186 protein-coding genes, 4 pseudogenes, 1 CRISPR repeat array and 1 riboswitch (2 of these 192 running past the window's edge) are annotated in these 230,686 nt (G+C 72.9%); of the genes and pseudogenes, 79 read left to right on the top strand and 111 right to left on the bottom strand.

The window, feature by feature from the left end:
• The 8 genes from O7625_RS18090 to O7625_RS18055 all read right to left on the bottom strand — a co-directional run.
• Nucleotides 1-258, bottom strand: the 5' portion of a protein-coding gene (locus O7625_RS18090) for an AAA family ATPase (protein ID WP_282340094.1). Its footprint begins 189 nt before the window's first position; only the first 258 of its 447 coding nucleotides appear in the window; it begins with the start codon at nucleotides 256-258; its stop codon lies beyond the left edge, outside the window.
• Nucleotides 259-478: 220 nt separating this feature from the next.
• The gene (locus O7625_RS18085; RefSeq protein ID WP_282340093.1) at nucleotides 479-823 is read right to left on the bottom strand and encodes a hypothetical protein; all 345 of its coding nucleotides are present in this window, start codon (nucleotides 821-823) and stop codon (nucleotides 479-481) included.
• A 73-nt stretch (nucleotides 824-896) separates the two neighbouring features.
• Nucleotides 897-1,541, bottom strand: coding sequence for a 5,6-dimethylbenzimidazole synthase (gene bluB / locus O7625_RS18080; RefSeq protein ID WP_282340092.1), 645 nt, complete (start codon nucleotides 1,539-1,541; stop codon nucleotides 897-899).
• A gap of 35 nt (nucleotides 1,542-1,576) precedes the next feature.
• A riboswitch (cobalamin riboswitch) is annotated at nucleotides 1,577-1,776 on the bottom strand.
• Nucleotides 1,777-2,257: 481 nt separating this feature from the next.
• A CRISPR array of direct repeats spans nucleotides 2,258-2,707; the repeat unit is 28 nt; unit sequence CTGCTCCCCGAGCATGCGGGGGTGATCC.
• Between the two features lie 26 nt (nucleotides 2,708-2,733).
• Entirely contained in the window at nucleotides 2,734-3,243 is a 510-nt protein-coding gene (locus O7625_RS18075; RefSeq protein WP_282340091.1) for a Pycsar system effector family protein, read from the bottom strand.
• Nucleotides 3,240-3,995 carry a hypothetical protein gene (locus tag O7625_RS18070; protein ID WP_282340090.1) on the bottom strand — a complete coding sequence of 252 codons (756 nt, stop codon included), beginning with the start codon at nucleotides 3,993-3,995 and terminating at the stop codon, nucleotides 3,240-3,242. The genes O7625_RS18075 and O7625_RS18070 overlap by 4 nt, the downstream gene beginning before the upstream one ends.
• A 1-nt stretch (nucleotide 3,996) precedes the next feature.
• The gene (locus tag O7625_RS18065) at nucleotides 3,997-6,051 is read right to left on the bottom strand and encodes a hypothetical protein (protein ID WP_282340089.1); all 2,055 of its coding nucleotides are present in this window, start codon (nucleotides 6,049-6,051) and stop codon (nucleotides 3,997-3,999) included.
• The gene (locus tag O7625_RS18060; RefSeq protein ID WP_282340088.1) at nucleotides 6,048-6,869 is read right to left on the bottom strand and encodes a hypothetical protein; all 822 of its coding nucleotides are present in this window, start codon (nucleotides 6,867-6,869) and stop codon (nucleotides 6,048-6,050) included. Before O7625_RS18060 ends, O7625_RS18065 begins: the two co-directional genes overlap by 4 nt.
• A 108-nt stretch (nucleotides 6,870-6,977) precedes the next feature.
• On the bottom strand, nucleotides 6,978-7,649 hold the full coding sequence (locus O7625_RS18055) for a Crp/Fnr family transcriptional regulator (protein WP_282340087.1): 672 nt from the start codon (nucleotides 7,647-7,649) through the stop codon (nucleotides 6,978-6,980).
• Nucleotides 7,650-7,913: 264 nt separating this feature from the next.
• Between O7625_RS18055 and O7625_RS18050 the strand changes: the two genes are divergently transcribed.
• From O7625_RS18050 to O7625_RS18040, 3 genes are all read left to right on the top strand, one after another.
• A complete protein-coding gene (locus O7625_RS18050) occupies nucleotides 7,914-8,330 on the top strand; it encodes a MerR family transcriptional regulator (protein ID WP_282340086.1) in 417 nt (138 codons plus the stop codon).
• Between the two features lie 62 nt (nucleotides 8,331-8,392).
• A complete protein-coding gene (locus tag O7625_RS18045; protein WP_282340085.1) occupies nucleotides 8,393-9,193 on the top strand; it encodes an SDR family NAD(P)-dependent oxidoreductase in 801 nt (266 codons plus the stop codon).
• 73 nt (nucleotides 9,194-9,266) lie between these two features.
• Nucleotides 9,267-9,824, top strand: a complete 558-nt coding sequence (locus O7625_RS18040) for a dihydrofolate reductase family protein (protein ID WP_282340084.1) — start codon at nucleotides 9,267-9,269, stop codon at nucleotides 9,822-9,824.
• A 138-nt stretch (nucleotides 9,825-9,962) separates the two neighbouring features.
• On the opposite strand, the gene O7625_RS18035 is transcribed toward O7625_RS18040, so the two are convergent.
• From O7625_RS18035 to O7625_RS18000, 8 genes are read right to left on the bottom strand one after another with little or no spacing between them, the layout of a single operon-like run.
• On the bottom strand, nucleotides 9,963-10,628 hold the full coding sequence (locus O7625_RS18035) for a class I SAM-dependent methyltransferase (protein WP_282340083.1): 666 nt from the start codon (nucleotides 10,626-10,628) through the stop codon (nucleotides 9,963-9,965).
• On the bottom strand, nucleotides 10,612-13,428 hold the full coding sequence (locus tag O7625_RS18030) for a LuxR family transcriptional regulator (RefSeq protein WP_282340082.1): 2,817 nt from the start codon (nucleotides 13,426-13,428) through the stop codon (nucleotides 10,612-10,614). The genes O7625_RS18035 and O7625_RS18030 overlap by 17 nt, the downstream gene beginning before the upstream one ends.
• Before the next feature lie 47 nt (nucleotides 13,429-13,475).
• Nucleotides 13,476-14,297, bottom strand: a complete 822-nt coding sequence (locus O7625_RS18025) for a methyltransferase domain-containing protein (protein WP_282340081.1) — start codon at nucleotides 14,295-14,297, stop codon at nucleotides 13,476-13,478.
• Nucleotides 14,298-14,322: 25 nt separating this feature from the next.
• Entirely contained in the window at nucleotides 14,323-19,536 is a 5,214-nt protein-coding gene (locus tag O7625_RS18020; RefSeq protein WP_282340080.1) for a type I polyketide synthase, read from the bottom strand.
• Nucleotides 19,533-35,981: a type I polyketide synthase gene (locus tag O7625_RS18015; RefSeq protein WP_282340079.1), complete on the bottom strand. Its 16,449-nt coding sequence runs from the start codon at nucleotides 35,979-35,981 to the stop codon at nucleotides 19,533-19,535. Before O7625_RS18015 ends, O7625_RS18020 begins: the two co-directional genes overlap by 4 nt.
• Nucleotides 35,981-36,502, bottom strand: coding sequence for a nuclear transport factor 2 family protein (locus O7625_RS18010; protein ID WP_282340078.1), 522 nt, complete (start codon nucleotides 36,500-36,502; stop codon nucleotides 35,981-35,983). The genes O7625_RS18015 and O7625_RS18010 overlap by 1 nt, the downstream gene beginning before the upstream one ends.
• The gene (locus O7625_RS18005; RefSeq protein ID WP_282340077.1) at nucleotides 36,499-41,796 is read right to left on the bottom strand and encodes a type I polyketide synthase; all 5,298 of its coding nucleotides are present in this window, start codon (nucleotides 41,794-41,796) and stop codon (nucleotides 36,499-36,501) included. The genes O7625_RS18010 and O7625_RS18005 overlap by 4 nt, the downstream gene beginning before the upstream one ends.
• A 33-nt stretch (nucleotides 41,797-41,829) precedes the next feature.
• A complete protein-coding gene (locus tag O7625_RS18000; protein WP_282340076.1) occupies nucleotides 41,830-46,698 on the bottom strand; it encodes a type I polyketide synthase in 4,869 nt (1,622 codons plus the stop codon).
• Nucleotides 46,699-47,142: 444 nt separating this feature from the next.
• Between O7625_RS18000 and O7625_RS17995 the strand changes: the two genes are divergently transcribed.
• From O7625_RS17995 to O7625_RS17970, 6 genes are all read left to right on the top strand, one after another.
• Nucleotides 47,143-48,009 carry a 3-hydroxyacyl-CoA dehydrogenase family protein gene (locus tag O7625_RS17995; protein WP_282340075.1) on the top strand — a complete coding sequence of 289 codons (867 nt, stop codon included), beginning with the start codon at nucleotides 47,143-47,145 and terminating at the stop codon, nucleotides 48,007-48,009.
• Nucleotides 48,006-48,275: a phosphopantetheine-binding protein gene (locus tag O7625_RS17990; protein ID WP_282340074.1), complete on the top strand. Its 270-nt coding sequence runs from the start codon at nucleotides 48,006-48,008 to the stop codon at nucleotides 48,273-48,275. The genes O7625_RS17995 and O7625_RS17990 overlap by 4 nt, the downstream gene beginning before the upstream one ends.
• On the top strand, nucleotides 48,256-49,389 hold the full coding sequence (locus O7625_RS17985) for an acyl-CoA dehydrogenase family protein (RefSeq protein ID WP_282340073.1): 1,134 nt from the start codon (nucleotides 48,256-48,258) through the stop codon (nucleotides 49,387-49,389). Before O7625_RS17990 ends, O7625_RS17985 begins: the two co-directional genes overlap by 20 nt.
• On the top strand, nucleotides 49,382-50,461 hold the full coding sequence (locus O7625_RS17980; RefSeq protein WP_282340072.1) for an HAD-IIIC family phosphatase: 1,080 nt from the start codon (nucleotides 49,382-49,384) through the stop codon (nucleotides 50,459-50,461). The genes O7625_RS17985 and O7625_RS17980 overlap by 8 nt, the downstream gene beginning before the upstream one ends.
• Before the next feature lie 105 nt (nucleotides 50,462-50,566).
• The gene (locus O7625_RS17975; RefSeq protein WP_282340071.1) at nucleotides 50,567-51,370 is read left to right on the top strand and encodes a methyltransferase domain-containing protein; all 804 of its coding nucleotides are present in this window, start codon (nucleotides 50,567-50,569) and stop codon (nucleotides 51,368-51,370) included.
• Nucleotides 51,371-51,532: 162 nt separating this feature from the next.
• Nucleotides 51,533-52,798 (top strand): PHB depolymerase family esterase, encoded by a 1,266-nt coding sequence (locus tag O7625_RS17970; RefSeq protein WP_282340070.1) that lies wholly within the window; start codon nucleotides 51,533-51,535, stop codon nucleotides 52,796-52,798.
• A gap of 48 nt (nucleotides 52,799-52,846) precedes the next feature.
• On the opposite strand, the gene O7625_RS17965 is transcribed toward O7625_RS17970, so the two are convergent.
• From O7625_RS17965 to O7625_RS17915, 11 genes are all read right to left on the bottom strand, one after another.
• Entirely contained in the window at nucleotides 52,847-53,791 is a 945-nt protein-coding gene (locus O7625_RS17965; protein WP_282340069.1) for an aldo/keto reductase, read from the bottom strand.
• Nucleotides 53,792-53,913: 122 nt separating this feature from the next.
• Nucleotides 53,914-54,459, bottom strand: coding sequence for a GNAT family N-acetyltransferase (locus O7625_RS17960; RefSeq protein WP_282340068.1), 546 nt, complete (start codon nucleotides 54,457-54,459; stop codon nucleotides 53,914-53,916).
• 11 nt (nucleotides 54,460-54,470) lie between these two features.
• Nucleotides 54,471-56,858, bottom strand: coding sequence for an ATP-binding cassette domain-containing protein (locus tag O7625_RS17955; RefSeq protein WP_282340067.1), 2,388 nt, complete (start codon nucleotides 56,856-56,858; stop codon nucleotides 54,471-54,473).
• Nucleotides 56,855-57,799: an ABC transporter permease gene (locus O7625_RS17950; RefSeq protein WP_282340066.1), complete on the bottom strand. Its 945-nt coding sequence runs from the start codon at nucleotides 57,797-57,799 to the stop codon at nucleotides 56,855-56,857. The genes O7625_RS17955 and O7625_RS17950 overlap by 4 nt, the downstream gene beginning before the upstream one ends.
• Nucleotides 57,796-59,361 carry an ABC transporter substrate-binding protein gene (locus tag O7625_RS17945; protein WP_282340065.1) on the bottom strand — a complete coding sequence of 522 codons (1,566 nt, stop codon included), beginning with the start codon at nucleotides 59,359-59,361 and terminating at the stop codon, nucleotides 57,796-57,798. Before O7625_RS17945 ends, O7625_RS17950 begins: the two co-directional genes overlap by 4 nt.
• Before the next feature lie 88 nt (nucleotides 59,362-59,449).
• Nucleotides 59,450-60,253 carry a class I SAM-dependent methyltransferase gene (locus O7625_RS17940; protein WP_282340063.1) on the bottom strand — a complete coding sequence of 268 codons (804 nt, stop codon included), beginning with the start codon at nucleotides 60,251-60,253 and terminating at the stop codon, nucleotides 59,450-59,452.
• The gene (locus O7625_RS17935) at nucleotides 60,250-61,491 is read right to left on the bottom strand and encodes an MFS transporter (protein ID WP_282340061.1); all 1,242 of its coding nucleotides are present in this window, start codon (nucleotides 61,489-61,491) and stop codon (nucleotides 60,250-60,252) included. The genes O7625_RS17940 and O7625_RS17935 overlap by 4 nt, the downstream gene beginning before the upstream one ends.
• Nucleotides 61,488-62,510, bottom strand: a complete 1,023-nt coding sequence (locus O7625_RS17930; protein WP_282340060.1) for an enolase C-terminal domain-like protein — start codon at nucleotides 62,508-62,510, stop codon at nucleotides 61,488-61,490. The genes O7625_RS17935 and O7625_RS17930 overlap by 4 nt, the downstream gene beginning before the upstream one ends.
• The gene (locus O7625_RS17925; protein WP_282340057.1) at nucleotides 62,507-63,583 is read right to left on the bottom strand and encodes a PLP-dependent cysteine synthase family protein; all 1,077 of its coding nucleotides are present in this window, start codon (nucleotides 63,581-63,583) and stop codon (nucleotides 62,507-62,509) included. Before O7625_RS17925 ends, O7625_RS17930 begins: the two co-directional genes overlap by 4 nt.
• The gene (locus O7625_RS17920) at nucleotides 63,577-64,422 is read right to left on the bottom strand and encodes a DUF364 domain-containing protein (protein ID WP_282340055.1); all 846 of its coding nucleotides are present in this window, start codon (nucleotides 64,420-64,422) and stop codon (nucleotides 63,577-63,579) included. The genes O7625_RS17925 and O7625_RS17920 overlap by 7 nt, the downstream gene beginning before the upstream one ends.
• Nucleotides 64,419-65,693 (bottom strand): ATP-grasp domain-containing protein, encoded by a 1,275-nt coding sequence (locus tag O7625_RS17915; RefSeq protein WP_282340053.1) that lies wholly within the window; start codon nucleotides 65,691-65,693, stop codon nucleotides 64,419-64,421. Before O7625_RS17915 ends, O7625_RS17920 begins: the two co-directional genes overlap by 4 nt.
• 230 nt (nucleotides 65,694-65,923) lie before the next feature.
• Between O7625_RS17915 and O7625_RS17910 the strand changes: the two genes are divergently transcribed.
• A complete protein-coding gene (locus tag O7625_RS17910) occupies nucleotides 65,924-66,256 on the top strand; it encodes a hypothetical protein (protein WP_282340052.1) in 333 nt (110 codons plus the stop codon).
• 31 nt (nucleotides 66,257-66,287) lie between these two features.
• Here the strand turns inward: O7625_RS17910 and asnB are convergent, their stop codons facing one another.
• From asnB to dpgA, 10 genes are read right to left on the bottom strand one after another with little or no spacing between them, the layout of a single operon-like run.
• Nucleotides 66,288-68,114: an asparagine synthase (glutamine-hydrolyzing) gene (asnB, locus tag O7625_RS17905; protein ID WP_282340051.1), complete on the bottom strand. Its 1,827-nt coding sequence runs from the start codon at nucleotides 68,112-68,114 to the stop codon at nucleotides 66,288-66,290.
• An 18-nt stretch (nucleotides 68,115-68,132) separates the two neighbouring features.
• Nucleotides 68,133-69,416 (bottom strand): MFS transporter, encoded by a 1,284-nt coding sequence (locus tag O7625_RS17900; protein WP_282340050.1) that lies wholly within the window; start codon nucleotides 69,414-69,416, stop codon nucleotides 68,133-68,135.
• A 10-nt stretch (nucleotides 69,417-69,426) separates the two neighbouring features.
• Nucleotides 69,427-70,713 carry a hypothetical protein gene (locus tag O7625_RS17895; protein WP_282340049.1) on the bottom strand — a complete coding sequence of 429 codons (1,287 nt, stop codon included), beginning with the start codon at nucleotides 70,711-70,713 and terminating at the stop codon, nucleotides 69,427-69,429.
• Complete coding sequence (locus O7625_RS17890; RefSeq protein ID WP_282340048.1) at nucleotides 70,710-71,897, bottom strand: GNAT family N-acetyltransferase; 1,188 nt, start codon at nucleotides 71,895-71,897, stop codon at nucleotides 70,710-70,712. The genes O7625_RS17895 and O7625_RS17890 overlap by 4 nt, the downstream gene beginning before the upstream one ends.
• 36 nt (nucleotides 71,898-71,933) lie before the next feature.
• The gene (locus O7625_RS17885; protein ID WP_282340047.1) at nucleotides 71,934-72,125 is read right to left on the bottom strand and encodes a ferredoxin; all 192 of its coding nucleotides are present in this window, start codon (nucleotides 72,123-72,125) and stop codon (nucleotides 71,934-71,936) included.
• 14 nt (nucleotides 72,126-72,139) lie between these two features.
• The gene (locus O7625_RS17880) at nucleotides 72,140-73,324 is read right to left on the bottom strand and encodes a cytochrome P450 (protein WP_282340046.1); all 1,185 of its coding nucleotides are present in this window, start codon (nucleotides 73,322-73,324) and stop codon (nucleotides 72,140-72,142) included.
• Nucleotides 73,321-74,610, bottom strand: a complete 1,290-nt coding sequence (locus tag O7625_RS17875; RefSeq protein WP_282340045.1) for a PLP-dependent aminotransferase family protein — start codon at nucleotides 74,608-74,610, stop codon at nucleotides 73,321-73,323. Before O7625_RS17875 ends, O7625_RS17880 begins: the two co-directional genes overlap by 4 nt.
• Nucleotides 74,610-75,953: a (3,5-dihydroxyphenyl)acetyl-CoA 1,2-dioxygenase DpgC gene (gene dpgC / locus O7625_RS17870; RefSeq protein WP_282340044.1), complete on the bottom strand. Its 1,344-nt coding sequence runs from the start codon at nucleotides 75,951-75,953 to the stop codon at nucleotides 74,610-74,612. Before dpgC ends, O7625_RS17875 begins: the two co-directional genes overlap by 1 nt.
• Complete coding sequence (gene dpgB / locus O7625_RS17865; protein WP_282340042.1) at nucleotides 75,950-76,648, bottom strand: enoyl-CoA-hydratase DpgB; 699 nt, start codon at nucleotides 76,646-76,648, stop codon at nucleotides 75,950-75,952. The genes dpgC and dpgB overlap by 4 nt, the downstream gene beginning before the upstream one ends.
• Before the next feature lie 20 nt (nucleotides 76,649-76,668).
• Entirely contained in the window at nucleotides 76,669-77,745 is a 1,077-nt protein-coding gene (gene dpgA / locus O7625_RS17860) for a 3,5-dihydroxyphenylacetyl-CoA synthase DpgA (RefSeq protein ID WP_282340040.1), read from the bottom strand.
• Between the two features lie 46 nt (nucleotides 77,746-77,791).
• On the opposite strand from dpgA, the gene dpgD reads away from it, so the two are divergent.
• Nucleotides 77,792-78,589: an enoyl-CoA-hydratase DpgD gene (dpgD, locus tag O7625_RS17855; protein ID WP_084261329.1), complete on the top strand. Its 798-nt coding sequence runs from the start codon at nucleotides 77,792-77,794 to the stop codon at nucleotides 78,587-78,589.
• A 7-nt stretch (nucleotides 78,590-78,596) separates the two neighbouring features.
• Here the strand turns inward: dpgD and O7625_RS17850 are convergent, their stop codons facing one another.
• Complete coding sequence (locus O7625_RS17850) at nucleotides 78,597-79,757, bottom strand: glycine amidinotransferase (RefSeq protein WP_067308963.1); 1,161 nt, start codon at nucleotides 79,755-79,757, stop codon at nucleotides 78,597-78,599.
• A gap of 425 nt (nucleotides 79,758-80,182) precedes the next feature.
• Here O7625_RS17850 and O7625_RS17845 point away from each other — a divergent pair, with 425 nt between their 5' ends.
• Genes O7625_RS17845 through O7625_RS17825 form a run of 5 tightly spaced genes read left to right on the top strand, consistent with a single transcriptional unit; the run spans nucleotide 80,183 to nucleotide 84,867 of the window.
• The gene (locus tag O7625_RS17845; RefSeq protein ID WP_282340038.1) at nucleotides 80,183-81,220 is read left to right on the top strand and encodes a methyltransferase; all 1,038 of its coding nucleotides are present in this window, start codon (nucleotides 80,183-80,185) and stop codon (nucleotides 81,218-81,220) included.
• Nucleotides 81,221-81,264: 44 nt separating this feature from the next.
• Complete coding sequence (locus tag O7625_RS17840) at nucleotides 81,265-82,602, top strand: DUF6002 family protein (RefSeq protein WP_282340037.1); 1,338 nt, start codon at nucleotides 81,265-81,267, stop codon at nucleotides 82,600-82,602.
• A gap of 37 nt (nucleotides 82,603-82,639) precedes the next feature.
• Nucleotides 82,640-83,788, top strand: a complete 1,149-nt coding sequence (locus tag O7625_RS17835) for a glycine amidinotransferase (protein ID WP_282340036.1) — start codon at nucleotides 82,640-82,642, stop codon at nucleotides 83,786-83,788.
• Between the two features lie 9 nt (nucleotides 83,789-83,797).
• Entirely contained in the window at nucleotides 83,798-84,301 is a 504-nt protein-coding gene (locus tag O7625_RS17830; protein WP_067308974.1) for a thiamine pyrophosphate-binding protein, read from the top strand.
• Nucleotides 84,298-84,867, top strand: a complete 570-nt coding sequence (locus tag O7625_RS17825; RefSeq protein WP_084261331.1) for a thiamine pyrophosphate-dependent enzyme — start codon at nucleotides 84,298-84,300, stop codon at nucleotides 84,865-84,867. The genes O7625_RS17830 and O7625_RS17825 overlap by 4 nt, the downstream gene beginning before the upstream one ends.
• Before the next feature lie 66 nt (nucleotides 84,868-84,933).
• Here O7625_RS17825 and O7625_RS17820 read toward each other — a convergent pair whose 3' ends face one another.
• From O7625_RS17820 to O7625_RS17810, 3 genes are all read right to left on the bottom strand, one after another.
• A complete protein-coding gene (locus tag O7625_RS17820) occupies nucleotides 84,934-86,328 on the bottom strand; it encodes a transposase (RefSeq protein WP_282340033.1) in 1,395 nt (464 codons plus the stop codon).
• A gap of 253 nt (nucleotides 86,329-86,581) precedes the next feature.
• Nucleotides 86,582-87,760 carry a PKD domain-containing protein gene (locus O7625_RS17815; protein WP_282340031.1) on the bottom strand — a complete coding sequence of 393 codons (1,179 nt, stop codon included), beginning with the start codon at nucleotides 87,758-87,760 and terminating at the stop codon, nucleotides 86,582-86,584.
• Nucleotides 87,761-88,208: 448 nt separating this feature from the next.
• Nucleotides 88,209-89,081 carry an aminoglycoside phosphotransferase family protein gene (locus tag O7625_RS17810; RefSeq protein WP_282340030.1) on the bottom strand — a complete coding sequence of 291 codons (873 nt, stop codon included), beginning with the start codon at nucleotides 89,079-89,081 and terminating at the stop codon, nucleotides 88,209-88,211.
• A gap of 116 nt (nucleotides 89,082-89,197) precedes the next feature.
• Here O7625_RS17810 and O7625_RS17805 point away from each other — a divergent pair, with 116 nt between their 5' ends.
• On the top strand, nucleotides 89,198-89,632 hold the full coding sequence (locus O7625_RS17805) for a hypothetical protein (RefSeq protein ID WP_282340029.1): 435 nt from the start codon (nucleotides 89,198-89,200) through the stop codon (nucleotides 89,630-89,632).
• 93 nt (nucleotides 89,633-89,725) lie between these two features.
• Nucleotides 89,726-90,760 carry a helix-turn-helix domain-containing protein gene (locus O7625_RS17800; protein ID WP_282340028.1) on the top strand — a complete coding sequence of 345 codons (1,035 nt, stop codon included), beginning with the start codon at nucleotides 89,726-89,728 and terminating at the stop codon, nucleotides 90,758-90,760.
• Nucleotides 90,761-90,917: 157 nt separating this feature from the next.
• Here the strand turns inward: O7625_RS17800 and O7625_RS17795 are convergent, their stop codons facing one another.
• Genes O7625_RS17795 through O7625_RS17760 form a run of 8 tightly spaced genes read right to left on the bottom strand, consistent with a single transcriptional unit; the run spans nucleotide 90,918 to nucleotide 99,747 of the window.
• Nucleotides 90,918-91,901 (bottom strand): DNA topoisomerase IB, encoded by a 984-nt coding sequence (locus O7625_RS17795; protein ID WP_282340027.1) that lies wholly within the window; start codon nucleotides 91,899-91,901, stop codon nucleotides 90,918-90,920.
• Between the two features lies 1 nt (nucleotide 91,902).
• Complete coding sequence (locus tag O7625_RS17790) at nucleotides 91,903-92,832, bottom strand: glycosyltransferase family 9 protein (RefSeq protein ID WP_282340025.1); 930 nt, start codon at nucleotides 92,830-92,832, stop codon at nucleotides 91,903-91,905.
• A complete protein-coding gene (locus O7625_RS17785; protein WP_282340024.1) occupies nucleotides 92,829-93,539 on the bottom strand; it encodes an SDR family oxidoreductase in 711 nt (236 codons plus the stop codon). Before O7625_RS17785 ends, O7625_RS17790 begins: the two co-directional genes overlap by 4 nt.
• Nucleotides 93,536-95,065, bottom strand: a complete 1,530-nt coding sequence (locus O7625_RS17780) for a PfkB family carbohydrate kinase (protein ID WP_282340022.1) — start codon at nucleotides 95,063-95,065, stop codon at nucleotides 93,536-93,538. Before O7625_RS17780 ends, O7625_RS17785 begins: the two co-directional genes overlap by 4 nt.
• Nucleotides 95,062-95,895, bottom strand: a complete 834-nt coding sequence (locus O7625_RS17775; protein ID WP_282340021.1) for an SIS domain-containing protein — start codon at nucleotides 95,893-95,895, stop codon at nucleotides 95,062-95,064. Before O7625_RS17775 ends, O7625_RS17780 begins: the two co-directional genes overlap by 4 nt.
• A complete protein-coding gene (locus tag O7625_RS17770; RefSeq protein WP_282340020.1) occupies nucleotides 95,895-97,112 on the bottom strand; it encodes a glycosyltransferase in 1,218 nt (405 codons plus the stop codon). Before O7625_RS17770 ends, O7625_RS17775 begins: the two co-directional genes overlap by 1 nt.
• Nucleotides 97,097-98,071: a glycosyltransferase gene (locus O7625_RS17765; protein WP_282340019.1), complete on the bottom strand. Its 975-nt coding sequence runs from the start codon at nucleotides 98,069-98,071 to the stop codon at nucleotides 97,097-97,099. The genes O7625_RS17770 and O7625_RS17765 overlap by 16 nt, the downstream gene beginning before the upstream one ends.
• Nucleotides 98,068-99,747, bottom strand: a complete 1,680-nt coding sequence (locus O7625_RS17760) for an HAD-IIIA family hydrolase (RefSeq protein WP_282340018.1) — start codon at nucleotides 99,745-99,747, stop codon at nucleotides 98,068-98,070. The genes O7625_RS17765 and O7625_RS17760 overlap by 4 nt, the downstream gene beginning before the upstream one ends.
• Nucleotides 99,748-100,009: 262 nt before the next feature.
• Between O7625_RS17760 and O7625_RS17755 the strand changes: the two genes are divergently transcribed.
• The gene (locus O7625_RS17755; RefSeq protein ID WP_348773954.1) at nucleotides 100,010-100,450 is read left to right on the top strand and encodes an SRPBCC family protein; all 441 of its coding nucleotides are present in this window, start codon (nucleotides 100,010-100,012) and stop codon (nucleotides 100,448-100,450) included.
• Between the two features lie 90 nt (nucleotides 100,451-100,540).
• Nucleotides 100,541-101,308 carry a polyprenol monophosphomannose synthase gene (locus O7625_RS17750; RefSeq protein WP_067313996.1) on the top strand — a complete coding sequence of 256 codons (768 nt, stop codon included), beginning with the start codon at nucleotides 100,541-100,543 and terminating at the stop codon, nucleotides 101,306-101,308.
• 148 nt (nucleotides 101,309-101,456) lie between these two features.
• On the opposite strand, the gene O7625_RS17745 is transcribed toward O7625_RS17750, so the two are convergent.
• Nucleotides 101,457-103,061, bottom strand: coding sequence for an NAD(P)/FAD-dependent oxidoreductase (locus O7625_RS17745; protein ID WP_282340011.1), 1,605 nt, complete (start codon nucleotides 103,059-103,061; stop codon nucleotides 101,457-101,459).
• A gap of 70 nt (nucleotides 103,062-103,131) precedes the next feature.
• Between O7625_RS17745 and O7625_RS17740 the strand changes: the two genes are divergently transcribed.
• A complete protein-coding gene (locus O7625_RS17740) occupies nucleotides 103,132-104,565 on the top strand; it encodes an aldehyde dehydrogenase family protein (protein WP_282340009.1) in 1,434 nt (477 codons plus the stop codon).
• Nucleotides 104,566-104,649: 84 nt separating this feature from the next.
• Here the strand turns inward: O7625_RS17740 and O7625_RS17735 are convergent, their stop codons facing one another.
• The gene (locus O7625_RS17735; RefSeq protein ID WP_282340007.1) at nucleotides 104,650-105,051 is read right to left on the bottom strand and encodes a ChaB family protein; all 402 of its coding nucleotides are present in this window, start codon (nucleotides 105,049-105,051) and stop codon (nucleotides 104,650-104,652) included.
• Nucleotides 105,052-105,222: 171 nt separating this feature from the next.
• Here O7625_RS17735 and O7625_RS17730 point away from each other — a divergent pair, with 171 nt between their 5' ends.
• The 4 genes from O7625_RS17730 (at nucleotide 105,223) to O7625_RS17715 (ending at nucleotide 107,718) form a co-directional block, all read left to right on the top strand.
• Entirely contained in the window at nucleotides 105,223-106,206 is a 984-nt protein-coding gene (locus tag O7625_RS17730) for a YihY/virulence factor BrkB family protein (protein ID WP_282340005.1), read from the top strand.
• A 65-nt stretch (nucleotides 106,207-106,271) separates the two neighbouring features.
• On the top strand, nucleotides 106,272-106,688 hold the full coding sequence (locus O7625_RS17725) for a DUF2795 domain-containing protein (protein WP_067313989.1): 417 nt from the start codon (nucleotides 106,272-106,274) through the stop codon (nucleotides 106,686-106,688).
• 52 nt (nucleotides 106,689-106,740) lie between these two features.
• A complete protein-coding gene (locus O7625_RS17720) occupies nucleotides 106,741-107,202 on the top strand; it encodes an SRPBCC family protein (RefSeq protein WP_067313987.1) in 462 nt (153 codons plus the stop codon).
• Nucleotides 107,203-107,454: 252 nt separating this feature from the next.
• The gene (locus O7625_RS17715) at nucleotides 107,455-107,718 is read left to right on the top strand and encodes a hypothetical protein (protein ID WP_067314010.1); all 264 of its coding nucleotides are present in this window, start codon (nucleotides 107,455-107,457) and stop codon (nucleotides 107,716-107,718) included.
• Nucleotides 107,719-107,866: 148 nt separating this feature from the next.
• Here O7625_RS17715 and O7625_RS17710 read toward each other — a convergent pair whose 3' ends face one another.
• Nucleotides 107,867-109,087, bottom strand: coding sequence for an MFS transporter (locus O7625_RS17710; protein WP_282340002.1), 1,221 nt, complete (start codon nucleotides 109,085-109,087; stop codon nucleotides 107,867-107,869).
• A gap of 161 nt (nucleotides 109,088-109,248) precedes the next feature.
• Between O7625_RS17710 and O7625_RS17705 the strand changes: the two genes are divergently transcribed.
• Entirely contained in the window at nucleotides 109,249-109,461 is a 213-nt protein-coding gene (locus tag O7625_RS17705; protein WP_282340001.1) for a hypothetical protein, read from the top strand.
• A gap of 79 nt (nucleotides 109,462-109,540) precedes the next feature.
• Here the strand turns inward: O7625_RS17705 and O7625_RS17700 are convergent, their stop codons facing one another.
• Nucleotides 109,541-110,407, bottom strand: a complete 867-nt coding sequence (locus O7625_RS17700) for a hypothetical protein (RefSeq protein WP_282340000.1) — start codon at nucleotides 110,405-110,407, stop codon at nucleotides 109,541-109,543.
• A 171-nt stretch (nucleotides 110,408-110,578) separates the two neighbouring features.
• On the opposite strand from O7625_RS17700, the gene O7625_RS17695 reads away from it, so the two are divergent.
• Together O7625_RS17695 and O7625_RS17690 are read left to right on the top strand one after the other, a co-directional pair.
• Complete coding sequence (locus tag O7625_RS17695; protein ID WP_282339999.1) at nucleotides 110,579-111,496, top strand: hypothetical protein; 918 nt, start codon at nucleotides 110,579-110,581, stop codon at nucleotides 111,494-111,496.
• A 292-nt stretch (nucleotides 111,497-111,788) separates the two neighbouring features.
• On the top strand, nucleotides 111,789-112,154 hold the full coding sequence (locus O7625_RS17690) for a DUF6401 family natural product biosynthesis protein (protein WP_282339998.1): 366 nt from the start codon (nucleotides 111,789-111,791) through the stop codon (nucleotides 112,152-112,154).
• 107 nt (nucleotides 112,155-112,261) lie between these two features.
• On the opposite strand, the gene O7625_RS17685 is transcribed toward O7625_RS17690, so the two are convergent.
• Nucleotides 112,262-113,137, bottom strand: coding sequence for a hypothetical protein (locus O7625_RS17685; RefSeq protein ID WP_067308786.1), 876 nt, complete (start codon nucleotides 113,135-113,137; stop codon nucleotides 112,262-112,264).
• Between the two features lie 199 nt (nucleotides 113,138-113,336).
• Between O7625_RS17685 and O7625_RS17680 the strand changes: the two genes are divergently transcribed.
• Together O7625_RS17680 and O7625_RS17675 are read left to right on the top strand one after the other, a co-directional pair.
• The gene (locus O7625_RS17680) at nucleotides 113,337-115,457 is read left to right on the top strand and encodes a SpoIIE family protein phosphatase (protein WP_282339997.1); all 2,121 of its coding nucleotides are present in this window, start codon (nucleotides 113,337-113,339) and stop codon (nucleotides 115,455-115,457) included.
• 127 nt (nucleotides 115,458-115,584) lie between these two features.
• Nucleotides 115,585-116,880, top strand: coding sequence for a cation:proton antiporter (locus O7625_RS17675; protein ID WP_282339996.1), 1,296 nt, complete (start codon nucleotides 115,585-115,587; stop codon nucleotides 116,878-116,880).
• A gap of 71 nt (nucleotides 116,881-116,951) precedes the next feature.
• Here O7625_RS17675 and O7625_RS17670 read toward each other — a convergent pair whose 3' ends face one another.
• A complete protein-coding gene (locus O7625_RS17670) occupies nucleotides 116,952-117,902 on the bottom strand; it encodes an FAD-dependent oxidoreductase (protein WP_282346999.1) in 951 nt (316 codons plus the stop codon).
• A 93-nt stretch (nucleotides 117,903-117,995) separates the two neighbouring features.
• Between O7625_RS17670 and O7625_RS17665 the strand changes: the two genes are divergently transcribed.
• Nucleotides 117,996-118,211 carry a DUF3072 domain-containing protein gene (locus tag O7625_RS17665; RefSeq protein ID WP_067308794.1) on the top strand — a complete coding sequence of 72 codons (216 nt, stop codon included), beginning with the start codon at nucleotides 117,996-117,998 and terminating at the stop codon, nucleotides 118,209-118,211.
• Nucleotides 118,212-118,213: 2 nt separating this feature from the next.
• On the opposite strand, the gene O7625_RS17660 is transcribed toward O7625_RS17665, so the two are convergent.
• Complete coding sequence (locus O7625_RS17660; RefSeq protein WP_282339995.1) at nucleotides 118,214-118,714, bottom strand: metallophosphoesterase; 501 nt, start codon at nucleotides 118,712-118,714, stop codon at nucleotides 118,214-118,216.
• Nucleotides 118,715-118,859: 145 nt separating this feature from the next.
• Nucleotides 118,860-120,707: a glycoside hydrolase family 15 protein gene (locus O7625_RS17655; protein ID WP_282339994.1), complete on the bottom strand. Its 1,848-nt coding sequence runs from the start codon at nucleotides 120,705-120,707 to the stop codon at nucleotides 118,860-118,862.
• 220 nt (nucleotides 120,708-120,927) lie between these two features.
• Here O7625_RS17655 and O7625_RS17650 point away from each other — a divergent pair, with 220 nt between their 5' ends.
• Complete coding sequence (locus tag O7625_RS17650; RefSeq protein ID WP_282339993.1) at nucleotides 120,928-121,515, top strand: general stress protein; 588 nt, start codon at nucleotides 120,928-120,930, stop codon at nucleotides 121,513-121,515.
• A 150-nt stretch (nucleotides 121,516-121,665) separates the two neighbouring features.
• Here the strand turns inward: O7625_RS17650 and O7625_RS17645 are convergent, their stop codons facing one another.
• The 4 genes from O7625_RS17645 to O7625_RS17630 all read right to left on the bottom strand — a co-directional run bounded on the left by O7625_RS17645 (nucleotide 121,666) and on the right by O7625_RS17630 (nucleotide 124,287).
• Nucleotides 121,666-121,851 carry a DUF397 domain-containing protein gene (locus O7625_RS17645; RefSeq protein ID WP_282339992.1) on the bottom strand — a complete coding sequence of 62 codons (186 nt, stop codon included), beginning with the start codon at nucleotides 121,849-121,851 and terminating at the stop codon, nucleotides 121,666-121,668.
• Nucleotides 121,848-122,597 (bottom strand): DUF5753 domain-containing protein, encoded by a 750-nt coding sequence (locus O7625_RS17640; RefSeq protein WP_282339991.1) that lies wholly within the window; start codon nucleotides 122,595-122,597, stop codon nucleotides 121,848-121,850. Before O7625_RS17640 ends, O7625_RS17645 begins: the two co-directional genes overlap by 4 nt.
• Before the next feature lie 145 nt (nucleotides 122,598-122,742).
• On the bottom strand, nucleotides 122,743-123,339 hold the full coding sequence (locus O7625_RS17635) for a DUF1684 domain-containing protein (protein ID WP_282339990.1): 597 nt from the start codon (nucleotides 123,337-123,339) through the stop codon (nucleotides 122,743-122,745).
• Nucleotides 123,340-123,759: 420 nt separating this feature from the next.
• On the bottom strand, nucleotides 123,760-124,287 hold the full coding sequence (locus O7625_RS17630) for a GNAT family N-acetyltransferase (protein ID WP_282339989.1): 528 nt from the start codon (nucleotides 124,285-124,287) through the stop codon (nucleotides 123,760-123,762).
• Between the two features lie 146 nt (nucleotides 124,288-124,433).
• Here O7625_RS17630 and O7625_RS17625 point away from each other — a divergent pair, with 146 nt between their 5' ends.
• Both O7625_RS17625 and O7625_RS17620 read left to right on the top strand, forming a co-directional pair.
• Nucleotides 124,434-124,916, top strand: coding sequence for a MarR family transcriptional regulator (locus tag O7625_RS17625; protein ID WP_282339988.1), 483 nt, complete (start codon nucleotides 124,434-124,436; stop codon nucleotides 124,914-124,916).
• A gap of 10 nt (nucleotides 124,917-124,926) precedes the next feature.
• Nucleotides 124,927-125,913 (top strand): pirin family protein, encoded by a 987-nt coding sequence (locus O7625_RS17620; protein ID WP_282339987.1) that lies wholly within the window; start codon nucleotides 124,927-124,929, stop codon nucleotides 125,911-125,913.
• A 167-nt stretch (nucleotides 125,914-126,080) separates the two neighbouring features.
• Here O7625_RS17620 and O7625_RS17615 read toward each other — a convergent pair whose 3' ends face one another.
• Nucleotides 126,081-126,209: a hypothetical protein gene (locus tag O7625_RS17615; protein ID WP_269458976.1), complete on the bottom strand. Its 129-nt coding sequence runs from the start codon at nucleotides 126,207-126,209 to the stop codon at nucleotides 126,081-126,083.
• A gap of 135 nt (nucleotides 126,210-126,344) precedes the next feature.
• On the opposite strand from O7625_RS17615, the gene O7625_RS17610 reads away from it, so the two are divergent.
• Both O7625_RS17610 and O7625_RS17605 read left to right on the top strand, forming a co-directional pair.
• A complete protein-coding gene (locus O7625_RS17610) occupies nucleotides 126,345-127,934 on the top strand; it encodes a phospholipase D-like domain-containing protein (protein ID WP_282346998.1) in 1,590 nt (529 codons plus the stop codon).
• Nucleotides 127,935-128,185: 251 nt separating this feature from the next.
• Nucleotides 128,186-129,010, top strand: coding sequence for a SigB/SigF/SigG family RNA polymerase sigma factor (locus tag O7625_RS17605; RefSeq protein WP_282339986.1), 825 nt, complete (start codon nucleotides 128,186-128,188; stop codon nucleotides 129,008-129,010).
• Between the two features lie 205 nt (nucleotides 129,011-129,215).
• Here the strand turns inward: O7625_RS17605 and O7625_RS17600 are convergent, their stop codons facing one another.
• Genes O7625_RS17600 through O7625_RS17590 form a run of 3 tightly spaced genes read right to left on the bottom strand, consistent with a single transcriptional unit; the run spans nucleotide 129,216 to nucleotide 132,003 of the window.
• Nucleotides 129,216-129,809, bottom strand: coding sequence for a GNAT family N-acetyltransferase (locus tag O7625_RS17600; RefSeq protein WP_282339984.1), 594 nt, complete (start codon nucleotides 129,807-129,809; stop codon nucleotides 129,216-129,218).
• Nucleotides 129,806-131,323 (bottom strand): APC family permease, encoded by a 1,518-nt coding sequence (locus O7625_RS17595; protein ID WP_282339983.1) that lies wholly within the window; start codon nucleotides 131,321-131,323, stop codon nucleotides 129,806-129,808. Before O7625_RS17595 ends, O7625_RS17600 begins: the two co-directional genes overlap by 4 nt.
• Before the next feature lie 53 nt (nucleotides 131,324-131,376).
• Nucleotides 131,377-132,003 carry a GPP34 family phosphoprotein gene (locus O7625_RS17590; protein ID WP_067308832.1) on the bottom strand — a complete coding sequence of 209 codons (627 nt, stop codon included), beginning with the start codon at nucleotides 132,001-132,003 and terminating at the stop codon, nucleotides 131,377-131,379.
• Nucleotides 132,004-132,145: 142 nt separating this feature from the next.
• Here O7625_RS17590 and O7625_RS17585 point away from each other — a divergent pair, with 142 nt between their 5' ends.
• The 3 genes from O7625_RS17585 (at nucleotide 132,146) to hrpB (ending at nucleotide 135,835) form a co-directional block, all read left to right on the top strand.
• The gene (locus tag O7625_RS17585; protein ID WP_282339982.1) at nucleotides 132,146-132,991 is read left to right on the top strand and encodes a helix-turn-helix transcriptional regulator; all 846 of its coding nucleotides are present in this window, start codon (nucleotides 132,146-132,148) and stop codon (nucleotides 132,989-132,991) included.
• Between the two features lie 38 nt (nucleotides 132,992-133,029).
• Complete coding sequence (locus O7625_RS17580; RefSeq protein WP_067308838.1) at nucleotides 133,030-133,230, top strand: DUF397 domain-containing protein; 201 nt, start codon at nucleotides 133,030-133,032, stop codon at nucleotides 133,228-133,230.
• An 88-nt stretch (nucleotides 133,231-133,318) separates the two neighbouring features.
• On the top strand, nucleotides 133,319-135,835 hold the full coding sequence (hrpB, locus tag O7625_RS17575; protein WP_282339981.1) for an ATP-dependent helicase HrpB: 2,517 nt from the start codon (nucleotides 133,319-133,321) through the stop codon (nucleotides 135,833-135,835).
• Between the two features lie 62 nt (nucleotides 135,836-135,897).
• Here hrpB and O7625_RS17570 read toward each other — a convergent pair whose 3' ends face one another.
• Complete coding sequence (locus O7625_RS17570; RefSeq protein WP_067308844.1) at nucleotides 135,898-136,623, bottom strand: protein phosphatase 2C domain-containing protein; 726 nt, start codon at nucleotides 136,621-136,623, stop codon at nucleotides 135,898-135,900.
• Between the two features lie 243 nt (nucleotides 136,624-136,866).
• On the opposite strand from O7625_RS17570, the gene O7625_RS17565 reads away from it, so the two are divergent.
• Together O7625_RS17565 and O7625_RS17560 are read left to right on the top strand one after the other, a co-directional pair.
• Nucleotides 136,867-139,476 (top strand): glycoside hydrolase family 9 protein, encoded by a 2,610-nt coding sequence (locus tag O7625_RS17565; protein ID WP_282346997.1) that lies wholly within the window; start codon nucleotides 136,867-136,869, stop codon nucleotides 139,474-139,476.
• Between the two features lie 220 nt (nucleotides 139,477-139,696).
• Complete coding sequence (locus O7625_RS17560) at nucleotides 139,697-140,107, top strand: hypothetical protein (RefSeq protein ID WP_089003966.1); 411 nt, start codon at nucleotides 139,697-139,699, stop codon at nucleotides 140,105-140,107.
• A gap of 226 nt (nucleotides 140,108-140,333) precedes the next feature.
• Here O7625_RS17560 and O7625_RS17555 read toward each other — a convergent pair.
• The 6 genes and pseudogenes from O7625_RS17555 to O7625_RS17530 form a co-directional block, all read right to left on the bottom strand.
• Nucleotides 140,334-140,855: pseudogene (locus O7625_RS17555) on the bottom strand (snapalysin family zinc-dependent metalloprotease); the annotation flags it as partial.
• 105 nt (nucleotides 140,856-140,960) lie between these two features.
• Nucleotides 140,961-141,218, bottom strand: a complete 258-nt coding sequence (locus O7625_RS17550; protein WP_282339979.1) for a UBP-type zinc finger domain-containing protein — start codon at nucleotides 141,216-141,218, stop codon at nucleotides 140,961-140,963.
• Entirely contained in the window at nucleotides 141,218-142,795 is a 1,578-nt protein-coding gene (locus O7625_RS17545) for a Na+/H+ antiporter (RefSeq protein WP_282339978.1), read from the bottom strand. Before O7625_RS17545 ends, O7625_RS17550 begins: the two co-directional genes overlap by 1 nt.
• 34 nt (nucleotides 142,796-142,829) lie before the next feature.
• A complete protein-coding gene (locus O7625_RS17540) occupies nucleotides 142,830-143,795 on the bottom strand; it encodes a TIGR03885 family FMN-dependent LLM class oxidoreductase (protein ID WP_067312557.1) in 966 nt (321 codons plus the stop codon).
• 85 nt (nucleotides 143,796-143,880) lie between these two features.
• Nucleotides 143,881-145,293, bottom strand: a complete 1,413-nt coding sequence (locus tag O7625_RS17535) for an NADP-dependent succinic semialdehyde dehydrogenase (protein WP_282339977.1) — start codon at nucleotides 145,291-145,293, stop codon at nucleotides 143,881-143,883.
• A gap of 12 nt (nucleotides 145,294-145,305) precedes the next feature.
• On the bottom strand, nucleotides 145,306-145,569 hold the full coding sequence (locus O7625_RS17530; protein WP_282339976.1) for a DUF6343 family protein: 264 nt from the start codon (nucleotides 145,567-145,569) through the stop codon (nucleotides 145,306-145,308).
• A 199-nt stretch (nucleotides 145,570-145,768) separates the two neighbouring features.
• Here O7625_RS17530 and O7625_RS17525 point away from each other — a divergent pair, with 199 nt between their 5' ends.
• The gene (locus tag O7625_RS17525; protein ID WP_282339974.1) at nucleotides 145,769-146,623 is read left to right on the top strand and encodes a GDSL-type esterase/lipase family protein; all 855 of its coding nucleotides are present in this window, start codon (nucleotides 145,769-145,771) and stop codon (nucleotides 146,621-146,623) included.
• A 30-nt stretch (nucleotides 146,624-146,653) separates the two neighbouring features.
• On the opposite strand, the gene O7625_RS17520 is transcribed toward O7625_RS17525, so the two are convergent.
• From O7625_RS17520 to O7625_RS17510, 3 genes are all read right to left on the bottom strand, one after another.
• A complete protein-coding gene (locus O7625_RS17520; protein ID WP_067312585.1) occupies nucleotides 146,654-147,394 on the bottom strand; it encodes an EcsC family protein in 741 nt (246 codons plus the stop codon).
• Nucleotides 147,395-147,608: 214 nt separating this feature from the next.
• Nucleotides 147,609-147,758, bottom strand: coding sequence for a hypothetical protein (locus O7625_RS17515; protein ID WP_172898379.1), 150 nt, complete (start codon nucleotides 147,756-147,758; stop codon nucleotides 147,609-147,611).
• Nucleotides 147,759-147,978: 220 nt separating this feature from the next.
• Complete coding sequence (locus tag O7625_RS17510) at nucleotides 147,979-148,872, bottom strand: peptidase M23 (RefSeq protein WP_282339970.1); 894 nt, start codon at nucleotides 148,870-148,872, stop codon at nucleotides 147,979-147,981.
• 417 nt (nucleotides 148,873-149,289) lie between these two features.
• Here O7625_RS17510 and O7625_RS17505 point away from each other — a divergent pair, with 417 nt between their 5' ends.
• Nucleotides 149,290-150,210: a PAC2 family protein gene (locus O7625_RS17505; protein WP_282339968.1), complete on the top strand. Its 921-nt coding sequence runs from the start codon at nucleotides 149,290-149,292 to the stop codon at nucleotides 150,208-150,210.
• A gap of 123 nt (nucleotides 150,211-150,333) precedes the next feature.
• Nucleotides 150,334-151,128: an exodeoxyribonuclease III gene (locus O7625_RS17500; RefSeq protein ID WP_282339965.1), complete on the top strand. Its 795-nt coding sequence runs from the start codon at nucleotides 150,334-150,336 to the stop codon at nucleotides 151,126-151,128.
• A 46-nt stretch (nucleotides 151,129-151,174) separates the two neighbouring features.
• Here O7625_RS17500 and O7625_RS17495 read toward each other — a convergent pair whose 3' ends face one another.
• From O7625_RS17495 to O7625_RS17485, 3 genes are read right to left on the bottom strand one after another with little or no spacing between them, the layout of a single operon-like run.
• Nucleotides 151,175-151,366, bottom strand: coding sequence for a DUF397 domain-containing protein (locus O7625_RS17495; RefSeq protein WP_282346994.1), 192 nt, complete (start codon nucleotides 151,364-151,366; stop codon nucleotides 151,175-151,177).
• The gene (locus tag O7625_RS17490; protein ID WP_282339964.1) at nucleotides 151,363-151,725 is read right to left on the bottom strand and encodes a DUF5753 domain-containing protein; all 363 of its coding nucleotides are present in this window, start codon (nucleotides 151,723-151,725) and stop codon (nucleotides 151,363-151,365) included. The genes O7625_RS17495 and O7625_RS17490 overlap by 4 nt, the downstream gene beginning before the upstream one ends.
• Nucleotides 151,722-152,480, bottom strand: coding sequence for a helix-turn-helix transcriptional regulator (locus O7625_RS17485; RefSeq protein ID WP_282339962.1), 759 nt, complete (start codon nucleotides 152,478-152,480; stop codon nucleotides 151,722-151,724). The genes O7625_RS17490 and O7625_RS17485 overlap by 4 nt, the downstream gene beginning before the upstream one ends.
• A gap of 394 nt (nucleotides 152,481-152,874) precedes the next feature.
• On the opposite strand from O7625_RS17485, the pseudogene O7625_RS30290 reads away from it, so the two are divergent.
• Together O7625_RS30290 and O7625_RS17475 are read left to right on the top strand one after the other, a co-directional pair.
• Nucleotides 152,875-153,054, top strand: a pseudogene (locus tag O7625_RS30290) (hypothetical protein); the annotation flags it as partial.
• Between the two features lie 683 nt (nucleotides 153,055-153,737).
• A complete protein-coding gene (locus O7625_RS17475) occupies nucleotides 153,738-154,058 on the top strand; it encodes an antibiotic biosynthesis monooxygenase (RefSeq protein ID WP_282339959.1) in 321 nt (106 codons plus the stop codon).
• A gap of 156 nt (nucleotides 154,059-154,214) precedes the next feature.
• Here O7625_RS17475 and O7625_RS17470 read toward each other — a convergent pair whose 3' ends face one another.
• Both O7625_RS17470 and O7625_RS17465 read right to left on the bottom strand, forming a co-directional pair.
• The gene (locus O7625_RS17470; RefSeq protein WP_282339957.1) at nucleotides 154,215-154,826 is read right to left on the bottom strand and encodes a class F sortase; all 612 of its coding nucleotides are present in this window, start codon (nucleotides 154,824-154,826) and stop codon (nucleotides 154,215-154,217) included.
• 263 nt (nucleotides 154,827-155,089) lie between these two features.
• The gene (locus O7625_RS17465; RefSeq protein WP_282339955.1) at nucleotides 155,090-155,812 is read right to left on the bottom strand and encodes a hypothetical protein; all 723 of its coding nucleotides are present in this window, start codon (nucleotides 155,810-155,812) and stop codon (nucleotides 155,090-155,092) included.
• Nucleotides 155,813-156,025: 213 nt separating this feature from the next.
• Between O7625_RS17465 and trmB the strand changes: the two genes are divergently transcribed.
• From trmB to O7625_RS17450, 3 genes are all read left to right on the top strand, one after another.
• Entirely contained in the window at nucleotides 156,026-156,652 is a 627-nt protein-coding gene (gene trmB, locus O7625_RS17460; protein ID WP_282346992.1) for a tRNA (guanosine(46)-N7)-methyltransferase TrmB, read from the top strand.
• Nucleotides 156,653-156,899: 247 nt separating this feature from the next.
• Nucleotides 156,900-159,413 (top strand): DEAD/DEAH box helicase, encoded by a 2,514-nt coding sequence (locus O7625_RS17455; RefSeq protein WP_282339954.1) that lies wholly within the window; start codon nucleotides 156,900-156,902, stop codon nucleotides 159,411-159,413.
• A 118-nt stretch (nucleotides 159,414-159,531) separates the two neighbouring features.
• The gene (locus O7625_RS17450; RefSeq protein WP_282339953.1) at nucleotides 159,532-160,176 is read left to right on the top strand and encodes a hypothetical protein; all 645 of its coding nucleotides are present in this window, start codon (nucleotides 159,532-159,534) and stop codon (nucleotides 160,174-160,176) included.
• Between the two features lie 24 nt (nucleotides 160,177-160,200).
• Here O7625_RS17450 and O7625_RS17445 read toward each other — a convergent pair whose 3' ends face one another.
• Nucleotides 160,201-160,683 carry a cytidine deaminase gene (locus tag O7625_RS17445; protein WP_067314487.1) on the bottom strand — a complete coding sequence of 161 codons (483 nt, stop codon included), beginning with the start codon at nucleotides 160,681-160,683 and terminating at the stop codon, nucleotides 160,201-160,203.
• Nucleotides 160,684-160,942: 259 nt separating this feature from the next.
• Between O7625_RS17445 and hrpA the strand changes: the two genes are divergently transcribed.
• Nucleotides 160,943-164,998, top strand: a complete 4,056-nt coding sequence (hrpA, locus tag O7625_RS17440; protein WP_282339951.1) for an ATP-dependent RNA helicase HrpA — start codon at nucleotides 160,943-160,945, stop codon at nucleotides 164,996-164,998.
• A 1-nt stretch (nucleotide 164,999) separates the two neighbouring features.
• Here hrpA and O7625_RS17435 read toward each other — a convergent pair whose 3' ends face one another.
• A complete protein-coding gene (locus O7625_RS17435; RefSeq protein WP_282339949.1) occupies nucleotides 165,000-165,938 on the bottom strand; it encodes a LysR family transcriptional regulator in 939 nt (312 codons plus the stop codon).
• 77 nt (nucleotides 165,939-166,015) lie between these two features.
• Between O7625_RS17435 and O7625_RS17430 the strand changes: the two genes are divergently transcribed.
• The 6 genes from O7625_RS17430 to O7625_RS17405 all read left to right on the top strand — a co-directional run bounded on the left by O7625_RS17430 (nucleotide 166,016) and on the right by O7625_RS17405 (nucleotide 173,255).
• Nucleotides 166,016-166,699, top strand: a complete 684-nt coding sequence (locus tag O7625_RS17430) for a succinate dehydrogenase cytochrome b subunit (RefSeq protein WP_282346991.1) — start codon at nucleotides 166,016-166,018, stop codon at nucleotides 166,697-166,699.
• A gap of 1 nt (nucleotide 166,700) precedes the next feature.
• Nucleotides 166,701-168,638 carry a fumarate reductase/succinate dehydrogenase flavoprotein subunit gene (locus tag O7625_RS17425; RefSeq protein ID WP_282339948.1) on the top strand — a complete coding sequence of 646 codons (1,938 nt, stop codon included), beginning with the start codon at nucleotides 166,701-166,703 and terminating at the stop codon, nucleotides 168,636-168,638.
• Nucleotides 168,635-169,396, top strand: a complete 762-nt coding sequence (locus O7625_RS17420; RefSeq protein ID WP_067314475.1) for a succinate dehydrogenase/fumarate reductase iron-sulfur subunit — start codon at nucleotides 168,635-168,637, stop codon at nucleotides 169,394-169,396. Before O7625_RS17425 ends, O7625_RS17420 begins: the two co-directional genes overlap by 4 nt.
• A gap of 413 nt (nucleotides 169,397-169,809) precedes the next feature.
• Entirely contained in the window at nucleotides 169,810-170,994 is a 1,185-nt protein-coding gene (locus O7625_RS17415) for a zinc-dependent alcohol dehydrogenase (RefSeq protein ID WP_282339946.1), read from the top strand.
• Nucleotides 170,991-171,974: an SDR family NAD(P)-dependent oxidoreductase gene (locus O7625_RS17410; protein ID WP_282339944.1), complete on the top strand. Its 984-nt coding sequence runs from the start codon at nucleotides 170,991-170,993 to the stop codon at nucleotides 171,972-171,974. Before O7625_RS17415 ends, O7625_RS17410 begins: the two co-directional genes overlap by 4 nt.
• Nucleotides 171,975-172,109: 135 nt before the next feature.
• On the top strand, nucleotides 172,110-173,255 hold the full coding sequence (locus O7625_RS17405; protein ID WP_282339942.1) for an MBL fold metallo-hydrolase: 1,146 nt from the start codon (nucleotides 172,110-172,112) through the stop codon (nucleotides 173,253-173,255).
• A 36-nt stretch (nucleotides 173,256-173,291) separates the two neighbouring features.
• On the opposite strand, the gene dgt is transcribed toward O7625_RS17405, so the two are convergent.
• Nucleotides 173,292-174,803: a dGTP triphosphohydrolase gene (gene dgt / locus O7625_RS17400; protein ID WP_282339940.1), complete on the bottom strand. Its 1,512-nt coding sequence runs from the start codon at nucleotides 174,801-174,803 to the stop codon at nucleotides 173,292-173,294.
• 204 nt (nucleotides 174,804-175,007) lie between these two features.
• On the opposite strand from dgt, the gene O7625_RS17395 reads away from it, so the two are divergent.
• Together O7625_RS17395 and O7625_RS17390 are read left to right on the top strand one after the other, a co-directional pair.
• A complete protein-coding gene (locus O7625_RS17395) occupies nucleotides 175,008-177,455 on the top strand; it encodes a Tex family protein (RefSeq protein WP_282339939.1) in 2,448 nt (815 codons plus the stop codon).
• 136 nt (nucleotides 177,456-177,591) lie between these two features.
• Nucleotides 177,592-178,026, top strand: coding sequence for a hypothetical protein (locus O7625_RS17390; protein WP_282339937.1), 435 nt, complete (start codon nucleotides 177,592-177,594; stop codon nucleotides 178,024-178,026).
• Here the strand turns inward: O7625_RS17390 and O7625_RS17385 are convergent.
• From O7625_RS17385 to O7625_RS17375, 3 genes are read right to left on the bottom strand one after another with little or no spacing between them, the layout of a single operon-like run.
• Nucleotides 177,989-179,260, bottom strand: coding sequence for a glycosyltransferase family 4 protein (locus O7625_RS17385; protein WP_282339936.1), 1,272 nt, complete (start codon nucleotides 179,258-179,260; stop codon nucleotides 177,989-177,991). The genes O7625_RS17390 and O7625_RS17385 overlap by 38 nt on opposite strands.
• 5 nt (nucleotides 179,261-179,265) lie before the next feature.
• Nucleotides 179,266-180,270, bottom strand: a complete 1,005-nt coding sequence (locus O7625_RS17380) for an NAD(P)-dependent oxidoreductase (RefSeq protein ID WP_282339935.1) — start codon at nucleotides 180,268-180,270, stop codon at nucleotides 179,266-179,268.
• Nucleotides 180,267-181,007: a sugar transferase gene (locus O7625_RS17375; protein ID WP_282339934.1), complete on the bottom strand. Its 741-nt coding sequence runs from the start codon at nucleotides 181,005-181,007 to the stop codon at nucleotides 180,267-180,269. The genes O7625_RS17380 and O7625_RS17375 overlap by 4 nt, the downstream gene beginning before the upstream one ends.
• A 221-nt stretch (nucleotides 181,008-181,228) precedes the next feature.
• Between O7625_RS17375 and O7625_RS17370 the strand changes: the two genes are divergently transcribed.
• The 3 genes from O7625_RS17370 to O7625_RS17360 are packed head-to-tail and all read left to right on the top strand — an operon-like array spanning nucleotide 181,229 to nucleotide 184,785.
• Nucleotides 181,229-182,272 carry a polysaccharide biosynthesis protein gene (locus O7625_RS17370; protein WP_067303529.1) on the top strand — a complete coding sequence of 348 codons (1,044 nt, stop codon included), beginning with the start codon at nucleotides 181,229-181,231 and terminating at the stop codon, nucleotides 182,270-182,272.
• A complete protein-coding gene (locus tag O7625_RS17365) occupies nucleotides 182,269-183,273 on the top strand; it encodes an SDR family oxidoreductase (protein ID WP_282339933.1) in 1,005 nt (334 codons plus the stop codon). The genes O7625_RS17370 and O7625_RS17365 overlap by 4 nt, the downstream gene beginning before the upstream one ends.
• 54 nt (nucleotides 183,274-183,327) lie before the next feature.
• A complete protein-coding gene (locus tag O7625_RS17360; RefSeq protein WP_282339932.1) occupies nucleotides 183,328-184,785 on the top strand; it encodes an O-antigen ligase family protein in 1,458 nt (485 codons plus the stop codon).
• Nucleotides 184,786-184,829: 44 nt separating this feature from the next.
• On the opposite strand, the gene O7625_RS17355 is transcribed toward O7625_RS17360, so the two are convergent.
• From O7625_RS17355 to O7625_RS17340, 4 genes are read right to left on the bottom strand one after another with little or no spacing between them, the layout of a single operon-like run.
• Nucleotides 184,830-186,083, bottom strand: coding sequence for a glycosyltransferase (locus O7625_RS17355; RefSeq protein ID WP_282339931.1), 1,254 nt, complete (start codon nucleotides 186,081-186,083; stop codon nucleotides 184,830-184,832).
• 5 nt (nucleotides 186,084-186,088) lie between these two features.
• Nucleotides 186,089-187,291 (bottom strand): glycosyltransferase, encoded by a 1,203-nt coding sequence (locus tag O7625_RS17350; protein WP_282339930.1) that lies wholly within the window; start codon nucleotides 187,289-187,291, stop codon nucleotides 186,089-186,091.
• On the bottom strand, nucleotides 187,276-188,691 hold the full coding sequence (locus tag O7625_RS17345; RefSeq protein WP_282339929.1) for a lipopolysaccharide biosynthesis protein: 1,416 nt from the start codon (nucleotides 188,689-188,691) through the stop codon (nucleotides 187,276-187,278). The genes O7625_RS17350 and O7625_RS17345 overlap by 16 nt, the downstream gene beginning before the upstream one ends.
• Nucleotides 188,688-189,644 carry an NAD-dependent epimerase/dehydratase family protein gene (locus O7625_RS17340; RefSeq protein WP_282339927.1) on the bottom strand — a complete coding sequence of 319 codons (957 nt, stop codon included), beginning with the start codon at nucleotides 189,642-189,644 and terminating at the stop codon, nucleotides 188,688-188,690. The genes O7625_RS17345 and O7625_RS17340 overlap by 4 nt, the downstream gene beginning before the upstream one ends.
• Before the next feature lie 238 nt (nucleotides 189,645-189,882).
• Here O7625_RS17340 and O7625_RS17335 point away from each other — a divergent pair, with 238 nt between their 5' ends.
• Nucleotides 189,883-191,913 (top strand): hypothetical protein, encoded by a 2,031-nt coding sequence (locus O7625_RS17335; RefSeq protein ID WP_282339925.1) that lies wholly within the window; start codon nucleotides 189,883-189,885, stop codon nucleotides 191,911-191,913.
• 59 nt (nucleotides 191,914-191,972) lie between these two features.
• On the opposite strand, the gene O7625_RS17330 is transcribed toward O7625_RS17335, so the two are convergent.
• Complete coding sequence (locus O7625_RS17330) at nucleotides 191,973-192,479, bottom strand: acyltransferase (RefSeq protein WP_269458977.1); 507 nt, start codon at nucleotides 192,477-192,479, stop codon at nucleotides 191,973-191,975.
• A gap of 143 nt (nucleotides 192,480-192,622) precedes the next feature.
• A complete protein-coding gene (locus O7625_RS17325) occupies nucleotides 192,623-193,837 on the bottom strand; it encodes a glycosyltransferase family 4 protein (RefSeq protein ID WP_282339924.1) in 1,215 nt (404 codons plus the stop codon).
• A gap of 202 nt (nucleotides 193,838-194,039) precedes the next feature.
• Between O7625_RS17325 and O7625_RS17320 the strand changes: the two genes are divergently transcribed.
• Nucleotides 194,040-194,813, top strand: coding sequence for an acetyltransferase (locus O7625_RS17320; RefSeq protein ID WP_282346990.1), 774 nt, complete (start codon nucleotides 194,040-194,042; stop codon nucleotides 194,811-194,813).
• Here O7625_RS17320 and wecB read toward each other — a convergent pair.
• Entirely contained in the window at nucleotides 194,742-195,866 is a 1,125-nt protein-coding gene (gene wecB, locus O7625_RS17315; RefSeq protein WP_282339922.1) for a UDP-N-acetylglucosamine 2-epimerase (non-hydrolyzing), read from the bottom strand. The genes O7625_RS17320 and wecB overlap by 72 nt on opposite strands.
• Nucleotides 195,867-195,876: 10 nt before the next feature.
• Nucleotides 195,877-197,172 (bottom strand): glycosyltransferase family 4 protein, encoded by a 1,296-nt coding sequence (locus O7625_RS17310; protein ID WP_282339919.1) that lies wholly within the window; start codon nucleotides 197,170-197,172, stop codon nucleotides 195,877-195,879.
• A gap of 179 nt (nucleotides 197,173-197,351) precedes the next feature.
• Here O7625_RS17310 and gmd point away from each other — a divergent pair, with 179 nt between their 5' ends.
• From gmd to O7625_RS17295, 3 genes are read left to right on the top strand one after another with little or no spacing between them, the layout of a single operon-like run.
• Complete coding sequence (gene gmd, locus O7625_RS17305) at nucleotides 197,352-198,365, top strand: GDP-mannose 4,6-dehydratase (protein ID WP_282272715.1); 1,014 nt, start codon at nucleotides 197,352-197,354, stop codon at nucleotides 198,363-198,365.
• Entirely contained in the window at nucleotides 198,362-199,564 is a 1,203-nt protein-coding gene (locus tag O7625_RS17300; protein ID WP_282339917.1) for a glycosyltransferase, read from the top strand. The genes gmd and O7625_RS17300 overlap by 4 nt, the downstream gene beginning before the upstream one ends.
• A complete protein-coding gene (locus tag O7625_RS17295) occupies nucleotides 199,561-200,685 on the top strand; it encodes a DegT/DnrJ/EryC1/StrS aminotransferase family protein (RefSeq protein ID WP_282339914.1) in 1,125 nt (374 codons plus the stop codon). The genes O7625_RS17300 and O7625_RS17295 overlap by 4 nt, the downstream gene beginning before the upstream one ends.
• 96 nt (nucleotides 200,686-200,781) lie before the next feature.
• On the opposite strand, the gene O7625_RS17290 is transcribed toward O7625_RS17295, so the two are convergent.
• The 5 genes from O7625_RS17290 to glgC form a co-directional block, all read right to left on the bottom strand.
• On the bottom strand, nucleotides 200,782-201,984 hold the full coding sequence (locus O7625_RS17290) for a hypothetical protein (protein ID WP_282339912.1): 1,203 nt from the start codon (nucleotides 201,982-201,984) through the stop codon (nucleotides 200,782-200,784).
• Between the two features lie 68 nt (nucleotides 201,985-202,052).
• Nucleotides 202,053-203,246 (bottom strand): hypothetical protein, encoded by a 1,194-nt coding sequence (locus O7625_RS17285; RefSeq protein ID WP_282339910.1) that lies wholly within the window; start codon nucleotides 203,244-203,246, stop codon nucleotides 202,053-202,055.
• 125 nt (nucleotides 203,247-203,371) lie between these two features.
• Entirely contained in the window at nucleotides 203,372-204,772 is a 1,401-nt protein-coding gene (locus O7625_RS17280) for a hypothetical protein (RefSeq protein ID WP_282339908.1), read from the bottom strand.
• Nucleotides 204,773-204,921: 149 nt separating this feature from the next.
• Nucleotides 204,922-206,559, bottom strand: coding sequence for a phosphoglucomutase (alpha-D-glucose-1,6-bisphosphate-dependent) (gene pgm, locus O7625_RS17275; protein WP_282339906.1), 1,638 nt, complete (start codon nucleotides 206,557-206,559; stop codon nucleotides 204,922-204,924).
• Between the two features lie 70 nt (nucleotides 206,560-206,629).
• On the bottom strand, nucleotides 206,630-207,862 hold the full coding sequence (gene glgC, locus O7625_RS17270) for a glucose-1-phosphate adenylyltransferase (protein ID WP_282272701.1): 1,233 nt from the start codon (nucleotides 207,860-207,862) through the stop codon (nucleotides 206,630-206,632).
• Between the two features lie 95 nt (nucleotides 207,863-207,957).
• Here glgC and glgA point away from each other — a divergent pair, with 95 nt between their 5' ends.
• From glgA to O7625_RS17255, 3 genes are read left to right on the top strand one after another with little or no spacing between them, the layout of a single operon-like run.
• Nucleotides 207,958-209,160, top strand: coding sequence for a glycogen synthase (glgA, locus tag O7625_RS17265; RefSeq protein WP_282339905.1), 1,203 nt, complete (start codon nucleotides 207,958-207,960; stop codon nucleotides 209,158-209,160).
• A gap of 44 nt (nucleotides 209,161-209,204) precedes the next feature.
• On the top strand, nucleotides 209,205-209,480 hold the full coding sequence (locus O7625_RS17260; protein ID WP_282339904.1) for a type II toxin-antitoxin system prevent-host-death family antitoxin: 276 nt from the start codon (nucleotides 209,205-209,207) through the stop codon (nucleotides 209,478-209,480).
• Complete coding sequence (locus tag O7625_RS17255; protein WP_208569020.1) at nucleotides 209,477-209,734, top strand: Txe/YoeB family addiction module toxin; 258 nt, start codon at nucleotides 209,477-209,479, stop codon at nucleotides 209,732-209,734. The genes O7625_RS17260 and O7625_RS17255 overlap by 4 nt, the downstream gene beginning before the upstream one ends.
• Nucleotides 209,735-209,782: 48 nt before the next feature.
• Here O7625_RS17255 and O7625_RS17250 read toward each other — a convergent pair whose 3' ends face one another.
• Genes O7625_RS17250 through O7625_RS17235 form a run of 4 tightly spaced genes read right to left on the bottom strand, consistent with a single transcriptional unit; the run spans nucleotide 209,783 to nucleotide 211,944 of the window.
• On the bottom strand, nucleotides 209,783-210,238 hold the full coding sequence (locus O7625_RS17250) for a type II toxin-antitoxin system VapC family toxin (RefSeq protein ID WP_282339901.1): 456 nt from the start codon (nucleotides 210,236-210,238) through the stop codon (nucleotides 209,783-209,785).
• Nucleotides 210,228-210,467 carry an AbrB/MazE/SpoVT family DNA-binding domain-containing protein gene (locus O7625_RS17245; protein WP_208569022.1) on the bottom strand — a complete coding sequence of 80 codons (240 nt, stop codon included), beginning with the start codon at nucleotides 210,465-210,467 and terminating at the stop codon, nucleotides 210,228-210,230. The genes O7625_RS17250 and O7625_RS17245 overlap by 11 nt, the downstream gene beginning before the upstream one ends.
• Nucleotides 210,468-210,527: 60 nt before the next feature.
• Nucleotides 210,528-211,730, bottom strand: a complete 1,203-nt coding sequence (locus O7625_RS17240; RefSeq protein ID WP_282339897.1) for a helix-turn-helix domain-containing protein — start codon at nucleotides 211,728-211,730, stop codon at nucleotides 210,528-210,530.
• 16 nt (nucleotides 211,731-211,746) lie between these two features.
• Complete coding sequence (locus O7625_RS17235) at nucleotides 211,747-211,944, bottom strand: hypothetical protein (protein ID WP_282339895.1); 198 nt, start codon at nucleotides 211,942-211,944, stop codon at nucleotides 211,747-211,749.
• A gap of 211 nt (nucleotides 211,945-212,155) precedes the next feature.
• On the opposite strand from O7625_RS17235, the gene O7625_RS17230 reads away from it, so the two are divergent.
• Entirely contained in the window at nucleotides 212,156-212,425 is a 270-nt protein-coding gene (locus O7625_RS17230) for a winged helix-turn-helix domain-containing protein (protein ID WP_282339893.1), read from the top strand.
• A 184-nt stretch (nucleotides 212,426-212,609) separates the two neighbouring features.
• Nucleotides 212,610-212,825, top strand: a complete 216-nt coding sequence (locus O7625_RS17225) for a GntR family transcriptional regulator (RefSeq protein ID WP_282339891.1) — start codon at nucleotides 212,610-212,612, stop codon at nucleotides 212,823-212,825.
• Between the two features lie 262 nt (nucleotides 212,826-213,087).
• On the opposite strand, the gene O7625_RS17220 is transcribed toward O7625_RS17225, so the two are convergent.
• Together O7625_RS17220 and O7625_RS17215 are read right to left on the bottom strand one after the other, a co-directional pair.
• Nucleotides 213,088-213,399 carry a hypothetical protein gene (locus tag O7625_RS17220; protein WP_282339890.1) on the bottom strand — a complete coding sequence of 104 codons (312 nt, stop codon included), beginning with the start codon at nucleotides 213,397-213,399 and terminating at the stop codon, nucleotides 213,088-213,090.
• A 74-nt stretch (nucleotides 213,400-213,473) separates the two neighbouring features.
• The gene (locus O7625_RS17215) at nucleotides 213,474-213,782 is read right to left on the bottom strand and encodes a hypothetical protein (RefSeq protein WP_282339888.1); all 309 of its coding nucleotides are present in this window, start codon (nucleotides 213,780-213,782) and stop codon (nucleotides 213,474-213,476) included.
• 168 nt (nucleotides 213,783-213,950) lie between these two features.
• Here O7625_RS17215 and O7625_RS17210 point away from each other — a divergent pair.
• The 5 genes and pseudogenes from O7625_RS17210 to glgB form a co-directional block, all read left to right on the top strand.
• Nucleotides 213,951-214,181: pseudogene (locus O7625_RS17210) on the top strand (maltotransferase domain-containing protein); the annotation flags it as partial.
• A gap of 150 nt (nucleotides 214,182-214,331) precedes the next feature.
• Nucleotides 214,332-214,724, top strand: a complete 393-nt coding sequence (locus tag O7625_RS17205) for a type II toxin-antitoxin system RelE/ParE family toxin (RefSeq protein WP_282339886.1) — start codon at nucleotides 214,332-214,334, stop codon at nucleotides 214,722-214,724.
• Nucleotides 214,724-215,038 (top strand): helix-turn-helix transcriptional regulator, encoded by a 315-nt coding sequence (locus O7625_RS17200; protein ID WP_282272683.1) that lies wholly within the window; start codon nucleotides 214,724-214,726, stop codon nucleotides 215,036-215,038. The genes O7625_RS17205 and O7625_RS17200 overlap by 1 nt, the downstream gene beginning before the upstream one ends.
• A gap of 205 nt (nucleotides 215,039-215,243) precedes the next feature.
• Entirely contained in the window at nucleotides 215,244-217,472 is a 2,229-nt protein-coding gene (locus tag O7625_RS17195; protein ID WP_282339884.1) for an alpha-1,4-glucan--maltose-1-phosphate maltosyltransferase, read from the top strand.
• Nucleotides 217,460-219,562 (top strand): 1,4-alpha-glucan branching protein GlgB, encoded by a 2,103-nt coding sequence (gene glgB / locus O7625_RS17190; protein WP_282339883.1) that lies wholly within the window; start codon nucleotides 217,460-217,462, stop codon nucleotides 219,560-219,562. Before O7625_RS17195 ends, glgB begins: the two co-directional genes overlap by 13 nt.
• A 129-nt stretch (nucleotides 219,563-219,691) precedes the next feature.
• Here glgB and O7625_RS17185 read toward each other — a convergent pair whose 3' ends face one another.
• Entirely contained in the window at nucleotides 219,692-220,732 is a 1,041-nt protein-coding gene (locus O7625_RS17185) for a phosphatase domain-containing protein (protein WP_282339881.1), read from the bottom strand.
• A gap of 179 nt (nucleotides 220,733-220,911) precedes the next feature.
• Between O7625_RS17185 and yaaA the strand changes: the two genes are divergently transcribed.
• The 3 genes from yaaA (at nucleotide 220,912) to O7625_RS17170 (ending at nucleotide 223,539) form a co-directional block, all read left to right on the top strand.
• Complete coding sequence (gene yaaA / locus O7625_RS17180) at nucleotides 220,912-221,724, top strand: peroxide stress protein YaaA (protein WP_282339880.1); 813 nt, start codon at nucleotides 220,912-220,914, stop codon at nucleotides 221,722-221,724.
• Nucleotides 221,725-221,820: 96 nt separating this feature from the next.
• A complete protein-coding gene (locus tag O7625_RS17175) occupies nucleotides 221,821-222,489 on the top strand; it encodes a hypothetical protein (RefSeq protein ID WP_282339878.1) in 669 nt (222 codons plus the stop codon).
• A 147-nt stretch (nucleotides 222,490-222,636) separates the two neighbouring features.
• Entirely contained in the window at nucleotides 222,637-223,539 is a 903-nt protein-coding gene (locus O7625_RS17170; protein ID WP_282346988.1) for a TAXI family TRAP transporter solute-binding subunit, read from the top strand.
• Between the two features lie 174 nt (nucleotides 223,540-223,713).
• On the opposite strand, the pseudogene O7625_RS17165 reads toward O7625_RS17170, so the two are convergent.
• The 5 genes and pseudogenes from O7625_RS17165 to O7625_RS17145 all read right to left on the bottom strand — a co-directional run.
• A pseudogene (locus tag O7625_RS17165) lies at nucleotides 223,714-225,072 on the bottom strand (HAMP domain-containing sensor histidine kinase); the annotation flags it as partial.
• A gap of 10 nt (nucleotides 225,073-225,082) precedes the next feature.
• Nucleotides 225,083-225,739 (bottom strand): response regulator transcription factor, encoded by a 657-nt coding sequence (locus O7625_RS17160; protein WP_067303428.1) that lies wholly within the window; start codon nucleotides 225,737-225,739, stop codon nucleotides 225,083-225,085.
• Between the two features lie 152 nt (nucleotides 225,740-225,891).
• Nucleotides 225,892-227,646, bottom strand: a complete 1,755-nt coding sequence (locus O7625_RS17155) for a CDP-glycerol glycerophosphotransferase family protein (protein WP_282339877.1) — start codon at nucleotides 227,644-227,646, stop codon at nucleotides 225,892-225,894.
• A 214-nt stretch (nucleotides 227,647-227,860) separates the two neighbouring features.
• On the bottom strand, nucleotides 227,861-229,969 hold the full coding sequence (locus tag O7625_RS17150) for a DUF6077 domain-containing protein (protein WP_282339876.1): 2,109 nt from the start codon (nucleotides 229,967-229,969) through the stop codon (nucleotides 227,861-227,863).
• Between the two features lie 176 nt (nucleotides 229,970-230,145).
• Nucleotides 230,146-230,686 carry the 3' portion of a TetR/AcrR family transcriptional regulator gene (locus tag O7625_RS17145; protein ID WP_282339874.1) on the bottom strand. It continues 98 nt past the right edge of the window, so only the last 541 of its 639 coding nucleotides appear in the window; its start codon lies beyond the right edge, outside the window — the gene reads right to left on this strand; it ends in the stop codon at nucleotides 230,146-230,148.

Below are 230,686 nucleotides of genomic sequence, written 5' to 3'. Positions count from 1 at the left end.
GACCTCCAACGGTGCGCTGAGCAGGACGATGTGCTGGAAGCGATGGTAGAAGCGGACCTGGTTGTCCACCGTCCCGGACACGACCAACTCGCGATGCCGGGCGAGCAACCCGCTCATCCGGTGCTCGTCCCAGGTCCCGTCGGGCAGCTCCCAGCCACCGTAGTCCGTGTCGACGGTGCGGAAACCCCGGCGACGCAACTCACCGAGCACCGTGGTCTTGCCCACGCCCGACATGCCGGTCAGCAGTACCCGCGCCACGCCCGTACGGTACCGGGCGACGAACGTCCGCTACGTCACCTCCGGACACCCCGTGACAGGCCGTCGCGGCGCGGGATTCCGCAGAGCCGCCGGCACGGCGTCGTTCGGTCGCGCGACGCCATGCCGGATCAGCCCCGTGGAGACGGCCGCCGTGACTCCGGCGGCCTGGAGTACCGGAGCCTGTCCGGCGTACGCGTGAGCCGCGCGTACGCCGGACGGCTCACTGCCAGGGGCCGCTGCGACAGATGAACTGGGTGGTGCCGCTGTACTGGGTGGTGCTGCCGTCGTAGTAGCTGTAGCTGGCCCGCACGGGGTGCCCGAGGTTGCTGGCCGGGCAGGCGGCGACGAGGGTCGGACCGGCGGTGGTGAAGGTGCCGACGCTGCCGGAGTACCAGGTGATGCTCCAGGTCGTCGTGCCGGTGCTGCTGGCGTCGCAGTAGAACTGCGATGCGCCGGACTCGCAGAACGGCGCCGGGGCGGCGGCGAGGGCCGGGGCGGCCCCGGCAGCGGCGAGGCTCACGGTGGCAAGGGCGGAAGCGGCCAGGACCTTGACGGTGGTACGCATGAAACTCCTCCCACGGTGATCGAGAAGTAACTCACTGCTACACCAGCTTAGCCGCCGCACAGGCGTACCTGGATTAGCTGTTCGGTCCATCAGCCACCCGCTGCCGCCAACGGTCGTGGTGCACCGCCTCGGCGAGGGGCCTGCGCCGCCGCCACCCGTGCCGTTCCAGGTCGGGCACCGCCGCCAGGTGGGTGACCGGGCCGATGCAGAGCCAGGCCACCGGCCGGATACCAGCCGGCACACCCAGCAGTTCGGCGAGGAACGGCTCCCGGTAGAAGGACACCCACCCGACACCCAACCCCTCGGCGGTGGCAGCGAGCCAGAGGTTCTCGATGGCCAGACAGACCGAGTACAGACCGGCGTCGGCGATGGTGTGCCGCCCGAGCACGGCCGGACCCCCGCGCCCGGGGTCATAGGTCACCACGATTGACAGCGTCGACTCCAGCACCCCGTCGATCTTGATTCCGGCGAACCGCTCGGCCGCCGAGCCGTCCAGAGTGGCCGCGAACGCCGCCCGCTCGACCTGTACGTGCCGGTGGAACCGCTGACGGACGGCCGGATCCCGCACCAGGACGAAGTCCCACGGCTGCGAATAGCCGACGCTGGGCGCGGCATGAGCGGCGTCGAGGACCCGGTTCAGGGTGTCGGCCGGCACCGGCTCCCCGGTGAACTGCGCCCGGACGTCCCGGCGGCGATGAATGGCGTCATAGAGTTCCACAGGCAGGCTCCCGCTGCGCTCGGCCCACCCCGGTGGGTGGGCGGTCGACGCGAGGCCGGTCTTCGGACTCCCGGATCGACGTCGACCCGTCCGCCTTCCCAGCCGTACGGCCAGTGGCTGCGCTCCTCGCGCCTGGACGGTCGCTCCCCGGTCACCGCGGCGGGCCCGTGCCGGATTCACACCGGCTTCCCGATTCTCCCCGCACCCGCGGGGCACCTCGCACGATCGTGCCGTCGGCGATGCTAACCCGCCTCGACGACACAGGTCGACCACGCCCCGGCAGGCGGCGGTCACGGCTCCGGAGGGACCGTCGCCGGGAACGGCCTGGGACAGCAGCTCCCGCCGGGCCAGTCGCATCGCGCCGCCGCAGGCAGCCGTGGCGGACTTGGTCGTCCTCCTTGTACGGCACCCGGCGTACGCGCGGCGTCCGTTCATCCCGAGCGGCAGATCCGTCCGTGGCACGGCTACACGACACGTAGCACCCATGACGATCACAGTCGGGGGCTGCCTGTGGCAACCAACGCCGCTGACCGCCTCGTATCCTCACCGGTCGCGCGGCCCATGTCATTGACTCCGTCACCGGACCCGCATTGGCTAAGATCCTGTACGGCAGCTGCGACCTCAATCAGCTACGCCTCACCGACCACATGAACGGACTGTCAGCCAAAGTGAACGAAATCTGCGCAGTTGATCTTTAGCACCCCAGGTCAGTTAGTCTGCTCCCCGAGCATGCGGGGGTGATCCCTGGTGCTGCCGATCCCCGTACCCGGCTGCTGCCTGCTCCCCGAGCATGCGGGGGTGATCCCTGGTGCTGCCGATCCCCGTACCCGGCTGCTGCCTGCTCCCCGAGCATGCGGGGGTGATCCGCGACCCCCCCGTCTCCGGCGACAACAACGGCGCTGCTCCCCGAGCATGCGGGGGTGATCCTACCGGTACGACTCGGCACAGCACCATCGGCAGCTGCTCCCCGAGCATGCGGGGGTGATCCCCCCGCGACCCCCGCTGCGAGGCAGGTGATGTCCTGCTCCCCGAGCATGCGGGGGTGATCCTCCCGGGGCCGGGCCGAGGGCGGCCAGACTGCTCCCCGCGCATGCGGGGGTGATTCGGAATGCTCATATGTGGCCCTACGAATCTGGGACTACTCCCCGCGTATGCGGAGTAACCCCGGAACTCGGCGACATCCGATGACCCGTCAGACCAGCCCGGCCACGAGCCAGGCCAACACTCCGAGCACCAGAAGTCGGATCGACCACGTGACATAGACGAACTTGCGACTTGCCACCATGTGCGCCGCCCAGACGTGTCCCGCCAGCATCCTCGCGGTGGCGTCTTCATCGACTGTGGTGGCCAGCCAGACGTCGATGAATCCCTGGCTGTTGCGCCCGTAGTGCTCGGCTACGTACGCGAAGTGTTGCAGAGGCTCCGACGCAGCGGCCTGTCGTCGCGGCATCAGCGTGTGCAGCGCGAGAAGCGCACTCGTCGCAGCCGCCACCGCAGACATCACCGGGAGTACCGGCGACCAGGCCGAGCCTGTCACAGTCAGGGCGTCCTGGCCAGACCACAAGCTGCCACCGAGGAGCCCGGCAGCTGCAAGGACAGCAGCCGCCTTCACGTCGGCGAAACGAATCGTCTCGTGGAGTTGTTGGAGTGCGTTCCACCCCGCGTCGCACTGCAATCCGGAGGTCCGGAGCTTCCCGGTCACGACCCGACCCTGTCATGCGGATCACCCAGCTGGCCGGCGAGGTCCGTACGGTCGAAGCTACGGAACACCCGATCGAGCTGGCCGATCAGGTGCCGACGCTCGTCCGCGCCGAGCCCGGCGAGGAACTTTCCGATGAGCACACTGATCGGGTCTTCCTCGGCCTGGGGTGAGACAACACGCTCATCACCGCCTAGTTGAGCGGCGATCTGATCGAACGTGGCGTCCGTCATGGACCGGAGATCGGCTGGATGGTGAAGATGCCAGTACATCCGCGCCATGTCGGGCCTGGCGAAGATCTCGTCACGCAGCCACCGGAGCTGATGCAGTTCGTCTGTGCGACGCTGCTTCTCCAGGGTCGCACGTCGTTCGGCAACCTCCCAGGCGGTGGTCACGGCAAGCGACTCGGCGGGCACGGCGATCCGGACGTGCAGCCGGGTGAGGACCAGGCAGGTCTGCGGCACGGGGGTCTCGGTGACGCCTCTGGCATTGATCAGGTCAGCCAGGTGACTGGCAACTGTGACACGCCGGGCGGCAGCCCACCGGGCGAGATGGTCCCAGACGAAGGCGCGAATCTTCGCCTCGGCCTCCGGCTCACGTCCCCGCCACTCAACGGTCACCTCTGCCTGAAAGTTCGCACCGGGCAGCGCGCTGGGCAACGTGGCCTCGAACGTATCTGACGGGGTCGGCATGGGAGGCGGCTTCTCACTCCCGGACGTCCAATCCCGGGAAATGCCCCGCCAGAGATCACGCATCTCATGCTCCTACGGTGAGTGGATCAACCTGGTGCAAGCGCTCGACGACGTGGTCCCGCACGTCGCGTCGATCGGGGCTGGTCATGTCGCGACCAACCGGTTGCCAGGCGAACGTCAGCTTGGAGAGGCGCACGAGACGGCGCGTCCCGCCGTCCCCATGCCGCACCACGTCCTCGAGGAACTCGACGATGCGGATCCGACTGGCCTCGGACAGGAGCGCCGCATCGAGCAGACTCTCGCCGAACTCCGCGCGGGCCTCATCGACCTCGGCCTGATCGAAAAGTCGGGCCACCAGCCCGACAAGCCTCGTACGCGACGACTCGTCATGCCAGGTCACCAACACGGGATGGGCCTCACTACGGGCGAGCGCCGCGAACACCGCCCATGCGGTAGCGGTACGACCGCCGGGTTCACCCTCGGACCAGTTGGTAACCACGTCGACGATCCGACGACGTAGCCGGGGTATCTCCCAGAGGCGACTCATCGCCGTCACGATGGCATCCCGGACGACCGGAGAGTCACGGTGGGCGATGTGACTCAGCCGGGTCAGTGACACCCGTGGATAGAGCTGGGCGAGTTCACCTGAGCAAACCTCGGCGATGGCACACAGGGACTGATCACTCGCACGCTCCAGCCGCGACCAGCGATAGAGCAAGCTCCGCACGTCAGCCCCCACCTCGTCACTCACGGCCGTGGCTGTCAGCGCCTGCACCACGTGGGGCCGCAGATTCGGCCGTCCGGCCCAGTGACTCAGCGACACCAGCGGGCGGGTGTCCCGGCTCCGCAACACGATGGCCACCAGATTTCCGACAACTCGTTCCGCCAGCCGGGTCTGCCGGTGGTCGTTGCGCCGCAGCGGCAGGTCCATAGCCCACTTCCACAGCTTCTTGTGAAAGTTGGCAGAGCGGTCACTGTGCAGGAAGGTCAGCACTGCCGTGCCGTAGTTCGCCCGCTCGAACCGGAGCTCACCGTTGACCGCCTGAGCTTTGATCTCGCTCATCAACGCCCGTAGTCCGGTTTCCGCAAGCCCGTCCGAGCGGTCAGAGGACAGGTCACCGAGGGTCTGCCCGAGCGAGTGGACCACGTCCAGTACCTCTGCCGGTGGCTCTCCCTCGAGCAGAGCGGCTGCGACCAGGAACAGCCGCTGCCGCACACTACTGACTGCACCGAACCAATCGGCCAGGACGTCGTCCCAGTCGCCGTAGGCCCCACACACCTCCTCGACGAGCTTCGTCGCATCACGCTCGGGATGGTTACGGCGCGCGGTCACGATGATTCCGGTAAGCCGCATGGCGTCCGTCACCGTGGCCCCGGTCAGCAAGTCGCAGATGGTGGGATTGCTGACGATGGATGAAGCATCGACATCGTGCACTGCGCACTCGCGACGTACCACCTCGGCGAGGTCTGGGGGCGGAACCTGAAGGATGGAAACGGTCCCGCCGCCGCCGGCGGCAGCCCAGACAGCGGGGGTCGCCGTGACCACCAGATTCGCCTCCAGGGTTGCCAGGTGCGCGGCGTAGGCCTGCAAACGGCGCCTCAGGTCGGGAATCACCCGCTCCCGCTGGTCGGGCAGACACAACAGGTATGTCACCCCCCGCTCCGCCGGAAGCTCTGCGGCAGCGAACGGGCGGCCCCGCTCCTCGTCGATCAGGATCTCCTCCAACCGCCGCTCGGCCTGACTCGACTCGAACAGCAGCGCGACCGCAGCCGTCCGCAGCCCGGAGTTGGCCGGCCCCAGTAGCACCACCCACGGCTGGGAGCCGACGAGGCGGGCTGCGGCGGCTCGGTCGAGAGTGAGATCCTGCTCCTGGCTGGGCAGGTGGTATCTGCGCGGCGCGAGTGACTGCACGACCTGCTCCACATAGGCCCGCAGCAGATGGTGCCGGCGGATGGCTTCTGTGATCAGCTTGTTCTCGACGAAAGTCTGGTGCACACCGCCGTGCACAGTGCCGCCGGTGACCATCTGCCCGACGTTGATGCCGCTGAAAGCCTCCGGGTAGAGGGCCTCCTCGATCCGGTCGTCGTCGGCGAGAGCGACGGTCTCCTCGGGGCTCACAGCCGGCTCCCGCCGGGACTACCACCGAAGGACTGGTGCATCCCGCCGTGCACGGTCCCGCCCCCGACCATCTGCCCATAGTTGGTGCTGGTTGGCTGTTGCGGCGACCGGCTTTCGACACCTACCGGGTCGTGGGACTCCGGGTCGGCATCCGCCTCGTTCGTCCGTTCAGCCGGCCAGGCGCCGGACGGAGTAGGTAGGTGCAGCCATGCACGCTGCACGAATGCCTTGCCCTCCACCCGGGCCTCCACATCGACGAAGTGGTCCGGGTGCAGACCGGAGTAACCAGCACTGATCACGTCGTGGAAGACCCGGTCCGAGACAATCATGGCGACCAGGGTGATGCGCGGCTTGGCGTCCATGAGCGCGCTCTTGACCACCCCGGAGTCCAACAGTCGGTGCGTCTCGTTACGTGCCGTCCCATTGCCACCCTGACCCACCGCCGCCGAGTCGGTCGGTAGCGGACCCACGTGCAGGCTCACCCGCAACCGCAGAGGCTCCTCCCCCAGGTGCCGGCGCCGGTGGTCGTCGAGACGATCCTGGAGCTTGGCCGGAAAGGGATGGACGAGATACGGAAGTACCCGGGTGGGCAGGCCCACGGCAAGGCCGTCCCCGGTGGGGCCGTAGAAGTCGGGACTCGACCACTCCGCGTCGAGCCCGGCGTCCCGCATCGCCTCCCCGACGAGCCGGTGAATGGTGCGGGAGATGTTCTCGTGGGTACAGCCGGGCAGGTCCGTGAAGCCCTTCGCGTCGACCGCCAGCACCGCGCGGTACGGCGGTAGCGGGCGGGACTGCTCGAACGGTGGTGACTGCTCCATGTCGCGTTCCCTTCACCGGCGATCGATTGAAAGGCAATCGTGTCCTGCCTGCTGAGGTAGCACTGCCCACCACTGTGCACAGCGGAGGTGACGTGGCTATCAGCCACGTCATCCGGCCAGCCGGTGCAGTGCATCGACATCGAGGATCGACACCCGCATGCGATGGGTGTCGAGTACGCCTTCCGCGCGGAGAATCCCGAGCGCGAGGACGACGGCGTTCCGGGACGCCCCGATCAGCTCTGCCAGATCTTGCTGCGGCAGCTCGAAGGCGCGTTGACCACCGGCGGCGTCAGCTGTCACGTAGAGTCGCAGCAGTGCTCGCGCTAGGCGCTGTCGCACCGGAAGGACAGCGATCTCGGTCCGCTGGACGTCAGACTGTCGGAGGCGGTTGACGGTGTAGCGGGCGTACGCGGCGGTGACGGACGGTCGTTCGATGAACCGTTTGAAACTCCCCCCTGGGACCACCCGGACCACCATCGGGGTCAGCGTCGAGACGGTGCCCGAGCGGCGGCCGCCGTCTATCACGGCAAGGTCTCCCACGACGTCGCCAGCCCCGCGGATCGTCAGGATCGCGCTCTTCCCCATTGCTTCGCCCCGAACTACCTTGACTGCGCCGCTGAGGATCACATATGCGTGCTCTCCCTCATCACCCTGTCGGAACAACAGGTAGTCGGCGGCCATGAGGCACCGAGAGCCGAGCGAGCACATTGCAGCCCAGTCGGTCGGCGAAAGAAAGGAAGCGAGGCCGCCACTGCCGGCGGACAGGTCGTCAACATCCACTCACAGAAGGTAACTAGCGGATTCCTCCCCGCCCACCCGTCGAGCCCGCCCGATCTGTTGGATCTGAGGCATCACGGTGAGCAGACGACACCGACGATCCGGCGGACTGGTCGGAGGTGGCAGTCGGCGACGCCGAGGGCGGTGGACGACGGGCCGGCGAGCCGGCTCCTGTCACGGCTCCGGAGGCGGGCAGCTCGGCACGGGTCGCGTGGCTAGCGCTAGATTTGACGTTCACACGGATGTCAGGGTTGACCGGGGGGTCGGATGCGGATCGGTGAACTCGCCAGGCGCACCGGCGTGAGCGCCCGGTCGCTGCGCTACTACGAGCAGCAGGGCCTCCTGACCGCCGTCCGCCTCGGCAACGGATACCGGGAGTACGACGAGCAGGCGGTGCTCCGGGTCGCCTTCATCCAGGATCTCTACGGTGCCGGAGTACCGTCGGAGGTCATTCGGGAGATCCTCCCGTGCTCCAGCGGCCGGCATCCCACCGGCGACTGCTCCGCGCTGTACGAACGGGTCCGGCAGATCCGTGACCGGCTGGCCCAGCAGGAGCGCCTGATCGGACAGCGACGGGAGATGCTGGACAGCTACCTGTCCGGTGCCGCCTCGCCCGCTGACATAGCCGTGCCGTCCCGGGGCACGGCCGCTCCCGTTCACCACGTTCCCCCAGGTCGCGCGTAGCGACGGGCACCTCCCGGCGCATCTTGACCTTGACACTGATGTCAGTGTCTAGCGTGAGCGGCATGACAACCGCATCCGACATGAAGGACCGCTACGTCCTCGTCACGGGCGGGTCGAGCGGCATCGGCGCGGCGATCGCGGACGAGTTCGCCAGCCGTGGGGCGAACCTGGTGCTGGTCGCCCGCGACGCCGGGCAGTTGGAGAGGACCGCCGCCGACCTGCGTGAGCGGCACGGCGTCACCGTGCTGAGCGTCGCGCTCGCCCTCGACCGACCCGGCGCTCCCCGCCACCTGATGGAGATCCTGCGCGAGGCGGGTGTCGAGGTGGAGGTGCTGGTCAACAACGCCGCCGTGGGCGCGCGGGCGATGGTGGCGGACAGCGACCCCACCAGGTTGCGTCAACTGGTGGACCTCAACGTCGGTGCCCTGACCGAGCTGACCACCCTCCTCGTCGCCGGCATGGTCCACCGCGGACACGGCTCGGTGGTCAACATCGCCAGCACCGGCGCCTACACGCCGGCGCCGGTCATGGCGGCCTACGCGGCCTCGAAGGCCTACGTCCTCTCGTTCACCCGGGCGTTGTGGGCCGAGACCCGGGCCAGCGGCGTCAGGGTGGTGGCGGTGAGTCCCGGGCAGACCCAGACGCCGATGAACCCTCGGCCGGGACGTGACAAGCGTCAGCCCGCTCAGGTTGCGCGCACGGTGCTCGCCGCGCTGGAGGGCACCGGACCGGCCGTGGTCGACGGGGGCCGCAACAAGGTGGCCACCGTCCTGATGTGCATGGTGCCCGCGCGGCTCATGGCCACTCTCGCGCTCCGGATGATGGCGCGTGGCGGGGCTGCGGCCACGGCGTCTCGACACTGACAGTGCCCCGACACGGGTCCGAGGTGCCGATCGTGCCCGGATCGACGACGTCGGGACACTAGACTCGCCGATCATGGGAATCCTGACCTTCAGCCTCAACGTCACCCTGGACGGTTGTGTCGACCACGAGGAGGGGATCGCGGACGACGAGACGCACGCCTTCTTCACCCGGCTCATGGACGAGAACGGGGCGATGCTGTGGGGGCGCGTCACCTACGAGATGATGGAGAGTGCCTGGCCGGCCGTCGCCCGCGGCGACGTGGAGGCACCCCCGGCGCTGCGCGAGTGGGCGGCCAAGCTGGAGGGCAAGCCCAAGTACGTGGTGTCGTCGACACGCACGGACTTCCCGTGGACCAACAGCCACCACGTCACCGGTGATCTGCGCGAGAGCGTGCAGCGCCTCAAGGACGCGAATCCGGCCGGGGTGCTGCTCGGCAGCGGCAGGCTGGCGACCGAGCTGGACCGGCTGGACCTGATCGACGAGTACCGGATGATGGTCCAACCCCGGATCGCCGGCCACGGTCCGACCCTGCACCAGGGTGGGCTGCCCGGCACGCGCCGGCTCGAGTTGCTCTCGGCGGAGCCGCTGCGCAACGGCGCGCTGATCGTGCACTACCGCCGCGCCGGCTGACTCGGAGCCGCTCCGGCATGGCCGGCGGTTCCCGGCCTGCGCGCCGTAGATCACGCCGAGTACGTACCTGGACCGCATGACGACGGCTGCGCGGCCTGCCGGGGCGGCCCGAGCCCGTCGATCGGCATCCGACGTCCCTCAGCGCTTCACCGCCAGCGTGAGGCCGTCGGCGAAGGACAGCATCGCCAGGTCGACCCGGTCGTCGGCGAGCAGCGAGACGTTCAGCTCCCGGATGGTGGCGGTGTCCCGGTCCTGGTGTTCCTCGTCGACCACCCGGCCGAAGAACACCGTGTTGTCGAGGACGACCAGCCCACCACGGCGGACGAGTCGCAGCGCGGCCTCGTAGTAGTCCGGGTAGCCCGCCTTGTCCGCGTCGATGAACACGAGGTCCACCGTGCCCGGCCCGAGTTCGCTCTCCAGGTCGGCCAGGACCTCCCGCGCGGCACCGACGCGTACCTCGATGCGGTCGGCCACCCCGGCACGTTCCCAGTACGGTACGGCGATCATCGGCCACCGGGCGGAGATGTCCACCGTGAACAACCGGCCACCGGGTGGGAGCGCCCTGGCCATGCACAGGGTGCTGTAGCCGGTGAAGGTCCCGACCTCGACCACCGCCAGCGATGCCGCGGTCAGTCTGACGAGCAGGGCCAGCAGCTGGCCTTCTTCCGGCATGATCTGCATCGCCCGGCCCATCGGCAGGGTGGCGGTCTCCCGACGCAGGTCGGCGAGGATCTCGTCGTCGCGCAGCGAGACCTGCCGGACGTAGGTGAGCAGGGCCTCGGTGAACTCAGTCTGCTGTGCCATCCGCATCCCATCCGGCTCGTATCTCCAGGGCGTCACGCAGCCCGGTCCGTGAGGTGACGCCGAGCTTGGGGTAGACCTTGTAGAGGTGCCCGCTGACGGTACGGTCCGACAGGCGCAGCCGGACGGCGATCTGCTTGTTCGTCAGGCCCTGGGCCGCGAGTCTGGCGACGGACTCCTCCTGCGCGGTGAGCCCGGCCGGCCCCTCGGCGGGGCGGGCGACGGCCAGACCGGCGGCCCGTAGCTCGTTGCGGGCCCGGGTCGCCCACGGCCTGGCGCCGAGCCTCTCCAGGACCTCCAGTGCCGCGCCCAGTTCCACGCGGGCCGGGCCGATCTCCTTGGCGCGTCGCAGCCGCTCACCGTAGGCGAGGCGGATCCGGGCGTGCTCCAGCGGCCAGCGTTCGTGTCCCGGTGCGGTCAACGCCTGCCGGAAAGCCTCGTCGGTATGACTGTCCCGGGCGAGCAACGCGGTGGCCCCGTGGGTGAGCATGGTCATCCGCGGGGAGAGCCGGTCGAAGCCCCCGTCGCGCAGCGTGTGCAGATATGCGGCCGCCTGTGCGCCGTGCCCGGTGTGTGCGGCGGCGTCGGCCAGGTCGAACACGATGCGGCGGGCGCTGACCGGCAGGCGGGTCATCGCCCCTGCCGGGGCGATGTTGGACAGGGTCGCATAGGCCTGTTCATGGTCGCCGGTGCCCAGAGCCACCAGTGACCGGGCCTGGTGGGCCAGGATGACCGCCAGGCCGATCCCGCGTGGTGCGGCCCACCGCAGCACCTCGTCGGTCAGCTCCAGCGCCTGCTCCGTCTCACCGCGTACCGCGGCCAGCAGCGCACGCTGGCACCGGGCGATGCCCTCCAGGGTCCGCAGGCCACTGACGCCCGCCACCGTGGCGCTCTCCCGCAGCAGGGTCTCCGCCTCGTCCCAGCGTCCCGAGTGGTACCGGTCCAGGATCTCCATGTGCAGTCCGAACCTCGCCGTCGGTGCTCCCCGGTTGTCGGCCGGCGCCTCGTGCAGACCACGCAGCACCGGCAGCAGTTCGGTGACCGCGTCGAGGGCGGAGGCGGTGGCGGAGAGGGACGCCGTGGACAGGGCGGTGAGTTCCGCCGGTGTCGTCGGCCAGCGGTCGAGCAGTTCCAGGAACCGCTCACGCATCGTGGCGGCGTCGCCGTCCCGGCCGGAGAGGATCGCGCGGCACCGCAGGACGATCTCCGCCGACGCGCAGTCGGGGCGGGCGAGGACGGCGTCCAGGGCCGCCCAGTGGTCCGGCCGGTCGGCGAGGACACACACGTGGAACAGCATCTCCAGCGCCATGCGGCGCATCGGCACGCTGGTGCTGGGGTCGTCGAAAACCCGCACGAGACGACGGTGCGCCATGTCCACGTCGCCCTCGTCGAGGGAGAGGAGGTACGCGCTGACGGCGGCGGTGTGGGTGGTGACGCCGAACTCCTCCGGGGCCGGGTTGAGGTGTTTCGCCCATTGCAGCCAGCCGGCGCGGCACGCCAGTTGGGCCGCGATGCCCAGGCGTTCGGCGCGGGCGGCCGGCGCGGTGCTCAGCTCGGCGGCACGGGCGAACATCTCGGTGGCCGTGGTGAGGACGCCCTGGTCGGCGGCGCGGTCGCCGGCCGCCGCCAGGGCATCGGCCACGGTGTCGTCCGGGCCCAGTGCCGCAGCCGCCAGGTGCGTGGCCCGGACGTCCTGGTCGGCGTTGGTCACCCCGGCCAGCTGGCGGTGGGCGGTGCGCAGCTCGCCCCGGGTTGCCAGGTCGATCGTGGTCAGCCGGACCAGTGGGTGGGTGAAGAGGAGCCGGTCGGTGTCCATCGTGACGAGGTGGTGCCGTTCGGCGGGGCAGAGCTGGGCCGTGACGTCGGTCTCGCCGGTCGCTTCGGCGATCGTCGCGAGCTGGGCCTTCTCGTCGAGTGCGGCGACCAGCAGAAGCTGTCGGGCCGGCTCGGGCAGGGCACGGATCCGCGCGCCGACGTGCCCGCTGATCCTCGGGGTGACCGGCAGGTGGACCGGCAGCGGCATGCTCGCGCACCGCTGCTCCTGGCTGAGTGCCTTGGGTAGCTCGATCAGTGCCAGCGGGTTGCCGCGGGCATGGTCGAGGATGATGCGTCGGACGCGGCTGTGCAGGGTGGGGTGCCACGCGTCGATCAGCAGGCCGGCGTCGTGGTCCGACAGTGGCGCGAGCTGACGGCCGTACGGCCCGGCGGCGGCGAGCAGCGGCCCGGGTTGGCGGGCGGCGACCACCAGCACCAGGCCGGCCAGTCCACACGTCCGGCGGGCGACGAAGGCGAACAGTTCGGTGCTCTCCCGGTCGATCCACTGGGCGTCGTCGACCAGCACCACCAGCCCACCGTCGTCGGCGAGCTCGGTGACCAGGGACAGGGTGGCCGCGCAGGTCGACAGTCGGTCGGGCGTGGGGCCGTCGGCGTGCCCGAGGATGCGTGACAGGGTGACCCGCTGGTGGGCGGGCAGACGACCGAGGTCCGCGCGCAGGGCGTAGAGGAGCTGGTGCAGGCCCGAGTAGGGAAGGTCGGCTTCGGCGGGTGCGCCGGTGACCCACACGACGCGACGACCGGCCCGGTGGGCCTGTTCGTCGGCGGCGCGGAGCAGCGCTGTCTTGCCGACGCCGATCTCGCCGTTCACCAGCAGGGCCGGGATGCGCTCGCGGCCGCGGAGCAGGGCGTCGAGCAGTTCGGTCTCGGCTGCTCTGCCGATCAGCCCGGCCCGGCTGTGGGACGGTGTCGGGTGCCCGTCGTCGGGTGCCGGGTAGGCGAGCAGGGCGAGCTGATGCCGGGAAAGCACCTGGTGACTCCCCACCGATCGATGGGATGAACCCTTTCCCCCCACGGTCATCGGCGCTGGGCCACCGCCAGGACGTAGCCGGCCGCGGTGACGCCGCTGAACCGCCTGAACAGTTCGACCAGCTGGTCGAAGTGCGCGGGCGCGATCCTGCCGACGAAGTCGGCCCGGACCTCACGCATGCGGTCGGACAGCACCGCGAACGCCCGCATCACGTTCGTGCTGATGTCGTCGAACTCGACGACCTCGAAGCCCGCCCGGTCCAGTCTGTCGGGCAGCGCGGCGATGGTCCGGCACTGTGTCACGGCACAGAAATTGTCGATGATCTCTTTCTCTGCGCCGCTCGCCGGGTGTCTGTCGATGATGTCGGCGATGACCAGCCGTGCGCCCGGGCGTAACACGGTGGCGATCTCCTGGAGTGCCCGGTCCTGGTCCGGCATGTGGATGAGGGACTCGATGGCGAAGGCCCCGTCGAACATACCGGGTCCAAACGGCATGTTCATGGCGTCAGCGTAGCGGAAGTGTACGCGGTGGGCTACGCCGAGTTGCCGCGCCCGGTCCCTGGCCGTGTCGATCTGCCCGTGGCTGACGGAGATTCCCGTCACCACCGTCCCGTCCTGTGTGGTGGCGAGCCGCAGCGAGGCGGTGCCCGCTCCGCAGCCGACGTCCAGCACCTGGCTGCCGGGGCCGGCACCGACGCGTGCGACCACCATGTCGGTGAGGCGGGTGGCTGCCTCGGCGACGGAGGTCTGGTCCTCGTCGTCGCTCCAGTAGCCGACGTGGATGTTGCCGTCGAGCAGCGTGGTGAACAGTTCGGTCATCACGTCGTACATGTGACCGACGTCGGTCGATACCGGTGCTGAGTTCGCCATGTGGTGTCCCTCGCCTTTCTGGGGTCTAGAGGCCGAACCTGCTGTCGATCAGCTTGAGGACCTCCTGCCGTGACGCGCTCGTCAGATCGATTCCGGACGGCGTCGACCGGTCGCCGAGTTCGGCCAGCAGACGACCGAGTCGATCCGTGACCTGTGGTCGGATGCCGTCGTCCGGGTCCAGGGACGCGAGCTGCGATTCCAGTCGGGTCAGCGTCTCCAGGACGGGCGGCGGTGCGGCCTCCTGCACCGGGACGGCCGCCGCGCGGAGATGGGCCGCCAGTTCCTCGGGGTTCGGATGGTCGAAGACCAGGGTGGGCGACAGTCGCAGGCCGGTCGCGGACTGCAACCGGTTGCGCAGCTCGACGGCCATCAGCGAGTCGAATCCGAGGTCCCTGAAGGCCCGCCCGGCGCCGACGGCGTCCGGGCCCGGGTGACCCAGGACGGCTGCGGCGTGTCCGCGTACCACGTCGACCAGTACCCGGTGCTGTTCCCCGGGCGACAGCCCGGCCAGCCGATGCAGCACGTTGCGCTGATCGGTGCTCCGGCGCACCTGTGCGGGGCGCAGGCCACGCATCATGGTCGACGGGTTGTCGTTCGCGGCCACGTCGAGACGGGCGGGCACGAGCAGGGGTACGTCGGTCCGCAGCGCGGCGTCGAACAGGGCGGTTCCCTCGGCGGCGGACAGTGGCGTGACGCCGGCCCGGTCGGCCCGGGCACGGCCGGTCGCGTCCATCGCGGACGCCATCCCGTCGTGCTGTGCCCACAGCCCCCAGGCCAGCGACTGGGCGGGGAGCCCCAGCGACCGGCGGTGCACCGCGAGGCCGTCGAGTGTGGCGTTCGCTGCGGCGTAGGCGCTCTGGCCGGGGCTGCCGAGGATCCCGGCGGCGGAGGAGAACATCGTGAAGAACGCCGGTGGTCGGTCCCTGGTCAGTTCGTGCAGTGCGACGGCGGCGTCGACCTTGGCCCGGAGCACGGCGACGATCCGCTCCGGTGTCATCGACTCGACCACGCCGTCGTCGAGCATGCCTGCCGCGTGGATGATCCCGCCGATCCGCACACCGACGAGCACACGCGCCAGCGCGTCGCGGTCGGCGGTGTCGACCGCGACGACCTGTGCCCCGAGGTGCTCGGCGAGTTCCGTGGCGGCGGGCGATTCCGGGCCGCTGCGGCTGAGCACCAGCAGGTTCCGCACGCCACGATCGACGACGAGATGGCGGGCGATCAGCCGGCCGAGCGCGCCGGTACCTCCGGTGATGACGACCGTCTCGTCCGGTGGCACCAGCGGTCCGTCGTCCGCGGCGGCGGGCACCGGGGTCCGTGCCAGCCGGGGCACCAGCATCCGGCCGTCGCGGACCGCGATCTGGTTCTCCCCGGCGGCGACCACCGCGCTCAGCGCCCGGTCGTCGTGTGTGCCGTCGGTGTCGACGAGGACGAGACGTTCGGGGTGTTCCGACTGGGCGGAGCGCACCAGTCCCCAGACTCCCGCGGCACCCAGGTCGGACACCGTGTCGTCGGCCGTCGCCGCGACCGCCCCGGCCGTCTGGATCATGAGCCGTTCCTGATCGTCGTGGCGTTCGGCGAGCCATAGCTGCACCTGCCGCAGGATGTCGGTGATCACGTCGCGCGGGTTCGCGCCGCCGCAGCGCCGTACGTCGAACGTGATCCCGGTGGGTTCCTGCCCGGCCGGCGTCGGCTGCCACCGCACGTGGAACATCGCTCGCCGCAGCACGGTGTCGGCGGTCAACTGTTGCGTGGTCACCGGTCGCAGCGTCAGGGAGTCCACCGCGTACACCGGGCTGCCGGCCTGGTCGAACGCGGCGACGGCGATGGTGTCCGCGCCGGTACGGCGCAGCCACACCCGGGCCGCCGTGGTGCCGGTGGCGAACACCGCGACGCCGCTCCAGGCGAAGGGCAGGCCGGCGGCGACGAGCAGGGTGGCCGCGTGCAGGGAGGCGTCCAGCAGGGCCGGGTGCACGCGGTGGCGGCCGGCCTCCTCCACCGCCACCTCGGCGCCGACGACGTCGTCGCGCTGCCACGCGGCATGCAGGCCCTGGAACGCCGGCCCGTACTCGAAGCCCTGGTCGGCGAGCCTGTCGTAGGTGCCGTCGGTGTCCACGGGCGTGGCGTGCGCCGGTGGCCAGACCGGCTCGGTCGGGGGCAGGGGCGGCTGCCGGTCCGACAGGTTTCCGATGGCGTGGCAGGTCCAGCCGGTTTCGTCGGGTGTCCGGGAGTACACCTTCACCGTCCGCTGACCGGCGGTGCCGCCCGGCTCCAGCACGACCTGCACCGGGATCTCGCCCTGCTCGGGCACCGCCATCGGCGTCGCCACGGTCAGGTCGTCGACGACCGGGCAGCCGACCAGGTGGCCGACGGTGAGGGCGAGGTCGACGAACGCCGCGCCGGGCAGGAGCACCACTCCCCCGTACGCGTGGTCGGCCAGCCACGGCTGGGCGTGCCGGGACACCCGACCGGTCACTACCAGCCGGTCCACGTCGGGGGACTCCACCACCTCGCGGAGGATGTCGTGGTCGAGGGCGGACGACCCGCGTCCGGCGTCACGCCCCAGGCTGATGCCGCCGGCCCAGTACCGTCGGTGCTGGAAGGCATAGGTCGGCAGGTCGAGCCGCCGCCCGGTGTCGCCGAGCCACGCGGTCCAGTCGACGGTCCGGCCGTCGGCGTACGACCGGGCCAGCGCGGCCAGGAGTGCGGCCGGTTCGGTCAGCCGACGGTGCTGCGCCGGCACCCACGGGACCGGCTCGGTGGCCAGTCCGGTCAGTACGGCGTCCGGGCCGATCTCCACGCAGGAGGTGACGTCGTGCTCGGCGAGGGTACTGACACAGTCGGCGAACCGGACGGTGTCCCGGATGTTCGCCACCCAGTGCTCCGGTGAGCACAACCGGGCCGCCGAGGCGGGTTTCCCGGTCACCCCGGACAGCAGCGGCAGGACCGGGGGCCGCAGCTCCACCGTCGCCAGGACCCGACGGAACTCGTCGGTCATCCCCTCGATCAGCGGGGAGTGGAAGGCGTGGCTGACCGCGAGCCGCGTGGTCCGGATGCCCCGGGCGGCCAGGGCGGCGGCGGTCGCGAGAACCGGCTGCTCCGCTCCGGAGAGCACGACGGCGGTGGGTCCGTTCACCGCGGCGAGGGCCACCTGCCCGGACAGGTACGGTGCCACCGTCGCCTCGTCCGCGCGTACCGACACCATCGCGCCGCCGGTCGGGAGTGCCTGCATCAACCGGCCACGGGCGGCGACCAGGCGGGCCGCGTCGGGTAGGGACAGCACCCCGGCCACGTGGGCGGCGACGAGTTCACCGACCGAGTGGCCGAGTACCAGGTCCGGCCGGATGCCGAAGGTCCGCATCAGTTCGGTGAGCGCCACTTCGAAGGCGAACAGTCCGGCCTGGGCGTACTCGGTCTGCTCGACCAGTTCCGGGGCGTCGCCCCAGACGACCTCGCGTAGCGGACGCGACAGGTACCGGTCCAGTTCCGCGGTGACCGCGGCGAAGGACGCGGCGAACGGCGGAAAGGCCCGGGCGAGGTCGCGGCCCATCCCCAGCCGCTGGGAGCCCTGCCCGGTGAAGGCGAACGCCGTCGGCCCGGCCGGTCGCGCTTCCCCGGTGACCACCGCGGGGTCGTCCGCTCCGGCGGCCAGCGCGGCGAGGCCCCGCCGTAGGTCGGTCAGGCTCGACCCGGTGACCACCGCGCGGTGCGGGAACGTTGGCCGGCGGGTCAGCGAGCGCGCCACGTCGGCGGGGTCCGGCTCCGGCTGACGGTCCAGGTGGGCCAGCACGCGCGCGGCCTGCGTTCGCAGGGCTTCGGGCGTTCGCCCGGACACCGACCAGACCAGGCCGGGTGGTGTCGTCACCGCGGTGTGCGGCCCCGCTGCCGGCTGGGGAGGCTCGGCCGGCGGCTCCTCGATGATGACGTGTGCGTTGGTTCCGCTCACGCCGAATCCGGAGATCCCGGCCCGCCGGGGTCGCTGTCCGCGGGGCCAGTCGCGGGGCTCGACAAGCAGGCGTACCCCGCCGCTGGACCAGTCCACCTGCCGGCTCGGCTCGTCCACGTGCAGGGTGCGGGGCAACCGGTCGTGCCGCATCGCGAAGATCATTTTGATGATGCCGGCGACACCGGCGGCGGCCTGCGTGTGGCCGATGTTCGACTTGACCGATCCCAGCCACAGTGGTCGCTCCGCGGGCCGGTCACGTCCGTAGGTGGTGAGCAGGGCCTGCGCTTCGATCGGGTCGCCGAGGGTGGTTCCGGTGCCGTGTCCCTCGACCACGTCGACGTCGCCTGCGGTCAGGCCGGCGGCCACCAACGCCTGACGGATCACCCGCTGCTGGGCCTTGACGCTGGGGGCGGTGAAGCCGTTCGACGCGCCGTCCTGGTTCACCGCGCTACCGCGGAGCACCGCCAGCACGGTGTGCCCGTTGCGCCGGGCGTCCGACAGTCGTTCCACCACCAGGACGCCGACGCCCTCGGCGAACCCGGTGCCGTCGGCGCCCTCGGCGAAGGACCGGCACCGGCCGTCGGCGGAGAGTCCCCGGCGGCGGCCGAACTCGATGACCGCCTCCGGTGTCGCCATGACGGCGACCCCGCCCACCAGCGCCAGCCCGCATTCCCGGGCCCGCAGCGCCCCGGTGGCCACGTGCAACGCCACCAGCGACGCCGAGCAGGCGGTGTCCAGGGTCATCGCCGGACCTTCCAGGCCCAGCGTGTACGAGATCCGGCCGGAGATCATCGCGCCGGTCCCGGTGCTGCCGAGGTAGTCGTGGTACATGGCGCCGACGAACACACCGGTGTCGCTGCCCCGCAGCGTGGTCGGGTCGATCCCGGCCTGTTCGATCGCCGACCAGGACACCTCGAGCAGCAGCCGCTGCTGGGGATCCATCTCCAGCGCCTCGCGCGGTGAGATGCCGAAGAAGTCGGCGTCGAAGACCCCGGCGTCGTGCAGGAATCCGCTGCCGCGGGTGTAGGTGTGCCCGGGCGTTCCCGGCTCGGGATGATAGAGGTCCTCGGCCCAGCCCCGGTCGGTGGGCAGCGGGGTGATGCCGTCGCCGTCCTCGACGACGAACTGCCACAGTTCCTCCGGTGACCCCACCCCGCCCGGGTACCGGCAGGCCATGCCCACGATCGCGACCGGCTCCCGCAGCGATTCGGTCAGGCCGAGGTTGCGCAGGCGCAGCCGTTCGTTCTCCTTGACAGCGGCGCGGAGCGCCTGGACCAGCTTCTCGTCGCTCATGGAGACGGGACCTCCTCGTCTGGGTCGCCCGGGTCGGCACCGTGCAGCGCCCTGGCGATGAGGCTCTCGGTGTCCAGGTCGTCGATCGCTTCCAGCGCATCCACCCGGGCCGGCTCGCCGGTGGCCAACGCGACGAGGCGGTCCAACAGGCCCGACTCGCGCAGCTCGCTCATCGGGATGGTGTGCAGCAGTTGCCGGACCTGCTCGTCGTCGGCGGGGCCGACGGTCGGTTCGGCCGCGGGGAACAGCAAGGTGTCCAGGTGCACGGCCAGCTCGTGCACGCTGGCGTGCTCGAAGACCATGGTGGCGGGTAGTCGCAGGCCGGTGGCGTCGTCCAGGCGGTTGCGGAACTCGACCGCCATAAGCGAGTCGAATCCGAGGTCGGTGAAGGCCCGGTGTGGGCCGATCGCCGCGGTCGTGGGGTGTCCCAGCACGGCGGCCGCATGGCCGCCCACCAGGTCCACGAGCATCCGTCGGCGGTCCTGCGTCGAGCGTCCCACCAGCCTGGCTTGGATGTCGTCGCGGCGGGGCCGCTGCCGCGGGGATCGCGGCAGCAGGCTCCGGAACAGCGGCGCGGTCGTCTCTCCCGGTGTGGGTCGCAGTCGGGCCGCCACCACGACGGGCCGCGCGCAGCGCAGCGCGGCGTCGAACAGCAGCAGGCCGTCCCGGGTCGACAGGGGGGTGACCCCGGTCCGCGCCGCGCGGTCCCGGTCCACCGCCCCCATGCCGGCGGTCAGGGTCGAGGGGGTCTCCCACAGGCCCCAGACGATCGACCGGGCCGCGAGCCCTCGGGCCCACCGGCGCGTCACCACCGCGTCCAGCGCCGCGTTGGCGGCCGAGTACGCGGCCTGCCCGGCGTTGCCCAGAATTCCCGCGAGCGAGGAGAACACCACGAAGAACGACAGCTCCTGGTCGCGGGTCAACTCGTCCAGCCACCCGGCCGAGGTGGCCTTGGTGGACACGACGCGTCGGACGCGGTCCGGTGTCAGCGATGCCACCGGGCCGTCGTCGAGCACTGTCGCGCAGTGCACGACTCCGCCGATCCGGACGCCGTGCAGGGCTCGGCCCAGCGCCTCACGATCGGACACGTCGACGGCGACGATCCGCGCGCCCAGGTCGGCGGCGAGCCCGGCGGCTTCGGGTGCGTCCGGCCCGCTTCGGCTCAGCAGCAGCAGGTCGCGGACGCCGTGTTCGGCCACGAGGTGCCGGGCGACCAGGGCGCCGAGGCCGCTGGTGCCCCCGGTGACCACGACGGTGGCCCGTGGATCGACCAGGGGGAGGTCCGCGTCCACCGTGGTGGGCACCAGCCGGGGCACCAGCGCGCCCGTGGATCGCAGCGCGACCTGGGGCTCGTCCCAACCGGAGAGGTCGGCCGGCGGCTCCTGGGTGCTGCCGGCGGGCAGGTCGACCAGGATGAACCTGCCGGGGTGTTCGACCTGAGCGGACCGCACCAGGCCCCAGACGGCCGCCGCGCCGGGCTGCGGTGGGTCGTCCTGCGCGGTCGTCTGGACCGCGCCGTGGGTCACCAGCACCAGCGGCCGGCCGGTGGGGTCGGCCAGGCGGTCCTGGAGGATCTCCAGGACGTCGCCGACGTCCCGACCGGTGACGACGATCCGGTCGTGGCCGCCGGTGGCGGCAGGATCGGGGTGCTGCGGTGGTTGCCATTCGACCGCGAACAACGCGTCGCGTGTCCGGCTGTCGGTCGGATGGCTGCGCAGGGTGAGCGCGTCCACGGTCAGGACGGGGGTGCCCGCCTCGTCGGTGGCGTCGACCGACAGGGTGTCCGCGCCGGTGTGGCGCACTCTCGCCCGCAGGACCGCACCGCTCGGCGCGTGGAAGCGCAGACCGCTCCACAGGAACGGCACCCGGGGCCGGTGGCCACCCTCCAGGAACACCGCGGCGTGCAGGACGGCGTCCAGCAGGGCCGGGTGTGTTCCGTAGCCCTGCGGATCGGTGGTGGTCCGGGCCTCGACGAGGATCTCCTCGCCGACACGCCAGGCCGACCGTAGGCCCTGGAACGTCCCGCCGTAGGCGAAGCCCTGGTCGGCGAGGCCGGAATAGAGCCCGTCGAGGTCGATCGGCACCGCTCCGGGTGGGGGCCATTCGCCCGCCGCGCCGCCGGCCTGCGGCACCGTCGGGGAGAGCACGCCCGTCGCGTGCTGCGTCCACGGGCCGTCGTCGTCGCCGGTCCGGGCGTAGACCGCGACCGGACGCCGGTCGGAGGCGTCCGGGCCGTCGACGATCACCTGTACCCGCACGGAGCCGGCGGCGGGCAGGTACAGGGGTGTCCGGAGCGTCAGTTCGTCGAGGGCGAAACTGGCGACAGCCGCTGCGGCGCGACGTACGAGCTCCACGAAACCGGTGGCCGGGAAGAGGGGCACGCCGTGGACGACATGGTCGGCCAGCCAGGGCTGGGCGGCGACGGACAGCCGGCCGGTGAAGACCAGTCCACCTCGGTCGGGCAGGTCCACTCCCGCGCCGAGCAGGGCATGGTCGACAGCGTCCAGGCCGGCGCGGGTGACGTCGCCGGTCGGGAGGCTGACGCCGGGCCAGAACCGGGTGGACTGGAAGGGGTACGTCGGCAGGTCGACCCGGCGGGCACCCGGGAACACCGTCGGCCAGTGCACCACGATGCCGTGCAGGTGGGCGCGGGCGGTCGCGGTGACCACGGTGACGTCCTCGGACTGGTTGCGCCGGCACGTCGGAATGTTGGCCGCCTCGCGTGGACCCAGCGCCGACAGGACCGAGTCCGGTCCGATCTCCAGGGACACGGTGACGCCGAGGTCGGTCAGCCGGGCGACCCGGTCGGCGTAGCGCACCGTGTCGCGGACGTGCCGGACCCAGTAGCCGGGATCGGTGACGTCACCACCGGCGACGAAGTCGATCACGGGCTTGTTGAACGTCAGCTGGTCGACGACGTCCTGGAAGTCGGCGAGGACCGGCTGCATGAGGTACGAGTGGAAGGCGTGTGACACCTGCAGCCGGGTCGACCGGTCGAATCCGGCGGCCACCCGTAGGACTGCCTCCTCCGTGCCGGCGATCACCACCGCCCGGGGGCCGTTGACCGCGGCGATGGACACCTCGTCGGACAGCAGCGGCAGGACGTCCGCCTCGCCCGCCCGCAGCACCACCATCGCTCCGCCACGGGGCAACGCCTGCATCAGGCGGGCGCGCTCGGCCACCAGCGTGCACGCGTCGTCCAGGGAGAGGACGCCGGCGACGTGGGCGGCGGCGATCTCGCCGATCGAGTGCCCGGCCACGTGGTCGGGCACGATCCCCCAGGACTCGGCCAGCCGGAAGAGCGCCACCTGGAACGCGAACAGGGCGGGCTGGGCGTTGCCGGTCTCGGCGAGCCGGGCCTGGTCCTGGCCGAAGAGCACGTCGCGGATCGGTAGCCGGGCCAGCACCTCGTCCATGGCCTGTGCAAAGACTCGGTGTCGGCGGTACAGATCGGCACCCATGCCGGGCCGCTGGGAGCCCTGGCCGGAGAAGACCATCGCCAGTCGGGGCGCGGGCGCGGCTGCTGCCCGGAAGAGTCCGGCGTGTTCCTCGCCGGCCGCCAGCGCCTGTAGGGCGGTGCGGAATACGGTCCGGTCGCCGGCCACGATGGCCGCGCGATGCTCGAACGCCGTCCGGGTGGTCGCCAGCGAATACCCCACATCCACCACATCGAGATCCACACACGACAACAACTGCTCCGCCCGCGCCCGCAGCGCAGCCGGACTCCTTGCCGAAACCACCCACGGAACAACCGACAACGGCCGCTCCACCACCGGACCCACCACCACCGGATCCACCACCGGGCTCTCCGCCGCCTCCCCCTCCGCCGCCTCCTCCAGGATCACGTGTGCATTCGTCCCACTGATCCCAAACGACGACACCCCCGCACGACGCACCCGACCCACCTCCGGCCACACCCGCGCCTCACCCAACACCCGAACACCACCACCCGACCAATCCACCCCCGACGACGGCACCGACACATGCAACGACGCCGGCAACACCCCAAACCGCAACGCCTGCACCATCTTGATCACACCCGCCACACCCGCAGCCGCCTGCGCATGACCCACATTCGACTTCACCGACCCCAACCACAACGGCCGCCCCACCACCCGACCCCGCCCATACGTCGCCACCAACGCCCCCACCTCAATCGGATCACCCAACCGCGTCCCCGTCCCATGCCCCTCCACCACATCCACATCACCCACCCCCAAACCCGCCCGACCCAACGCCAACCGAATCACCCGCTGCTGAGCAACCCCACTCGGCGCCGTCAACCCATTCGACGCACCATCCTGATTAACCGCACTCCCCCGCACCACCGCCAACACCCGATGACCCCGCCGACGCGCATCCGACAACCGCTCCACCACCACCACACCCACACCCTCCGACCAGGCGGTGCCGGCCGCCGAGTCGGAGTACGAGTGGCAGCGGCCGTCCGGGGACAGTCCGCCCTGCCGGGAGAACTCGATGAAGGTCGTCGGGGTGGCCATGACGGTGACGCCACCGGCGAGGGCGAGCGAGCACTCCCCGGCCCGGAGCGCCTGCGCGGCCAGGTGCAGCGCCACCAGCGACGACGAACACGCGGTGTCCACGGTCACCGCCGGGCCCTGGAGACCCAGCACGTAGGAGACCCGGCCGGACACCACGCTGGAGGCGCGTCCGGTGAGGGTGTACCCCTCGACGCCGCTGGTGGTCTGTTGCAGGATCCCGTAGTCCTGGCCGTTGGTGCCGGCGAAGACCCCCGTGTCGCTGTCGCGCAGGGTGGCCGGGTCGATCCCGGCCTGCTCCAGGGCCTCCCAGGAGACCTCCAGGAGGAGCCGCTGCTGCGGGTCGGTGGCCAGTGCCTCACGCGGTGAGATGCCGAAGAACTCCGCGTCGAAGTCACCGGCGTCGTGCAGGAAGCCGCCGCCCCGGGCGTGGGTGTGGCCGGGGGTGCCCTGCCGGGGGTCGTAGAGGTCCGGCGGCCAGCCACGGTCGGTCGGGAAGCCGGTGATCGCGTCGCGTTCCTCGACCACGAACCGCCACAGGTCGTCGGCCGAACGGATACCACCCGGGTAGCGGCAGGCCATCCCCACGATCACCACCGGATCGTCAGGGACGGCTGCGGCGGTCGGGGTGGGCTCCGTGCGTTCGCCGCCGATCAGCAGTTCCCGGAGGTGGTCGACGAGGCGTACGGGGGTCGGGTGATCGAAGGCGACGGTGGTCGGCAACCGCAGGCCGGTCGCCTGGTTGAGCCGGTTGCGCAGCTGCACCGACATCAGGGAGTCGAAGCCTAGGTCGCGGAACGCGTGGTCCGGTGGAACCCGGGACGCGTCGCCGTGCCCGAGGACGAGCGCCGCCTCGGTGCCGACCAGGTCCCGCAGGTAGCTGTTCTGTTCGGGGACGGACAGGTCCTGGATCCGGGTGGTGGACGTGGTGGGTTCCCCCGGCTCCGGCGGTAGCTGCCGTTGCCCGTCGATGTCGGCGATGACCAGGAAGGTCTCGTCCCGGTCGAGGGTTTCCTGGAGGGCGTCGACGGCGGTCTCGGCCCGCATCGCGACGAGGCCCTGGCTGGCCAGCCTGCGGTTGCGTCGGTGGGCGTCCGGTGTGTCCCAGGCACCCCACGCGATGGAGGTGGCCGTACGGCCCTGTCGCCTCCTGCGGTACGCGAGGCTGTCGAGGAACGCGTTCGCCGCGGCGTAGGCACCCTGCCCGGCGTTGCCGATGACTCCGGCGACCGAGGAGAACAGGACGAACGCGGAGAGGTCGAGGTCCTGGGTCAGTTCGTGCAGGTTGGTTGCCGCGTCGACCTTCGGCCGCAGGACGGTGTCGAGGCCGGCCGGGGTGATGTCGGCCAGCACGGCGTCGTCGAGCACCATGGCCGCGTGGAACACCGCGGTGAGCGGGAACTGCTCGGGCACCTCGGCGAGCACCAGAGCCAGGGCGCGGCGGTCGGCGGCGTCGCAGGAGACGACGGTGACGCGGGTGCCCAGGTCGGTCAGTTCCGTGGTGAGTCCGGCGGCTTCCTCGGCGTCGGGGCCGCGCCGGCTCAGGAGCAGCAGGTGTTCGGCGCCGTTGCGGGCCAGCCACCGCGCGACGTGTCGGCCGACGGCTCCGGTTCCCCCGGTCACGAGCACCGTTCCGGAGGGCTTCCATCGGCGGCGGGCCGGGGCGGTGGTGTGCCGGGCCGCCGGGCTCATCCGGCGGACGTACGTCACGCCGGCCCGGATGGCGAACCGGTCCGCGCGGCTCCGGCTGGCCAGGACCCGGCACAGGCTGGTGGTGACCTGGTCGTCGCCGGGTGGTCCGGTCAGGTCGATGAGGCCGCCCCAGCGGTCCGGCAGTTCGAGGGCGGCCACGGCGCCCAGACCCCAGACCAGCGCGCCGACGGTGCCCGTCACGGGATCGGCGGATTCGGCCGGTACGGCGTCGTCGGTCAGCAGCCACAACGTCGCTGCGCTCCCGGTGTCCTCGATCGCCTGGACGAGGGCCACCGTGGCGGCCAGCCCGGAGGGCACGCTGGGGTGCTCCGGCAGCGGTTCGTCGGCGGCGGCCAGGAAGGACAGCACACCGCGTAGACCGCTTCCGGCAGCGGTGATCAGCTCGGCCAGGTCGGTCCGGCCGGTGGTGCCGGCCGGCACGTCGGCGTGAACGACGTCGACGCCGTACGCGGTGAGCGCCTCGGCCCAGCCGGCCCCCCACGGGTCGCCGGCCGTCAGTACCAGCCATGTTCCGGACGGTGCGGTGGTGTCGGCTCCCGGGGACGGGGACGCGGTGCCGACGTCCATGGGTTGCCAGACGACGTGGTGACGCCAGGCGTCGGAGGTTGGCCGCGCACGGTCCGACGTGGTCAGCCAGAAGTGTTCGTGTTGGAAGGGATACGTCGGCAACCCCACCCGACGACCACCCCGAAACGCCGCCCCCCAATCAACCCCCACACCCGCCACAAACACCTCACCCAACGACAACAAAAACCGACCCCAACCACCCTCACCACGACGCAACGTCCCCACCACCGCCACACCCCCACCACCACGAGCCTCCACCACCTCCTCCACCGCCACCGTCAACACCGGATGCGGACTCACCTCAACAAAAACATCAAACCCCTCACCCAACAACCCACCCACCGCACCCTCAAAACCCACCACCTCACGCACATTCCGACACCAATAATCCGCCCCCAACTCACCCCCATCAACCACCCCACCCACCACCGTCGAATAAAAAGGAACCCCACCCGACACCGGCACCACCGACCCCAACTCCACACCCAACCGACCCACCACCTCATCCACCTGAAACGAATGCGCCGCATAATCCACATCAACCACCCGAACCCACACCCCCAACTCCCCACACCGCACCACCAACTCCCCCAACGCCCCCACCTCACCCGACACCACCACCGACGACGGACCATTCACCGCCGCCACCACAACCCGACCCCCAAACCCCACCAACAAACCCTCCACCACACCCACCGACACCCCCAACACCGCCATACCACCCCGACCCGACAACACCCCCAACAACCGACTCCGCACCGCCACCACCCGCGCCGCATCCCCCAAACTCAACACCCCCGCCACACACGCCGCCGCAATCTCACCCTGCGAATGCCCCACCACCACACCCGGCACCACCCCAAACACCCGCCACACCTCAGCCAACGACACCATCACCGCAAACAACACCGGCTGCACCACATCAACCCGATCCAAACCCACCCCACCCGACACCACCTCCAACAAATCCCACTCCACAAAAGGAGCCAACGCCACCGCACACTCACCCATACGCGCCGCAAAAACCGGCGACGACACCAACAACTCCGCCGCCATACCCACCCACTGCGAACCCTGACCCGGAAAAACAAAAACCACACCCCGACCACCACCACCAGAAACACCAGCCACCACATTCGCCGCCGCACCACCACCCGCCAGCGCCTGTAGGGCGGTGCGGAATACGGTCCGGTCGCCGGCCACGATGGCCGCGCGATGCTCGAAAGCCGTCCGGGTGGTCGCCAGCGAATACCCCACATCCACCACATCGAGATCCACACACGACAACAACTGCTCCGCCCGCGCCCGCAACGCCGCCGCACTCCTCGCCGAAACCACCCACGGAACCACCGACAGAGCCGGCTCCACCACCGGACCCACCACCACCGGATCCACCACCGGGCTCTCCGCCGACTCCCCCTCCGCCGCCTCCTCCAGGATCACGTGCGCGTTCGTCCCACTGATCCCAAACGACGACACCCCCGCACGACGCACCCGACCCACCTCCGGCCACACCCGCGCCTCACCCAACACCCGAACACCACCACCCGACCAATCCACCCCCGACGACGGCACCGACACATGCAACGACGCCGGCAACACCCCAAACCGCAACGCCTGCACCATCTTGATCACACCCGCCACACCCGCAGCCGCCTGCGCATGACCCACATTCGACTTCACCGACCCCAACCACAACGGCCGCCCCACCACCCGACCCCGCCCATACGTCGCCACCAACGCCCCCACCTCAATCGGATCACCCAACCGCGTCCCCGTCCCATGCCCCTCCACCACATCCACATCACCCACCCCCAAACCCGCCCGACCCAACGCCAACCGAATCACCCGCTGCTGAGCAACCCCACTCGGCGCCGTCAACCCATTCGACGCACCATCCTGATTAACCGCACTCCCCCGCACCACCGCCAACACCCGATGACCCCGCCGACGCGCATCCGACAACCGCTCCACCACCACCACACCCACACCCTCGGAGAAACCCGTACCGTCGGCCGTGTCGGAGTAGGGCCGGCACCGTCCGTCGGGTGACAGCGCACGTTGGTGACCGAAGTCCACGTAGAGACCGGGGGTGGACATGATGGTGGCGCCACCGGCGAGGGCGAGCGAGCACTCCCCGGCCCGCAGCGCCTGCGCGGCCAGGTGCAGCGCCACCAGCGACGACGAACACGCGGTGTCCACGGTCACCGCCGGGCCTTCCAGGCCCATGACGTACGCGACCCGGCCGGAGGCGACGCCGCCGGTGGTACCCGAGCTGAGGTAGCCGGCCACCTCGTCGGGTGGCACGTCCACGCGGATTCCGTAGTCGTGGTACATCAGGCCGGTGAAGACGCCGGTGTCGCTGCCGCGCAGGGTGGCCGGGTCGATCCCGGCCTGCTCCAGGGCCTCCCAGGAGACCTCCAGCAGGTGCCGTTGCTGCGGGTCCATCGCGAGCGCCTCGCGGTGGGAGATGCCGAAGAAGCCGGCGTCGAAGTCGGCGGCGTCGTGCAGGAAGCCGCCGCCCTGCGCGTAGGTGTGTCCGGCGCGGCCCGGCTCCGGGTCGTACAGGTCGTCGGGCCAGCCACGGTCGGTCGGGAAGCCGGTGATCGCGTCGCGTTCCTCGACCACGAACCGCCACAGGTCGTCGGCCGAACGGATACCACCCGGGTAGCGGCAGGCCATCCCCACGATCACCACCGGATCGTCGGCGGTGACCTGCTGGCCGGCGCTCGCCTGGCTGCCGGGCGCGGCAGGGGCCTGTCGCCCGTCGGTCAACCGCTGGCGCAGGTACGCCGCGAGGGTGCCCGGATCGGGATGGTCGAAGACGAGGGTGGCGGGCAGCCGCAGGCCGGTCGCCCTGCTGAGCCGGTTGCGGAACTCGACGGCGAGCAGCGAGTCGAAGCCGATCTCCTTGAACACCCGGTCGGGTCGGATCAGGTCCGGGCTGTCGTGGCCGAGGACGGTCGCGGCGTGCGTGCGGACCAGGTCGAGCACCAACCGCAGTTGCTCCTCGACCGGCCTGCGGGCCAGCCGGCCGTCGAGCCGGTGCGGCGGGGCGGCCGGTGGGGCGGCCCGGCGACCGCGCAGCAGGGGGGAGGCGTCGTTGCCCGGGGGCCGGGTGAGCCGTGCCGCCACGAGTTCGGGAACGGGGGTCCGCAGGGCGGCGTCGAACAGCCGCAGACCGTCCCGTACGGACAGGGGGTGTATGCCGGCCCGGGCCAGCCGGGCCCGGTCCGCGTCGGTCATCGCCCCGGTCAGGCCGGTGGTCACCTCCCACAGGCCCCAGGCGATCGACTGGGCCGGTGCGCCGCGGGCCTGCCGGCGCCTGGCGATGCCGTCCAGCGCGGCGTTGGCGGCGGCGTACGCGGCCTGACCCGCGTTGCCGAGGACACCGACGACGGAGGAGAACAGCACGAAGAACGCGAGGTCCTGGTCGCGGGTCAGCTCGTCGAGAAGGACGGCCGAGGTGGCCTTGGCGGCCATCACCCGGGCCAGCCGGTCCGGTGTCAGTGACGTGAGGGGAGCATCGTCGAGTACGCCGGCAGCGTGCACGACGCCGCCCACCCGTACGCCGCGCAGCGCCTCACCCAGTGCGGCCCGGTCCGTCACGTCGACGGCCACGATGTCGGCGCCCAGCTCTGCCGCCAGATCGGCTGCCCCCGGGGCGGCCGGCCCGCTGCGGCTGAGCAGCAGCAGGCGGCGTACCCCGTGGTCGGTCTTCAGCCGACGGGCGATCAGCGCGCCCAGGGTGCCCGTGCCCCCGGTGACGACGACGGTGGCCCGGGGGTCGATGGCGACCGGTGTGTCGCCAGGGTCCACGGGGACGAGCCGTGGCACGTGGGCGACGCCGTCGCGGAGGGCGAGCTGCGGTTCGTCCCAGCCGGCGACTTCGGCCGGCAGGGGGCCGCCGTCGGAGTCCACCAGCATGAAGCGGCCCGGGTGTTCGGCCTGTGCCGACCGGACGAGGCCCCACACGGCCGCGCTGTCCGGGCTGGGTGGTTCGTCGTCCGTCGTGATCGTCCATGCCCGTCGGGTGGTCAGCACCAGGGGTTCGGACGGGCCGGCCAGCCGACGTTGCAGGATCTCCAGTACGGCGGCGACGTCCTGGCCCATGACGTCGACGACGTCGACGTCACCGACGCCGGTGGTCACCGGTGGATCGAAGCGCTGCCAGGCGACGGTGAACAGTGCCCCGGCGGGCGCCCCGGCGTCGCCGGCCGGGGCGCGCAGGGTCAACGCGTCGACGGTCAGGACGGGTACGCCGGCCTCGTCGACGGCGTCGATCGCCACGGTGCCGGGCGCGACGCGGCGGACTCGGGCGCGCAGCGCCGATCCGGCTGGTCCGTGCACGGTGACACCGGTCCAGACGAACGGCAGACCGCCGTCGGTGCCGCCGTCGAGCAGCGTCGCCGCATGCAGCACGGCGTCGAGCAGCGCCGGGTGTACGGTGTGCCCGCCGGTGGTCAGGTCGGTGCTCGTCTCGACGGTCACCTCGCCGTCGAGCGACCAGGCCGCGTCCAGGCCCTGGAATGCCGGCCCGTACTGGAATCCCCGGCTTTCGAGCTCCTCGTAGAAGCCGGTCAGGGAAATCTCGGTGCCCCCGGTGGCGGGGTGGTCCTCGGGTGGTCGCTGCGGTTCGCGGCTGAGGGTTCCGATGGCGTGGCAGGTCCACTCGGGTGAGCCGGTGGCGTCCGTTCGGGCGTTGATCCGCACGGAGCGCTGTTCCGGGTGGTCGGCGGGGTCGATGACGACCTGCAGCTCGACGGTTCCCGACGGGGGGACCACCAGCGGGGTGCGCAGGGTCAGTTCGGCGACGCGGGGGTATCCGGCGAGGTCGCCGGCGGTCGCCGCGAGGTCGAGGAAGCCGGTGCCGGGGAAGAGGACGTCTCCTCGTACCCGGTGGTCGGCCAGCCAGGGGTGGGTCCGGTGCGACAGTCCGCCGAGCAGCAGCAGACGTTCCGGGTCGGGGGTGGACACCAGTGCCCGGAGGATGCCGTGCTCGATCTGGTCCAGGCCGGTGCCGGTGCCGGTGGTCGACGGGCCGGTGGGGTCGGTGTGCCAGAAGTGTTCGTGTTGGAAGGGATACGTCGGCAACCCCACCCGACGACCACCCCGAAACGCCGCCCCCCAATCAACCCCCACACCCGCCACAAACACCTCACCCAACGACAACAAAAACCGACCCCAACCACCCTCACCACGACGCAACGTCCCCACCACCGCCACACCCCCACCACCACGAGCCTCCACCACCTCCTCCACCGCCACCGTCAACACCGGATGCGGACTCACCTCAACAAAAACATCAAACCCCTCACCCAACAACCCACCCACCGCACCCTCAAAACCCACCACCTCACGCACATTCCGACACCAATAATCCGCCCCCAACTCACCCCCATCAACCACCCCACCCACCACCGTCGAATAAAAAGGAACCCCACCCGACACCGGCACCACCGACCCCAACTCCACACCCAACCGACCCACCACCTCATCCACCTGAAACGAATGCGCCGCATAATCCACATCAACCACCCGAACCCACACCCCCAACTCCCCACACCGCACCACCAACTCCCCCAACGCCCCCACCTCACCCGACACCACCACCGACGACGGACCATTCACCGCCGCCACCACAACCCGACCCCCAAACCCCACCAACAAACCCTCCACCACACCCACCGACACCCCCAACACCGCCATACCACCCCGACCCGACAACACCCCCAACAACCGACTCCGCACCGCCACCACCCGCGCCGCATCCCCCAAACTCAACACCCCCGCCACACACGCCGCCGCAATCTCACCCTGCGAATGCCCCACCACCACACCCGGCACCACCCCAAACACCCGCCACACCTCAGCCAACGACACCATCACCGCAAACAACACCGGCTGCACCACATCAACCCGATCCAAACCCACCCCACCCGACACCACCTCCAACAAATCCCACTCCACAAAAGGAGCCAACGCCACCGCACACTCACCCATACGCGCCGCAAAAACCGGCGACGACACCAACAACTCCGCCGCCATACCCACCCACTGCGAACCCTGACCCGGAAAAACAAAAACCACACCCCGACCACCACCACCACCACCAGAAACACCAGCCACCACATTCGCCCCGCCGACGTCCACGCCACCGCCGGCCACCTCGACCAGACCCGACCGCAGACCCTCTCCCGTACCCACCACCACCGCCCGCGTGCCGAAGACCGACCGCGACCCCAAGGAAAAGGCGACATCCACGTCACTCAACCCGGCCACCGCATCCACCAGGCCACCCGCCACCGCACGCAGCCCCGGCTCCGAGCGGGCGGACAGCACCCACGGCACCACCGGCGCGGTGGACGCCACCGGCGCGACAGACGGCACCGGCTGCTCCGCCGATTCCTCCGCCGGTGCCTCCAGGATCACATGCGCGTTCGTCCCGCTGATCCCGAACGAGGAGACGGCGAACCGCCGCGGCCGGCCGGTGGTCGGCCAGGGAGTGGGTTCACGGAGCAGCGCGACGGCGCCGGCCGTCCAGTCGATGCGGGGTGAGGGCACCTCGGCGTGCAGGGTCCGGGGCAGCGTGCCCCGTCCCATCGCGCAGATCATCTTGATGACGCCGCCGATGCCGGCGGCGGCCTGGGTGTGGCCGATGTTGGACTTCAGCGAGCCGAGCCACAGCGGACGGTTCGACGGCCGGTGCCGACCGTAGGTGGCCAGGAGGGCCTCGGCCTCGATCGGGTCGCCGAGCCGGGTGCCGGTGCCGTGGGCCTCCACCGCGTCGACGTCCTGCGCCGTGAGACCGGCGACGTCGAGCGTCCGCCGGATGAGGGCTTCCTGGGCGGCCCCGTTGGGCGCGGTCAGGCCGTTGCTCGCACCATCGGAATTGATCGCCGAACCGCGGAGCACGGCCAGCGGCTGGTGCCCGTGCCGACGCGCGTCGGAGAGTCTCTCCAGCACCAGCACGCCGGCCCCCTCGGCCCAGGCGGTGCCGTCGGCGTCGGCCCCGAACGCCTTGCACCGGCCGTCGGGGGCGAGGCCCCGCTGCCGGCTGAACTCGACGAACATCCCCGGACCGGCCATCACGGTCACGCCGCCGGCCAGCGCGAGGGTGCACTCTCCCTGCCGCAGGGACTGCGCGGCGAGGTGCACGGCGACCAGCGACGACGAGCAGGCCGTGTCGACGGTGACGGCGGGTCCGGCAAGCCCCAGGGCATAGGCGATCCGGCCGGAGACGACGCTCACGGTGCCGCCGGTCAGCCGGTAGCCGTCCGAGCCCGCACCGGTGGCATCGAGCCGGGGCCCGTACTCCTGGTCGGTGGCGCCGACGAAGACGCCCACGCGGCTGCCGGCGAGGCTGAGGGGATCGATGCCGGCGCGTTCGATGCCTTCCCAGGACACCTCCAGCAGGAGGCGCTGCTGGGGGTCCATCGCCGCTGCTTCGCGGGGGCTGATGCCGAAGAACTCGGCGTCGAAGTCCGCCGCGTCGTGCAGGAAGCCGCCGTGGCGGACGTAGGAGGTGCCGGGCCGGTCCGGGTCGGGGTCGAAGAGTCGTTTCAGGTCCCATCCCCGGTCGGTCGGCAGCGGGGTGATCGCGTCGGTGCCCTCGTCGACCAGCCGCCACAGGTCCTCCGGTGACCGGACACCGCCGGGGTAACGGCAGGCCATGCCGACCACCACGATCGGGTCGTCCGTGGCCGGCGGTGGCGCGGCCAGCGGTGGCGCGGCCAGCGGTGGCGCGACCGGCGGTGGCGCGGGCTGGCCGGTGGGTTCCGCGCGCAGGAACTCCGCGAGGCCGGCGGGGGTAGGGAACCGGAACGTCAGGCCGGTGGCGAGTTGCCGGCCGGTGGCGGTGCTCAGCCGGGCGGTGAGGCTCGTGACGCCCGTCGAGTTGAGCCCGAGTTCCTCGAAGGTGCGGTGCGGGTCGACCGCGTCGCCGGTCCCGTGTCCGAGTTCCGCCGCCACGGTGGCACGGACCAGTGCGAGGGTGTCCGGGGCCGGGCCGGTCGGCGCGGCGACCTCCCCCACCCAGTGACGCTTGCGGGTGAACGCGTAGGTGGGCAGATCGACGTATCCGGCCGGGTCGGGTTCCAGGTCGGACAGCCAGTCGGTCGGGGTGTCGATGGTGGCGCGACCGGCCACGATCTCCGCCAGCGCGTCGCGGTGTCCGGTGGTGCGCGGTCCGTCGATGACGGCGTGGTGGGCGAAACGTGTCCTGGTCAGCGCTAGGGAGCGGCCGACCGCGTCGGGATCCGCGTCGGGATGCTCCTGGAGCCAGGTGATCAGGGCTGCGGCCTGTGCCCTGAGGGCGTGCGGTGTCGGTGCCGAGATCAGCCAGGGCACGGGTGTGCCGGGTCGGGTCGGCGGCCGGTCGGTGGTCGGTGGGGGCGCGTCGGTGAGGACGAGGTGGCAGTTGACCCCGCCCATGCCGAAGGAGCTCACGCCGGCGAGCAGCCGGCCGGCGGGCGGCCACGCTTGCAGGGTGGTCTGAACCCGCAGTCGCAGGTCGTCGAGCGGGATCCGGGGGTTCGGCCGGGTGAAGTTGAGGCTCGGCGGCAGTTGGCGGTGCCGCAGGCTCAGCACGAGCTTGAGCAGGCCGACCACGCCGGCGGCGCCTTCGAGGTGGCCGACGTTGGTCTTGGCGGAACCCACCAGCAGCGGCCGGTCGGTCGGATGGTGGCGGCCGACGGCCGCGCCGAGCGCGCGGGCCTCGACCGGGTCACCGACCCGGGTGCCGGTGCCGTGCAGCTCGACGTACTGGACGTCGGCAGGGTCGACGCCGGCCTGCCGGTGGGCCTGTTCGATGACCTCCCGTTGGGCATCCGGGCTGGGCACGGTGAGCTGGTGGTCACCGCCGTCGTGGTTGACCGCGCCACCGAGGATGACGGCATGGACCCGGTCACCGTCCGCCACCGCCCGGGACAGCAGCTTGAGCACCAGGACTACCCCGCCTTCGCCGCGGACGTAGCCGTTGGCACGTTCGTCGAAGGTGTAGCAGCGTCCGTCGGGTGACAGCCCGCCGAAGCGGGTCGCGCCGAGGGTGCTCTCGGCCCGAATGTTGATGTTGACGCCGCCGGCGATGGCGGCCGTGGACTCGCCCCGACGCAGGCTCTCGCAGGCCTGGTGCACGGCGACGAGTGAGGACGACTGGGCGGTGTCGACCGTCATGCTGGGGCCGCGCAGGCCGAAGAAGTGCGACACGCGGTTGGCGATGATGCCGCGGCCGATGCCGGCGAGGGTGTGCTGGTCGACGGCCCCCGGGTCGGCGTGCAGCGCCAGCGTCGCGTAGTCGTCCCACATCGCTCCGACGTAGACGCTGGTGGCGGTGTCGCGGAGTCGGGCGGGCGGGATCCTGGCGTCCTCCAGGGCCTCCCAGCTCAGTTCGAGCAGCAGCCGCTGCTGCGGGTCCATGGCCGCGGCGACGCGGGGCGGGATGCCGAAGAAGTCGGCGTCGAAGGTGTCGATCGTGTCGAGGAACGCGCCGAAGCGGTGGGGCAGCGGGGGGCCGGGCCAGCGTCCCGGGGGTGCCTCGCCCACCGCGTCACGGCCGTCGGTCAGCAGGTGCCAGAAGTGTCGCGGGGTCGGGGCCTTCGGTAGGCGGCAGGCCGTCCCGATGACGGCGACGGGCTCACCCGCGGTGCTGTTCGTACCGGTGGCCATCACTGCCCCGGCCGGGTCGTGTCGGCGGCGGCCGTCCGCAGCGGCGGTGGTGCCGACATGTGCACGGTGCGGTGGGCGATGCGCCAGCGTGTTCCCTCGCGGCGTAGCCGGTCCACGTAGTTGCCCAGGCGGCGCAGTCCCAGCTGCCCGTCGGTGTACAGACCGGTCACCGTGAAGATCGAGTACACCTCGGCCGTGGTGGGTCCGAGCGAGGTGATCAGGAGGTTGGACGTCACGTGCCGGAACACCACGCCGACCTCGTCGCGGGCGTGGTTCCACTGATAGGTGAAGCCCATGATGATCTGCTCCGGGGTGGTGAGCACGCTGGGATAGCCCTCGGGGGGCGGGTCCATCCGGAAGACCGCGTCGGCGGTGTAGAGGGTCCGGAGGGTGTCGAAGTCGCCGGCGTCCATCAGCAGTCCGGCCGCGACCACCACGTCCTGGATGGCGGCCCGGTCCCGGAGCGCCTGGGCATCGAGGAGTTCCGTCTCGCCCGGCTCCAGCCAGTCCGATCTGCTCATGACGTCCTTTCCGTGGCGCTGTCGCGCCGGATTCCGTCCAGCCACGTCCACATGGCGGCAGCGGTGCTGTCGGCGTGTTCGCCGACCATCGTGCAGTGGTCTCCCGGTACCTCACCTGCCTCGTGGTCGCCCGGCCACCGTGAGCGCCAGTCGCCGGTGACGGGCGGCGCGTCCGGCGATCCGGGGACCGGCTGCAGCGGGCGCAGGAACAGGGTGCGGGTCCGCACCGGTTCGGGACGCCAGCTGCGGAACATGCGACGGTAACTGCCGAACGTGGTGAGGGAGGTGAAGTCGGGGGTGGCGAAGGTCGCCCGGCGGACGACCAGTTCGTGGTTCATGGCACGCCGCAGGGCCGGGGACATGCCGTCGGGCAGGTAGGTGTCCAGCAGGACGAGGGCCAGGGGTGGTGTCCCTGCTCTCTCCAGGGCGGCGGTCACCGCGTGGGCGAGCCAGCCTCCCGAGGAGTAGCCGAGCAGGACGGGTGCCTCGCCGTCGCACCGTCCGACGACGTAGCGGGTCAGCACTCCGACCAGTGCCTCGACCGACGTGGCCAGGGGGTCACCGATCCGGAAGCCGGGCACCGGCAGCACCGAGAGGCTCGTCCGGCCCTGGAGGTAGTCGGCCAGCCGGGCGAACTGGATGGCAGCATCGACCGGCGCGAACGGCGGCACGGCGAACACCGTCGGTCCCTGTCGCCCGCGTGCCAGGTCGACGAGGGTGGCGTCGGGGCCGAAGTCGGCGGCGGAGTCGAACGTCTCGCGCAGCGCGGCCGCGCCGACGCACAGGGATTCGATGGCGTTCATCTCGCCGCGCAGCGCTAGCCGTCGGTAGATGTCGTGCAGGCCGCCGTCGACGCCGCTGGCGAGGGGGGTGGCGGTCGTGGCGTCGCCGCTCAGCAGCGCCAGCAGATGGTCGGCCAGTGCCAGCGGGGTCTCGTGGTCGTAGATCAGGCCGGGGGGCAGCGGCAGGTCGGCCAGCTTGGCCAGCCGGTCGCGGAGCGCGACGGCGCGTAGCGAGTCGAAGCCGAGTTCCCGCAGCGGGCGGTGCGGTTCGACGGAGTCCGGTGCGGGGTGGCCCAGTTCGGCGGCGATCTCCACGCGGACGAGGTGCAGGAGCAGGTCGGTCCGCTGCTCGCCGGATCGGCCGGACAGCCGGGTGCGCAGGTCAGGTCGGGTGGACGCGTCGGTGGTGTCCGGTGGTGGTGCCAGTTCGGTGATCAGGGGTCGGGGGCGGGCCGCGGTGTAGGTGGCGGCGAAGCGGGGCCAGTCGATGTCGGCGATGACCGGGACCGGGTTCGCGGTCGCGACCGCGCGGGACATCGCCTGGAGGGCGGTGCCGGGCGTCATCGACCGTACGCCCCGGACGGCGTAGTGCTCGCCGGCCAGTTCGGCCATGCCCGGACCGGCCCATGCTCCCCACGCGATCGAGGTGGCGGCCTGCCCCCGGGCACGTCGTCGCTGCGCGATGGCGTCGAGGGCGGCGTTGGCGGCGCTGTACCCGGCCTGGGAGCCGCTGCCCCAGATGCCCGCCGCAGAGGAGAACAGGATGAACGCGTCGAGATCGTCGTCGCTGGTCAGCGCGTCGAGAACCGCGGCGCCGCCGACCTTGGCGTCGAGCACCCCGGCGAGGTCGGTCGCACCGGTCTCGGTGACCGTCGCCGGCGGTTGCGGGGTTCCGGCGGTGTGGACGACGGCTCGCGGCGGTCGGCCGGTGGCACGTAACCTGGCCAGCAGGGTGGCCATGGCGGTCTGGTCCCGCACGTCTGCCGCCACCACCGTGGCCCCGACGCCCGTCGCGGCGAGGTCGTCGAGCAGCGTCGCTGCCCCGGGTGCCTGTGGTCCCTGCCGGGACAGCAGCACCAGGTGTTCGGCGCCGGCGGTGGCGAGCCAGCGTGCGACCTGGCCGCCGAGGCCTCCGGTGCCACCGGTGACCAGCACGGTTCCGCTCGGCTGCCACGGGGTCACGGCCGCCGTGGCGGTCGCCCGGGTGAGCCGGCGGACGTGGCATCCACCGGGGCGCAGCGCGATCTGGTCCTCGCCCGGGTCGAGCGCCAGTACCCCGGGCAGCGCTGCGAGGTCCGCGTCCGACGGTGCGGCGGGAAGGTCGATCAGGCCGCCCCAGCGGTCCGGTTGTTCGAGCCCGATCACCCGCCCCAGGCCGGCGGCTGCCGCCCCGGCGACGGTGGTGACGGGTTCACCGGCGACGGATGCCGCGCCTGCCGTCACGTACCACAGGGGTGCGGTGGTTCCGGCTTCCGTGAGGGCCTGGGCCAGGGTGACCGACCTGGTCAGTGCGGTCAGTGCGGTGTCCGCGCCGTCGGGGAGCCACAGGATGCCGGCCGGTTCGGTGGGCAGGTCTCTCAGCCGGGCCGCCAGGGCCTGTCGTGGCGTACCGTCGTCGGTCAGTCGGGTCACGGTCATCCCGGCCGTACCGCACGCGGCTGACAGCCGGTCGGCGAGTTCCGCCGCGGCGGCGACGATCAGCCAGGTACCGGCGGGGCCGTGGGCCGGTCGGGGGACGGTCAGCGGCTCCCAGCGGATCTCGTAGTGCCAGTCGTGCCCGTCGGCCGTGGCCTGCGGGGTGGACGCCGGGGCTGGCTCGGGCCAGTAGCGGGTTCGTTGGAAGGCGTAGGTGGGCAGCTCGGTCCGGGCGCTTACCGGGTGCGGGGGGACGAGGGCCGCGACGGGCCCGCCGTGGGTGAACAGGTCCGCCATCGCCTGTTCGAACGCGGCAGTCTGGCCGGTGTCGCGGCGTTGGGTCGGCACGATCGCCCGGTTGGGCGACGGCGGGAGGCACTCGCGGGCCAGCGTGGACAACACCGCGTCCGGGCCGACCTCGATGTAGACGGTGACGTCGGCGGCGTCCAGTGATCGCAGTGCGTCGGCGAAACGGACGGTGCGGCGTGCGTTGTCGAGCCAGTACCGGGGGGTGGCGAGTTCGGCGCCGGAGGTGATCCGTCCGGTGGTGGTGGAGACGAAGGCGATGGTGGGCGCTCCGAACGAGATGCCGGACAGCACGTCGGCGTACCGGTCGAGGATGGGGTCGATCGCGGCCGAGTGGAACCCGTGGGTGACCGCCAGCCGGGTACTCCGCCACCCCCGCGCGGTGAAGAGCGTTTCGGCGGCGGTCACGTCGGCGTCGATGCCGGACACCACCACCGACGTCGGTGCGTTGACGGCGGCGATGTCGACGGCCCGGTCGAGGGTGCCCAGGGCGGCGAGGACGTCGGCCTCGCTGGCGCGGACCGCGCTCATGGCTCCGCCGGGTGGTAGTTGCTGCATGAGGGAGCCACGGGCGGCCACCAGGGCGGCCGCGTCCGGCAGGGAGAGCACTCCCGCCACGTGCGCTGCGGTGATCTCGCCGAGGGAGTGGCCGAGTACGTAGTCGGCGGTGTGGCCGAACGACTCGTACAGCCGGTACAGCGCGACCTCGACGGCGAACAACGCGGGTTGGGCGTACCGGCTCTGCTCCAGGTGGGCGGCGTGCGGGGACGCCGGGGCCGCGAACACCACGTCGCGCAGGGGGATCGGCAGGGTGGTGTCGAACTGTCCGCACACCGCGTCGAACGCCTGGGCGAAGGAGGTGAACCGGTCGTACAGGTCCCGGCCCATGCCGGGTCGTTGCGCGCCCTGACCGGTGAACAGCACGGCCGTCCGGACGACGCCGGCCCTCCCGACGCGGACGCCGGCGGCGGGTTCTCCCCCGGCCAGTGACTGCAGGGCGGTGAGCCGGTCGTCGCGGTCCTGGCCGGTGACGACGGCCCGGTGGTCGAACAGGGTCCGGTTGGCGGCCAGGGTGTGGGCCACGGCGGAGTCGGTCAGGTGCGGGTGGGTGGTCAGGTGGGCGTGGAGCTTCGCGGCCTGCGCCCGCAGTGCGGCGGTGTTCCTGGCCGTGAGGATCCAGGGGTGGTGGCCTGCCGGTTCGTCGGTGTCGACGGGCGTGTCGGCGACCTGTTCGAGAACGACGTGGGCGTTGGTGCCGCCGATGCCGAAGGAGGACACGGCGGCGCGGCGCGGCCGCCCGGTGTCGGGCCAGTCCCGGTGGCGGTGGAGGAGTTCGACGGCGCCCTGTGTCCAGTCGACGTGGGAAGAGGGGGGTGTCGCGTGCAGGGTCGCCGGTAGTCGGCCGTGTCGCATGGCCTGGACCGTCTTGATGACACCGGCGACGCCGGCGGCGGCCTGGGTGTGGCCGATGTTCGATTTCACCGAGCCCAGGTAGAGCGGCCGGCCGGATGGTCGGTGCTGGCCGTAGGTGGACAGGAGCGCCCGGGCTTCGATCGGGTCGCCGAGTCCGGTTCCGGTGCCGTGTGCTTCGACCAGGTCCACGTCGGCCGGGGAGAGTCCGGCGTTGGCCAGCGCCTGGGCGATGACGGCCCGTTGGGCGACGCCGTTGGGTGCGGTGATGCCGTTCGACGCGCCGTCCTGGTTGGTCGCGCTGCCGCGTACCAGGGCCAGCACCGGGTGACCGAGCCGGTGCGCGTCGGACAGGCGTTCCACCAGCAGCAGGCCCGCGCCTTCTCCCCAGCCGATGCCGTCGGCGCCGTCGGCGAACGCCTTGCAGCGTCCGTCGGCGGCGAGGGCGCCCTGTCGGGCGAATTCCCGCAGTGGAGCGGTCGTGCCCATCACGGTGACTCCGCCGACGAGGGCCAGGTCGCATTCGTGTGCGCGCAGGGAGCGGACGCCGAGGTGCAGCGCCACCAGGGAGGACGAGCAGGCCGTGTCCACGGTGATCGCGGCGCCGGTCAGTCCGAGGGTGTAGGCGATCCGACCGGACAGCACGGACAGCGAGCTACCGGTGACCGCGTCTCCCTCACGGACGCCGCCGGCACCGGTGGCGCTGGGCGCGTAGCCGGTGAACGCGGCTCCGACGATGACGTCGGTGCGGCTGCCGCGTAGTGCGGTCGGGTCGATGCCGGCCCGCTCGACAGCCTCCCATGCCGACTCCAGCAGCAGTCGCTGCTGCGGGTCCATCGCGAGCGCCTCGCCCGGTGAGATGCCGAAGAACTCGGCGTCGAATCCGCTCGCGTCGTGCAGGAACCCGCCCAGGTTCGGTCCGACATCGAGGGGTGCCCATCCCCGGTCGGTGGGCAGGGTGGTGATGGCGTCCGTGCCGGCGGCGACGAGGTTCCACAGCGCGTCCGGGGAGTCGACGCCGCCGGGATAGCGGCAGGCCATGCCGATGATCGCCACCGGCTCCAGGGGCCGGGCCTCGACCTCGGCGAGCCGCTGGCGGGTGTGCTGCAGTTGGGTGGCGGTCTCGCGGAGAAAGTGGCGGAGTCGCTCGGAGTTGGTCACGGACCCTCCTCGGCTGGTGGGCGGTCGGCCGGGTCACGAGATCCCGAAGTTCTCCTGCAGGTACTCGAACATCTCGTCGTCGCTGGCGGGCAGCGGTGCGGTCGACGCCGCTCCCGCCGCCCAGTTCGCGGTCAGCTCGGCCAGTCGGGCGGTCACCCGGGCCCGGGCCTCGGCGGTGAAGGCGGTGGTGTTCAGGCCGGCTTCGAGCCGGTCCAGGTCGGCGAAGACGGCGTGCGACGGCGGTGCGTCGTTCTCGGGCAGGAGCGCGTCGCGTAACTGTCGTGCCAGCAGTTGGGGGGTCGGGTGGTCGAACACCACGGTGGTCGCCAGCCGCAGGCCGGTGGCGGCGTTGAGCCGGTTGCGCAGTTCGACGGCCATCAGGGAGTCGAAGCCCAGCTCCCGGAAGGGCCGGTCGACGTCGACGGCCTGCGCCCGGGCGTGCCGCAGCACCCCCGCGGCGCGTTCCTGCACCAACGCGGCCAGGATGTTCTCCTGTTCCGCCGGGTCGTGCGCCACCAGGTGCTCCCGCAGTCGGGCCGCACGGTCCGTGCCGCCGTCGCGGTCGCCGTCGGCCTCGACGAAGTGCTCGACGAGCGTGCTCGGGCGCAGTGAGGTGTAGGCGGAGATGAACAGGGACCAGTCCAGGTCGGCCACGACCACGGTGGTGTCGCCGCCGGCGACGGCTCTGCCCAGTGCGGTGATCGCCGGTTGCGGGGCCATGGCGCGTACTCCGACGAGGTCGAACAGGTCGCGTAGTTCGCCGGGCGTCTGCGTCAACCCGGTCTCGGTCCAGCCGCCCCACGCGATGGCCGTCGCGGTCCGGCCACCGGCACGACGGCGGCAGGCCAGGGCGTCGAGGTGGGCGTTGGCTGCGCTGTAGGCGGCGTGTCCGGCGCCGCCGAGCACGCCGGACAGCGACGTCATCAGGACGAACGCGTCCAGATCCGCGTCGGTCAGCAGGGCGTCCAGGTGTTCGGCGCCGTGTACCTTGCCGGCGACCACCTCGGCGAACTGCGCCGTGGTGAGGTCGGTGGTGAGGGTGTAGCCGCCGCTGACGCCGGCCGCGTGGACGACCGCGCGCAGCGGGAACTCCTGCGGGACGCGGCTGAGGGCGGCAGCGAGCGCCGTGCGGTCGGCGGTGTCACACGCCTCGAAGGCGACGGTGGCGCCACAGGCGCGCAGTTCCTCGGCGAGGGTGTCGGCCGCCGGTGCGGTGGCGCCCCGGCGGCTGAGCAGGACGACGTGCCGGGCACCGTTGCGGGCTGCCCACCGGGCGATCCGGGAGCCCAGTGCGCCGGTGCCGCCGGTCACCAGGACGGTGTCCCTCGGCTGCCACCGGTGGCCGTCGGGGCCGGGAGCCGGTGCCCTCACCAGGCGGCGGGCCACCACCCGGGAGGCGGCCACCGCGACCTGGTCCTCGCCGGTGCGACCGGACAGCACGGCGGGGAGTTGGGCCAGGTCGGCTGCCCCGGGCAGTGGGGGCAGGTCGGCCAGACCGGCCAGGAGCCGCGGGTGTTCCTGGGCCACAGCCAGGCCGAGGCCCCACAGTTGGGCCTGTTCGGGGTCGGGTGCGGGGGTGGCCGCCGTGGTCGCGCCCCAGGTGAGACACCACAGCTTCGCGGCCAGTGTCACCTGGGTGAGCGCCTGGACCAGGGCCAGGGTCAGGGCGACGCCGCCGGGGACGTGGGGGTGGTCGGGGTCGGCCTGCCGGGCCAGGGCCAGCAGCGACACCACGCCGACCACCGCCGGGGCGTCCCGCACGCCGTCGCGCAGCCGTTCGGCCGCCCGCGCGCCGCTCGCGTCCTGCGGTGAGAGGGTCACCGTCCGGAGGTGGGCACCGCTGTCCTGAAGTCGGGTGAGTACCGCCCGCAGGCGGTCGTCCTGGTCGTGGACCGCCGGCAGGACCACCACCCAGGTCCCCAGCAGGCCGGCCGGGGGCAGCGGGGGCAGCGGCGTCCACGAGACGTGGTAGCGCCAGGAATCGGCGAGGGCGGTCTCGGCCGACCGTTGACGCCAGCGGGCGATCGCCGGCAGCGCCTCTCGCAGGGTGGTGTCGTCCGGTACACCGATCAGCCGGGCGAAGTCGGCGGGGTCGGTGTGGTGCGCGGCGTCCCAGAACCGTTGGTCCGCGGCGCTGGTGGGGGCGGCCGGTGTGCGGTGTCGTCGGTCGGCCGCGTCGTCGGCCTCGGGGAGCCAGTAGCGGTCGCGTTGGAAGGCGTAGGTCGGCAGGTCGACGACGGTCGCGCCGGTGAACGCCGCGCGCCAGTCGACGTCGGCGCCGCGTGCGTGCGCTTCGGCGACGGCCGACAGGAACTGGCGTCGGTCGCCGCGGCCGCGCCGCAGCGTGCCGATGATCGTGGCGTCGGTGCCCGACTCGTCGATCAGGTCCTGGACCCCCATGGTGAGCACGGGTTGGGGGCTGACCTCGACGAAGAGGCTGTGCCCGGCGTCGAGCAGCGCCCGGGTCGCGACGTCGAGCGCCACCGGTTCGCGCAGGTTGCGGTACCAGTAGGTCGCGTCGAGGCCCCGGGTGTCGAGGTGGGTGCCGGTGACGGTGGAGTAGAAGGGGACGTCGGACGGCCGCGGGGCGAGGCCGGTCAGCGTCGACTCGATCTCGTCGCGGATCTGCTCCACCTGGCCGGAGTGCGCCGCGAAGTCCACGCCCTCGATGCGCCAGCGCAGCATGCCCCGGCGGGACAGCTCGCGTTCCAGGTCGGTGAGGGCGGTGTCGTCGCCGGAGACGGTGACGGCGGCCGGTCCGTTGACGGCGGCGATCCACAGCCGGCCCCGCCACGGCTCGATCAGTTCCTTGACGTCGGCCACCGGCGCGAGGGCCGAGAGCATCGCGCCGGCGCCGCGTAACCGTCGCAGGGCTCTGCTGCGCAGGGCGACGACCTTCGCGGCGTCGGCTAGGGAGAGTGCGCCGGCCACGTACGCGGCGGCGATCTCGCCCTGGGAGTGTCCGGCCACCGCTGCGGGGCGTACGCCGTAGGACGCCCACAGTTCGGCCAGTGCCACCATCGTGGCGAACAGCACCGGCTGGACGACGTCCACCCGGTCCAGCGTCGGCGCGTCGGGCATGCCGCGGACGACGTCGAGCACCGGCCAGTCGAGCCAGGTGGAGAGGGCATCGGCGCACTCGGCCATGGCGCGGGCGAAGACGGGTTCGGTTTCCAGCAGGTCGCGTGCCATGCCGTCCCAGTGGGTGCCCTGCCCGGAAAAGAGCAGCACCGGTTGCCGGGCGGCGTCGGCGCGGCGTCCGGTGACGGTCGTCGGGGCGGGCCGGTCCTCGGCGAGTGCTCCGAGGCCGTCGAGGAGTGTGGCGCGGTCGGTTCCGGTCACGACGGCGGTGTGTTCCAGGGTGGTGCGGGTCGCGGCCAGTGAGTAGCCGACGTCGGCGGCGTCGGGGGCGTGCTCGTCGACGTGGGCGCGGAGGCGTCGGGCCTGGGCACGCAGCGCCCCGGGGGTGTGGGCGGACAGCACCCACGGCAGGATCACGGCCGGTCCGGGGGCGGGGTCGGTGGCCGGGGCCGGGGCGGGTGCCTGTTCGAGGATGACGTGGGCGTTGGTGCCGCTCATGCCGAAGGACGACACGGCGGCGCGGCGGGGGCGGTCGACCGTCGGCCAGGGCCGTTGCCGGGTGGTCAGGCGTACAGCGCCGGTGGACCAGTCGACCCGGGTGCTGGGCTGCTGGGAGTGCAGGGTCGCGGGGAGCACGCCGTGTCGCAGTGCCAGCACCATTTTGATCACTCCGGCCATGCCGGCCGCGGCCTGGGCGTGCCCCAGGTTGGATTTGACGGAGCCGAGCCACAGTGGTCGTCCGGCCGGTCGGTCCCGGCCGTAGGTGGCGAGCAGTGCCTGTGTCTCGATCGTGTCACCGAGCCGGGTGCCGGAGCCGTGTCCCTCGACCGCGTCCACGTCGTCGGGGGTCAGCCCCGCGGCGGTCAGCGCGGCCTCGATCACCTGCTGCTGCGCCGCGCCGTTGGGTGCGGTCAGGCCGTTGGAGGCGCCGTCGGAGTTGACGGATGATCCGCGCAGTACGGCCAGGATGGGGTGGCCGTGTCGTTGCGCGTCGGACAGTCGTTCCACCAGCAGCACGCCGACCCCTTCGCCCCAGCCGGTGCCGTCGGCGGCGTCCGCGTAGGACCTGCACCGGCCGTCCGGGGCGAGTCCGCCGTGTTGTGCGAAGGCGACGAAGCTGGCCGGTGTGGCCATGACGGCTGCGCCTGCGGCCAGGGCGAGGTCGCACTCGCCGCCGCGCAGGGAGTGGGCGGCCAGGTGCAACGCGACCAGTGAGGACGAGCAGGCGGTGTCGACCGTGATGGAGGGTCCGCGTAGGCCGAAGGTGTAGGAGAGCCGGCCGGAGCCGACGCTGCCGGACACGCCGGTGAGCAGGTGTCCCTGGAGCCCGGCCGGGGGTGGGACGGCGGTGAAGGCGTAGTCGGTGTTGCCCATGCCGACGAAGACGCCGGTACGGCTGCCGCGCAGGGTCCGGGGGTCGACACCGGCCCGTTCGAGGACTTCCCAGGTGGTTTCCAGCAGCAGTCGCTGTTGTGGGTCCATCGCCAGGGCTTCGCGGGGGGCGATGCCGAAGAAGCCGGCGTCGAAGTCGGCGGCGCCGGTCAGGAATCCGCCGCTGCGTACGGACGGGGGTCCGGCGGTGTCGGTGGACGGCGGTGGCCAGCCGCGGTCGTCGGGGAACCCGGTGATCGCGTCCGTGCCGGCGGTGAGCAGCCGCCAGAGGTCCTCGGGTGAGGTCACGTCCCCGGGAAAGCGGCAACTCATCCCGATGATGGCGATCGGCTCCCGCTGGCGTTCCTCCTCCGTACGGAGCCGCTGGGTGGTTCTGTCCAGCTCAGCGGTAACTCGTTTGAGGTAGTCCAGCAGTTCGTCGTCGCTCACCAAGATCGAAGCTCCTCAATTGTCAGAGAACGCCTGATCTATGTACCCGAATCGGGCCACGTGGATCTTCCGTAATCTGACTCGCGTGACGGAGACCACAGGGAGCTGAGCGGGCATCCGTTCCACCATCCCCTGGTCAATCCGCCTGCGCAGGGGGCAATGACCTGGCGGGACACCGGACGGAATCCATTTCCGGGGTTTACCGGCAATGTCCCGCCGCGCGTTTTCGCGCCCGCACTAAATGGACGGATGAGTCATCTGACCTATGTCCGTAAATGTGTCAGGTGCTAGCCTCGCTCGCGGTGGAACCGGACACCGGTCAGCCGGTTCCCGGAATCCGCCACGTCGGCAGCAGGAGTCCGCCACGTCGTGCGGCAGGCCCGCGTCGGGCTGCGCGCCACGAAGAGTCCGCTCGGAGCGAGGATCGTCGAGGGGGGCACACGCATGGGAGTCGAGTCCGAGGACCGGCCGGTCGCCGTGGTGGGCGCCGGGGTGATGGGAACGGGCATCGCCACGACCGTGCTCGGCAGCGGACGACCGGTGGTCCTGGTCGACGACGACCCGGCGGCGCTCGACCGGGCCGCGCGTACGATCCCCCTCCAGCTGCGCCACGCCCGGCTGATGAACGCGGCACCGGCCGACGGGCGGCCCGGCCGGCTGGTGACGGCCACCTCCGTACGGGAGCTGGGTGGCGTCTCGGTCGTGATCGAGGCGGTCAGCGAACACCTCACCACCAAGACCGCGATCCTCGTCGAGGTGGCCGGGGTCGTCCGCGCGGAGGTTCCCCTCGTCACCAACACCTCGGGCATCCCGATCGACGAGCTGGCCGAGGCCCTGCCCCGGCCGCACCAGCTGGTCGGCACCCACTTCATGAATCCCGCCTACCTGATCGACCTGGTCGAGGTGGTCCGGGGGCCGCGTACGGGCGACGCGACCATGGCCGCGCTCATGGCCCTGCTCGCGGGCCTGCGCCGGCGCGCTGTGGAGGTGCGTGACTCGCCGGGCTTCGTCACCAGCCGGCTGCTGCACCCGATGCTCAACGACGCGGCCCGCCTCGTGGGTGACGGCATCGCCACGGCCGACGAGGTCGACGCCCTCATGCAGGGCTGCCTCGGCCATCGGACCGGACCGCTGCGCACTGCCGACCTCATCGGCCTGGACAACCTGGTGGACTCCCTGGCAGCCCTCTACGAACGCACGGGTGAGCAGCGGTACCGGCCCTGCGACCAGTTGACGACGAAGGTGCGCGACGGCCAACTCGGCCGCAAGTCGGGCCGCGGCTTCTACGACTACACGGAGGCACTGGCGTGACGGCGGAGCACAGCGCGGAGATTCTCGACACCGAAGAGGTGCTGCGGTCGTACCTGGCAGCCCAGCTCAAGACCACCGTCGAGGCCGATCAGGATCTGTTCGACAGTGGCCTGGTCAACTCGATGTTCGCGATGGAGCTGGTGGTCCACCTGGAGCAGACCTTCCAGATCGCCGTTCTGGGCGCGGACCTGCGGCTGGACAACTTCCGCTCGGTGCGGTCGATGGCAGCCCTGGTACGGCGGCTGCGTGACGACCGTGGCCGGTGAACGCCAGCTCGCCGCCCGCGACCTGACCAGCACGCTCATCGGCGACCGCGCCGGTGGGTGGGACCTCTCCGGCGAGCTTCCCGTCGCGGTGCTGCGGGAGTTGGGCCGGCAGGGCACGCTGTGCGCCCAGGTGCCGGTGGAGTTCGGCGGGCTCGGTCTGAGCAGCGCGGACAACGGTGAACTGACCGCGCACACCGGCCGTCTGTGCAGCTCGGTGCGCAGCGTGCAGACCTCACAGGGCATGGCGGCCTGGAGCATCAGCCGGTTCGGGGATCCGGAGCAGCGGCGGCGCTATCTCCCCCGCCTCACCGGGGGGCAGCTCGCGGCGGTGGCGTTCAGCGAGGTCGACGCCGGTAGTGACCTGAGCGCCATGACCACCCGCATCGAGGTCGCCGGTGACGAGGCCGTGGTCACCGGGGAGAAGGTGTGGACCACGGCAGCCAGCTACGCCGACCTCATCCTCGTCGTCGGCCGGTTCGGGTCGGGAGCGGCCGTCGCGGTCGTCCCCCGCGACAGCCCGGGGGTCCGGCTGAGCCGGGTTCCGCATCCGTCGGGCTGCCGCGCGGCCGGCCACGCCGACGTACGTCTCGACGCCGTCCGTCTCCCTGTCTCCGCGATCCTCGGCGGCGGTGGGCACGATCTGTCGATGCTGGTTACCGCGATGCTGCTCTACGGACGGATGTCCGTCGCCTGGGGTTGTGTGGGCATCCTGCGCGAGTGTCTACGGGTCTCGGCCGCCCACGTCCGTACCCGGTCCCAGTTCGGCACCGAGTTGGCCCGCCACCAGCTCGTGTCCCGGCACCTCGCCGAACTCCTGGTCGCCGAACAGGTGGCCACGCGTGCCTGCGAACACGCCAGCAGGTGCTGGGACGCCGGTGAGCCCGGACTGGTCGCCGCCGTGGTGCTGGCGAAGCAGGTCAGCTCGCAGAACGCGGCACGCGGCGCGGCGACGGCCGTGCAGTTGTTGGCCTCCCGGGCCGCCCACGACGGCAGCCCGGTGGCCCGGGCCTACCGGGACGCCAAGCTGATGGAGATCATCGAGGGCACCACCGAGATCTGTCAGCTCGTCCTCGCGGACCACGTGCTGGCCACGGCAGGGAGGGTCGATGCCTGACCAACCGGTGAAGTGTCTCGTCTGGGATCTGGACAACACGCTCTGGCGGGGCACCCTGCTGGAGGGCGACGACCTCCGGCTGCCGGACGAGGTGCGTGAGGTGATCACCACCCTGGACGCGCGGGGCATCCTGCAGTCGGTCGCCAGCAAGAACGACCACGCCCCCGCGTGGCGGCAACTGGAGCGGTGGGACGTCGCGGAGTACTTCCTCCTGCCGGAGATCGGGTGGGGGCCCAAGTCCGAGTCGGTGCGCCGGATCGCCGACGGTCTGCGGTTCGCACACTCGGCCGTCGCCTTCGTCGACGACCAGCCCACCGAACGCGCCGAGGTCGCGTTCCACCTGCCCGACGTGCGCTGCTACACCCACGACGAGGTGCCCGGACTGCCGCACCGGCCGGAGTTCACGCCGGCGGTGGTCACCGAGGACGCCCGGCAGCGACGCCGGATGTACCAGGCCAACGCCCGCCGCACCGCCGTGCGACGCGACTTCACGGGGCCGGACCAGGAGTTCCTCCGCTCGCTGGGCCTCCAGATGCGGATCGACCGGGCGACCGACCGGGACCTCGCCCGGGTCGAGGAGCTGACCCGGCGGACCAGCCAGATGAACGCGACCGGCGTGCACTATTCCGATGCGGCGCTGCGGCGGCTGCTCGCCGATGCGGGCCACGAGGTCCTGGTGACCACCATGGCCGACCGGTTCGGTCCGCACGGGGCGGTCGGCGTCGTGCTGGTGGCGCGCAAGGAGGGCGTCTGGCAGGTGAAGCTCCTGGCCACATCCTGTCGGGTGGTGCAGTTCGGGGCGGGGGCGGTGATCCTGAACTGGCTCGTCGACCGGGCCTTCGCGGCCGGCGTCCACCTGGTGGCCGACTTCCGGCCGACGGAGCGCAACCGGATGATGGAGATCGCCTACCGGTTCGCCGGTTTCACCACCGATCGGTGTGCCTGCACGACGGTGTGTGACCGGCCGGACGAGGCGGACACCCAGCACCTGCATCTCGTGCCGACCCCCCGGGACGCGCCCGGCACGATCCGGGTCACCGCCACCGACCTGTTCCCGGCACGCGGACGCTGACCGCCGGTGGACCGGCCGCGGCGGGACCGGCCGCCCCCGGCACCGGGCACACAGGCAGGTCCCCTGCCGGCAGACCCGATCGACAGTGAGCAGTGGAGGCCGTGGATGACATCGACAGCAGACGACAACGCCGCCCAGGTCGCGGAGATGTACGACGGGTTCGTCGGGGCGCAGATGCCGGCGAACCTGCACTTCGGCTACTGGTCGGACGACGACGACCAGGTCGATCTGATCGCCGCGTCCGAGCGGCTCACCGGGCGGCTGATCGAGCGGCTGACGCCCGCGCCGGGTCAGCGCATCCTCGATCTGGGCTGCGGGGTGGGTGGTCCGGCGCTCGACCTGGCCCGCTCGTACGACGTGGAGGTCGTCGGCATCACGGTCAGCGCCGGCCAGGTGGCGGAGGCCACGGCCCGGGCGCAGCGGGACGGGCTGGCCGATCGGGCGCGTTTCCAGCTCGCCGACGCGATGGACCTGCCCTTCGACGACGCGTCGTTCGACGGGGCGTGGTTCTTCGAGTCGCTGCTGCACATGCCGGACAAGCGGCGGGCGCTGGCCGAAGCGGCGCGCGTACTCAGGCCGGGATCGCGGCTGGCGCTGGCCGACTGTTTCCGCCGGCCCGGCTACGACGAGCCGGCGGAGGTCGTCAACCTCGTCGCCATCGACGACTACGCGCCCTTGCTACGGGAGGCGGGGTTCACGGTGCTCGACATCCGGGACGTCACTGGGCACGCGGTCTTCCCTCCCCCGGCCCAGGAGCAGCTTCGGGAGTACATCCGGCTGCACCCCGACATCGCACGGCTGTACGGCACGAGCATCACCAACTGGCTGTTCCGGGACGAGGAGGGTGCGGACGAGCGTGGCCGGGGTGGCTTTCCGGGATACGTCCTGATCACGGCGCGGCGTCCGTGACCGTGGCGGGTCCTCGTCACGGCGGGGCGAGCGGCGCACGGCGTGTCGAGGCGGCGAAGCCGGCCGGTCGATCGTCCGAGCCGGCACCGATTGCCAGCGGATCTCCGCCACGCTAGGTTTGCCCTCTATCGATGAACGTCTACGTAGGTGTCCGGGGGCCGCATGTCAACGTCCGTCACTCGCCGCACCGTCCTGGCCGGTGGCACCGGCGCCGCTGTCGGCCTGACGCTGCCCGGCCCGGCCGCCCACGCCGACGGTCACCGCCCCGCCAGCGTGAGCTTCACCCTCGACGCGACCACGCTCGACGGCGGTGAACAGGTCACCTCGGTCACCCTGCACACCGCGCGGCTCGGGCCGATCGACACCGCCGGGCTCCACCCCGGCACGTTCACCGTGCACGCCAGGGCCACCAGCCCCGTCCCGATCGCCCCCGGCGATCTGATCTTCAGCGAGTACGACCTGGACCGTACGGTGACCGCGGCCCGGCTCGACCGGCGCGGGAACATCGTGCTCGACCTCGGCCACGGCGAAGGTCAACTCGGCGGTGGCACCCTCGGCTACATCCTGAGCAAGGGCCGCAACGTCCGGCTGGACCTCGTCTACACCATCACGCAGAACAGCCCGCTCGTGCGACGTCACGGCCCACCCGTCACCATCACCGACTTCGTGCAGGGGCGGCTGTCGAACCCCGAGGTGGACGCCTTCAGCCACCACGTCTCGGGCTCCGGCCTGAAATACCGGTTGTACTCCCCGAAGCGCCCACCGCGCCGTGGCGGACGACCGCTGATCGTCTGGCTGCACGGTGCCGGTGAGGGCGCCTCGCTGCCCGACGGCCACTACGACAACGAGACCACGCTGCGCGCCAACCGTGGCGCGTTGGGCTTCGCCACCCCGGAGGCGCAACGGATCTTCTCCGACGCGTACGTCGTCGCCCCGCAGAGCACCTCCTACTGGATGGAGGACGGTCCCCGGTTCGCCCCGCTGATCCGCGAGATCGTCGAGGATCTCGTCCGCCGCGAACGCGTCGACCCCGACCGGATCCACGTGGCCGGGTGCAGCAACGGCGGCTACATGGCCCTGGAGATGACCGTCACCTGTCCCGACCTGTTCGCCGCGTCGGTGCCGGTCTGCGGCGTCGTCGAGCCGCTCGGTGGCGACGGCCCGCCGCTGATCACCGACGCGGAGCTGGCGGGGATCCGCACCCCGACCTGGCTGGTCACCTCACTCGACGACGGCACCGTGCCACCCGGGACCAACACGGTCCACGCCCACGACCTCATCCCGGGATCACTGGTCACCCTCTACGACCGCGTCGTCTGGAACGGCTACCAGTTCCCCGGTCACTTCTCCTGGATCTACGTGGCCCGCAACGACCCGAGCCACCACGGCACCCACCTCTGGCAGTGGATGGCCCGCCGCCGCCGGTGATCCGCCGCGTCCGCGAGGCTGAGCCTCACGCGACGCTCCCCACCCCGTTCAGCGGGCGTCGGCCAGGCGGGCCAACTGCCCGTCGTCCAACGGCACGTCGACCGCGCCGACGGCCTCGTCGAGCTGCGCGAGGTCACTCACGCCGACGATGGGCCGGATGCCCTGGCGCAGCAGCCAGGCGAGCACGACCTGGTTGCGGGTCGCTCCCGTCTCGGCGGTGAGTTCGTCGAGCACGCCGAGGACCCGGGTCGTTCCCGGGTGGTCGTAGGCCTCGGGGAAGGGCTTGTCGGGGCGGACGTACCCACCGTTGATCAACGGGGTGTAGGCCCACAGGTCCAGGCCCTCGGTGTGCGCGTAGTCGAGGTCGTCGGCGGTGAGGAGCTTGTGGCCCCGGTCGGGCAGCAGCGCGCCGGGTCTGGGCTGCGCCAGCGAGTGCCGCAGTTGCAGCGCCGACCATGGCGCGACCCCCCGGTCCCGGGCCAGGGCGCGGGCCTGTTCGACGCGCCACGAGGCGTGGTTCGCCGCCCCGACCCGGTGCGCGTGCCCCGTGCCGACGAGCCCGCCGAAGGCGGTGACGGTCTCGGCGAGCGGCACGCCGCGGTCCTCGCCGTGCGCCCACAGCAGATCGACCGCGTCCACGCCCAGCCTGGAGAGGCTGCCGGCGACCCCGGCCGTGACGGCCCCCGCCGACAGTCCCTCGGCGGATTCGGGCCAGCGGTGCGCGACCAGCGGGTCGTACCGGACCTTGGTCGCGATCTTCACCCGCGTCCGCCCTCCCGGACGTGCCCGGAGCCAGGCCCCGATGACCCGCTCGCTCGCCCCGCCGAGACCGGTCGGGTCGGACCAGAACGCGTAACAGTTGGCCGTGTCGATCCACTCGCCGCCGGCCTCCACGAACCTGTCCAGCAGGGCGAACGCCCGTTGCCGGTCGACCGTCGTGCCGTAGTTCATCGTGCCCAGCACCAGCCGGGCCACTCCCCTGTTCCCTGCCACGGCGTCGACCCTGCCACCTGGAGTGCACTCCAGATCAAGCCGGGCGGCCCGGTCCGACCGGTGGCCCTCGCTGGCCGGTGGATCAGGCCCTGGGTCCGGCACCCCCGCCGACGACAGGGCGGCTACCGGGCGCGGCCGGGCAGCGGGATCTCGAAGTGGATCGTCTGGCAGCTGTCGTCGCGGGCGTCGTGGACCGGCGTCGCCAGGCTCCGCCAGAACGGTTCGGCACCGGGGACGCGGGCGTCGGTGTGCAGGTAGAGCGCCTGGTAGCGGGGTTGCCGGGTGACGAAGTCGACGGCGAGGGCGACCAGCGCCCGGGCGAGACCGCAGCGTCGGTGTCCGGGCCGCACGTAGACCCGGAACAGCTGCGCGGTGGTGTCGTCGGGGTAGCGCTCGGCGAGGAAACGCGGGTGGGGTGGGCAATGGGGTGCGGCGGCGCGTACGGCGGTGGTCCCCACGACCTCGTCGCCCGTGGTCGCGACGAACAGGGCGTGCCGGTCGGGGGTGAGGTAGGTGCCGTCGAGGTCGATGACGTCGGCGTGCCATTCGGGTCGGTAGCCGAAGCCGAAGTCGCGGTAGAAGGTGTCGAGCATGACGCTGCGCGCCCCGTCGACGTGCCGGCGCTCCGCCAGCTTGACCTCGTACGGGCCGACGCGGTGGTGCGGCATGGTTCCTCCGGTCACGGGTGGGTGGGTGCGGTGTCGTCCGCCGGGTGGGTGGGCAGCAGGGCCCGGGTCAGCGGGTGGTGTGCGCGGTGGAGCAGGTCGTCGGCCGGGCCACGGTCGACGACGGTCCCGGAGTCGAGGACGACGACGTGGTCGGCGAGGTGCGCCACCACGTCCCGGTCGTGCGTGATCACCACGACGGTCAGCCGGAGACGGTGTCGCAGCTCGTCGAGGAGGGTGAGGATGCCGTGCTGGGTGAGCCGGTCGAGGCCGGCGGTGGTCTCGTCGCAGACCAGCACCCGGGGCCTGCTGGCCAGTGCCCGGGCGAGCGCGGCGCGGTGCAGTTGGCCGCCGGAGAGCCGGTCGGGGCGTCGGGTCGCGGTGGCCTCGTCGAGGCCCACCCGGGCGAGCAGGTGCAGGGCGGTGCGGCGGGCCTGCTCCGGTGGGGCCCGGTGCAGGCGTCGTGCCGGGGCGGCCGTCTGGTCGAGGACCGTCCGGTGGGGGTCGAAGCTGGCGCGGGCGTCCTGGAACACGTACTGGATGGCGGCGAGTTCGTCCGGGCGGCGGTGGTCGAGGTGCCGGGCGAGGGGTCGTCCGTCGATGGTCAGCAGGCCGGTGTGGGCGGGGTGCAGGCCGGCGAGGCAGCGGGCGAGGGTGGTCTTGCCGCTGCCGGAGCGGCCGACCACGGCCAGGCACCGTCCGGCGGGGACGGTCAGGGTGACGTCGCGGAGCACGTCGCGCCGTCGGCTGCCGTCGCGGTGGGTGGCGGTCAGGCCGGCGACGTGCAGCAGGGGCCGGTCCGGCGGGGCCGCCGTCGGTGGCCGGCGCGGTGGCGGGGCGAGCAGGTGCCGGGTGTGGCGGTGGCGGGGGGTGGTGAGCACGTCGGCGGTGGGGCCGTGTTCGACGACGGTTCCCCGGTGCAGCACGAGGATCTGGTCGGCGACGGCGCGCACGAGGTGCAGGTCGTGGCTGAGCAGGAGCACGGCGAGGCCGTCGCGGGCGAGGGTGGTGAGTTCCCGGGCGACGTCGGTGCGGGTGGGGGCGTCCTGCCCGGTGGTGGGTTCGTCGGCGACGAGCAGGACGGCGCGGGCGAGCAGGGCGTGGGCGATGACGAGGCGTTGCTGCTGGCCGCCGGAGAGCTGGTGCGGGAAGCGGCGCAGGAACCGGCGGTCGGTGGGCAGGTCGACCCGTTCGAGGACGGCGGCGACGGCGCGGCTGCGGGCGCTGCGGCCGGTGCCGGGCGTGTGGTGCCGGGTGATCTCGTCGAGCACGGCGCCGACGCGACGGGCCGGGTGCAGCGCGGTGCCGGGTTGCTGGGGGACGTAGCCGACGGTGCCGGGCGGTGGTGGGGTGTGGGGGGTGACGGGGGTACCGGCCAGGGTGACGGTGCCGGTGTGGGTGGTGCCCGGGGTGGTCTCGCCGAGCAGGGCACGACCGGTGGTGGTCTTGCCGCTGCCGGAGGTGCCGATGACGGCGAGGATCCGACCGCCCGGCAGGTCGAAGGAGACGCCGTCCACCAGGCGGGTGTCGCCGGCGGTGACGGTGAGGTCGCGTACCTCCAGCAGGGTTGCGGTCGTCGGCGGACGGGGGGCGGTCGTGGTGGGTGCGGGCCGGGGTGGCGGGGCGGTGCGGCGGGTGGTCAGCATCCGGTCGGTGGCCAGGTTGAGGCCGACGGCCAGGGCGACGAGGAGGGTGGCCGGCACGGCGACGGCCCAGGGTTGCAGGAACAGTCCGGCGCGGTTGCGGTCCACCATGACCGCCCAGTCGGCGGCGTCGGGTGCGACGCCGATGCCCAGGAAGCTGGCGGTGGCCACCAGGTAGGTCGCGCCGATGAACCGGACGCCGGCGTCGGCGAGCAGGACCCGACGGATGCCGGCGCCGACGTGGCCGGGGCCGCGTCGCCACCAGGTTTCCCGGTACAGGCGCATCGCTTCCATGGCGGGGCCGTGGGCCAGCGGCAGCGCGGTGGCGCGGGTGATCCGGGTGATCTCCGGTAGCCCGATCAGCGCGACGATCCCGACCAGGGTGAGGGGTCCGGGTGGCGCGGTGGCGGCCAGCAGGATCAGCAGCAGCAGCGACGGTACGGCCAGCGCCAGGTCCAGGGGGCGCATGAGCAGTTCGTCGGCCCACCGGCGGCGGGTGGACGCGGCCAGCAGCCCGAGCGGTACCCCGACGAGGTAGGCCAGCAGGGTCGCGGCGACGGCGACAGTGACCACGGACCGGCCGCCGAGCAGGACCTGCTGTGCGACGTCGCGGCCGACGAAGTCGGTGCCCAGCGGCCCGTCGTCGGCGAACGGGAAGGTACGGCCGGTCGGCTCGCCGGCCAGCAGCGGGCCGGCCACGGCCAGGCCCAGCGGCGCGGTGAGCAGCACCGCCGCGGTCATGGTGCGTGGCCGTGTCATCGGCCCACCGGGGTACGCGGGGCGAGCCGGAAGGCCACCAGGTCGGCAGCCAGGTTCACCAGCACCGTGGTGACGGCGACGAGGACGCACAGCGCCTGCACGGTGGGCACGTCCCGGGTGGCCACCGCGTCGACCAGGGCGGTGCCGAGTCCGGGGATGACGAACACCGCCTCGACGACGATGACGCCGCCGAGGAGCCAGTCGGTGGTGCGGGCGAGTTGCTGCACGACCGGTGCCAGCGCGTCGGGCAGGGCGTGGCGCAGCCAGAGCCGGCTGCCGGTGATGCCGAGGCGTCGGGCGTGGCGGAGGTGTTCGGCCCGTAGCGCGTCGAGCAGGCCGGCGCGGGTGAGTCGGCTGATGGTGCAGACGGGTCGGGCGAGCAGGACGAGCAGCGGCAGGACGAGCACCGACGGCCGGGTGAGCAGGTCGGTGCCGAAGGCGGTGGGTGGCAGCCAGCCGAGGCGGACGCCGAAGACGGCGATGAGCAGGATCGCCAGGGCGAACTCCGGCACCGCGTACAGGGCGACCGACACCGCGGACACCGTCCGGTCCAGTGGTCCCCCTTCGCGGCGGGCCGCCAGCATGCCCAGGGTGACGGCGAGCGGGACGAGCACCAGCAGGGTCACCGCTGCCAGGAGCAGGGTGACGCCGGCGCTGTCGGCGAGCCGGTCGGCGATCGGCCGTCCGGAGACCAGGGACACGCCGAGGTCGCCGTGCAGCAGGTCGGTGAGCCAGTCCAGGTAGCGCTGCCAGGCCGGACGGTCGAGGTGCAGGTGTTCCCGGATGGCGGTGATCCGGGCCGGGTCGGGCTGGTCGCCGGCGATCACCACGGCGGCGTCACCGGGCAGCGCCTCGGTGAGCGCGAACACGATGGTGGTGATCCCGGCGACCTGCCCGAGGCCGAGCAGTAGCCGCCCGGTGGCGTAGCGGGGCAGGCTCACCCCAGCCAGACCTTGTCGAAGCGGGCCCAGTCGAGGGTGTTGGCCGGGGCCTGGGCGGACACGCCGGCGACGCGGGGGGCGGTGGCGACGAGGAAGTCGGCGAAGCCCCAGATCAGGAAGCCGCCTTCGGCGTGCAGGACGCGCTGCATGTCGCCGTAGGCCTGCCGGCGGGTCGCCTCGTCGGTGCTGGTGACGGCGCGGGTGTAGAGGGCGTCGAAGTCGGGCCGGGTCCACCGGGTGGCGTTGGTGGTGGAGGTGGTCAGCAGCCGTTGCGAGATGTGTGTCTCGATGGGCATGGCGCCGGAGCGGTACGAGGCCAGCGCTCCGGTGTCGAGGATGTCCTTCCAGTAGGTGTCCTTGTTGCCCAGTCTGGTGTCGATGACCAGGCCGGCCTGTCGGGCCTGGTCGGTCAGGACGCTGGCGGCCTCGACGAAGCCGCTGGCCACGGCGGCGGTGTCGAGGCGTATCCGCAGGCCCCGGGCGTCGGCCTTGTCGACGAGGTAGCGGGCGCGGTCGAGGTCGTGGGGGCGCTGGGTGATGTCGGTGGCGTAGTGCTGGTAGCCCTTGCCGAACAGGTCGTTGCCGATCTGTCCGGAGCCGCCGAGGACGGTGTCGACGAGCTGTTGGCGGTCGGTGAGCAGGAACATGGCCTCGCGGAGGTCCCGGTTGTCGAACGGTGGCCGGTCGACCTTCATGGCGAACGACTGCATGGTGCTGTTCGGCATCCGGGTGACGGTCAGCCGGGTGCTGCCGGCGTGGGTGCGGGCGGTGGTGGGGGTGATGTCGTGGGCGTATTCGACCTGGCCGGCGAGCAGGGCGTTGACCCGGGCCGGTTCCTCGTTGCTGATCAGGTATTCGAGCTCGTCGAGGTGGGCTGCGCCGTCCCAGTAGCCGTCGTGGCGTTTGAGCAGCAGTGACCGGCCGGGCTGCCAGGAGTCGAAGGCGAACGGTCCGGATCCGACGGGTCGGGTGAACGTGTCGGTGCCTTCGGGGACGATGTACGCGCCGAACGCGGCCAGGGCGTTGGGGAACTCGGCGAAGGGGCGGGTGAGGGCCAGTTCCACCGTGCGGTCGTCGACGGCGCGGCTGTGGGGCAGGTCGAGCAGGCCGAGGCTGGCCCTGGCCCGGAACGCCTTCTTCGGGTCGGTGATCCTGGCGTAGCTGTGCAGCACGTCGGGGGCGCGGACCGGCCGCCCGTCGTGGAACGTCGCCTTGCGCAGGGTGATCCGCCAGCGGGTGAGGTCGCTGTTGGGTTCCCAGCGTTCGGCGAGGCGGGGTCGGATGGAGACGTCGGGGCCGTAGTCGGCGAGCTTGTCGAACATCGCCTTGGCCCGGGACGCCTCGTTGAACAGGTTGGCCAGGTGCGGGTCCAGCGTCTCGTTGACGCCGCCGCCGGCGAACGCCGCCCGTAGCCGGCCGCCGCGCCGGGGTGGCCCGGCGGGGCTCCCGGTCGGGTCGTGACGCGTGCCGCAGCCGGTCAGCAGGGCGGCGGAGACGGCGGCGGCACCGCCGAGCAGGCCGCGGCGGGACACTGTCGACGTACCCACGGGCAGTTTGTCCATCATGAATGTCCTTTTCGATAAGGCGGCGGAGGTCGTGCCGCGGTGTTGCGGCGGGGAAGGTCAGGCGGGGTCGGTGCGGCGGGGAAGGTCAGTCCGGGTCGGTGCGGCGGCGTGCGACCAGGTGCAGGCGGTCACCGGACAGCGCGGGCGACAGCGCGGCGGTCGGCTGCCAGGGCGGGTCGGTGCGGGGCCCGGGGGTGTCGAAGAGGGCCACCACGTCGAACCCGGTGGTGTCGAGCAGGTAGCGCAGCTCGGCGGGGAACAGCAGCCGCCAGGCCGAGGTCTGCACCAGTGGTCGCGGGCAGGCCGGCCAGGTCCAGACCCGTTCGCGGCGCAGCAGTTGCCCGCCGTGGTCGATCCACAGCCGTGTCGCCGAGGTGTAGGGGACGCCGCGCCAGCTCACGGTGCGGGTGCGGGTGCCGTCGAGGAGTTCGGTGCCGCCGAGGAAGAACGCGCCGTTGCGCATCTCGGCCAGCAGTAGCCCGCCGGGGCGCAGGTGCCGGTGGCAGCAGCGCAGGAACGCGGTGAGGTCGGCGTTGGTGTGGCAGTACAGCATGGCGCTGTCCAGGCAGGTGACGACGTCGAAGGGGCCGGTCAGGTCGAAGTCGCGCAGGTCGGCGTGGACGAACCGGACGGCCGGGTGGCGACGCCGCGCATAGGTGAGCATCGGCACCGACGTGTCCAGCCCGACGGTGGTGTAGCCGAGGGTGGTGAGGTGTCCGACGTCGCGGCCGGTGCCGCACCCGACGTCGAGCAGCCGGGGCGTGGGGTCGGTGCGGTCGGCGAACCGGCGGACGAGGTCGTCGACGAACCGGGCGGCGCGGTGGCCCGGGTCGGGGAACTGCTGTTCGTAGAGCTCCGGGTTGTCGGTGAGGAGGTTCCCGTCGCTCATGACACGCCCGCCGGGGTCGGTGTGCAGGTTGCCGTCCGGCGGCGGTCGAGGCGCAGCAGCCAGACCGCGCCCGCCGAGGCCGTCCCGACGGCGGCGGTGAGCAGCCACGCCGCCGGGGGAACCCCGGCCCCCGTGGCGGTGCCCACGGTCGCGCCGACGGCGGCGGTGCAGCCGGCGGCGAGGACCCCGGACACCAGGTAGAACAGGCCGAAGTAGGTGCCGGTCAGGTGGGGTCCGGCGAAGGCGGGGATCAGCTCCAGGACGAACGGCTGGGCGATCATCACCCCCAGGGTGAGCAGGACGGCCGCGGCCAGTACCGGCACCAGCCGCAGCACCGGCGACGGCGACGGTACGCGCAGCAGCGGCAGCAGGAACCCGGCGCCCATGACCGCCATTCCGGCGGTGATGCTCGCGCCACGGCTCCGGCGGCGTCGTAGCCGGCGGGTCAGCGGTAGTTGCAGGGTGAGCGTCACGGTGGTGGAGACGACGAACAGCACGGCGACCGCCGCCGGGTGCCCGGTGAGGTGTTCGGCCTGCACCGGCAGGATCAGGTAGAGCTGGGTCTGGAGGGCGAACATGCCGGCCAGTGCGACGCTGAAGGCCAGGAAGCGGCGGTCGGTGAGGCCGGTGCGCCAGTCCTGCCAGACGGTCGCTTCCCGGGTGGTGGCGGGCGGGGCGGGTAGCCAGACCGCCTGCGCCACGGTGAGCGCGGCGAACAGCGCGGCGGCGGTCAGCGCGGCGGCCCGGAAGTCGACCAGGAGCAGCGCGGAGCCGAGCAGCGGTCCGAGCAGCGCGCCGGCACTGGCGAAGACGGTGAACAGGGCGAACGCCTCGGCCCGCCGGTCGGCGGCGGCCTGGGCCACGTAACTGCGGACGGCCGGGTTGAACAGCGCACCGGCCAGTCCGGACAGGACCGAGGCGGCCAGCAGCACCGGCAGTGCCGTGCCGAGGGCGAACAGTCCGAAGCCGACGGCGCGCAGGGCGCAGCCGGCGATGATGACGCCCCGGGCACCGAGCCGGTCGGCGGCCGAGCCACCCAGCAGGAACAGGCCCTGCTGGCTGAGGTTCCGCACGCCGAGCACGATGCCGATCGCGGCGGCGGAGAGGCCGACGTCGTCGGCCAGGTAGCCGGCGAGGTAGGGCAGCAGCAGGTAGAAGCCGACGTTGACACCGAACTGGTTGACCACCAGCAGTCGGATCGGCAGCGGGAAGCTGCGCAGGGTGGTCCAGGTGTTCATCGGGCCGGCCGTACGCCGAGGCCGGGTTCGCCGGTCAGCCGGAGGATGCCGTCGTGGCCGCCGATGCCGGTCCACGGGTCGTCGGCGAGCAGCAGGTGCCCGTCCAGGTCGATCCAGCGGGCGTCGTCGGTGAGGTGCACCGCCGGCGCGATGCCCAGCGAGCTGGCCACCAGGCAGCCCAGCATGAGATCCATGCCGTGGGTCCGGGCCGTGGCGGCGATCTGCTGGGCGGCGTGGACGCCGCCGCACTTGGCGATCTTGACGTTGATGCCGGTCACCGCGCCCGCGAGGGCGTGGAGATGGTCCGCCGTGGCGGCGTCCTCGTCGGCGATGAGCGGAACGTCGGTACGGGCGCTGATCCAGGCGAGCAGGTGCGGGGTGCCGGGTGCGATGGGCTGCTCGACGGCGTCGATGGTGTGGGGGCGCAGCGTGTCGAGCAGCCGTACGGTCTGCTCGGGGGTCCAGGCCCCGTTGGGGTCGAGCAGGAGTCGTGCGTGCGGCATCGCGGCGCGGACGGCCGCGATCCGGGCGAGGTCCGCCGCGTCCCCGCATTTGATCTTGACGAGCTGGAAGCCGCGTCGTGCCAGCTCCCGCGCGGTGGTGTGGGCGTGTCCGGGTGCGACGAGGCCGATGGTGCGGGCGGTGGCGGCCGGGGCGGGGGCGGGTCGGCCGAGCCACCGGTGCAACGGTGCTCCGGCCCGCCGGGCCAGCAGGTCGTGGACGGCGGCGTCCAGGGCTGCCAGCACGCCGGCGGGCAGCTGCGCGGCGAGCGCCGGCAGCTCCGCGAGCAGCGTCTCGGGTTCGCCGCAGGCACGCACCCGGTGCCGCAGCCCGGTCAGCAGTCCGAGGATGGTGGCCAGGTCCAGGCCGTAGTAGACGCTGGTCACCACTTCGCCGTGACCGGTGCTGCCGTCGTGGGACAGGTCGAGCTGGACGGCGGTCCGGCCGGGCATCGTCGCGCGGGAGATCCGCAGCGGTTCGCGTAGCCGCAGCGGGTAGCTGCGCCAGTCGAGCCTCATGCCGGCACCGCCGGCTGGCGCAGCGGATCGAGGACGGTCCGGCAGCGGCTCCACCGGGTCACCTCGACGGCGTCCGGGTACGGGATCTCGATCGGATGGTCCGGGGCCGGGGCGAACAGCCCGTGGCGGGCGCAGTAGGCGTCGTCGAAGATCGAGTCGAGGTAGCGGTGGGGGCCGTCCGGGAAGATCGTGACCACCCGGGCGCCGGGCTGCATCCGGCTGACCCAGGCGGCGACCCGGGCGACGGCGCCGGTGCTCCAGCCGCCGGTGACGAACGCCGCGCGGGCCAGCCGGCGGCAGGTGTCCACCGCCTCCACCGGGCCGATCCAGTGCACCTCGTCGAAGGCGGCGTAGTCGACGTTGCGGGGGAAGATGCTGCTGCCCAGGCCGCGCATCAGCCGTGGCCGCGCGGGCTGCCCGAAGATCGTCGAGCCGACGGTGTCGACCCCGACGAGCCGCATGCCGGGCCAGTGCCGGCGCAGCGCCCGGGCCAGGCCGGCGCTGTGCCCGCCGGTGCCGACGCTGCACACCAGCACGTCCACCGCCTCGACCTGACCGGTCAGTTCGTCGGCGAGGGTGCGGTAGCCGGTGGCGTTGTCCGGGTTGTGGTACTGGTCGGGCCAGTAGGCGTCGGGGGTGCGGGCCAGCACCTCGTGCAGCCGGTCCAGGCGGGCCTGCTGCCAGCCACCGACCGGGTGCGGGCGCTCCACGGCCTCGACCGTGGCCCCGTGCGCCGTCAGCAGCGCCCGCATCGGCCGTTCGATCTCGCGGTCCACGACGAGGACGACCGGGTGACCGAGGGCCTGCCCGGCGAACGCGAGGCCGAGTCCGAACGTGCCGCTGGTGGACTCCACGACGGTGGCGCCCGTCCGGAGGTCACCGCGCCGTCGGGCGGCCCGCAGCATGGCCACGGCGGCGCGGGCCTTCATGCCTCCCGGGCTGAGGTGCTCCACCTTGGCGTGGAAGCCGCCGTGCGGGTGCGGCAGCGGGGTGTCGACGAAGGTGACCGGGGAGCGGCCCAGCAGGCCCAGCAGGTGCGGTGCCCGGGTGGCCGGCGCGGGGGCGGTCAGCACGGTGACCCGGCTGCGGCACGGTAGTGGTAGACCATCGTCGCTGCGCCGTCGAGCCAGAAGAACGGGTACGGCTCGGCGGACAGGCCACTCAGCCCCGCGCCGAGGAAACACGGCAGGACGGCGCTACCGGTCTGGGCGAAGGCCACCATCGGTTTCCCGGTGGTGCGGGCGTGCCGCAGCAGCGGCGCGAACGTGTCGTTGCCCAGGGTCATGCCGGAGACGAGCAGCGCGTCGCAGTGTTCCAGCACCGCGGCGGCGTCCGGTAGGCACGGCTCCCCCCACTCGGTGCTGCCGCCGGCCAGGTCGCACGGCAGGTAGCTGACGCCCCGGCGACGCAGCTGCGCCAGCAGGGAGTTCACCACTCCGACGACCAGGACCCGCTGGCCCGGTTCCACCGGGAGCAGGTCCACCACGGCGGCGGCCCGGGCGGTCGACTTGGCCAGTGACGTCCCGGCCGGGATGGTCACCGGGTCGCAGGCGGCGTGCGGGTGCGGGTGGACCGTGGCGAGGTAGGCGTCCAGGGCCGCGACGCGTACCGCCGGCACGGGATGGGTGAGCAGGTCGGCGACACTGGCGCCGACGCAGTCGTAGGCGACCTCGTCGGGCAGCGTGTCGGGTTCCGTCGCGCAGGAGCCGACGGCGGCGTCCACCCGCAGGCTGAGCACGTGGTTGCGGTAGCCACGGGCGCGGCCGGCGTGCCGGGCACCCTGCCGGGTGGTGAACGCGACGGTGACCCGGGCGGTGGTCGGGTCGGGGCCGAAGCGGCCCGCCCGGACCGCGTCGATCAGATCCGGCACCGACGTCAGCTGTGCGCCCGCCCCGGCCGGCGGCGGCGTCACGGGAGTGCCTCGGCCAGCTCGTCGGTGTACCGGACGCCGAGGCCGGCGACCAGGTCGTCGGCCCGGGTCCGGGCGCCGGGACCGGTGGTGTCGACCGTCATGACGTGACCGAGGTAGTTGTTGTTGCTCACCGCGTCGCCGGTGCGGTGCCCGGCGGGTTTCACCGCCCAGTCGACGACGTCCGGAGCGGCGGCCAGTGTGGCCACACCCTCGACCGCCGCGAGGGTGCCGGCGCGGGGTGGCAGCAGGAACGCGACGGCGGCGCTGCGGACGCCCGTGTCGGCCACCGTGATGTCCGGCTCCTCGCCCACGGCGAGCTGGGCGTACACCATGGGAAGGTCCACTGCGGTGGTCCGCCGGACCAGCTCGGTGATCCGGTTGCCGGCCGGGCGGGGGTTGATCTCCACCACCCGTGGTCCGGCGGGGGTGAGTCGTAGTTCGGTGTGCGCCACCCCCCGGTCGAATCCGACCGCGGCGAGGGCGGCGACCGCCATCTCGCGCACCGCGTCGGCCGTCGGGGTGTCGAGGGCGGCGGGGAACATGTGCCCCGTCTCCACGAACCACGGCGCACCGGCGAGGCTCTTGTCGGTCACGCCGAGCACCGTCGTCGTCCCGTCGACGGTGACGGTCTCGACGCTGACCTCGGGTCCGGTCAGCAGCTCCTCCAGGAGCACCAGCGGTGAGCGTCGTTGGCCCCGGGCGTTGACCGGGAACGCGTCGAGGGCGTCGAACGCGTCGCGCAGCTGGGTCCGGTCGGTCACCAGCCGGACGAACATCCCGGCGCACAGGTCGACGGGCTTGACGACCAGGGGGAAGCCGAGGGCGCGGGCGGCCTCCTCGGTGCCCGCCCAGTCCCCGGTGACGGCGAACGCCGGGCCGGGCAGGCCGGCCGCCTGCATCCGATGCCGGGCCAGGTCCTTGCGGTAGGCGCACTCGACGGCTTCCGGTCGTGTGCCCGGCAGGCCCAGGTCCGCGGCGAGCCGGGCCACGGTGCCGAGGTAGTAGTCGCAGGACGTGACGACACCGTCGAACCGGAGCACCTCGTGCAGCTGGCGGACGTGCGGCAGCAGCCGCCGCGGATCGTTGGTCTCGGTGGTGATCACGTTGTCGGCGTCGAGCAACGGATGCGCCTGCGGGTCGTCGCTCTGGCGGAGGTAGTGGTGCAGGTTCCTGGTGAGGAACGTGAACCGATGGCCCGCTTCCCGGATCGCCCGGGGCAGCAGGGTGCTCATCGCACCGACCCAGCTCTCGACCAGCAACACGTGACCCATCGCGCACTCCCGACGTTCGCCGACTCCGGACCAGAAGACGATAACGGTTTCCATTTGCGATAGCTAGCGACACGCCCGGGCGGATCCGGGACGACGGGGCAGCCGCCGCAGGCACGGGCAGGCGTCCGCCCGGCACCGCGACGCCGGCACGAGGGGTCGCTGCGGTGCCGCGGTGCTCAGCCCGGGTCGGACGCGCCGAAGGCGGCCGGCTGATCCACTAACCTACGGAGATGAGCAGATTCCTTGCCCTCTACCACGGTGCCGCCGATGACGCCGACAAGGCCGAGGTGAGTGACGAGCAGCAGGCCGCGTTCATGAACGCCTGGGCGAGGTGGGCGCAGGATCACGAGGGTGCGCTCGTCGACAACGGCGCACCGCTGTTCAGGAAGAAGCGGGTCACCGCCGACGGGAGCGACGACTTCACGGACAGCAAGACGGGTTACGCCATCATCGAGGCGAACTCGCACGACGAGGCTGTCCGGATCTTCTCCGGCCACCCCCACCTGCGGCTGTTCCCCGGCAACTGGATCGAGGTCCTGGAGTGCCCCCCGCTTCCGGGGTAGCGGGTCACCGCCGCTGGCCGTCGACCCGTCGTCACCGGCTCACCCCGATGCCGTACGCCCGCATCCAGGTGTCGATCTCCAGCAACGGCAGCACCAGGTGGGCCGCGTTGACGTGGGTCATGGTCCGGTTCCCCGACTCGATCAGCGCGCGGACCCGCTCGGGATCGAGGTAGCCGTACAGCGGCGAGGTCTCGTCGACGACGAGTTTGTTGACCGCGCTTAGCACCTGGGCGTCGTACCCGGGATCGTGCATCGCCGGGTAGGCGCTCTTGCGACGCTGCCGGATCTCCTCGGGCACCAGGTCGGCGACGGCCATCCGCAGCAGGCTCTTCTCCCTGCCGTCGGCCTTCTTCATCGACCAGGGCGTGTTCCACACGTACTGCACCAGCCGGTGGTCGCAGAACGGCACCCGGACCTCCAGGCCCGAGGCCATGCTCAGCCGGTCCTTGCGCTCCAGCAGTACGGACAGCGGTCCCTGAAGGCTGAGGAAGAGCGCCTCCCGGACCCGCGCCTGCGCCGGGTCCTCACCCGGCAACCGGGGTACGGCGGCCCGGAGCCGCCGGTAGTGGTCGCGCTCCACCTCGTCCGGCCGGATCCGCCTGACCACGTCGGGTGCCAGGCACTGCCACAGCCGGGGGGCGTCGCCCAGCCAGGGGAACGTGTCCGTGCCGAGGGTGGCGGGGTCGTGGAACCACGGGTATCCGCCGAAGACCTCGTCGGCCGCCTCGCCGGAGAGCAGGACGCGGGCGTCGGTACGGTCCCGTACCCCCGCGAAGAGCAGGTACATCGAGGCGTCGAACTGGCCGCTGATCGGCCGGTCCATGGCGCGCATGGCCGACGGGCGCGCGTCCGCGACCGCCGCGGCCGACAGCGCGACCACCGTGTGGTCCGTACCGATCCGCTCGCTCGCGAGACGGGCGTACGGCGCGTCCCGTTCGGGCCGCAGGACGGTCGGGCGGAACGACGCCTCGTCCTCGGGGAAATCCACCGAGAAGGTGGCCAGCCTGCCCTCGCCGCGTGCCGCGAAGGCGCGCGCGGCGATCGCGGTGGTGGCCGTGGAGTCCAGCCCGCCGGAGAGCAGGGTGGCGATCGGCACGTCGGCGACCAACTGCTGGTGCACCACCTCGTGGAGCAGGTCCCGCACGTTGCCCACGGTGGTGAGCAGGTCGTCGGTGTGCGGGTCGGTGGTGAGCCGCCAGTAGCACTCCTGCCGTACGCCCGCCCGGTCCACCGTCACCACGTGCCCCGGCTTCACCTCGTGCAGTCCCCGCAACGGGGTCTGGCCCGGCAGCGCGAGCCGCCGGTTCAGCAGGACGGGCAGCAGCGCCTCGTCCACCGCCGGGCGGAACGCCGGGTTGGCGAAGATGGCCTTCGGCTCGGACGCGAAGAGCACGCCGTGCGGCAGCGGGGCGTAGAAGAGGGGCTTGACGCCGAGCCGGTCGCGGATCAGCACGAGTTGCCGCCTCGGCGCGTCCCACACCGCGAAGGCGAACATGCCGACGAGGCGCTCGGCGCAGGCCGGCCCCCACTCCCGGTAGGCGTGCAGCACGACCTCGGTGTCGGAGCGCTCGACGAAGACGTGCCCGCGCCGTTGCAGCTCGGTGCGCAGCTCCCGGAAGTTGTAGACCTCGCCGCTGTAGGTGAGGACGGTCGCGGCGTCGGGCGCGACCATCGGCTGGCGCCCACCCACGAGGTCGATGATGGCCAACCGGCGGTGCCCCAGCGCGACATGCCGGTCGACCCACACGCCGTGGTCGTCGGGGCCGCGCCGCCGCATCGTCCCGGTCATCTCCCGGATCAGCTCGACGTCCTGACCGAGGTCACGGGTGAAGTCGAGCCAGCCCACGATTCCGCACATTTTCCCTCTCCCCAGACCTCACGCGGCCGCGGTCCGAGTCAGACTCTTCGCCCGGCGCATCGGTTTGCTCAGCGATGGAACGAGGCACGTCGCGACGACGGCCACCGACGTCACCATCGCGACCCGCAGCCCGAACCGGTCGCCGACGAGGCCGGCGACGACCGCCCCCACCGGCATGACGCCCCAGGTGACGAAGCGGTGCACCGCGGTGGCGCGGGTCGACATGTGGTCGGGGGTCACGAGATGGCGGATGGTCAACGCGTTGGTCTTGAAGGCCCCCGAGCCCGCCCCGTAGACGAACGTGCCGACGCTGACCATCACCGCGGCGTACCCGCCGAACGCGCAGACCGTGGTGGCGAGTCCCGCCACGATCGGCACGCTCGCGATCCCGAGGGTCGGCCCGATGCCGAACCGCCGGGTCAGCCACCGGGCCAGCAGCGTGCCCACCGGGAAGCCGGCTCCGCCGAGGCCGACCGCGAGGCCGAAGACGGTCGGGGACAGGTGCAGGTGGTTGACCGCGAAGATCGCCACCATGGCCATGTACATCGCGATGCCGAGGTTGTAGACGAGGCCGGACGCCATGATCAGGCGCAGCAGCGGCTGCTGGAGCACGAACCGGATCCCGGCGCCGACCTCCTGCCAGACCGGCCCGCGCTCCACCACGGGCACCGGCGCCGCACGGTGGCGGATCAGCAGCAGCGTGACCATGCTGACCAGGAACGTCGCGGAGTCGGCGAGCATCGCCCGCACCGCTCCGGTCAGGCCTACCACGAGGCCCGCCAGCCCCGGCCCCAGCAGCAACGCCATCGACTCGGAGAAGGTCAGCCGGGTGTTGGCCGCGTGCAGCCGGTCGCTGTCGGCGATCAGCAACGGCGCGTACGACTGGTAGGCGATCTGGAAGAAGACGCTGCACACGCCCGTCACCAGCGCGGCCACCATCAGGTGCGCGAAGCTCAGCACCCCGGCGAAGCCGGCCACCGGCACCGACAGCACGGCCAGCGCGCGGATCCCGTCCGCGCCGATCATCGACCGGCGCAGGCCCACCCGCGCCACCCAGACGCCGGCGGGCAGCCCGATCACCAGGTACGGCAGCTTCACCGCCGCCGCCAGCAGGCCGACGTCGAACGCGCTGGCGCCCAGCGTCTGCGTCGCCGCCAACGGCAGGGCGAGCATCAGGACCTGGTCGCCGACAAGGCTGACGCTCTGGCCGCCCCACAGCCACCGGAAATCGCGCCAGCCCTGCCGCGCGTCCTCGCGTCCCCGTACGTCGACGCTCGTCACCGCGTACCTCCCGGTCGACACCGCACCACGGTCATCGGTCGGCCGCCCCCAGCAGGCAGCCGAGCATGGCGCCGCTCTTCACGGTGACCGCGCCCGGCCCGGTGGCCGTGTCGAACCGCATGAGACAGCCGGTGGGCACGCCGCCGACGCAGAACGGGCTGATCACCGGGTTGGCGAGCACCTCGTCGGTGCGACCGGACTCGTCCAGCATCACCCGCACCGGGTGTCGGACGGGGGTGACGAGTTCCTGCGCCACGTAGTACTCGGATTCCGTGCCGGTACGCACCAGCTCGGCCCAACGCTCGGGCGCGGTGTTCGCGCCGAAGAACACCTCCAGCGACGACAGGCCGGCGGCGCCCTTGAGCACGAAGTCCTCCTGCCGCTCGACGAGCAGCCGGGGCAGCTCGTACGCGCGACCCCGCCAGCGCACCCGGCGCTCGCCCAGCACCCTGCTCCACGGCACGAAGCGGCGTACCAGCTCCCGGTCCTGCCCGGACATCCACGGCAGGCCCTCGGAGAGCCAGGCCAGGACCTTCTTCGAGTCGACGAGCCGGGAGGTCTGCGACGGCGTCGCGTGCATCCCGCTCTTGATGGCGGTCAGCAGCGGCGTCGCGTCCCAGCCGAGCTGCTCCGCCTCGTCCTCGCAGAACTGGACGACGCCCAGCAGGTCGGTCGGCCGGATCTCGTCGAGCAGGTGCGGCAGTCGGGCGAAGCGGGCGGGCAGGCCGTGCTCGCCCAGCAGCTGGACCTGCATCTCGTTGACCCGGCCACGCTTGCCGGGATCCGCCAGCGTGCCGATCAGCAGGGCGCCGGGCGGGAGGCCCAGCTCGGCGCAGGTTCTCCGGAGCAGGGCGGCGAAGAGCGCGAAGATGTCCTCGCCGACGAGCGGCGGCAGCCCCGCCGTCGACCGGACGCGTTGCCAGGCGCGGCGCTGCTGCTCGAACTGCACCATGCCGCCGATGCCGGCGCCCACGTTGAGTTCGACGAAGCGCGGGCCGTCCTCGCCGATGACGACGTCGGCGCGGACCACGTCACCGGCGTGCCGCAGCTCGAACGCCTCGTCCGGGTTCGCCCGCTGGTATCCGGCCGGGTCGACCCGCAGCGCGGCCATCCGGCCCGCCAGGTCCGGCGCCAGGCGCAGCACCGTCTGCTGCGACAGCTCGACCAGGCGGCGGGTGACCGCCAGCAGTTCCCGGTACTCGGCCGACGGCATGACGACCGGCTCGGCCGCGATGGGGAAGCCACCCATGGGGATGTCCCGCAGGTGCTCGGCGAGGATTCCGGCAACCCGCGCCGACGACGGTCCGCCGGTGCTCATGCGGTGACGCTCCTCGTCGACGATCCTTCGGGTACGGCGGCGAGAAACTCGTCGAGGTCGACGTGGCGGGCACCCCGCACGCCGGGAGAGTTCCCGGGGTAGTCGAGCCGTGGGGGCCGTCGTGCGTCGTGGAAGTAGACGGCCTCCAGGAAACCCTGCTCCGTCTCCGCCACGAACGGGTTCGCCACCAGGAAGTCGCGCACCGCCGGGTTGTCCCGCCGGACCCGCAGCCACAACCGCTTGCCGCCGAAGTGGTTGGGCGGCAGGACCACGCGCGTACCGATGAGACGCTTCGACTGGTAGGTGCCCTTGCTGAGGAAGGGTTCCGTCCCCTGGAAGTCGAGCTGACGCACCCCGTTGGCCGCCGCCCACTCGATGAACAGGACGTTCATCGCCTTGATCACACCGTTCGCGTAGTGCACGTCGGCGCCGTCGCGCACTCCCACCAGCCGCGACGTCAGCACGCCGGTCGCGGGGTTCCAGTGGCACAGCCGTCCGGCGACGCGCTCGCCGTCCTCGGTGAGCACGAACAGCCGGCCGGTGCGGAACAGGCACTCGTACGCCGACTCCCGGGATTCGGTGCGCTGCCGGGCGCCGTGCCGGTTGCGCATGGTGGCGCTGTAGTAGTGCTCGTAGAAGTGGTCGAACCAGGCGGCGTCCCGCACGATCTCGCTACCCCACCGGTGCCGACGCGCGTTCCTGCGGAACCTGCGTCGCTCGTTCTTCGAGATCCGGCCGAGCACCACCTCCGCGTCGTCGTCGAAGTCCACCACGAAGTGCACGCGCATCGGCAGGACCAGCGCCGCGTCGGCGGGCATCCGCCGGGCCCGCGCCGCGCTCGTGCCGAGGATCGTGATGTCGGCGTCCGGCAGCCGGTCGGCCGACCTGAGGTCGCGGCCCCGCAGGGCGGCGGTGCGGCGTGCCGCCGTCCGCTCCCCGTCCGCGCCGCGGCGCTGTTCGGTGAAGTCGAGCGTGTAGGCCAGCCCCTCCGGCAGCCCGGAGTACGAGATCGACAGGCCGCCGAGATCCGAGCGTACGGCGGGGAACCGGGCCCAGTCCCTGGTGTCCCAGGCGACCCGGGCCGTGGTCAGCAGCGGGTGACCGCTGTTACGCCAGTGGTAGCCGGCGTGCAGGCGCAGCCGTCGAAGGAGGGGTACGCGGGCCGGGGCGGTCGTCTCAGACACGGGATCGGCTTTCCTCGTCATCGGATCGGTTCCTTGTCACTGCGCCGTGATCGCCCGGACAGGGCAGCGGCTCGCCGCCTCGCGCACCGCTGCGTGCAGCCCGGCGGGCGGCCGGTCGTCCAGCAGCACGACCCTGCCGTCGGCGTCGTCCTGGTCGAAGACCTCCGGCAGCGCGAGCGCGCACTGCCCGGAGCCGACGCAGGTGTCACTGTCGACCTGGATTCGCACGCGTTCCCTCCTCGTCACCAGGTGACCGGCAGCTCGTGCACGCCGTAGACGCTGACGTTCGTCTTCAGCGGCACCTCGTCCGGTGCCACGGCCAGCGCCAGCCGGGGGAAGCGCCGGAAGATCGCCGGCAGCGCGACGCGCATCTCCATCCGCACCAGGTTCTGCCCGAGGCACTGGTGGATGCCGTAGCCGAACGCCATGTGCCCGGCCGTCCGGCGGTCGAAGTCCAGCCGGTCCGGCTCGGCGAACCAGCTCCGGTCCCGGTTCACCGCGGGCAGCGAGATCGTGATCGACTCGCCGGCCCGCAGCAGGTGCCCCTCGACCTCGACGTCCTCCAGCGGCGTGCGCGGCACTCCGAAGTGGAAGATCGTCAGATATCTGAGCAGCTCCTCCACCGCGTTGTCGACCAGCGTGGGCTCCGCCTGCAGCCGGGCCAGGTGCTCGGGGTGCGACAGCAGGGTGAAGACACTCAGCCCCAGCGAGCCCGCGGTGGACTCGTGCCCCGCGGTCAGCAGCAGCACCCCGATCCCGGCGATCTCCTCGGTGCCGAGCGAGCCCTCCGCCGCCAGCATGCTCAACAGCCCGCCGGTGTCGGTGTCCCGGCCCACGACCAGTCGCCGCAGCAGCCCGTACAGCTCGTCCATCGCCCGCGAGGCGTCCTGCGCGCTGGCCTCCAGGCTGAACAGCGTCGCGCTGTTGCGCTGGAACTCCGCCCGGTCGCGGTACGGCACCCCGAGCAGCTCGCAGATCGCCAGCGACGGCACCGGCAGCGCGAACAGCGACACCAGGTCGGCCGGCGGCCCGTGCTTCTCCATGGCGGTGAGCTGGTCGTCGACGATCCGCTCCAGCAGCGGTCGCAGGTCCCTCATCCGTTTGGCGGTGAACTTCCCGGCCAGTTGCAGCCGCAGCCGGGTGTGCTCCGGCGCGTCCATGTCCACCAGCCAACCGGGCAACGCCGGTGCGCCGAAGAACGGGTCCGCGCTCGGCCGCGCCACCGGAGCCCGCTTGAACTCCGACCGCGCGCTGAACCGCTGGTCGGACAGCAGCCTCCGGGCCAGTGCGTGACTGGTCACCAGCCAGCCGACGTGTCCGTCCGGGTAGACCATCGGCCTGATCGGCGTCTGCTCCCGGTACTCCGCCAGCTCGGCCGGCGGGTCGAACGGGGTGATCCGCGCCGTCGGCAACGGAACCGGCTTCATGCCCTCACCTCTTCCTTCACGAACGCGGCCAGCCGTCGTACCCCGGTGTCGATCTCGTCGGGGTCGAGGTAGCTGCAGGACAGGCGCAGCTGCCTCTCGCCCCCACCACCGAGGTAGAACTGGGCCATCGGGGTCCAGAGCACGCCGTACTTGCTCGCCGACCGCTCCAGCAGGTCGACGGTGACCGGGACCGGCAGGCGCATCCGGACGAAGAAGCCGCCGTGCGGCCGGTTCCACGCCAGCCGGTCCGAGCGCGCGTCACCGAGGTGCGCGTCGAGCGCCGTGATCAGGTGGTGCAGGTTGCGCCGGTAGAGCTCGGACTTGCGCCTGGAGAGCTCCAGCAGGGACCGGCCGTGCTCCAGCAACATGCCCCCGATGACCGCCTGGCACAGCGGTGAGGTGTTCACCGTGACCATGGTCTTGATCGTGGCGAGTTCGTCGGCGAGCACCTTTCCGCCGTCACCCACGCGCTGGTCCGCGAGCACGTACCCGACCCGCGCGCCGGGGAAGGCCACCTTGGCGAAGGTGCCGATGTGGATGACCCGCCCGCCCTCGTCCAGCGCCTTGAGCGGCGGCAGGTGCTCGTCGGACGGCGCGGTGAACGCGTACGCGTCGTCCTCCAGCACGAAGAAGTCCTCCCGCGCGGCGAGCGCCAGCAGCTCCCGCCGGGCGGCCAGGGTCATCCGGCTGCCGCCGGGGTTGGAGAAGTCCGGGGCGACGTAGCACGCCCGGATCCGTCGGCCCGCCCGCCGGGCCTGCCGACAGGCGGTCGCGAGCGCGTCGAGGTCGATGCCGGCCGGGGTCTCCCCGATCGCGAGGCGCTCGATGTCGAGCAGCCGCGCGGCCCCGGTCATCCCGACGAAGCAGGGGTCGACCACCGCGAGCACGTCACGGTCGGAGCGGAACAGGGCGCGCAGCACCAGGAGCATGCCCTCCTGCGCCCCCACGGTGATCACGATCGCGTCCGGGTCGACGTCGATGCCGTGGTCCCGGGCCAGTGCGTCGCCGACGATGCCGTTGATGATCCCCCGGCCGGGTCCGTACTCGTAGAGCAGCCGTTGCGCCTGGGCGGGGGTGCGGCCCTCGTCCCGCAGGTGGGTCAGGAAACGTCCGGTGTACCGCTGGATGTCGATCTCGGTGAGGAAGTCCGGGTGCGGGGCGCCGGGCGCGAAGGAGATCGCGTCCGGGAACCGGCCCATCACCTCGTTGAGGAAGCCGATCGACCCCAGCAGCGGATCCCGTAGCGACGGGTGCAGGGAGTCCTGGTCGAGCCACGCGGCGCTCATCAGCGCGCTCCCGAGCGCTGCCAACGCCGCTCGACCTTGGCCAGGACGTCGTCGCTGTAGGCCCGGCGCACCTGGGCGTACGCGAACTCGGCCAGATACTCCCGGAACACGTCCAGCGGCTCCTCCGCGAGCACGAGCATCCGCCGGTTGGCGGCCACGGCCGGTGCGCCGAGTTCCCGCACCGCGCGGTCGATCGCGTCGGGCATGTCCTGTGGTTCGACGACCTCGTCGCAGATCAGCCGGCCCTCGGCGCTCGCCACCGGGATGCTCCGCCCGCCCAGGACCATCTGCCGGGCGAGCCGCGCCCCGGTGAGCCGGGTGAGCCGGAGGTTGCCCAGCCCCGGCACGATGCCCTCCTCGGCCGCGGGCAGGCTGACGTAGGCGTCGCGTTCGGCGATCACCCGGTCGAGGACGAGCAGCAGCTGCATGCCACCACCGATGGCGAACGAGTCGACCGCGCCGATCCACGGTTTCGCGACCGTACGGTCCGACCAGGGGCCGGCCGCCGCGTCGACCAGCAGGCCCCGGCACATCTTGTTGAGGTAGCCGAGTTCCCGGCCCAGCAGGAACTCCAGCAGCGGGATCGCGCCGTTGCGCAGGTCCTTGAGGTTGATGCCCGCGCTGAACACCCGCCGCCCCCGGTAGCGGGGGTGGTCCACCTCCCCGCCCCGCAGCACCCCGACGCGCACCTGGTCGTCCAGCAACGCCAGGTCGACGGCCGTCTCCAGGTCGGCGATCAGGCCGGTGTCCTCCGCGTTCAGGCAGTGGGCGTTGCGGAAGGTCACCTCGGCGGCGGGCCCCCGGCGTTCGACCAGCACGGTGTCCAGTTCGGCCACGCCCGTCCGCCGGAAGTCGGCGAGCAGCCCGAGCGCCCGCGGGGTGGGCATCAGCATCGCGTCGATCAGGTGCCGCCCGGCCGTGGCCGACCGCAGCACCGCGGCGCAGAAGATACCCTGGTCGATCTCCCGGCCCTCCTTCTCCGCCTGCAGGTGTCGTCGTTCGGCGTCCATCTGGGCGGCCGACGGCACGAGCCCGGGAAACCGCTCGGCTGCGGCCCGCACGAGTGCGGGCAGCCGGGGATAGCGGGTGCGGCCGTCGGTGAGCAGGTCGTACACGGCGTCCACGTGCCGGGCGAGGAACGCGTGGCGGGCCGCCCGGCAGGCGGCGTGGATCCGGTCCGCGGCCTGCCGCTGCGGGCCGTCGCGCGCGGCCTTCGGGGGCAGCCCGGCCAGTGTCTCCTCGCCCGCGGCGACGTACCCGGCCAGTTCCCGCGCGTCGTCGTCGAGCACGCCGGTGAGGTCCGGGGCCGTCGCCTCCCGCACCGGGGCACCGGTCGTGGTCACGAGGCGGCCCCTACCGCCAGCCTGCGCAGTTCACGGTCGCACGCGGCCAGGTGCACGCCGAGCGCGTCGTCGTACTCGGCGGCGGACGCTTCGAGCAGCAGTTGCCGGCGCACCGCGAGTTCCTGGTCGGACACCCGGCCCATCAACACGGTGGCGGTGTGCACGGCGTCGTCGAGGTCCTCGCTGACCTGGTCGACCAGGCCGAGTTCGGAGGCCTTCGCCACCGAGATGTCCATCCCCCAGATCACGATCTGGCGGGCCCTGGCCACCCCGAGGTTCTGGACCAGCCGGTAGACCGACATGCCCGGCCAGAAGTGCCCGTCGTTGACGGGCAGCAGGAGCACCAGGTCCGGTGCGCCGATGCGGAAGTCGACCGCCAGCAGCAGGTCCAGCGCGGGACCGCCACAGGGGCCGCTGGCCGCCACGACGTTCGCCGCCGGCAGCCGTTCGAGCCTGCGGACCGCCCGTTCCCACCGGTTGACGTCGCGGATCTCGACCTCGCCCGGCCACACCCGGCTCTGCGCCGCCGTGCCGTCGAGCCGCAGCACGACGACCGTCCGTCCGACGCGTTTCTCCACCTGCTCGCAGATCGCGTTCACGGCGTCGGTCAGCTCGGCGAGCGGTCGTGTCACGTCGACCGTCAGTACGAGCGCGAGCCCGCCGGAGACGCCTGTCAATTCGAGGTGCCTGCTCATCGTGGCGGTCTCCCCTTCCGTCACCAGGCCACCAGGGCCATTTCGATAGTTGATCCCGGTCCCATCGTCATGAGGACGCCGAATTCGCCGGGCACCGCGCTCTGCTCGGCGAGCAGACGCTGGTAGGAGAAGAGGAAGGACCCGCTCGACAGATTCCCGTGCTCCCGTAGGACGCCGGTCGTGTGCCGTACGTCGTGGCGGGACAGACCGAGATTCGCACGCACGGAGTCGATCACCTTCTTGCCACCGGAGTGGATGATCCAGTGCGATATGTCGGAGCGGTGCAGGTCCGTCCCGTCGAGCAGCTTTCCGAGCGCGAGTTCGGCGTGCGCGCCGACCACGTACGGCACGTCCTGGTCGAGCCGGAAACTGAACTTGCCGTGGTCGTCGTCCCAGTCGTACCGCATCGCGTCGATGGCGTCGGGGATGATGCAGCTGGAGAAGCGCAGGAGCGCGGGGCCCGGGGGGACGTCGCCGTCCGGCCGGCGGACCGCCACCGCCGCGGCGCCGTCGCCGAACAGGCTGTTGACCACCGACGAACGCATCGTGCCGTCGAAGACGTACGCCGCCGAACACGCCTCGATGCAGACCATGAGCGCCAACTCGCCCGGGTGTGCCCCGGCCCAGCCGGCGACGGCGGTCAGGCCGTTCAGGCCGGCGTTGCACCCCATGCCCACCACGTCGAGCCGCGAGCAGTGCACGCTGAGGCCGAGCTCTTTGATCAGCAGGGCGGAGAATCCGGGCGTGATGAATCCCGTCGAGGAGACGCAGCACAGGTAGCCCACGTCGGACAGCGTCGCGCCCGCGGCCTCCAGGCACGACGCGACGGCTCTCGTGCCCAGGGCGAGACCGTTGGTGACGTGTTTGCGCAGCAGGTCGCCCTGGCTCTCCACACACCGCGAGCCGTCGGGTCCGAGTGGCGGCAGCGTGAGCCCCCGGCGGTCGATCGCGCTGTTGAGGAAGACCGACCGGATCCGCGGGTCGGTGATGCGGAATTCGTCGAGCAGCTCACGCTGGCTGTATGACGTCGCCGGTACCGCGGTGCCGACGCCGACAATGCGCGGGGCATCGACCCGCTTCTTCACCCCGAGCCGCATGGACCTATTCCTTCCCGTGAAAGTCGAGCCGACTAGACTCGCTGCCATGTCCCCTGGAGTGCGTTACGAAAAGAACGGTCATGTGGCCGTCGTGACCCTCGACCGGCCAGAGGTGCTCAATGCGATGGACCTGCGCATGCACCAGGAACTGGCGCGGGTCTGGGACGATTTCGAGGCCGATGACGACCTGTGGGTGGCCGTGCTCACCGGCGCGGGCGACCGAGCCTTCTCCGTCGGCCAGGACCTCAAGGAGCTGGCCGGACGGGTGCGGGCGGGCACCGCGGGCACGGCGACCTTCGGCAGTCGGGGCAAGCCCGGCTGGCCCCGGCTCACCGAGCGGTTCGACCTGGCCAAGCCGGTCGTCGCCAAGGTACGCGGGTACGCGATGGGCGGCGGCTTCGAGCTCGCGCTGGCCTGCGACCTCGTGATCGCGTCGACCGATGCCACGTTCGCGCTGCCGGAGGCCCGGCTGGGTCTGATGGCGGGCGCGGGCGGCGTGTTCCGGTTGACCAGGCAGCTGCCCTGGCGTACCGCGATGGGGCAGCTGCTCACCGGCAGGTCGATGACCGCCCGGCGGGCCTTCGAACTCGGCCTGGTCAACGAGGTGGTGCCCGCCGACGAGCTGGACGCCTGCGTCGACGGGTGGGTGGCCGACATCCTCCGGTGCGCGCCGCTGTCCGTGCGGGCGATCAAGGAAGCGGCGACGAAGTCGCTCACCATGCCGCTGGAGACCGCGTTCTCGACCCGGTTCCCCCGGGAGGAGCAGCGGATGCAGAGCATGGACGCCGTCGAGGGTCCGCTCGCGTTCGTGGAGAAGCGCGAACCACGGTGGCAGGGCCGCTGAGCGCCCATCAGCGGAGGTAGTCTTCCGCGCCGCCCTGGCGGACGGTGTCCAGGGTGAAGCAGTGCAGGCCCCCACCGAACAGCCGGCGGTGGCGGTGGCGGACGGGTACGGCGGTGAACCCGTGCCGTTCCAACGTGCGGGCCAGCTCCGGGCACGCCTCGTTGACCAGCACCGTCGCCGGGTCGACGGAGAGCACGTTGAGGTCGATGAACGGGCTGGTGAGGATGAGGTCGTCGTCGTCGTAGCGGGGGAAGCTGTCGCCGTCCGGCTCGGGCGCGACGATGTGGTCCCAGCTGCGCAACGGCGCGGGGAGCTTCTCCATCACCTCGGCGGAGCGCACCAGCAGGGTGCCCGGCCGTAACGCCAGCACCATGCTGTCGAGGTGACTGTCGCTCAGCTGGTACACCCGGTGGATGCGGAACCGTCCGGCGAGGTGGCGTTCGAGCCAGTCGCACGCCAGGGCGTGGTTGGCCGTCGAGACGTTGGCGACGACGTCCCGGCCCAGTCGCAGACACTGGGCGCCGTCGAACATCATCTCGAACCCCACGTCGTACGGTGACGGGCGCGGGTCCTCGATCGTCTCGGTCGGCCCGCCCGCCGTGCCACTGCGGACGTAGGACAGGTCGAACGAGGCGTCGGTCATCATCGGCCGCGGCATGACCGTCCACCGCGCGCCCCGCCGGAAGTAGTCGGCGAAGATCGGCTTGAGCAGCTGCGTCTCGAAGTACCGCGAGCGGATCATGGGTGGGGTCTCGATGATCTCGTCGCCCAGGATCAGGGTGTTGTCCCGCACGTTGAGTGGTGGGACGACGGCGGCCGACCACGCCGGCGTGGCGACCTCCACCGTGGACGGGTCCAGGGTGATCGGCCGGTGGACGGTCACCGCGAGGGACTCGAGGGTCTTGGCGAGCCCGTCGAGGTCCTCGCAGAGCTCGGCGACGTACCGCTCCTTGATCGGCACCCGGCCGGGCTCCGGCGCCGCCGCGGTGGCCGCGCGAGCCGCCAGGCGGGGGTAGTACCACTCGGTCCGGAAGGACCGGTTCTCCCTGATGTTGTCGTGGAAGAACAGGTCGAATGACAGCTCACGGTCGTGCGATATGTAGTTGTCGGCCGAGCCGACAATTACTTCCTTCAGCGGCGACCACTCGTCAAAGCTGTTGAGCTGCATGCACTCCCCCGGGGCTGCATCTGATTAGTCCGCGCCGGACACCCGCGTGACCAGTGGTGCGGTCTCACCGGCGGTGTCGAGGGATGCGCGAGACGGTGACCCACAAGGCGCTTTCCATTAGTCGATCTAGGCACCTGGGGGCTTCGTGACCACTTAATCACACACAATCACCGCCGTAAATGTGATCCACGTCACACCAATTGGGATGCTGGGCCTTTCGGCCTTCGGGTAGGCTCGCCAACGCGGTCAATCTATTCAAACTTCTCAATGATCATCGATGGTCGGGAGAGGTGAACGGGGGTCTCCGCGACACGAATCCGCATTTCAAACGCGACAACCATCCGCGCGACCGATCGCCTGCGGCATGTCGCGGAAATACTTTCCATCGGGAATTCTTACCAGCCTGCACGGGAGAGGTGGGGCCAATGCGTGCCGCACACGATGGCGATCCGGTCTATGAGCGCTTCCAGTTCCTGATGAACGCTCCCGCGTTGTTCAACGCGGTGGCCACCTCCGTCGAGCTGGGGATCTTCCATTTCCTCGCCGACCGGGCCGAGGCGACGTTCGACCAGATCCACCAGCACACGGCACTGCCGCCCCACCAGCTCCGGGTCCTCCTCCAGGCGGTCTGTTCGACCGGGCTGCTGACCAGGCGGGACGGCCGGTACGCCAACTCGGCGGTCGCCCAGGATCTCCTCGCCTCCGACGACGAGGACAGCTGGGCGCACATCATCGTCGGCTGGAAGGAGGTCTACTACCCCGCCTTCGGGCAGATGACGACGGCGCTGCGGGCGGGCACCAACACCGCACTCGACGCCTACCCCGGCGACGAACCCACGCTCTACCAGCGGCTTTCCCGCAACCCTGACCTTGAGGCGGTGTTCCACCGGGCGATGAGCGCCTTCACCCTGCGCTCCGTCGACGCGCTGGTCGAACGGCCGGAGTTCGCCGAGGTGCGGCATCTGCTCGACGTCGGCGGCGGCGACGGCACGACGTCGATCCGCCTCGCGGCGCGCCACCCCCAACTGAAGTCGACGATCTTCGACATTCCCAGCGTGTCCAGAATCGCCGACGGCAAGACGACCGCACTGGCCGACCGGGTCGACCTTCTCTCCGGCAACATGTTCACCGACAACTTTCCGCTCGGCCCGGACGCCGTCCTCTTCAGCCACGTGCTGGAGATCTTCTCCGCTGAGCAGATCCTGGCGATGCTGCAGAAGGCCTATGACGTCCTGCCGGTCGGCGGACGGGTCTTCCTGTACGGCTACAACGTCTCCGACGACGAGACCAGTGGCATTTTCTCGGCCCGCCTCGGCCTGTACTTCAATGTGCTGGCGAGCGGGCAGGGCATGGCATATCCGGCAGCGGACTACGAGCGCTGGTTGAGCCACGTGGGCTTCCGCGACGTGACCACGGTCCGCGGTCTCCCCTTCGAGCACGGCCTCAGCATGGGCACCAGATAGCATCGACCACCGAAAACAGCGCGGAATTCCGGAAGGCTGTCCACATGCTTCTCGAGAATGCTCTCGCCCATTATTATCCGCAGGTTCAGGATGCACTGCGAACACTGTCGGGCAGTGCCGCGTCGAGCGAGTTCACGCCCGGTGTCGAACTGCCCGAACCGACACCCGCGATGCGCGAGTACCTTTCGGCCTCCCATCTGGGGCACACCCGGATGGGGCGGTACCGCGGCCGGAACCTCGCGCTGCTGGACCTCACCCGCAACCCCGGGACGATGACGACGAAGACCTTCGCCTCACTGGTCATCGTCGCCCGTGCGGTCGGGTACATCCAGCGCACCGGCGAGCGGGTCACGATCATCACGCCGTCCTCCGCGAACAAGGCCGTCGCCATGCGGGACGCGGTGCTGCGGGCGATCAGCGCCGGACTGGTCACCCCCGACCAGCTCAACGTGGCGGTCGTCGTACCGGCCGGCTCGGTCCACAAGATCCGCGCGTCGGAACTGCTCACCGACCCGTACCTGCGCGCCCGCAACCCCATCGCGGTGTACCGGGGTGACGTGCCCGGCACCGTGAAGACGATCGCGCGGACCATGGTCGACACCCACAGGGAGGCACTGGAGAAGAGCGCCAAGACCAACCTCTGGTACACCCTGCAACTGGAGAACTACCTGGCCGCGGACGTGGTGCGGGCGCTGGCGGAGGAGGAGTTCTTCCCGCCGGCAGCGACCGTACCGCGGCTGCACGTGCACGCCGTGTCCAGCGCGTACGGGCTGCTCGGGCACGCGTACGGCCGGGAGCGGTTCGGCGGGACCGGCCTGCCCTCGCGCTACTTCCTCGTGCAGCATCTCGGCGCGCCGGACATGGTGGTCAGCCTCTACCACGACGGCGACTTCGACAGCAGGCACCTGCCCGACTACTCCTACCAGCCGGAGTCCGGTCGCTACGTCCAGCGGGAGGACCCGCACTTCCCGGCCGTCACCTTCGACCCCCGGGAGACGCTCGACCCGACGTTCTACACCAGGACCCCGGTGACCTCGGCCCGGATGAACGCGCTCATCCACGGCCAGGGCGGCGGCGGCGTGGTCGTCTCCCTCGCCGAGTGCCTCGAACGGTACGGCCAGACCCGCGCCCTGCTCGGTGAGGCGGGCGTGCCCGTCCCGGCAAATCCGACCGCGCTCCGCGAGTGGTCGCTGGTCATGGCGGTGACCGGGATCCTGAACGCCATCGACCGGGACCTGGTGCCGGAGGACGACATCCTCGTGCACGGCTCCGGCTGCTACGCCACCGGCGACTTCGACGAGGTGACCCTCCGCGACATGCACGAGGTCGACACCGACGACGACTCGCTCAGGAACGTGGTGCTCGACGCCGCCGCACTGTGACCGCCCGCCACCGCTTCACCAGGAGGGGACCTTCCCGATGCGCCTGAACAGCTACGACGACTTCTCACCGCTCAAGGAGGTCGTCCTCGGCTCCGCGACGGGCTACCTCGACCGGATCGACGACCTGTCGTTCGACATGTTCGTCAGCGACAACCTCACCGGCGCCAAGGGGTACTACCCGAGCATCACCGACTGGTACGACAGCGCCTCCCGGGGCGACCGCAACGAACCGCACCGGCTCGCGACGAAGAAGCGCTTCCTCGGCGAGCTGATCGAGGACGTCGAGGGCATCGCGGCCATTCTCGAGTCCCTCGGGGTCCGGGTGCTCAGGCCGATGCCGCTCGACCCGCGCCCCGGGAACGTGGCGACCCCCGCGTGGTCCGCACCGGTCACGCCCCCACTGAACGTGCGGGACAACACGCTGATCCTCGGCGACGAGATCATCGAGACGCCGCCGACCCTGCGGGCGAGGTACTTCGAGACGCAGTTCCTCAAGCCGATCTTCATGAGGTACTTCGCCGAGGGCGCCCGCTGGACGACGATGCCCCGGCCGATGATGACCGACGCCTCGTTCGACCCGGAGAACGTCGCGAACGCGGCACCCAACATCGAGGTGCCGGTCGACCCCCGGCCGTCCGCGTACGACGTCGGCCCGGAAATCATGATCGACGGCGCGAACTGTCTGCGGCTCGGCCGCGACCTGATCGTCAACATCTCCAACGCCAACCACGCGCTGGCCTACGACTGGCTGGAGCGGCACCTGGCGGGGCGCTTCCGCGTCCACCGCATGCACAAGCTGACCCAGAGCCACATCGACAGCGTGGTGATCCCGCTGCGGCCGGGCACCCTGCTCATCAGGTCCGAGCGGGTCCTGGACTTCCTGCCGGAGCGGCTGCGCTCGTGGGACCTGATCGTCTCCCCGGTGCCCGACGTCAGCGACTACCCGCAGTACGACAACGACGACCCCATTCCCGCCAGCCCGTACATCGACCTCAACCTGCTGTCGATCGACGAGAACACCGTGCTGGTCAACGACGCCTGCAAGACCCTGATCCGCACCCTGGAGGACCACAGGTTCACGGTGGTGCCGGCACGGCACCGCCACCGTCGGTTGTTCGGCGGCGGTTTCCACTGCTTCACCCTCGACACCGTCCGTACCGGCGGCGCCGAGGACTACCTCGGCTAGGAGGGGTTCATGGCGGTTCCCGACTGCGCATCGGCCCTGTCCGACGCACTGCTGGAGCACGAGTTCGCACCGTTCTTCGGCACCCCCTGCGGCATCCTGGCGCCTCTCTACAGCCGGCTCGAGGCCGCTGCGGACCTGTGGACCATCTCGCGCGAGGACAACGCGGTGGGTGTCGCCGCCGGCGCCGCGATGGCGGGGAGGAGCCCCGTGGTCCTGATGCAGAACTCCGGTCTCGGCCAGTCGGTGAACGCCCTCGCGTCCCTCGTCGTGCCGTACCGGATTCCGATGCTCCTCATCATCAGTCTGCGCGGCATCCCCCCGGACTTCACCACGGAGAACATCGTCATGGGTCGTCTGACCGAACCACTGCTCCGCGAGGCGGGCATCCCCACCGCCCGACTCGCGGAGGAGAACCTCGCGGCGCAGACCGACTGGGCCAGCCGGCTCGTGGTCGAGGACCGCCGACCGGCGGCCCTGCTCGTCCCCCCGGCCCTGCTCGGGTGGCAGGCATGAACAAGACGGCAGTGATCCGCGCGCTGATCGAGGCGACGTCCACCGACCCGATCATCTTCACCACCGGCTACTCCTGCCGCATCGCCAGGAACGTGGCGGACCGGCCGAACCACTTCTACATGACCGGCAGCATGGGCCTCGCGGCCGCCATCGGCACCGGCATCGCGTTGTCGACGGGCCGGCTCGTGGTGGTCGTCGACGGTGACGGCGCACTGGCCATGAATCCGGGTTGCCTGCTCACCGCCGGCGCGCTCCCCCACCTTCCCCTGCTGCACCTCGTCCTCGACGACGGCCGGTACGACTCCACCGGGGGCCAGCGCGTCCCGTCGCGACGCATCAACTTCACCGCCCTGGCCGAAGCCGCCGGATACACCGGCGTCTGGCACGTCGACGATCTGAGCAAGTTCCGGGAGTTGCTGCACAGCGAGGCGAGGACGTGCACCAGCCCCACCTTCGTCCACTGCGAGCTGACCGAGGAGGACGAGGCCGGCACACCGCCGAGAATCGAGGCCGAGCTCGCGCAGCACCAGCTCCGGTTCAGCCGACACCTCACCTCGTCCCGGTGACCGGACGCCCGCGCCGTACGGTCGGCCTGCCGCGGTGGCTGCCAGCGGCCGGTGGTGCCGGGTCGGCTAGCCCAGGATCGCCTCGATCAGGCGCATGGTGCCGTCATGCTCCCATCTCGCCTGGTAGCCGGCGACGGTCAAGCCCGGTGGATAGTGTGCCGGCAGCTTCGCCCAGCTGCAGCCGGTGCGTCTGCGGTGGTAGATCGCTTCCACGATCAGCCGCCGGTGGTGCTGCCGGCTCCGGTGCGGGTCGCCCGGCAGGATCGCCGCGACCTGCCGCCACTGCTCGTCGGTGATGACGCCCTGAGTCGACGGTCCGTGCTGCTCGACCCGCTCAGGAGGGCGGGATGGTGGTCGCGGCACCTCGACGGCTCTCGGCGCCTCGACCGGTTCCGACGGTCCCGCGCCGCCCTGCCGGCTCTCCCTGGCCATCAGCCGGGCCCGCGCCGCCGCCGCGATCTGTTCCCGAACCGGCAACGGCTGGGCCGGCGGATATCCGGTGAAGCCGGGTTCGAGGGCGGCGGTGAGGAGCCCGCAGACATGGCGGAGCTGCTCCCACTGCGGGGCGAGGGCCAGCAGGTGGGCGGTCGACGGATCGTCGGCCTGCCTCTGCGGCCCGCCGAACGCCTGGAGACGACCGAGGATCACCGGTTGGCGGTGGGCGTACCAGGCCAGGACGCGGGCGATGGCATCGTGCACCGACGACCGGTACTCCTCCTGGTACGGCCCGGCCAGGTTGAACGCGTACGCCTGGGTGTTGTATTCGGCCATCTCGGCGGCGAGGTCGGGGCAGTCCGCCAGCACCTGCGGGAACTGGTCGGGGTCCAGGTAGTCCAGCCACCGGGGCGCCGGCTGGTCACCGCCGTCAGGTGCCGGGTTCCCGGGCTGACCGGGCAGGTCCGGTTGCGCGACGGTGGCGGGCAGATACCACTGCCGCAGGTGCTCGTCGCAGGCGGCGGCGAAGTACGGCAGGTACGCCGCGGCGACCTCGCCGGCGAGGGCCTCGGCGGCCACCGACCATTGGGCGAACGTGAACCCGGTGTCCACCTCGAACACCTGCGTCAAGCGGGTGACCAGCGCGAACATGTCGTCGAGCTGGGCGAACTCCGCGACGAGCGTCGGATCGACCTCCCCGAACGCCATCGCCAGGGGGTGGTCGACCCACGGCGGCCGGACGGTGTCCACCAGCGCGACGACGAGGTGGTCGCGGTCCAGCTGCCCACCGGCGTGCTGCTGGAGCAGCGTGATCGTGGCCAGGCTACGGCGCAGCTGGTCGACGCCGGTGTGGGCGGCCTGTTCGTCGGCCCAGGCATGGAACATCGCCAGGCAGGTGGGGTTCTGCTGGGTTTCGACCCAGGCGAGGCTCTGGAAGAACGCCGGCTGGTGCTCGGCGATCCAGGCGAAGGTCGTGGCGAACGTGTGTTGCCATGGCGCCGGCTGGACGTCCTGATGCGGGTACACGCCTGTCTCCCGGTCGGTGGGCGGGTCCGCACCAGCGTGCGCCGGACCTACCGGCCCGTTCCCCGGTCGCCGGCCGGTCCTGCGGGCAGTCCGGGTTGCCCCTGCGGGCAACGCGGTGCCGACCGGTGCGGGCGCGGCGACGTCGAGACGCGGTGCCCACCGCCGGAGGCCGGCTGGACAGCACCGTCGGGCGTGTCGACAAGGGTGGCGTCGGCGCGGAACGCGATGCCTCCCGCGGGCTGGTCTCGGGCCGTCACTGTGCCTTAGACCTTGATCGACTGTCCTGCCGACTCGTGGCCGGTACGGCCGGGCGGGTGACTGCCCCGTCGTGGATCCGTACCGGAACGACCTTGGTCGTCTTCCCTTTTCGGCCATCAAGGGTCGTCACGGTCAGACTTACCTGGTAGTCACCGTCGGCCGCGTACTGATGAGTGGGGGAGAGCCCTTCGAACGTCGTTCCGTCACCGAATTTCCACAGCCGTGAGGCGAATTCCACCCTGCCGGGGTCGAACGAGTAGTCATGGAAGGAGACGGTGTCCAGGGTGCTCGGATCGGTGGGGCTGTAGGAGAAATCCGCATTCGGGTTCGGCGTGACGTGGACGTCGAGTTCGGCCGGCCCCGTGCTCGGTTCGGTCGGGCAGCACCGCAGGTCGACCTGGAACAGGTAGGTCGTGCCAGCTTCCGCCCGGAAGGTGAACGGGACGTTGTACCGGTATGAGCAGCCCAGCAGGGTCAGATTCGTCAACGACGTCCCGCTGTAGCCGGCGACCGAGCCCCAGTAGCCCGCTGAAGCGGTGATGGAGCGGGTGACCGCGGGGGTGTACGAGTACCAGCGCGTCTGCTTCGCATCGAGGCAGGCGGTCGGTTCGCCGACCTCCATGCTCGCGGTGTCCAGATCCACCGCGCGTGAGAACGGCAACTTGTCGATCACCTTGGCGGCGGCGAAGCTGTCGTTCTTCGGCCGGTTGGTCCGCCTGAGGGAGAAAGCCAGCTCACCGGCCTCCGCCTCGAAGTACGAGGTGACCATGAAGTGGTAGGTGGTGCCCGCGGTGGCCGTGAAGGTGATCCGGGAATCCGCGTCGCCGTAGCTTTCGTTGCAGGCTACGAGGTCCAGCGACCCGGAGGGGCCACTCCAGGCGGACAGGACCGTACTGTAGTCGCTCCCGAGGGTGCTCGCCTGGATCAGCGTGTCCTTGGTGGGAGTGAAAGTGAACCAGACGGACTGATACTCTCCGCATTCCCCGGGATCCGCCGGATCGGTGGTGGCGCTGCTGGTGTCCTGCGTTGTCTGGAAGGGCAGGCTGCCGACCGTCGTGGCGCTGGCGAATTCGTCGTTCGCGGGCTGGGCGAAGGCCGCTGTCGGCCGGACACCGACCAGCGCGGTCAGAATAGCCAAAACTAGGGAGAGTCTCAGTACCGCCGGTTTGATCATTGCAACTCCTTGCGGTAAGCGTCCGGTTTCGCTCCGTAGGCCGTGTCAGGTTAGCAGAGCGCATTGCCCGGAGTGATGATTCGTATCGCGGGGTACGGCTCATTCATGGTTCATTCCAGTTCGCATCCGATTGTGGATATGATGCGGTATTGCCTATGCATCAGTGATGGTTCGCCACTCTGCCGAGATCGAGTAAGATCTCAACCCACCAATGTCTGCATTCTTTCGACGGTCGGCACTCGTGGGAAGCTGATGAGCGTCCTGATGCGGACGAACGGTGGGTGGCACTCGTCGTCAGCGTCGATGAGGGAGCGGATCGCACCGATCAGGTCGGCCGCGTCCAGGAGTCGGTGTACGTCAGATCGTGGGACACGCCGCGCACCTCGGCCGACCCTCTCGCCCGGACCGCCGTACCGTCAGGCGGTGACGGCCGGATCACGACCGAACCTCACCGGCATCCACCCACCCCGATGTTCGGGACCGGTCGGTTCTCCTGTCCAGACTGGGCCGTCGCCCTCCGAAGCTCGCTCAACCACTCGACACCGAGCCGACGGCCGTCGGGGAACTGGTCCTCGCGATCCCAGCGCCACGCCGTGATCATCGCCAGCACGAGGACCCGGCAGTCTCGGAGCAGCTCGCGATCGACGCCCGGATAGTGGTCACCGACCTCCTCGGGCGCGTGCGCCAGGTCGAACTCGACCGGCCCACGGCAACACGTCTCGAAGTCGATGAACAGCGGGCCGACCCGGGTCCGGAGCAGGTTCCCTGGATGGGGTTCACCGTGCAGAAGCTGCTCGGGCCGGCTGCTCCCGCTGACCGCGTGCCGCATCCGGTCCAGCGTGCCGGCGAGGAGGACCCGGTCCGGGTCGGCCAGCTCCGGCGTCCGGGCCTGGTCGGCCACGAGCGTCCGCGCTGCGGAGACCCGGTCCGTGAAGTGCGGGACGGGCAGGTCGACCTCCCGCATCCCGGCATGCAGACGGGCGAGTGCGCCGACGTACTCCGCGTTCGACAGTGATCCGGCAGGCGCCGGTTCGTAGTAGGTCCACAGGGTGACCACGTAGTCGCCCCGCACGAGGACCTCGGGGAACTCCAGCGCAGCCACCGGGCTGCCGACCTCGGCCAACCGCCGGGCGACGTCCACTTCGAGCCGGGCGCACTGGTGCGCTGCCGGCGCGACCCGGGCGAGCACGGCGCAGGGCTCCAGCCTCAGGGTCAGGGCGTTCGAGTTGTGCAGGACGACAGCATCGTGGGCGGTCAGGCCGAGCCATGCGGCGCCCGACACGGCCGCCTGCGTCGCCCGCCGAACCTCAGCTGCCCGCACCACTGCACCGTAGTGCAGGGAACCATGTTCGTCGTGTACGACGTCGTGGGGCGAGGCCACCAGGTCGGCGATCCTCCGCTGCAGGCAGGGATCCGGGCGCTCGATAGCATGCCCGCATGTACGCGCTCTACGCCTGGGGAAACTTCATCGGCGAGGTCGGACTCGACCGGCGGCCGGCCTGGCTCGACCCGACGGTACTCCGCGGCGAACGACAGGTCGTCGACGAGAGCCTGATGATCGGCGACACCGACACGCTCCTGGTCGACGGCGCCGGCACGCTCTTCGAGATCGACGACGACAAGAACCTCGTGCCCGGTAGTGCACTCATCGGCCGCGACCTCAGCGGTGTCACCTGGCGGGTCTCCCGCATCCGGGTAGCCACCGACGGCACCCGCGAGGACGCCCTGCGCATCGTCGCGGCCATCGAGGAGGACAGCGACTTCTACGAAGAACACGAGCGGCACGAGTACAACTCGGTCCCGGTCGGCGAGGTCGTCACCCTCTGGGAAGACGATCACGGACAGTGGACGATGGCCCTGGTCGAACTCTGAGACAGCCCGTGTCCGTCCGAGCCGACCGGTGCCGGGCGGGTGGCCCCTTCGTCCAGAATGGAGCGGTAGTGCCCGCCGACGGGGAGGCCGGACATGGTGCACCGCACAGTCATCGACACGCAGCGACTACCGCCGGCGGAACGGTTCGGGATGTGGCTCGACCTGGTGGCCCGCACCTCGACGCCGCTGCGGATCCGCTCCGACCACCAGCACGACTTCCGGGCCAGCGCCGAGATCATCGACCTGGGTCCGGTCCGGTTGCTGCGCTACCGCTACCCGTCGCTGGAGGCGGTCCGTACCGCGAAGCTGGTCCGGCGCTCCGAGGTGGACTACCACCTGCTCGCCCTCACCCTCAACGGCACCGGCGTCGTCGGGCAGGCCGGCCGGCAGAGCCGGCTGGACGCCGGGGAGTTCACCTTCTACGACGGCTCGCGCCCGCACGAGGTCAGCCACTTCGGTGACGAGTGCGACCAGCAGTATGCCGCCTCCGTGGTCGCCCTGATCCCGTACGGCGCGCTGCCGGTCCCGCCGGAACGGCTCAGTCCGCTGCTGGCGGGCCGGATGTCGGCCAGCGAAGGGCTGGGCGCGCTGGTCGCCCAGTACCTGACCCGGATCACCGCGTTTCCGGAGCAGTACCGACAGGCCGACGCCGAGCGCCTCGGCGGGGTGGCACTCGACCTGATCTCCACCATGCTCGGCCGGCACCTGGTCGCCGAGGACGACGTGCCCCGCGAGGTACGCCGTCGGGCACTACTCGCCCAGGTGCGCGACCACGTCCAGCGACGGCTGGGGGACGCCGGCCTGACCCCGGGCTCGATCGCCGAGGCGCACCACGTCTCGGTCCGGAGCCTGCACCGGCTCTTCGAGCAGGAGCAGACCACCGTCGCCTCCTACATCCGTGAGCTGCGCCTGGCGCGGTGCCGGCGGGACCTGGCCGATCCGGCACTGGCGCACCGACCGGTCCAGGCCATCGCCACCCGTTGGGGATTCCGGGACAAGGCGCACTTCAGCCGGGTCTTCCGCGCCGCCCATCAGCTGACACCTCAGGAGTACCGGACGCTCCACCTCCAACAGGCACGGATGGTCAACAACCCGGCGTCCGGAGTCAACCCGGGCTCGCCATACTGACGGTGGGCCGAGGGTCACCCGACCGGACGGCCCGACGGTAACGGGGGACCGCGGCGTGGCGTCCGTGACCCAACGTCACGGGCGGCCCGCCCCGGTGCCGTCCCCGGAACCGGGACGCGGGCGGCCCGCCCCGGTGCCCCGACCGCGCGGCGGGCGCTCAGGCCTCCGCCAGCAGCTCCAGCACCGCCCGTTCGACCTGCTCACGGGGGGCTTCGGGGGGCACCGGCAGCAGCACGCCGTCGTGGTAGAGGTCGACCACCCGGGGATCCACGTACGACGTCCGGGCCACCGTGGGTGTGTTGCCGAGCAGTTCGGCCACCGCCCGCATCACCCCGGCCACCGCACGGCGACGGGCCGTGACGGAACGCTGCGTCCCCACGGTGGCCAGTTCGGTGGCGGCACGTACGGTGGCGTGCCAGGTCCGGAAGTCCTTGGCGGTCATCTCGCCGCCGCTGGCGTCCCGCAGGTAGCCGTTCACCTCGTCGCTGCGCACGTCCCGCCAGGCCCGGCCGTCCCAGTAGCCGAAGAGCCGCTCCTCGGCCCGCCGCCGCCGACGCAGGTTGGTCAGCACCCGGCACAGCTCCGGGTCCTCGATCCGGCGGACCTGCTCGACGCCGCCCTTGGCGGGGAACTCGAAGACCACGCAGCCGCCCCGGGACCGGGCGTGCTCCGGGCGCAGGGTGGAGACGCCGAAGGTGGCGTCCTCCCCGACCGCGTACTGCTCGTTGCCGACCCGGAACGCGCCCATGTCGAGCAGCCGGGCGACGGTGGCGAGCACCCGGTCCCGGTTCAGCCCCCGGCCGGTGAGGTCGCCGGCGATGCGCTCGCGCAGGGCCGGCAGCCGTCGGGCCACCTCCAGCACGTGGTCGAACTTCGCCTCGTCCCGCTTGCGCCGCCACTGCGGGTGGTAGAGGTACTGCCGGCGACCGGCCGCGTCGGTCCCGGTGGCCAGGATGTGCCCGTTCGGGTACGGCGCGATCCAGACGTCGGCCCAGGCGGGCGGGATCACCAGCTCGCCCAGCCAACCCAGCACCTCCGGATCCCGCACGGGCGTACCGTGCCGGTCCAGGAAGGTCCAGCCCTTGCCGCGTCGGCGACGCCCGTACCCCGCCCGACCCGGATCACTGCGCCGTAGTCGCACCTCAGACCCGTACCGTTTCCTCGACCTCGTCCACGGCGGCCAGCACCCGGTCGACCGGGAGCGCCGCCCATCCCGACGCTGTTGCTACCCCGGACGAACCACCGCAGTCCTCTCCCGACGCCCAGAGCGCGCGGTGCCACGGCCGGTCCGGTGGCGGCCCCCAGCGGGCCGGCGGGACCGGACCGAAGAGCAGCACCGACGGGGTGCGGTAGGCGGTGGCGAGGTGGCCGACCCCGGTGTCCCCGCTGACCACCAGCCGGGCGGCGGCCACCAGCGCGGCCAGCTCACCCAGGTCGGTCCGCCCGGCCAGCACCGCCGACGCGGGCAGCCCCGCCCCGGCCGCCACCCGGGCGGCCAGCTCCCGCTCGCCGGTCGAGCCGGTCACCACCACCCGGTGCCCCCGCCCGGCCAGCCGCCCGGCCAGCGTGGCGAACCGGTCCGCCGGCCACCGCTTCGCCTCGACCTTGCTGCCCGGATGCACCACTGTCACCCCCGCCGGCATCCGCCCCGACGCCGGCCGCCGCAACGCCAGGTCGGTGCGGTCCGCCGGGATGCCGTACCAGTCGAGCAGCCGGCACCAGCGGTCCACCTCGTGCTCGTCGTCGCGCCAGTCGGGGCCGTCGAGGTGCCCGGCCGGCGGGCACCGGAAGGCCAGCAGCCGGCCAGCGCCGGCCAGCGTACGGTGCGACTGCGGCCCCCGCCCGTGCAGGTTGACCGCCAGCTCCGGCGGCGGGCCGGGCCAGGGCGGCGGGCCGGGGCCGTCGGTGGGCAGCAGCCGGTCGACGCCGCCGACCAGCCCGACCAGCGGCCCCAGCCAGGCCGGCGCGGCCAGCACCAGCTCCTCGTCGGGGTGACCGGCCCGCACGGCACGCAGGGCGGGCACCGCGGTGGCCAGATCCCCCACGCCGAGCGCCCGCAACACCAGGATCACGGGTAGGAGGTCTCCTGTTCGGCACAGACCACCAGCTCCCGTACCGCACAGCCGGGTGGTTGGGACAACGCGAACATGACCGCGGCGGCGGTGTCGGCCGGATCGTTGAGCTTGGCGTCCGGACCCGGCCGGTACTGCGGGTCGCGGTCGTCGAAGAAGGCGGTCCGCATCCCGCCGGGGACCAGCAGGGTCACCCCGACGCTGCCGGCCAGCTCGGCGGCGAGCGACCGGGTGAAGCCGACCACCCCGAACTTCGCCGCACAGTACGCGGTGGCGTCACCGACGGCCTTGACGCCCAGGGTGGAGGCGACCGTGACGACGTTGCCCCGGGACGTCTCCAGGTAGGGCAGCGCGGCCCGGACCACCGCCACCGTGGCGAGCAGGTCCACCGTGACGATCCGCTCCCAGGTCTCGCGGGGCACGTCGGCCAGCCGGCCCGGCACGTCCATGCCGGCGGCGGTCACCACCGCGTCCAACCCGCCGGAGCGCCCGGCCAGCTCCCGGGTGGCCTCCTCGGCGGCCCGGGTGTCGGCCAGGTCGCACTCGACCCACGGCACCCCGTCGCCGGGAGGTTGCCGGTCGAGCACCAGCGGTCGCCCGCCAGCCCGGGTGACGGCGGTGACCACCGCCGCGCCGAGCCCGCTCGACCCGCCGGTGACCAGGACGGTCCGGCCGGCGCCGGACGGACTGCTGTTGCTGCTGCTCATCGTGCCCCCTCCGCTGTCGGATCCGCCGTACCCGCCGACGAGCCGGCCGACGTGACCGGACCCGCCGTCGCGCGGGCCGGTCCCGGTGGCGGGCCACCGGTCGGCGCGGGGCTCCGGCGGCCACCACGGGCCGCGGCGATCATGTCGGTGGTGGAGCGCCCGTCCAGGTACGGCACCACTACGCTGTCCCCGCCCCACCGGCGGAGCAGGTCGGCCTCGGGCAGGCCGGGTGCCTCGCCGACGCCGGTGGCGTAGTCCCCACCCTTGACCCAGACGTCGGGTCGCAGCCAGCCCAACGCCGCGTGCGGGGTGGACTCGTCGAAGACCACCACCGCGTCGACGCAGCTCAGCGCGGCGAGCAGCCGGGCCCGGTCGCCCTGCGGGGTCACCGGCCGGTCCGGACCCTTCAGCGCGGTGACGCTCGCGTCGGAGTTCAGGCAGACCACCAGGCAGTCGCCGAGTTGCCGGGCGGCCTGGAGGGTCGCCACGTGTCCGGCGTGCAGCAGGTCGAAGCAGCCGCCGGTGGCCACCACCGTCCCGCCGGCCGCCCGTACCTCGGCCACCACCGCACCGGCGGCGGCGGCCCCGATCCGCTCGCCACCGCCGACCAGCACCGGCGGGCAGGCGCGCACCGGCACCGGCAGGGCGGCGGCCACTCCCCCGTCCGCCACGTACGCCGACGCCGCGCCGACCGCCGCCTGGACCGCCTCGGAGACCACCGCGCCCCCGGCCAGCGCCAACCCGGCCGCCGAGGCGAACCGGTCCCCCGCACCACAGGTGTCGCCCTGGGCGGAGACCGGCGCGGAGACCATCAACGGGGTCGCCCCGGCGGAACAGAGCAACGCGCCGTCGCCGCCGAGGGTGACCACCACCGCGCCGGCCCGCCAGCGGTCCCGCAACCCCTGCGCGGCCCGCGCGGCGACCGCCAGCCGGGATCCGCCCGGCGGCACCTTGGCCAGCTCCCGGGCCTCCGACTCGTTCGGCGTCACCAACTGCACCCCGGGTACGGCCACCGGGCCGCGCGGATGCGGATCCCAGACCACCGGCGCGACGGTCGCGGCCAGCGCCGCCCGCACCGCCGGCTGCCGGGCCACCCCCCGCCCGTAGTCGCTGACCACCACCGCCGACGCCCCGGCGATCAGCCGGAGCACCGCGTCGCCGGGTGGCCCGGGTTCCCCCGCCGCGCCACCCCGGTCGTGGCGCAGCAGCACCCGCCCGTGTGCCCGCAGCCGGATCTTCTCCGGGGTGGCACCGCTCAACGGCAGGGCGTACACCTGCACGCCGGCGGCGGTGAGCAGCGAGCTGAGCCGGGCCGCCCCGGCGTCGTCGGCGAGCGCGGTCACCAGCGCCACCTCGGTGCCCCCGGCGGCGGCGAAGAGCGCGGCCAGACCGGCCCCGCCGGGCCGGTCGGTGGACGCCGTCTCGTCCAGCACCGGCACCGGCGAGTCGGGGCAGAGCCGGTTCACCACCCCCTCGACGTCCCGGTCCAGCAGGGTGTCGCCGATGACCACCAGGGGACCTCTCACGCCGCTCCTCCCCGTCGCCCGTCGGTCGTCGGGTCCACCCCGTCGACCACCACCTCCACCCCGGTCCGCACCGGCGGGCCGTCGGCCGGCACCACGGACCGGTCGGCCACCGGCGGGCCGTCCGCCGGCACCACCGACCCGTCGGCTACCGGTCGGCCGGGGGCGTCGACCGGTGCCTGCGCCGCTCCGCCAACCCGGCCGGCGGCGACGGCGGCCGCCTGCCCGGCCAGGGCGGCCAGCGCGGTGGGCAGCGCCCGGTCGACGTACTCGCAGAGCACGTGCGTGGAGACCAGGTGCAGCTCCTGCACCACCTGGCTGTCCGGACAGGCGACGGCGAGCGCCTCGTGGCAGGCCCCGGCCAGCGGATTCGGCGCGGGACCGGTGAACGCCCAGCAGCGCAGCCCGGCCTCCCGGGCGGCGGCCACGGCGGCGAGCAGGTTGCCACTGGCCCCGCTGGTGGACATCAGCAGCAGGACGTCACCCGGCCGGCCGTGGGCGCGCACCTGACGGGCGAAGACCTCGTCGTAGCCGTAGTCGTTGCCGATCGCGGTCAGCGCCGAGGTCTCGGCGTGCAGGGCGATAGCCGACAGCGGTTGCCGGTCGTCGCGCAGCCGGCCGACCAGTTCGGCGGTGAGGTGCTGCGCCTCGGCGGCGCTGCCCCCGTTGCCGGCGACCAGCAACCGGCCACCACCGACCAGGATTCCGGCCAGGTCGGTGCCCCACCGGGCCAGTAGCGGCTCCGCCGTGCGGTACGACAGCAGCGCCTCGGTCAGCAGGTCGAGGTGCGCGCCCAGCAGCCCGGCCCGCGCCGCCCGGTTCGACGTCGTCATCAGGCGACCACCCGACTCGACCGGTGCACGGCGGCGACCTCGGCGTACACCTCGGTCATCCGGTCGGCGGCCGTGGCCCACGAGTAGTTGCGGCGGGCCCGCTGCAACGCGGCGGTGGCGTAGCCGAACCGGCGGATCCGGTCGTCGAGCAGGCCGGCCAGCGCGGCCCCCAGGGCCTGCGGGTCGCGGGCCGGGACCAGGTCACCGGTCACCCCGTCGACCACGGTGTCCCGGATCCCGCCGACCGCCGTGCCGACGACCGGCACGCCACAGGCCATCGCCTCCAGCGGGGTCAGCCCGAACGGCTCGTACCAGGGGGCGGCGACCAGCACGTCGGCCGACCGGTACCAGCGGCCCATCTCCTCCCGGGGCACCGCCCCGACCAGCCGGACCCGGTCGGCGACCCCGCAGGTGCCGGCGAGCGCCCGCAGCCGCCGGGCGTACGGGTCGGTCTCCAGCAGCCCGGCGGGTGGACCGCCCACCACCAGGCACTCGGCGTCGGGCACCAGGGCCATCGCCCGGATCACCGTCTGGAATCCCTTGCGCTCCACCAGCCGGCCGACGGTGAGCACCCGGGGCCGGTCGGCGTCCCGCTCGACGGCGGGGCCAAGCGGGGCGAAGGTGTCGAGGTTCACCCCGGACGGCACGACGGTCATCCGGGACCGGGGGACGCCGAGCCGGACCAGCTCCCCCACCTCGTCGCGGCACTGGGCGACGACCCGGTCGACCGAGCGGCCCAGCTCCCGTTCGTAGCCGATCCGGCGGGCCGGGCTGGTGTCCTGCACCCCCTGGTGGCGCTTCTTGACCGTGCCCAGCGCGTGGTAGGTCTGCACCACCGGCACCCCGTTGCGCCGGCCGGCGGCCAGCGCGGCCAGCCCGCTCATCCAGAAGTGCGCGTGCACCACCTCGGGCGTCCAGTCCCCACCCCGCCAACGGGCGGTGAGCCAGTGGCTGAACTCCGTCATGTGCGGCAGCAGGTCGTCCTTGGCGACCGGTTCGGCCGGCCCGGCGGGCACGTGCACCACCTCGTACCCGTCGGGGGCGCGGACGGCGACCGGCAGGTCGACCGCGTCACGCCGGGTGTAGACCCGGACGTCGTGCCCGGCCGCCACCAGCGCGGCGGAGAGCTCCGCGACGTGGGTGTTCTGCCCACCGGCGTCCGCACCGCCCAGCACGGCGAGCGGACTGGCGTGCTCGGAGATCATCGCGACGCGCATACTTCCTCCTCCAGCAGGCGGTCCCAGTCGGCGAGGAAACGGTCCAGTCCGTAGCGGTCCAGGGCGGCGGCACGCGCCGCCGCGCCGGCCCGGCGGGCCTCTGCGGGGTCGGCGACGAGGCGGGCGGCGGCGGCCAGCAGGGTGTCGACCCGGGTGGCGAGCGCCCCCGCCCCGGGTGGCACCGCCTCCACGGCCTCGGTGCTGGCCAGGGCGACCACGGGCATGCCGATCGTCATCGCCTCGATCAGGCTCAACCCCAGCGACGTCCACCGGCACAGGTGCAGGTAGGCCCGCCGTCGGGCCAGCTCCGCGTGCATCCGGTGCTGGGGTACGTCCTCGTGGCTGGTCAGTCGGTCGGCCGGCAGGCCCAGGTGGTCGGCGAGTCCGGCCACCCGCATGCCGAACACGTCCAGCGGGGCGATCTCGGCGAACCGGGCGAGCAGGTCGGTGCCGGTGACCCGCCCCCGGCGGACCGGCTCGTTGATCACCACGGCGAGCCGGTCGAGTTCGCCGGTCCAGGTCACGGTGGGTGGCACCACGCCGTGCTCGACCACGCCGGTACGGGTGGTGCCGTTGTCCCAGAACAGTTCGTTGAAGTGCGTCACGTGGGTGAGCAGCAGGTCGTCCCGGTCGGCCATCGGGTGCCGGGTGTTCGGCACGTCGCCCTTCGGGGTGTTGTGCTCGACGTAGATCGCCGGCACCGCCCGGCCCACCGGCCGCCCGAGCCACTCGCACGCCAGGTCGAACTCCTCGGGGCGTTGCAGCAGCACCACGTCGACGGTCTCCCGGCCCAGTTGCCGCGGGGTCACCTCGACGGCGCTGTCCGGCCACGGGTAGGTGCGCGCCCGGCCCAGCCCGTACGGTCCCCGGTCCGGGGTGACCGGGACCAGGTAGCGGTGCCGGCCGTGCACGAACGACGTGGTCCACGAGCCGTGCACGTGCCAGAGCAGGATGTTCATCGGGTCCTCCCGCGCCCGGCGCTGACCGGCGTCACCCCGCCGCGCGGCACTCCGCCCGCACCGGCCGGCGAGCCGGCCCGCACCGTCGACGGCGGCACGACGGGGACGCCCAGCAGGCGTACCGCGTCGAGGACCCGGCCCGGCTCGACGGCCGCCAGGCAGGGGTGGCCGGGCACCGGGCAGACCGTGGCCCGGCTGTCCCGGCAGGGCGCGGCGGCGTCGCCGAGCCGGACCGTCGGCACCCGGTACGGCCCCCACTGTCCGTACCGGACGGTCGGGGCGAACAGGCTGACCACCGGTACGCCCAGCGCGGCGGCCAGGTGGGCCGGGCCGGTGTTGCCGACCACCAGCGCGCCGGCCCCGGCGAGCACGGCGGCCAGCTCGGCCAGGCCGGTCCGGCCGCCCAGGTCGATGCCGGTGTCACCGGCCACCCGGGCGGTCAGCGCGGTCTCCCCGGGTCCGCCGGTGACCGCCACCCGGTGCCCGGCGGCGGTGAGCGTCCGGACGATCCGGGCGGCCAGCTCGGGCGGGACGGCCCGGCTCGGCACCGCCGAACCGGGATGCAGCACCAGGTAGCCGGGGCCGCCGAGCCCGGCCGGGGCGGCCGGCACCCGGTCGGTGCGTACCCGCAGCCGGGGGTCGTCGCCGTCGGGCAACGCGAAGCCGGCGGCGGCGGCCAGCGACAGCGCCCGTTCCGGCTCGGGCAGCCCGTCGGGTGTCCGGTGCCGGACGTCGAGCAGGGAACCGGGGTAGTCGTCGCTGATCGCGCTGACCCGCGGCGTGCCGGCCAGCCGCAGCAGCAGCGCCAACGGCAGGGGTGACTGGTGGAAGGAGGTGAAGACGACCGCCTCGTCGGCGCGGACGGCGCGCAGCCGTTCGACGAGCCGGCCGATGTCCCGTGGGTCGACCGGGGCGGGTGCGCCGTCGATCCAGGGCAGCGGCCACTCGACGATCTCGTCGACGCCGGGCAGCAGAGCGGCGGCGTCGCGGCCCCGGGGGCCGCAGAGCAGCACGACCCGCTCGGCGTTCGCGGCGACGGCGCGGACGGCCGGGCCGGTGACCAGGACGTCCCCGGCGGAGTCGCTGCGGGCCACCAGCACGGTGCCGGTCCGCCGCGGCGACGGGCCGGTGGCCAGGGCGGCCCGGTGCAGGATCAGCTCCACGGCGGCGGTCAGGTCGACGGCCACCTGCCCGGCGGCGGCCACCTCGGCGGCCCGGGTGGTCGGGGTGGGCACCAGCACCCCGCTCGCGCCGGCCGCCTCGGCGGCGGCCACGTCGGCGCCGATGTCGCCGACCAGCACACAGCGGTCGGCGCTGGTGCCGAGCGCCCGCGCGGCGGCGTGCACCATGCCCGGGGCCGGTTTGCGGCAGGCGCAGCCGGCCCGTTCGTCGTGCGGGCAGCACTGCCAGGTGTCGAAGGGGCCGAGCAGCTCCTCGACCCGGGCGTTGACGGCCCGCAGCTGCGCGGCGGTGAACAGCCCCCGGGCCAGCCCCGACTGGTTGGAGACCACCCCGAGCCGCAGGCCGGCGGCGCGCAGCCGGTCCAGCGCCGCCCGGACCCCGGGCAGCGGCCGGACCTTGTCGGGGTCGCCGTTGTAGGGCACGTCCTCGACCAGGGTGCCGTCGCGGTCGAGCAGCACCGCGTCGAACAGCGCGGAGCGGCCCCGGCCGGGCACCGGGTCAACCCGGCCTGACCTGCGCTGATACGGCTCCGCGTCCCGTCGCACGGGCGGCGGGTTCCCGGGGCCCCGGGGAGTAAACCTGGCCCTACCGGCCGGTACGCCGGGCCGCCGCGGGTCCACCACCTCACCCGTCGCCGCCGGCCGGTCGCGCACCCGTCACCGTCAGGCAGCGTTACCCGTCGGCCCGGAGCGGCTAACCCGTCGGGTTAGCCGGTGCCGCCCCGGGTACTGCCCAGCGGTGGCGATAGTGGAGAAAGTGATCGATGCACCCCCGCAGCAGGTCTTCGACGTGCTGGCCGACGGCTGGACGTACAGCGACTGGGTGGTCGGCACGGTGCACGTGCGGGACGTCGACGCGCAGTGGCCCCGGGTGGGCACCCGGCTGCACCACCGGGCCGGGCCGTGGCCGTTCTCCCTGGAGGACGCCTCCACGGTGCTGGTCTGCGACCCGCCGCACCGGCTGGTGCTACGGGCCGGGTTGTGGCCGGCCGGCGAGGCGATCGTGGTGTTCACCCTGACCCCGGAGGGTGACGGCGCGACCAGGGTGCGGATCGGCGAGGACTTCGCCGCCGGCCCGCTGCGCTGGTTCCGCACCAAACTCAACGACCTGGTGCTGCACCAGCGCAACCGGGAGACGCTGCGCCGGCTCGCCGACATCGCCACCCGGCAGAAGGCCGACGAGCGCGCCGGAGGGTGACCCGGACGCCCGCGGGTGCCACGGCGGGCTCCCCGCCGGGCTTTGGCTACCCTGTGGGGGAATGCCGTCCGCCGACTGAGGATGTCCGAAATGATCGAACCCGTGGAGCTGCCGTCACCGTGGCGGGACGCACGCCTGACCGTCGTGGTCCCCACCTACAACGAGGCGGGCAACCTCCCGGTGTTGGTCGACCGGTTGCTGGCCCTTCCGCTGCCCGGCCTGAAGGTGCTCGTCGCCGACGACAACTCGCCGGACGGCACCGGTGAGGTGGCCGACAAGCTGGCCCTGGAGCACCCGGACCGGGTGCAGGTGGTGCACCGGGCCGGCAAGGAGGGCCTGGGTCGGGCGTACGTGGACGGCATCGGCCGGGCACTGGACGGCGGCGCGGAGTACGTGGCGCAGATGGACGCCGACCTGTCGCACCCGCCGGAGGCGCTGCCCGGGATGCTCGGCGCGTTGCTCTCCACCCAGGCCGGCGTGGTGATCGGCTCCCGCTACGTGCCAGGGGGACAGCTCGACGAGGCGTGGCCGCTCTACCGCCGGGCGCTCAGCGGCTGGGCCAACCTCTACGTGCACACCCTGCTGCGGGTACGGATCCGGGACCTGACCGCCGGCTTCAAGATCTGGCAGGCCGACGCGCTGCGCGACATCGACCTGAACCGGGTGCAGTCGAACGGCTACAGCTTCCAGGTGGAGATGCACTATCTGGCCACCAAGCTGGGGCACACCATCCTGGAGGTGCCGATCCGGTTCGAGGAGCGCCGTGACGGCGCGTCCAAGATGACCACCGCGACCAAGGTGGAGAGTGCGCTGATGCCGTTCAAGCTGCGCACCCGGCACCGCAACCTGGACTCCTGATCCGCCGGTGCCGGCCCGGTCTCCGTGACCCGGGCCGGCACTCGCGGCGGATCCGGCCGGCTGGTGGGAGCCGCCGGGCGACCCCCGCCCGAGCACTGCCGGCTGCCCCGGCCCGAGCACCGCCGGCTGCTACCGGCCGGAGCGCGGGTCAGCGGTAGACCGACCGGTGCGCGGCGTCGATCAGCCCCGCGTACAGGCCGCCGGTGACGGCGCGGTCGCGGGCCAGGGCCGCCCGGGCGGCGTTCGCCCCGGGCGCGCCGTGCACCCCGCCGCCGGGGTGCGCCGAGGCGCTGGCCAGGTAGAGCCGGTCGACCGGGGTGTCGGCCCGGCCCAGGCCGGGGATCGGGCGCAGGAACAGCTGCTGGTACGCCGCGGCGGTGCCGCCGCCCAACGCCCCACCGACCAGGCTCGGGTCGCCCTTCTCCAACTCGGCCGGCCCGGCCACGTGCCGACCGACGATCCGGCTGCGGAAACCCGGGGCGGCGGCCTCCAGCACGTCCTCCATCCGTTCCACCTGCCGGGCGATGTCCTCGGCCCGCCAGTCCCGCCGGAACGGCAGGTGGGTGTACGCCCACAGCGATTCGGTGCCGGCCGGCGAGTGCGTCGGGTCGGCGGTGGTCATCTGCCCGACCAGCAGGAACGGCGACGCCGGGATCTCGCCCCGGGCCAGCGCGGCGGAGTACGTGGTGAGCCCGTCGAGATCGGCGCCCAGGTGCACGGTGCCCGCGCCGGCCACCGCCGGGTTGGTCCACGGCACCGGGGCGGACAGCGCCCAGTCGACCTTGAGGGTGGAGCCGTCCCAGCGGAAGTGGGCCAGGTCCTCCACCAGCCGGGGCGGCAGCAGCGCCGCACCCACCAGGTCCAGGTAGAGGGCGGGGGCGGGCACGTCGGCGAGCACCGCCCGGCGGGCCCGGAAGGTCGCCCCGCCGACGGTGCGGACCCCCATCGCCCGGCCCCGGGCGGTGAGCACCCGGTCGACCCGCGCCCGGTAGGTGATCCGGCCACCCCGTGCGGTGAGCCGGGCGACCAGCGCGTCGGTGATCCGCTGCGCGCCGCCCACCGGCACCGGCCAGCCGACCTGCTGCCCCAGCATGGCCAGCAGCCAGCCGTACACGCCGGAGCCGGCCTCCTCGGGGGACAGGTCGGTGTGCAGGGCGCAGCCGGCCAGCAGCACCGGGCCGCCCTCGCCGGTGAACAGCTCCGCGCCGAGTTTGCGGACCGGCAGCACCAGTCGGCGGCCCAGCCGCAGCGCGCCACCGACCCGCAGCCGGCGCAGCAGGCCCACCCCACCCCGGACCGGGGGGAACGGGGTGGTGATCGCGTCGAGCATGGGCCCGGACACCTGCGCCCAGTCGGCGTACGCGTGCCGCCAGCGGTCGCCGTCGCCGGGCGCGAACGCCTCCAGCGAGGCGGCGGTCCGGTCGAGGTCCCGGTTGATCACGGCGGCCCGGCCGTCGGGCAGCAGGTGGGCCAGCACGTCGGGGGCGTGCGTCCAGTCCAGCCCGTACCGGGGCAGGTCGAGGCCACCGAGCACCGGGGAGGCGTACCCGAGGGGGTAGAAGGAGCTGTAGAGGTCGCTGAGGTAGCCGGGGGCGGTGACCTCGGCGGAGCGGACCGCCCCGCCGGGCGCGGCGGTCGCCTCCAGCACCAGGACGTCCCAGCCAGCGTCGGCGAGCAGGTTGGCGGCCACCAGGCCGTTGTGTCCGGCGCCGATGACGACGGCGTCCGTGGTGTCCGTGCCGGGCGGGATCATCGGATCCGGCTACCCGGCCGGCAACCGGGCGAAACGCGTTTGCTTCGCCGGGATCCGGGCATCCCGCCGCATGTACCGGGTGGAGCAACTCATCGGTGGGGTATGGGGTGCCGGCGGCACGGGCGGCGAGCTGACCGTCCACGATCCGGCCGACGGCAGCCCGGTCGGCACGGTGCCGGTGGCGACGGCCGACGAGGTGGCCAAGGCGGTCGGGGCGGCCCGTGAGGTGGCGGACGCGTGGGCGGCCACCCCGGCCGCGCAGCGGGCGCAGCTGCTGCACGAGGTGGCGGACGCGGTGGCGGCGGCGGCCCACGAGCTGGCCGCCGCGACGACAGCGGAGATGGGCAAGCCGCTGGGCGACGCCCGGGGCGGGGTGGCGGCCGGCGTGGGCACCCTGCGCCAGTACGCCGAACTGGCCCCGGTGCGCGGCGGCCGGACGCTGCACGGCGACGCCGACGCGCTCGACTTCATGACGCCGCAGCCGCGCGGGGTGGTCGCCGCGATCACCCCGTGGAACGACCCGGTGGCGGTCTCCTGCGGCCTGCTCGGCGCGGCCCTGGTCACCGGCAACGTGGTGCTGTACAAACCGAGCGAGCGCACCCCGGTCACCGGCTGGCTGCTGGCCCGGCTCCTCGACGGGGTGCTCCCGGCGGGGGTGCTCTCCCTGCTGACCGGGGGCGCGGAGGTGGGTGCGGCGCTGGCCGCGCAGCCGGTGGACGTGGTCGCGCACGTCGGGTCCACGGCGACCGGCCGGACGATCGCGGCGGCCTGCGCCCGCACCGGGGCCAAGGCGCTGCTGGAGAACGGTGGCAGCGACCCGCTGGTGGTCGACGCCGGGGTGGATCCGGGCTGGGCGGCGGCCCAGGCGGCCCAGGGCGCGTTCGCCAACGCCGGGCAGCTCTGCGTGGCGGTCGAGCGGATCTACGTGCACCGGGACGTCGCCGAGGACTTCCTCGACGCGCTGGTGCAGCGGGCCGGGGCGCTGGTCGTCGGGCCGGGGCGCGACCCGGCCACCGAGCTGGGTCCGTTGGTCGACCGGCGGCACCGCGACCGGGTGCACGGCCAGGTCACGGCGGCGGTGGCGCAGGGGGCGACGCTGCGCGTCGGCGGGGTGCTGCCGGAGGGGCCGGGGGCGTTCTACCCGGCGACGGTGGTCGCCGACTGCCGCCAGGAGATGCCGCTGGTCCGCGAGGAGACGTTCGGCCCGGTGGCGGCGGTGGTGACGGTGGACTCGTTCAGCGAGGCGCTGCGGTGCGCCGCCGACTCGCCGTACGGTCTGGCCGCGACGGTGCTGACCGGGTCGATGAGCCACGCCCAGCGGGCCTGGCGGGAGCTGCCGGTGGGCACCGTGAAGGTCAACGCGGTGTTCGGGGGCGCCCCGGGCGGTGCCGCGCAGCCGCGTCGGGGCAGCGGCCAGGGCTTCGGGTACGGCCCGGAGCTGCTGGACGAGTTCAGCACGGTCAAGGCGGTGCACCTGGAGGCACCGGGCGGCGGCCACTGGTGAGCCGGGGCGGCCCGCGGGTGGTGACCGGGGCCGCCCCGGAACGGAGCGGCCCTGTTCTGCGGCCCGGGTTCCGCGTACCCCCGGTCAGTCGCCGCGGGCCTTGCGGGTGGCCCGGTCGTTGGCCTTCTCGATGGCCTTGACCAGTTCCGGCTTGGTCATCCGGCTACGGCCGGGCACGTCCAGCTTCTTCGCCACCTGCATCAGGTGGTCCTTGGTGGCGTTGGCGTCCACGCCGCCGGCGGTGGGTGCCCGCCGGGCCGGGCCGCCGCCGGCCGCCTGCCGGTCGCTGGGGCCCTTGCGGCCCTTCGGCTCCCAGTGGTCGCCGACCTTCTCGAAACCGTGCTTGACGGCGGCGAAGGCGGCGCGGTGCGCCCGCTCCCCCTCACCATAGGTCTCGACCGCCGAGTCGTGCGTCTTCGCCCAGGTGCGTTGCGCCTTCTCCGGGGAGCGTCGCAGCGTGCTGGGCAGTACCTCGCGTCCGGGCATCTCGTCCTCCTCCGCACCGATTGTCGGGCTGCCTGACTGCACGGTTCCCTGCGCCCGCACCGGCAAACACCGGCGTCGGGTTTGTCGATTTCGGCCGTCGGGTACCGCCCGGCCCAGACGCGCGCCGGACGTCGGGTCCGCCGGGGTCGTCGGGTGGACGAGGAGCCGAGCATGGCAGCGACGACGGATCCGGCCCCGGTCGCCGGTGACGGGCCGGGGGTCCGGGTGCCCCGCCGGATACGTCAGTTGAGCTGGAGCACCTGGCGGGGCGTACTGCTCCGCAGCGGACAGGGTTTCGTGAAGGACAACTGCGCCGACTGGGCGGCGGCGCTGACCTACTACGGGGTGCTCGCCCTCTTTCCGTCCACGGTCGTGGTGGTGGCCCTGGTTGGTCTGGTCTCGGACGGCGAACGGACCGTGGACACGGTGCTGGACCTGGCCCGGGACATCGGGGCCGGCTCGGTGGTCGGCAACGAGGGTTTCGTCTCGGTGGTCCGTACCGTGGTCGAGCAGCAGAGCGGGACGAAGGTGCTGCTCAGCTTCGGGTTGGCCGGCGCGCTGTGGTCGGCGTCCGGGTTCATCGGCGCGTTCACCCGGGCCTCGAACGCGATCTACGGGGTCGAGGAGGGTCGCCCGTTCTACCGACTGCGCCCGTTGCAGATCGGCCTGGCCGCACTGTCGCTGGTGCTGCTGGCAGTGGTGGCGCTGGGCCTGATCGTCAGCGGCCCGGTGACCGACGCGGTGGGCGACCTGGTGGGTGCGGGCGGGCTGGCCCGTACGGTGTGGAGCGTCGCGAAGTGGCCGGTGCTGGCCCTGGTGATGATGACCCTGCTGTCGCTGATGTTCTGGATCGCGCCGAACGTCCGGCAGCCCCGGTTCCGCTGGCTCACCCCGGGCGGGGCGGTGGCCCTGCTCTCCTGGATCGTCGTCTCCTTCGGCTTCGGGCTCTACGTGGCCAACTTCGGCTCGTACGACGTCACCTACGGCAGTCTGGGCGCGGTGATCGCCTTCCTGGTGTGGCTGTACCTGTCCAACTCGGCGCTGATGTTCGGGGTGCAGATCAACGCGGAGTTGCAGCGGGGGCGGCAGCTACAGGCGGGCCGGGAGGACCCGGGTCAGCCGGTGCTGCCACCGAAGGCCACCGCCGGTTCGTGACCGGTTGCCGGGTCCGGTGTCCGGTTCGGCGTTTCCCCGGGACGGCTGCGGGTAGCACAGCAGACATGGACCGTGGCAGCAGCAAGCACGCACCGAGGGTCGACGACCAGATGAGCCAGGAGGTCAGCGGCCTCGTCCAGGGGCCGGGCACCGGGGGCTCGCGGGTCGAGGAGTTCCGGGAGGCGGAGCCGGCCGGCGAGGACCAGCCGGGTGCCACCACGGCCCCGGCGGGCGACCTGCGAACCGGCACCCCGCAGGGGATGACCTCGGAGGACGTCGAGGCACGCAGCCGGCTGGGCCGGTTCATCACGATGGCGGCCCTGCCCGGGGACCGGCTGGCGCTGATCGCCAACGCCCGGGAGAACGACGCCCCCGACGACCTGGTGGCCGCCCTGGAGCGGCTGCCGGAGGACACCCGGTACCAGACGATTTCCGAGGTGTGGGCCGCACTCGGGCACCGCAACGAGACGACGCGCTGGTGACCGGATCGGCCCACGATCCGGACGACCACCAGCGGGCAGAGGAGGATGTGACATGAGCGGCGTTATCGAGCACGTGGACGTGTCCGTACCGGTACGGACGGCCTACGACCAGTGGACCCAGTTCGAGGAGTTCCCGCACTTCATGGAGGGGGTCCAGGAGGTCCGGCAGTTGTCGGAGACGATGACCCACTGGACGGTGGAGATCGCCGGGGTCAAGCGCGAGTTCGACGCCGAGATCACCGAGCAGCTGCCCGACGAGCGGGTGGCCTGGAAGTCGACCGGCGGCACCCAGCAGGCCGGCGTGGTGACGTTCCACCGCCTCGACGAGAGCAACACCCGGGTCACCCTCCAGATGGACTTCGAGCCGCACGGCGTGGTCGAGCAGGCGGGCGACAAGTTGGGCGTGGTCGATCGCCGGGCCAAGGGTGACCTGGAGCGTTTCAAGCAGTTCATCGAGCGTCGCGGTCAGGAGACCGGGGCGTGGCGCGGGTCGGTCGACCGCCCGCAGCCCTGATCCCCACCCCGCACACCGAACCCGGATCCGACCGGATTCCGGTAGATCCACCGACGGCCGCCGGCTCCCCCGGCGGCCGTCAGCGTTTCCCGGCAGTCGTCAGCGTCGCCCGCAAGCCGTCAGCGTCTCCCGCTGCCGTCGACTGACCCGGCGGCCGTCGACGCCGCCGGTTGCGGCGGCGCGGTGCCGGAATCGGCGGCGCGGTCGGCGAACCGGCCGTTTGCGATCATCGGGTCCGGGTACCGCGATGACATGACGGACGACGACGGCAGGATCTGGCGGGACGAGCGGAAGACGCCGCTGGAGGAGCTGGACCGGGCCATCGCCCGGTCCACCATCGACGGGCAGGCCGACGACGCGACCGGCAACGACGCGGGCGAGGAGGCCGCCTTCGGGCACGGTCCCGAGCCGGTGGACCGGGGAGCCGGCCCGGCGGCCGAACGACGGGAGATGACCGACACCGAGCGCGCCTACCGTCCCTCCACGACCGGGCGGACCGGCCCCGACACGATGTGACCCCGGCGTCGCGTGCCGACCGCCGCACGGCCCCGGCGGTCGGCGACGGACCCTGGATCAGCCGGCGGGCGACGGAACGCCGGGACGGATCGGCGGTTGCCGGGCCGGCGCAGCGGACCAGCCGGCGGGCGACGGGACAGCGGGCGGGTCAGACCGGGAGCGACGGGACGGTGCGGCGGTTGGCCGCCGCGTGCGCCGCCAGCAGCGCCACCGCCAGGACCGTCAGCGCCGGCCCGAGAAGCCGCGACGAGGTGACGCCGAGCAGCACCCCGAGCCCTCCCGGGATGAGGGCCGCCCCGAGCCCGGCGGCACCGATCTGCACACCGATCACCCGGTCGGCGTGCTCCCGGCCGACCCGCTCGGCGGTGCTGAGGGTGAGCAGCGGGAACACCGGCGCGGCGGCGAAGCCGAGGATCAGCAGACCGGCCACCGTCACCGCGCCCGGGGCGGGCAGCGCGATCAGCGCCGCCCCGGCCGCCATCCCCAGCAGGCTGCCCCGCAGCACCCGCGCGGTGCCGAGCCGCTCGGCGACCAGCCCCTGCACCACCCGGCCCACGAAGAGGCTGCCCCAGTAGCCGGAGACGCACACCCCGGCGGTCACGTCGGGCAGCCCTCGCCCCTCGGTGAGCAGCTGGAACGAGTAGAGCCCGGCGGACACCTCGATGGACACGTAGACGGCGAAGGCGAGCGCGCCGAACCACACGGCGGGCAGCCGCAGCGTCTCCCGGATCCGGACCACGGCCTGCACCGGTTCTCCCGGCCGGGCGGCGGGGTCGTCCCCGGAGGCCGGGACCGCCGACCCGCCCGTCCGGTCCCGCCAGGCCCGGACGGTGAGTGCGAACGCGGTGGCCAGGGCGAGCTGGGCAGCGGCGGTGACCCCGTACGCCCAGCGCCAACCCGCGCCGGTGGTCAGCATCGCGGTCATCACCAGCGGACCGATCGCCACGCCGAGGCCGAAGAAGGCGTGGATCCAGTTCATGTGCCGGGGGCCGAACGCACCGGCGGCGTAGGCGTTGAGCCCGGAGTCGACAGCCCCCGAACCGAGGCCGAGCACCAGCGCGCAGCAGATCAGCACGGTGAGGGTCGGCGCGGAGGCGTACCCGGTCAGGGCCAGGCTGGCCAGCAGGGTGCTGCCGGCGAGCAGCCGGCCCACGCCGAGCCGGGCGAGGGTGAACCCGGCGAGCACGCTGGAGGTGAGGTACCCGATCGTGCCGGTGGTGAGGATCAGTCCGACCGCTCCGGTCGGTACGCCGAGTTCGGCGCTGATCGAGGGCCAGCCGACGCCGAGCAGACCGTCGGGCAGGCCGAGGCTGACGAAGGCGAGGTAGGCGAGTACGAGCAGCGAGGTGCGGGGCGGGGCGACTGACACAACAGCTCATCCTGCCGCATCATCGCTAACAGGTCGAGGTGACGGTCACCTCCCCCGAATCGGCACAATGGGACGTCCTGACGGGCGGGAAGCCGGACAGGACGTCCACAATCCACCGCTCGGCTGACCGCAATCCGAAGCGGTCGCGCAAGACTTTCGGGATGCAACAGGGCTCCGGTTTCCTCACCCCTCGTCAGCGCCGCCTGGCTTGGCTCGGCTTCCTGCTCGCCGCCGTCCAGGCTCCGGTCGCCGCCAGGTTCGCCTCCGACGACTCGTGGTTGTTCAGCCTCTGTGTCGCGCTCATGGTGGCCACCGTGATCATCGCCGACGACGCCGGCCGTCGCCGCCCGGCCGACGCCACCTCCACGGACTGACGCCCGCCCGACGCCACCTCCACGGACTGACGCCCGGCCGACGTCACCATCACGGACCGACCCGCCCGGCGTCACCGGTTCACGGGGTGGGGCCGGGGAACTCCCGCTGCGGGCAACTCAGCGGCCGGGCCGGGTCGACCCGGTGCAGGGCGTACCCCGTTCCCTGGGTCGGCACGTGCGTGCTCGGCGGCCGGTCGCCGATCTGGACCAGCGCGTGCCAACCGGTGCGCTGCGCGGTATAGAGTGTGCAGCCGTCGAGGACCTGGGTGTGCTGCCGGGCCGCGACGGTGGCCCGGCTCTGCACGAAGGTCGCCGGATCGGCCGGGTCGCTCTCTGCCAGCAGCAGCGAGGAGGCGGCGGTCGTGGTGTTGGCCCAGAACGACTCCCCCGCCGTCAGGTGGAGGTCGGCGACGGTCACCACCTCGTGGTCGACCAGGCTGGAGAAGGCCAGGTCGGGGTCGGCGGCTCCGGTGGTGCCGGAGTGGGTCACCGGCGGCAGGGTGAGCGTCGTGGTGTCGGTGCGCTGCTGCACCCAGTACGGGCCGGGCGCGTATGCGCTGACCGAGGCGGTGTACCCGCCGAACGGCCGGTGTCCGGCGGTGGAGTCGACCACCACGAAGTCGGTCCGTCCGACGCCCAACCAGCTCGTGGCCAGGGTGACGCCACCGGCGTCCCGCAGGGTCAGGTCCCAGTCGGCGGTCGCGGCGGGCTGCACGGCGACCACCGACCAGCGCCGTTGGTAGGTGCGGTAGGTGTAGTCCTGCGCGGTGCGGGCGACCAGCACGTCGCCGTCGCCGAGCGCGGTGCCGGCGACCGCCGCCCCGGCATGCGGCAGCGGCGCAGCGAGCGCCGCCCCGGCGTGCGGCAGCGGCGCAGCGAGCGCCACCACCACGGCGCCGGCGAGGCGCACGCCCCACCACCGGCGAACGGTACGAGACATTGCCATCGGCGGGATTCCTTCCAGGCGGGACCTGGACTGTAGCGACGACAGGCCGCCCCGGGGACGGTCGCGCACTGTCGGATATCGGCCCCGCCACGCCGGGCGTGCCTGTGCGACCTTGTCGTCATGCCGTCCGGATCTCCACACCGCCGGCCCGACCGCCGAGGAGCGCCCACCATGACCAGACGACCGACGGTGTGGCTCTGGTTGCCGATCCTGCTGGCGGTCGTGCTGTCCGCCCCGGCACCGGCCTCGGCCGCACCGGCCGGCGGTGAACACGACGCCCGGGACCGGGCGGTCACCCGCAGCGCCGCGCAACAGGCGTCCTGGTCCACCGGCCCGGTCGCCGCCGGTGCCAGCCAGGGCTGGGTGTGGAACAACGCCAACCCGCTCGACGCCGCCTACCAGGTGGGCTTCTCCCCGACCGGGGCCGGGTGCGAGTTCGAGGTGACCCGGAGCTGGTACTCCCGGCAGCCCGGCGGCGAGCGGCGCTTCCACTTCGTGGTGCGCAACAGCGGTACGACCGGCTGCGCGGCCACCGTCCTGCTGTCCTGGCTGACCCCGACCCACACCTGGTCGACCGGCGCGTTGGCACCCGGGGCCAGCGGCAACTACGGCTGGGTGGAGCAGATCGCCCCCACGGTGTCGTACCTGCTGGGGCTGACGCCGACCGGGGCGACCGCGACGGCCGCCTGCCAGCTGGAGGTCACCCGCAGCTGGTACCGGCAGGAACCGGACGGGGTACGGAAGTTCTACTTCGTGCTCCGCAACATCGGCACGGTCACCTGCTCCGGGCAGTTCCAGCTCGCCCAGACCGGCCCGTCGGCCTCGTGGTCGACCGGCACCCTGGCCGTCGGCGCCTCGGCGAGCTGGACCTGGAACAACGCCAATCCGCTGAACGCGGTCTACCTGCCCGGGTTGGCCCCGACGGGTGCCGCCGGCGGCACCGCCTGCCAGTTGGAGGTGACCCGCAGCCGGTACGTCCAGCGGATCAACCCGGACGGCACCGCCCAGCGGCAGTACCTCCTGACCGTCGGCAACGTCGGGCAACTACCCTGCGCGGGCACCGTCCTGCTCGGGTCGCTGACCCCCTGAGCGCGGCCGGTGCCGGCCCCGGCCGGATGTCGCCCGACCGGCGGCGGGTCCGGCACCGGGTGTCCGGGGCGACCTGCCGACGCGGGGTGGTCGTCCGGTCCGGGACCGGGTGGCGGGGGCGTCCCGATGGTGCCCGCCCCGGCCGCGAAGGCTTCCGGTGCGTGCGGAGGCCGCTCTGTCCGTCGGGGACCGGGTCGGTCCACCCGGTGGAGGTCGGTCGGCCGGAGGGGGCGTCGGTACCGGCCGAGCGACCGACTCCGCGCCGGTTACCCGGTGGTTAACCTCGGTCCCCATGCGAGTGCCGTACCCCCAGGTCGCGACCCGGACCGCCGTGAGCGCGGCGCGCTCCCGGCTGGCCCTGCTCACCGCCTCGGTCGGCGCTCCCGGCCTCGCCGCCGCGGCGGCCCGGCCGGGTCTGCTCGCGCTGGTCGACCAGCACGCCGCGGCGGTCCGGGACAGCCTCGACGGTGACCGCCGGCCGCTGACCGTGGCGGCCCTGGCCGGCTACGCCGAAGGGATCCACGACACCGCCCGCGCCCACGGCCTGCTGCCCGTCGGCGCGGCCGACTTCACCGCCCCCGACTGGGCACTGACCCGCCTGGTCGCGGTCTGCCTGCTGGCCCGCACCCTCGACCCCCGGCACCTCGCCACGGCCTGAGCCGCCGGGCCGGATCCGCCCGGCCCGAGCGGGCCGCCGCCTGCCCGGCCGGGACGGCACGGGAGGGCGTCCGCACCGCGGACACCCTCCCGGTGGTACGTGCCGGGTCAGCTACCCGGCCGACCGAACTGCTGGGTCTCGTCACCCGGGCCGCCCGACTGGTAGGTGCCCCGACCACCGGCCATCGTCCGGGCCTCCTCGACGCGCGGCATGCCCTGCGTCCGCTCGCCGGCCCGGTCGGCCATCTGCCGGTTCATGTCGCCCTGCCCGGCCGTACGCGCCCGCCGGTGCTCCTGGACCGCCCGCGACTCCTCGGCCGCCCGGTCGAGCCAGCCGTCCCAGCGGGACTGCATCGGCTTGACCAGACCACCACCGACGCCGACGATCAGGATGCCGGCCACGGTGGCGAGCACCGCGATCAGGACCGGCGTGGTGACCGTGGTGGCGATGCCGACCTGGTTCAGCGCGGCGATCACCCCGAGGGCCAGGATGAAGATCGCCGTCAGGTCGGCCAGCACCTTGCCGTACGACAGGCCGCCGAGCGCCCCGGAGACCAGGTCCCGGACGGCGTTGGCGATCGCGGCGGCGACGACCACGATGACGATCGCGACGAACGCCCGCGGCAGCCAGGCCACCACCCCCCGGATCAGGTCGCTGATCGCGTTGGGCCCCCACACCCCGAAGGCGAACTGCAGGGTGAACAGCAGCACCGCGTAGTACGCGAGCCGGGCCAGGATGTCACTGGCGTCGTACCTGGTGCGTTCCAACGCGCGTCTGATCCCGCCCCGTTCGACCGCCCGGTCGAAGCCCACCCGTTCCAGCGCCGCGTCGACGACCTTGAGTACCGCGCGGGCGATGAGCCAGCCCACCACGAGGATGACGATGAACGCGATGGCCCTCGGCACGAAGAGCAGCACCGACCGCCACATGTCGGTCAAGGCGCTACCGATGTCGACCTGCCTGACCGCAAGGGTTTCCGGCATGATGTCCCTCCTGTCCAATGGACTGCGCCGCCCGGTTACCCGTCCGCCGCAGCGGCAAGCCGCAGAACCCGTACGGATTTTCCCGACATGTCGCAGGAAAGGACCCCTGACCCGCACGAACGACTCCGGGCAGCGGTGTCGCCGGTTCCCGCGGGACACGATCGGTTCACCCCGGGGCGGCTCCGGATAGGCTGCGGACATGCCAGGCACGGTCGGGCGGACCCCGACGTCATCAGCCCCCGTACCGGGATCCGCCGGGGTCTCACCGGCGGTGGCGGCCGTGCGGGCCCACCCGTGGGCGGAAACCCCGCTGGGTCCGCCACAGGGCTGGGACGTGACGGTCCGCGTGCTGGTCGACGTGATCCTGTCCTCCCCCGTGCCGATGGCGCTGTACTACGGCGACGACCTCGTCCTGCTCTACAACCAGGCATACGCGGAGGTGATCGGCGACCGGCACCCCGGCGCACTGGGCCGACCGGCCCCCGAGGTGTACGCCGACCTGTGGCACTCCCCCGACGTCGGCGAGGTGATCGAACGGGCCTACCGGCACGGCGAGTCGTTCCTCCAGAAGGAATCGGTGCTCCCGGTCCAGCAGCACGCCGCCGGCGACCACGCGGTCTTCACCCGGGGCCACTCCCCGGTACGCGACAGCACCGGCCGGATCGTCGGCGTGCTCACCGTCGCCGCCCAGACCAGCCAGCTCACCCAGCAGTTGCAGAGCCTGTCCGACTTCGCCGCGGCGCTGTCGGGCACGCTCACCCTGGACGACGTGGCCCGGGTGACGCTGCGCTACGCGCTGCACTCCTTCGACGCCGACCAGGTGTCCTTCGCGGTCGACGACGGCCCCGCCTGGCGGCTGGTCCGCCGGATCCGGGGCGAGCTGCTCGACGAGGCCGACGAGCGGCTGCCACCGCTGTGGCGGCCCGTCCCACCGGACACCACCGCGCCCGTGGTGGTCGCCGCCCGCAGCGGGGTGCCCTTCTTCGCCGGGGACGGCCAACCGCTGCGGGACACCGCGGTCGACCGGCACGACCAGAAGATCCGGTCGCTGGCCGCGCTGCCGCTGCGCTCGTCGGTCATCCGGGGCGGCCTGGCCGTGGGCTACCAGGCCCCGCACGGCTGGTCGGCGGCGGAGCGGGCGCTGCTGACCGCCTCCGCCGAGCTGGTCGGCCAGGCGGCCGAGCGGGCCCGCCGGTTCGAGACCCAGCACGGCACGGCGCAGCTGTTGCAGCGCAGCATGCTCCCCGAGCAGTTGCCGGCGCTGCCCCGGCTGCGCATCGCCGCCCGGTACGACCCGGGGGTCGACGGCAACGCCGCCGGTGGCGACTTCTACGACGCCTTCCTGCTGCCCTCCGGCGATCTGGGCGTGGTGCTCGGCGACGTCGCCGGCCACGACGTGCAGGCCGCGGCCCGGATGGGACAGGTACGCGCGGCCCTGCGGGCGCTGGCGCTGGCCGACCCCCGACCGGACGCGGTGCTCGCCGGCCTGGACCGGCTGGTGGCGAGCCTGGGCACCGAGACCGGCACCCACGAACTCTTCGTGACGGTGGCCTTCGGGGTGGTCGACGCCGACCGGGCGGAGATCACCCTGGCCAGCGCCGGGCACCCCCCGCCGTTGATCCGGCGCAGCGGGCCGGACGGCGTCGCCACCGCCAGCTTCGTCGAGTTGCCGACCGGCGCGCCGCTGGGCCTGGGCTGCCGGCCCCGCACCGCCACCGTGCCGTTCGCCCCCGGTGACACCCTGCTGCTCTACAGCGACGGGGTGGTCGAGCGGCGGCGGCAGAGCCTCACCGCCGGAATGGCCGGGCTGGTGGCGGCGGTGGCCGGCGCGACCAGTGGCGACCCCCGGGCGCTCTGTGCGGTCGCCACCGGCGCGGTGGGCGGCACCACCGAGGACGACGTGGCGGTGCTCGCGGTCGAACACGCGCTCCGGCCGAGCCGTTCCGCCGGGATGGAGATGCCGGCCGAGCCGACCGCGCCGAGCCGGGTCCGGCACTGGATGACCGCGCAGCTCGGCGCGTGGCAGGTGCCCGAGGCGGTGATCGGCGCGGCGGTGCTGTGCACCAGCGAGCTGACCACCAACGCGCTGCTGCACGCCGGCACCGCCGCCCGGGTGGAGATCGACCTCAGCCCGGAGCGGCTGCTGGTGTCGGTGGCCGACTCCGGCACCCGGGGCACCGTGACCCGCGCTCAGACCGACACGCTGAGCAGCCGGGGCCGGGGGCTCGGGCTGATCGAGCAGCTCTCCGACGCCTGGGGCACCGACCCGACCGTACGCGGCTCGACCGTCTGGTTCGAGATCCTGCTGCCCCCGGGCTGAGCACAGCTGCAGCCCCGCGTCGACGACCATGCGGGGACAAGCCGGACACCCAGGCTTAGCCCGACCATCGACGGGGCACAGTCCCACCCCCGACCGCACCCGTGGCCGGGGGTGAGAGGTGGTCGGGGTGGAACTGGTCGATGTCGAGTTCGCGCTGGTGGGGGCGGGTGCCCTGCTGGCCGGGGTGCTCCCCCGACTGCTGGAGCGCCGCCCGCTGTCCATGCCGATAGCGTTCCTCGGCCTCGGGATGCTGGTCTTCGCCCTGCCCATCGGCCTGCCCGCGCCGGATCCGCTGCGCTACCCGCAGGTCGCCACCCACCTGACCGAGATCGGCGTGATCGTGGCGCTGATGGGTGCCGGCTTGAAGATCGACCGACCGTTGAGCTGGAAACGCTGGTCGTCCACCTGGCGGCTGCTGGCCATCGCCATGCCGATCTGCATCGCGGCGGTGGCGCTGCTGGGCTGGTGGTGGGCCGGTCTGGTGCCGGCCGCGGCGCTGCTGCTCGGCGCGGCCCTCGCCCCGACCGACCCGGTGCTCGCCTCGGACGTCCAGGTCGGCGAACCCACCGACGCCGAGGACTCCGAGGACGAGGTGCGCTTCGCGCTGACCTCCGAGGCCGGCCTCAACGACGGCCTGGCCTTCCCGTTCGTCTACGCGGCCATCGCGATCGCCACCGCCGGGCTGGCCCCGGCCGGCTGGTTCGCCGAGTGGTTCACCGTCGACGTGCTCTACAAGCTGGCCGTCGGCGTCGGCGGTGGGCTGCTGATCGGTTGGCTGCTCGGCAAGCTGTTCTTCCGCGCCCCGAGCGAGCTGCGGCTGGCCCGGCACGCCGAGGGCTTCCTCGCGCTGGCCGCCACCTTCCTGGCGTACGGGCTGGTGGAGGTGGTCGGCGGCTACGGCTTCCTGGCCGTCTTCGTCGCCGCGCGGGCGATCCGGGCCGCCGAGCGGACCCACGAGTTCCACGCCGTGCTGCACGACTTCGCCGAGCAGACCGAGCGGCTGCTGACCGTCCTGCTGCTGCTGCTCTTCGGCGGGGCGGTGATCACCGGCCTGCTCGCCCCGCTCACCTGGCAGGCGGCGACCGTCGGGCTGGCCCTGGTCTTCGTCATCCGGCCGCTGGTCGGCTGGCTGTCGCTGCGCGGCGCACCGGGTCGACCGGCCGAGCACTGGGTGATCGCCTCGTTCGGCATCCGGGGCGTCGGCTCGTTCTACTACCTGGCGTACGCCACCACCAAGGCGGACTTCGCCCAGGCAGACCTGATCTGGGCGACGGTCGGCCTGGTGGTGGTGGTCTCGGTCGTGGTGCACGGGATGGCGGCCACGCCGGTGATGCAGTTGCTGGACCGGGCCGGCGAGCGCACCGCCGACCCGTCCGAGCGGGGTCGGCACGACGAGCCGGCACTGGACGGCGCCCGCGGCTGACCGGCCGGCTGAGCCGACCACCCAGGGTTGACCGGCCGGTTCAGCCGCCCGCCCGGGGCTGGCCAGCCGGCTCAGCCGGAGTTGTCGGCGAGTCGCCGGGCGAGTTCCCGGCCCAGGTCGCGGCCGGACCGCCAGGCGCTCTGCACCCGGGGCCGGCCGAAGGCGTCCCCGGCCAGCCCGACCCGGTCGTCGTCGAGGAAGAAGCCCTCGTCGGCGACCGGCTCGACCGGCCGGGCGTACGTCCACCGGTGGACGTGCACCTGCGCGGCCGGTTCCGGCAGGCCGAGCAGGTCGCGGACGGCCTGTTCGATCGCCGGCCCGGCGTCGCTGGGCTGGGCCAGGTGCCCGGCGGCGAACTCCGGCGTGGTGTGCGCGACCAGCACCGGGGCGGCGTCCCCACGCCGGTCGCCGTCGTCGCAGACCAGGGCGAGCACCGGATGGTCGTTGACGAAGGCGCCCCGGAAGTCGGCCCACCGCCGCGCCGGGAAGTGCAGCACCCCGGCGAGCACCGGTGACCACCGCTGCCGTACCGCGGCCCGGGTGACGCCGGTCAGCGCCGGGTCGACCAGCAGGGCGGCCTGCGGGCCGGGCATGCACAGCGCCACCGCGGCGGCCGGTCGACCGTCCACCACCGGCCCCGGCTCGACCGTCGACACCCACCGGTCGACGGTCACCGGCAACTCGCGGGCCAGCTCCTCGACCAGCGAACGCAGGCCGCGCGGGGCAGCCCAGCGAACCGGTCCGGGCACCTCCCGCCGGCCGTCCGGGCCGTACGCGACGAAGGTGTCGGTCCACTCCCGCACCAGCCCGGCGGCCTGCCAGCGCCGGACGACCTCGACGAAGTCCGGGTCGTCGGCGGTCAGGTACGCCGCCCCCAGGTCGGCGGGGCGACCGTCGAAGCGTCTGCTGGCCATCCGGCCCCCGGCCACCCGGCCGCGTTCCCGGATCTCCACCGGCACGCCGGCCCGGACCAGCTCACCGGCGCACGCCACACCGGCGATGCCGGCTCCCACCACGATCACATCCGACTCCACGGGTCGATCGTATGCACCGGGAGCGGCATGACCGGGCGACCCGCGGGGTATTGGCACGGCTGTTCGAGGAGAGGTGACGTGATGACCGACCGCAACAGCCAGCAGCCCGACCCACGTGGGGCGATCAAGGACCCGGAGGAGTGGGTGACCGGCGACGAGCCGCCCACCGCCGCCCAGGAGTCGTACCTGCACACCCTCGCCCGGGAGGCCGGCGAGGAGGTGCCGGACGACCTGACCAAGGCGGAGGCGTCCCGGCGGATCGACGAGTTGCAGGAGGAGACCGGCCGGGGCCGGTGACCTCAGCGGGGTGGCAGGCGGTGCAGCACGACCCGGTCGAGCTGCCCCGTCGCCACCTCGGCGGTCAGGTACGTGGCGTGCGGCTGTGCCCGCCGGTCGGTGGGTGAGCCCGGGTTGAGCAGCCGCAGGCCGCCCGGGGCGACGCTGTCCCACGGGATGTGCGAGTGACCGAAGACGAGCAGGTCCCGGTCGGGGAACCGGGCCGCGCAGCGCTGTTCCCGCCCGGTCTTCGGCCCGGTCTCGTGCACCACGGCCACCCGCAGCCCGGCCAGCTCCACCTCGGCCACCTCGGGCAGCCGGGCCCGCAGGTCGGGGCCGTCGTTGTTGCCGTACACGGCGACCAGTCGACGCGCCCGGTCGGCCAACCGGTCGAGCAGCGCCACCTCCACCCAGTCACCGGCGTGCAGCACCACGTCGGCGGCGTCCACCGCCGCCCAGACCTGGTCCGGCAGGTCCCGGGCGCGACGGGGCAGGTGGGTGTCGGCGATCATGAGCAGCCGCATCGGGCGGGCCTTCCGGTGCCGGGGGCAGGGGCCGGGCGCGGCCGTCAGGCTCAGGCGCCCTGGCCCTGATTCTGCATCAGGCCGCCGTCCGTGACGTCGGCACCGGTGGTCACGTCGACGTCCGCTGTCACGTCGACGCCGGTGGTCACGTCGACATCGCCACCACGTCCGTGCCGGTCGCCAGGAAGTGCGGGCGGTCCGCCGGGACGTCGCGCCGCCGCTCGGCGATGTCGGTGAGCAGCCCGGCCGCGTTGATCAGGCCGATGTGCGAGAAGGCCTGCGGGAAGTTGCCCACCTGCTCGCCGGTGACCTGGTCGATCTGCTCGGCGTACAGGCCGAGGTCGTTGACCCGGCCGGCGAGCTGCTCGAACAGCCGCACGGCCCGTTCCTGCTCGCCGGCCAGGGCCAGGCAGCTGGTCAGCCAGAACGAGCAGATCAGGAAGCCGGCGGGGTCACCGTCGAAGCGGAGCAGCAGGCCGTCACGCGACAGCCGACGCTCCACCACGTCGATGGTGGAGCGCATCCGCGGGTCGGCGGCCGGCAGGAAACCGACCAGCGGCATGAGCAGCACCGAGGCGTCCAACCGGTCGGAGTCGAAGGCCCCGGTGTACGCGCCGAGCCGGTCGTTCCAGCCCCGCCCCAGCACCGCCGCGCGGATCTCGTCCCTGGCCCGCGCCCACCGCCGTACGTCGGCCGGGTCGCCCAGCCGGGAACCGAAGCGCACCGCCCGGTCCAACGCCGTCCAGCACTGCACCTTCGACGACAGGTAGTGCCGTTGGGTGTCGCGGGCCTCCCACATCCCGGAGTCCGGCAGGCGCCAGCTGCGGGCCGCCTGGTCGGCCAGGTCGCACAGCAGGTGCCGAACGTCGGGTGACATCGGGTCCAGGTAGTGCCGCATCAGCCAGGCGGCGTCGATGATCTCGCCGAGCACGTCGTTCTGCCGCTGCTTCCACGCGTCGTTGCCGACCAGCACCGGGCGGCTGCCGGCGTACCCGCGCAGGTGGTCGAGGGCGTGCTCGGTGAGGTCCCGTTCCCCCTCGACGCCGTACATGATCGGCACCCGGCCGCCGTCGATCCGACCCATCGCCCGCGCCACCCAGGAGAACTGCCGGTCGGCCTCGTCGGGGCAGGCCGACCGCCACAGCGCCCGGAGGGTGAGGCTGAAGTCGCGGACCCAGACGAACCGGTAGTCGTAGTTGCGGTCCCCGCCCGGCCGCTCCGGCAGCGAGGTGGTCGCCGCCGCGACGACGGCGCCGCTGGGCTGGTAGGTCATGCCCTGCACCACCATCGCGCTGTGCCGCACCTGATCGCGGTAGCGGCCCTGGTAGTCGTGCAGGTCGGCCCAGGAGCGCCAGCCGGCCACCGCCTCGGCCACCGCCCGGTCGGCGTCGGGCAGGGCCGGATCGCCCCCGTCGTAGGTCGGGGCGTACCCGAGGGTGAACCGCAGGGTGTCCCCGGCCCGGACCGGCACCCGACCGGTCGCGTTGCCGTCGCGGCAGGCCAGCGGCACGTCGGAGCGCAGGCTGAGTCGGCACGCGCCGGCCATCGCGTCGATCAGCCCGCCCGACCGCTTCAGGTACGCGGTGACCCGGCCGTACTCGAATCGGGGTACGAACTCGACGCGCACCGGCACCACGCCGGACAGCCCCTCGACCACCCGGACGAGCGCCCGGGGCGAGCGTAGGCCGATGTCGTGCCCCCGCGCGCCCGGCTCCAACGCCAGGGCGTCGGTGACCGCCACCGAGCCGGTGCCAGTGTGGAAGACGGTCCGCAGCACCAGCGAGTCGTCCAGATAGGAGCGGGACACCGTGACGTCGTCGGCCTCGGGCGCGATCGACCAGTGACCGGCCCGGTCGTCGAGAATCCGCCCGAACACCGACGGGCTGTCGAACCGGGCGGGGCACCACCAGTTGACCGAGCCGTGCCGGTCCACCAGCGCCGCGCTGCGGCCGTCGGCCAGGAAGCCGTGCTCGCTGATCCGTCCGCTGTCCACGTGCCGGGTTACCCGGGTACCTCGTGCCGCATGCCTCGGCCCCCACAGGTTCTCCCGGGTCGGGCCGTCGGCGCACCGGCCCCGGGTCGGGCCGCCGGCGCACCGGCCCCGGATCGCCGCGCCACGGGTCGCCGCCGGGGCGTCGGCCCGGATTGCCGCGCCGCCCGGTGTTAGGCCGCCGGACGCCCGGGAACGCCGGTCGTTGACGAAGGAGGATGCCATGACCAGAGCAGCGAACCCGAGCGCCACCTGGCGACCCGGGATGCCGGGCGGCGACCACCTCCCGTCCGGTCCGGCCGGACGACCGGCGACGCCCCCGGGGGACGGACACGGCCCGCAGGCCGGCCCGCCCACGGTGACGATCGGCGCGTACCCGGACTATCCGTCCGCCCAACGGGTGGTGGACTACCTGGCGGACAACCGGTTCCCGGTGGAGCACACCGCGATCGTCGGGACCAACCTCACCCTGGTGGAGACGGTTCTCGGCCGGCTCACCACCGGACGGGCCGCCCTGCTGGGCGCGGGCACCGGCGCGTGGTTCGGTCTCTTCATCGGCCTGTTGTTCGGCATCTTCACCGTCGGCAACTGGCTCGCGGTGATCCTGGTCGGGCTGGTGATCGGCGCGATCTGGGGAGCCGTGTTCGGCGCGGTGGCGCACGCCATGTCCGGCGGCCAGCGTGACTTCACCTCGGCCAGCTCGCTGCGCGCCGGCCAGTACGCGGTCACCGTGGACGCCGCACTGGCCGACCAGGCGCGGCAGTCGCTCGGCCGGATGCACCTGACCCCGACCGGAGCCACCGCCCGCTGATCGACCGACCTTCCACCGCCGCCCCGACGCGCCCAGCGCCGGGGCGGCCGTGGCGTCGTCGGTCCCACGCGCCCAGCGTCGCGACGGCGGCGTCGGCCCGATGCGCCCAGCGCTGCGGCGGCCTCGTCCCGGGGTCCTTCCGCCATCTGACTAGCGGGACGTCCTCGCGAAGTCCACGAACCCCCGCCACGCACCCGGTGCGAACGCCAGCGTCCCGCCGTCACGGTCCTTCGTGTCCCGCACCAGGACGACGCCCGGCAGGTTGTCCGCCACCTCGACGCAATTCCCGCCGTTGTCCCCGCTTCTGGTGCTCTTGCGCCACCGTGCGCCGGTCATGTCCATGTCGCTGCCACTCTCCTGATGAGATCGAGAGACTGTGCCCGAGGCAGGGCCTCGCCGACTATGCGAGCCCACCGACGTTCAAGGCTAGCGATGTCTGCCGCGTCGTCGGTGATGTGCGCCCGGGCCGGACCGTCCTGATGCGCCAGCCGCGCACCGTCCGGCAGCTCGGCCAGGACGAACGGACCGCCCATGCCCAGATAGATCGGCGTGTCGAGCGGTACGACATGCACCTGCACGCACGGCAGTTCGGCGCAGGCCGCGATGTGCTCACACTGCTCACGCATCAGCTTGCCGTCGCGCCCCGCGCGCCGCCGGAGGGCCGCTTCGTCGATCACCGCGACGACGAGCGGAGGCTGTGGCCGGTGCAGAACCGCCTGCCGCTGCATCCGCGCCGCCACCAGCTCGTCGACCTCCTCGGGGCTGGGGGCCGCCAGCGCCAGCGTCGCCCGCGCGTACGCTTCCATCTGTAGGAGCCCCGGCACCCACGCGAGTTCGAACCCCCGCAGCGCGACCGCCTCGCGCTCGATGTCCGCCCACCGTCGAAACCAGACAGGCTCGTGGCGCTTCAGCGCATCCGGCCAAAGGTCCAGAACGTCGCGGCCCAGCACCGCCGCGACCTTGGCGCGATGCCGGGTCTGCGGGATGCTCCCGTGGCGTGCCCACCTCGCTGCGGTCTTCGGGTCGACACCCACCTGGGCAGTGTTCGCTTCACAACATTCGGCGAGGTCGGGTTGCCCCATAGCGACGCCACCGGTCGGCGGGGACACCTCGCCGGCCGCCAACGGGGCCGCGCACGTGATGAGGGCCGCACCGCCGCGGGGGTCGTGGATGCGATGGGGGCTGCCTCTCAGGGAGGCGGTGGGCGGATCCGGGGACGCGGAAGGGTCAGCGGTCGTGGCGCGGGTAGTTCCGTTCACCGGCCCGGATCGGGGTGTCGACCCGGTTCTCCGGCGGGGCGAGCGGGCAGGCCCAGGTGTCGTCGTACGCGCAGCTCGGGTTGTAGAGATAGTTGGCGTCGAGGCGGACCCGCCGGCCGGGGAGCAGGGTCAGCCCCCGCCCGAAGGTGCCCTTGACCGTGTCGGTGAGATACCGCCCCCCGCCGTACGTCTCCCGGCCGCTGGTGCCGTCGCGGACGGGCACGAACAGCCCCCCGCCGTACGCCTCGATCCACCACAGGGTCAGCGGTCCCCATGGCGTGTCGGCGACCGCCAGCCGCCGGTAGTGCACCACCCCGTCCGGTCCGCCGGTGTCGATGCTCTCGGTGCCGGACGCGGGGAGCAGGGGAGCCTCGACCACCGCCGCCGGATCCGGAGGGAACCAGTCCAGCCCGGGGAAGCCGGCCCGGTCGCCGCCCGGGAGCGGGCTGGCCGGATGGGTCCGGAACAGCTCGTCGCGGGCTGCCCGGAACCCGGCCAGGTCGTCGTCGGACAGGTACAGCGCGGCGGTGCGTTCCCGCCAGTCGAGCACGTCCAGATCGTCCACCCGTCGACCCTAACCAGCCACCCCGGCAACCCTCCCCGATCCCGCCGATCAAAAGGTCCAGACCACCCGGCAACCCTCCCCCGTCCTCGGTGATCAAGAGATTCAGACCACCCGACAGCCCCCGCCCCCGGTGATCAAGAGGTTCAGGCCACCCGCCGGCCCGCCGGCCCGGTTGATCAAGAGGTTTAGGCCACCCGACAGCCCTCATCCCCGGTGATCAAGAGGTTTTGGCCGGTGATCAAGAGGTTTAGGTCAGCATGTGGCGGAATGTTGACCTAAACCTCTTGATCACCGAAGGAGCGGCAGGGCGCGGCACGAGCGGCAGGGCACGGCACGAGCGGCAGGGCACGGCACGAGCGGCAGGGCACGGCACGAGCGGAGCGGGGTGAGGGCGGGCGGGCCGGGGCAGGGGCGAGGGGGTTACGGGTCGGTGGCGAGGCGGGCGTGCAGGTGTTCGTCGTGGCGGTGGCCGTCGCCGTAGCGGTGGGACTCACGCAGCGTCCCCTCCAGCGGGTAGCCGGCCCGTTCGGCGACCCGGCAGGAGGCGGTGTTGGCCACCGCGTGGCACAGCTCGATCCGGTGCAGGTCGAGGTGGGTGAAGGCCCAGTCGGTGAGCGCGCGGAGCGCCCGGCCGGCGACGCCGCGACCCCGGGCCGGGGCGGTGGTCCAGTAGCCGACGGCAGCGTTGTCGTGCCGGATCTGGTGCACCGACACCGACCCGAGCAGTGTCGAGTCGGTGTCGTCGGTCACCGCGAGCGACACGTGACTGCCGTCGCTCCAGTCGGCCCGCCGGGCGATCCACGCCTGGGCTTGGGCCGGGTCGGTCACCCCCTGCCCGTTCCAGCGGACGATCTCGGGGTCGCGCAGGGCGATCAGCACGGCCGACGCGTCGGTCGCCCGCCAGGGGCGCAGCAGCAGGCCGGGGGCGGTGATCTCCACGGGGTCCACCGGGGCAGTCTCGCAGGTCAACCGGCGATCATCGCCAGCCGCCTTCTTCAAATACTGAAGTTCCGCACCTCAAGAAGAGCTGTCGCACTGCTCACAGCGGCACGGCGAGTCTTGTTTAAATTTTAAATAGTGCTATTGTTCGGGACGTGACAGAAAGCCTGGACAGCGAGCGGATGGCCTGCTGGCGCGCGTACATCGAGGCGAGCCAACGGCTGTTCACGCAGCTCGAAGAGGATCTGCGCGCCGAGGGGGAGCTGAGCTTCGCCGACTACCACGTGCTGGTCCTGCTCTCCGAGGCGCCGGGCCAGCGGCTGCGGATGGGCGAGCTGGCCAGCCGGCTGGTCTTCTCCCCCAGCCGGCTCACCTACCAGATCTCCACCATGCAACGACGGGGTCTGGTCGCCAGGCAGTCCTGCCCCGGGGACCGACGGGGCAGCGAGGCGGTGCTCACCGCCACCGGGCTGCTGACCCTGCGTGAGGCCGCGCCGGGGCACCTCGCCTCGGTCCGGCGGCACCTGATGGACGACCTCGACGACGCCGAGGTCACCACCCTGACCCGGGTCTTCGATCGGCTCGGCCGGCGGTTGCGCGCCGACCGGGACGCGACGTCCACCCACCGCGACACCTGAGGAGCCCGAGATGCCCGCGATCACCGTCGACGACGTCCTCGTCCTGCCCCGCCTGCCCCGGCTCGACGAGACCACCAGCTACCGGCCGGTCCGCCGGCTGACCACCGCCCCCAGCGGCTACGAGGGGGAGGGCTTCCCGGTCCGCCGGGCCTTCGCCGGGGTGCCGATGTCCGATCTCGACCCGTTCATCCACCTCGACCAGATGGGCGAGGTGGACTACGCGCCGGGTGAGCCCAAGGGCACCCCGTGGCACCCGCACCGGGGCTTCGAGACGGTCACCTACATGATCGACGGGATCATGGACCACCAGGATTCCCAGGGCGGCGGCGGCACCATCACCGACGGCGACACCCAGTGGATGACCGCCGGCAGCGGCCTGCTGCACATCGAGGCCCCGCCGGAGCACCTGGTGGCCAGCGGGGGTCTGTTCCACGGCCTCCAGCTCTGGGTCAACCTGCCCCGGGTGGCCAAGATGATGCCACCGCGCTACCAGGACATCCGGGGCCGGGAGTCGGCGCTGCTGACCACGCCGGACGGTGGTGCGCTGATCCGGATCATCGCCGGTGAGATCGCCGGGCACCGGGGGCCGGGCTCGACCCACACGCCGATCACGATCGCCCACGTCACGCTGGAGCCCGGTGCCGAGTTGGACCTGCCCTGGCGGGCCGACTTCAACGCGCTGGTCTACGCCCTCTCCGGTCGCGGCACGGTCGGCCCCGACCGGCGACCGTTGCAGGGCGGCCAGCTGGCCGTGCACGGTCCGGGCGACGCGCTGCGGGTGACCGCCGCCGGCAGGCAGGACGGCAACACCCCGGGCCTGGACCTGTACATCATGGGCGGAAAGCCCATCCGGGAGCCGGTGGCGCACTACGGGCCGTTCGTGATGAACACCCGCGCCGAGCTGATGCAGGCCTTCGAGGACTTCCAGGCCGGCAAGCTGGGCGTCGTACCGGCCCAGCGGCTGCCGCACACCGGCGGCCAGGGCGACCGGCCCTGACCGGGCGTACGCCGGCCTGAAGCCGGTGACCCGTCCACGGGCGTCCCGGGATATCCCGGGGCGCCCGTTTCGAGCGCAGTGACCGGCGTGAAGGAGAGGCCCCCGTGCGCCGAGGTGTCCGTTCCGGTGGACCGGGGCGGGCGGTGGTAGCAGGTGGGTGGCGGCCGTCAGGAGACCGCGAAGATCCCGGCCACCCCGAGGATCACCATGAGCAGCACCGCGAGGATCGCGCCGCGTTCGCTCTCGACCGCCTGCGGGCGGTGCTCGGTCGCGGAGTTCGTCGTCTCGGCGGGCATTGCGGTGCCTCCTCGGCGTTCGCGGTCTGCGGGCGCGGTAGGCCGTCCACGGACGGTTCCGGGTGACCCGGAGTGGGTACCGACGGCAGAGGTCCTACCGGTGTGAGGACGTCGTCGACCTCGGGAGGCTGGAACGTGGCGATCGAGGACTGGTTCCTGACCGCTGAGGAACGCGCCAACCCGGCCTCGGGGTTACCCGTCTGGACGACCGGAAACCTCGCCGAGCCGCTGATCCACGGCGCGGCGTACTTCGACCGCCTGGTCAGCGAGGTGGAGGCGCTCGGCGCGGGCGACCATCTCTTCTTCACCGACTGGCGGGGCGACCCGGACGAGCGGATGCGCCCGGACGGCCCGACCGTCGCCCAGATCTTCGCCCGGGCCGCCCAGCGGGGCGTGGTGGTCAAGGGGCTGCTCTGGCGCTCCCACCTCGACGCGTTGTCCTACAGCGAGGCCGAGAACCGCAGCCTCAGTGAGGCGGTCGGGGCCGCCGGTGGCGAGGTGCTGCTCGACCAGCGCGTCCGGCGCGGCGGGTCGCACCATCAGAAGCTGGTGGTGCTGCGCCATCCCGACGCGCCGGAGCGGGACATCGCCTTCGCCGGCGGGATCGACCTGTGCCACAGCCGACGCGACGACGCCGAGCATCTCGGCGACCCGCAGCCCCTGGCCATGTCGCCGAAGTACGGCCCGCGCCCACCCTGGCACGACGTGCAGCTCGCCATCCGGGGGCCGGCGGTCGGGGCGCTGGACACCACGTTCCGTGAGCGGTGGACCGACCCGATGCCGCTGGACTCGGAGAACCCGCTGGCCTACCTGCGGGACCGGTTCCGGGGCTCCGATCTCAGTCCCGATCCGCTGCCCGACCAGCCGGCCGACCCGCCGCCCTGCGGCCCGCACCGCATCCAGGTGTTGCGCACCTACCCGGCAGTCCGCCCCCGGTACTCCTTCGCCCCCGACGGCGAGCGGACGGTGGCCCGGGGCTACACCAAGGCGGTCCGCCGGGCCCGCCGTCTGATCTACCTGGAGGACCAGTACCTCTGGTCGACCGAGGTGGCCGAGTTGTTCGCCGAGGCGCTGCGGGACAACCCGGATCTGCACCTGGTCGCCGTGGTCCCCCGCCACCCGGACGTGGACGGCGCGTTGGCGCTGCCGCCGAACATGGTGGGCCGGGAGCAGGCGCTCTCGCTGTGCGAGCGGGCCGCCCCGGAGCGGGTGCACGTCTTCGACGTGGAGAACCGGGCGGGTGGACCGGTCTACGTGCACGCCAAGATCTGCGTGGTCGACGACGTCTGGGCGAGCGTGGGCAGCGACAACTTCAACCGGCGGTCCTGGACGCACGACAGCGAGCTGTCCTGCGCGGTGCTCGACGAGACCCGCGACGAGCGGTCCCCCGTCGATCCGGCCGGTCAGGGCGACGGTGCCCGGGTGTTCGCCCGGGACCTGCGGCTGCGGCTGTGGCGCGAGCACCTGGACCGGGATCCGGACGGCGCGGACGACGCCGACCTGCTCGACCCGGCCAGCGCGGTCGAGGCGATCACCTCGGCCGCCGACACCCTCCAGCGGTGGTACGACGACGGCCAGGTCGGCCCCCGGCCCCCGGGTCGGCTGCGCCCGCACCGGCCCGAGCGGCTGCCCTGGTACACCCGGCTCTGGGCGCTGCCGGCGTACCGGCTGGTCTACGACCCCGACGGCCGACCGCTGCACGCCCGGCGCAAGGGCACCTGGTGAGGGTGCGGCACATCCGGGCGCGGGGACGGATCGTCCCGGGGAGCATCAGTGCGGCCGTGCGGATGGTCACAAATCATGCACATCATGTCCGATTTTTACTTTTTATGGATTAAAGTCACTTAAGTACATCAGCCGTTCGGCTAGATTTCGGTTCACCGATCAGGCTATGGTGGCTTCCGAACGGCCCATCTGAAGCTAAACCACAGCGTCGCGTCTTTTTGTCCGCGGACGAGGTGCAGGGAGGACCACCAATGACCGCGCCCACCATGAGCGAGCAGGCGAGCACAGCGCCGTCCACCACCGAGAAGCTGGACCCCCGCGCCCTCACCGACAGCGCCGCCGACCTGCTGAACGCGATGGCCGCGCTGCCCGCCGGCCACCCGTCCCGGGCCGCGCTGCGCGACCGGGCGATCGAGGCCTGGCTGCCGCTGGCCAACCACCTGGCCCACCGCTACAGCGGCCGGGGCGAGCCCACCGACGACCTCGCCCAGACCGCCGCGGTCGGCCTGATCAAGGCGATCGACAAGTTCGACCCGTCGCGCGGCGTCGACTTCGCCGGTTACGCCATCCCGACCATCATCGGTGAGCTCAAGCGGCACTTCCGGGACCGCACCTGGGACATCCGGGTGCCGCGTCGGCTCCAGGAGCTGCGGCTGGCCATCTCCGACGCCAACAGCTCGCTGCTGCAGACCCTGGGCCGCTCGCCCACGGTCGCCGACATCGCCGCCCACCTCAAGCTCACCGAGGAAGAGGTCCTGGAGGGCCTGGAGGGCGCCCGTGCGTACAACGCGGTGTCGCTGTCCACCCCGACCGGCGACGGCGACCGCGCCACCGAGCTGGGCGACATGCTCGGCGGCGAGGACAACGAGTTCGAGCTGGCCGAGCTGCGGGTCGCCCTCGGCCCGGCGCTGGCCACCCTCGACGAGCGCGAGCAGAAGATCCTCACGCTGCGCTTCTACGGCAACCTGACCCAGTCGCAGATCGCCGACCAGATCGGCGTCTCGCAGATGCACGTGTCCCGGCTGCTCGCCCGCGCGCTGACCAAGCTGCGCGGTCAGCTCGACGGCACCTACTAGGGGGTGGTGCCGTCGCCGGGCCTGCGGGTCCGGTGACGGCGGCGACCACAGGGGCCCGGTCGGCGGTTCGCCGGCCGGGCCTTCGCCGTACCCGGAAAGCCGGCGGAACCGGCCCGTCCCCGACGCCGGCCGGAGGCGGAACCGGCCACGGACCGCGAGGAGGCTCCGACCCGCCCGGGTCGGAGCCTCCTCGTCGTCGGTGCGGTCAGCCGCTCACCGGATCACGCCACATGGGGTAGAACGGCGTGCCGTCCGGCAGCCGGAAGACCTCCCGGGGGCGGTAGCCGTGCCGGGCGTAGAGATCCCGGCTGGCCTCGCTGCTCGCCTCCAGGTAGCCGGGCACCCCCTGGGCGTCCAGCCAGGCGTGGTGGTGCTCCAGCAGCGCGGTGCCCAACCCCTGCCCCTGCCGCGCCGGCCGGACGGCGAGCAGCGCCAGGTGGTGGTGGTCGGGGTGCGGATGGTTGGCGGCGAACAGCTCGTCGAGGTGCCGGAACCGGGGGGTCCACTCCCCGCAGGCCGCGGCCAGCCGGTCGTCGTAGTCCACCGGTGCCGGCGACTCGTCACCGACCTGGGGGAACCAGACCGCCACCGCGTCCCGGTCGACAGTGCCGAAGACCAGCCCGTGCCGCATCGCGTGGTCGACCAGGATCTCGAAGTTGTCGGCGAACACGGCCTCCCGCTTCGCCTCGTCCGGCACCAGCCAGTGGGTCGCCGGCAGCACCAGGAACGCCTCGGCGATCCGCTCGGCGACGAGCCGGGTGTCGGCGGCGCCGAGCCGCTCGACGGGCACCGGGCTCACCGCCGGGCCTCCACCGGCACCGGAGCGTCCACCGGCGGTGCGAACAGGGTGGTGGAGACGCTCTCCGCGCCCCGCCCGATCCGGGCGTAGACGTCGGGCCGGCGGGACCGCAGCACCAGACCCCAGAGCAGGCCGATCAGCGCAGCGACCGGGTAGACCCCGGGGATGATCCAGCGCAGCGCCGAGTCCGGCGCGACGCCGAGCAGGGTGGCGAAGTTCGCCACCGCGACCGCCACCATGGCGGCCAGCGCGACGGTGGCCAGGGCCGGGGCGATCGCCCGCCGCCACAGCGACTCCGCGGTGTCGGACCGGGCGAAGTAGACGATCACCGCGACGCTCGTGCTGGCGATCAGCAGCAGCACCCCGAAGCCACCGCCGGTGCCGGCGTAGTAGAAGAGCTGCACCACCGGATCCCAGCCGTTGACCGCGTACAGCGTGATCACCAGCAGGCCGAGCAGGCTCTGCGCCAGCGACGCGACCCGGGGCGCCCCGGTGCGGGGCGAGGTCTGCCCGAAGGCGGCCGGCAGCACACGCTCCCTGCCCAGCGCGAAGGCGTACCGGGCGGTGGTGTTGTGGAACGAGATCATGGCGGCCAGCACCGAGGTCATGAAGAGCGCCTGGCCGATGGTGACGGCGGTGTCACCGAAGTGCGCGGCGGCCAGGTTGAAGATCAGTTCGATGCTCTGCTCACCGGCGGTGGCGGAGATGTTCTCCGGGCCGACGGCCACGGTCATCGACCACGAGGAGAGCGCGTAGAGCCCGGCGATGATCGCCACCGAGAGGTAGGTGGCCAGCGGAACCGTCCGCTTCGGGTCCTTGCTCTCCTCGCTGAAGACCACCGAGGACTCGAAGCCGACGAACCCGGTCATGGCGAGCACCAGCAGCGCGCCCGCACCGGGCACCAGCAGGTTCGACGGGGCCAGCGCGGCGAAGCTGGTCGAGCCGCCCACCGGGTGGCTGAGCTGACCCAGGTCGAACACGAGGATCACCACGATCTCGGCGATCAGCAGCACGGCGAGGACCAGGCCGTTGACGTCCACCCGCAGCAGGCCGAGGACGGCGACCAGCGCCCAGGCGGCGAGGGCCACCACGGCCCAGTGCGGTTCGACGCCGAAGAGGGTGCCGAGCACCGGGGCGGCGGCGGCGCCGATCGCGCCGTAGAGGCCGACCTGGAGCGCGTTGTACGCGATGAGCGCGACCCAGGCCGCGCCGACGCCGGCCGGCCGGCCGATGCCCCGCGAGACGTAGGCGTAGAACGCGCCGGCGTTTTCCACCCGGCGGGCCATCGCCACGTAGCCGACGGAGAAGAGCGCCAGGACGGCGCCCACCGCGAGGAAGGCCAGCGGCATGCCGGTGATGCCGGTGACCGCGTAGCCGGTGGTGACCACGCCGGCCACCACGGTCAGCGGCGCGGCGGCGGAGAGGACGAAGAAGATGACCGACGGCACGCCGAGGCGGCCACGGGCCAGGGCGTCACTGACGTTACTGGGTCGTGCGACTGTCGGTTGGGGCATGGGGGCTGCTCCGGAAAGAGGGGAGAGGAGGGGGAAGGGGTGGCGCGGCGAGATCAGGGGATGCCGCGCAGCACCGCGGCGCCGACCGCGGCCTCGGTGTGCACGACCAGTTCCTGCAGGGGGGCGGGCAGCGACTGGATGAGGGTGGACAGCCGGTGGTGGGCGCGCGGGCCGGCGCTCCACAGCACCTCGCGGGTCAGCCCGGCCGCGGCCACCAGCCCGAGCAGGGTGGTGTCCGACACCAGGGGCTGCTCCGGCCGCTCGATCAGGGCACGCAGCCGGGTCGCCGGCCAGGCGGCGGCGTTGAGGTCGATCGGCAGGTAGCTGACCGTGGTCCGCAGCAGCCGGCGGTTCTCCTGCCGGCGCAGCACCCCGGCGCGGGCCAACCGCTCCCCCACCGACGTGGTCGACGACTGGGACAGGAAGGCGAGCCAGGTCCGCACCGCCTGGTGCTGCGACTCGCCGATGAGCTGGTCGAGCACGGTGTGCGCCAGCGCGTCGGCCGGGGGACGCCGGTCGAGCACGGTGACCAGTCCACCCGAGACGGTGATCTGTCCGAAGAGGATCAGCTCGGCCAGCAGACCGGCGGCGAGGCCGAGGCCGGTCGCGCTCGGGTGCAGCTTGGCCTTGCCCCGGCTGTCGTTGTGCGCGATCAGAAAGAACTCGTCGGCGACCAGCAAACGAGCCTCCCACGCATTGTCCACAGGTGATCCACGCCGGGTGACAGGATGCCTCCACAAAGGCCGCTTTGCAACTCCCGGATTCCATGGTTGCACTCCGTGCTCGGGTGACCTGCGGATCTTGTCGTGACAGACTCGGAGGGTGACCGTCAGCCCCACCGTTCGCCGCCGCCGCATCGCCCGTGAACTCCGCCAACTGCGGGAACGCGCCGGCATGACACTCGACGTGGCCGCCCGCCAGCTCGACATGTCCAAGAGCAACCTGTCCCGGATCGAGAACGCCCAGATCGGCATCAAACCCCGCGACGTGCGGGCCGCACTGGCGCTCTACCAGGTGACCGGCGACGACGCCGAGGCGCTCATCGAGATAGCCCGGGGCGCCCAGCAGCGCGGCTGGTGGCAGAACTACAGCGACGTGCTGCCCGAGTGGTTCGAGTTCTACGTCGGTCTGGAGGCGGAGGCGGAGAGCCTGCGCACGTACGAGGCCGAATCCGTTCCCGGCCTGCTGCAGACCGAGGCGTACGCCCGGGAGATGTTCCGCCGCACGGCCGGCGAGGAGGGGCTGGAGCGCAAGGTGGCCGCCCGGTTGCGCCGCCAGGAGGTGCTGCACCGGAAGTCTCCCCCGGTCGACCTGTCGGTGGTGCTCAACGAGGCGGTGCTGCTGCGACCGGTGGGAGGTCCGGCCGTCATGGCCGAGCAGTTGACCCGGATGGTCGAGGTAGCTCAGTTACCGAACGTGACGTGCCACGTACTTCCGTTCGCGTCCGGTGGCCACCCGGCGATGAGCACTCCCTATGTGATCCTCACGTTTGCCGACGCGGCCGACCATTCCGTGGTCTACCTGGACAATCTCACGCTGGGTCTGGCGCTGGAGGACGTGGGACACGTGCGCGGGTATAGGCTTGTACACGAGGAGCTGTGCCGGATGGCACTCGATCCGGCGGAGTCCCTGACCCGCATCGAGGATGCTGCTCGTCACTTTGCGTGATCGCATCGCGGCACGCCCGGCTGAACGTGAGGTAAGGGATGCAGGCGCTGCCTCTGTCCACGATGGACTGGCGGACCAGCAGTCGCAGCAGCGGCAACGGCAACTGCGTGGAGGTCGCCACCACGGCCGACCGGATCGCGGTACGGGACAGCAAGGACCGGTGCGGTCCCGCGCTGGTCTTCCCCGCCGACGCCTGGACAGCCTTCGTCACCAGCATGGAGGCGGTGCGCCGGGGCTGACGTCCGCGCCGGGCGGCATCCCGGCCCGGCGGGTCGGCGACGGTGGGCGCGGGCGGGGCGGGCGGCCCGGCGTGCCACAGTGGCAGTCGTGCTCTCCGACGTACCACTCGACCTGCCGGTCCGGCCGGCGCTGCCACCGCTGCTGCGGGCGCTGACCGGCACCGGCGGCGCGGTCCTGGTGGCCCCGCCCGGCACCGGCAAGACCACCCTCGCGCCGCTCGCGGTGGCCGAGGGGGTGGCCGGCACGGTGCTGGTGGCCCAGCCCCGCCGGGTGGCCGCCCGCGCGGCGGCCCGGCGGATGGCCGACCTGCTCGGCGAGCGGGTCGGCGACCGCGTCGGGTACGCCGTCCGTGGCGACCGCCGGGTCGGCCCCGGCACCCGGATCGAGGTGGTCACCACCGGCCTGCTGGTCCGCCGGCTGCTGCGCGACCCGGAGCTGCCCGGGGTGGACGCGGTGCTGCTCGACGAGGTGCACGAGCGGCAGCTCGACGTCGATCTCGCGCTGGCCTTCACCGTGGAGGCCCGCGCGGCGCTGCGTCCCGAGCTGTGGCTGGTGGCGATGTCGGCGACCCCGGAGGCGGACCGGTTCGCCGCGCTGCTCGGCGGCGACACCCCCGCCCCGGTGATCCGCGCCGAGGCGGCCCTGTACCCGGTCGAGCGGGTCTGGACGCCGCCACCGCGACCCGTCACCCCGCCGGGCGCGGGCCGGGTCGACCCGGCCCTGCTCGACCACGTGGCCGGCACGGTCCGGCGGGCCCTGCACGAGCAGGACGGGGACCTGCTGGTCTTCCTGCCCGGAGCCGGGGAGATCGGGGCGGTGGCCCGCCGGCTGGCCGACCTGGCCGCACGGGTGGCCGTCCTGCCGCTGCACGGGCGGCTGCCCGCCGCCGCGCAGGACGCCGCGCTGCGCCCCGCCGGACGACGCCGGGTGGTGCTCGCCACCTCGGTCGCGGAGAGCAGCCTGACCGTGCCCGGGGTCCGGGTGGTCGTCGACGCCGGGCTGTCCCGGGTGGCCCGCACCGACCTGGCCCGCGGGCTCGGCGCGCTGGTGACCGTGCCGGTGTCCCGGGCCGCCGCCACCCAGCGGGCCGGCCGGGCCGGACGACAGGCCCCCGGCGTGGTCTACCGGTGCTGGTCCGAGGCCACCCACGGCCGGCTCGCCGCCCAGCCCGAGCCGGAGATCGCCACCGCCGACCTGACCGGTTTCGCGCTGGACCTGGCCGCCTGGGGCAGCCCGGACGGCACCGGCCTGGCGCTGCCCGACCCGCCGCCGGACGCCGCGTTGACCGTGGCCCGGGAGACGCTGACCACCCTCGGCGCGATCGACGCCGACGGCCGGGTGACCGCCCGGGGCCGGGCCATCGCCGCCACCGGCACCCCTCCCCGGCTGGGTCGGGCGCTGCTCGACGGCGCGGCCCGGGTCGGCCCGGACCGGGCCGCCGAACTGGTCGCCCTGCTCGCCGAGGACGGCCTGACCGGGCGGCACGACGACCTGACCGCCGGCTGGCGGCGGCTCCGTGACGGGGTGGACCCCGGTGCCAGTGCCCGCTGGCGTACCGAGGTGCGCCGGTTGCGGGCCGCCCTGCCCGCCGACACCGGGCGGGGCGGCGGCGGCGGGTGGCTGCCGGACGACCTGGCGGCCGGGCTGCTGGTGGGGCTGGCCTACCCGGAGCGGTTGGCCCGGCTGCGCCGGGCCGGTGGGACGTCGTACCTGATGGCCGGCGGGACCGGGACGGAGCTTTCGGCCGGGTCGGCGCTGACCGGCACGGCCTGGCTGGCCGTGGCGGTCGCCGACCGGTCGCCCGGCGCACCGACCGCCCGGGTCCGGCTGGCCGCCCCGGTGGACGAGGCGACCGCCCGCGAGGCCGGTGGCCCCCTGCTGACCGAGGCCCAGGAGGTCGGCTGGAGCGACGGCGACGTGCTGGCCCGCCAGGTGTCCCGGCTCGGCGCGATCGAGCTGGTCAGCCGCCCGCTGGCCCGGCCGGCGCCGGAGCTGGTGGCCGCCGCGCTCGCCGAGGGGCTGCGCCAGGCGGGACTGGACCTGCTGACCTGGACCCCGGCAGCCCGGTCGCTGCGTCAGCGGCTGGCGTTCTGCCGGCAGGCGGGGGGCGACGACTGGCCGGACGTCTCCGACGCCGGGCTGCTCGCCGCCGCCGACCGGTGGCTCGGGCCGGAGCTGGCCGCCGCCCGCCGCCGCGCCGACCTGGCCCGGATCGACGTCGCCGGGGCGTTACGGCGGCTGCTGCCCTGGTCGCAGGCGGGCCGGCTGGACGAGCTGGCTCCGGAGCGGATCGCGGTGCCCAGCGGCTCCCGGGTCCGCGTCGACTACACCGACCCGGCCGCGCCGGTGCTGGCGGTGAAGCTCCAGGAGACGTTCGGCTGGGCCGACGCGCCCCGGCTGGCCGGCGGCCGGGTGCCGGTACGGCTGCACCTGCTCTCCCCGGCCGGTCGGCCGGTCGCGGTCACCGCCGACCTGGCGTCCTTCTGGCGTACCGGGTACCCGCAGGTGCGCGGGGAGCTACGCGGGCGCTATCCGCGTCACCCCTGGCCCGAGGACCCGACCACGGCCGCCCCGACCCGGCACACCACGCACCGCCGACGCTGACCGGCCCCGCCCGTCGAGCGGGCGCTCACCGGCCCCGCCCGTCGAGCGGGCGCTGACCGGCCTCACTCGTCGACGACGTCGGCGATGAGCACGGTGATGTTGTCCGGACCACCGGCCCGCAGGGCCAGGTCGATCAGGCGGCGGGCGCAGTCCTCCCGCTCCGGGGTCTCCCGCAGCACCTCGGTGAGGGTGTCCGGGCGGACCACGTTGGAGAGGCCGTCGCTGCACAGCAGCCAGCGGTCACCGGCCCGGGGGACCATCGTCGCGTACGACGGGGAGACCTCCTCCCCCTGCAGCGCCTGGGTGACCACGGCCCGCCGGGGGTGGCTGGACGCCTCCTCGGGGCTGATCAGGCCCTGGTCGACCAGCATCTGGACGAAGGTGTCGTCGCGGGTCACCTGCTTGAGGGTGCCCTCGCGGAACAGGTAGGCCCGGGAGTCGCCGACGTGCGCGAGCGCCAGGCAGCTCCCCGTCCGGGAGAAGAGCAGGGCGGTCAGTGTGGTGCCCATGCCCTGCCGCTCCCGGTCCTCCTGCACCGCCTGGTGGATCCGCGCGGTGGCCAGCTCGATGCCGGTCTGCAACGCCGCCACCAGAGCGTCCTCGGGGGTTTCGACGTCCAGCGGGGCGACCGCGTCGATGGCGATCCGGCTGGCCAGGTCGCCGGCCGCCATCCCGCCCATGCCGTCGGCGACGGCGACGAGCCAGGCGCCGGAGTGCAGGGCGTCCTGGTTTCCGCTGCGGATCAGCCCGCGGTCGCTCGTCCCGACGGAACGAAGCTTCAGGGTCATGGGTGGCAGCCTGCCAGGCGGAGGGTGTTGTTGTCTCTAGGAGATCAGGACGACTGCGCGTGGCGCGGCGAATCTCACTGCCCCGGGCGTCGGTCCGGACCGTCCCGACCAGGCCGAAGGTCATCCAGTCGAATCGATTGACAGGGAGGAGACGCGCTGGAAACATCTGGCTGATACTGGGAGCGCTCCCATCGATGGACAGCGTTACCACACCTCCACCGCCCGGAAAGGAATCCCGTGATCCTGACCCGACGACGTCGGCGGCATCTCGCGGTACTGGCAACGACCACCCTGATCCTCACCGGCCTCGGCGCCGGCGTGGCCCACGCCGAGGTGCCCCCGGACGCCCCCGAGCAGATCACCAACGGCGACTTCAGCGAGGGCGTCTCGCCCTGGTTCTCCTACGGCACCGGCCCGCTCGACATCGTCGACGGCCGGCTCTGCGTCACCGTCCCCGCCGGGTTGGCCAACCCCTGGGATGCCGGCATCGGCCACGACGGGGTCCGGCTCAACGCCGGCGCGGAATACAAGCTGGGCTTCGACATCTCGGCCACCCCCGGGCTCTCGGTCAACGCCGTGCTCCAGCTCGGCAGCGCCCCCTACACGTCGTACGCGAGCGTCCCGGCCGTCGCCAACCCGACGACCAAGCGGGTCGAGCAGACCTTCACCGTCCCGGAGGACAACCCCAACGCCCAGCTCATCTTCCAGGTCGGCGGGGCCGCCGCCGAGCAGCGCCTCTGCCTGGACAACGTCTCGCTGCGCGGTGGCGAGGCGGCACCGCCGTACGTGCCGGACACCGGCCCCCGGGTCCGGGTCAACCAGGTCGGCTACCTGCCCGGCGGCCCCAAGAACGCCACCGTGGTGACCGAGTCGACCGGGGCGCTGCCCTGGCAGCTCAAGTCGGCGGCCGGCACGGTCGTCGCCAGCGGCGCGGCCACCCCGCGCGGGGTGGACACCGCCTCCGGGCAGAACGTGCAGACCATCGACTTCTCGTCGTACCGCACGCCCGGCACCGGCTACACCCTCGTCGCGGACGGGGAGACCAGCCACCCGTTCGACATCTCCGGCGACCTCTACGACCGGCTGCGCGCCGACGCGATGCAGTTCTTCTACGCCCAGCGCAGCGGCATCGAGATCGACGGTGACCTGATCGGCGAGGAGTACGCCCGCCCGGCCGGCCACCTCGGGGTCGCCCCCAACCAGGGCGACACCCAGGTCCCGTGCCAGCCCGGCGTCTGCGACTACTCGCTGGACGTGCGCGGCGGCTGGTACGACGCGGGCGACCACGGCAAGTACGTGGTCAACGGCGGTATCGCCGCCTATCAGCTGCTGAGCGCCTTCGAGCGGACCAAGACGGCGGAGAGCGCCGCCGGTGGCGCCGCGCTGGGCGACTCGACGCTGCGGGTGCCCGAGCGCGGCAACGCCGTGCCGGACGTCCTCGACGAGGCCCGCTGGGAGATCGAGTTCCTGCTCCGGATGCAGGTGCCGACCGGCAAGCCGCTGGCCGGGATGGTCCACCACAAGATCCACGACAAGGCGTGGACCGGCCTGCCGCTCGCCCCGCAGGACGACGCGCAGCCGCGTGAGCTGCACCCGCCGTCGACCGCCGCCACCCTGAACCTGGCCGCCGTCGCCGCTCAGTGCCAGCGCCTCTTCGCCCCGTACGACGCGGCGTTCGCCGCCCGCTGCGGCACCGCCGCGTCGAGCGCCTACGCCGCCGCCAAGGCCCACCCGGCCGTCTACGCCGACCCGGCCGACGGCATCGGCGGCGGGGCCTACGAGGACAACAACGTCACCGACGAGTTCTACTGGGCCGCCGCCGAGCTGTACCTGACCACCGGTAAGAAGGCGTACCTGGACGACCTGACCGCCTCGCCGCACCACACCGGCGACGTGTTCGCCACGGGCGGCGCGTTCAGCTGGCAGAGCGTGGCTGCGGTCGGCCGGCTCGACCTGGCCACCGTGCCCAACGGCCTGCCGGCCGCCGACAAGGCCCGGGTCCGCGCCTCGGTGACCGCCGCCGCCGACAAGTACCTGACCACCCTGCACGCCCAGGCGTACGGCCTGCCGGTGCCGGGTGAGGCCGCCAGCTACGTCTGGGGCAGCAACAGCAACATCATCAACAACATGGTCGTGCTGGCCACCGCCTTCGACCTCAGCCGGGACGCGAAGTACCGGGACGGCGCGGTGCAGGCGAGCGACTACCTGCTCGGCCGCAACGCGCTGAACATCTCGTACGTGACCGGTTGGGGCGAGCAGAACGCGCGCAACCAGCACAGCCGGATCTTCGGCAACCAGCTCAACCCGGCCATGCCGAACCCGCCGGCCGGCTCGCTCGCCGGTGGCCCGAACGCCGCCCTCCAGGACCCGTTCGTCGCCCAGCTGCTCAAGGGCTGTGCGCCGATGTTCTGCTACGTCGACGACATCAACTCGTACTCGACCAACGAGGTGGCGATCAACTGGAACTCCGCGCTGGCCTGGCTGGCGTCGTTCCTCGCCGACCAGGGTGACGCCAAGGCGGTGGCCCCGATCACCTGCGCGGTCACCTACCAGGTGCACGGCACCTGGCCGGACGGCTCCAACACCCAGGTCGTCCTCCGCAACACCGGCGACACCGCCATCGACGGCTGGACCCTGCGGTACGCCTACAACGGCGACCAGAAGGTCACCCAGGCGTGGACGGCCAAGGTGACCCAGTCCGGGGCCACCGTGACCGTGAAGAACGAGTCGTACAACGCGAAGATCGCGCCGGGCGGCAGCGTGACCTTCGGCCTGCTCGCCAAGACCGGCACGCTGGCCAACCCGTCGCCGGACCTGATCACCGTCAACGGCACGGCCTGCGCCGTGTCCTGACCGGCACACACCTCGGGCCCCGGGTCACCACCCGGGGCCCGAGCGCGCCGGGCGGTCGTCCCCCGACCGCCCGGCGCACCCTCGACACACACCGCTGACCGCCGGCACACCCGCGCCCCCACACCCCGCGCACCCGCCTCCCGGTCCCGCACACCGCTGACCGCCGGCACGCCCGCCCCGCCCCGGCCGCCCGCCCGGCCCAGTAGTGGAGACGAGTCCCATGCCCGAGCTGACCACGATCTCCGACGCCGAACGTCGGCGCATCGTCCACGAGTTCGTCGACGAGACCGTCGGCGACGCCCACCCCGAGGTCGTGGCGATGGTCCGCGACCTCACCCACCGGGTGCACGACACCGTCGAGCTGGCCCGCGCCGCCGGCATCGCGCCGGAGTCGGCCCGCGCCGCCCACGTGGTGGCCGCCGTGGTGGCCGCGTACGGCGAGGTCTTCGACCGGGTCGACGACGCCGGTTACCGCAGCGCGCTGCTGGCCCGCCTGGAGATCGCGAACGACCCCCGCACCGAGCGGTACTTCGAGCTCCTGGCCACGGTCAACGGATGGACCCCACCGCCCACCCTGACCCCCGTCCTGAACTGGCTCATCACCGCCCTGACCCACCACCCCACCCCCTGACCCCGCCCCCGCTCCCCACTCCCACATCCGCCCCGGTGATCAAGAGGTTTACGTCAAGTTAGTGATCAACTTTGACGTAAACCTCTTGATCACCGGGGCGCAGCGGTGGGGCGAGAGCGGGGGCGAGGAGGCGGGGTGCGGGGGCGGGGGCGGGGGCGAGGACGGGGGGCGGGGTGGGTCAGGGGGTGGGGGTCCAGGTGTGGGTGGTGGGGGTGGGGGCGGCGAGGGAGCCGGCGAACAGGGCGTTGACCCGGGCGGCCTCCGCGGCGCTGGGGTTGGCGTTGCGGCAGGAGACCGGGGCGCTACTGCCGGACATCAGGTCGGTGCACAGGCCGGTCCGGTTGTCCGGCAGGCCGAGGATGTGGCCGATCTCGTGGGTGGCGATCCGGGTCCGGTCGTACCCCTGGTCGACGGCCTGGGTGCCCATCCAGACCCGCCCGTTGCCCAGGCTGGTGGTCTGCGCCCGGGGCCAGCCGGTGTCGACGTAGATGGTGATGTTGCCGGGGGTGCGGGCGGCCAGCCGGACGTTGGTCACCGAGCTGTTCCAGATCGTCGCAGCCTGGTCGAAGTTGGTGCGGAACTCCCCGGCCCGGCTGGCGTCGTAGTAGACGGTCCGCACGGCGACGGACGCGCCGCCGGCAGGCGCGGCGGACGCGCCGGTGCCGGTCGCGGTGACCGCGCCGGTCGCCGCGAGCACCAGTGCCAGCAGGATTCCGGCGGTACGCGAGAACTCTCGTCGTCGGAGCATCCGACCTCCCATCGATAGAAGTTCACCGATGTTAGATCGTCTGTCGACCCGGGGTCGAATAGCGGATGCGTCATACCGCCGCGACCGACCGCGCCGATGGCGGCGTCAGCCGATCTCCTCGTCGACGAAGCACCAGCGCCAGGACTCCCCCGGCTCGATCGAGCGCATCACCGGGTGCCCGCTCGACTCGAAGTGCTTCGTCGCGTGCTGGTACGGCGACGAGTCACAGCACCCCGTCCGGCCACACTCCACACAGGACCGCAGGTGCACCCAGTCGGCGTTGCCGACGGCGACGCACTCCGGGCAGCCGTCGGTGACGGTCGGCTCGGCGGTCCCCGCCCCGGTCAGGTGTACACAGCTCATCAGTCGTCCTCCCGTCGCAACAACGACTCCTCCAGGTCCAGGTCTCGGTAGGCCCGCACCAGCACCTCCTCGGGAATCCGTCCCTCGTCGCGGGCGGTCCGGAAGACCTCCCGCTCGGCGTCGATCATCTCCTGCCGCAACCGACCGTACGCCTGGGACGGGGTTTCCCGGCCGGTGCCGCCGAGCCGTTCCCAGGCCAGGTTGGTACGACTCTGCACCAGCCCGCGCAGCCGCTCCACCACCGCCTCGGGAGCGCCCCCGGCCAACTCGTCCAGCCGCTCCCGGGCCGCCCGGCCCGCCTGCTGCTGCACCGTCGCGGCGGAGAGCGCGTCGGCCACCGGGTCGTCCGGGGGCAGTCTCAACCGGCGGGCCAGCCACGGCAGGGTCGCGCCCTGCCCGAGCAGGGTCGCCATGATCACCGCGAAGGCCAGCCAGATGAACAGCGCCCGCTGGTACGGCTGCTCCCCGGCCAGAGTCAGCGGCAGGCCCAGCGCGGCGGCCAGGGTCACCACCCCGCGCATCCCGGCCCAGCCGATGACGATGGGGAACTGCACCGGCGGGGCCGGATCCCGCTGCCGCAGCCGGGGTACCAGCCGGGCCAGGTAGGTGGCCGGGAAGACCCAGACGAACCGGGTCAGGACGACCGCCGCCAGCACCGCCGCGGTGATCCCCACCAGCCGGCCGGTCGGCTCGTCGAGATCCTGCAACACCTCGGGCAGCTGCAGGCCGACCAGCAGGAAGACCAGCCCCTCCAGCAGGAACTGCACCAGTCGCCAGAACGCGCCGGTCTGCAGCCGGGAGGCGGCCGACAGCAGCAGCGGCATCTTGTGGCCGATCCCCAACCCGGTGACCACCACCGCCACCACCCCGGAGGCGTGGATCTCCTCGGCCGCGAAGACCACCGCGAACGGCACGATCAGCGACAACGCGTTGTCCAGCAGCGGGTCGGTGGTCCGCTTGTGCAGGTATCCGAAGACCACCACGCCCAGCAGCCCGACCAGCACCCCGCCGCCGGTGGCGACCACCACCTCCTGGGCGACGTACCCGAAGCTGACCGAGCCGGCGCTGGCGGTGGCCGCCACGATCGCCACCCGCAGCAGCACCAGCGCGGTGGCGTCGTTGACCAGGCTCTCCCCCTCCAGGATGGTCACCAGCCGCCGGGGCAGGCCCACCCGCCGGGCCACCGCGGTGGCGGCGACCGCGTCCGGCGGCGCCACCACCGCGCCCAGCGCCACACAGATGGCGTACGGCAGGTCGGGCAGGAACAGGTGCACCACCGTGCCCACCACGAACGCGGTGAAGATCACCAGCCCCACCGCGAGCAGCAGGATCGGCCGCAGGTTGAGCCGGAAGGCCGGTACCGAGGTGCCCAGCGCCGCCACGTAGAGCAGCGGCGGCAGGATGCCCACCAGCACCAGGTCGGGATCGAGCCGGACGTGTGGGAAGCCCGGCAGGAAGGACAGCCCGAGACCGAGCACCACCAGCAGGATCGGCGCGAGCAGCCCCAGCTTGCGGGCCAACGCGGCGCCGAAGGTCGCGATCGCCAGGAAGACCACGACCTCGAACAGAGCTTCCATGAGGTAGCAGCCTAGGGGTACCGGCGCGCGGTGATCAGCCGGCGGCGCGCAGTTTCGGCAGCACCTCCGCGCCGAACGTGTCGATGAAGGCGCGCTGCTCCTGCCCGACATGGTGCAGGGCGATCTGGTCGAAGCCCAGCGACAGGTACTCCTCCAGCCAGCCGACGTGCCGGCCCAGATCCGCCGACACGTTCACCACCTCGGCGACCTGCGCCATCGGCACCCGCTCGCTGACCACGTCGAAGTGCTCGGCGGTGTCCAGGTCCCAGCAGACCGGCGGCGGGAAGATGTTGCTGCGCCACTGCTCGTACGCGATCGACTCCGCCTCGGCCTGCTCGGGCGCCCAGCTCACGTGCACCTGCAGGTGCAGCGGCCCGCGCCCGCCCGCGTCCCGGTAGGCGTCGATCATCTCGCGCAGGTGCGCGGTCGGCGCGTTCACCGTGATCAGGCCGTCCGCCCACTCGGCGCACCAGCGGGCGGTGGCCACGCTGACCGCCGCCCCGATAAGCGCCGGTGGTTCCGCCGGCCGGGTCCACAGCTTCGCCCGGTCCACCCGGACCAGCCCGTCGTGGCTGACCTCCTCGCCGGCCAGCAGCGCCCGGATCACCTCCACGCACTCCCGCAGCCGGGCGGTCCGCACGTCCTTGCGCGGCCAGCCGTCGCCGGTGATGTGCTCGTTGCTCGCCTCGCCGGTGCCCAGCGCCGCCCAGAACCGCCCCGGGTACATCGCGCCGAGGGTGCCGATGGCCTGCGCGATGATCGCCGGGTGGTAGCGCTGGCCGGGCGCGTTGACCACGCCGAACGGCAGCCCGGTGGCCTGGAGCGCGGCCCCCAGCCAGGACCAGGCGAACCCGGACTGGCCCTGCCGGGTGCTCCACGGGGAGAAGTGGTCCGACGACATCGCGGCGTCGAAGCCGGCGCGTTCGGCGTGCACCACCGCCTCCAGCAGGCGGCTCGGATGGATCTGCTCGTGGGAGGCGTGGAAGCCGAACACCGTCATGGCGTCCTTCCGTACCCATGACGGTGTCCGGTTAAAGCTCGGCCGCGCCCGCCACCCGGCGGGGTGGGCGGGCGGCGGCGGGGGGTCACTCGGCGTGCGCGCCGGCCCCGACGGTGGCGGCGCCCTCCCCGACCCAGACGGTCTTGGTGTTGCAGAACTCCCGCATCCCCAGCGCCGACAGCTCCCGGCCGTAGCCGGAGTTCTTCACCCCGCCGAAGGGCAGTTCGGGGTACGAGGTGGTCATGCCGTTGACGAAGACGTTGCCGGCCTCCAGGTCGGTGGCGAACCGCTCCTGCTCGGCCGGGTCGGTGGTCCAGGCGTTCGCGCCCAGCCCGAAGGGGGTGCCGTTGGCCACCTCGATCGCCTCGTCGTACGACGACACCCGGTAGAGCCCGGCGACCGGCCCGAAGACCTCCTCGGCCCACATCCGCATCTGCGGGTTCAGGTCGGTCACCACGGTCGGCGGGTAGAACCAGCCGTCACCGGTCGGCTTCTCACCGCCGCAGAGCACCGTCGCGCCGTGCGCCACCGCGTCCTGCACCTGGGCGTGGATCTCGTCCCGGCCGCTCTCGCTGGCCAGCGGGCCGACGTCGGTGTCGGCGTCCATCGGGTCACCGACCCGCAGCGCGGCCATGTTCGCGGCGAACTTCCCGGCGAAGGCGTCGAAGACGTCGGTGTGCACGATGAACCGCTTGGCCGCGATGCACGACTGGCCGTTGTTCTGGCAGCGGGCGGTGGTGGCCACCTCGGCGGCCCGGTCCAGGTCGGCCGACGGCATCACCACGAACGGGTCGCTGCCGCCCAGCTCCAGCACGGTCTTCTTCAGCTCCCGACCGGCGATCTGGGCGATCGAGCGACCCGCGCCCTCGCTGCCGGTCAGCGTGGCGGCCCGGACCCGGGGGTCGCTGAGGATCCGGTCGACCGCGTCGGAGCCGACCAGCAGGGTGGTGAACGCGCCCTCCGGGAAGCCGGCGCGGCGGAACACGTCCTCCAGGTAGAGCGCGGTCTGCGGCACGTTGGAGGCGTGCTTGAGCAGCCCGGTGTTCCCGGCCATCAGGGCCGGTGCGGCGAACCGCATCACCTGCCAGAGCGGGAAGTTCCACGGCATCACCGCGAGCACCGCCCCGATCGGCTGGTAGCGGACGTACGCCCGCTTCGCCTTGACCGCGGCGGCGTCGGCGGGCTCGTCGGCGAGCATCCGCTCCGCGTGGGCGGCGTAGAACCGGCAGGCCGTCGCGCACTTGGTGACCTCGGCCTTCGCCGCGGCGTACGTCTTGCCCATCTCGGTGGTCATCAGCCGGGCCGTCTCGTCGCGTTCGTCGTCGAGCAGTTCGGCCACGGTGGTCATCCACTGCGCCCGCTGGGCGACGGTGGTCCGGTGCAGGTCCCGGAACGCCAGGTCGGCCCGCTCGATGGCGGCGTCGATCTGCTCGGCCGACATCGGGTCGTACGACTTGAGCAGCTGACCGGTGGCGGGGTTGGTGGTGGCTATGGGCATCTCGTACTCCTGTCACTCGAAGAGTGAGTGCCGCGCGCCCGGCTGCTCGCGGCGGCGGGCGGCGCGACGGCGCTGGATGACGATCAGGTCGACCACCGCCACGACGACGAACAGTACGCAGAGCACGCCCAGCCAGGCCAGGCCGGCCCGGAACGCCAGGGCGGCGAACACGCTCATGGTGACCAGGCCGAACAGGGCCAGCACCAGCCGGAGGTTCAACGCGCTGTAGGCGTGGCCGACCGTGCCACGGGCGCGCCGGGGCTGCGATCTCGTCATTGTCCCGGGCTACCCCCGGACGGACCCCGCTAACCGACCACGACGCCCGGATTGCCGCGCCCGACCCCATACTGCTATCAGATCCATGTTTCTACATGTTTAATCTGCCCGGAACCCGACACGAGCGGACCGCCCCACCCCACCCGGCCCGTAGAGTGACCGCGCTGTCGCTCTGCGCTGCCGGACCGGGGGAAGACGCATGCCTCGACGCTGGGTCGCCGCCGTGGCCTGCCTGTTGGCGCTCGTCGCCCTCGGCTGCGAGGAGGGCGGTGACGCCTCACCCCGGCCGACCAGGAGCGGGTCGACCCCGACCGGCCTGCCCACCACGATGGCCGCCCTCGGCGACTCGATCACCACCGGCTTCGGCTCCTGCCTGGTGCTCACCTCGTGCCAACGCAACTCCTGGTCCACCGGGGACGGCATCCGGGTGGAGAGCCACTACCGGCGGCTGCTCGACGCCGACGCGCCGATCCGCAACCGGGCCCGCAACCACGCCGTGCCGGGCGCCCGCGCCGAGGCGCTGGCCGGGCAGGCCGCCGCGGCCGTCCGGGACAGGGCCGACTACGTCACGGTGCTGATCGGCGCGAACGACGCCTGCCGGGACGACATCGACCGGATGACCAGCCCGGCCACCTTCCGCGACCAGGTCGACCAGGCGCTCCAGGTGCTCCGGGAGGGCCGCCCCAAGGCCCGGGTGCTGGTGGCCAGCGTCCCCGACCTCAACCGGCTCTGGGAGATCGGGCACACCGACTCCCGGGCGGTGCGGATCTGGAAGACCGGCATCTGCCCCGCCCTGCTGGCGAACCCCACCTCGGACGCCGCGGCCGACCGGAGCCGACGGTCCCGCTTCGCCGAGCGGATCGACGACTACAACAGCCAGCTCAAGGCGGCCTGCCGGGCGTACGGGTCGAGGTGCCGCTACGACGGCGGGGCGGTACACCGGGTGCGGTTCAGCCTGGACGAGGTCAACGGGCTGGACTGGTTCCACCCCAACGTGGCCGGGCAGAACCGGCTCGCCGACGCGACCTTCCCGGCCGCCGGCTGGCGACTCTGACGTCACCGGCCGGGCGGCACGGGCGGCGGATCAGGGGCGGCGGGGTTGGGGCAGCCCGCTGCGGTGTTCCCGGTAGAGCGCCTGGGAGCGCTCGGCGAGATCCTTGGTGGCCGACGAGTTGGCCCAGGTGCCCAGGATGATCGCGGCCCCCGGCACGACCTTGGCGAAGACCCGCTTCGCCGCCCGCACCCCGGCCATCCGGGCCAGCCGGACCCCCAGTTGCAGCATCACCCGCCCGAGCGGGTTCTGCGCCGCGTGGCCGAACAGCGCGCCGGCCCGCTCCCGACCGGCGGCGACGCCCAGGGCCAGCCGGGCCGTCTCGGCCACCTTGTGCACCTTCTGCAGGACGAGCAGGTCGGTGGCCCGGTCCGGGTGCTGCGGGTCCGCGCCGTACGCGGCAGCGACGTGCAGCACCAGCCGGGCCTGGGTCCAGGCGAGCACACCGACGTCGATGACCGCGCCCGGCAGCCCGGCGGCGCCGGAGACCGCGCCGGAGAGCCGGGCCCGGTTGACGAAGCGCCGGATCGCCTGGTCGGCCAGCTGGTCGGCGGTGGCGTCCGGGCGTTCCGCCCGAGCCCTGGCGACCCACTGGGCCGCCTCCGGGCCGAGCCGGCGGACCGCCTCCAGGGCCAGGTGCTCCGGGGCGTACTGCGGGTCGTCCCGCATCCGGTCCCAGAGCCGGGCCGGCGGCGCTTCGGGGGCGTCTCCCGGATCGCCGGCCGGCGCACCCGGTACCGCCGGGACCGGCGCCGACCCTGACGGGACCGGCACCGGCGGGACCGCGGCCGTGGGAACCGGAGCGGGCGGGACCGCGGCTGTGGCGACCGGCGCCGGCGGGACCGTGTCTGTCGACGCCGGGGCGGCCGGCGTCACTGCGACGGCCGGGCGGTCGGCCGTGGCCGGCGGCAGGGGGGCGGTCGGTTCGTCGTCGACGGGCACGGCATCGGTCACAGAGGCTCCCGGGAGTGTGTGCGGTCAGGGACGGTCAGCGGCGACGGCCCGACAGCTTGCTGGCCGCCTGCTTGAGCCGAGCCTGGTTCTCCGGCTTGGCCAGCTCGCGCCTGCCCCGGTCGACCAGTTGCTGCCCCTTGGGCGAGCGCAGGAAGGCGCTGATCCGCTGCATCAGTGCTGACATGTCGTCCTCCGATCGGGTGTCCTGGGTCATGTGTACCCGATCCGAGCAATCGCCAACCGTCCACTGTGTCCGGTGAGGGTAACCGCCGGGCCGGTCCGGCGCGAACCGGACCGGCCCGCCCGTTCGAGCACGGACGGGCCGGTTCCGGCTGGTTCCGGGCGGCTCCGCGAGCTTCCGCGCGGGTCCGCGCAGAACAGGCGGGCGCATCGGACCAGGGACGTCAGACCAGGACGGCGGCGACCACCTCGGTCGCCCGCCACTCGTGCTGCGCGTAGAGGTCCGGGTAGGCGGAGATCTGCACGGCCTGGGCGGCGACGGTGAGCGGCAGGTCCTCCCAGCCGGGGATCGCCAGCAGCGCGGTGAGGAACGCCCGGGTGGCGAACGCCGGGTCCATCAGCTGGCCCACCTCGCCCCAACCGCTGCTGGGCCGCTGCTGGAACAGCCCGACCGAGTCGTGGTCCCAGCCGATCGCCTCGTGCGGGTAGTTCTGCGACTCGGGCAGCACGCCGCTGGCGTAGTTGTAGAGGTTGCTCTCCTGCATGGCGGTGGCCACCGCGATGACCAGCGCCCGGCGGGGCACGCCCATCGCCCGACCGGCCTTGACGATCTTCTGGGCGTTGTTCATCTGCGCCCGGTCGAGACCGGCCACCGGGACGATCCGCTTCGGGGTCGGCTTGGGCTTCGGTCGGGGCCGGGTGGTCCTGGTCGCGGTGGGCGTCGGGGCGGCGGTGCTCGGGGCGGCGGTGCTCGGGCTGGCGGCGGTGGTGGCGGGCACGGTGGGGGCGGGGGTCCGCGCCTCGCCACGGGAGGCGGCCTGCCGACCGCGCTCGGCGAGCGCGGCCTCGGTGCCGGCCCGGTCCTCGGCCCGCTCGTCCGGCAGGGCGGCCACGCCGGTCACGGCGACCGCGCCCAGGCAGCACAGCACGCCGGCGGCGATGGCCACCCGGGTGCCGGCCGGTCGCCGGCGCAGGGGGTTAAGGAGCCCGCCGAGGCGGGTACGGGGAGAACGGGGTTCACGGAGAACGCCGACCTGAACGGACGAGGGGGTGTCGTCCGAACGGCCAGTCATGCCCACGGGGGCGCTCTGGTCGTCGATGGTGTCGTCGTCACGCATCCGCCGAGGCTAGGCGGGCACTTCCCCGGTGACCCACCGTCACGGAGTGGGCCTCGCCACAATCACCGGTCTCCGGCCGGGACGCGGACCCTGGACGGGTGGCCGGGCCGACAGACCTCCCGCAACGGGCATTGCGGTCAGGCTCCCCGGGCGGCGTCGCCACCGGTCGTCGGCGGGACAGACCACCGCGGTCCCCACCATGATCCACCATGTCCGCCTTTTGGCCGACAGGACGGAACCGTCCGGCCCAGCCACCCCGATCCACTCGACGAATTGGCGGCTTCCTCCGGGTTTGATAGCCGGATCGGTCACGTTGCGCCCAGTGATGGAATGGACAGCAGCAGCGGGTACGTTCCCCGAACCGGGTGCCGTCCGTGCGAGCCACCCGTACGCGCGTTTCCTCAGGAGGTCCGACCGGTGCTCGACCCACACGAGCTGTACCAGCTCACCGACGATCTGCCCGACCTCGGTCAGCCGGTGCTGATCCAGGCGCTCACCGGCTTCGTCGACGCCGGCAACGCCAGTCGACTGGCCCGCGAGCAGCTCCTCACCTCGCTGGACGCCCGCACCATCGCCACCTTCGACGTCGACCAGCTCTTCGACTACCGGTCCCGGCGACCGGTGATGACCTTCGTCGAGGACCACTGGGAGGAGTACGACGCCCCCGAGTTGGCGCTACACCTGCTCCAGGACGACGACGAGACGCCGTTCCTCCTGCTCACCGGCCCGGAACCCGACCTGCAGTGGGAGCGTTTCGTGGCGGCGGTCGGCGCGGTGGCCGCCCGGCTCGACGTCCGGCTCACCGTGGGGCTCAACTCGATCCCGATGGCCGTCCCGCACACCCGGCCCACCGGGGTCACCGCCCACGCCACCCGGCGGGAGCTGATCGCCGGTTACGAACCGTGGTTGCAGCGGGTGCAGGTCCCCGGCAGCGTCGGGCACCTGCTCGAGTACCGGCTCGGCCAGCTCGGCCGGGACGCCCTCGGCTTCGCCGCCCACGTGCCGCACTACGTCGCCCAGACCGAGTACCCGGCGGCCGCCGAGGTGCTGCTCTCCTCGGTGTCGCGCAGCACCGGGCTGTTGCTGCCCAACGACAGCCTCCGCTCCGCCGCCGAGGTGGTCCGGGTGGAGATCGACCGGCAGGTCGCCCAGACCGACGAGGCCGCCGCTCTGGTCAAGGCCCTGGAGGAGCAGTACGACGCGTTCGCCCGGGGCCGGGGCGAGAAGAACCTGCTCGCCGCCGAGACCGGTCCCCTGCCCACCGCCGACGAACTGGGGGCCGAGTTGGAGCGCTACCTCGCCGAGCAGACCCGGCCCGGGGACACCCCCAACCCCTGACCACCCGTACGCCGACGGCGGCGACCCCGACCGGGGACGCCGCCGAACGTCCCCGCTGGCCGTCCCGCCGACCGGAGGGCGGGCCGACCCGCACGGCGGGCGGTGATGCGGCAGGCTGGGCACATGCGCCTGGCGACCTGGAACGTGAACTCGGTGAAGGCCCGGCTGCCCCGGCTGCTGGACTGGCTCGCCGGCACCGCCCCCGACGTGCTCTGCCTCCAGGAGACCAAGTGCCCCGACCGGGCGTTCCCGGTCGCCGAGGTCGGTGCCCTGGGCTACCAGGTGGCCAGCCACGGCGACGGCCGGTGGAACGGGGTGGCGGTCCTGTCCCGCGTCGGCCTGACCGACGTCACCGTCGGCTTCCCCGGCGAACCGGGCTTTCCGCAGCCCGAGGCCCGTGCCGTCGCCGCCACCTGCGCCGGGGTCCGGGTCTGGTCGGTGTACGTCCCGAACGGCCGGGCGGTCGACGACCCGCACTACGCGTACAAGCTGGCCTGGTTCGCCGCCCTCCGGGACGCCCTGGAGCCGGAGGTGGCCGCCGGCGGGCCGGTCGCCGTCTGCGGGGACTTCAACGTCGCCCCGACCGACGCCGACGTCTGGGATCCGGCGCTCTTCGCCACCTCCACCCACGTCACCCCCGCCGAGCGGGCCGCCCTGGCCGCCCTGCGCGACCTCGGGCTCAGCGACGTGGTGCCCACCCCGATGAAGGGGCCGCACCCGTACACCTACTGGGACTACCGGGCCGGCATGTTCCACCAGAACAAGGGCATGCGGATCGACCTGGTGTACGCCTCCGCGCCGCTGGCCGCGGCGGTCCGTTCCGCGTACGTCGACCGGGAGGCCCGCAAGGGCAAGGGGCCCTCCGACCACGCCCCGATCGTGGTCGACACCGACCCACCGGAGGTCGCACCGGCCTGACCCGCCAAGCACCAGCGCCTGCACCTGCGATCCCGGGTGCTCCTGCCTAGCGGCGGCGGGCGGCCCTGGCGAGGTCGACGAAGCCGCGCCACGCGCCCGGCGTGAAGGCCAGCGTCCCGCCGTCGCGGTCCTTCGTGTCCCGCACCAGGACGACACCGGGCAGGTTGTCCGCCACCTCGACGCAGTTGCCGCCATTGTTGCCGCTCCGGGTGCTCTTGCGCCACCGCGCACCGGTCACGTCCATGACGTCGCCACCTTCCGAATGAGATCCAGGGACTGCGCCCGGGGCAGGGCCTCCCCCACTATGCGCGCCCACCGCTGTTCCAAGGTAGCGATATCCTGACGCTGGTCGATGATCTGCGCCCGCACCTGACCGTCCACGTGCGTCACCCGCGTCCCGTCGTCGAGGTCGGCCACGATGAACGGCCCACCGAGACCGGCGTACATCCCGGTGTCCGCCGGGACGACGTGCACCTGCACGGTCGGCAGTTCGGCGCACTCGGCCAGGTGGGCGCACTGCTCGCGCATCAGCTCGGGCCGCCCCCGCACCGGCCGGCGGAGCACCGCCTCGTCGATGACCAGTAGGAAACCCGTCACTCTTGCCCGTCAGTGCCGGCGTGCTGCACTGCCGCCGCGTCGGCCCACAGTGCGTCGAAGTGCGCGAGGTACCTGCTGAACGGCCCGCCACTCTCCCGTTGGCGAAAGTGAAGCGTGACGGAGTCCTGTCCCAGCCCCGCACCGATGTGGGTCGCGACGATCGCGTCGTTGTCGAAGACCCAGACCGACATGCCGACATGCCGATCGGACAGCCGGACGGCCAGCGGCGTGGGCGACTTGGCGATCTCGGCCCGTGTCATGGCGATCCGTGTCGCGAGGTCGAGCGGTGTCGCCTCGATCCGGTCCCGGCCGGCGGTAACCGGGCTCGTCGGATCACCCAGCAGAAACCGGACGTCCGCGCCGGCCTGGGCCTTCGCACCGATGATCTCGGCAGCATCCGGCACTTCCAACCAGACGAAATAGCTCGTATAGCCGCCGAACCAGAGGCGGGAGCGCGCTCCTCCGATCAACTCCCGGAACAGCGACCGGGGCAGGTCGGAACGGCGCGCGTAAACGCCCACCAACTCACGATCTGCTCCCAACTTCACCGCACGACGCACAGCTTCAGGCCACAGCACGCCCACATCCTTACCCAGGACACCGGCCGCACGCACACGTGTGCGTGGATGCGGCAGCCTGCCCCGGCTGACCCAGCGTTCGACGGTCTTCGCATCGACATCGCACTTTTCCGCCAGTTGGCTGATGGTCAGCCCAGCAGAGGTCAACGCATCCCTCAAGGCTTCGTTTCTCGGCATGGGAGGGACCTTTCCTAGACGTCCCCAGATGATCGCATACAGACGGTGAATTCGTCCTACACCGAATGTGATGGTACTTGCCAGAGCGACGCCGCCGACTGGTGTGAGATGCCCGCCGGTCGCGTCTGCCGAGGGGCCACCCGGGGGGAAGGGACTGGGTGGCCCCTCCTCCAGACCCCACGGACAGAAGGGATCCGGCCGTGCCCGCACAGCAGCCGAAGCCCGCACCGAACCGACCACCTACCCCGAAGCCACCGCCACCACCGTCCGCGCGTCCGGTCGTCCCCGGGCCGATGGTTGCGCGCTACCGAGGGCCGGGCCGGATCATCGGCTCCGTGCCGGCACACCGCTGGGCGGGCGGGCGAAACCGGGGGCCACAGTGCCCGGGGTAGCGATCGCCGCCGGGGACCTGTTGCACCTGACCAGACAGGCGAGTGTGCAGTTCAGCCGGCCGATCACGGTCCGGGTGATCCGGGTGCGGACCGACTGGCACACGTACGACGGGTGGGTGTGGATCGACGCGTACCAGCTTGACGCCGCTGGCGACGCGGTCCGGCGACGAACCTTCTACCTGATGCCGGCGGGTGCCCGCCGGCTCACCCCGCAGCCGGGACCGACGGCTCCGCAGCCGGGGACGGCAGCTGCTCAGCCCGGGACCGACGGCTCCGCAGCCGGGGACGGCAGCTGCTCAGCCCGGGACGGCGGCTCCGCAGTCCCGGGCGGCGGCCCGGCGGGCGGGGCGGAACGCCGCCCGGCCGGAGCCGGCGGTGCCGCGTCGCAGGGCGGCGGCGGCCCCGCCCCGCACCACCCGGCCGGACCCGGTGCGCGAATCACCGGTGACCGGGTGACCGCCCCGCTGCCGGGCCGGCACACACCGGTACGCCCGATCTGGCTCTGCCGGGTCGACGCGAACCCGTGGCCGTGCGGCGAGGCGAAACTAGCCCTGCTCACCAGCTACGGCGGGGACCGGCCCGGCCTGCTAGCCCTGCTCGCCGGGCTGTCGGCAGAGGCGAACGCGCACCTGACCCAGCTCGACAACGGCCGCCAGGCCGACGTGACCGACCGCTTCCTGGCCTGGGCTCGCCGGCCCGCCGACTGACCCGCCCGCGCCGGCCGCCGCCACCGCCCCGCCACCTCCGCCCGCGCGACCGCCCGTGGTCACGCGTTCCCCGGTCGACGCGGCGGGGACGGCGGCGGTCGGGGCGGCGGGGCCGGCGGTTCGGCGGCCCGGGGCGGTGGCGCGGCTAGGCTGGTGGGATGGCAGTCGTGAAGATCAACGCGATCGATGTCCCGCCCGGTGCGAGTGCGGAGCTGGAGAAGCGGTTCGCCGCCCGGGCCGGCGCGGTGGAGAACTCCCCGGGCTTCCTCGGCTTCGAGCTGCTGCGCCCGGTCGCCGGGGAGAGCCGCTACTTCGTCTACACCCGGTGGGAGAGCGAGGAGGCCTACCAGGCCTGGGCGGCCGGGCCGTCCCGGGCCGCGCACGCCGGTGGCCCGGGTGGCGAGCAGCAGCGGCCGGTCGCCTCCGGCGCGTCGCTGCTGGAGTTCGAGGTCGTCCAGCAGGTGACCGGCAAGGGCTGAGCGGCGTCTCCCCCGGGCGGGCCGCCGAGCGGTCGGCCCGGGGCGGCGGCCTCCCCGAGGGCCGGGGCACGACGGGTGCGGTCGGCCCGGGGCGGGTGCGGTCGGCCCGGGGCGGGTGCGGTCGGCCCGGGGCGGGGGTCGCACCGCCGGGGCGGGTCAGGGTGAGCGGGTGGCGGCCAGCGAGGCGAAGGCGATGACGTTGTCGGCGTAGCCGGTGCGTCCGCCGACCCATTGGCCACCACAGGTGATCAACCGTAGGGCGGGTGCCCCGCTGTCGCCGTAGACCCGGTCGGCGGGCAGCGCCGACTTGTCGAAGAACTCCACCGAGTCGACCCGGAAGACCACCACCCGCCGGTCGTCCCGGGTCACCTCGATAGTGTCGCCGATCTTGAGTCGACGCAGGTCGTAGAAGACCGACGGGCCGTCCTTCGAGTCGACGTGCCCGACGATGATCGCCCGGCCCGGCTCACCCGGGGTCGGACCACGGTCGTACCAGCCGGTCTCGTGGTGCCGGTCCAGCGGCGGGACGTCGATCGACCCGTCCCGGGCCTGCCCGACCGGGGCCACCGGGGCGGCCACCTTGATCGCCGGCACGGTGAGCCGGACGGGTCGGCTGGCCGGCAGGCTGCCCGGCACAGGGCTCTGCCCGGCACCGGTCGCCGCGCGCGGCGACGGCGTGCCGGTCCGGTCCAGCGGCCCGACCGTACGGCCCAGGCCGGCACCGGTGGCGAAGACCCCGAGCAGCACCAGCAGCACGGCCAGCGGCACCGACCAGGGGCTCCGGGTCGACGCCGGGGTGCCAGCGGACGAGGCCGCCGGACCGGCGACGCGGTGCTGCGGAGCCGGCGTGCCGGGCGGCGGGAGCGGGCCACGATCCGGCGACACCGGACGCTCGGGCTGTCGGACCGGGTCGTGGTGCTGCGGATTCGGGCTGGCCGGCGGCGGGAGCGGGCCGCTGCGGGAACCCGGAGAGGCGGGCGGCGGAAGCGGGCCGCTGCGGGAACCCGGAGAGGCGGGCGGCGGGAGCATGGTCAGCTCCCGGCGACGCCACGGGGCCGGCGGGCCGCCACGATCCCGACGACGGCCCCGGCGATGGTCAGCGCCAGCCCGCCGGGCACCAGCAGGCCACCCGGCAGGCCGCCGCCGGCCGTACCGCCGAAGCCGGTGTGCGGCCCGGGGCTGGGCTTCACCTTCTTGACCACCTGGAGCGCCGTCGAGGCGGTCGCCCCGTCGGGGCATTCCAGCTTGACCCGGTAGCTGCCCGGCCGGGTCCGGTCCCGGACCATCGGGGCGGCCCTGAGCAGCCCCTGCTGCGGTTGCACCTGGACCCGGCCGAAGGCGTCCGAGACGACGGTCGCCGGGATCGAGTTGTCGTGACAGCTCGCCCGGATGCCGACCAGGTAACCCGGCTCGACGGTGCCCGGGGTCACCTCGACGAAGACCACGCCGGGCGGCGGCTGGGGCTCCCCGCCCTCGTCGTCCGGCCCGGGTTGCCCCGGCCCGGGAACCGCGGCGGCGACCGGCACGACCGCGACCGGCACGACGACGGCCGGCACGGCGGCGGGAAGCAGGGCGGCGGCCGGCACGGCGGCGGGGAGCGGGACGGCGGCCGGCACGACAGCCACCGGCGCGGCGGGAAGCGGGCCGGCTCCCAGCGGGGCGGCGGCCGAGGTCGGAGCGGCGTGCCACAGCGCGGGGACGAGGGCACCGACGGCGACCGCCAGCGCGGCGCGGTGCAGCGTGATCGACACCATTCCCCCTCCGGCGTCCCGGGCAGCGCCCGACCGACCCGGGCGTCGACCTGCCGTACGGGATGAATCGTCTCACCCTCCGACCGACGGCACATCCGATACGGCGGAACCGTCGCGTACGCTCGGGTCGCTGTGACCTCCCTCGACCCCGACCCCGCCGTCCCGGTGGCCCCGCCGGCCCCCCGGATCCGCACCTTCCACCCCCGGCGTGGCCGGATGAGCAGCCGGCAGACCGACGCGCTGGCCCGGCTCCAGCCGGCGTACGGGATCGGCATCGCCGACCTCGACGGGCCGGTCGATCCGACCCGGTTCTTCGGCCGGCGGGCACCGGTGGTGCTGGAGATCGGCTCCGGGATGGGTGACGCCACCGCGGCGATGGCCGCCGCCGACCCGGGCCGCGACTACCTGGCGGTCGAGGTACACACCCCGGGCATCGCCAACCTGCTCGACCTGGTGCAGCGCCATGGCCTGCGCAACGTCCGGGTCGCCGAGGGCGACGCGCTGGACCTGGTCCGGGCCATGCCGGAGGGCTGCCTGGACGCGGTGCACGTCTTCTTTCCCGACCCGTGGCCCAAGCTGCGGCACCACAAGCGGCGGATCATCCAGCCGGAGCACGTGGCGTTGCTGCGTTCCCGGCTGGCCGTCGGCGGCACCCTGCACTGCGCCACCGACTGGGCCGAGTACGCCGCGTCGATGCGGTCGACGCTGACCGCCGACCCTGGGCTGGACGACGTGCACGGCGGTTACGCCCCCCGCCCCGCCCACCGCCCGGTGACCAAGTTCGAGCGCCGCGCCCTGACCGCCGGTCGCCCCGTCTTCGACCTGATCCACCGCCGCCGCTGAACCCCGCCGGGCACCGGCCACCCGGCACCGCTCCGGCCACCCGGCTTCACTCCGGCCACCCGGCCTCGCTTCCGCCACCCGGCCCGGCCCCGGCCCGGCCACCCGCCGGGGTCCGGTCGGCCGGTCCGGGTGGTCGCCCGCCGGGGCCGGGCCGCCGGGGTCGGGTGGGCGTGGGCGACGGCACGGCGGCCCGGGACGGTGGCCCGGTTGGCGGGCGGGGTGGTGGTGCGGGCACGATGGGGGCGCTATGACGCTGACTGCCGCGCTGCCTCGAAGCGCCGACCCCGACACCCTCTTCGACGCGTTCGCCGGCTGGGCGTCCGGGCGTGGACTGGACCTCTACCCGCACCAGGAGGAGGCGGTCATCGAGATCGTCTCCGGTGCGAACGTGATCATGAATACGCCGACCGGTTCGGGCAAGAGCCTGGTCGCCATCGCGGCGCACTTCACCGCCCTGGCCGACGACCGGACGAGCTTCTACACCGCCCCGATCAAGGCCCTGGTGTCGGAGAAGTTCTTCGCGCTCTGCGAGGTGTTCGGCGCGGACAACGTCGGGATGCTCACCGGCGACGCCAGCGTCAACGCCGACGCCCCGATCATCTGCTGCACCGCCGAGATCCTGGCCAACCTGGCACTGCGCGAGGGCGCCCGGGCCGACGTCGGCCAGGTGGTGATGGACGAGTTCCACTTCTATGCCGAGCCGGACCGGGGCTGGGCCTGGCAGGTGCCGATCATCGAGCTGCCGCAGGCGCAGTTCGTGCTGATGTCGGCCACCCTGGGGGACACCACCCGGTTCGTCGACGACCTGACCCGGCGCACCGGCCGGTCGACCGCCGTCGTCCGGTCGGCCGAGCGGCCGGTCCCGCTGATCTTCTCGTACGCGATGACGCCGCTGCACGAGACGCTCGAAGAGCTGCTGGAGACCAAGCAGGCCCCGGTGTACGTGGTGCACTTCACCCAGGCCGCCGCGCTGGAACGCGCCCAGGCGCTGATGAGCGTCAACGTCTGCACCCGGGCCGAGAAGGACATGATCGCCGCCGCGATCGGCAACTTCCGGTTCACCTCCGGCTTCGGCAAGACGCTGTCGAGGCTGGTGCGCCACGGCATCGGCGTGCACCACGCCGGGATGCTGCCCAAGTACCGCCGGCTGGTGGAGACCCTGGCCCAGGCCGGGCTACTCAAGGTCATCTGCGGCACCGACACGCTGGGTGTGGGCATCAACGTGCCGATCCGTACGGTGCTGTTCACCGGCCTGAGCAAGTACGACGGGGTGCGTACCCGGCTGCTCAAGGCCCGCGAGTTCCACCAGATCGCCGGGCGGGCCGGGCGGGCCGGCTTCGACACCATCGGGCGGGTCGTGGTGCAGGCCCCCGAACATGTGATCGACAACGAGAAGGCCCTGGCCAAGGCCGGCGACGACCCCAAGAAGCGCCGCAAGGTGGTGAAGAAGAAGCCGCCGGAGGGCTCGGTCGGCTGGGGCGAGCCGACCTTCCAACGCCTGGTCGAGGCCGAGCCGGAGCCGCTGACCTCCAGCTTCCAGGTCAGCCACTCGATGCTGCTCAACGTGATCGGCCGGCCGGGCGACGCGTTCGCCTCGATGCGGCACCTGCTCACCGACAACCACGAGGACGCCGCCGCCCAGCGCCGGCACATCCGCCGGGCCATCGCCATCTACCGGGCGCTGCGCGCCGGTGGGGTGGTCGAGCAGCTCGCCGAGCCCGACGAGACCGGCCGCCGGGTCCGGCTCACCGTCGACCTCCAGCTCGACTTCGCGCTCAACCAGCCGCTGTCGCCGCTGGCCCTGGCCGCCATCGAACTGCTCGACGTCGAGTCCCCGTCGTACGCCCTGGACGTGTTGAGCGTGATCGAGTCGATCCTCGACGACCCGCGCCAGGTGCTCTCCGCCCAGCAGTTCAAGGCGCGCGGCGAGGCGGTCGCCGCGATGAAGGCCGACGGCATCGAGTACGAGGCCCGCATGGAGCTGCTCGACGAGGTGACCTGGCCGAAGCCGCTGGCGGAGCTGCTGCACGCCGCGTACGAGATGTACCGGCAGGGGCACCCGTGGGTCGCCGACCACCAGCTCTCCCCCAAGTCCGTGGTCCGGGACATGTACGAACGCGCGATGACCTTCGGCGAGTACGTTCAGTTCTACGGGCTGACCCGGTCCGAGGGGCTGGTGCTGCGCTACCTCGCCGACGCCTACAAGACGCTGCGGCAGACCGTGCCCGAGGACGCCAAGACCGAGGAGCTGATCGACCTCATCGAGTGGCTGGGGGAGCTGGTCCGCCAGGTCGACTCCAGCCTGATCGACGAGTGGGAGCGGTTGCGCAACCCGTCCGACGTCGCCGACGCGGCGCTGGCCCACGCGTCGTTGGAGGAGCGGGTGCCGGCGGTCACCCGCAACGCCCGCGCCTTCCGGGTGCTGGTCCGCAACGCGCTGTTCCGCCGGGTCGAGCTGGCCGCCCTGCGCCGCTGGTGGGACCTCGGCGAGCTGGACGGCGCATCGGGCTGGGACGCGGACGCCTGGGCCGAGGCGCTGGAGCCGTACTTCGAGGCGTACGACGGGATCGGGGTGGGGCCGGACGCGCGCGGCCCGGCGCTGCTCATGATCGAGCAGGGCCGGGAGAAGTGGACCGTCCGGCAGATCCTGGACGACCCGGAGGGTGACCACGACTGGGGGATCAGCGCCGAGGTCGACCTGGCCGCCTCGGACGAGGCGGGGGCCGCCGTGGTCCGGGTGACGGACGTCGGGCAGCTCTGATTTTTTTCGGAAGGGGTCGTCCGGTGCGTCCGGACGGCCCCTTTTCTGCCCTGGGCGATGTCACCCCCGTCGATTAGAATGTATGTACTAATCGAGTTCCTGACCTGGGAGGACGCTCGTGACCGCGCCCATCAATGCCCCCCTCACGCCGTACGCCACCCTCCTCGGTTTCACCCGGTACGTCGACCGCACCGGGCCCACCAAGGCCACCTTCGTCGGCGGCCTGCGCCGGCAGCGGGCCAGCCGGCACGGCTTCAACCCGCACGGCCAGTTCGTCAAGGCGCTCAAGGCCGACATCGCCTTCCACACCGGCGGCAGCCACCTGGCCGGCGTGGCCGATCTGGTCAAGCCGCGCTGGCGTCCGCTCTACCAGGCCCTGGTGCCCGGCGCGACGGCCTGGCTGGAGTCGCTCGGCGAGCCGGCCGGCATCGAGCTGGCGCAGACCCGCGACGCCCTCGCGATGCTCGGCGACCTGCCTGTCAAGATCAACCCCCACTTCGGCATCCGGTACGCCGACGGTCACGCCGAGGCCGTCCGGCTGCACTTCGACGAGACCCCGCCGAGCGAGGAGGCGGCCTTGGCCACCCTGCACCTGATGGCCCGGCACATGGACGCCGTGCTGCCGCACGCCGAGCCGGTCCTGGTCGACGTGCGGCGGGGTGTCGCGCACCGCACACCCGAGCACGTCAAGCCGGCACAGGTCGAGCAGTGGCTGGCCGGCGAGGCCGCCGCCTTCCGCGCCATCTGGTCAACCGCCGCCTGACCCGCCGGGTCGGCCCGCCCCGGATCAGTCCTCCGAGGCGGGCCGGCTGGTCGGGACCGTCGGCATCGGCCACTGGCCGGTCCGCACGATCGCCGAGGCGTCCAGCCGCTGGTCGGCCCAGGTGTCCCGCTCCGGCAGCAGGTCGGCGACCGGCAGCTTCCGCAACGCGTCCAGCGGGCCGACGATGACCCGGATGCCCGGGTGGTAGTCGAGCAGCACCTGCCGGCACCGCCCGCACGGCGGGACCACCCCGCGCCCCCGGTCGCCCACCGCGACGATCGCCTCCAGCTTGCCCACGCCCTGGGTGGCGGCGGTCCCGAGGACCACGATCTCGGCGCAGGGGCCGCCGGTGGGGTGCAGCAGGTCCACCCCGGTGAAGACCCGGCCGTCGGCGGTCCGGGCCGCCGCCGCCACGGTGTGGTTCGCGCTGCGGCAGCGCAGCTTGGCGACCGCCGTGGCGGCCTGGACCAGCGCCCGGTCGGTGTCCAGCAGCATCGTCGTCGTCATCCGGCAGCCCCCCGCGATCGCGTCGTCGGCGGTCAGCGTAGCCCGGCGACGGCCGATTTCCCGGGCAGCGCTCCGGTGGCGGTGACGGCATCTCACCCGGCCGCCGCCAGGCACCCTGACCTGCGCCGGAGCCGACGACAGCGGGCACCCTGACCTGTGCCGGAGCCGACGACGCCGGGGACGGGGACCGCGCCGCGCCCGGCCCGACGGGGTAACCCGGGGGCGGTCCGGCGGCGGGCTGCCTATCCTTGGCGACGACATGCAGAATCCAACCGCCTCCGGCCCCGCCGCACCCGCCGCCGCCGTGACCGCCCGCGAGCTGCACCGCCGCCTCACCCCGCTGATGTTCCGCGACCAGCGCCGCCTCCAGCGCCGGCTGGACGGGGCACGCAAGCTGCGTGACCCGCAGCGGCGCGACGAGGCGCTGGCCGAGATCGCCGGGGAGGTGTCCCGGGCGGAGGGCCGGCTGGCCACCCGACGGGCCGCCGTGCCGACCGTCACCTACCCGGCGCAGCTGCCGGTCAGCGAGCGGCGCGACGACATCGCCGCCGCCATCCGCGACCACCAGGTGGTGATCGTGGCCGGCGAGACCGGCTCCGGCAAGACCACCCAGCTCCCCAAGATCTGCCTGGAGCTGGGGCGGGGCATCACCGGGCTGATCGGGCACACCCAGCCCCGCCGGCTGGCCGCCCGCACGGTCGCCGACCGGATCGCCGAGGAGCTCGGCACCGAGCTGGGTGACGTGGTCGGCTACAAGGTGCGCTTCACCGACCAGGTGAGCGACCGCAGCCTGGTCAAGCTGATGACCGACGGCATCCTGCTGGCCGAGTTGCAGACCGACCGGATGCTGCGCCAGTACGACACCCTGATCATCGACGAGGCGCACGAGCGCAGCCTCAACATCGACTTCATCCTCGGCTACCTGCGCCAACTGCTCCCCCGGCGACCCGACCTCAAGGTGGTCATCACCTCGGCGACCATCGAGACCGCCCGGTTCGCCGAGCACTTCGCCGACGCCGACGGCAAGCCCGCGCCGGTCGTCGAGGTGTCCGGGCGGACGTACCCGGTCGAGGTGCGGTACCGGCCGCTGGTCGAGGTCAGCGAGGGCGACGAGGACACCGGCGACGACGAGGAGAACGTCCGCGACCAGATCCAGGCGATCGGCGACGCGGTGCAGGAGCTGGCCGCCGAGGGGCCGGGCGACATCCTGGTCTTCCTCAGCGGCGAACGGGAGATCCGGGACACCGCCGAGGCGCTGGGCAAGCTGACCCAGTCGAGCCGCGCGCTGCTGGGCACCGAGATCCTGCCGCTGTACGCCCGGCTGTCCGCCGCCGAGCAGCACCGGGTCTTCGCCGCCCACTCCGGCCGCCGGGTGGTGCTCGCCACGAACGTCGCGGAGACCTCGCTGACCGTGCCCGGCATCAAGTACGTGGTGGACCCGGGCTCGGCCCGGATCTCCCGCTACTCCAGCCGGCTCAAGGTGCAGCGGCTGCCCATCGAACCGGTCTCCCAGGCGTCGGCCAACCAGCGCAAGGGCCGCTGCGGCCGGACCTCGGACGGCATCTGCATCCGGCTCTACGACGAGCAGGACTTCGCCTCCCGACCGGAGTTCACCGACCCGGAGATCCTGCGTACCAACCTGGCCTCGGTCATCCTCCAGATGACCGCGATCGGTCTCGGTGACCTGGCCGCGTTCCCGTTCATCGACCCGCCGGACCGGCGCAACGTCACCGACGGGGTCAACCTGCTGCACGAACTGGGCGCGCTGGACCCGACCGAGACCGACCCGGCCAAGCGGCTCACCCCGCTGGGCCGGCGGCTGGCCCAACTCCCGGTCGACCCCCGGCTGGCCCGGATGGTGATCGAGGGCGAACGCAACGGCTGCGCCACCGAGGTGCTGGTGATCGCCGCCGCGCTGTCGATCCAGGATCCCCGGGAACGGCCGGCGGAGAAGCAGGCCCAGGCCGACCAGGCGCACGCCCGGTTCACCGACCGGGAGTCCGACTTCGTGTCGCTGCTCAACCTGTGGCGCTACCTGCGCGAGCAGCAGCGGGAGCTGTCGTCCAGCGCGTTCCGCCGGATGTGCCGGGCGGAGTACCTCAACTACCTGCGGGTCCGTGAGTGGCAGGACATCGTGGCCCAGTTGCGCCAGGTGCTGCGTACCCCGGAACAGGGTGACGGGCGGCGGGGCCGGCGCGGCGCGACGCAGGCCCCGGCCGACGGGGGCCGGCGCGGTCCGGCCGCCGACCTGCCGGAGGAGATCGACACCCCGAAGGTGCACCAGTCGCTGCTGCCCGGCCTGCTGTCGCACATCGGGCTCAAGGACGCCCAGAAGCACGAGTACCTGGGCGCCCGGGGGGCGAAGTTCGCGGTCTTCCCCGGCTCGGCGCTGTTCAGGAAGCCGCCGCGCTGGGTGATGGCCGCCGAGCTGGTGGAGACCTCCCGGCTGTGGGGCCGGGTCGCCGGGCGGGTCGAGCCGGAGTGGGTCGAGCCGCTGGCCCAGCACCTGGTCAAGCGCAGCTACAGCGAACCGCACTGGGAGAAGAAGCAGGCCGCCGTGATGGCCTACGAGAAGGTCACCCTGTACGGCGTCCCGCTGGTCACCTCCCGCAAGGTCAACTTCGGGCGGATCGACCCGGCGCTGAGCCGGGAGCTGTTCATCCGGCACGCCCTGGTCGAGGGGGACTGGCAGACCCACCACCCGTTCTGGCGGGACAACGAGAAGCTGCGCACCGAGATCGAGGAGCTGGAGAACCGGGCCCGCCGCCGGGACATCCTGGTCGACGACGAGAGCATCTTCGCCTTCTACGACCAGCGCATCCCCGCCGACGTGGTCTCCGGGCGGCACTTCGACGCCTGGTGGAAGAAGGCCCGGCACGAGCGGCCCGACCTGCTGACCCTCACCCGGGACGTGCTGGTCAACGCCGGGCGCGGCGGGGTCGACGAGGCCGACTTCCCGGACGAGTGGCGGGCCGACGGGGTGACCCTGCCGCTGACGTACACCTTCGACCCGACCGCGCCCACCGACGGCGTGACGGTCGACATCCCGCTGCCACTGCTCAACCAGGTGCCGGCGGAGAGCTTCGACTGGCAGGTACCGGGGCTGCGCGAGGAGCTGGTGATCGCGCTGATCCGGTCGCTGCCCAAGCCGGTCCGGCGCAACTTCGTCCCGGTACCGGATTTCGCCCGCGCCGCGCTGGCCGCGATCACCCCCGGCGAGGAGCCGCTGCTCGACGCGCTGACCCGGCAACTGCGCCGGATGACCGGGGTGACCGTCCCCCGGGAGGCGTGGGAGCCGGCGAAGCTGCCCGCGCACCTGCGGGTGACCTTCCGGGTGATCGGTGACGCGGACAAACCGGTCGCCGAGGGCAAGGACCTGCCGGCCCTGCAACGCCAGCTCCGCCAGGAGGTACGCCAGGTGGTGGCCGCCGCCGCGCCCGAGGTGGCCCGGACCGGGCTGACCGGATGGACCATCGGCACCCTGCCCCGCACCATCGAGCAGGTGCGGGCCGGCTACGCGGTGACCGCCTACCCGGCGCTGGTGGACGAGGGCGCCACGGTCGGGGTGAAGGTCTTCGACTCCGAGGCCGAGCAGGCCGCCGCGCACTGGGCGGGCACCCGGCGACTGCTCCGGTTGACCGTGCCGTCACCGGCGCAGTTCCTCCAGGGCCGGTTGAGCAACGAGGCGAAGCTGGCACTGAGCCGCAATCCGCACGGCGGGGTGCAGCAGCTCATCGCCGACGCCGCCGGGGCCGCCATCGACAAGCTGGTCGCCGACGCGGGTGGGCCGGCCTGGGACGCCGACGGCTTCGCCGCGCTGCGCGACCGGGTCCGCGCCGACCTGGTCGACACGGTGGTCGAGGTGATGGGCCGGGTCCGTCAGGTGCTCGCCGCGGCGTACGCGGTGGAGCAGCGGCTCGGCGCGACCCGCAACCTGGCGGTGGTGGCCGCCCTGGCCGACCTGCGCCAGCAGCTCACCGGCCTGGTGCACGACGGGTTCGTCACCGAGACCGGCTACGCCCGCCTGCCCGACCTGCTGCGCTACCTGACCGCGATGGAGCGCCGCCTCGACCGGCTGACCGCCAACCCGCAGCGGGACAAACAGCAGCAGGACCGGATCGCCACGGTGCAGCAGGAGTACCGGGACATGGTGGCCGCGCTGCCCCCGGCGCGCCGCGCCTCGGCCCCGGTGCGGCAGATCCGCTGGATGATCGAGGAGCTGCGGGTGAACGTCTTCGCGCAGGCCCTCGGCACCCCGTATCCGGTGTCCGAGCAGCGCATCTACCGCGCGATGGACGACGCCGAGGGGCGGTAGATCAGGGCAGCGGCTCCACCCCCGGCGGCAGCTCGCTGGTGCTGGTGGCCGCGTGCACGTAGTCGAGCAGGATGCGCCGCAGCTCCCGCCCGGCGTGGGTGGGCACCACGTCGCGGCGGCGGGCCACCGCGATGGTCCGGCGTACCCCGGGCGGGGCGAGCCGGGTGACCCGGATGCCGGGGCGGCGGCTGACCACGATGCCCGGCACCAGGGCGATGCCCAGTCCGGCCTCGACGAAGCTGAGCACCGCGTCCATCTCGCCGCCGTCGACCGAGAAGGTGGGCTCGAAGCCGGCCTCCCGGCAGGCCTGGATGGTGGCGTCGCGCAGGTCGTAGCCCTCGCGGAACATCACCAGCGGTTGGCCGCGCAGGTCGGTGATCCGCAACTCGCCGCTGACCAGGGCGGCGGGTAGCGGCTCCACCGAGGCGACCACCAGGCTCTCCCGCAGGATCGGGTCCACCCGCAGGCCGGGGTCGGCCCCCTGGGCCGGCATGATGATCAGAGCGAGGTCCAGGTCACCGCGGAGCAGGTCGCGGACCAGGTCCTGCGAGCCGCCCTCCTCGACCCGCAGGTCGACGGCGGGGTGGGCGTCGCGGAACCGGCGCAGCACCGGCGGGGCGAGCGAGGTGGCCAGGCTGGGGGTGGCCCCGAGCCGGACCCGGCCCCGGCGCAGGCCGACCAGCTCCTGCACCTCCCGGGTGGCGGTGTCGACGTCGGCGAGAATCCGCTTGGCCAACGGCAACAGCACCTCCCCGGCGGCGGTGAGCGCGATGTTGCCCCGTACCCGCTCGAACAACGGGGCGCCGAGGTCGGTCTCCAGGGCGTGAACTTGCTTACTCAACGACGGCTGGGTTATGCCGACGATGTCGGCGGCTTGGGTGAAATGTCGTACTTCGGCCACCGCAACGAAGTACCTCAGCTGATGGAGCTGCATCTTCATAGCTTACGGCTATCGAGACTGCGAGTTCGATGCATTGGACGACTGATCGCAGGGCTCCTAGCGTCGGTCAGGTGGTAATCACGAAAACTCGGTCGCCCATCCGCTCCAACGTCGGCCTGAAGGCCGTCATGGCGGTGACGGGCATCCTGCTGGTGCTGTTCCTCGTCGCCCATATGCTCGGCAACCTCAAGGTGTTCACCGGCGAGACCTCGTTCGACCACTACGCCCACTGGCTGCGCGACATCGGCAAGCCACTGCTGCCCGGGGTGTGGTTCCTGTGGATCCTGCGGACCGCGCTGGTGGTGGCCGTGCTCGGGCACATCTGGGCGGCGACCGTGCTGGCCGTCCGGGCCCGCGCCGCCCGTCCGGTGCGCTACGCCCACCGCAAGAAGGTCCGGGGCAGCTACGCCGCGCGCACCATGCGCTGGGGCGGAGTGATCATCCTGCTCTTCGTGGTCTACCACATCCTGGACCTGACCACCGGCACCCTCAACCCGGTCGGCGACGCCAGCAACCCGTACGGCAACGTGGTCGCCGACTTCGCCCCGGAACGCTGGTACGTGACGCTGTTCTACACCCTGGCGATCGTCACCGTCGGCTTCCACCTGCGGCACGGGGTGTTCTCCGCGCTGCGCAGCCTCGGCCAGCAGACCCCCCGGGGCGAGCGCCGGGCCCGCACCGCCGCACTGGTCTTCGCCGTCGCGCTCTGTGCCGGCTACCTGGTGGTCCCGTTCGCCGTACTCACCGGATTGGTGTCCTGACATGGAACTCTTCACCGAGGGCGACCCGATCGCCGACACGAAGGCTCCCGACGGCCCGGTCGACAAGCGCTGGGAGACCCGGCGCTTCGAGGCCAAGCTGGTCAACCCGGCGAACCGGCGCAAGATGACGGTGATCGTGGTGGGCACCGGCCTGGCCGGTGGCTCCGCCGCCGCCACCCTCGCCGAGCAGGGCTACCGGGTGCGCAGCTACTGCTACCAGGACAGCCCGCGCCGGGCGCACTCGATCGCCGCCCAGGGCGGCATCAACGCCGCCAAGAACTACCGCAACGACGGCGACTCGGTGCACCGGCTCTTCTACGACACCGTCAAGGGCGGCGACTTCCGCTCCCGCGAGTCGAACGTGCACCGGCTCGCCGAGGTGTCGGTCAACATCATCGACCAGTGCGTCGCGCAGGGCGTCCCGTTCGCCCGCGAGTACGGCGGGCTGCTGGACACCCGTTCCTTCGGCGGCGCGCAGGTGCAGCGCACCTTCTACGCCCGGGGCCAGACCGGCCAGCAGCTGCTGCTCGGCGCGTACCAGGCGCTGGAGCGGCAGATCGGCCTGGGCAACGTGGAGATGCACACCCGGCACGAGATGCTGGAGCTGGTCGTCGTGGACGGCCGGGCCCGGGGCATCGTGGTCCGGGACATGGTCACCGGCGAGATCAGCACCGAGATGGCCGACGCGGTGGTGCTCGCCTCCGGCGGCTACGGCAACGTCTTCTACCTCTCCACCAACGCCAAGGGCTGCAACGTCACCGCGAGCTGGCGGGCGCACCGCAAGGGGGCGTACTTCGCCAACCCCTGTTACACCCAGATCCACCCGACCTGCATCCCGGTCTCCGGCGACCACCAGTCCAAGCTGACCCTGATGAGCGAGTCGCTGCGCAACGACGGCCGGGTCTGGGTGCCGAAGAACAAGGACGACGACCGCGCCCCCCGGGACATCCCGGAGGACGAACGCGACTACTACCTGGAGCGGATCTACCCCTCCTTCGGCAACCTGGTCCCCCGGGACATCGCCTCCCGGGCCGCGAAGAACGTCTGCGACGAGGGCCGGGGCGTCGGGCCGACCAAACTCGGGGTCTACCTGGACTTCGCCGACGCGATCGACCGGCTCGGCCGCCAGGCCATCGAGGCCAAGTACGGCAACCTGTTCGAGATGTACGAGCGGATCACCGGCGAGGACCCGTACCAGGTGCCGATGCGGATCTACCCCGCCGTGCACTACACGATGGGCGGGCTCTGGGTCGACTACGACCTCCAGTCGACCATCCCCGGCCTGTTCGTCATCGGTGAGGCCAACTTCTCCGACCACGGCGCGAACCGGCTCGGCGCGTCGGCCCTGATGCAGGGCCTGGCCGACGGCTACTTCGTGCTGCCCACCACCATCGCCCACTACCTGGCCTCCGGTCCGCTGGACAGGGTCGACGCCAGCCACCCGGCGGCGGTGCAGGCCCGGCGGGACGTCGAGGACCGGATCGCCCGACTGCTGGCCGTCGACGGCGACCGGACGGTGGACTCGTTCCACCGGGAGCTGGGCCACCTCATGTGGGAGCACTGCGGCATGGAGCGCTCCGAGGCCGGGCTACGCAAGGCGATCGACGCGATCCGGGCGCTGCGCGAGGAGTTCTGGCAGCGGGTCCGGGTGCCGGGTGACGGCGAGGGGCTGAACCAGTCGCTGGAGAAGGCCGGCCGGGTGGCCGACTTCTTCGAGCTGGCCGAGCTGATGTGCATCGACGCCCTGCACCGGGAGGAGTCCTGCGGCGGCCACTTCCGGGCCGAGCACCAGACCCCGGACGGCGAGGCGCAGCGCGACGACGAGCGGTTCGCCTACGTGGCGGCCTGGGAGTTCACCGGCACCGACGAGCCGGCCGTGCTGCACAAGGAAGACCTGAAGTTCGAGTACGTCCACCCTACGCAGCGGAGCTACAAGTGAACCTGACCCTGCGCATCTGGCGTCAGTCCGGCCCCCAGGACAAGGGGCGGATGGTGACCTACCCGGTCGACGACGTCTCCCCGGACATGTCGTTCCTGGAGATGCTGGACGTGCTCAACGAGCGGCTGACCCTCGCCGGGGAGGAGCCCGTCGCGTTCGACCACGACTGCCGCGAGGGCATCTGCGGCATGTGCGGTCTGATGATCAACGGGGACGCGCACGGCCCGCAGCGCGGCACCACCGCCTGCCAGCTGCACATGCGGCAGTTCTCCGACGGCGAGACGATCGACATCGAGCCGTGGCGGGCCCGCGCCTTCCCGGTGGTCAAGGACCTGGTGGTCAACCGGAGCGCCTTCGACAAGATCATCGCAGCGGGTGGCTACATCACCGCGCCCACCGGTAGCGCCCCCGAGGCACACGCCGCCCCGGTGGCCAAGGCCGACGCCGACGCCGCCTTCGAGTCCGCCGCCTGCATCGGCTGCGGTGCGTGCGTGGCGGCCTGCCCCAACGGCTCCGGCATGCTCTTCACCGCCGCCAAGGTCACCCAGCTCTCGCTGCTGCCGCAGGGCCAGCCGGAGCGCTTCACCCGGGTGATCGGCATGGTCGACGCGCACGACGAGGCCGGCTTCGGCGGCTGCACCAACGCCGGCGAGTGCACGGCGGTCTGCCCCAAGGGCATCCCGCTGAACACCATCGGCCGCCTCAACCGGGACTACCTCACCGCCACCGCCAAGCGCGGCGACACTCCCGGCTCCTGAATCCGCCGACGGTCTGACCGGCCGCCTCCGGACCCACCGACCGCCGTACCCCCCGCCCGAGGGGTGCGGCGGTCACCCCCACCCCGTCCCCACGCCACCCACCCCACGCCCCGCCCTCCGCACCGCACACACCGCGCACCGCACACACCGCGCACCGCGCGCTAGATCCTGGATTTGGTGGCCACATGGCGTGCGGAGGCCACTACATCCAGGATCGGGCACGATCACGGCAAGGGGCGAGGACGATCACGGCAAGGGCCGGGCACGATCACGGCAAGGGCCGGGCACGATCACGGCAAGGGCCGGGCACGATCACGGCTCGGTGGGTCGCCGACCTTGGCCGGCCGGTGGCCGGTTCAAGCGTCCCCGCTCGGGTAGCAGTCCCTCGACGGCATCGAGAGGGGACACCAGCGATGAAGGCACTGACCTGGCACGGCACGCGCGACGTCCGGGTGGACGAGGTCCCGGACCCCCGGATCGAAGCGCCGACCGACGCGATCGTCCGGATCACCTCGACCGCGATCTGCGGCTCCGACCTGCACCTGTACGAGGTGCTCGGGCCGTACCTGAAGCCCGGTGACATCCTCGGGCACGAGCCGATGGGCATCGTCGAGGAGGTCGGCTCCGGGGTGACCCGGCTCAAGCCCGGCGACCGGGTGGTCGTCCCGTTCAACATCGCCTGCGGGCACTGCTGGATGTGCGAGCGGCAACTCTTCGCCCAGTGCGAGACGACCCAGGTGACCGCCGAGGGCAAGGGCGCGTCGCTGTTCGGCTACACCTCGCTCTACGGCTCGGTCCCCGGCGGCCAGGCCGAGTACCTGCGCGTACCGCAGGCCCAGTTCGGCCCGATCACCATCCCGCAGACCGGCGCCGACGAGCGCTACCTCTACCTCAGCGACATCCTGCCCACCGCCTGGCAGGCGGTGAAGTACGCCGACACCCCGCCCGGCGGCACCCTGGCCGTGTTCGGGCTCGGCCCGGTCGGGCAGTTCTGCGCCCGGATCGGCCGGCATCTCGGTGCGGGCCGGGTGATCGGCCTCGACCTGGTGCCCGAGCGGCTGGAGATGGCCCGCCGACACGGCATCGAGACGCTCGACGTCAGCCAGCTCGACGACGTCCCCGGCACGCTGATCGACCTGGTCGACGGGCGCGGGCCGGACGCGGTGATCGACGCGGTCGGGATGGAGGCGCACGGCTCCACCAGCGGCAAGCTGGCCCAGCACGCCGCCGGGCTGCTGCCGGACAAGCTGGCCGACAAGATGATCGACAAGGTCGGTGTGGACCGGTTGACGGTGCTGAAGGCCGCCCTCAAGGCGGTCCGGCGCGGCGGCACCGTCTCGATCTCCGGGGTGTACGGCGGCGAGGTGGACCCGATGCCGCTGATGGAGATGTTCGACCGGGGCATCCAACTGCGGATGGGCCAGTGCCACGTGCGCCGGTGGACCGACGAGATCCTGCCGCTGCTGTCCGGCGACGACGACCCGCTGGGCGTGGAGGACCTGCGGACCCACCGGATGCCGCTGGCCGACGCGCCGAAGGCGTACGAGATGTTCCAGAAGAAGGACGACGGCTGCGTCAAGGTCGTGCTCGCTCCGTGACCCGGGTGGTGGTGGTCACCGGGGCCACCAGCGGCATCGGCCGCGCGGCGGCCCGGGAGTTCGCCGGGCGCGGGGACCGACTGGTCCTCGCCGCCCGCTCCCCCGAAAGCCTGGCCGAGGTACGCGGGGAGTGCCACCACGCCGGGGCGGACCAGGTGCACACCGCGCCCACCGACGTCACCGACCCGGCCGCGCTCGACGCCCTCGTCGACACGGCGGTACGCGAGTGCGGCCGGATCGACGTCTGGGTGCACACCGCGGCGGTGATGGCGTACGGGCGGTTCGAGGAGGTCCCGGCGGACGTCTTCGACCGGGTGGTCCGCACCGACCTGCTCGGTGCGGCCGGCGTCCTCCGGGTGGCGCTGCGGCGCTTCCGGGCCGCCGGCGGGGGCACCCTGATCCTCACCGGCTCGGTGCTCGGGCACGTCACCGCCCCCTACATGAGCGGCTACGTGACCAGCAAGTGGGGCCTGCAGGGGCTGGTCCGCACGGTGCAGCAGGAGGCCCGCGACCTGCCCGGGGTGCACGTCTGCCTGGTCACCCCGGGCAGTGTCGACACCCCGGTCTACCAACGGGCGGCGAACTACCTCGGGCGGGCCGGCCGGCCACCGCTGCCGGTCACCACCCCGCAGCGGGTGGCCCGCGCCATCGTGCACTGCGCCGACCGGCCCCGCCGGGAGGTCTCGGTCGGGCGGGTCAACCTGCTCATGCGGGGCGGCTTCACCGTCCTGCCCGGCGTCTACGACGCGCTCGTCGGGCCGTTGATGCGGCGCGGCGGGTTGACCGGGCGGGCCGTCGCCCCGCACGAGGGCGTCGTCTTCGCCCCGGACCCGGCGGGCGCGGCCGTCCGTGGCGGGTGGCTGCCGGAGCTGCCCGCGCTGCTGCGCCGGGCCGGCAAGCCGACCGGTGCGACGGCGGTCGCGACCGCGGCGGCCGTCGCCACGGCCACGGTGCTCGCCGCGGCACGACGGCGACGGTGAGCGCCGGGACGGGCTGATCCGGGGTCGGCGGGTGCCGGCGGAGGAACCCGCGCGCCGTCCCGGGGGCCGGCGTGGGCGCAGGGGTCCGGCGGTGGCTACCGTGTACCGCGGGGACACCGGCGAGGGGGACGACACATGCGGGAACCAGCGGAACGTGCGGTCGAGCGGACGCCCGGCGGGCGGCTGTGGCGGGTGGCGGCCCTGGCCGCGGTCGCCGGGCTGGCGTGGACGGCGCGGGACGTGCCGGCGGCGCTGGGCGGCCGGCTGACCGGTGCCCGCGCGGAACGGGCCGCCCGCTCCGCGCAGTTCCGCGACGGCACCTTCCACAACCGGGTCGCCGTGCGGACCATGCCCGGTGGCGACCCCGACCGCAGCCTGCTCCGCGAGCTGCTCTTCGGCCAGCAGCGCCGCCGGCCGACCGCCCCGGTCCCACTGCTGCGGCCCGCCCCGGCCCCGACCACCGGCGTCGACCGCGAGCTGAGCATCGTCTGGTACGGCCACGCCTCGGCGCTGGTCGAGATCGAGGGGCACCGGGTGCTGATCGACCCGGTGTGGAGCGATAGGTGCTCGCCGTCGGCCGCCGTCGGGCCGAAGCGGCTGCACGCGCCCCCGGTCCGCCTCGACGAGCTGCCCACCGTCGACGCGATCCTGATCTCCCACGACCACTACGACCACCTCGACATGACCACCGTCCGGGAGCTGGTCCGGCGGCAGTCGGCGCCGTTCCTGGTCCCGCTCGGCGTCGGCGCGCACCTCGACCGGTGGGGGGTGCCGGCCGACCGGATCATCGAGCTGGACTGGTCGGAGCGGCACCGGGTCGGCGGCCTGGAGATCACCGCCACCGCCGCGCAGCACTTCTCCGGCCGGGGCCTGCGGCGCGACGGCACGCTGTGGAGTTCGTGGGTGGTCGCCGGGGCGCACCGGAAGGTCTTCTACACCGGCGACTCCGGCTACTTCGACGGGTACGCCGAGATCGGCGCGGAGCACGGGCCGTTCGACGCGACGCTGATGCAGATCGGCGCGTACGACCGGGCCTGGCCGGGCATCCACATGTTCCCGGAGGAGGCGGTCACCGCCCACCTGGAGCTGCGTGGCGGCCTGCTCGTCCCGGTGCACTGGGCGACGTTCAACCTGGCCCTGCACGACTGGTCCGAGCCGGTGGACCGGCTCTGGGCCGAGGCCAAGACCCGCGACGTCAGGTTGGCGGTGCCCCGCCCCGGCGAGCGCGTGGTGGTGGACGACCCGCCGCCGGTCGACGGCTGGTGGCAGACGGTCGCCTGACCGGGAGCCGCCCAGTGCCGCCCGGTGCGCCGCCGCTCACAGCACGAAGGCGTCGGTCCACAGCGCGCCGGAACGACCGGACAGCACGTCCAGCATCGCCACCGCCTGGCCGTCGGTGAGCTGGGCGACGAAGTCGACGATGGCCCGGCCCCGGGCCCGGCCGATCCGGTCCGGGGTCCGCGGGTGCAGCTCGGCCTCGGCCAGCTCCACCAGGTCGGGCAGCCGGCGCGGCAGCCGGGACTCCTCCTCGGGGTCGAGCAGCCACTGCCAGAGCGCGTCGACCAGGGTGTCCAGCAGCCGGGCCTGGCCCCGCTGGTGCAGGGCCAGGTCGGGGCGGGCCAGCACGAACCGGTGGTGGACGAACTTGAGCACCTGCACCTCGTGCCACTGCGCCGGGGCCAGCAGCACGTGCCCGGAGCGCACGTCCGGGGCGGCGGTCACCGTGATCGCGTCGACCAGCCGGGTGGTCCACCGGGCCGAGAACCGGGCCACGTACTGCTCGGCCTCGATCGAGCCGTCGAAGGGGAGCGCCAGCAGCCCGTCCACCAGCTCCTCCCGGACGTGCTCGACGGCGGCGGCGAACGCGTCGTCGTCGGCGATCCAGCTGTCCTTGCGGTGCAGTTGGCGGCGCAGCGCCTCGATCGCCGAGCCGGGGCGGCGGGCCGCACCGGCCAGCGCCGCGTCGGTGACCGCGCGCAGGTGCCCGGCCTCGCGCTGCCAGGCCATCAGCTCGGCGGCGACGGTGCCCTGCTGGAGCACCCCCACCCGGTAGAAGTCCTCCACGTCGTGGATGGCGTACGCGATGTCGTCGGCGGTGTCCATCACCGACGCCTCGACGGTCTGCTGCCACTCGGCGATCCGGCCGGCGAACGGCGCGCGGGCCTGCCGCAGATCCTCCAGCTCGGTGCCGTACGCGCCGAACTTCAGCGAACCGCTGTCCGGTTCGTCCGGCGGGGCGGCGGCGCCCCGGGGGGCGGGACGCAGGTGCCGGGGGTGCGGATCGGGGTGGTCCAGCCGGGTCCACGGGTACTTCAGCATCGCCGCCCGGACGGCGGCGGTCAGGTCGAGGCCGGTGGTGGCCGCGCCGCGGATCTCGGTGCTGGTGACGATCCGGTACGACTGCGCGTTGCCCTCGAACCCGTCGGCCAGCCCGAGCCGCTGCCGGGCCAGCCGGTCGAGCACCCGCTCCCCCAGGTGCCCGAACGGCGGGTGGCCGAGGTCGTGGGCGAGGGCGGCGGCCTCCACCACGTCCGGGTCGCAGCCGCCGAGCTTGTCCAGCAGGCCCCGGTGCGCCGGGTCGGCGGTCAACCGTTCGGCGATGGCGCGGGCCACCTGGGCCACCTTGAGACTGTGGGTGAGCCGGTTGTGCACCAGCAGCCCGGAACCGACCGGGCTGATCACCTGGGTCACCCCGCCGAGCCGGGCGAAGAAGGGTGAGGCGACGATCCGGTCCCGGTCGGCCCGGAACGGGCTGGCGGCGAGGTCGCCGAGCGCTCGGGCACTGCCACCGAAGAGCCGACGGGCGCGCGGATCCGCAGGTTGGTCCATGATCGCCACGCTAGCGCAGCGGCCCGACCGGCACGCCGGCTCGCCCCGGTCCCGGCAAGGCCGTGCGCGCTGCTCCCCGGCCCGGCCGTGCGGGCTGCTCCCTGGCACGGCGGTGCGGGGCGGGCACCGGCGGGGGTGGCGCGCGGCGTCGGGGGCGGGCGGCAGAATGCAGCAGGGAACCCGACACGAAGGCGGATCAACATCGTGACCCAGTCAGTCCATCAGCGGATCGCCGACGAGCTCGGCGTCGCCGAACGCCAGGTGCGGGCGGCCGTGGAGCTGCTCGACGGCGGCGCGACCGTGCCGTTCATCGCCCGCTACCGCAAGGAGGCCACCGGCCTGCTCGACGACGCCCAGCTGCGCACCCTGGAGGAGCGGCTGCGCTACCTGCGGGAGCTGGACGAGCGGCGGGCCGCGGTGCTGGAGTCGATCCGCGGCCAGGGCAAGCTGGACGAGGCGTTGGAAGCGCAGATCATGGCGGCCGACTCCAAGTCCCGGCTGGAGGACATCTACCTGCCCTACAAGCCGAAGCGGCGGACCCGGGCGCAGATCGCCCGGGAGGCCGGGCTGGAGCCGCTGGCCGACACGCTGCTCGGCGACCCCACCCGGGAGCCGAAGGAGACGGCCGCCGCGTTCGTCGACGCCGGGCGCGGAGTGGCCGACACCGCCGCCGCGCTGGAGGGCGCGCGGGCCATCCTCATCGAGCGGTTCGCCGAGGACGCCGACCTGATCGGCACCCTGCGCGAGCAGATGTGGTCGCGGGGCCGGTTGGTCTCCCGGGTACGTGACGGCCAGCAGGCCGCCGGCGCGAAGTTCGCCGACTACTTCGACTTCGCCGAGCCGTACCCGAAGCTGCCCTCGCACCGGATCCTGGCGATGTTCCGGGGCGAGAAGGAGGGCGTGCTCGACCTCACCATGGCCCCCGACGCCGAGGAGGACCCGGACGCCCCGCCGACCGGCCCGACCCGCTACGAGGCGGCCATCGCCGGCCGGTTCGGTGTCACCGACGCGGGCCGGCCCGCCGACCGGTGGCTGGCCGACACGGTGCGCTGGGCCTGGCGTACCCGGATCCTGATCCACCTCGCCGCCGACCTGCGCACCCGGCTGTGGCAGGCGGCCGAGGAGGAGGCGGTCCGGGTCTTCGCCACCAACCTGCGCGACCTGCTGCTCGCCGCGCCCGCCGGCAGCCGCGCCACCATGGGCCTCGACCCGGGCCTGCGCACCGGGGTGAAGGTGGCGGTGGTGGACGCCACCGGCAAGGTGGTCGCCACCGACACGATCTACCCGCACGAGCCGCGCCGGCAGTGGGACGCCTCGATCGAGACGCTGGCGAAGCTGGCCGGGGCGCACCGGGTAGAGCTGGTGGCCATCGGCAACGGCACCGCCAGCCGGGAGACCGACAAGCTCGCCGCCGACCTGATCAAGCGGTATCCCCAGCTCGGCCTGACCAAGGTGATGGTCTCCGAGGCCGGCGCGTCGGTCTACTCGGCCTCCGCGTACGCCTCGCAGGAGCTGCCCACGTTGGACGTCTCGCTGCGCGGGGCGGTCTCCATCGCCCGCCGGCTCCAGGACCCGCTGGCCGAGCTGGTCAAGATCGACCCGCGCTCGATCGGCGTCGGCCAGTACCAGCACGACCTGTCCGAGGTGAAGCTCTCCCGCTCGCTGGACGCGGTGGTGGAGGACTGCGTCAACGGCGTCGGGGTGGACGTCAACACCGCGTCCGCTCCCCTGCTGACCCGGGTCTCCGGCATCGGCGCGGGCCTGGCCGAGAACATCGTGCTGCACCGGGACGCCAACGGGCCGTTCCGCACCCGCGCCGAGCTGAAGAAGGTGGCCCGGCTCGGCCCGAAGGCGTTCGAGCAGTGCGCCGGCTTCCTGCGCATCCCCGGCGGCGACGACCCGCTCGACTCGTCCAGCGTGCACCCGGAGGCGTACCCGGTGGTCCGCCGGATCCTGGCCAGCACCGGGCAGGACCTCCGCTCGCTGATCGGCAGGTCGGCGCTCCTGCGCGGGCTGCGGGCCACCGACTTCGTCGACGACACCTTCGGCCTGCCCACCGTCACCGACATCCTCGCCGAGCTGGAGAAGCCCGGCCGGGATCCGCGACCGGAGTTCCGCACCGCCACCTTCGTCGAGGGGGTGGAGAAGATCGGCGACCTGACCCCGGGGATGCTGCTGGAGGGCGTGGTCACCAACGTGGCCGCGTTCGGCGCGTTCGTCGACGTGGGCGTGCACCAGGACGGCCTGGTGCACGTGTCGGCGATGTCGCACACCTTCGTCAAGGACCCGCGCGACGTGGTGAAGTCCGGCGACGTGGTCCGGGTCAAGGTGCTCGATGTCGACGTGCCGCGCAAGCGGATCTCGCTGACCCTGCGGCTGGACGACGAGGTGCCGGCGGGCGGCGGCCGTCCCCCGGCCGACGGCGGGCAGCGGCGCGAGCGCGGCGCCCCCCAGGGCGGTCGCGGCGACACCCCGGGCGGTCGCCGGGGCGGCGCGGGCGGGGCCGGCGGCCAGCAGGGGGACCGGGGTGGTTCCCGGGGCGGGGCGGCGCAACGGCAGGGTGGGGCGCAGCGGCAGGGCCGGGGCGGCTCCGCGCCGGCGCCGGCCAACGACGCGATGGCCGAGGCGTTGCGCCGGGCCGGCCTGGCCTGACCCAGGCCCGCGCCGCTCCGCCCCGGCACCGACCGGGCGGAGCGGCGACCCGCCGGGCGCTGGGACCGAACCAGGCTCGGTCGGGACGGAGTAACGGGTCGTCGCCGGGTCGCCGGCGGTGGCGTACCGTCGCGGCATGGGTGCTGACGGCGGTCCGGAGTGGCGGGAGCAGCAGCGGCGGGCGGTGCGGGCGCACGCGACGGCCGACGCCCGCCAGCGCGACGGCGAACACGCGCAGGCGGAGGAGCTGGTGGCCCGGTTCACGGCCGAGGCGACCCGGCGCGGGCTGCGGACCACCCGGCTGGCGGCCCAGGGCTACGACGGGCGGAGCCGGTACCGGACCGGACTGACCGGGTGGTACGTGGACCGGGCCGGCCTGCGCGCGGTCGACGTCGACGGCCGGTTCTACCTGCTCACCGTGCCGTCGAGCGTGCGCGCCCGGGTGTTCGGCGTCGACCCGCCGCCGGCCCGGCCGCCCCTGGTCGTCGGCCGGGGCGGTCGGGACGGCGAGTCGGTTCCGCTGGGTGACCTGCTCACCCGCCGGCTCGCGGCCGGCGACGACTGGCCCTGAACCCGGGCCGCTCCACCATCTCGCGCAGGGTGCGCTCGACCCGGTCGGCACCGGCGGCCACGGAGAACACCCGGTCGTAGTGCGCCCGGCCCGCCTGGCCGAGCAGTTCCAGCTTCTCCCGGCCCAGGTCGCAGACCTCCCGCAGGGCGTCGGCGATCGAGTCGGCGTCGCCCGGCCGGGCGGTGATCCCCGCGCCGCTGTCGCGGGCCACGGCGGCGGCGTCGCCCTCCGCGGCGACCAGCAGCGCCCGCCCGGCGGCTAGGGTCGCCTGCACCTTGCTCGGCATCGTGTACGCCGACATGCCGCCGCGCCGCAGGCTCACGTAGTGCACGTCCCCGGTGGCCATCAGCGCGGGCATCCGCTCCCGGGGCAGCTGCCCGAGGAACCGCACGTTCGTCGCCCCCACCGCCCCGGCCCGGCGGCGCAGCCGCTCCTCGGTGGTCCCCGAGCCGGCGATCAGGCACACCAGCCGGGGGTCGCCGACCCGGGCACAGGCGTCGATCAGCGAGTCGAGCCCCTGCGCCTCGCCGAGCGCGCCGGCGTACACCAGCACCACCTGGTCGGTGCGGATCCCCAGCTCGGCCCGCAGGTCGGCGGTGCGGACGCCCAGCGTCTCGTCCGCCCACACCGGGACGTGCACCAGCTTGTGCCGGGGCACGCCCCGCCCGGCGAGCAGGTCGGCGGCTCCCGGCGAGACGTGGGCGACCCGGCTGGCGCTGCGGTACATCGCCCCGCACCAGGCGGCCATCCCCCGCTCGATGACCCGCGACGCCCGGCCGGTGCCGAGGAAACCGCTCGCCACCACGCTGTCCGGCCACAGGTCCAGCACGTGCAGCAGCACCGGCACCCGGAGCGCGTACCGGGCGAACCACATCGGCAGGGCGACGCTGATCGGCGAGTTGCCGACCCAGAGCGCATCCAGGCCCCGCAACGCCGGGGTGCCGGAGACCAGCGCGGAGACGGCGAAGGACCCGTAGTTCGCCACCCGACGCGCGGCGGAACGATCGTGGCTGGGATAGAGGGCCACCCGCCGGATCCGGATCGGGCCGTCGGCTTCGTCGAGCCGGCGGGCCAGCCGGTAGCCGTCGGCCAGCCGGCCGGTCGGGTAGTTCGGGAAACCGGTGAGCACCTGCACGTCGTGTCCCCGGTCGGCGAGTGCCCGGGCGAGCATCCCGGGCAGCGCCGCCGGCCCCGGTTCCGGGTCGAACCACTGGCTGAGCAGGCCGATCCGCATCGGCCTCACCCCGCCGCCACGCCGGCCACCGACCGGTCGGCCGGCTCACCGTCCACGCGCTCACCGTCGGGCCGCTCGCCGTCGGGCCGCCCACCGTCGGGCCGCTCGCCGTCGGGCCGCTCGCCGTCGGCCCGCCACAGAGCGCGCAGCGAGGCGTCGAGGTCGTACGTCGGCGTCCAGCCGAGCACGCGGCGGGCGCGGTCGACGTCGGCGCACATCCAGGGCACGGCCGCCGAACGGGTGGCGTCCGGCGGGAAGCCGCCCTCCCGGATCCGGCCGGTGAAGCCGGCCACGTCGGCCAGCAGCCGGACCACGTCCCGGGTCGCCACCGCACGGCCGCTGCCCACGTTGACCACCCGCTCCGCACCCACGGCCGCGCACCGCGTCGCGGCCAGCACCGCCGCCGCGACGTCCCGGACGTCCACCAGATCCCGGTACGTGTCGTGCAGGCCCAGCGCGATGTCGCCCGCCCCGCCGGCCGCCGCCGCCCGGACCAGGGCGGTCACCCGGGCCAGCATGTTGCCCGGCGGCATCCCCGGCCCGACCGGGTTGAACACCCGCAGCACGATGGTGTCGAGGCGACCGGCGTCGCCCGCCAGCTCCGCCAGCCGGGTCGCGGCGAGGTGGCTCAGCCCGTACTCGCTCACCGGCGTGCCCGGGTACTCCTCCCGCACGGCGCGGCCGTGGGGCACGACACCGTACTCGGCCGCCGAGCCGATCCGCACCAGCCGAGCCCCGGGGGCGGCGGCGGCCACCGCCTCGATCAGTTTCGCGGTCGTCACCACGTGCGCCTGCACGAAGTCGTGCCCCGATCCGACGATCCGGCCCGCCGCCGTCACCACCGCGTCCGGCCGTTCCCGGGCGATCAGCGCGGTCAGCTCGGGCAGGTCCATCCGGACCAGGTCGCACCGGGTGCGGTCCGGCGACCGGACGGTGGTGTGCTCGGCCAGCAGGGCACGGATGTGCCGGCCCAGGAATCCGCCGGCACCCAGCAGCAGCACCCGGCTCATCGGCGGGGCGCGGCGTCCCGGTCGGCGGCCGCCGACGGGGCGGGTGGCTGGTCGTTGCCGGTGAACTCGTGCCAGGTGGCCGCGCCGGGGGCCGAGATCCCCTCCCGGCTCAGCACCACCCGGACGGTGGTCAGCAGGATCCTCAGGTCCAGCAGGAAGGACCGCCGGTCCACGTACTCGACGTCGGAGGCGAACTTCGCCGTCCAGCTCAGCGCGTTGCGCCCGCGGACCTGGGCGAGGCCGGTGATGCCCGGCCGCACCTCGTGCCGGCGGGCCTGCTCGGCGTCGTAGAGGTCGAGGTAGCGCACCAGGTGCGGGCGGGGGCCGACGACGCTCATCTCGCCGCGCAGCACGTTCCAGAACTCCGGCAGCTCGTCGAGGCTGCTCGCCCGTAGCCACCGGCCCACCCGGGTGAGGCGCTGCGCGTCGGTCACCAGGCCCCGGTCCGGGTCGGGGTGGCGCATGGTGCGGAACTTCACCACGTCGAACAGTTCGCCGTGCAGGCCGGGCCGGGTGTGCCGGAACAGCACCGGCCGCCCGTGGGTCACCAGCACCAGCAGGGCGACGGCGGCGAACAGGGGAGCGCCGACGGTCAGCACGAGGAGCGCGCCGACCACGTCGAGCAGCCGCTTCCAGCGGTCGTACGGCCGCCGGGTCGCCGGGTCGGTCCCCGGTCGGGTCGACGGGTCGGAGCCACCGGCGCGCGGCTGGGCCGCATGGACAGCAACTTTGGACATGGAACACACCTACCACCTTTACGGCGGGCGGCCCGCGCTTTCACATTTGCCACCCCGGGCGGGTCGACAATGGCCGGCGAGCCAACTCGGCGAACGTGAGACGTGACAGTTCCTCCCTTTACCGGAAAGCGCGCCCGGTCTCGTTACGGCAACAGTATGGTCACCTTTGACGAGATCGCTATTCCCGAGGATGGTCCACCGGGAAACAGGCAGGGGGCGACATGAATTCCTCGCTTTCGGACAGGCGTTTCCTGATCACCGGAGGCACCGGGTCTTTCGGCCAGACGATGGTCGCCCGGCTGCTCGCCGCCGGGGCCGCCGAGGTGCGGGTCCTCAGCCGGGACGAGTCGAAGCAGGACGCGATGCGGCACCGCCTCGGCAACGACCGGGTCCGCTACTACGTCGGTGACGTGCGCGACTACGACAGCGTGCTCAAGGCCGCCCGGGGAATGGAGTTCGTCTTCCACGCGGCGGCCCTGAAGCAGGTGCCCTCCTGTGAGTTCTTCCCACTCGAAGCCGTCCGCACCAACGTGCTCGGCAGCGCGAACGTGGTGGACGCCTGCGAACGGGTGGGTGTGGAGACGCTGGTCCTGCTGAGCACCGACAAGGCCGTCTATCCGGTCAACGCCATGGGCATGACCAAGGCGTTGATGGAAAAGGTGGCCCAGGCGCACTGCCGTAACAACGCGGCGGCCCGGACCCGGGTCTGCTGCGTGCGTTACGGCAATGTCATGTACTCGCGCGGATCGGTGATTCCGTTGTTCATCGACCAGATCCTGCGGGGCGGGCTGCCGACGGTCACCGATCCGTCGATGACGCGTTTCCTGATGTCGCTGCCCGAATCGGTCGAGCTGGTGGAGCACGCCTTCGCCCACGGCCAGCCGGGGGACGTCTTCATCCGCAAGGCCGACGCCTGCACCATCGGCGACCTGGCCACCGCGCTGTGCAACCTGTTCGGGGTGCCGGCGAAGTTCAACGTGCTCGGCATCCGGCACGGGGAGAAGCTCTACGAGACCCTGGCCAGCCGGGAGGAGCTGGCGTTCGCGGAGGATCTCGGGGAGTTCCTCCGGGTGCCGGTGGACAGCCGTGACCTCAACTACTCCCTCTACTTCGAGGAGGGGGACGTCGAGCACGGCGGCCTCGCCGACTTCCACTCGCACAACGCGCGCCGGCTGTCCGTACCCGAGATCGAGGCGCTGCTGTTGACGCTGCCCGAGGTACGCGCGCAGGTCCAGGCCGCCGCGGCGGCCGTGGTGACGAGTTGAGCCCGGCCACCGACGCCGTCCGCCCCGACCGGGTTCCCCGTCGGCGCAGCGACCACCCGGCGGATCCATCCGGTGGCCGCCGGTCCCCGACCCGGCGGGTCCTTGTCGTCGGCGTCACCGGCATGCTCGGCCACGCCGTCCTGCGGGAGCTGAGCGACGACCCGGATCTCGACGTCCACGGTCTGGCCCGCAGCATCGCCGACCGGGCCGACCGGTTTCCACCGCACCTGCTCACCCGGATCGTGCCGGCCGTCGACGTGACCCGGTTCGGTCAGGTCCGGCACCTCGTCGACGAGCTGCGACCGGACGTCGTGGTCAACTGCGTCGGCGTCATCAAGCAGCGGCCGGACGTGCAGGACGCGGTGCACACGGTCACCCTCAACGCCCTCCTCCCCCATCAGCTGGCCGACGCCTGCGCGCAGGTCGGCAGCCGGCTCGTGCACGTCAGCACCGACTGCGTGTTCTCCGGCCGGCGGGGCGGCTACCACGAGGACGACCTGCCCGATCCGCCCGACCTCTACGGCCGGTCCAAACTCCTGGGCGAGGCGACCGGGGCGTCGGCGCTCACCCTGCGCACGTCGATCGTCGGCCACGAGCTGACCACGCACCGTTCCCTGGTGGACTGGTTCCTCGCCCAACGGGGTCAGGTCCGTGGCTTCACCAGGGCCGTCTACAGCGGGGTGACGACCGTGGAGTTCGCCCGGCTGCTGCGCACGGTGGTCCTGCCCCGCCCGGAGCTGACCGGGCTGTACCACGTCGCCGCGGAGCCGATCGCGAAGTACGACCTGCTGCGGCTGGTCGCCGAGGTGTACGGGTGGCGCGGCGAACTGGTGCCGGACGACGGGTTCGTCTGCGACCGCTCGATGCGCGCGGACGCCCTCGCCCGGGCCACCGGCTACCGTCCGCCGAGCTGGCCGGACATGATCGCGGCGATGCACGCCGCCCGGGACCGCTGGGCGGGCGACCCGGCCCGGCCGGGCCTGGCCGGCGTGCCGCTCTGACCGAACACACGACCACGCCGGCACCGCCGGCCTGCCGGAGTCAAAGGACGTCACGTGGGGAACCGAGTGGGTCAACTGTGCCTGGTCATCGGGGCGGTCGTCGGCGTGGTGGCCATCACCGTCGCCAGCGTCAACGACCCCCTGGTCGCGGTCGGCGCGGTGGCGCTGCTGCTGCTCGCGCTGTTCGCGGTCGCCCAGCAGATGGACGGCTGGCGGTGGCTGCTGGGCCTGACCATGGTGCTGCTGGTCTGCGCCTCGTCCCGGCTGCCGGCCCTGGTGGAGGCGAGCTTCTATCCCCGGTACGCGGCGGTCGCCGGCCTGGTCGTCTGGGCGTTGCGCATGCCACGTCGGGCGGCGGACCGGACGGACCCGTGGACCCGGATCCTCGTCGCCGCGCTCTGGGCGATGGCGGGTCTGGCCACGGTGAGCTTCACCTGGTCGGTGGTGCCGATGGAGACCCTGCAACGGGGGGTGGCGCTGCTCCTGCTGGCCGCGCTGGTGCACGTGCTGGTCCGACACCGCTGGCCGGACCGGGCGGTCATGCTGGCCGACCTGCGGATGGTCTACCTGGTCCTCAGTGGTTCCGCCCTGATCAGCCTCGGTTTCGGGTTCGCCGACGGCACGCTCTTCGCCGCGCTGTCGCAGACCGACCGGTTCGAGGGCCTCTACAACAACCCCAACATGCTCAGCATCGTCTGCGCCCTGGCCACCCCGTTGGGCTGGGCGGTCTACCGGGATTCCCGGCGGTGGTGGGAGCTGCTCGGCGTGGTGCCGACCGTCGCCTGCCTGCTGCTCTCCCAGTCCCGCACCGGGCTGATCGCCGTGCTCGTCGGCGCCCTCTGGGTCGTGCTGCGGCACGGGCTGGGCCGGGTGGTCCGGCTGGGCGCGGGGCTGGCGGTGGGGCTCCTGGTGGCGTACCTGTTCAACCTGCTGCCGGTCATCTTCGCGGGCACCTGGATGCGGCGGTTCGTGCTGCGCTTCACCGATCCCACCGGCGGCGACCTGTCCAACGGCCGCACGGAGATGTGGCAGGCCACCGTCGACCTGTGGTGGCAGAACCGCCCCACCCTGGGCTTCGGGTACGCCTCCCGGAACCACCTGTTCGCGCTCGCCAGCCTCGACGAGTCCTTGGGGACGGGGGTGAGCGTGGTGCACAACAGCTACCTGCAGCTGCTGCTGGAACTAGGGCTCGCCGCCGTGGCGCCGCTGGCGTTGCTGCTGCTGGCCGTCGGTCGGGTGGCCCTGCGGGCGCCGGTGCGCCAGGCCGACTCGGGTCTGGTCTGGCTCGTCGTCACCGGCCTGCTGATCCAGGTCACCGAGTCGGCCATCTTCGGCACCGGGCAGACCTACCCGTACGTGTTCTGGTTCGTGGTCGCCGGGGTGCTGCTGCACATGCCGGCCGGTCGGGCGGGCACGGACGACGCCGAGGCGTCCGGGTCGGTGACTCCGCCGCCACGGATTCTCCACCCGGTGGACGGCTCCCCCCGCCTGCCGGTCCCCGCGCTGCGCTGAGGCCCCCGGGCGACAGGCCCGCCGGGTGGTACGAGCCGGCCGGCTCAGCGCCGGGAGCCGGCCGCCACGAAGGCGCTCACCCGGTCCCGCCAGGCCCGGTGGTCGAACGACTCGCGGGCCCGCGACCGGGCGGCCCGGCTCATCGCCGTCCACTCCTCGTCCCGCAGCCGCAGCGCGCGGACGACCGCCTGCCGCACGTCCTCCGGCGTGTTGCCGGCGAGCACCAGCCCCTCCACGCCGTCGTGCACGTAACTGGCCAGGTCGCTGGTGTGGTTGAGCAGCACCGGGCAGCCGGCGGCCAGGCTCTCCGGCACCTTGGACGGGAAGCCGTTGGCCGCGTATCCGCCGGTGGGGCGGACCAGCATCGAGAAGTGCGACTGGCCGAGCAGGGTCAGCACGGTGTCGCGGGGAACCCGGCCGAGGAACCGCACCTCGGCCGCCACCCCGTCGAGCAGGGCGACGTCCAGGTCGGAGCGGGCGGCGGCGTCCGCCCGGGTGACGCCGGCGATGGTCAGGCTGACCCGGCGCTGCTGCTCCGGCGTGAGCAGGCTGATCCCCCGCACGATCACGTCCAGCATGTCCTTGCGGCCGGGGGTGCCGGCGTACAGCAGGCGCAGCCCGGTGGAGAGCGCGGGCGGGCGGCCGACCGGGAAGTCGTCGCAGTCCACCTGCGGCGGCACCACCAGCACCTCCAGCCCGTGCCCGGTGAGGTACCCGGCCAGCGTGGTGGAGACCGCGGTGGCCCGGGGCACGAGCCGGGTGGCCAGGAACGTCGACCAGCGGTGCCGGACGTAGTACGGGGTGAGCCACCCGCGCCGGAACTGCCGCCGGTCGTGGCGTTCGCTGGCGTCCACCACCACCGGGCAGCGCAGCACGAGCCGCAGCACCGCCCAGTTGCCGAGGGTCATCAACGCCATCGGCAGGAGCACCACGCTCACGTCGCCACGGCGTACCCCACGGGCCCGGACGGCCCGCAGCACCCGCACCGGGCGGGCCAGCCGGGCCGACATCCGGGTGAGCCGATGCAGGCCACGAATCCGCAGGGTGACCAGGTCGACGCCGGTCGCGTCGGGCGGCCGGGCCGGGAAGGCGACCTCGCAGGGCCAGTCGTTGACGACCAGCGTGCGGGTGCCCTCGGGCGCGGCGGACCGGGCGAGTTGCAGCAGCCGGTTGGAGGTGGCGTCGCCGTGCGGGAAGGCGTAGGCGCCGACGAGCAGAGGACGGGGCCGCACGGCCCGCCCGGTCGACGCGTCGTCCGGCTGCGGATGCCGGTCGACGGCCACTGTCTGATCGGTCATCTCGCTCACCGTCCCGAGCCGACCGGTGGCCGGCTGCTCGTTTCCGAATCCCGGTCCCGCCCCGGGCGGGTCGCCGCCCACCGCCGGTAGATCTCCAGGTGGACGGCGGCGGCCGTGTCGATGGCGAAGGCGCTGTCGGCGAACCGCCGGGCGGCCACGGCGGCGGCGGTCGCCGTGGTGTACGCCGTCGCCTCCTCCACCGCCCGCGCCCACCGCTGCGGTGGGGCGTCGACGTCCACGATGGTCACCCCGGGTAGTCGTTCCCTGATGAAGCGCACCCCCGGCAGGTCGGCGGCGACCGTGCCGACGCCCAACGCGACGGGCTCCAGCACTCCCCCGGGCAGCCCCTCCAGGCAGGAGGGATGGACGACGACGTCGGCCTGGCGCAGCAGCCCGCCCACGTCCGCCCGCGCACCCAGCAGGTGCACCCGGTCGGCGACCCCGGCGGTGGCCGCCGCGGCCAGGACGCGGGCGTCGTCCGCCCGGTCGCCCGGCCCGACGAGCACGGCGTGCGCCGGCACGCCCCGGTCCCGCAGCGCGGCCAGGATCGGCGGCAGCAGCCAGCGGCGTTTCTCCGGCGAGGCCCGGCCGACCGTGACGCAGACCAGCTCCCCCGGTGCCGCGCCGATCAGCGCCCGCAGGTCGTCGTGGCTGGGTCGGCGGAGCCGGTCGAGGTCGAGCCCGTTGAGCACCACCCGGCAGCGGGGGTCGTCGCGCCAGCCCGGGTGGTAGCCGAACGTCAGCGAGCTGGGCGAGACGCCGAGGATGTCGGTGGCGACGCGCCGCAGCAGCCGCCCCGCGATCCACCGGTAGGCCCGTCGCCGGAGGTTGCGGGGCCGGTTGTCGTCGCCGCGGAAGTGCGCGACCCGGCCGGGCACCCCGCGCAGCGCGCCCAGGGCGAGCAGCACACCGGAGAAGTTGGCGCAGTCGACGTGCAGCACGTCCGGGCGGAGCTGCCCGAGCAGGCGCAGGAACCGGGCGGGGAAGCGCACGTCCAGGGGCAGCGCGGTGACCGTGCCGCCGTGGCGGGTGACCACCTCGGCCAGCGGTCCCGGCCCGATCACGTCGCTGAGGGTCACCAGGTGCAGCTCGGTACCGGCGGCGGCGAGCCGGGGCAGCAGCTCGGCCGTACGCATCTCGGTGCCGCCGAAGTTCAGCGCGCCGACCACCCGCAGCACCCGGTGCCGGCCGGTCACGACGGCCCGCACCGGGCGAGCGCGCCGCGGTATCCCACCAGCGCCGCCGGCACCATGGTGAGCAGGTACGCCAGGCAGGCCGCCGCGGGCAGCCCGGCCAGGCCGAACTGGCGCAGACCCCAGATCTTGAGCGCGGTCGCCAGCACCAGGAACGACGCCCAGCCGACGAACTGCGGCCGGAGCAGGCCGATGCTGTTCTGCACCATGATCAGCGGGGAGGTGACGGCGACCAGCAGGGACCAGCCGGCCAGCCCGACGAGGACGGGGAGCCGGATGGTCGACCGGTCGACGGTGCCGATCCAGAGTTCGATCAGCCGGTGCCCGTAGCCGACCAGCACCAGCGCGGCCGTGCCCACGATCAGCCCGTAGAGCGCGACCATCCGGCGGGTGTTGCGGCGGACCCAGGCCGTCTCGCCCCGGGCGAGGGCCGCCCCGTTGACCGGCCAGATCGTCATGCCGACCAGCCCCACGAAGATCCACAGGACGCCGAACAGCTTCCCCACCACCGCGTAGTGCGCCGCCACCGCCAGCCCCAGGACGTTCGCGACCAGGGGGTTGTCCACGTTCAACGCGACCGACGACATCGTGGTGAGCGCGAAGAACCGCAGACCCAGCCGGAGCAGACCGGTGACGGTGCCCCGGTGTACCAGGCCCGGTGCCGGCCGGTGGCCGGGGGCGCAGGACCAGAAGTAGGTCACCGTGTTGAGCAGGTTGGTCACCGGCACGGCCAGCACCGCCGCGGCGATGACGGTCAGCGGTCCCCGGCCGGTGGCGATGGCGACCAGCACCAGCGCCATGGCGGCCAGCGCACCGGCCGACTGCCAGACGTTGCTCTGCACCGTCTGGCCCCGGGCGTACTGGACGCGCTGGATCAGCGACAGGGGGATGTTGACCGCGAACGCGCCGAAGCAGATCAGGACCACGGCGGGGGTCTGCGCGGCGACGGTCGGGTCGCGTACGTCGAACAGCTCCACCCAGGGCACCACGGGGGTGACCACCGCGAGCGCGGCCAGCAGCAGCACGGCGACCACACCGAGGGTGGCGAAGGCGCTGGATATCTCGCGGGCCTGCTGGCGGGGGTCGTCGGTCAGGTGGCCGAGCCGGGTCAGCAGCCCGTTGCCCAGCCCCAGGTCGGCGAACCAGGCCATCCCGGTGAGCGCGGTGACCGCCATCCACAGGCCGTACCGCTGGTCGCCCAGGTAGCGGAAGCAGGCGGGGGTGACGGCCAGCGGCGCGGCCAGCCCGATCCCCTTCGCCACCAGGGCGGTGGCCACCCCCACGGTGACCGCCCGGTCCCGGTCCCGCCCGGACGGCGGGGCCGGCGCCGGGGCGACCGCGACCGTCACGCCGGTCGGCGACCCGGTGGCGACGGCGGCCGGCTCCGGTGCCGCCCGACTGGCGGCCCGGGTCACCGCGGTGCGGCGGGTGCGGTGCCCAGCCGCCCGGCCATCCACTCGCTCGTCGCTCTCAGGCCCTGTTCCCGGGCGACCGGCGTGACGTCCGGGAAGAGGTGCCGCAGGGTGGTGTCGTCCGCCAGCGAGTGCGGCACGTCGCCGGTCCGTGGTGCCACGTGCTCCCGGGCGATCGGCCGGCCGAGCAGGCCCTCCAGCTCGTCGAGGACCTGGAGCAGGCTGGCCCGCGCGCCGAAGGCGAGGTTGACCGGATGCGGGTGGCGCACCCGGCGGCGCAGCGCGTCGAGGATGACCTCGCAGACCGTGCCGACGTAGGTGAAGTCGCGGGACTGGGTGCCGTCGCCGTGCACCACGACCGGTTCGCCGCGCAGGGCGGCGTGGGTGAAGCGGGGGATGACGGCCGCGTACGCGTGGTCGTGCCGCTGCCCGGGGCCGAAGACGTTGAAGAACCGCAGGGCCAGCGTCGGCAGCCCGAACGACGCCTGGTGGGCCAGCGCGTACGCCTCGGTGGCGAGCTTGCTGGCCGCGTAGGGGCTCATCGGGCGGGTCCAGGTCAGCTCCACCTTGGGCAGCGCCGGGTTCATCCCGTACACCGACGAGGAGGAGGCGACCAGCACGTGCGCGACGTCGTGGCGGCGGGCCGCCTCCAGCACCATCAGGGTGCCGGTGGCGTTGGCGTGGTGGGAGGCGAGCGGGTCGCGCAACGACCGGGGGACGCTGGGCAGCGCGGCCAGGTGGACGACCGCCTCCCGACCGGCCATCGCGGCGTCCAGCGCGGCCGGGTCCAGGATCGACCCCTCGACGAGGTCGACGTCCAGGCCGTCGAGGTTGCCGCGTAGCCCCACCGAGAAGTCGTCGAGGACGCTGACCTCCTTGACGGCCGGCTCGGCCAGGGCGGCGCGGGCCAGGTTGGCGCCGATGAAGCCCGCCCCACCCGTGATCAGAATCCGCATGAACTACCCCCCGACGACGCACCTCGCCTGTTCATCGAGCCGACCTGCGGCACGTTACGGCAGTAACCGGAAATTCATCCCATTCAGGACGCCGGGTGGTACTTCCCGGCCGGACCGGTCCCACGGTGGTCCACCGAACGGCCGGTGCTGCTGTCCGGGAGTTGACCGACGACCGCCACGAGCTGGGCAGACGCGCAGAGTGACAGGGCCGTCGCGGTTCTCGGTGGAGGTGTGCAGGATGGCGGAGCTGATCGTCTACCGGTCCAACGCCCTGATGTCCGTCAGGTCGCGGATCGACGCCACCCGGGACGTGGTCATGCCCGTCAACCTGGCGTACGCGGAGAGCATGGTCGGCCTGTGGCACTCCGGCCTGCCCCAGGTGAGCCTGGTGCCCTCCACCGCGACCGACGCCCAGGTGTGGCCGGTCCTGTCCGCCGTCGGCACCCGGATCCACGACACCTCGGACGACAACTGCCCGATCAACACCGGCTGGTCGTACGTCGGTGGCAACCACGGCTACAACGTCGGCAACCAGATCGCCGTCACCAACCACGGCAAGACCACCGCCGACGTGGGTTCGCAGTGGAGCGACGGGACACGCGTCTTCACCCTGCTCGCCGTCACCAGCCCCAGCAGCCTGCTCTTCGGCAACCCGTACACGATCGTGGACGGCATCGCCCAGGGTGCCCGGGTCAAGCCGGCCGCGCCGCTCACCCACGTCTCGGGGGCGACCAACCGGACCACCGTGCCGATCACCGGCCTCACCCCGGACGTGCAGATCCGCCCGGTCACCCACTCCCACACGGTCGCCGTCGAGCTCGACGGCCGACCGGTGCCCGACGGCCGGTCGACGGGCCTGGAACTGGTGATCCGGGAGTCCTACGTGATCCCCTCCTACCAGGGGATGATCGACACGGCCCGGGCGAACATCGGCACCCCGATCGCCACCATCATGCCGAGGATCCCGTCGCTGTGCCGGATCTCGAACGTCTACCGCTGGTCGCCCGGTGGTGGGCTGCTCGTCACGCAGCAGGTGACCGCCCTGACGCGGTTCACCCTGAACGCGGGGGTGACCCAGTGCGCCCCGTTGACCCCGGTGCCGGGCGGCACCCGCCGGCAGTTCATGCCGAACGTCGGCGCGGCCGGCGGCCTGAACTGGTCCGCCTGGGCGAACATCGACACCCTCGCCGCCCTCACCGACTTCACCCCGGCGACCCTCACCAACCGGCTGATGCCCGCCAGCAGCATGACCCAGTGGGTGGTCGCCGGCGGGGGCGCCCAGCAGTGGGGTATCGCCGTCGGGCTGCTGCCGGTCGCGGACGGCGCACCCGAGATCCGGGTCCGCAACACCACCGCCAAGGGCTGGTTCATCAGTGCCAGCCTCAAGAAGAACTACCCGCAACTGGTCTGGGGGCGCACCCTGGCCGCCGGGGAGTCGGTGACCGGCACCGCCTACCGCCGCTACCTGACACCCCCCTCGACCGCCACCGAGATCGTGGTCTCCGACGGCGGCCGGGACTTCGTGCTGATCGAACGGGTCGGCACCGTCGCCCAGGCCCAGATGGCCGCCCCGCAGCTGTACCAGCGGCTGCTGGTGCCGGTGGGTCCGACCAACCTCACCGTGCCCGACCGGGTCACCGTCGCCGGGGTGCCGTACACCGTGCCGGTCTCCCCCGGGTACGGGATGTGGCGCGCGGACCCCGACGCCGCCCCGCCGCAACCGCTGCCCGGGGTGACCCGGACCCGGGGAGGCTACTTCCTCGCCCGGTGCGGCCCGACGGCGGAGAGCAGCTGCGCCGGCACCTACCAGCGGCTCCTGCTGCACCCGTTCTTCCTGGCCGAGCCGACCCCGGTCGACCGGGCCTGTGTGGAGGTCACCCGGGCGGGCACCGGCGTGCTGCGACACGGCGTGTACGCCCACGACCCGGCCACCGGCCGCCCCGCCGTCCTCGGCCCGGTCGCCGACTTCGGCAGCGTCGCCGTCACCTCCGTCGGGGTGCGGGAGTCCGTGCTGGACACGGCCGTGACGCTGCCCGCCGGCTGGCACTGGTACGGGCACGTGTGGCAGGTCAGCGGGGTCACCCCGCCCTCGGTCCGCACCGGTGGCGTCGACGTCGGCACCGTACTGAGCCTGGGTGCCACGGCGGCGGCGATGACCGGGGACCGGTTCGGCTACGAGGTGACCGGCACGACCGGTGCCCTGGGCGCGATCACGGTCACCGGGGTCCACCAGTTCCCGCCGCCGCAGGTGGCGTACCGGCGGGCCTGACCCGGGGGCGGTGCCGTCGCGGGACCTCGGCCTGCCCGGGGGCGGTACCGTCGTGGGCCTCAGCCGGTGGGCACGCCGTAGATCCGCTTGATCGCCTCGTGCTTGGCCGGGACGGGCAGGTGCCCGATGCCCAGCGACTTGGCCTGGAGGCGTTCGAGGTACTCGTCGGTGCTGCGCAACGGTCGCGCCGGGACACCGGCCGCCACGGTGTTGTCCGGGATGTCCCGGGTGACGATCGAGCCCGCCCCGATGACGCAGCGGTTGCCGATGGTGACGCCCGCCAGGATCATCGCGCGCATGCCGATGTAGACGTCGTCGCCGATCGTGATCGGCGCGGTCCAGTCGAGGTCGGGATGGTCCTTGCGCAGGATCAACGTGCCACCGTCGTGGGTGACGAACTGCACCTCGGAGGTGATGTAGACGTTGTCGCCGATGGTGATCAGCCACGGTTCCGAGCCGAACATCGCCCGGTTGACCCCGTAGAACCTGACCCGGCCGGTCAGGTTGACCCCCAGGGACCGGACGAACGCCGCCGGGTCACGCGACGCGGCGAGATGGTCCCGCACACGCCGGGTGATCGTACGAAGACGACTGGGCACGGACTGTCCTCGATCGCAGATGCGGCTACTGGCGGACCGGGGCAGGACCGGTCACGTGGGGAGAACGACTCGGGTCCGGCCCCGGTGACGGGCTGTGCCCGACAGGAGGTTCAGCGGCAGAACTCGCGGGCGTGCGCCAGCACGTGGGGCTCCCGACGACCCTGCCGCCAACGCCGGTACCGCTCCCCGGCGGTCACCTTCGCCGCGGCCCGCTCCCCGGGCGTCCGGTCGGCCAGCAGGTCGAGCACCCGGCTGAGGCCGGCGGCGGTCGTCGGCCGGACCACCGCCCCACCGGTGTCGCGGATCAGCTCGCTGAACGGCGTGTCGTCCGAGCAGACCACCGGGCAGCCGGCCGCCAGGCTCTCCAGGATCACGTGACCGAAGTTCTCGCCGAGGGTGGGGAAGAGGAAGGCGTCGTACCGGCCGAACGTCGGCACGACGTCCGCCGCCGCGAGTTCACCGAGGTAGCGGACCCGGACGTGCTCCGGCATCGCCGCGACGAGCCGCTGGCAACGCGACCAGTACCGCGCGTCCTCCGCCGGCCCGAAGATGTCGAACTCCACCGGCCGGGTGGTGCCGGCCACCGCCTCCAGGGCCGTGGACAGGTTCTTCATCGGCGAGATCCGGCCGACGAAGACCAACCGCAACGGCCCGTCGTGCGGCACCACCGGTGGGACGGGGTGCGCCGGGATGGGGCTCTCGTTGCCGTTCACCATCACCTGCGCCCACGGCACGTTGGCCCGGATCTGCCGCTCCTCCAACCGGCTGCAGGCCTGCCAGCGCACCCGGAGCCGGCGCAGCACCGGCGCCCACAACGCGAGGAAGAGCCGCTTCTTGGCCGTCCTGATGGCGAGCGCTCCGGGTGACAGCTCACCGCGCGGGGCGACCAGGACGGCCCCGACGCGCACCAGGCGCAGCGCCACCGCCAGGATCGACAGCACCGAGAACAGCGACCAGATGCTGTTGACGTAGAGCAGGTCGACCGGCCGGGCGCGGACGTGCCGCGCCATCCGCACCCAGTGCCGCGGCGACCACGGATTCAGGTAGAAGACGGCGGACCGGCCGTCGCGTCGCAGCAGTCGTCCGGACAGGCCGGGGTACGGTGCAGGCGAGCCGAGATCCCGGTCCCGGGTGACCAGGGTGACGTCCAGGTCCCCCGGAAGGGTGTCCAGGATGTACCGCAGGGAACGGATCGGGCCGCCCCCGCGGAAGCCCGGCTCGAACACCCCCGCGGTCGCGATCACCCGGTAGGTGCACACGGCACCGGCGGACCGTCGCGAGGTCGCGGCGTCGTCCAGGGAGGGTGTCCTTGTCAGCTTGTGCACTACCGGCCCACCTTCACCGTGCCGGCCAGAGACCGGCACCCCGCAGGAACGTCTGGAACGCATGGACAGCGAGGAGCGCATCCGCCGGGCGTGGCCCCTACCGGATGCCGGAGCCGGCGGGACGGGCGCGTTCACGGGCCGTGGCCTCGACCCCCGGCGGCACCCGCAGCGGGCCGGCGGCACGGGCACCGGGCGGGGGCGGATGGCGGAACGCGACCGGCGTTCTCCGTGGCCGAGGGGGCGACGGGTGACCACCGACGTAGTGATCGTAGGTGCGGGCGGGATGGGCCGGGAGATTTTCGGGGTAATTCGGTTGTTGAACGCCCATTCCACCGACGGCCCCCGGTGGCGCGTCCTCGGCTTCGTCGACGACTACCCCACCGAGGCGCACGTGGCGCAGGTGCGCCGGCTCGGCGTGCCCTTCCTCGGCACGACCCGCTGGCTCGCCGGCCGGCCGGCGACCACCCGGGTGGCGCTGGGCGTCGGGCATCCCCGGCTGCGCCGCGAGACCGACCAGGTCCTCGCCCGGTACGGCCTGCCCGCCGCCACGGTGGTGCATCCGGCGGCGGAGATCGGGCCGGACTGCGTCTTCCAGGAGGGCCTGTTCGCGGCCGGTGGTGCCCGGGTGACGACGAACGTGGTGCTGGGCCGTCAGGTGCACCTCAACCAGAACTGCACCGTCGGGCACGACACCGTCCTCGGTGACCACGTCTCGGTCAACCCGCTCGCCGCGGTCTCCGGCTACTGCCGGCTGGACGACGGCGTGCTGGTCGGCACCACCGCCGCCGTCCTGCCGGGGCTGCGGGTCGGCCGGGACGCCGTGGTGGGCGCGGGCGCGTGCGTGACCCGGGACGTGCCGGCGGGCACGGTGGTCACCGGCGTGCCCGCCCGGCCGGTGGACCGGTCAGCGGCGGATGCCGGCCCAGTCGTGGTGCCGCCGCACGGTCGAGAGGATGAAGTCGACCACCCGGCGTGAGGTGTCCGGCACCTGGTAGTCGGCCGGGCAGCCGACCGGTCCGGCCGCGACCTGGGCCACCACCACCCGGACGCCCTCCACCACCCCGGTCGGGTCCAGGCCGGTCATCACGATCGCGCCGGAGTCCAACGCCTCGGGGCGCTCGATGGACTCCCGCAGGGTCACCGCCGGGAAGCCGAGGATCGCCGCCTCCTCGCTGACGGTGCCGCTGTCGGACAGCGTGCACCGGGCATGCCGTTGCAGGGTCACGTAGTCGAAGAACCCGAACGGCTCGTGGAAGGTGATCCCGTCCAGCAGTGTGCCGTCGACGGCGAGCGACTCCAGCCGCTTGCGGGTACGCGGGTGGGTGGAGACCAGCAGCGGCAGCCGCCACTCGTCGCGTATGGCGCAGAGACAGTCCAGCAGCCGGCGGAGCCGCTCCGGGTGGTCGACGTTCTCCTCCCGGTGGGCGCTGACCACGAAGTAGCCGCCCGGTTCGAGGTCGAGCTGTGTCAGGACGCTGGACCGGGCGATCTGCGGCCGGTAGTGGTCGAGCACCTCCCGCATGGGTGAGCCGGTGTGCAGGATCCGGCGGGGGTGCAGCCCCTCGGCGAGCAGGTTGCGCCGGGCGTGCTCGGAGTAGACCAGGTTGAAGTCGGCGACGTGGTCGACCAGCCGGCGGTTGGTCTCCTCCGGGACGTTCAGGTCGAAGCAGCGGTTGCCCGCCTCCATGTGGTAGACGGGCACCTTCATCCGTCGGGCCATCAGCGCCGCGATGGCGCTGTTGGTGTCGCCGAGCACCAGCAGCGCGTCCGGCCGCAGTTCACCGATGATCTTCTCGGTGCCGACCAGGACCGCGCCGAGCAGGCTGCCGAGCGACCGGGTGTCGGCCCGCAGGAAACGGTCCGGGGGGCGTACGCCCAGCTCGCTGAAGAAGATGTCGGACAGCGCGGGATCCCAGTTCTGCCCCGTGTGCACCAGCGTGTGCTCCACGGTCCGGTCCAGCGTGTCGATCACCCGGGCCAGCCGGATGATCTCCGGCCTGGTCCCGACGACGGTCATCACCCGGGTCACGGATGCCTCCTCATGGTTGCTCGGGGTCCTGCGGGCACCGCCGGACGGGCGGCTCGGTCGGTGTCCCTGGCGGTCGGCCCTGTGGCGGCACCCGGCGCGCCGGAACGCCGATCGCCTGCCGGGCCTGGTCGAGGACGCTGACCCGGCGCCGGCCGAGCCGCCACCGGCGGTACGCCTCCCCGGCCGCCCGCCGGGCCGCCTGCCGCTGCTCGGGTGTGGCGGCGGCGATCCGGGAGAGCAACGCGCCCAACGCCACCGGGGTCAGCTCGGTGAGCACCTGCCCGCCACCGTCGCGCAGCACCGTCGTCCAGGGGGTCCGGTCCGAACAGACCACCGGGCAGTACGCCGCCATGCTCTCCGCGATGGCGTTGCCGAAGTTCTCCCCCCGCGTCGGCAGGACCGACGCGTCGTACCGGGCGAAGGTGTCGCCGACCTGCTCGGGGCGGAGTTCGCCGCGGTAACGAACGACGGAGGGGTCCGGCAGGGCCGACCACAGTTCCTCACACCGTTGCCAGTACCGCGCGTCCTCCACCGGGCCGTAGACGTCCAACCGCACCGGGGGCCGGACGTGGGCCAGCGCGGCGAGCACCAGGTCCAGGTTCTTCATCGGTGAGATCCGGCTGAGGAAGACCAGGCGTACCTCGTCGGTGGCCGGCAGCGCGGCCGGGGCCGGGCGGGGCTCGGGGCCGGCGGCGGGCGCCACGACGGCCATCCGCGCCCGGGGCAGGATCCGCCGGATGTCGGCGGCCTCGTGCGGGCCGGTGGCGTGCCACAGCACCCGCGGCCCCCGCAGCATCCACCGCCAGCCGGCCAGGAACACCCGCTTACGGAACCGGTGCAGGTCGAGGGCGGCGGCGCCGAACTCCCCCCGGGGGGCCACCAGGATGCGGTCCGCCCGCAGCAGGCCGAGCCGGGCGGCGGCGATGGGCAGGATCGAGAAGACCGACCAGACGCTGTTCACGTAGAGCAGGTCGTACCGCGCCGAGCGCAGCGCCCGCCAGAGTGTCCACCAGTGCGCCGGCCGCCGTACCCCGAGATAGAAGACGTCCGTCCGGCCGTGTCGCGCCCAGGTGCCGGACAACCCGGGATAGGCCGTCCGGGTACCGAGGTCCCGGTCGCGGGTCAGCAGAGTGGTGGAGACCTCGCCGCTGGCCGTGTCGAGGGTGTCGGCGATGGACCGGACGGGACCGCCGGCACGCCAGCCGGGGCTGAAGTAGCCGGCCGTGACGAGTACCCGGAAGCTCTTCTTCCCGGCACCGGCCGCCCGTTCGTCGACGTCCGTCGCGGAGCTGGTGTCGCCGGCCATCCTCGCTCCTCGCTGAAGACACGGAACTGGGTGGCCCAACGAGCGAGAACCATTCCGGTAACTGTGCCCGGCAATTTACGTGAACGTGCCGGACATTACCGCAACACTCGTGGTGAGCAGCCCGTTAGCCGGTATAAGGAAGTCCCGCGAACAATCCGATCCGGCACGAGAGGAACCCCATGTCGCGAGTGGCACTCATTTCCGGCACCACCGGTCAGGACGGTAGCTATCTGTCCGAGTTCCTGCTCGACAAGGGATACACGGTGCACGGGATAAAGCGAAGGTCCTCCTCGTTCAACACCGAACGCATCGACCGGGTCGACGTCCACCCCCGGCACGGGGAAGCGCGGCTTTTCCTGCACTACAGCGACCTGTCCGACCCGGCCTCGCTGACCTCGCTGATCCGCGACATCCGGCCGGACGAGATCTACAACCTCGGCGCGCAGAGCCACGTACGCGTCTCCTTCGACGTCCCGGGCTACACCGCGGACGTCACCGGGCTGGGTGCCCTGCGGATGCTGGAGGCGGCCCGGGCGGCCGACGTCGACTGCCGCTTCTACCAGGCGTCCTCCTCGGAGATGTTCGGCTCCACCCCGCCCCCGCAGCGCGAGGAGACGCCGTTCCACCCGCGCAGCCCGTACGCGTGCGCCAAGGTCTACGCCTTCTGGACGGCGGTCAACTACCGCGAGTCGTGGGACATGTTCTGCGTCAACGGCATCCTGTTCAACCACGAGAGCCCACGGCGGGGCGAGAACTTCGTGACCCGCAAGATCACCCGCGCGGTGGCCCGGATCGAGGCCGGCATCCAGGACAAGCTGTACCTGGGCAACCTCGACGCGGTGCGGGACTGGGGCTACGCCCCGGAGTACGTCGAGGCGATGTGGCTGGCGCTCCAGCAGGACACCCCGGACGACTACGTGGTGGCCACCGGCGAGGGGCACTCGGTCCGCGAGTTCGTCGAGGCCGCCTTCGACCGGGTCGGCCTCGACTGGCAACGGTACGTGGAGGTCGATCCGGTCTACTTCCGGCCGGCCGAGGTCGACGCGCTGATCGGCGACTACACGAAGGCCCGGCGGCGGCTGGGGTGGGCGCCGAAGACCCTCTTCGGCGACCTGGTGCGGGTGATGGTGGACGCCGACCGGCAGCTCCTCGAGGACGAGCGGATGGGACGCCTGGTGCGGGTGGACCGGTGAGGGTCACCGTCGACGCCACCGCGATCCGTCCCGGGCACGCCGCCGGGGTCGAGGCGTTCACCTACGGCCTGCTCTCCGGGATGACCGCCGACACCTCCTGCGAGCTGCGGGTGAACGTCCTCCGTGGCACCCTGCCCCGGTGGCGCGACCACGTGCCCGCCACCGGGCTGGACTGGACCGAGGTCGCCCAGCCGCTCCGCTCGGACACCCCGTCGGGGCGGGTGCTGCGCCGCTGGACACCGGACCGGGTCCGCGACTCCCTCGCCGTCCGCCGGGCGGTCAACGCGGTCCGGCAGCGCGCGGTCCCCCGCCAGCAGGGGGCGGACGTCACGCTCCACCCGTTCCACGGTGCCCCGATCGGTCCCGGACCCTCCGTCGTCGTCCTGCACGACCTGCGGCATCTACGGGCCGCCTTCCACTCCCCCGGCTTCGCCGCCGTGGTCCGGGAGAACGTGGCCCGCGCGTCCGCCCTCGTGGTCACCTGGCCGCACCCGTACCGGGAGACCCTGCGGCTGTTTCCCGAGGCGGCGCAGCGGACCGCGCTCATCCCGACCCCGACCTTCCAGCCCGCACCCGACCGCGCCGCCGCCCGACCCGAACCGGGCCTGCTGGTCTACCCGTCCTCCACCGCGTCCCACAAGAACCACGCGACCCTGCTGGAGGCGATGGCGCTGCTCCCGCAGTGCCGCCTGGTCTGCCCCGGGCCGCTGGTCGAGCCGGACGCCAGCCGGCTGCTCGCCCGCGCCGCGCGGCCCGACCTGCGGGGCCGGGTGTCCTTTCCCGGCTTCGTCACCCTCGACGAGCTGAACGCCCTCTACGCCCGCGCCGACGCGGTGGTGATCCCGTCGCTGTGGGAGGCGGCGAGCGGGGCGATGCTGGAGGCGTTCAGCTGGGGGCTGCCCGTCGCCTGCGCGGACGCCGAGCCGCTGCTGGCCCAGCTGGAGTTCACCGGAGCCGAGGCGACCGTCTTCCGGGCCACCGAGCCGGCGTCGCTGGCCGAGGCGGTCGGGCGGCTGCTGGCCGACCGGCCGCGCTACGCCGCCGCCGCCCGGCACGCCGACAACCGGTTGGCCGCCCGCACCTGGACGGCGACCGGCGGCGACTACCTCGACGTGCTGCGCTGGGTGGCGCAGGGAAGGCCGGGACCGATGCCGAGATCCGCGTTCGCCGCCGAACTCGCCGGGGAGGGAACGGCATGAGCACCGTCGACGACCGGTATCCGGTGGCCCGGCCGAGCCTGTCCGACCTGGAGGAGCGGTACCTGGTGGACGCCCTGCGCAGCGGCTGGGTCTCCTCCCAGGGCCGCTACCTGACCGACTTCGAGGACCGGTTCGCCCGCCGCTGCGGCGCCGGCACCACGGTGGCGACCGCCAACGGCACCGTCGCCCTGCACCTGGTCCTCGCCGCCGCCGGGATCGGTCCGGGCGACGAGGTCATCGTGCCCGCGCTGACCTACGTGGCGACCGCGAACGCCGTCGCGTACTGCGGGGCGCGGGCCGTCTGCGTGGACGTGCTGCCGCAGAGCTGGTGCGTCGACCCCGCCGCGGTCCGGGCCGCGATCGGCCCACGGACCCGGGCGGTCGTCGCCGTCGACCTGTACGGCCACCCCGCCGACTATCCCGCCCTGGGTGAGCTGTGCCGCCGGCACGGCCTGCTCCTGGTGGCCGATGCGGCGGAGTCCTTCGGCGCCACCGTCGACGGGCGCCCGACCGGTGCCCTGGCCGACGCCACCACCTTCTCGTTCTTCGGCAACAAGGTGATCACCTCGGGCGAGGGCGGCTGTGTCACCACCTCGGACGCGACCCTGGCCGAGCGGATGCGGCTGCTGCGCAACCAGGGCATGGACCCGCACCGGCGGTACTACTTCCCGGTGCTGGGCTTCAACTACCGGATGACCAACCTGGCCGCCGCGCTGCTCTGCGCCCAACTCGACCGGGCCGACGAGATCATCGCCCGGCGGGACGCGGTGGTCGCCGGCTACGAGGCGCAGCTGGCCGACGAGCCGGCGCTGTCGGCGCAGCCGGTGGTCCCCGGAGTCCGCCGCGCGCCGTGGATGGCCGCCTTCCTGGTCGGGCCGGAGGGGGACACCACCTCCCGGGACGCGGTGGCCCGCACGCTCGACCGGCTCGGGGTGGAGACCCGGCCCTTCTTCGTGCCGATCCCCGAGCTGCCCGCGCACCGCGACCCGACCGCGCACTGCCCGGTGACCGTCGACCTGAGCAGGCGCGGCATCAACCTGCCCACCTACCCCGACCTGACCGGCCCGGGGCTCAAGACGGTGGTGGAGCGGGTCCGTGCCGCCCTGGCGACCCTCGCCTGACCCCCCGCCCCTGCGCCGCGACCCGCCGCCCGGGCCCACACCGGTCGGCTGACGTCCCTCCCGCCCCGGTCGGCCTGACGCCTGGCCCCGCCCGGTTCAGCCGCCGGGTGGGACCGGGGCGGGCCGGTGCTGGGCCGACGCGCGGTGCGCCCCCCGGTGCCGCAGCAGCGACAGGTAGCTGCCGGCCCAGGCGACCGCGCTGACCAGCGCGAGCGCCGCGAGCGCGCCCGCCGCGCCGCGGGCACCGCCCAGCACCGCCGCGACGACGACCACCGGCACCCGCAGTCCGCCGAGCAGGACGCCGAGCAGGATCGCCCGCCGGCTCGCCCGCTCCACCCGCAACCCGGCGAAGCCGACGGCGGCCGGCACCGCGAACAGGCTCTCCAGGGCCAGCAGCACCAGCAGGCCGCGGGCCAGGTCCCAGTTGCCGCCGAGCAGCGTCCGGCCGGCCGCGTCGGGCAACAGGGCGATCGCGGCCGTCAGCGGCAGGATGCCGGCGGCCACGAGCAGGGTGACCCGGACGGCTGCCCTGGACCGCGCCGCCCGGGTTCCGGTACGGCTCCGGGCCAGGTAGGGCAGGGTCAGCGTGGCGGCGGTGGACAGGACCAGGTTCACCGGCCCCAGCAGGGTCCTGCCGGCGCTCAACGCGCCGACCACCGAGGTGCCCGCGACGGCGGCCACCGCGCTCAACGACAACTGAGCCGACCCGGTGGTCAGCAGGAACTGGGTGCCGAACCCCACCGCGACCCGGCTCTCCGCCCGGCCGGCACCCCAACCGGGTCGTCGGGCGTACCCCCGGCGCAGTCCGACGAGCACGCCGATCAGGCCCCCGGTGAGCGCCCAGACGCCGACCACGAAGGGGGCGTCGACCAGCCGGAACAGCGCGCCCAGCGCGGCGGCGCCGGTGACCGCCGCCCAGGTGGCCTCCTGGAGCAGTGCGCCCGCCGGGGTGCCCAGGCCCAGGGCGGTCGCCTTGGCGTAGTCGTAGAGCACCAGGCCCGGCAGGGCCAGGCCCACCAGCAGCAGATAGGCCGAGCCGTACGCCGCACCCGCGACGGCGAGCGGCGCACCGCAGAGCGTGCCGAGCAGCAGCACCCGGGAGGCGGCGGCACGCACCCCCGTCCCCGCCGCCAGCACGGCCTCGGTCACCATGCTCCGGACCAGCCCGGAGACGAGGACGTAGCACGAGAAGGCGAGGGCGAACCGGCCCACCCCGCCGATCGACTCCAGCCGGGTCACGGTGACCGCCACCAGCAGGTTCCCGCCGCTGGACAACCCGCCGACCAGCAGGGCTGACACGGCCCGACGACCAGCGCGGGGCACACCCGGGGGACCTTGGCGGCCGACCCGGGAGCGGACCGGAGCGGTCACCGGACGGCACCCACCAGCGGCGTGTCCCGGGGGGCGGAGGCGACGCGGGTCAGCCCCAGCAGCAGAAAGACCGGCACGGCCGACACCACGTGTTGCAGGAACCCGATGGTGGAGTCGGGATAGGTCCCGGACCAGAGCAGCACGTCGGAGAAGACCAGGCAGAACACCGTCAACCGGGCCGGACCAGGTCGGCCCCGCCAGCGCAGCAGCAACGCCACGAAGCCCGCCCAGAAGGCGTGCACGACCACCACACCGACCGGCCCCTCGAAGAACCAGACGTTGCCCAGCAGCAGGAAGGTGTACGACGACGTCGGCCCACCACCGAGGAACTGGTTGATCTGCTGCCCGGTGGACAACGCCGGCCGGTCCGGGTCGAGCACCCGGGGCACCAGCCCGTACCTGAAGTAGTCGGTGACACCGGGCTGGCCGATCTCGACCGGCACCGCGAAGGGCGCCACGGCGGTGAGCTGACTGTCCAGGCGGAGCCGGTCGGCGGCGGTGACCCGGCTGTCCACCGTCACCCCCCGTTCCTCCCGGATCGAGTTGCGCTGGGCGAACATGGCGGGCCAGGCGAGCAGCAGCACCACCGTCCAGAGCAGGAGGTGACGCAACCGGAAGACCCCGCAGACCGCCCCGGCGGCCGCCACGAAGAACACCAGGGCCACCAGGGGCGCGGACCGGGCCGTCAGCACCGCGACGTACGCCTCCACGCCGACGAGCGCGGCCACCCAGCAGTACAACCCTCGCGGCGAGAGCGCACCGCTGAGTCGGCTGCCGACCAGCAGGGCGAAGCCCAGGGTGCCCCAGCCCGAGAAGAGGGCGCACACCATCGCGAGGGGGGTGTCGGACAGTTCGCCGGACACCTGGGTGACGATGGTCCCCCGACCGACGTGGGTTCCGACGACGTTGGCGACCATGCCGGTCAGGGTCACCAGCCGGGCCAGCGGATAGATGCGGCGGTAGCGCCGGGTCGCCTGTTGCATGCCCTGCCGCCACTGCGGATCGGGACGCCCGAAGAGCAGACCGACCGATTCCACCGAGACGCTGCCCAGCAACGCCAGACCCACCAGGAACACGATGAAACCGGTCTGCGGGTTGTCGTTGATCACCGCCATCGGCAGGATCAGCAGCACGTACGGGGCGAGCACCAGGAAGCTGACCGGGTAGCACCGCAACAACCCGCCGACCAACTCCCGCTGCCGTCGGGACCATGCGCCGGGTCCTTGTCGGGCCGTCCCGGTACCGCCCCTCTCCCTCCCGGCTCCGGGAGGGAGAGGGGCGGCCACCAGGGCGGCGGCCTCGCTCTTCCCGATCATCAGGCACCCCGCTGACGGTGCGCGACGAGCCGGCCGCCGACCCGGGGAGCGGCAGGGCGACCGTCGGCCCGGTGCACCCCCGGGGGAAGGCGTCCACCGACAGGCAGCACGACGCGCCCCGGCCGGCGCGGCGACCGCAGGCGGACGGTGCGGGTCAGCCACAGCAGGAAGAAGACCGTCATGGCCGACACCACGTGTTGTAGGAAGGCGATCGTCGACTCGGGGTAGGTGCCGGACCACAGCAGCACGTCGGAGAAGACCAGGCAGAACAGGCTCAACCGGGCCGGCCCGGGCCGGGCCCGCCACCGCAGCAGCAACGCCACGAAGCCCGCCCAGAAGGCGTGCACGACCACCACACCGACCGGCCCCTCGAAGAACCAGATGTTGCCCAGCAACAGGAAGTTGGACGCGGACGTCGGGCCGCCGCCGAGGAACTGGTTGATCTGCTGCCCGGTGGACAGGGCCGGTCGGTCGGGATCGACGATCCGGGGCACCAGCCCGTACCGGAGGTGGTCGACGAAGCCGGGTTGACCGAGGTCGACAGGGACCTCGATGCCCGCGACGAGGGTCAACTGCCGGTCCAGACGGATCCGGTCCGCTGCCGTCACGGCGTCGCTCACCGCGATGCCCTGGTCCTGTCGGATCTCGTTGCGGAATTCGAAGATGGCCGGCCAGAGCAGGACCATCACCACCGTGCCGACCAGCAGGTACCGCAGCCGGAACACGCCACAGACCACCCCGGCGGCGGCCACGAAGAAGAGGAAGGCGATCAGGGGGGCGGTGAGGGCGGTCAGCATGGTGACGACCGCCTGGGTGGTGACGAGCGATCCGAGCCAGCCGTACAGCTTGGCCCGGGACAGCCGGCCGCCCAGGTGGCTGGCGACCAGCAGCGCGAAGCCGAGTGCGCCCCACCCGGAGAAGAGCTTGGTCAGCGCCACCATCGGCGCGTCGGACAACTCCCCGGAGATCTGCGCGACGATGCTCCCCCGCCCGAGGTAGGCACCCAGCAGGTCGGCCGCGATGCTGCTCAGCGTCACCAGCCGGGCCACCGGATAGATCCGGGGATAGCGGGCCGTCGCCTGTCGCATCCCCTGCCGCCACTGCGGATCGGGACGCCCGAAGAACAGACCCACCGTCTCCACCGAGACGCTACCCAGCAGGGCCAGCCCTACCAGGAACACGATGAAACCGGTCTGCGGGTTGTCGTTGACCACCGCCATCGGAAGGATCAGCAACGCGTACGGGGCGAGCACCAGGAAGCTGACCGGATAGCACCGCAACAGCCCACCGACCAGCTCCCGCTGTCGTCTCGACCGGGCTCCCCCGGACGGGCGGGCCGCCCGGATGTCGATGACGTCGATCTGCGGTCCAGGGTCGGTGACCACCCTGGACCAGACCATCAGATGTTCCCCTCACTGTTTCGGGTCGCCTCATGCGCAACGAGCCAGCCGATGCCGCGACACGCTCCCGAGGGGAAACGCCGGAAAACGCGGCACGCCCCGCCCGGCCGCTCCGGGCGGCGGGCGGGGCGCGACGGCTCCGGCGAGGGCTACCCCAGAACCCCGTCGACCAGGGACTTCGCCTCCTCCTGGATGCGGGCCAGGTGCTCCGGACCCTGGAACGACTCGGCGTAGATCTTGTAGACGTCCTCGGTGCCCGACGGCCGGGCCGCGAACCACCCGGACTCGGTGGTCACCTTCAGCCCGCCGATCGAGGCGCCGTTGCCCGGCGCGCTGGTCAGCGTCGCGGTGATCGGCTCACCGGCCAGCTCGGTCGCGGTGACCTGCTCCGGGGAGAGCCGGCCCAGCACCGCCTTCTGCTCCCGGCTGGCCGGGGCGTCGATCCGGGCGTACGCGGGGGCGCCGAAGCGTTCGGTCAGCGCGGCGTAGTGCTCGCTCGGTGTCCGGCCGGTGCTGGCGATGATCTCGGCGGCGAGCAGGCAGAGCAGGATGCCGTCCTTGTCGGTGGTCCAGGTGCTGCCGTCGCGGCGCAGGAAGGACGCCCCGGCGCTCTCCTCGCCGCCGAAGCCGACCGAGCCGTCCAGCAGACCGGGGACGAACCACTTGAAGCCGACCGGCACCTCCAGCAGCGGCCGGCCCAGGTCGGCGGCGATCCGGTCGATCATCGAGGAGGAGACCAGGGTCTTGCCGACGGCCGCCGAGGGGCTCCACCGCGACCGGGTGCGGAACAGGTGGCCGATCGCCACCGCCAGGTAGTGGTTGGGGTTCATCAGGCCCCCGTCGGGGGTGACGATGCCGTGCCGGTCGGCGTCGGCGTCGTTGCCGGTGGAGACCTGGAACCGGTCCCGGGCGGCGATCAGCGAGGCCATCGCGTTCGGCGACGAGCAGTCCATCCGGATCTTGCCGTCGCCGTCCAGGGTCATGAACCGCCAGGTCGGGTCGACCAGCGGGTTGATCACGGTGAGGTCGAGCCGGTGCCGCTCGGCGATCTCACCCCAGTAGGCGACGCTGGCCCCGCCGAGCGGGTCGGCCCCGATCCGCACCCCGGCGTCGCGGATCGCGTCGATGTCGAGCACCGAGGGCAGGTCGTCGACGTACCCGGCGAGGAAGTCGTACGTGCCGGTGGTGTCGGCGGCCCGTGCCCGCGCGTACGGGATGCGCCTGACCTCCTTGAGCCCGGCGGCCAGGATCGCGTTCGCCCGATCCTGGATCCACCTCGTGACGTCGGTGTCGGCGGGCCCGCCGTTGGTCGGGTTGTACTTGAAGCCGCCGTCGTCGGGCGGGTTGTGCGACGGGGTGATCACGATGCCGTCGGCGAGCCCGTCGGTGCGCCCCCGGTTGTGGGTGAGCACGGCGTGCGACAGCGCCGGGGTGGGGGTGTAGCCGTCGCGGCTGTCCCGCAGCACGGTCACCCCGTTGCCGGCGAGCACCTCCAGCGCGTCGGCCTCGGCGGGGGCGGAGAGCGCGTGGGTGTCCCGGGCCAGGAAGAGCGGCCCGGTCAGGCCCTGCTCGCGACGGTAGTCGCAGAGCGCCTGGGTGACCGCGAGGATGTGGTCGGAGTTGAAGGCGTTGCGCAGGCTGGACCCCCGGTGACCGGAGGTGCCGAAGGAGACCTGCTGCGCCGGGTCGTCCGGGTCCGGGTGCTCGGCGTAGTAGGCGGTCACCAGCCGGGGCACGTCGACCAGGTCGGCGGGCTCGGCGGGCTGTCCGGCACGGGGGTGGGCCACTGCGGAAACCTCCTCGGTGGTACGGGACGGGAGCGCTGTCTTCCCCGGCGGCGACCGGGTCACACCCGGCTCAGGGCTCGACGCGCTGCCCCTTGCCGATGACGACGACGCCGTTGTCGGAGACGGTGTAGCGCTGCCGGTCCTTCTCCAGGTCGACGCCGATCTCGGCGCCCTCGGGCACGAAGACGTTCTTGTCGAGGATGGCCCGGCGGATCACGGCGTGCCGACCCACCTCGACGCCCTCCATCAGCACCGCGCCGTCGACCTGCGCCCAGGAGTGCACCTTGACCTTGGGTGAGACGACCGAGTTCTCCACCAGCGAACCGGAGATCACCGCGCCGGGCGAGATCATCGAGCCGACCGCTCGGCCGACCCGCTCGCCCCACTGGTGGACGAACTTCGCCGGCGGGTACGGCGGCTGGTCGGTGTAGATGGGCCAGTCGAAGTTGTAGAGGTTGAACACCGGGTGCACGTTGATCAGATCCATGTGCGCGTCGTAGAACGAGTCGAGCGTCCCCACGTCCCGCCAGTAGCCCCGGTCCCGGTCGGTGCTGCCGGGCACCTCGTTGTCCTGGAAGTCGTAGACGTTGGCCTCACCCCGCTCGACCATCATCGGGATGATGCTGCCGCCCATGTCGTGCTTGCTGGTCTTGTCGGCCGCGTCCCGCTCCACGGCCTCGCAGAGCGCCCTGGTGGAGAAGACGTAGTTGCCCATCGAGGCGTAGATCTGGTCGGGGGCGTCGGGCAGGCCCACCGCGTCGGTGGGCTTCTCCCGGAAGGCCCGGATCCGCTTGCCGTCCTCGCCGACCTCGATCACGCCGAACTGGTCGGCCGTCGACAGCGGCTGGCGGATGCCGGCGACGGTGACCGACGCTCCGGAGGCGATGTGGTCGTCGACCATCTGCCGGGGGTCCATCCGGTAGATGTGGTCGGCGCCGAACACGATCACGTAGTCCGGCTGCTCGTCGTTGATCAGGTTGAAGCTCTGGTAGATCGCGTCGGCGGAGCCGGCGAACCACCACGGACCGCGGCGCTGCTGCGCCGGCACCGGCGTGACGTAGTTGCCGAGCAGCGTCGACATCCGCCACGTCTTGGTGATGTGCCGGTCCAGCGAGTGGGACTTGTACTGGGTCAAAACGACGATCTTGAGAAAGCCGGCGTTCGCCAGATTGGACAGGACGAAATCGACCATGCGGTACATCCCGCCGAACGGGACGGCCGGCTTGGCCCGGTCCGCGGTGAGCGGCATCAGGCGCTTGCCCTCTCCGCCGGCCAGGACGATCGCGAGCACCTTGGCAGCCATGACCAGACGCTATCCATACCGCTGCGACTTCACCACTCGTACGGGCACAGTTCCGCGACCGGTGCGCGGCCGCATTCTGCACTAGGGTGCCGGTCATGACCGACTCCGCCCCGCTGCGCGTGGACCTGCTGACCCGCGAGTACCCGCCGGAGGTCTACGGCGGGGCCGGGGTGCACGTCGAGTACCTGGCCCGGGAACTGCGCCGGCTCGCCGACGTCCGGGTGCACTGCTTCGGCGCGACGCGCGACGAGCCGGGCGTCACCGCGTACCCCGAGCCGGCCGACCTGGGCGGCGCGAACGCCGCGCTACGCACCATGGGCGTGGACCTGGCGATGGCCGCCGGGTGCGCGGGCACCGACGTGGTGCACAGCCACACCTGGTACGCCAACCTGGCCGGGCACACCGCGAAGCTGCTGTACGGGGTGCCGCACGTGGTGACCGCGCACAGCCTGGAGCCGCTGCGCCCGTGGAAGGCCGAACAGCTCGGCGGCGGCTACGCGCTCTCCTCCTGGTGCGAGCGGACGGCGATGGAGTCCGCCGACGCGATCGTCGCGGTCAGCGCGGGGATGCGCCGGGACGTGCTGACCGCCTACCCGACGGTGAACCCGGACCGGGTCCGGGTGGTCTACAACGGCATCGACACCGCCCAGTACGCCCCGGACCAGGGCACCGACGTGCTGGACCGGCTCGGCATCGACCCGGCCCGCCCCAGCGTGGTGTACGTCGGGCGGATCACCCGGCAGAAGGGCCTGCCCTACCTGCTGCGGGCGGCCAAGGAACTGCCCGCCGACACCCAGCTCGTGCTGCTCGCCGGCGCCCCGGACACCCCGGAGATCGCCGCCGAGGTCCAGGGGCTGGTCAACGAGCTGCGGGCCAACCGGTCCGGGGTGGTCTGGGTGGCCGAGATGCTGCCCAAGCCCGAGGTGATCCAGGTGCTCACCCACGCCACCGTCTTCGTCTGCCCCTCGGTCTACGAGCCGATGGGCATCGTCAACCTGGAGGCGATGGCCTGCGAGACGGCGGTGGTGGCGACCGCCACCGGCGGCATCCCCGAGGTGGTCGCCGACGGCGAGACCGGATTGCTGGTGCCGATCGAGCAGGCCGGCGACGGCAGCGGCAACCCGCTGGACCCGGACCGGTTCGTCGCCGATCTCGCCAAGACGATCAACGAGCTGCTGGCCGACCCGAAACGCACCGAGGCGTTGGGTCTCGCCGGCCGGCGGCGGGCCGTCGAGCACTTCTCCTGGGACGCCATCGCCGTCCAGACCCTGGAGCTGTACCGCTCGCTGCGGGCGTAGGGAGAGGTCCGGTACAGTTTTCTGTACCTACCTCGGAGGTGGTCATGCGGACCGTGAACTTCACCCAGCTACGGCAGAACCTGGCCGCCGAACTCGACAGCGTCATCAACGACGCGGAGGAAGTGGTGGTGACCCGGTCGGGTCACGAGCCGGTGGTGATCGTGCCGCTGGCGGAGTACGAGTCGATGAAGGAGACCGAGTACCTGCTGCGCAGTCCGGGCAACGCCGCCGCCCTGCGCCGATCGATCGCGGAACTCGACGAGGGTGACGCCACCGAGCGGGACCTGGTGGACCCGGCCACCGTACGGGACGTGGCGTGAGGCTGGTCTTCACCGCGACGGCATGGAACCAGTACCTCAGTCACACGGACCGCAAGCTGGTCAAGCGCATCAACGATCTCATCGCCGACGTCATGCGCAACGAATACGAGGGCATCGGCAAGCCGGAGCCCCTCCGGGGTGAGCTGTCCGGGTTCTGGTCCCGCCGGATCGATCGCGAGCACCGACTGGTGTATCGCATCACGAAGGACGACGTCGAGATCATCGCCTGCCGGTACCACTACGGCGACAGGTAGCCACCCTGCCCTACGCCAACGCCGGACGGTCCAGGCGACGGACGGCCGTTACTCTCCGGGCGCGATCAACTTCAGCGTCGGAAAGTACGAGCGGTAGCGGCTGCTGTCGCGGGTGAGCAGGCGGTAGCGGCAGACCGCCGCGTGCGCGCCGATGTAGAAGTCGGCGATCGGCGAACGCTTGGTGCCGCCCTGCCTGCGGTATCGCGCGTACGCCTTGCCGGCCAGGAAGCCCGCCGGGTACGGCAGTTCCTCGCGGAGAAAATCCGTGGCGGGAAGCGCATCGTCGAGCTCCTCGACACCGTCGAACCGCACGGACACCTCGGCGTACACGATCGGATTGATCACTAGGACGCCCTCGTCGCGGGCGCTGGCCAGGGCCTCAGCCGACCAGTCGGCCCATTGCGGGTCCTCGGTGAAGACGTCCAACAGGACGTTGGTGTCGACCAGCGTGGCAACCGTCTCCGGCACCCGAGCGGCGACAGCCCGGATCCGTTCACTCCCCACGGAGCAGGTCCATCAGGTCCTCGGTCGACATGCCCTGCACCTCCGGGGCGCTGCCCCTGCCGCGCATGTGCCGGACCAGACGCTGACCACGGGTCTCAGCGTCACTGACGCGCACGATGCGCAGGGCGCCGCCTTCCTCGATCACGTCGACCTCATCACCCTCGTGCAGGTTGTACCGGACCCGCAGTTCCGCCGGGATCGTCACCTGACCCTTGCTGTTCAACTTCACGGCAGCCCCCTAGATACGTAATACGCATGATACGTGTCGCAGGTCTCCCGTCTGGGGCTGTCAGGTGACGTGGAGGGTGGCGGCGAGGCGGGTCAGGGCAGGCGGGGCGGCGGGGGACCGGGCCACCACGGCGACCAGGGGGCGTACCGCCGGGCGGTGGTGCACCTCGCCGTGGGCGGTGCGCTCCGCTTCGAGCACCGTCCGGCCGGCGCGGAGCAGGTTGCCGTCGAGCACGTAGGCACGGGCGGCGTCGAGCAGGTACGCGGCCCGGTGCTCGGGGGGCAGCCACCGCCACTCGTCGCCGGCCACCAGCCGCTCGTGGCGTACCGTCGCCGCCGTGACCTCGCCGAGGGCGGCCTCGGCGACCACCCGCGCGGCCTCGACCGCCGCGCCGCCGCCCTCGGCCCCGGCGTCGCGGGCGGCTCGGCCGGCCCGGTCGAGCAGGTCCCGGGCGGCCCGGCCGTCACCCCGCCCGGCGGCGGCCAGGCCGGCCTGGAGCAGCAGCGTGGCGAGCAGGGTCGGGTCGGCCGACTGGTCGTCACCGGGCGTCGACGAGGTCGGCCGTGGCGTGCCCGGGGAGCGCCCCGGCAGGAGGCGGTGGGCGGCGACGGCGGCGGCCTCCATCGCGGCCCGCCGCCGGCCACCGTGGCGCAGGGCCTGGGCCAGCGGCACCGTGGCGGCGGCGGCCACCCACGGGTCCTTCGTGACCTGCGCGGCGGCCAGCGCCCGGTCGGCGGCCAGCCAGGCCGCCTCCGGCCGGTCGACCTTGAGCAGCACCAGCGCGACCAGGCCGTACCCCCGGGCGAGCAGGCCGTCGGTGGCCCGGCCGAGCCGCAGTGCCCGCGCCGCGCGGACGGCGTCGACCAGGCCGGGCAGCAGGACGAGCAGTTCCGGGTAGCGGGCGTGCCGGTAGCTCTGCTCCGCGTGGGCCAGCCGGGTGCGCAGCTCCGCGACGTCGGGCGGCCGGGCCGGCGGCTCGACGTGGTAGCGGGCCAGCGCGGCCAGCACCGCGTCGACACCGGTGGTGGCGGTCTCCGGTCGCGCCGACTCCCCCGCCGACCCGGCCAGCAGCACCTCCAGGTCGATCCGGAGCGTCTCGGCGACCATCCGGAGGGTGGACACCTGCTCCAGCCGGCGCACCCCGCGCTCGACCTTGTCGACCCAGCTCTTGGACTTGCCGAGATGGTCGGCGAACTGCTGTTGCGTCATGTTGCGCCGCACCCGCCACTGGGCGACCCGGCGGCCCACCGGCAGCTCGTTCACCGCCGCCCCGTCCCGCTCACCGGACGATCCCCACCACGAGCAGCACGAGTACGCACACCGCGACCGCCACCCCGTAGGCGAACCGCCGCCGACGCAGCGCCGGGTGACGCGGCCGGACCGGCACCGGCACCCGGTCGCCGTCAGGCAGCGGCGCAGGACCACCCGGCACCGGATACGCCCCCCGCCCCAGCCCATCACGTGGACGGTCATCCATCCCGGCCTCCTCACCGACACGCCAAAGATGCAGTTCACACGGCCCTGAGCAGGGAACCGGCGTTGCCGAAACGGCAGGGCGGAGTGGCCTGGCATGGAAGCCACCCCGCCCCGGTCAGAGGCACCCCGTTTGCTGACGAGAGAGCCGCTGTCGTCACTCAACATAGAAGGCAATGCCGTCAGGGTCAACTGAGCAGGCACGGTAAGTCACTGTGGGTGCGAAGATCGGGGTGCTGACGAGAGGTGGCTCCACGATGCCGCAAGCACCGCTGTATGAGCAGATCATCGCTGATGTCTCAGCTTCGATCCGGGCAGGCACGCTTCACCCCGATGACAAGTTGCCGTCTATCGCGGAGTTGCGCGAGCAGTACCAGTCGAGCGCCTGGCCGGTTCGCTACGCCCTCCGCATCCTGGAGGAGCGCGGCTGGATCGTCACCCGACAGGGCAAGGGGTCGTTCGTGGCATCGAAGCCTCCCGCATAGCGCGGGAACCGCTGCCGGGCGCCCGACAGCCCGGAATAGATCGCCCGCCCGCACAATGCGTAACCCCGACGGGGGTACCACTCTCCAGAAGGTCGTATGACTGTCAGGCATAAAAATGCCCGACAGTCATACGGGTCTCCGACGAAAGTACTGCCGGACGGAGGCAGGCTCCCTGACCATCCCGATGGGCTACCGGAAGATCGCCGCCGACCTGCACGCCCGGATCCAGCAGGGCGAGTACCCGCCGGAGAGCCGGCTGCCCACCTACGCCGAGCTGGCCCGGCTGTACTCGGCAAGCGTCTCGACCGTGCAGCGAGCGGTGATGCTCCTCCAGGCCCACGGGATCATCGTCGGCGTCCAAGGGGCCGGCCTATACATCGCCGCGACCCCCGCCACCTGAGGCGTCCCCGCCCAGGCGCAGCGGATGCGGCGGGCTACCCGGCGGCGGGAGACAGCACCCCGCGCCATCCACTGGCCAATACGACGTGCCCGGCTGGCAGGGACATGCCAGCCGGGCACGCGTGCCTCCGGACAGGTGACGCGGGGAGGGGATCCGACGCGGGGCAGGGGCCTGAAGGGGGCAGGGACCTACCGCACGGCCGGCCACGCGGCAGCCGCCGGAGAGCTACGGGCAGGTCGGACGCCTGCGCGAAACCGGGGAACTACGAGCAGGGCCGGACCCAGGCGGTGCTGACCCAGCCGTTGGTGTCGCCGCTGTCGTTCCACAGCGAGACGTGGTAGCGGCCGTTGGCCTCCTGCGCGGCGAACATCCGGGTGTTGTAGCCGACCGAGTGCGGCCACTTCGTGGTCGACGAGGTGCTGTCCACGAACACGGACAGGCTGACGGCGGTGGAGCACTTGCTGTACTGGTAGTAGGCCGCCTGGGCGGCACCACCGGTGGCCACGGTCGCGCCGAGGCTGGTCAGGGCGGTCACCGCCAGCAGGGCGAACGCGCGCTTGCCGAGCGTACTCATGGATACCTCCGGGTGGTCGGGTCGGTTGGTGCGGACCGCGAGGGTGTCGCGGCCGGTGCCGTGGGTCCGGCGATTCAGCAGGGCCGGACCCAGGCGGTGCTGACCCAGCCGTTGGTGTCACCCGAGGTGTCCCAGAGCGAGACGTGGTAGCGGCCGTTGGCTTCCTGCGCCGCGTACATGACGTTGTTCCAGCCGATCGAGTGCGGCCACCGCGTGGTCGACGAGGTGCTGTCGACGAAGAAGGAGAGCGAGACCGCGTCGGAGCACTTGCGGTACTGGTAGTAACCGGCCTGGGCGGCGGTGCCGGGCACCACACCCACGGCGAGGCCGGCGATCGAGGCACCCGCCACGAGGGCCGCCGCGCGGGATTTGAGCCGATTCATCCTACCTCCAGATCATGATCGGTCGATTGACCCGGCCGACCATACACACGTGGTGATCGTCCCGCAACGCCACGTGTCCGGAGCTGGGCAGACGTCCGACGGGGCGGTCGGCGGGAGAAGGGGACGCTTGGTTGAGCGCGAGGGGATCTCGCACAGTAGGTTGAGCGGGTGAGCGGACGGTTCCCGATCGAAGACGTCTCCCCCGTCGTCGCCTGCGGTCGCTACCCGGCCAAGGCGGTCGTCGACGAGCTGGTGCCGGTGTCGGCGCGGGCCTACCGGGAGGGCCACGACGCGCTCGGCTGCAACGTGGTCTGGCACGGCCCGGACGGCGTGACCCGGCCGTTCACCCGGATGCTCCCCGGCGAGCCGGGGCAGGACCGGTGGCACGCCACCATCCGCACTACCGGACGGAGGCAGGCTCCATGACCATCCCGATGAGCCACCGGAAGATCGCCGCCGACCTGCACGCCCGCATCCAGCAGGGCGAATACCCGCCGGAGAGCCGGGCTTGGTTGGCACACCTGGTATAGCTCGGGCTATAGTTTTGCCATGACCAGCGAGCCCGCCCGTCGCTGGGCGATCAGGACGACAGGCGATGTCCGTGACTGGTTACGTGCCCTGAGCAAGGTCGACCCGGGGGCGTACCGGTCCGTCAACGTGGCGATCGACATGCTCGCCGAGACCGGGCCGGGTCTGGGTCGACCCCTGGTCGACACTCTCAAGGGTTCGAGCATCAGCAATCTCAAGGAGTTGCGGCCGAGGTCTGGGCGGGAAGTCGCCATTCGCGTCCTGTTCGCCTTCGATCCCTGGTCACAGGCAGTGCTGTTGGTCGCCGGCAACAAGTCCGGGGACTGGACGCGATGGTACGAGAAGGCGATCCCCATCGCGGAGGTCACCTACGAAGGTTGGCTTGCCGTCGAGAGGAAACGGAGGGAGGGCTGATGAGCGACTTCCATGACTGGGACGACATCCGCGCCGATCTACACGACGGCGACGACGACGCGCTGGACGTGGAGCGCGCACGCACCGAGGCGTGGGTCAGCGCGTTCCACCTTGCCGAGGAGCGGAAGCGCCTCGGCCTCACCCAGCGACAGGTGGCCGAACTGATGGGAGTGACGCCCGGCCGGGTGAGCCAGATCGAGAACGGCGACCTGGAGGCCAACGAGGTGGCCACCCTCAGCCGGTACGCACGAGCCCTCGGCGCCCGGATGCGGATCATCTTCGACTACGGCAGCGACCTCCGTCAGATTGCCTGACCTCGGCCCAGCGCGTCATCGGTAGAGACGCTCTCGACCACGTCTGCTCCCCACCACCGCGCACGTGGCGCACCAGGCGCTGACCCAGGTCTCCGCGTCGGCGACCCGGACGGCGATACGTGTCAGAGGCGGAAACCAGGCCTTCCAGCGGGTGGCGGACCAGCCGGACCGAGCGCGAGGGGATCTCGCACAGTAGGTTGAGCGGGTGAGCGGACGGTTCCCGATCGAAGACGTCTCCCCCGTCGTCGCCTGCGGTCGCCACCCGGCCAAGGCGGTCGTCGACGAACTCGTGTCGGTGTCGGCACGTGCCTACCGGGAGGGCCACGACGCGCTCGGCTGCAACGTGGTCTGGCACGGCCCGGACGGCGCGACCCGGCCCTTCACCCGGATGCTCCCCGGCGAGCCGGGGCAGGACCGGTGGCACGCCACCATCCGCCCGGACGCCGTCGGTGAGTGGACCTTCACCGTGGAGGCGTTCCAGGACCCGTACCTGACCTGGCAGAACGCGGTGACCAAGAAGGTCGCCGCCGGGCAGGGCGCGGCCGAGCTGGCCAACGACCTGGCCGAGGGCGTCCGGGTGCTGACCGCCGCGCTGGAGCTCGTACCGGCCGGCGACGTCGGGCGGGTCGAGGCGGCGGTGGCCGCGCTGGGCGACAAGGAGGCCGACCTGGCCCGACGGGTCGCCCCGGCCCTCGACCTGGCCGACCTGCTCTGGGCGCACCCGGTGCGGGAACTGGTCACCACCGGCACGCCGCACCGGCTCTGGGTGGACCGCCCCCGGGCGCTCTTCTCCGCCTGGTACGAGTTCTTCCCCCGCTCCGAGGGCGCCATCCCGGCCACCGTCGACGCCCCGGCCCGCTCGGGCACCTTCGTCACCGCGCTGGACCGGCTGCCCGGGGTCGCCGCGATGGGCTTCGACGTGCTCTACCTGCCGCCGATCCACCCGATCGGCCGGGTCAACCGCAAGGGCCGCAACAACGCGCTGACCGCCGGCCCCGACGACGTCGGCTCGCCGTGGGCGATCGGCGCGGCCGAGGGCGGCCACGACGCCATCCACCCCGACCTGGGTTCGCCGGAGGACTTCCGCGAGTTCGTCGCCGCCGCCGCCGAGCAGGGCCTGGAGGTGGCGATGGACCTGGCGTTGCAGTGCGCCCCCGACCACCCGTGGGTCACCGAGCACCCGGAATGGTTCACCACCCGCGCCGACGGCAGCATCGCGTACGCGGAGAACCCGCCCAAGAAATACCAGGACATCTACCCGGTCAACTTCGACAACGACCCCGACGGCATCCGGGCCGAGGTGCTGCGGGTGGTGCGGCACTGGATCGGCGAGGGCATCCGGATCTTCCGGGTGGACAACCCGCACACCAAGCCCTTCGACTTCTGGCACTGGCTGATCGCCGAGGTCAAGCGCACCGACCCGGACGTGCTCTTCCTCGCCGAGGCGTTCACCCGGCCGGCGATCATGCACGGGCTCGGCAAGATCGGCTTCACCCAGTCGTACACCTACTTCACCTGGCGGACGACGGCCGCCGAGATGCGGGAGTACTGCGAGGAGCTGGTCGCCTCGGTCGACTGGATGCGGCCGAACTTCTGGCCCAACACCCCGGACATCCTGCACGAGTCCCTGCAACACGGCGGACCGCCGATGTTCAAGATCCGGGCGGTGCTGGCCGCGCTGCTCAGCCCCTCCTGGGGGATCTACGCGGGGTTCGAGCTGTTCGAGCACGTCGCGCGGCCCGGCGCGGAGGAGTACCTCGACAACGAGAAGTACGAGCTGCGGCCCCGGGACTGGGCCGGCGCGCAGGCACACGGCCGCTCGCTCGCCCCGTTCGTCGCCACCCTCAACCGGGTACGCCGCGAGCACCCGGCCCTGCACCGGCTGCGCAACCTGGTCTTCCACGACATCGACAACCCGGCGCTGCTCTGCTGGTCCAAGCACGACCCGGACACCGGCGACACGGTCATCGTGGTCTGCTCGTTCGACTCGCACACCGTGCAGTGGGGCAACACCACGCTGGACATGCCGGCGCTGGGCTTCGACTGGCACGAGCGGTTCACCGTGCACGACGAGCTGACCGGGGCCGGCTACGAGTGGGGCCAGCGCAACGCGGTCCGGCTCGATCCGTACCTGCAACCCGCGCACGTGCTGACGGTCCGCCGGCCGCCGGCACCACCCGCCCCGGAGCCGGCCGGGGCCGAGCCGGCCGAGCTGACCGTGGCCGACGTCCCCGACGAACTCTCCGGCGACACCGCGCCGACCACCCCCGCCCCGGAGGGCGACCAGCCGGCCACCCCGACGGGGACCGGCCCCGCCGTGGCCCGCCCCACCACGGCCCGCCGCACCGGGAAGGGCGGCCGCAGGTCCGGCCGTCCCACCACCGGCAGCACCCCGACCGACCCCGCCTCGAAGGACGCCAGATGGACCAGCTGATCGCCGGCGCGACCCACGATCCGCACGCCCTGCTCGGGGCGCACCCCGCCGACGGGTGGACCACCATCCGCACCATGCGGCGGGGCGCCGGTGACGTGGTGCTGCTCGTCGGCGACGACCGGCACCCGATGAAGCGGGTGCACGACGCGGGCGTCTTCGAGGCCCGCGTCGAGGGCAGCGTGCTCGACTACCGGGTCGAGGTCGACGGATGGGTCACCGACGACCCGTACCGCCACCCGCCGACCCTGGGCGAGCTGGACCTGCACCTGATCGGCGAGGGCCGGCACGAACGGCTCTGGGAGGCGCTCGGCGCGCGGGTCCGCGACGGCGGCGTCGCCTTCGCGGTGTGGGCGCCGAACGCCCGGGGGGTACGGGTCATCGGCGACTTCACCGGCTGGGGGGCCGACGAGGGCTGGCCGATGCGCTGCCTCGGCTCCAGCGGCGTCTGGGAGATCTTCGTGCCCGGCGCGCCGGAGGGTGCCCGGTACAAGTACCGGGTGCTCGGCGCGGACGGCCGGTGGCGGGACAAGGCCGACCCGATGGCCGCGTACGCGGAGGTGCCGCCGGCCACCGCCTCGGTGGTGCACCGGTCCCGCTACGAGTGGTCCGACGCGACGTGGCTGGAGCAGCGCGCCCGCCGGCAGCCGCACCGGGAACCGATGAGCGTGTACGAGGTGCACCTCGGCTCGTGGCGGCCCGGCCTCGGCTACCGGGAGCTGGCCGACCAGCTCACCGCGTACGTCACCGAGATGGGCTTCACCCACGTGGAGTTCCTGCCGGTGATGGAGCACCCGTTCGGCGGTTCCTGGGGCTACCAGGTCACCGGCTACTTCGCACCCACCTCCCGGTTCGGCGACCCGGACGACTTCCGGCACCTGGTGGACCGGCTGCACGCCGCCGGCATCGGGGTGCTGCTCGACTGGGTGCCCGCGCACTTCCCCAAGGACGAGTGGGCGCTCGCCCGCTTCGACGGCACCCCGCTCTACGAGCACCCCGACCCGCGCCGTGGCGAGCACCCCGACTGGGGCACCTACGTCTTCGACTTCGGTCGCCGGGAGGTGCGCAACTTCCTGGTCGCCAACGCGCTGTACTGGTGCGACGAGTTCCACGTCGACGGCCTACGGGTGGACGCGGTCGCCTCGATGCTCTACCTGGACTACTCCCGCCCCGACGGGCAGTGGCTGCCCAACCAGCACGGCGGCCGGGAGAACCTGGAGGCGATCGCCTTCATGCAGGAGGTCAACGCCACCGTCTACAAGCACCACGCCGGGGTGGTGATGATCGCCGAGGAGTCCACCGCCTGGCCCGGGGTGACCCGGTCCACCAGCGACGGCGGGCTCGGCTTCGGTTTCAAGTGGAACATGGGCTGGATGCACGACACCCTGCTCTACACCTCGAAGGACCCGATCTACCGGCAGCACCACCACCACCAGCTCACCTTCTCCCTGGCGTACGCGTGGAGCGAGAACTACGTGCTGCCGATCAGCCACGACGAGGTGGTGCACGGCAAGGGCTCACTGGTCGGCAAGATGCCCGGCGACACCTGGCAGCGGCTGGCCAACGTGCGGGCGCTGCTGGCGTACATGTGGGCGCACCCGGGCAAGCAGCTGCTCTTCATGGGCTGCGAGCTGGGTGACGACCGGGAGTGGAGCGAAGAACGCGGGCTGGACTGGTACCTCCTGCACGATCCGGCGCGGGCCGGGGTGCAGCGGCTGGTCGCCGACCTCAACGCCGCCTACCGGGACACCCCGGCGCTGTGGGCGCAGGACACCGACCCGGCCGGGTTCCGCTGGATCGCCGGGGACGACGTCGCCAACAACGCGGCGTCGTTCATCCGGATCGCCCCGGACGGCGCGACCCTGGTCTGTGTGGCCAACTTCTCCGCCGGCCCGCTGGAGGCCTACCGGGTCGGCCTGCCGGCCGGCGGCACCTGGACCGAGGTGATCAACACCGACGCCCACCACTACGGCGGCTCCGGGGTGGGCAACCTCGGCGCGGTGCACGCCCAGGACGTCCCCTGGCACGGCCTGCCCGCCTCGGCGGCGCTGCGGGTGCCCCCGCTCGGCGTGATCTGGCTCCGCCGCGACTGACCGGCAGGCCGCCCGGGTGCCGGGCGCACCGGCCGGGGCCGCCGCACGCGGTTGACGGCGACGGCCGCCGGGGCCGCCGCACGGGGTCGACGGCGACGGCCGCCGGCCCCGCCCCGGGTGGGACCAGGGTCAGACCAGGCCGGCGTCGCGGAGCAGCTTCCACAGACCGGCCCCGTCGGGAGCGGAGAGCCACTTCTGGCCCACCGGCCCGGCCGACGACGGCCGGTCGTTGGGCACCGGCAGGCTACCGGCGAGCACCGACTGGGTCGGGGAGAGCCTGCGGATCGCCACCCCGGCGACGTTCTCCGGGTGGGCGGCGGCGAACTCCCGGTAGATCTCCTGGTCGTGCTGCCCGTCGTCGCCGATCAGCAGCCAGCGGACGTCGGGGAACTCGGCGGCCAGCCGGGCCAGGGTGGCCCGCTTGTGTTCCCGGCCGCTGCGGAACCAGCGGTCGGCCGTCGGCCCCCAGTCGGTGAGCAGCAGCGGACCGGCCGGGTAGAGGTGCCGGGACAGGAACCGGGTCAGCGTCGGCGCGACGTTCCACGCGCCGGTGGAGAGGTAGAACACCGGGCTGCCCGGGTGGGCGGTGACCAGCCGCTCGTAGAGCACCGCCATGCCCGGGACCGCCGTGCGCGCATGCTCGTCGAGGACGAACGTGTTCCACGCGGCCAGCATCGGCCGGGGCAGCGCGGTCACCATGACCGTGTCGTCGATGTCGGAGAGGATGCCCAGGCGCACCTTCGGGTCGATGACCCGCACCAGCGCCTCGACCGGTTCGGCGTCGGCGACCCGCAGCCGCACCGACGCCCAGCCGGGGGTGAAGTCGGCCTTGACCACGGTGTCGACGAAACCGCTGCGGTCGGCGCGGGCGGTGTGCACGCCGTCCCCGGCCTCGATGGTGACCTCGACGTGCTTGGCGGGCAGGGTGGCGAAGCTGCGCCAGCCGCGGACCTTCTCCAGCCGACCCTTGCGCCGGTCGGGGCGGCTGAGCAGCACCCGGCACAGCACCCGCGCCCAACCGGGGGCGCCGTAACCGGCGTAGGCGACGATGTTGGGCTGCCAACCGGTGCGCCGCAGCCGGCGTTCCACCAGCTGGTGCAGGGCGTCCTCGATCCGCGCGGCCCGGTGCAGGGTGGGTACGGCCAGCTGGCTCGCGGTGGTGGAGGGCACGCTGCAACCCTGCCACAGGACTCCGGCAGCGGCCAGGCGAGCGACCGGGAGCACACCGGGGCGGGTCGGCCGGGCCGCCCCAGGTCGCCCCCGGTGGGACGGGACGGCCGGTTGTCGGGTGCGCCACCCGGTGGGCGTCGTACGGCGGTGCCGCCGACCCCGGCCCGTACGCTCTGCGGGTGCTCATCCTGCTGCCGCCCTCCGAGGGGAAGGCCGACACCGGCACCGGTCGCCGGCTCGACCTGACCCGGCTCTCCCTGCCCGAGCTGACCCCGGCGCGGGAGGAGGTGCTGACCGCGCTGATGGCGCTCAGTGCCGCCGCCGGCCGGTCGGAAGAGACCGCCGATGCCGGGGACGCCGCGCTGGCCGCCCTCGGGCTGACCGCCGGCCAGCGCGGCGAGCTGGCCCGAAACGCCCGGCTGGACCGGGCCGCCACCGCACCGGCCGGGCAGGTGTACACCGGCGTGCTCTACGAGGCGCTCGGCCTGGCCACCCTGCCGCCGGGGGCGCTGCGGGCGGCCCGCCGCTCGGTGCTGGTCAGCTCGGGGCTGTGGGGCGCGGTACGGCTCACCGACCGGATCCCGCCGTACCGGTGCCCGATCGGGGCGCGGTTGCCGGGGGTGGGGGCGCTGTCGGCGTACTGGCGCGGGGTGTTGTCGCCGGTGCTGACGGCGGCGGCCGGCGGCGGTCCGGTGCTGGACCTGCGCTCCGCCGCCTACGCGGCGACCTGGACCCCTCCGGCGGAACTGGCCGGGCGGACGGTCACCGTGCGGGTGCTGCACGAGCGCCGGCCGGGCGAACGCACGGTGGTGAGCCACTTCAACAAGGCGACCAAGGGCCGGCTGGTCCGCGATCTACTGCTGGCCGGGGCCCGGCCACGCACCGCGACCGCGTTGGTCGGCGCCCTGCGTGACCTGAAGTACCCGGTCGAGGAGCAGCCGGTGACGGCGGGCCGCCCCCGGCGGGTCGACGTGGTGGTCACCGACCTGTAGGAACGCAAGATTTCCTCAATTCCGGTGCGGATGGCTGGAGACGGCGGGACCGGCAGGCGACCGTAAGGGAACCCGAAACCGAGAAGGAGCGGTCCGATGACCCCCGAACCCCGCCTGCTCGACCGGCCACGACTCCCCTCGACCCCGCCGCCACTGGACTGGATGACCCTGGCCGACGCCTTCGAGGTGGCCTGCCTGGTGCGCTGCACGCCGGCACCGGCGGTCACCCGCCCCGGCCCGACCCCGCCACCGGACCGGGGCGTGGTGGAGTTCAATCGGGAGGACGCCGCGCTGCGGATGCGGCAGCTGCTGGCCCGGCTCGACGTGCCGGTCGAGCACGAGGTGGTCACCGGTGGCCTGCGCCGCCGCTACGAGCTGCACCGGTTGCACGTGCCGGCCGACCGCCGCACCGGCTACGCGGTGTTGCGCGAGACGGGTTGGCGGCAGGGGCGGCGGGAACTGCTCGGCCCGGCCGTGGGTTCCTCCACCCCCCGGGCCGCCTGGCGGACCCGGCTCGCCGCGGCGGCCTGGCGCTCGGCGCTGATGGCCGGCGGCCGGCACGTGCGACGGCACATCCTCGGCATCCGCCTGGCCGACCGGGAGCTGGCCGCGGTGCTGGTCCGGTCGGCGTCCCTGCTGGAGGTGTCGGCGCTGCTGCGGCCGGGGGCCGGCTGCCTGGTGGTGAGCGTCGCCGACGGCCCGGACCGGCTGCGGATCCTGGAACGGGCCGCGCTGTCCCCCGCCCGGCTCCCCACCGGAGGCTGACCCCCCGTCACCTCCCACCCACCCCGGACCGACCGCCCCGACCGGCTGAGCTTGCGCCGGAGGCGGTGACAGCGCAGAGTGCACCGCGTGAGTCGTGGCCGGACCGGACGCGGCCGGCGGGCCACCTCCGCCGGCGCGGTGCTGCTGATGCTGCTGGTCGTCGCGTTCGGCGGGCTGGCCGGCTGCCGGGACTCCCCCGACGAACCGGTCCCGATCCGGATCGCCACCGGCAGCCCGACCGCCGTCTACTACGCCTTCGGCCGGTCGTTGGCCACCGTCCTCAACCGCGAGCTGCCCGGCGTCCGGGCCAGTGTGGTGGTCACCGCCGCCTCCGCCGAGAACGTCCAGCTCGTCGGCTCGGGCGCCGCCGAACTGGGCTTCACCCAGGCCGACGTGCTGGACACCAACCCGGCCGACCCACCGAAGGTGCTCGCGGTGGCCCGCGTCTACGACGACCTGCTCCACCTGGTCACCACCGCCGGTGGCCCGATCCGCGACGTCGCCGACCTGCGCGGGCGGCGGGTCTCGATGGGCGCCGCCGGCTCCGGCACCCAGATCACCGCGACCCGCCTGCTGGAGGTGGCACGACTCGGCGGCGACCAGGTCCGCCGGGAACACCTCGGCCTGGACGACTCGGTGGCCGCGCTACGGGCCGGCCGGATCGACGCCTTCTTCTTCTCCGGCGGCCTGCCGGTACGCGGGGTGGCGGCGCTCGCCGACGCCACCTCGATCCGGCTGGTGGACCTGGGCGAGTGGACCGAGCCGCTGCGCCGCAGCTACCGGGAGGTCTACGTCTCCCGGGACATCCCCCGCTCGGTGTACGGGGTGGACCCGGTCACCACCGTCGCCAACCCCAACTACCTGGTCGTCCGGGCGGACCTGCCGGAGCCGCTGGTGCGGGAGGTGACCCGGCTGCTGATGGAGCGCCGGGCGGAGCTGGCCACCGCCCATCCGGCGGCCGGGCGGATGAGCCCCCGCTCGGCGATCGCCACCACCCCGCTGCCGCTGCACCCCGGCGCGGCCGACTGGTACCGGTCCGCCAAACCCTGACGCTCAGCCCGCCCCGGTGCCCGCGGCGGCCGGCGGCCCGTCCTCGGTGGCCGCCGCCGGCCCGGCCGGCGGGGCCGACACGTCGGCTCCGGCCGGCCCGGCGACGGGCGACGGCGGCCCGGCAGGGTGCGACGGCGGGTCGGCGGCCTGCGACGGCGGGTCGGTCTCGGGCGGGGCCGGGAACCACAGCTCGGCGACCAGGCCGCACGGTTCGCCGGGGTGCATGGTGAGCCGGCCGTCGGACGCGTCCACCAGCACCGCCACGATCGTCAGGCCGAGGCCGGCACCGTCGATGTTCTGCGCGTCCGGTGCCCGCCAGAACCGCTCGGTGGCCTGGTCGAGCTGGCCGGGAGTCATCCCCGGGCCGGTGTCGCGCACCTCCAGCGCGGTGCCCCCGTCGGCGTGCCGGACCGCCACGGTCACCTCTCCACCGGCACCGCTGAACTTGATCGCGTTGTCGATCAGCGCGTCCAACGCCTGGTCGACGGCGGTCGGCACGGTCCGCGCGTACGCCGGGCCGCAGGTCGCCAGGCGCAGGGTGACCGACCGGTGCCGGGCCAGCGGCTGCCACGCGGCGACCCGGGAGGCGGCCACCGCCGCCGCGTCCACGGTCACCCGCTCGTTCTGTTCGCGCTCGGCCCGGGCCAGGGTGAGCAGCCCGTCGAGGACCAGCGCCAACCGGTCGGTCTCCTCCAGGGCCAGCCGGTGCTCGGCCCGGCCGTCCTGGTCGGTCACGCTCGGCCCCAGCTCCTCCACCCGCAGCCGCAGCGCGGTCAACGGGTTGCGGAGCTGGTGGCTGGCGTGGGCGACGAAGGCCCGTTGCCGGTCCATCACGTCGGCGACCACCGCCGCCATGTGGTTGAAGCTGGCCGCCAGCCGGCGCAGCTCCGGCGGACCCCACCGGTCCTGCACCCGGGCGCCCCGGTCCCCCTCGGCGATCTCGTGGGTCACCGCGTCCAGCTCGGTCACCGGGCGCAACACCCAACCGGCCAACCCGAACGCGGTGGAGACGCAGGCCAGCACGGCGAGCAGCCCGATCCCGGCGAGCAGCAGCCACCAGGCGGTGACCGTCCGACGTACCTTCGCCACCGGGGTGGCGGTGACCACCGCGCCGAGCACCTCACCGCCGTCGTTGATCGGCACCGCCACCACCAGCGGACCGTCCACCCACGGCCAGACCGAGTCCGGCCCGTTGAACTGCTGCCCGGCCAACGCGCTGTCCAGGGCCGCCCGGGTGTCCCGACCGGAGTTCCAACTGGCCGACACCACCAGCGTCCGGCCGTCCCGGTCGACCACCGCCGCGCCGATGCCGTACAACTGGTCGTAGCTGACGAGCTCGCCGGTCAACGGCCCGGCGCCGCCGCCGCGCAACGCCGGCCCGGCCAGCGAGGCGAACCGGGTCGCGTCGGCCAGCCGGTCGGCGCGCACCCGGTCGGTCTCCCGGGACGCCAGGGTCGCCGCGAGCGGGGTCTCCAACGCCAGGAGCACCAGCACCATCAGCAGCAGGTAGCTGATCACCAGTCGACGACGCACCGGCTGCCCCTCACGCGGCCCGGAGCCGGTAGCCGACCCCGCGGACCGTCTCCACCAGCCGGGGGTCGCCCAGCTTGCCCCGCAGCGAGCCGACGTGCACCTCGACGGTGTGCCGGTCGGCCCAGGTGGTGCCCCAGACGTCGAGCAGGATCCGGTCCCGGGGCACCGCCGTGCCGGGCTGGCGGGCCAGCGAGAGCAGGATGTCGAACTCCTTACGGGTCAGCGCCGCCGGTCGGCCGCCGACGGTGACCGTCCGGGCGGACACGTCGATGCGGACCGGACCGACCTCGATGAGGTCCGGCGCCGGCGGGGCGTGGGCGGCCCGCCGCAGCACCGCCTCGATCCGGGCCTGCAGCTCCACCATGGAGAACGGCTTCACCACGTAGTCGTCGGCGCCGAGCCGCAACCCGAGCACCCGGTCGCGTTCCTCGCCCCGGGCGGTGACCGCGATGATGCCGAGCTGGCTGCTGCGTCGCCGCAACTCCCGGCACACCTCGGTGCCGTCCCCGTCCGGCAGGGTGAGGTCGAGCAGGACCAGGTCGCAGGGGGCGGCGGAGAGCGCGGCGGCGACGGTGGCCGCGTGCTCGACCTCGTAGCCCCGGCGGGTCAGCGCCGAAGCGAGGGCGGCAGCCACCCGTCGGTCGTCCTCGACCAGCAGGATCCGCACCGGTGACTCCCCTTCGTCGTACGAGATGACGAGCGAATGGTGGCAGAAGCGCCGGGCCGGAGGAAACGGGCCGGACCCCGGACGCCCGGCCGCCGGGGGAACGACGCGGGACCTGGGACGAGTGGTCGTCCCAGGTCCCGCGCTCCGGTCGGTCAGCGGCAGAGCCGGCCGATCTCCTCCTGGAACCGGTCCATCGGGTTGGCCTCGGCCGGGCCGAGCAGGTAGGTCTTGAGATCCCGCCGGGCCTCGGTCATCGGGTCGTCACCGGCCCGGGTCAGCGCCAGGATCTTCGGCAGTTCGCCGCAGTCCCGGGAGAGCAGGTACGCCCCCCGGGAGGTGGGGAACTCCCGCCGGAACTCGTCCTCGGGCAGCCCGCTCGGGTTGGCCACCACGTACGGCCGCTGGCTCTGCACGAAGTCGGAGACCACGCTGGAGATGTCGCTGATCAGCAGGTCGGTCTGGTTGAAGCAGTCGAACAGGGCGGGCACCCGGCCGGTGACCACCCGGTGTCCGGGGCCGTCCAGCGAGCCGGCGTCCGGGTCACCACCGGCGGCCCGGATCAGCGACACCAGGCGCTCGTGCACCGCCTTGGCCTCTTTGGACCGGGAGCCGGTCAGCGGGTGCGGCTTGTAGACCAGCCGCACCTGCGGCGAGGCCAGCACACCCCGGACGATCCGCTCCCCCATCAGCACCAGCGAGGTGTGGTAGGGGTCGTCGTCCAGCCAGCCCTCCCAGGTGGGGGCGTAGAGGACGGTGAACGGCCGGTCGGGGGCGGTCGAGCCGAAGGTGTGCACCCCGGCGAGCTGCGGCCGGCCGATCTCCACGATGTCGTCGTCCCGGACGCCCACCGCGGCCCGCGCGTACCGCTCCCGGCCGGCCAGCCCGGCGACCCAGACCTCGTCGTACACCTTGCTGTACGGGTTGACGCTGGCCTGCTTGTCGCTGTCGCCGTGGCCGACGAAGACGTGCTTCATACCCGGCTCGCGGAGCATGTGGATGTTCGCGCCGACGTTCGCCGCGTAGAGGGCGGCCCGGACCGTGCCCAACTCGAGGTTCATGAAGTCCGGCCCGGTCGGCACGCAGATCACCGGCAGCCGGGTGTCGGCCAGCTCGAAGAACGCCTCCCTGCTGCGCATCAGCACGACGGCCCGCTGGTCCAGCGCCTCGGTCGGGGCCAGCCACATGTTGGCCTGGTAGACGTCCTTGGCCGGGCCGGCGAAGTAGAGCGCGACCTCGGGGCGGTAGCCGTCGAGCCAGCGCTGGAGCACCGGCAGCACCGGGCTCTTGCCGGTGCCCCGGCCGCGCAGCCAGGTCACCGCGACCACCGCGCCGATCAGCGCGGCGAGCCCGGCGGCCACCGCGGCGACCGCGAGCACGGGGGTGGCGTCGGCGCGGACCGCCACCACCACGGCGGCGGGGATCAGCAGTACGTTGAGCACGGCGAGCTGCACACCGGCCAGGTCGGCGATCCAGCCCGGCGGGCGGGGGGCCGAGCGGATCGGACCCAGCTCGATGTTGCGGACCAGCGCGGAGACCGGGTTCCGCCGGTCGATCATGGTGTTCAGGGCGCCCGCGAAGACGGCGATCACCCAGACCGCCGCCGGGAGCACCAGCAGCCAGGTCAGCTCGGCCCGGGTGAGCGGGACCGTGGTGGCGACCAGCAGCACGGTCGCCAGGTCACGGCTCAGCTGCCGGTAGCCCCGGTTGAGGCCGACCTTCTCCAGCAGCGTCTCCGAGGGCGGCGACCAGCGGGTGACGGCGTACTCGCCGACCACCGCGACCAGCCCGGCCACGGCGAACAGGGCCACCCATCCGAAGCCGCCCGCGACGAGCATGACCAGGTAGGACAGCACCAGCAGGGCGCCTCGGGCGGCGGTGCCGGTGCGTTCCAGTAACGTGCCGAACAAAGGAGGACGCTCCCTACGAGATCGATGACGGGCGGGGCCCGACGGTCTGCGTCGTCGTCGTCCGACGGGCGTGACCGCAGCACCGCGACCGACCGAGCGGCCTGCGGGTGACTGCGACTTTAACGTGAGCGGACGTCCCGGTGTCGCTCGGGTATCCAGGTCCATTTCGGGCAGACGCGACGATACCTCCCGGGTGGCACCAGACGTCCGTCGCTCAGCCCGACCGGCCGTAGCAGGTTGTCGCGCCCGGCCCGGGGCGGCTGGCCAGCTTCTCGAAGCCCAGCTCGACGGCCATGTCGCGGGCGTACCGGTTGCCGTTGTAGACGCAGATGGTGCCCACGCCGAGCCGCTCCACGGCAGCGCCGACCTGCTCCCGGTCGGGTTTCTCCCGCCCGTCGGCGAAGTGGGCCAGCAGTAGCCGGTCCTTGGCGAAGTCGGAGTTCAGGTCGTACTCCACCAGGTAGAAGTCGCGGGGCAGGACGACCCGGACCCGGCTGGTGACGATCAGTGAGGTCCGCATGATCGTCGAGGGGGCGAGGACCAGCCCGTCCGGCCGGTCCTGCCCGGCGATCCAGAAGGCGATCTTCTGCCGCTGCTGGGGCAGCTTCCAGGTGGGGCGGGTGTGCGTCTCCACCCAGCTGTCCGGCGACCACATCGGGGTGGCCCAGACGGCGAACGAGGCGACCATCGCCGCGGCGACCAGGCCGCCGACCGCGCCGCGCAGCAGCCGCGACGGCGACGGCACGGACACCGTGCAGAGCAGGCCGATCAGGGTCGGCAGGGCGAGCAGCCACGGCACCCGCCAGAGCACCACGGAGATGCCGGTCAGCGCGCCGAGCGTCTCCAGCACGCCGGGCACCAGCAGCACGCTCATCACCAGGGCGGCCCCGGCGGCCAGCAGCGCCGGGGTGCGGCGGCGGGCCAGCAGCGGACCGCACCACAGCGCCAGGCCGCTGATCACCCCGACGATCCCGACCAGCAGCGTGCGCCGGTAGGTGTACTCGGCGTCGAAGAAGGCGTCGTCCGCGCCGGCCGCGTCCATCCCGCCCAGCACCAGCCGGGACACCACGATCGCCCCCACCGGGTACGCCACCGCGGCCAGCCCGCCGAGCACCGCGTCCTTCCACCGGCCGACCAGCAGCATCGCCAGCCCGGCCGCGCCGACCAGCATCGGCAGGATGATCGCCGAGGTGGTGGTGAGGCCGGCGGCGGTGACCGAGAGCGCGAAGACCAGCAGCAGCGAGCGGCGGGACCGGGTGTCGAACCACTCGGTGAGGTAGAGCCACATCAACGGGATGACCGCCGAGACGAACATCCCCTTGCCCTCGTAGAGCCGGGGCAGGTGGAAGGTGCCGAGCGCGGCGTCCGAGCCGGCCACCAGGTAGAGGTAGGTCACCGCGACGCTGAACGCGAGCACCGGCCGGCGCGGGGCCCACCGGTGGGTGAGCCGCCACAGCGCCAGGACGGCCAGCACCGCCATCACCGGCAGTGCGAGGTACCAGGTGGCGGACGCGCCGTGGATGCCGAGCACGTGCGCGAGCGCGCCGTCGAACACCTCGATCGACGGGGTGGGCGGCAGCGAGCCCATCGCCGGGGCGACGTTCTCGGTGAACAGGAAGTCGTTGGTGGGCACCAGGTCACGCTCGGCCACCCAGACCGTCTTGCCGACGTAGTAGACGTCGTCCGGGGTGTTGCGGGCCAGGTAGAGCGAGGAGATCGCCACCCCGACCGAGATCAGCAGCGCGTACCCGGACTGGAGGGCGGTGGGGGTGGGCGGGCCGGGCGGGGCCGCGTCGTCGGCCCGCCAGGCCCGGCGGGTGAGCAGCATGGCCCCGATGCCCGCGGCGGCCCCGGCGGCGGCCGGGATCCACCAGGACAGCACGTCGCCGGCCGGGGTGCCGGCGAGGCCGGCGGTGACGGCGGCCACCACCCCGGCGGCGACCACCGGCAGCAGCCAGCGACGCGGCTGACCCGTCCCACCGGCCGGCGCGGTGTCGCCGGCCGGCACGGTCGGGGCGCCCGGGGTGGTGGCGGCGGCGCGGCTGCGGCGGACGGCCCGCACCCCGGCCAGCCCGGCGAGCAGGACGCAGCCGACGATCCAGCCCAGGAAGGTCACCGACGGGCGCAGCTCGAACAGGAAGGACACGTGGTAGAGCACCGTCCACAGCGCGAAGCCCAGCACCGCGGCGTCGGTGACGACGGCCGGGGTGGCGGCGAGCGCCGACCGCAGTCGACGTGCGGGCTGCGGTCGGCCGGCGGCCGGCGCGGCGGAGGGCGGCGCGGGGGGCGGCGGCGCGACGGCAACGGGGTCGGCGTTCGGCACGGTTCGTCCTTGTCGTCGTACGGTGCGCGAGGGTCGTGCGGTGGGCGGGCGGCGGTCCACGAGGGCGGCCGCCCGGCTGCGGTCCGCACAGCAGGGTAACCGCAACCACCGTCCGGAGTTGGCCGGCGGGCGGCGTGGCGGCGTCGCGGAGGTGACCTGGTGGGGTGCGGAACCGGTCAGCGCGGCACCGGCGCCTCCCGTTGCCGGGGCACCGTGCCGTTCGCGGTCAGCCCGATGGCCACCGACTCCACCAGCAGGTCCAGGTAGGTCGGGGTGAGCGGGGTACGGGCGATGGCCAGCCGCCAGTACAGCGGGCCGACGATCAGGTCGACGGCCGCGTCGGCGTCGGTGTCGGAGGGCAGCTCGCCCCGCTCCACGGCGAGGCTGATCAGCCGTCCGCCGATCTCCTGCTGCTTGGCCCGCAGCAGCTGCTGGAGGGTCTCGTCGATGGTCGGGTTGCGGGCCGCCTCGGCGAGCAGGTCGGGGATGATCTGCGAGGCCAGTGGATGACTCAGCGCGTGGGCGACCACCTGGAACAGCAGGGTCAGGTCGCCGCGCAGGCTGCCGGTGTCCAGCGCCGGCAGTTTGCTGCCGGCGGCGGCGACCACGGTCTCGATCACCAGGTCCAGCTTCGAACTCCACCGCCGGTAGATGGCGGTCTTGCCGACCCCGGCCCGTCGGGCGACCGCCTCGATGGAGAGCCGCCCGTACCCGACC

The organism is Micromonospora sp. WMMD714, from assembly GCF_029581315.1.
Lineage (GTDB): Bacteria > Actinomycetota > Actinomycetes > Mycobacteriales > Micromonosporaceae > Micromonospora > Micromonospora rifamycinica.
The sequence above is the reverse complement of the archived record's forward strand: the minus strand, read 5'-3'. Positions and strand labels throughout refer to the sequence as shown.

Coding starts and splice junctions, on each gene's coding strand:
- O7625_RS17320 (WP_282346990.1), top strand. CDS start 194,040: ATGGCGGAACGCGACCGGCGTTCTCCGTGGCCGAGGGGGCGACGGGTG.
- dpgD (WP_084261329.1), top strand. CDS start 77,792: ATGTCCCCTGGAGTGCGTTACGAAAAGAACGGTCATGTGGCCGTCGTG.
- O7625_RS17385 (WP_282339936.1), bottom strand. CDS start 179,260: ATGCGGATCGGCCTGCTCAGCCAGTGGTTCGACCCGGAACCGGGGCCG.
- O7625_RS17375 (WP_282339934.1), bottom strand. CDS start 181,007: ATGTCCAAAGTTGCTGTCCATGCGGCCCAGCCGCGCGCCGGTGGCTCC.
- O7625_RS17220 (WP_282339890.1), bottom strand. CDS start 213,399: ATGAGTACGCTCGGCAAGCGCGCGTTCGCCCTGCTGGCGGTGACCGCC.
- O7625_RS17730 (WP_282340005.1), top strand. CDS start 105,223: ATGGCAGCGACGACGGATCCGGCCCCGGTCGCCGGTGACGGGCCGGGG.
- O7625_RS17535 (WP_282339977.1), bottom strand. CDS start 145,293: ATGCCCATAGCCACCACCAACCCCGCCACCGGTCAGCTGCTCAAGTCG.
- O7625_RS18070 (WP_282340090.1), bottom strand. CDS start 3,995: ATGCGTGATCTCTGGCGGGGCATTTCCCGGGATTGGACGTCCGGGAGT.
- O7625_RS17580 (WP_067308838.1), top strand. CDS start 133,030: ATGCAGGCGCTGCCTCTGTCCACGATGGACTGGCGGACCAGCAGTCGC.
- O7625_RS17615 (WP_269458976.1), bottom strand. CDS start 126,209: ATGCCCGCCGAGACGACGAACTCCGCGACCGAGCACCGCCCGCAGGCG.
- O7625_RS17750 (WP_067313996.1), top strand. CDS start 100,541: ATGATCGAACCCGTGGAGCTGCCGTCACCGTGGCGGGACGCACGCCTG.
- O7625_RS17740 (WP_282340009.1), top strand. CDS start 103,132: ATGTACCGGGTGGAGCAACTCATCGGTGGGGTATGGGGTGCCGGCGGC.
- O7625_RS17735 (WP_282340007.1), bottom strand. CDS start 105,051: ATGCCCGGACGCGAGGTACTGCCCAGCACGCTGCGACGCTCCCCGGAG.
- O7625_RS17995 (WP_282340075.1), top strand. CDS start 47,143: ATGGGAGTCGAGTCCGAGGACCGGCCGGTCGCCGTGGTGGGCGCCGGG.
- O7625_RS17850 (WP_067308963.1), bottom strand. CDS start 79,757: ATGCAGCTCAACAGCTTTGACGAGTGGTCGCCGCTGAAGGAAGTAATT.
- O7625_RS17770 (WP_282340020.1), bottom strand. CDS start 97,112: ATGCGCGTCGCGATGATCTCCGAGCACGCCAGTCCGCTCGCCGTGCTG.
- O7625_RS18035 (WP_282340083.1), bottom strand. CDS start 10,628: ATGGCACAGCAGACTGAGTTCACCGAGGCCCTGCTCACCTACGTCCGG.
- O7625_RS17650 (WP_282339993.1), top strand. CDS start 120,928: ATGACCAGAGCAGCGAACCCGAGCGCCACCTGGCGACCCGGGATGCCG.
- O7625_RS17815 (WP_282340031.1), bottom strand. CDS start 87,760: ATGATCAAACCGGCGGTACTGAGACTCTCCCTAGTTTTGGCTATTCTG.
- O7625_RS17720 (WP_067313987.1), top strand. CDS start 106,741: ATGAGCGGCGTTATCGAGCACGTGGACGTGTCCGTACCGGTACGGACG.
- O7625_RS17830 (WP_067308974.1), top strand. CDS start 83,798: ATGGCGGTTCCCGACTGCGCATCGGCCCTGTCCGACGCACTGCTGGAG.
- O7625_RS18085 (WP_282340093.1), bottom strand. CDS start 823: ATGCGTACCACCGTCAAGGTCCTGGCCGCTTCCGCCCTTGCCACCGTG.
- O7625_RS17680 (WP_282339997.1), top strand. CDS start 113,337: ATGCCAGGCACGGTCGGGCGGACCCCGACGTCATCAGCCCCCGTACCG.
- O7625_RS17205 (WP_282339886.1), top strand. CDS start 214,332: ATGACCAGCGAGCCCGCCCGTCGCTGGGCGATCAGGACGACAGGCGAT.
- O7625_RS17530 (WP_282339976.1), bottom strand. CDS start 145,569: ATGACGAGATCGCAGCCCCGGCGCGCCCGTGGCACGGTCGGCCACGCC.
- O7625_RS17785 (WP_282340024.1), bottom strand. CDS start 93,539: ATGAGCAGCAGCAACAGCAGTCCGTCCGGCGCCGGCCGGACCGTCCTG.
- O7625_RS17280 (WP_282339908.1), bottom strand. CDS start 204,772: ATGGTCTGGTCCAGGGTGGTCACCGACCCTGGACCGCAGATCGACGTC.
- O7625_RS17465 (WP_282339955.1), bottom strand. CDS start 155,812: ATGGTGTCGATCACGCTGCACCGCGCCGCGCTGGCGGTCGCCGTCGGT.
- O7625_RS17980 (WP_282340072.1), top strand. CDS start 49,382: ATGCCTGACCAACCGGTGAAGTGTCTCGTCTGGGATCTGGACAACACG.
- O7625_RS17200 (WP_282272683.1), top strand. CDS start 214,724: ATGAGCGACTTCCATGACTGGGACGACATCCGCGCCGATCTACACGAC.
- O7625_RS17945 (WP_282340065.1), bottom strand. CDS start 59,361: ATGGACAAACTGCCCGTGGGTACGTCGACAGTGTCCCGCCGCGGCCTG.
- O7625_RS17955 (WP_282340067.1), bottom strand. CDS start 56,858: ATGACACGGCCACGCACCATGACCGCGGCGGTGCTGCTCACCGCGCCG.
- O7625_RS17605 (WP_282339986.1), top strand. CDS start 128,186: ATGACCGCGCCCACCATGAGCGAGCAGGCGAGCACAGCGCCGTCCACC.
- O7625_RS17825 (WP_084261331.1), top strand. CDS start 84,298: ATGAACAAGACGGCAGTGATCCGCGCGCTGATCGAGGCGACGTCCACC.
- O7625_RS18010 (WP_282340078.1), bottom strand. CDS start 36,502: ATGAGCAGATCGGACTGGCTGGAGCCGGGCGAGACGGAACTCCTCGAT.
- O7625_RS17510 (WP_282339970.1), bottom strand. CDS start 148,872: ATGCGTGACGACGACACCATCGACGACCAGAGCGCCCCCGTGGGCATG.
- hrpA (WP_282339951.1), top strand. CDS start 160,943: ATGCAGAATCCAACCGCCTCCGGCCCCGCCGCACCCGCCGCCGCCGTG.
- O7625_RS18060 (WP_282340088.1), bottom strand. CDS start 6,869: ATGGAGCAGTCACCACCGTTCGAGCAGTCCCGCCCGCTACCGCCGTAC.
- O7625_RS17895 (WP_282340049.1), bottom strand. CDS start 70,713: ATGAGCACCGGCGGACCGTCGTCGGCGCGGGTTGCCGGAATCCTCGCC.
- O7625_RS17455 (WP_282339954.1), top strand. CDS start 156,900: ATGACGCTGACTGCCGCGCTGCCTCGAAGCGCCGACCCCGACACCCTC.
- glgA (WP_282339905.1), top strand. CDS start 207,958: ATGACCGACTCCGCCCCGCTGCGCGTGGACCTGCTGACCCGCGAGTAC.
- O7625_RS17525 (WP_282339974.1), top strand. CDS start 145,769: ATGCCTCGACGCTGGGTCGCCGCCGTGGCCTGCCTGTTGGCGCTCGTC.
- O7625_RS17940 (WP_282340063.1), bottom strand. CDS start 60,253: ATGAGCGACGGGAACCTCCTCACCGACAACCCGGAGCTCTACGAACAG.
- O7625_RS18015 (WP_282340079.1), bottom strand. CDS start 35,981: ATGGCCACCGGTACGAACAGCACCGCGGGTGAGCCCGTCGCCGTCATC.
- O7625_RS17620 (WP_282339987.1), top strand. CDS start 124,927: ATGCCCGCGATCACCGTCGACGACGTCCTCGTCCTGCCCCGCCTGCCC.
- O7625_RS17700 (WP_282340000.1), bottom strand. CDS start 110,407: ATGGCAATGTCTCGTACCGTTCGCCGGTGGTGGGGCGTGCGCCTCGCC.
- O7625_RS17225 (WP_282339891.1), top strand. CDS start 212,610: ATGGGCTACCGGAAGATCGCCGCCGACCTGCACGCCCGGATCCAGCAG.
- O7625_RS17340 (WP_282339927.1), bottom strand. CDS start 189,644: ATGCGGATTCTGATCACGGGTGGGGCGGGCTTCATCGGCGCCAACCTG.
- O7625_RS17415 (WP_282339946.1), top strand. CDS start 169,810: ATGAAGGCACTGACCTGGCACGGCACGCGCGACGTCCGGGTGGACGAG.
- O7625_RS18025 (WP_282340081.1), bottom strand. CDS start 14,297: ATGGCGAACTCAGCACCGGTATCGACCGACGTCGGTCACATGTACGAC.
- trmB (WP_282346992.1), top strand. CDS start 156,026: ATGAGCAGCCGGCAGACCGACGCGCTGGCCCGGCTCCAGCCGGCGTAC.
- O7625_RS18020 (WP_282340080.1), bottom strand. CDS start 19,536: ATGAGCGACGAGAAGCTGGTCCAGGCGCTCCGCGCCGCTGTCAAGGAG.
- O7625_RS17355 (WP_282339931.1), bottom strand. CDS start 186,083: ATGACCGATCAGACAGTGGCCGTCGACCGGCATCCGCAGCCGGACGAC.
- O7625_RS17550 (WP_282339979.1), bottom strand. CDS start 141,218: ATGAGCTGTGTACACCTGACCGGGGCGGGGACCGCCGAGCCGACCGTC.
- O7625_RS17485 (WP_282339962.1), bottom strand. CDS start 152,480: ATGCCGAGAAACGAAGCCTTGAGGGATGCGTTGACCTCTGCTGGGCTG.
- O7625_RS17260 (WP_282339904.1), top strand. CDS start 209,205: ATGCGGACCGTGAACTTCACCCAGCTACGGCAGAACCTGGCCGCCGAA.
- O7625_RS17685 (WP_067308786.1), bottom strand. CDS start 113,137: ATGCCGGAAACCCTTGCGGTCAGGCAGGTCGACATCGGTAGCGCCTTG.
- glgC (WP_282272701.1), bottom strand. CDS start 207,862: ATGGCTGCCAAGGTGCTCGCGATCGTCCTGGCCGGCGGAGAGGGCAAG.
- O7625_RS17235 (WP_282339895.1), bottom strand. CDS start 211,944: ATGGATGACCGTCCACGTGATGGGCTGGGGCGGGGGGCGTATCCGGTG.
- O7625_RS17545 (WP_282339978.1), bottom strand. CDS start 142,795: ATGGAAGCTCTGTTCGAGGTCGTGGTCTTCCTGGCGATCGCGACCTTC.
- O7625_RS17725 (WP_067313989.1), top strand. CDS start 106,272: ATGGACCGTGGCAGCAGCAAGCACGCACCGAGGGTCGACGACCAGATG.
- O7625_RS17445 (WP_067314487.1), bottom strand. CDS start 160,683: ATGACGACGACGATGCTGCTGGACACCGACCGGGCGCTGGTCCAGGCC.
- O7625_RS17405 (WP_282339942.1), top strand. CDS start 172,110: ATGCGGGAACCAGCGGAACGTGCGGTCGAGCGGACGCCCGGCGGGCGG.
- O7625_RS17705 (WP_282340001.1), top strand. CDS start 109,249: ATGCAACAGGGCTCCGGTTTCCTCACCCCTCGTCAGCGCCGCCTGGCT.
- O7625_RS17765 (WP_282340019.1), bottom strand. CDS start 98,071: ATGAACATCCTGCTCTGGCACGTGCACGGCTCGTGGACCACGTCGTTC.
- O7625_RS17775 (WP_282340021.1), bottom strand. CDS start 95,895: ATGACGACGTCGAACCGGGCGGCGCGGGCCGGGCTGCTGGGCGCGCAC.
- O7625_RS17970 (WP_282340070.1), top strand. CDS start 51,533: ATGTCAACGTCCGTCACTCGCCGCACCGTCCTGGCCGGTGGCACCGGC.
- O7625_RS17425 (WP_282339948.1), top strand. CDS start 166,701: ATGGAACTCTTCACCGAGGGCGACCCGATCGCCGACACGAAGGCTCCC.
- O7625_RS18045 (WP_282340085.1), top strand. CDS start 8,393: ATGACAACCGCATCCGACATGAAGGACCGCTACGTCCTCGTCACGGGC.
- O7625_RS17835 (WP_282340036.1), top strand. CDS start 82,640: ATGCGCCTGAACAGCTACGACGACTTCTCACCGCTCAAGGAGGTCGTC.
- O7625_RS17310 (WP_282339919.1), bottom strand. CDS start 197,172: ATGGCCGGCGACACCAGCTCCGCGACGGACGTCGACGAACGGGCGGCC.
- glgB (WP_282339883.1), top strand. CDS start 217,460: ATGGACCAGCTGATCGCCGGCGCGACCCACGATCCGCACGCCCTGCTC.
- O7625_RS17805 (WP_282340029.1), top strand. CDS start 89,198: ATGTACGCGCTCTACGCCTGGGGAAACTTCATCGGCGAGGTCGGACTC.
- O7625_RS17335 (WP_282339925.1), top strand. CDS start 189,883: ATGGCGGAGCTGATCGTCTACCGGTCCAACGCCCTGATGTCCGTCAGG.
- gmd (WP_282272715.1), top strand. CDS start 197,352: ATGTCGCGAGTGGCACTCATTTCCGGCACCACCGGTCAGGACGGTAGC.
- O7625_RS17640 (WP_282339991.1), bottom strand. CDS start 122,597: ATGGGGCAACCCGACCTCGCCGAATGTTGTGAAGCGAACACTGCCCAG.
- O7625_RS17380 (WP_282339935.1), bottom strand. CDS start 180,270: ATGAGCCGGGTGCTGCTGCTGGGTGCCGGCGGATTCCTGGGCCGGCAC.
- dpgB (WP_282340042.1), bottom strand. CDS start 76,648: ATGAGCAGGCACCTCGAATTGACAGGCGTCTCCGGCGGGCTCGCGCTC.
- O7625_RS17690 (WP_282339998.1), top strand. CDS start 111,789: ATGCGAGTGCCGTACCCCCAGGTCGCGACCCGGACCGCCGTGAGCGCG.
- O7625_RS17840 (WP_282340037.1), top strand. CDS start 81,265: ATGCTTCTCGAGAATGCTCTCGCCCATTATTATCCGCAGGTTCAGGAT.
- O7625_RS17390 (WP_282339937.1), top strand. CDS start 177,592: ATGGGTGCTGACGGCGGTCCGGAGTGGCGGGAGCAGCAGCGGCGGGCG.
- O7625_RS17695 (WP_282339999.1), top strand. CDS start 110,579: ATGACCAGACGACCGACGGTGTGGCTCTGGTTGCCGATCCTGCTGGCG.
- O7625_RS17215 (WP_282339888.1), bottom strand. CDS start 213,782: ATGAATCGGCTCAAATCCCGCGCGGCGGCCCTCGTGGCGGGTGCCTCG.
- O7625_RS17475 (WP_282339959.1), top strand. CDS start 153,738: ATGGCAGTCGTGAAGATCAACGCGATCGATGTCCCGCCCGGTGCGAGT.
- O7625_RS17370 (WP_067303529.1), top strand. CDS start 181,229: ATGAATTCCTCGCTTTCGGACAGGCGTTTCCTGATCACCGGAGGCACC.
- O7625_RS17935 (WP_282340061.1), bottom strand. CDS start 61,491: ATGAACACCTGGACCACCCTGCGCAGCTTCCCGCTGCCGATCCGACTG.
- O7625_RS17515 (WP_172898379.1), bottom strand. CDS start 147,758: ATGTCAGCACTGATGCAGCGGATCAGCGCCTTCCTGCGCTCGCCCAAG.
- O7625_RS18050 (WP_282340086.1), top strand. CDS start 7,914: ATGCGGATCGGTGAACTCGCCAGGCGCACCGGCGTGAGCGCCCGGTCG.
- O7625_RS17915 (WP_282340053.1), bottom strand. CDS start 65,693: ATGGGTCACGTGTTGCTGGTCGAGAGCTGGGTCGGTGCGATGAGCACC.
- O7625_RS18040 (WP_282340084.1), top strand. CDS start 9,267: ATGGGAATCCTGACCTTCAGCCTCAACGTCACCCTGGACGGTTGTGTC.
- O7625_RS17800 (WP_282340028.1), top strand. CDS start 89,726: ATGGTGCACCGCACAGTCATCGACACGCAGCGACTACCGCCGGCGGAA.
- O7625_RS17660 (WP_282339995.1), bottom strand. CDS start 118,714: ATGCGGCTGCTCATGATCGCCGACACCCACCTGCCCCGTCGCGCCCGG.
- O7625_RS17170 (WP_282346988.1), top strand. CDS start 222,637: ATGCTGCTGGTCGTCGCGTTCGGCGGGCTGGCCGGCTGCCGGGACTCC.
- O7625_RS17715 (WP_067314010.1), top strand. CDS start 107,455: ATGACGGACGACGACGGCAGGATCTGGCGGGACGAGCGGAAGACGCCG.
- O7625_RS17570 (WP_067308844.1), bottom strand. CDS start 136,623: ATGACCCTGAAGCTTCGTTCCGTCGGGACGAGCGACCGCGGGCTGATC.
- O7625_RS17910 (WP_282340052.1), top strand. CDS start 65,924: ATGAGCAGATTCCTTGCCCTCTACCACGGTGCCGCCGATGACGCCGAC.
- O7625_RS17595 (WP_282339983.1), bottom strand. CDS start 131,323: ATGCCCCAACCGACAGTCGCACGACCCAGTAACGTCAGTGACGCCCTG.
- O7625_RS17745 (WP_282340011.1), bottom strand. CDS start 103,061: ATGATCCCGCCCGGCACGGACACCACGGACGCCGTCGTCATCGGCGCC.
- O7625_RS17975 (WP_282340071.1), top strand. CDS start 50,567: ATGACATCGACAGCAGACGACAACGCCGCCCAGGTCGCGGAGATGTAC.
- O7625_RS17880 (WP_282340046.1), bottom strand. CDS start 73,324: ATGAAGCCGGTTCCGTTGCCGACGGCGCGGATCACCCCGTTCGACCCG.
- O7625_RS17500 (WP_282339965.1), top strand. CDS start 150,334: ATGCGCCTGGCGACCTGGAACGTGAACTCGGTGAAGGCCCGGCTGCCC.
- O7625_RS17875 (WP_282340045.1), bottom strand. CDS start 74,610: ATGAGCGCCGCGTGGCTCGACCAGGACTCCCTGCACCCGTCGCTACGG.
- O7625_RS17435 (WP_282339949.1), bottom strand. CDS start 165,938: ATGAAGATGCAGCTCCATCAGCTGAGGTACTTCGTTGCGGTGGCCGAA.
- O7625_RS17845 (WP_282340038.1), top strand. CDS start 80,183: ATGCGTGCCGCACACGATGGCGATCCGGTCTATGAGCGCTTCCAGTTC.
- O7625_RS17540 (WP_067312557.1), bottom strand. CDS start 143,795: ATGACGGTGTTCGGCTTCCACGCCTCCCACGAGCAGATCCATCCGAGC.
- O7625_RS17175 (WP_282339878.1), top strand. CDS start 221,821: ATGACCCCCGAACCCCGCCTGCTCGACCGGCCACGACTCCCCTCGACC.
- O7625_RS17295 (WP_282339914.1), top strand. CDS start 199,561: ATGAGCACCGTCGACGACCGGTATCCGGTGGCCCGGCCGAGCCTGTCC.
- O7625_RS17560 (WP_089003966.1), top strand. CDS start 139,697: ATGCCCGAGCTGACCACGATCTCCGACGCCGAACGTCGGCGCATCGTC.
- O7625_RS17645 (WP_282339992.1), bottom strand. CDS start 121,851: ATGACCGGCGCACGGTGGCGCAAGAGCACCAGAAGCGGGGACAACGGC.
- asnB (WP_282340051.1), bottom strand. CDS start 68,114: ATGTGCGGAATCGTGGGCTGGCTCGACTTCACCCGTGACCTCGGTCAG.
- O7625_RS17665 (WP_067308794.1), top strand. CDS start 117,996: ATGACCGACCGCAACAGCCAGCAGCCCGACCCACGTGGGGCGATCAAG.
- dgt (WP_282339940.1), bottom strand. CDS start 174,803: ATGGACCAACCTGCGGATCCGCGCGCCCGTCGGCTCTTCGGTGGCAGT.
- O7625_RS17960 (WP_282340068.1), bottom strand. CDS start 54,459: ATGCCGCACCACCGCGTCGGCCCGTACGAGGTCAAGCTGGCGGAGCGC.
- O7625_RS17930 (WP_282340060.1), bottom strand. CDS start 62,510: ATGAGGCTCGACTGGCGCAGCTACCCGCTGCGGCTACGCGAACCGCTG.
- dpgA (WP_282340040.1), bottom strand. CDS start 77,745: ATGCGGCTCGGGGTGAAGAAGCGGGTCGATGCCCCGCGCATTGTCGGC.